84 protein-coding genes, 6 tRNA genes and 11 pseudogenes (1 of these 101 only partly in view) are annotated in these 230,686 nt (G+C 38.3%); 74 read left to right on the top strand and 27 right to left on the bottom strand.

All coding sequences use genetic code 11. The features are described from left to right. The first annotated feature begins 114 nt into the window (after positions 1-114). Both C3B55_RS04405 and C3B55_RS04720 read left to right on the top strand, forming a co-directional pair. Positions 115-1,564, top strand: a pseudogene (locus C3B55_RS04405) (DNA polymerase). A gap of 513 nt (positions 1,565-2,077) precedes the next feature. Continuing rightward, entirely contained in the window at positions 2,078-2,227 is a 150-nt protein-coding gene (locus C3B55_RS04720) for a hypothetical protein (RefSeq protein ID WP_457912680.1), read from the top strand. Between the two features lie 261 nt (positions 2,228-2,488). Here the strand turns inward: C3B55_RS04720 and yihA are convergent, their stop codons facing one another. After that, positions 2,489-3,130: a ribosome biogenesis GTP-binding protein YihA/YsxC gene (gene yihA / locus C3B55_RS04395; RefSeq protein ID WP_129211796.1), complete on the bottom strand. Its 642-nt coding sequence runs from the start codon at positions 3,128-3,130 to the stop codon at positions 2,489-2,491. 966 nt (positions 3,131-4,096) lie between these two features. Between yihA and C3B55_RS04390 the strand changes: the two genes are divergently transcribed. Beyond that, positions 4,097-4,777 (top strand): thiol:disulfide interchange protein DsbA/DsbL, encoded by a 681-nt coding sequence (locus C3B55_RS04390; protein ID WP_129211795.1) that lies wholly within the window; start codon positions 4,097-4,099, stop codon positions 4,775-4,777. Between the two features lie 1,806 nt (positions 4,778-6,583). Continuing rightward, a complete protein-coding gene (locus C3B55_RS04385) occupies positions 6,584-7,360 on the top strand; it encodes an N-acetylmuramoyl-L-alanine amidase (RefSeq protein WP_129211793.1) in 777 nt (258 codons plus the stop codon). Positions 7,361-11,803: 4,443 nt separating this feature from the next. On the opposite strand, the gene C3B55_RS04380 is transcribed toward C3B55_RS04385, so the two are convergent. After that, entirely contained in the window at positions 11,804-12,538 is a 735-nt protein-coding gene (locus C3B55_RS04380) for a TerC family protein (RefSeq protein WP_457912679.1), read from the bottom strand. Between the two features lie 8,343 nt (positions 12,539-20,881). Between C3B55_RS04380 and recC the strand changes: the two genes are divergently transcribed. The 3 genes from recC to recD are packed head-to-tail and all read left to right on the top strand — an operon-like array spanning position 20,882 to position 30,071. Further along, complete coding sequence (gene recC, locus C3B55_RS04375; protein ID WP_129211791.1) at positions 20,882-24,316, top strand: exodeoxyribonuclease V subunit gamma; 3,435 nt, start codon at positions 20,882-20,884, stop codon at positions 24,314-24,316. Positions 24,317-24,327: 11 nt separating this feature from the next. Then, a complete protein-coding gene (gene recB / locus C3B55_RS04370) occupies positions 24,328-27,999 on the top strand; it encodes an exodeoxyribonuclease V subunit beta (RefSeq protein WP_129211789.1) in 3,672 nt (1,223 codons plus the stop codon). Further along, positions 27,996-30,071, top strand: a complete 2,076-nt coding sequence (gene recD, locus C3B55_RS04365) for an exodeoxyribonuclease V subunit alpha (protein WP_129211787.1) — start codon at positions 27,996-27,998, stop codon at positions 30,069-30,071. Before recB ends, recD begins: the two co-directional genes overlap by 4 nt. A 1,830-nt stretch (positions 30,072-31,901) precedes the next feature. Here recD and C3B55_RS04360 read toward each other — a convergent pair. After that, on the bottom strand, positions 31,902-32,870 hold the full coding sequence (locus C3B55_RS04360; protein ID WP_129211785.1) for a polyprenyl synthetase family protein: 969 nt from the start codon (positions 32,868-32,870) through the stop codon (positions 31,902-31,904). A gap of 236 nt (positions 32,871-33,106) precedes the next feature. Here C3B55_RS04360 and rplU point away from each other — a divergent pair, with 236 nt between their 5' ends. From rplU to queC, 11 genes and pseudogenes are all read left to right on the top strand, one after another. After that, complete coding sequence (rplU, locus tag C3B55_RS04355) at positions 33,107-33,424, top strand: 50S ribosomal protein L21 (RefSeq protein ID WP_129211783.1); 318 nt, start codon at positions 33,107-33,109, stop codon at positions 33,422-33,424. A gap of 38 nt (positions 33,425-33,462) precedes the next feature. Beyond that, entirely contained in the window at positions 33,463-33,720 is a 258-nt protein-coding gene (rpmA, locus tag C3B55_RS04350; RefSeq protein ID WP_129211781.1) for a 50S ribosomal protein L27, read from the top strand. Positions 33,721-33,908: 188 nt separating this feature from the next. Next, positions 33,909-34,964 (top strand): annotated as a pseudogene (gene cgtA / locus C3B55_RS04345) (Obg family GTPase CgtA); the annotation flags it as partial. Between the two features lie 1,370 nt (positions 34,965-36,334). Beyond that, positions 36,335-36,809: pseudogene (locus tag C3B55_RS04715) on the top strand (glutathione peroxidase); the annotation flags it as partial. Positions 36,810-39,275: 2,466 nt separating this feature from the next. Further along, entirely contained in the window at positions 39,276-40,238 is a 963-nt protein-coding gene (trxB, locus tag C3B55_RS04335; RefSeq protein WP_129211777.1) for a thioredoxin-disulfide reductase, read from the top strand. A 5,495-nt stretch (positions 40,239-45,733) separates the two neighbouring features. Beyond that, entirely contained in the window at positions 45,734-46,624 is an 891-nt protein-coding gene (cyoA, locus tag C3B55_RS04330) for a ubiquinol oxidase subunit II (RefSeq protein WP_129211775.1), read from the top strand. Between the two features lie 49 nt (positions 46,625-46,673). Then, on the top strand, positions 46,674-48,680 hold the full coding sequence (cyoB, locus tag C3B55_RS04325) for a cytochrome o ubiquinol oxidase subunit I (protein ID WP_129211773.1): 2,007 nt from the start codon (positions 46,674-46,676) through the stop codon (positions 48,678-48,680). Positions 48,681-48,694: 14 nt separating this feature from the next. Continuing rightward, on the top strand, positions 48,695-49,306 hold the full coding sequence (gene cyoC, locus C3B55_RS04320) for a cytochrome o ubiquinol oxidase subunit III (RefSeq protein ID WP_129211771.1): 612 nt from the start codon (positions 48,695-48,697) through the stop codon (positions 49,304-49,306). After that, positions 49,306-49,638: a cytochrome o ubiquinol oxidase subunit IV gene (gene cyoD / locus C3B55_RS04315; protein WP_129211769.1), complete on the top strand. Its 333-nt coding sequence runs from the start codon at positions 49,306-49,308 to the stop codon at positions 49,636-49,638. The genes cyoC and cyoD overlap by 1 nt, the downstream gene beginning before the upstream one ends. Positions 49,639-49,649: 11 nt before the next feature. Further along, a complete protein-coding gene (gene cyoE / locus C3B55_RS04310) occupies positions 49,650-50,537 on the top strand; it encodes a heme o synthase (RefSeq protein WP_129211767.1) in 888 nt (295 codons plus the stop codon). Between the two features lie 97 nt (positions 50,538-50,634). Beyond that, positions 50,635-51,336 carry a 7-cyano-7-deazaguanine synthase QueC gene (gene queC, locus C3B55_RS04305; RefSeq protein ID WP_129211765.1) on the top strand — a complete coding sequence of 234 codons (702 nt, stop codon included), beginning with the start codon at positions 50,635-50,637 and terminating at the stop codon, positions 51,334-51,336. A 6,466-nt stretch (positions 51,337-57,802) separates the two neighbouring features. Here queC and C3B55_RS04300 read toward each other — a convergent pair. Next, positions 57,803-57,884: transfer RNA gene (locus C3B55_RS04300), tRNA-Leu, on the bottom strand. A 747-nt stretch (positions 57,885-58,631) separates the two neighbouring features. Between C3B55_RS04300 and tgt the strand changes: the two genes are divergently transcribed. The 4 genes from tgt (at position 58,632) to secF (ending at position 62,939) form a co-directional block, all read left to right on the top strand. Next, positions 58,632-59,747, top strand: coding sequence for a tRNA guanosine(34) transglycosylase Tgt (gene tgt / locus C3B55_RS04295; RefSeq protein WP_129211763.1), 1,116 nt, complete (start codon positions 58,632-58,634; stop codon positions 59,745-59,747). A gap of 44 nt (positions 59,748-59,791) precedes the next feature. Beyond that, positions 59,792-60,130: a preprotein translocase subunit YajC gene (gene yajC / locus C3B55_RS04290; protein WP_129211761.1), complete on the top strand. Its 339-nt coding sequence runs from the start codon at positions 59,792-59,794 to the stop codon at positions 60,128-60,130. A gap of 61 nt (positions 60,131-60,191) precedes the next feature. Then, positions 60,192-62,054 (top strand): protein translocase subunit SecD, encoded by a 1,863-nt coding sequence (gene secD, locus C3B55_RS04285; protein WP_129211759.1) that lies wholly within the window; start codon positions 60,192-60,194, stop codon positions 62,052-62,054. 9 nt (positions 62,055-62,063) lie between these two features. After that, positions 62,064-62,939 carry a protein translocase subunit SecF gene (secF, locus tag C3B55_RS04280; protein WP_129211757.1) on the top strand — a complete coding sequence of 292 codons (876 nt, stop codon included), beginning with the start codon at positions 62,064-62,066 and terminating at the stop codon, positions 62,937-62,939. Positions 62,940-63,320: 381 nt separating this feature from the next. Here secF and C3B55_RS04275 read toward each other — a convergent pair whose 3' ends face one another. Continuing rightward, positions 63,321-64,136, bottom strand: coding sequence for an inositol monophosphatase family protein (locus C3B55_RS04275; RefSeq protein ID WP_129211755.1), 816 nt, complete (start codon positions 64,134-64,136; stop codon positions 63,321-63,323). A 148-nt stretch (positions 64,137-64,284) separates the two neighbouring features. Here C3B55_RS04275 and trmJ point away from each other — a divergent pair, with 148 nt between their 5' ends. The 17 genes and pseudogenes from trmJ (at position 64,285) to C3B55_RS04190 (ending at position 81,848) form a co-directional block, all read left to right on the top strand. After that, positions 64,285-65,055 (top strand): tRNA (cytosine(32)/uridine(32)-2'-O)-methyltransferase TrmJ, encoded by a 771-nt coding sequence (gene trmJ, locus C3B55_RS04270; protein ID WP_129211753.1) that lies wholly within the window; start codon positions 64,285-64,287, stop codon positions 65,053-65,055. A gap of 972 nt (positions 65,056-66,027) precedes the next feature. Then, a pseudogene (locus C3B55_RS04265) lies at positions 66,028-66,449 on the top strand (Rrf2 family transcriptional regulator). 111 nt (positions 66,450-66,560) lie between these two features. Further along, a complete protein-coding gene (locus C3B55_RS04260) occupies positions 66,561-67,775 on the top strand; it encodes an IscS subfamily cysteine desulfurase (RefSeq protein ID WP_129211751.1) in 1,215 nt (404 codons plus the stop codon). 105 nt (positions 67,776-67,880) lie between these two features. Then, positions 67,881-68,267 carry a Fe-S cluster assembly scaffold IscU gene (gene iscU, locus C3B55_RS04255; protein WP_129211749.1) on the top strand — a complete coding sequence of 129 codons (387 nt, stop codon included), beginning with the start codon at positions 67,881-67,883 and terminating at the stop codon, positions 68,265-68,267. Between the two features lie 30 nt (positions 68,268-68,297). Beyond that, positions 68,298-68,621, top strand: coding sequence for an iron-sulfur cluster assembly protein IscA (gene iscA, locus C3B55_RS04250; RefSeq protein ID WP_129211747.1), 324 nt, complete (start codon positions 68,298-68,300; stop codon positions 68,619-68,621). A gap of 8 nt (positions 68,622-68,629) precedes the next feature. Then, positions 68,630-69,184, top strand: a complete 555-nt coding sequence (gene hscB / locus C3B55_RS04245; RefSeq protein ID WP_129211745.1) for a co-chaperone HscB — start codon at positions 68,630-68,632, stop codon at positions 69,182-69,184. A gap of 19 nt (positions 69,185-69,203) precedes the next feature. Then, positions 69,204-71,014 (top strand): annotated as a pseudogene (hscA, locus tag C3B55_RS04240) (Fe-S protein assembly chaperone HscA). Positions 71,015-71,017: 3 nt separating this feature from the next. Then, the gene (fdx, locus tag C3B55_RS04235; RefSeq protein ID WP_129211743.1) at positions 71,018-71,359 is read left to right on the top strand and encodes an ISC system 2Fe-2S type ferredoxin; all 342 of its coding nucleotides are present in this window, start codon (positions 71,018-71,020) and stop codon (positions 71,357-71,359) included. Positions 71,360-71,373: 14 nt separating this feature from the next. Further along, entirely contained in the window at positions 71,374-71,574 is a 201-nt protein-coding gene (gene iscX, locus C3B55_RS04230) for a Fe-S cluster assembly protein IscX (RefSeq protein WP_129211741.1), read from the top strand. Between the two features lie 93 nt (positions 71,575-71,667). After that, on the top strand, positions 71,668-72,093 hold the full coding sequence (ndk, locus tag C3B55_RS04225; protein ID WP_129211739.1) for a nucleoside-diphosphate kinase: 426 nt from the start codon (positions 71,668-71,670) through the stop codon (positions 72,091-72,093). Between the two features lie 46 nt (positions 72,094-72,139). After that, positions 72,140-73,288 carry a 23S rRNA (adenine(2503)-C(2))-methyltransferase RlmN gene (gene rlmN, locus C3B55_RS04220; RefSeq protein WP_129211737.1) on the top strand — a complete coding sequence of 383 codons (1,149 nt, stop codon included), beginning with the start codon at positions 72,140-72,142 and terminating at the stop codon, positions 73,286-73,288. 778 nt (positions 73,289-74,066) lie between these two features. Beyond that, positions 74,067-75,035 carry a RodZ domain-containing protein gene (locus C3B55_RS04215; RefSeq protein WP_129211735.1) on the top strand — a complete coding sequence of 323 codons (969 nt, stop codon included), beginning with the start codon at positions 74,067-74,069 and terminating at the stop codon, positions 75,033-75,035. A 2-nt stretch (positions 75,036-75,037) separates the two neighbouring features. After that, entirely contained in the window at positions 75,038-76,147 is a 1,110-nt protein-coding gene (ispG, locus tag C3B55_RS04210; protein WP_129211733.1) for a flavodoxin-dependent (E)-4-hydroxy-3-methylbut-2-enyl-diphosphate synthase, read from the top strand. 538 nt (positions 76,148-76,685) lie between these two features. After that, positions 76,686-77,318, top strand: coding sequence for a YfgM family protein (locus C3B55_RS04205; RefSeq protein ID WP_129211731.1), 633 nt, complete (start codon positions 76,686-76,688; stop codon positions 77,316-77,318). A 1-nt stretch (position 77,319) separates the two neighbouring features. Then, entirely contained in the window at positions 77,320-78,492 is a 1,173-nt protein-coding gene (gene bamB / locus C3B55_RS04200) for an outer membrane protein assembly factor BamB (RefSeq protein ID WP_129211729.1), read from the top strand. A 114-nt stretch (positions 78,493-78,606) separates the two neighbouring features. Beyond that, positions 78,607-80,025, top strand: a complete 1,419-nt coding sequence (der, locus tag C3B55_RS04195; RefSeq protein WP_129211727.1) for a ribosome biogenesis GTPase Der — start codon at positions 78,607-78,609, stop codon at positions 80,023-80,025. 1,031 nt (positions 80,026-81,056) lie between these two features. Beyond that, a complete protein-coding gene (locus C3B55_RS04190; protein WP_129211725.1) occupies positions 81,057-81,848 on the top strand; it encodes an amidohydrolase in 792 nt (263 codons plus the stop codon). A 1,647-nt stretch (positions 81,849-83,495) separates the two neighbouring features. Here the strand turns inward: C3B55_RS04190 and C3B55_RS04185 are convergent. Continuing rightward, entirely contained in the window at positions 83,496-84,311 is an 816-nt protein-coding gene (locus tag C3B55_RS04185; RefSeq protein WP_129211723.1) for a M23 family metallopeptidase, read from the bottom strand. A 2,437-nt stretch (positions 84,312-86,748) separates the two neighbouring features. Between C3B55_RS04185 and guaB the strand changes: the two genes are divergently transcribed. Further along, on the top strand, positions 86,749-88,218 hold the full coding sequence (guaB, locus tag C3B55_RS04180; RefSeq protein WP_129211721.1) for an IMP dehydrogenase: 1,470 nt from the start codon (positions 86,749-86,751) through the stop codon (positions 88,216-88,218). A gap of 82 nt (positions 88,219-88,300) precedes the next feature. Continuing rightward, positions 88,301-89,878, top strand: coding sequence for a glutamine-hydrolyzing GMP synthase (guaA, locus tag C3B55_RS04175; protein ID WP_129211720.1), 1,578 nt, complete (start codon positions 88,301-88,303; stop codon positions 89,876-89,878). Between the two features lie 2,576 nt (positions 89,879-92,454). Here guaA and mltF read toward each other — a convergent pair. Both mltF and C3B55_RS04165 read right to left on the bottom strand, forming a co-directional pair. After that, entirely contained in the window at positions 92,455-93,909 is a 1,455-nt protein-coding gene (gene mltF / locus C3B55_RS04170) for a membrane-bound lytic murein transglycosylase MltF (RefSeq protein WP_129211718.1), read from the bottom strand. A 2,848-nt stretch (positions 93,910-96,757) separates the two neighbouring features. After that, positions 96,758-97,570, bottom strand: coding sequence for a cytochrome C assembly family protein (locus C3B55_RS04165; protein WP_129211716.1), 813 nt, complete (start codon positions 97,568-97,570; stop codon positions 96,758-96,760). A gap of 225 nt (positions 97,571-97,795) precedes the next feature. Between C3B55_RS04165 and ffh the strand changes: the two genes are divergently transcribed. The 7 genes from ffh to thrC all read left to right on the top strand — a co-directional run bounded on the left by ffh (position 97,796) and on the right by thrC (position 106,445). Then, positions 97,796-99,157: a signal recognition particle protein gene (ffh, locus tag C3B55_RS04160; protein ID WP_129211714.1), complete on the top strand. Its 1,362-nt coding sequence runs from the start codon at positions 97,796-97,798 to the stop codon at positions 99,155-99,157. Between the two features lie 235 nt (positions 99,158-99,392). After that, the gene (gene rpsP / locus C3B55_RS04155; RefSeq protein WP_129211712.1) at positions 99,393-99,644 is read left to right on the top strand and encodes a 30S ribosomal protein S16; all 252 of its coding nucleotides are present in this window, start codon (positions 99,393-99,395) and stop codon (positions 99,642-99,644) included. 9 nt (positions 99,645-99,653) lie between these two features. Then, entirely contained in the window at positions 99,654-100,190 is a 537-nt protein-coding gene (gene rimM, locus C3B55_RS04150; protein ID WP_129211710.1) for a ribosome maturation factor RimM, read from the top strand. 2 nt (positions 100,191-100,192) lie between these two features. Further along, complete coding sequence (trmD, locus tag C3B55_RS04145) at positions 100,193-100,942, top strand: tRNA (guanosine(37)-N1)-methyltransferase TrmD (RefSeq protein WP_129211708.1); 750 nt, start codon at positions 100,193-100,195, stop codon at positions 100,940-100,942. 47 nt (positions 100,943-100,989) lie between these two features. Then, entirely contained in the window at positions 100,990-101,340 is a 351-nt protein-coding gene (gene rplS, locus C3B55_RS04140) for a 50S ribosomal protein L19 (RefSeq protein WP_129211706.1), read from the top strand. Positions 101,341-103,659: 2,319 nt separating this feature from the next. Beyond that, positions 103,660-104,964, top strand: a complete 1,305-nt coding sequence (locus tag C3B55_RS04135; protein WP_129211704.1) for a homoserine dehydrogenase — start codon at positions 103,660-103,662, stop codon at positions 104,962-104,964. Positions 104,965-105,035: 71 nt separating this feature from the next. Next, positions 105,036-106,445 (top strand): threonine synthase, encoded by a 1,410-nt coding sequence (gene thrC / locus C3B55_RS04130; protein WP_129211702.1) that lies wholly within the window; start codon positions 105,036-105,038, stop codon positions 106,443-106,445. Positions 106,446-108,726: 2,281 nt separating this feature from the next. Here the strand turns inward: thrC and C3B55_RS04125 are convergent. After that, positions 108,727-108,800, bottom strand: a tRNA-Met gene (locus tag C3B55_RS04125). Between the two features lie 1,467 nt (positions 108,801-110,267). Beyond that, a complete protein-coding gene (locus tag C3B55_RS04120; protein WP_129211935.1) occupies positions 110,268-111,983 on the bottom strand; it encodes a proline--tRNA ligase in 1,716 nt (571 codons plus the stop codon). Between the two features lie 3,207 nt (positions 111,984-115,190). Between C3B55_RS04120 and C3B55_RS04115 the strand changes: the two are divergent. The 3 genes and pseudogenes from C3B55_RS04115 to groL all read left to right on the top strand — a co-directional run. Further along, positions 115,191-115,512: pseudogene (locus C3B55_RS04115) on the top strand (FxsA family protein); the annotation flags it as partial. 379 nt (positions 115,513-115,891) lie between these two features. Continuing rightward, positions 115,892-116,188: a co-chaperone GroES gene (locus C3B55_RS04110; protein ID WP_129211698.1), complete on the top strand. Its 297-nt coding sequence runs from the start codon at positions 115,892-115,894 to the stop codon at positions 116,186-116,188. Positions 116,189-116,236: 48 nt separating this feature from the next. Beyond that, entirely contained in the window at positions 116,237-117,886 is a 1,650-nt protein-coding gene (groL, locus tag C3B55_RS04105; RefSeq protein WP_129211696.1) for a chaperonin GroEL, read from the top strand. Between the two features lie 2,987 nt (positions 117,887-120,873). Here groL and C3B55_RS04100 read toward each other — a convergent pair. The 3 genes from C3B55_RS04100 to pyk form a co-directional block, all read right to left on the bottom strand. Beyond that, positions 120,874-122,301: a di-heme oxidoreductase family protein gene (locus C3B55_RS04100; protein ID WP_129211694.1), complete on the bottom strand. Its 1,428-nt coding sequence runs from the start codon at positions 122,299-122,301 to the stop codon at positions 120,874-120,876. 5,641 nt (positions 122,302-127,942) lie between these two features. After that, entirely contained in the window at positions 127,943-129,457 is a 1,515-nt protein-coding gene (locus C3B55_RS04095) for a fumarate hydratase (protein WP_129211692.1), read from the bottom strand. Positions 129,458-130,957: 1,500 nt separating this feature from the next. Further along, the gene (gene pyk / locus C3B55_RS04090) at positions 130,958-132,409 is read right to left on the bottom strand and encodes a pyruvate kinase (protein ID WP_129211690.1); all 1,452 of its coding nucleotides are present in this window, start codon (positions 132,407-132,409) and stop codon (positions 130,958-130,960) included. A gap of 2,667 nt (positions 132,410-135,076) precedes the next feature. On the opposite strand from pyk, the gene sbcB reads away from it, so the two are divergent. Then, positions 135,077-136,516, top strand: coding sequence for an exodeoxyribonuclease I (gene sbcB / locus C3B55_RS04085; RefSeq protein WP_129211688.1), 1,440 nt, complete (start codon positions 135,077-135,079; stop codon positions 136,514-136,516). Positions 136,517-136,553: 37 nt separating this feature from the next. Here the strand turns inward: sbcB and mvaT are convergent, their stop codons facing one another. Further along, positions 136,554-136,928 (bottom strand): histone-like nucleoid-structuring protein MvaT, encoded by a 375-nt coding sequence (gene mvaT, locus C3B55_RS04080; protein WP_129211686.1) that lies wholly within the window; start codon positions 136,926-136,928, stop codon positions 136,554-136,556. A gap of 2,388 nt (positions 136,929-139,316) precedes the next feature. Beyond that, a complete protein-coding gene (locus tag C3B55_RS04075) occupies positions 139,317-139,790 on the bottom strand; it encodes a DUF721 domain-containing protein (protein ID WP_129211684.1) in 474 nt (157 codons plus the stop codon). A 303-nt stretch (positions 139,791-140,093) separates the two neighbouring features. On the opposite strand from C3B55_RS04075, the gene secA reads away from it, so the two are divergent. Continuing rightward, on the top strand, positions 140,094-142,829 hold the full coding sequence (gene secA / locus C3B55_RS04070; protein ID WP_129211682.1) for a preprotein translocase subunit SecA: 2,736 nt from the start codon (positions 140,094-140,096) through the stop codon (positions 142,827-142,829). Positions 142,830-145,520: 2,691 nt separating this feature from the next. On the opposite strand, the gene C3B55_RS04065 is transcribed toward secA, so the two are convergent. Beyond that, the gene (locus C3B55_RS04065) at positions 145,521-146,123 is read right to left on the bottom strand and encodes a cold shock domain-containing protein (RefSeq protein ID WP_129211680.1); all 603 of its coding nucleotides are present in this window, start codon (positions 146,121-146,123) and stop codon (positions 145,521-145,523) included. Between the two features lie 1,490 nt (positions 146,124-147,613). Between C3B55_RS04065 and aspS the strand changes: the two genes are divergently transcribed. The 5 genes and pseudogenes from aspS (at position 147,614) to C3B55_RS04035 (ending at position 158,147) form a co-directional block, all read left to right on the top strand. Beyond that, on the top strand, positions 147,614-149,389 hold the full coding sequence (aspS, locus tag C3B55_RS04060; protein ID WP_129211678.1) for an aspartate--tRNA ligase: 1,776 nt from the start codon (positions 147,614-147,616) through the stop codon (positions 149,387-149,389). Between the two features lie 128 nt (positions 149,390-149,517). Beyond that, entirely contained in the window at positions 149,518-150,264 is a 747-nt protein-coding gene (locus tag C3B55_RS04055; RefSeq protein ID WP_129211676.1) for a YebC/PmpR family DNA-binding transcriptional regulator, read from the top strand. A gap of 2,350 nt (positions 150,265-152,614) precedes the next feature. Continuing rightward, positions 152,615-153,332, top strand: a pseudogene (locus C3B55_RS04050) (MotA/TolQ/ExbB proton channel family protein). A gap of 3,375 nt (positions 153,333-156,707) precedes the next feature. Continuing rightward, positions 156,708-157,355, top strand: coding sequence for a 7-carboxy-7-deazaguanine synthase QueE (gene queE / locus C3B55_RS04040; protein ID WP_129211933.1), 648 nt, complete (start codon positions 156,708-156,710; stop codon positions 157,353-157,355). A gap of 719 nt (positions 157,356-158,074) precedes the next feature. Further along, a tRNA-Lys gene (locus C3B55_RS04035) sits at positions 158,075-158,147 on the top strand. A 4,216-nt stretch (positions 158,148-162,363) separates the two neighbouring features. On the opposite strand, the gene C3B55_RS04030 is transcribed toward C3B55_RS04035, so the two are convergent. Together C3B55_RS04030 and C3B55_RS04025 are read right to left on the bottom strand one after the other, a co-directional pair. Then, positions 162,364-162,627, bottom strand: a complete 264-nt coding sequence (locus C3B55_RS04030) for a YciI family protein (RefSeq protein ID WP_129211674.1) — start codon at positions 162,625-162,627, stop codon at positions 162,364-162,366. Position 162,628: 1 nt separating this feature from the next. Further along, positions 162,629-163,225, bottom strand: coding sequence for a septation protein A (locus tag C3B55_RS04025; protein WP_129211672.1), 597 nt, complete (start codon positions 163,223-163,225; stop codon positions 162,629-162,631). A gap of 1,560 nt (positions 163,226-164,785) precedes the next feature. Between C3B55_RS04025 and C3B55_RS04020 the strand changes: the two are divergent. Both C3B55_RS04020 and rluB read left to right on the top strand, forming a co-directional pair. Beyond that, positions 164,786-164,947: pseudogene (locus C3B55_RS04020) on the top strand (segregation/condensation protein A); the annotation flags it as partial. 565 nt (positions 164,948-165,512) lie between these two features. Beyond that, positions 165,513-166,352 (top strand): annotated as a pseudogene (gene rluB, locus C3B55_RS04015) (23S rRNA pseudouridine(2605) synthase RluB); the annotation flags it as partial. A 3,898-nt stretch (positions 166,353-170,250) separates the two neighbouring features. Here rluB and C3B55_RS04010 read toward each other — a convergent pair. The 3 genes from C3B55_RS04010 to C3B55_RS04000 form a co-directional block, all read right to left on the bottom strand. Then, positions 170,251-171,585 (bottom strand): imelysin family protein, encoded by a 1,335-nt coding sequence (locus C3B55_RS04010; protein WP_129211668.1) that lies wholly within the window; start codon positions 171,583-171,585, stop codon positions 170,251-170,253. A 1,795-nt stretch (positions 171,586-173,380) separates the two neighbouring features. Beyond that, complete coding sequence (locus C3B55_RS04005) at positions 173,381-173,977, bottom strand: superoxide dismutase (RefSeq protein ID WP_129211666.1); 597 nt, start codon at positions 173,975-173,977, stop codon at positions 173,381-173,383. A gap of 183 nt (positions 173,978-174,160) precedes the next feature. Further along, positions 174,161-174,760, bottom strand: a complete 600-nt coding sequence (locus C3B55_RS04000; RefSeq protein WP_129211931.1) for a LysE/ArgO family amino acid transporter — start codon at positions 174,758-174,760, stop codon at positions 174,161-174,163. Positions 174,761-175,269: 509 nt separating this feature from the next. On the opposite strand from C3B55_RS04000, the pseudogene C3B55_RS04710 reads away from it, so the two are divergent. Then, positions 175,270-175,756, top strand: a pseudogene (locus C3B55_RS04710) (hypothetical protein); the annotation flags it as partial. A gap of 6,220 nt (positions 175,757-181,976) precedes the next feature. On the opposite strand, the gene C3B55_RS03990 reads toward C3B55_RS04710, so the two are convergent. After that, entirely contained in the window at positions 181,977-182,447 is a 471-nt protein-coding gene (locus tag C3B55_RS03990) for a MaoC family dehydratase (protein ID WP_129211664.1), read from the bottom strand. 2,054 nt (positions 182,448-184,501) lie between these two features. Between C3B55_RS03990 and C3B55_RS03985 the strand changes: the two genes are divergently transcribed. Next, positions 184,502-186,190 (top strand): long-chain fatty acid--CoA ligase, encoded by a 1,689-nt coding sequence (locus C3B55_RS03985; RefSeq protein WP_129211662.1) that lies wholly within the window; start codon positions 184,502-184,504, stop codon positions 186,188-186,190. Positions 186,191-192,207: 6,017 nt separating this feature from the next. Here C3B55_RS03985 and C3B55_RS03980 read toward each other — a convergent pair. Next, positions 192,208-192,852, bottom strand: a complete 645-nt coding sequence (locus C3B55_RS03980) for an HAD-IB family phosphatase (protein WP_129211660.1) — start codon at positions 192,850-192,852, stop codon at positions 192,208-192,210. A 3,976-nt stretch (positions 192,853-196,828) separates the two neighbouring features. Between C3B55_RS03980 and C3B55_RS03975 the strand changes: the two genes are divergently transcribed. From C3B55_RS03975 to C3B55_RS03950, 6 genes and pseudogenes are all read left to right on the top strand, one after another. Continuing rightward, complete coding sequence (locus C3B55_RS03975) at positions 196,829-197,605, top strand: ABC transporter substrate-binding protein (RefSeq protein WP_129211658.1); 777 nt, start codon at positions 196,829-196,831, stop codon at positions 197,603-197,605. Between the two features lie 92 nt (positions 197,606-197,697). Continuing rightward, positions 197,698-198,387, top strand: a complete 690-nt coding sequence (locus C3B55_RS03970; protein WP_129211656.1) for an ABC transporter permease — start codon at positions 197,698-197,700, stop codon at positions 198,385-198,387. Further along, a complete protein-coding gene (locus C3B55_RS03965) occupies positions 198,384-199,082 on the top strand; it encodes an ABC transporter permease (RefSeq protein WP_129211654.1) in 699 nt (232 codons plus the stop codon). Before C3B55_RS03970 ends, C3B55_RS03965 begins: the two co-directional genes overlap by 4 nt. 1,082 nt (positions 199,083-200,164) lie before the next feature. Next, on the top strand, positions 200,165-200,929 hold the full coding sequence (locus C3B55_RS03960; RefSeq protein WP_129211652.1) for an ABC transporter ATP-binding protein: 765 nt from the start codon (positions 200,165-200,167) through the stop codon (positions 200,927-200,929). 235 nt (positions 200,930-201,164) lie between these two features. Then, a pseudogene (locus C3B55_RS03955) lies at positions 201,165-202,074 on the top strand (GlxA family transcriptional regulator). 2,886 nt (positions 202,075-204,960) lie between these two features. After that, the gene (locus tag C3B55_RS03950) at positions 204,961-206,199 is read left to right on the top strand and encodes an aspartate aminotransferase family protein (protein ID WP_129211650.1); all 1,239 of its coding nucleotides are present in this window, start codon (positions 204,961-204,963) and stop codon (positions 206,197-206,199) included. 1,322 nt (positions 206,200-207,521) lie between these two features. Here the strand turns inward: C3B55_RS03950 and C3B55_RS03945 are convergent. After that, the gene (locus tag C3B55_RS03945; RefSeq protein ID WP_129211648.1) at positions 207,522-208,034 is read right to left on the bottom strand and encodes a 6,7-dimethyl-8-ribityllumazine synthase; all 513 of its coding nucleotides are present in this window, start codon (positions 208,032-208,034) and stop codon (positions 207,522-207,524) included. Between the two features lie 1,517 nt (positions 208,035-209,551). On the opposite strand from C3B55_RS03945, the gene alaS reads away from it, so the two are divergent. From alaS to C3B55_RS03920, 5 genes are all read left to right on the top strand, one after another. Beyond that, positions 209,552-212,170 carry an alanine--tRNA ligase gene (gene alaS, locus C3B55_RS03940; protein WP_129211646.1) on the top strand — a complete coding sequence of 873 codons (2,619 nt, stop codon included), beginning with the start codon at positions 209,552-209,554 and terminating at the stop codon, positions 212,168-212,170. A 99-nt stretch (positions 212,171-212,269) separates the two neighbouring features. Next, entirely contained in the window at positions 212,270-213,511 is a 1,242-nt protein-coding gene (locus C3B55_RS03935) for an aspartate kinase (RefSeq protein WP_129211644.1), read from the top strand. A 384-nt stretch (positions 213,512-213,895) separates the two neighbouring features. Further along, positions 213,896-213,986, top strand: a tRNA-Ser gene (locus C3B55_RS03930). A 103-nt stretch (positions 213,987-214,089) separates the two neighbouring features. Further along, positions 214,090-214,166, top strand: a tRNA-Arg gene (locus tag C3B55_RS03925). A gap of 2,552 nt (positions 214,167-216,718) precedes the next feature. After that, positions 216,719-216,792: transfer RNA gene (locus C3B55_RS03920), tRNA-Arg, on the top strand. A 2,449-nt stretch (positions 216,793-219,241) separates the two neighbouring features. On the opposite strand, the gene C3B55_RS03915 is transcribed toward C3B55_RS03920, so the two are convergent. From C3B55_RS03915 to rne, 3 genes are all read right to left on the bottom strand, one after another. Next, positions 219,242-222,136, bottom strand: coding sequence for a ribonucleoside-diphosphate reductase subunit alpha (locus tag C3B55_RS03915; RefSeq protein ID WP_129211642.1), 2,895 nt, complete (start codon positions 222,134-222,136; stop codon positions 219,242-219,244). A 2,383-nt stretch (positions 222,137-224,519) separates the two neighbouring features. Beyond that, the gene (locus C3B55_RS03910; RefSeq protein ID WP_129211640.1) at positions 224,520-225,236 is read right to left on the bottom strand and encodes a 4'-phosphopantetheinyl transferase family protein; all 717 of its coding nucleotides are present in this window, start codon (positions 225,234-225,236) and stop codon (positions 224,520-224,522) included. Positions 225,237-226,821: 1,585 nt separating this feature from the next. Then, complete coding sequence (rne, locus tag C3B55_RS03905) at positions 226,822-229,452, bottom strand: ribonuclease E (protein ID WP_129211929.1); 2,631 nt, start codon at positions 229,450-229,452, stop codon at positions 226,822-226,824. 739 nt (positions 229,453-230,191) lie between these two features. On the opposite strand from rne, the gene rluC reads away from it, so the two are divergent. Then, positions 230,192-230,686, top strand: the 5' portion of a protein-coding gene (rluC, locus tag C3B55_RS03900; protein ID WP_129211638.1) for a 23S rRNA pseudouridine(955/2504/2580) synthase RluC. 471 nt of this gene lie beyond the right edge of the window; the window shows 495 of its 966 coding nt (coding positions 1-495); the start codon lies at positions 230,192-230,194; the stop codon falls past the right edge of the window.

Here is a 230,686-nt window from a genome sequence, read left to right as displayed (position 1 = left end):
GCATTAAGTTCGCTCACAGCATGTGATTTACTTACGCATAATAATCTTGTCACTTTGTTTTCATTGGTCCAGCTATCTTAGCACCTGACCCATAGAAAAAGGTTGATTCTGCTCATGAACCAAGCCCCTCTCGTTCTGGTAGACGGTTCTTCTTATTTGTTTCGCGCTTTCCATGCATTGCCAATGTTAACTACCTCGAATGGCCTACCTACAGGTGCTGTCAAGGGTGTGTTGAGTATGCTCAAAAGCTTGCGTAAGCAATATCCAAACAGCCCGTTTGCAGTGGTATTCGATGCCAAAGGTAGTACCTTTCGCAAAGCGATATACGCTAAATATAAGGCTAATCGCCAAAGTATGCCTAATGATTTGCGTCTTCAGATTGAGCCACTGCATCAAAGCGTGATTGCTTTGGGTTTTCCTCTGTTATGCATTAAAGGCGTTGAAGCTGATGATGTAATTGGTACCTTGGCCAGTATCAGCGCGGCGCCTAATCGTCAGGTAGTGATTTCTACTAGTGATAAGGATATGGCGCAGTTAGTAAATAAGGACGTTACCTTAATCAACACCATGACTAGTAGTTCGATGAATATCGATGGTGTGAAAAAAAAATTTGGCGTCGCTCCAGAGCGAATCATCGATTATCTAGCGTTAATTGGCGATTCGTCTGACAATATCCCTGGAGTTCCAGGGATTGGTCCAAAGACCACTACTAACTTACTTATAGGCGTGAATGGCGGCTTAAAAGAGCTTTATGAACAGTTAGACATTGTGCCAAATTTACCGATCCGGGGAGCTAAGACTATACGAGCGAAACTGGAACAACATAAGAAGATGGCATTCCTTTCCTATCAATTAGCGACGATCAAAGTTGATGTGCCGCTTGATTTACGGGTAGAAGACTTGTATCTGATTGAACCAGATTTTGAAAAGCTGCTAGATCTATATAAACTGCTAGAGTTCAAGAGCTGGTTTGATGAGATTCAGCGCAATGCTAAGTGTATGCAGCTTAAGACTTCGACTGAGCCTACAATCAGGAGCTACAGGCACGGCTTGCTGTAATACCTAGCCTTATGAGTGTGCTGACGGACATTGAAATACCGCTAGTGTCAGTGCTGGCGCGTATTGAGTGCCAAGGCGTGTTAGTGGAAAGATCTGCTGGGTATTCAAAGCATTGAACTGAGCGATATAATGTTAAGCTAGAGCGTCAGGAGTTTGAAATCGACGTAGAAGAGTTTAATCTGAGTTCGCCAAAGCAACTTCAAGGCCATTCCTTACGATAAGCTTGGTTTGCCGATGCTAAAAGACTAGTATCGGTATTGCAGTATAAATAAACTGAAAAGTACCTATGTTGATCGCTTGTCAAAACAGAGTAACTAGCAAGCAAAGGGGTATTTACACGTCTTATTATTAGGCTGTAGCTGTAACCAGGCGCTTGTCATTCAGCATTCCGAACCTACAAAACATTCTGGTGCGCACTGCTGAAGGACGGCGGATTCGCCAAGTATTTATCGCGCCTAAAGGTTACACGCTACTAGCGGCTGATTATGCTCAAATTAAGTTATGAATAATAGCATACTTATTTAAAGATAAGATGCTTATAAATTTATTCAAGAACGATTTTGATTGACATACCACTACGGCAGCATAGGTGTTCATGGTTACATTGTCTGAATGTAGCGCTAACCAGCGTAGAAGTGCTAAGGCGATCAACTTTGGCCTGATTTACTGTATGTGAGCATAGAAACTTGGTAAGTATATTAGCCTCGATACTAAGGCCGCTAAAACGTATATCGATACGTATTTCATGCTATTTAGGCGTTTGTGAGTATATGGAACGAACCAGCATCAAAGCTGCTTATCATGGTTACGTTGAAATTTTTTTAGCGTTGACTATACTTGACCGGATATCAACTCCAGTAAACGCAAGGATCGCGTGGCTAAAAACGTATAGCAATTAACGCGTCGATGCAAGGCACAGCGGGCAGACATGATCAAGAAAGCTATGGTATTAGTGAATAATTGGTTCACTAAATCAGGCCTGAACGTCACGGTTATTATGCAGGTACACGATGAATGAGTGCTTGAAGTACGTGAAGATCTGGCGGCCGAAGTGAATGACAAGATCCGTAAATACATGAGCGCAGCAGCTATGCTGGATGTGTTATTGGCAGTACATGTTGGCACAGGCGATAACTGGGATGAATCGCATGGATTTAAGACTGCTTGACTATTGCTAAAGATAATAATACAAAACTTGAGATTGTAGATTTTTGTGAGTTATTTTGAATAGTTTTTTGAATCTTCTGGAACGTAACTAGTAAACTGCTATTCTGAGTTTTAAAATTACTATTTTAACATCGAAGCCTATCAGTGTTTTTTATATTATGCGTGCTAATAAATATCCTGATCTAGTGCTAGCACTTTTTTAATTTAAACAACATCAATGCGCCATGTCGACACTAAATTTAAGGAATCTTTCTTTAGAAAGCTATTCTGTAATGTGTGTACTCTTGTCAGCTAATTGCATCCAGGAGGACAGTATGGTGTAAGCGTCTTTTAGACCTATGCGTTTAGGTGCCGAAAATAGTTGAATAGTAATGACATCACTTAAACTTTGATGAATTTCAGACTGTACCTTGAGAAAGGTATCTTTAGCTGCGCTATAAGACAGCTTGTCAGCCTTGGTAAGTAAAATATGTATTGGCATGTTGCGAGCGATTGCCCAATTAAGCATTAGCAAGTCGAAGTCATTCATTAGATTGCGAATATCGATGGTTATAATTAATCCTTTTAAACTCCTGCGACCATTGAGGTAGCCTTCTAGGCGATGCTGCCAGTGTAGCTTTACCTGGATAGGTACTTTAGCGTAACCATAACCTGGTAGGTCGACTAGACGTCGATTATCGTCTAGCTTAAAGAAATTAAGTAGTTGTGTGCGGCCAGGAGTTTTCGAGGTATGCGCCAGGTTTATACTGGTCAGGGTGTTCAGTGCGCTAGATTTACCAGCGTTGGAACGTCCGGCAAAGGCAATTTCAAAGCCTTGGTCATCCGGGTACTGGTTAACTTTAGCAGCGCTAAGCATAAACTTTGACTGTTGACATAGTCTGAGGATAGAGTTCTTAAATTGCATGAGATTTCCGATGTAGGCGCTTATCAAGAAATGGTGCGGCAAGTGGTTTTGTTGTAGTTTCAGTGGCGGTTAATATATGTGATTGCAGATTTTATATGTGCTTTGTCCTAGCCAATGATTATGCTTACGAGAGTGAAAGATTTTTCATTGCATATTAAGAAATACAAAACGTTCTGAGACCTTACATCAAATCATGCACGACCTAATGGTTGTTAGCTTTTTATATTCTGGTGTTGCTTTACAACACTCCAAGCTATACATAATTAAGAATTATTATATAACTAAATTTACTGGACCTGACCATACTGGTTTAGCCTGCGCAACATTGCTAAACTGATAGGTGATGGTTAGCGTTACTAGTTAAGTAAGATGTACGACGTTAATAACAGCAATTATACAGTACTAAAATGACAGGTTTACTGATTAATCACATCGATCAGAATCTTACGGGTATTATAACTTATTTTACTAGCTAGTCGTGCAGTGTAAGATATGCTAGCACTAAAACCGTTACTTATAGTTAATAACTGTTTGGCGGTAGCAACATAGAAAAGGCACTAGTTCTTATATCCAGTGTCTTTTATACTAGATGGTGTAGATCTTGTCGCTATGGGCTTTCTATACTTGAGTGGTTAGCATACTTAGTATTTTTGCTAAACAACTGACAAACATTTAGCGAATGTAACATCACCAACGCCAGCGATCTTTGAATAATGCAAAGTATTATCAGCAAATTGATCAACAAGAAATATTAAGGTAATTTTTTCAGTGCATCCAAGGAGTAACTATACATATTTTATGTAATATGTGCATGCTTAATGAATATATTAATGTAAACCAAATAAAATGGCGTTATATGGCGATATATTTAAATAGCGGCGCTATTAGATTAAGAATCTCATACCGACTTATGACTTATCACAATAATGATGCATAAAATCACTTTAATTTGTCTAGGAGTCAAGCATGCGCACTCTGATCCTTAGCGCTGTTCTTATTACTGCTAGCCTGTGTAGTATGACTGCACAGGCTGCTAATAATATGCTGATTGAAGCCGGTAAAACCTACGTTGAGCTAGCTCACCCAATTCCAGTTTTAGAACTAGACAAGATAGAGGTAGTGGAACTATTTTGGTATGGTTGTTCGCATTGCTACGCCCTTGAGCCAACAATCAACCTTTGGGTTAGAAGACTTCCGTCTGATGTTAACTTTAAACGTATTCCAGCCATGTTTGGCGGTCTATGGGATGTTCACGGTCAACTCTTCTTAACTTTAGAAGCGATGAGCGCTGCGCACAAAGTGCATGATGCCGTATTTAGTGCTATTCAGAAAGAAGGCAATAGCTTAACTAAGCTCGAAGATATGGTTAATTTCGTCATTACTCAGGGTATCGACAAGGATAAGTTCCTGGCTATTTTTAACTCGTTCGCGATTCATAATCAGATTACACAGGTTAAGAAACTTGTGCAGAATTGTGGTGTACAAGGCGTACCCACTATAATTATTAATGGTAAATACCGTTTCGATCTAGGTACTACCGGTAGTCCTGAGCAAACTCTTAATATTGCTGACCAACTGATTATTAAGGAGCGCGCAGCTAAGTCAGAGATGGCACGTCTAACTGGGGATGCTCAGCGTGCTCATTGAATATTTATGATACTGTATATCTTAAAGCAACGTAGCCGGCTTGCGCCTGCCGGGTATTAGTATTGATGGTAGTTGGTGTCAATACCGAAAAGTACTTAGTGTTGTCTCTCCTGTAGGCGGTAACACCAGCCGGAGTAAAACAACTTAGCTATGCATCTATAAAAACTTAGTAAACTTATTAAATTACTTTGATTTATTTGCTTTGCAGAAAGCTGCCGGCGACAGCATATGATCTAGTTATATAAATAAAATAGAATGCTTAGTTTAAATTTACGCGTCTTTATACTAGTATTTAGTATTAATAGGTCAATTGTAACCTATGACATCTATGGTTGCAGCCAATATTTAATTACTTACCAGTTGCATTGGAAATTTGTCTGTTGAATTCACTTATACTGAATTCATTGCATATGCTCAATTTTGCCAATGTAGACTTCATATACATTACAACGCTGAGCGCTAGACTAGAAATACAAAATACCTTAAAAGCATTAACGAATAAGATAGATTTAAATGTAACTGGATTATTTAATTTAATTTGTTATATTGAGGATTAGCGTATAGTGCGCTTGCGCCTGCAGTTACAGGTTATATGATTGAATAATAAATAGAAGAAATACGCAATATAGTGCGCACCAACGATAGCGGTATCGCATGCATTGTTTTGCTGTGGCGTGTTATTAACAATCTTGGGTATAAGATCCAAGCTGTAGTGTTTGTTTAGCGTACAGTATGTTTTAAGTAAATTAAAAGTGACTTGCAACTACTTTACTGCTTGCAATAAAAATTGCATACAAAATAGAAGCTTGCTATAAGTTGAGCTATGCTAGAATGGCTTAAAGCCCATACAGGTAGCTGTAGACACTATTCTTAGCCTTTGTAGAATACTTGTTCTTACGCCAATAGTTACAGACCGAAAATATGTGTGATTGCTTGGTCTACATCTGTAATTAGTGCGCATTACCAGTAATGCTTGATTGCTACCCATCCAAGCATTAGTTAAGTTAAATACTCTCAAGGTATTTCATGGTTTATCTTGAGATAGTCAGTGATGGCTACAACTGATTACTCACTGAGTAATGTGTACACTAGATAAATAGCTCCGTAAGTAATAAATCTTTAAGCTTTACTCAAAAAACTTGGTTGGAATATGTAGTAAATATAGATTAATGGAGCGCTAAAGTCTAACGCAGGCATTCAAAACATATAGCGTCAATAGACTACCTGATTAATTTATTTACTATTTTTCATAACTACGTAGCCTAGAACAAGCATTAAGCACTATGCAATTAACTCAAAATCGGCGCCGTAATAACCTGTCACTAACGATGCTACATCTAAATTATTGCAGGCACATTAATGATTGCTTCAACTATCTAGCAGGTGATATAATAGTATAGAATCATAGTTAATGTATTATGCAGACGGCTATTCTGAACTAATCTAATAAGACGGTACATAGATGAAAGATGTGTATTACTGATACCGACTGCTAACTATCTTAGCCGTTTATGAGGCGCTGCTTGTGCCCATTTTAATGGGCTAGCTTTACTTAAAGTGGTTGGCTGGTAACGATTACAGTATTTATAAGCGTACTGTAATTTTAGCTAGGTGATGTACAATAATCTAGCCCTTCAATGTTGTCTATGAGGTGTAATTTTTTTGGGTTACGGTATTTGAAACGTAGTCAAACGTAAGAAGCGTAAAATATGTTTTATATTGTTTAAAAGTCTAAATTTAATTGTTAGGCCATAAATAATACGTTGCACTATTACATTACCTATTTTTAGTGTAATGCCTTTTGTTATGAAATACTTGCAAAGTATCGTTGTCTTTTTCTTGCTTGCTGGCTGTGCCGATAGCCTGCACCTAAATACTAAATATTCTTCTTCTAGTCATGATAACCGTGTGCAGTTTGTCATTGTTCATTATACTACAGCTAGTCTTGAACGCTCTATAACACTGTTAACGCATGGTCCAGTAAGCAGTCATTACCTTATTAGCGACGATGCATCAGGCACTATTTATAAACTAGTAGATGAGAGTCAGCGTGCCTGGCATGCCGGGGAAAGCGAGTGGATGGGCCGGACTTGGCTTAACTCAAGCTCTATTGGTATTGAGATTGTGAACCCAGGTTATAAAGATATGTCAACTGGTCGCGTGTGGTATCCATATTTTGAGTCCCAAATGCAGTCATTAATAATATTACTAAAAGATATTAGTAACCGTAACGGTATTGATCCTAAAAATATCATTGGTCATAGTGATATTGCCCCACTGCGTAAGCTTGACCCGGGCCCTTTGTTCCCGTGGAAGCGTTTAGCAGTTGAAGACCTAGGAGTTTGGCCAGATATACAGGTAGTAACTAAATTCCAGAAGCAGTACGCTGCTGGCTTACCAAGTATTACTTGGTTTCAAGAAGAATTAGCGCGACTAGGCTATCAAACACCGCAAACTGGTGAATTAGATACTGCTACGCGACATGTCATCGCAGCATTTCAAATGCATTTTCGGCCATCTCTATTTGATGGTATGCCGGATGCCGAAAGTGCTGCAATCTTGCATGCACTGAGCCAAGGTTAAGCGTATCATTTAATTCAAGTGTATCGGTAGTGAGCGTAATCATTTCTACGCTATGTTTGATGTACACTAAATAGTGTAATTAATTACAGCTATAAGGCTATACTCGATTAGCCAGATGTTAACGGTAACGCTAAACACTATAGTTGAACTATGTAATTTGTTCTGGCATATAATATTAGTCTATATATTACTTTTGTACAGTTATACGATTTTCCTGGTACATAGTTAGCCTTTGGCTAGCTATGTATTTCTCCTTGCGGATAACTTAAGGCAACGATGACGATTAAATCCATATTAACTTTAAGCGATTGTGTCGCTGTAATTTTCAATACAGAAAATCTTGCTTTTGTTATGATGATACATGCTTCTAGGTGAATTTTGCTACTACTTGCGGTATACTGCATAGTACCGCAGATAGAGTTATCAAGCGTATGCTGTAACTATAAATAACAGTGTTTAGTGCAAAATTTAACAGGTACGTTTGCATGATTAATTATAATATAGGCAAATAGATATTTGCGCACGTATCTTTGTGTCGTCTTATAAACACGGCGTGTACTTAATAGTATTTTTATATCTTTTAGCTAATTATATGCATTGCTACTATATGTAGTTTATAGCAAAATCTACTTATTAGATTAGTTTTAATGATTATATTTATTACTAACTAGTAATTATAAGAGCGACAGAATGGCTAGCAGTACATTTCGCAATTCAAGTATCCTACTATAGAATAGTTTTATTTTCATGTTTTTTGGCAATGTCGCCGTTAATGTAACTAGTTTGCAGTTAGATAGTTGTAAGCTAAGATGATAGCCTAGGTAATTCACGACTTCAAGGGTGTTAGGTATTGATAATAAAAAGTTGGTAATTTTTGTAAGACTATCTTTATAAGACTACTGCTGTTACCTATATAAGTGTAAGGAAAATCATCATAACTAAACTTAATTATTATATTTTACTTATTGCTATTGCGGCAATAATCCTAAGCTTGCATAGCATTAAATATTATTAATAGAATAATAAAATGTTTTGTTTATAGTATTCCAGGAAATATGTCTGGCTTCGTTTTTTATGTATCGCACTAAGCAATGTACTGCTAATCAGATGCTTATGTTCTAAAAAATTCTTTTGGTTACTAGCGTTTCGATATTTGTTTGCCTACTATTGGCAGTAGTCATTCAACGCCTATGGTTATGAGGTGCGGTGACTTTGGTATATGTAGTTTCTGCTGCACCGGCGCTGTATAGCTTTTTATCAATCTTATTTATGACTTTGTCTGTTAACGTATTAGTTAACCTGTTTTTTATTTTTAGGCAACTTTACGTTATTTTGTCTGAATATGTGATTCATGGTGATCGATGTGCTGTGTAAGGTAAAAGTGTACGTGGTCTTTGTTGTAAGCGCTAAAGAGAATTTTAGACATTGCTAGTAGTTTTTCTGATATCTGAGTAATAGCGCTATATTATATTTGCGTGCTATGCTTTTCTTATGCCAATAAAACTATTGACTTGAGTTAGCTCGTTAATATGTAGTAGCTTAAACTGGTATAGCCAGCGTTTTATGGACGCATCACTAACAGTAATAGTTACCCAGCTCTCTGGTAGAGCTGGGTTAGCGCTATTGCTTACAATCATGCAAACTAAGGTAGTTGATAGTTTTAGGCGTTGGTATCATAGATCATTAAACAATAGCATGCGGTTTAGTTTACGTTATTAGCAAAGTTCATCTTTATTATAGTAGTAATTGTAGTATTTTACTATTTTTTGTTCAAGCTTGCTAACTTATAATGTTTGTATAGTTTTTAGCACAATATTATTGTTATACTGCATGACTAAATCTATACCTGCTGGTTCGACTAAATCATAGTTAGCCTTTCAAGACACGTACTGGCTACACTATTTTAGTGATTCCTACTGGCTGACATACTTCAAATTTCGAATTTAGCAAAATTTTGCTCAACTTAACGCGCCATGCATGCCCATATCTGTATCACTATTTCACTATGCTGTCGTATATTCGTTTAAAAATGCTTATAATTGCGAGTTAAGGTTACAAATTTTTTGTAGGTTGATTTTATGCTTAGTAATATTGGCAACCCTCCACAATATTATTGTGGGAGATGTTTATAAAGTGATTCTACAATAATACCGGTATTATAGTCACTACAGCGTAACTTAGCACAGCGATTATCATTGTTGCCGTTAGTCAACACGGCAGTATACTGGTTGATCAAGATACGCCGCATTACTATGTGGCGTTAGAAACGTTCAGCGATTAACTTACTGACATGCCATGAGTGGTTACCTAGACTACAGCTATGTTATGTACATCCTACGTATTTAGTTTAGGCAGATTTTTGATTTATGCTGATTAACGCCAAGCTTAACCAAGCTATTACTTGGCCATGCGTTTATTATATGTACTTGTTATTCTTGTAGGCCCCCAGTAAGCGACTATAGTGATTTTTATAGACGATGGTAGATGGCATTATAGAGTGAGATAATGGTTTCAATAATTCGTATGCGATCGGTGCTGGTTCGTTAAGGCAACCATTCCTTGCATAACTACCTTTACATTACTGTGTAAATTGGTGTTAGTGTAGCTTGTTAATCGTATTTCTCACGAGCTCCATATTTTTTCTCTGGAGAGCATGTAGTTGACATTTTATGCAACAGCAGCTTAATTACAGCTAATTAAGTCATTATTACTATTTAGTTAGTAGGCGTGCGCTTAGGTGATGGTCAGGCTGATATTTTTTGGCAGTCTATTGTTATTGCAGGTTAATTCTAGACTTTGCTAGATGCCATCAGTTGATCAAGATCATTAAGGTATTGGTAATATGAGCTAGTTTGAGTTTAGCTTGGGCACCAGTTTTGATAAACGCTTACTACCCCAACGACCAGTCAGATAGATGTGCATAGAAGTACCAGGTATTGGTATTTTAGATCTAGGTGCATGACAAATAATATTTCCTGCCTTAATCAATTTTTTTATTATACCGCACTACCTTGCAGCAAACAGTTAACCTTAAAATCTTTAAGATAGTTTAGTATGACTATCATGATTGCGGTGGGTAATATACTGAACTTAAGTAAAAAAGAAAAAACTACTAAGTTTACGATAATAAAAATCGCATTGACGATCTTGAGTTTTGTAGTGCTAGGAAACATTCACGCGACGTATACTAATAAAATCTGCTTGTGTTGTATATCAGTGATTTTGAGGTATAATGCGCAGATTATTGCTTGTTATTAAAACTTACACCTATCAGCACTAGAAGTGGTACTGATAAAAAGTTCCGCGCATAAAGATTGTAACGAATAGGCTAAGTCATGCTGTCATATATCAGCAGCGATTTTTTGATACGCTAGTAGCCGAGCTTACTGAGCAGTTGTCTAGTAACCTGATGCATCTACTTATCAGTGTACCGCTTGGATTGGTTTAATAAGATTGCTGAAAATGGTTGCCGGCGTTAACCGAATAAAGTTATCTCGTAATAGTCAGCTAGCGTGCTGTTGCTATTGCCTTCAAGGCAAGGCGACGGTGTTGGATACAGTTGGCTCAATCTAACTATATAATAAGTGCTATTAAGGTAAATAGCAGTATATCGCAATAGCTGACAACGATTCTGGTTATATTGTTTAGCGTATATTACTTTTGTGTCAACTTTGAAGTAATTACTGTTGGGTTATTTAATCTCAGGAAGGCAGGTGCGTTTTCGCTCAATTTTATGGTTAATTAGTTTCTAGTGATTTAGCCAAGATCCATGGCTATCAAGCAAGCATTATAGGCGTCAGTAATAGTTATCGTTTTATCATTAATCGTTTGCTTGGCATTATTTGCTGTGGGCCTATATTAGGGCTGAATCATGGTGGTAATTGTTAATCAATCAAGTTTTGGAGTTTTGTATTAGTTATATGTAAGTGCATCGATTATAAAATTAGCGTCAGCACTGTTAGTATAATTAGTGCTCTGCACTGCCAGCGGTTTATGCGTAGTAAATAAAATTATCTTTGTAGTCGCTGTAAGTATTTCAGCAGATTTAGCAGTTATTTCATAATAGAAGCAATTGTCCAGGCTAACGCCTATTGAACTGACTGAGCGTGCAGTATACCAGTACTACCTGTGATGCTGAAACAGCAATTAAAAAACAGCTGAATATTAGGTGCGTACTCTGTGGGTACGCTTGGCGATTGCAGGCTACAGCTTATGCCTTGCTCATGAGCAAGGCTAGCATATAATTCATTAATCTTCATGGCTAATAAACGGCATAACTTGAATTTTATTATGGCTGAGCTGCAGCTGACAAAGTTATTTTTTGTAACAATAATTATATTATTAATATAAAGATTAAAATTAAATTGTCAATAAAAAATTATTTTTTATCAATAGCATTTATAGTGAGTGACTATTATTTATCCAGGATATTCTTACGCTATTTTAAAGGATGGTACTATTTTTCTTAGCAATGGTTGCACGCATCTTAATATTTATTATTTCCACAGCTAATGAAAACGTTATGGTGAAGTATACGTAGCCTTTTGGTATGTGTACATTAAAAGACTCAGCTATTAGCACAACGCCTACTACAATCAGGAATGACAATGCGAGTATTTTTAACGATGGGTGTTTATCGATAAATTTACTGATAGTGCCAACACCCAGCATCATCATTAATATTGCTACGATGATTGCGGCAATCATTACCGGCACATGAGAAACTATACCAACCGCAGTGATTACTGAGTCTAGTGAGAATACGATATCAATGATCGCAATCTGAATAATGGTGTAAATAAACTTATTACTGGCGCCTTTTGGTTTATTGCGTGCTTTATCTATACCTGTCAGTGTATGGTAAATCTCTTGCGAGCTTTTCCATAGCAAGAACTGACCACCGAAGAATAGGATTAGGTTGCGACTAGAAATACCATGGCCGAAAATCACGAATAAGTCGACAGTTAGTTGCATGACCCAGGTTATAGACAGTAGCAATAGGATTCGTGTGATCATGGCTAGAGCTAGGCCAAAGATCCTGGTACGTGTCTGCATATGTTTAGGCATGTTGCTTACTAAGATCGAAATCATGATAATATTATCAATACCTAGAACAATCTCGAGGGTCGTCAGGGTGAAGAAGGCAATCCAGATTTCTGGATTAGTTAGCCATTCCATTTTTATTCCTTTGCGAAAATATGAAACTATATAAGCTATAGTGCTGCAGAGTTAGATCATTACAAATTATTGTTTGTGAGATAGTTGGGAAATCCACATCAGTAAATTAGTAAATATCATGCATATATACACAAACACCGTCTACTTACTGGTCAAGAATTGATGATTGCCTAATTTAATACTTGCCATGGCTAACAATAGAATAATGCGAAGATATTAGCTTGTTAAGCAAGTGCACAGGTTAGCCGATATTGATGTATGAGCAACTTCCATTGCGGCAATATTTAGTTTACCGTTTGGGTCAGTTATAGTCTCTATCAGTCTTGAGCTATAGCGGCAGGCTGGCTTTTAGGCTGTACCTATAGAGCTATATAATCAACGCTATTACAGCCTAAATGATTAGGCGCTGTATAGAGTGCGGACATCTTTATTTGTGAGCAGGTATCCTATGAGCTTTCGATATGCTAAGTCCACATGATATCAAAAGCGACTTTTAAATATGTGCTGCAGATGTCGCTATTAGATGTTACGAAGCTGGTAGTATCTTTGTGATCTTCGCGTACGATTTTGGGATCATAGATGGAGGTAGCAGTGTATAAAATAAACTTAATGGTAAAAGAGCCAAAGCATGCACAATGATATTACTGTTAGCTTTCATGGTTTGCTAATGAGTGGTATCAACTCACAAAATACCAACAGTGCCACTAATTAACTAGCTACGCATAGAATTACTCCGAAATATTAAAATAAAAACATAAAGTGAACATTAAGTGGGTAAATGAGAATTATCTACGCTAATTTAGATTACTGCTATGAAGTTTAGGTTAAATTCAGCGCAGATAATTTAGCGTCACTTCTATAAGATATGATACTATTTATTATCAGTAGCAATAAATACTAGCAGTGTTGTTAGTTAATTTGAGAGCGTTGGTTCTATCGGCGGTGTTGACGACAAAGAAGTATACGCTGAGTTTTATAGTCATGTCAAATAGAGCTGTTCATATCTAATCAGTTAAAGATAAAACATGGAATAACTCACATAGACGATCAAAGTAAAGCAGTTCATAGTAGCTATGATAAAATAAGTACACTAAGCACTAGTTTCAACACTAGGCATCTAGCCTATAAGGTTCGTTATGTGTTTATGAGATTTTAAACTACGGTTTATCTTTTCGGAAAACTTTTACTGTTTAGTTACACTCTAAAAGCTTAGATAACTCTGCAGTTTAGTCTCTCTAGCTAATACTAGCAGTCCACTATTTTATATTAGTCAGATTACGTAATCTTGATAGTATTCATTGGCTTGATGAACCTATATAGCCAGTATATAAGAGATATATTGATAATAAACTGCTTAAGTGAGACGACATTTAAGTATGCATGACAACAGCTTTCCATGCAGTCCAAAAATACTATGTTAAGTCGATTCTAAGCTATTATTGCATATACACGAAGATTAATATTAATATATAATTATTAAATGCTTTCATCCAAGTTTATCTATTCTTGACTCAAGCAACACCTATTTTCTTTGCGAAAGATAGACAGAAGAAATGAATTCCATCACTGATTTACTGGAAGATATTTTTTGTTTATAATCTTCTAGGATCTGATCGGTCAGGATTAGCAAACACACATATAAACGATTTAGTTGTTGATGGCTAGCTATTTGATGTTGTTACAGCAGCCTAATATTGTTAAAATTGTATAACTAGTCGAGTTACCAGTGAAAGTGATAGATAAAAATATGTCTTTAATTTAATAAACGCGACTGCTTTGATTGTTGCAATATTAAGTAACTTAAGTTAGTTACTGCGCAGTTATTCAATGGTTTATGGTAGATGCTGACTGATGAGTGTTAATTCATTTATGTTGATTGCCTGACGCATAGCGCTGTTGAGCTAAAATTGCATATAGTGATAGCAGGATTTTGCTATAGTTAATTATTTTTCTAGGCAATTACTACGGTCAGTACTGATCATTATGGTCATTTTTTAGCAACGACGCCATAGTGCTCTCATCACTTTGTTTAATAACAAAGGCAAGCAGATATAATTTTGATATATGAATTGTTGGTTTGCGATGGAAGCAAAGAAATCGGTATAGTAATTTTTGAAAAAATTAGTTCTCGATTCATCCTGCAAACGCTCTAACTTAATGTTAGAGCGTTTGCAGGATTCATGTGAGCGCATAAAGCAAAACTTAGAATACCTCTTGTTACATTCTTATGCTGGACTTATAAACTATAAGTAGTCAGCGTTGCTGAATGCTCAGGTTTAAGTTTAAATGACTTTTGATGTCTAACCGAAGATTATCACAGTCTCCTCTATAAAAAATTATTTTACCAAGTCAAGCATAGCCCGTAGCTATTTAACATTTATTAGCAATCAGGCTTTTTAGCCTTAATCACTTTAATGGTTAATATGCTAGCGATAGGTAAATTTAAGTCAGCCTTATTAGTTTATTTTAACACCTTGCTAAGGTTAAACTAATCACTACATCAATATTTTTTGAAATCTATGTTAATGTCTTCCATCTTAATCACGTATAAATACGTGCCTGCTGTATTATCCAGTAGCAGGCCATATGTTTAAGTATAAGATCCGCTACAGAATAGATCTGTGTACTTTATAGATTCGCTAAAGCAGTTAAGTTGCGCGTTTATTTTTAAAGTTTATATTGCGCTTCATAATACCGCCAAGTAATATGGCAGGATCAAAACAATAATAAAGGTATTAGTGCTAGTCAGAAATAACTAGGTTGTTGTCCGCTAGGCTCAATTTTACTTGGCGTATTTTTTCTCTGAGCTATCTGACTAGCATCTGTCATATTACGAAACTACTGAACAATACATTAAAAAAACTGGCTTAGGCGGTTATACATAAACATCAAATCACCACGGTGTTTAACAATGCGCGCATAGTTATGATTTTACTACTACTGTAAACGTAATAAATACTGCCAATAAGTTGATTATGTTACGTATACAAGCTACTAGTTTTTGATATCTTAGTGATTACTATTTATTCAATCATAATCAAAGCGATAGCGGTCAGTTCAGGACTGATCCTATAGATAAAGCTGATGTTAGTATAGTGCACTAGCTCCATACTCACTGTATCTAGATATAGTGAGTATGGTAAACTTTAAAAAACCTTAATTAAGTAAGGCGTATTAACATAATTTATGTTTATTGCCTCGACGCTTCTTATTTTGCCTTTAAAGGATTATTTATTTAGCATCTTTAACAATTACTTGTGAATAACTAAAAAACTTTTAGAATACGTTAATTATTATTAGGATTAAGATTAGTATGCCTGGATCTTGTTCAGCGCAGTTATAGCAATAACTGTGCCAGCAGTGCTGACGATCACAATTACTAAAATTTTATTTAGTAGGTACAGCATTATTAAATGTATATGCATTACAGGATTGCTATGTTACGCTACGTAGTAGGCAATATAAATTGCTAGTATCAAAATAAGCAGGTTATAAGTGCTAAAGAAATACGCTTTTTTATTGTCCTAATTAATGCGTAAGCGTTGTTTGTGGATAACTTTGTTTTTTTGCGGCGCACTAAGTGCGCCGGTGATAATGTCTTCTTCAGAGTTAATTTATAATCGCTGTTTCTTGGCGCAGACTAAATACAGACAGTTTAGCAAATTATATATATATACGAAACTACAGCGTAGATAGCTGCTTATGCTAGTTTAGTTATTTGAGTCACAGATTGTTTATATTGTTTTCTATGAAGGTTTAATTAAAAAGCAACATGTACAATTATCAGCGCTTATAGCGTATTTATGTTCTTTATAGTTTTTTATAAAGTATGTTAACGAATTTAACGCCGTAGTGGTTAATATACATACGACTGTGATAGTGCAGCGCAGCTACCATAAGTACAATTTAGTTAAAATGATATTTTTAACATTATCTTTTATATATCAATTGTATGATCTTGCAAAGATTTTTATGGGTTATTAAACATTCACTATAAATCATATTTGTGGTAGTTATTGTCTGAATGCGTTCAAAAAAACATTTTTAAATATAGCTGAAATGCTATATTTAAAACCAATAGGTGCAGTATTCTTATAACGTAACATATATACCCTAAATATTAAGATGTAATTGACTATAACTTTAAAAAAGACTATTTGAGCCTTGAAATGCTAGGGTATATTGCTATGGCTAGTTAATTAGCCTTTCCTTGAAAGCAGCAGTGATGCGGATTTGTCTTTTTTTCGATCATAGATCTTATGTCCTAAAGTTTTCGAGTTGCCTATGGGCTCTTGATTAGCATTTGACTAAATGCCCCAGTTTACGCTGAATCAGGAATAGCTAAACCATGCCTATGCCCATGCATGACCTCTATGTTATTTGTGTTAGGACTGATTCATAGCTAGCCAGGCTAGTTTTAACAGGAGTGACTCGCTATTACTGAATGTACAGCTTACTAAGTCAAAGTATATAATACACGATATACTGCATGGTTCTTCAAAAATAAACTAGCGCCGCGTATACTAGAAGTTTTTTGTTATGACTAGAAGTCTTTCTACCATGAAATAAATTAACCATGCTTTTCGCGAGACGAATAAAATTCATATATCTGGCGTAATAACTAACAGTACATACTATATTAATAGTGTGCTCCAGCCCGGTCTTCGTTAACGAATAAATCGCTAATATACTTGTGGCGTAAGACATGTATAATATTGGTAATAATCGTAGTTTTATCCTGGAGAAGCATTAGCAATATTTTAAGTGTTAAAGTAATTTATGGTAAGGGTAGCTAACGGATTTTTTATTACTGGTGAAATAATCATAGATAATGTATTGATACGAGAAGAAATATATTTCTTGAATGTATGTAATTTAAATAAACTTTTACTTTCTTCAACTTAATTCGTAATAGTACAACACTTTAACAGTGTTACTCAAGATTGCTGAATCTTACTGACATACTGCTTACTGGTACATTCTAGATCGTCAGTAGCTCTAGTTTTCCTATTGTTAGTTGGTTAATTAATCAGAGAACGCCAGTTAATGTGTGAGTTGAGATTATCTAGTATTGTAGGATAAGCTGTATTTTTGGCTTATAAAGAATGAAGATATTGGGAGCAGTTAAAATGCTTTTTAATCGTCAAGCGTAGCTTGCTCAGTATCTTCTTGAAGATTATGTATAATATTATAGAATGCTAGCAGTATAGTCGTAATGTAGATAATCCAGAGCTAATTTTTTACTTAGTTCTCGGCTTTTGGCCTAGGCATGGCTTTTGCTTGACTGGTTTTATAGCCGTGCTAGTCTGCTTACAGATATGCAGGCAGTAGGTGTAGTTTATAGAATATAAAATCGTCTGATGCATAGATAGATGTTTTATCCAAACGCTGAAAAGTATGCGCTCATAATTCATCGCATTACCTAAAGTAGTAAATTTTAAAAAATACCTTCGATAATGAAGAAGTGGCTACACACTAACTGTGTGGATTAATTTTACATCGCGAGTGCAGTACAGACTGCAGCTAGAATCATCCAGATGGATGCCAGATCATTATATGCGTGATCAGCACTGTTACAGGAAGAGCGATCCAGATACAGTGCTTGGCTAAAACGGCTATCTCTAGTATATCAAGTTAAGTGGTTGATAGAAATTAGGATGATCATGATTGCTCGTGGCCAGGGCGAGCATGCTGTTATTGTGGCCAGGTTTACTAAATATAATGTAGAGTGTCTATTAACAGCCGACACCAAATGCGTAAGCAGCTCCAATTTAGGTTGATGAACTGTTAGCTGCTGCTGTCTAGATCAATAACAGCATGCTCGCAAATACAAGGTTGATCCATAAGAAGTCTAATGCTTTGCACGTCATTGTATATATACACGGTAATGGTTCAAGTACATTCTAATGCTGCTGCTATGCTTAGGTAGAGTATATGTAAAAATATATAGAATAGGGAGTTTATACTGCCCAGCGCTATTCTAGTAGACGATTACCGTACGCGATGCTTTACCGTCAACTTAGTGTCATAAAGGCGTCATAAAAGCAGCATAGATTGCATTGGCGAAAATCAGATGCAGTGTAGAAGTATCTCGTGCGCCATATAGCAGGCAATATAAACTTGGCAAGGCGAAGCACTAAAAAACTATATATGCATGGAGATCTGTGGTAGGTTAACTAGAAGTAATTTGAAGTCAGACTGTTAGGTAAATTTATTATTTCAGTGTTTATCTAAAGTTATGGTGGAGAAATAGTATAACTTTAATTTTTAAGTGGTTAATTGAAATCAAAATATTGCTTGAAGTTTACTATTAGATTTTTAATAATATTAAAGCTAAAGCACTTACGGAAAATAATTTCTGTCTGTAATGTATTCTGTATCGTGTGTTATGAAAACAACAAATTTTAAGTAATAAAATTATTTAAGCTGTGATAAAACTTTTTAATTTATTGAAGTCCAGAAATCGTTGGCGTTGATAAGGTAATATTTTTTGATTTTGTTAGCATGTTTATTTTCCCGATCGCAAGTAGAGCAAAAGAAGTGTTAACTACAGCATGTATTGCTACAAGCTTAGTTTCTGCTTATTCATACGAATATAAATAGCTGACATTATTTAAATGACCTTTACAAGATTTTAAAAATTATTTCTGACTAGCAAATAGTCATGCAAAAAATAATTTGTATTAGTACTTGTATGAGTATTGTGATAATGGATCAGATTTTCTGCATAACAAGTTTATCATTAAATAACACAGATATAATTAAAAAGACGAATCTTAATTGTCAATTTAATTAAATGTCTGTGGTAAATGTACCTTGCGTAATTCAAAAAAGTAGAAAAAGCAAACCTTTCTTAAAGGTAATAGGTAGATTAAAATATTTAAGAATTCTCCCATAGTAGCCTGATAGCGCTTAGAAACTAGCACTAATACCGCATTAGATTTACTAAAATCAGCGTAGGTCGAGCCTTAAGCTATCAGATGAGCTAAGTTAGGTTGATTTGTCAATAAGAAGCATTGACGGCTTACTAAAGAGATAATCTATAATTAATCTAAAAAGTAATGATTTCTCACTAAAACTAAAATACGGTCCATATTAGTTCTACTAAAGATAGCGGTAAAATGTTGGATGATAAGAGCAATCCTTATTCAGTTATGATGCGTTTGTCAAATAAATCTTTTATCTATGATATACTGTTTAATTAAGTAAAAACATTGACTCAAATACGCAATTATTTTAGTATTTCTGGCAAAATAATCACTTGTTAACTCTGTACTAATAGTATTTGTAATACAGACAAATGCTAGATTTTTATTAAAATCTACAGGTATAAAGCGTACGTAAGTTGTTAGTTAAATTAACTTTACATTCCATAGGATTAATTTAAAAACCACATATAAAACTAATTTACTAATGAGCATAGTAAAAAATAGTGAATTTTTTCGTATAACGAAAATACGCATGGATTAGCAAAAAAAGAACACTAATAGCAAAGGTAACTGTTTAGACTAAAAATAATATTGATATCTAGCTTAGACAGCGTAAAGCGTAAATACAATTAAATGTTCTAGTTAGTTCATTAATAATATTAATTAGACATGGAAAACTCCAAACGTCCAGTGGCATAATTAATGCATTAAGTTGTCTATCTCTAGAAATATAGTTATAAGGTTATTTTCAGCACGTATTTTAAGATGTCTAAATAGATAATAAATCTTCAATTAAGATATAGCAGTGCACATGCTTCAAGATATTAAGCATACCGTTTGTCTGACTATACAGTAATAGGGACTAGCTCGCATTACAGTAGCAAGTTTTTTAGAAAAAAGTTATCAAAAATATAATTAATACTTAAATTAAAGCCGCAATAAAAAATATTTTTAATATAACTCTGTAGTTATAAAATCATTTTTTAATTAACAGCATTAGTTTTTATAAGATTTTACTCGCATTACTTACTTCCTTGAAGAGTACGATAAAAAGAAAATTAATATTAAGTCTGTTGTGCAGTTAGTTTAAACAAATTAATACTAAAGTCTATATCAGCAGTTTGAATGCTCTTAGATTTACTAGTTTTATGTAAAAATGCTTGCAAGAAATATGTGAGATATTAATCTAGCCAGGAAATTAACTGCCTTTCACGTAATTAATTGATAATTCTGTGTAATTTTTATTACCAACTACAGTTGCAAGGTTAATAGTGTATGGGCGTTATGAGGTAATTACGTTAATCAAGGCTAACTACTCGTAAGACTAAATTATAATAACCATCAGGTATAAGGATAATTATATCCTATCATGTTGATATATCCTTTTTGATTTTGCATTTACTAAGGAAAGTGTATGCTAGATACTATGTTTCTGAGTGCTGGATTTATTATAATCCATAGTAATTGTATGGACGAGCTGCGTAGCCTGGTAGTTAGTTGGATGCGCCGTTATCCACTTAAGCCACTAGAAAATGAAATAATTCTAGTCCAGAGTAATGAGATAGCTCAATGGCTTAAGTTGGCCCTGGCTGAAGACCCAGAAGGAAATGATTTAGGTGGTCATGGTATCGCTGCGGCAATTGACGTACAGTCTCCAGATAGTTTTATGTGGCAGCTGTATCATATGGTTTTAGGTAAACATAAAATCCAGTCACAGTCTTTATTTAATAAAGCCAAGCTAATTTGGCGACTAATGCGCTTACTTCCTGAGGTCATTGACCAACCACACTTTGAGCCACTACAAAGTTTTCTTGCTTACGATATTAATCTACGTAAACGCTATCAGTTGGCTGAGCGCTTAGCTGACTTGTTCTGCCAGTACCAGGTCTACCGTGCTGACTGGTTGGTAGATTGGGGTGCTGGCCGCTATCAGCTGCGCAATGGCCTAGGTGAGTTTAAGCTGTTAGACCAAGCAAGCTGCTGGCAGGCAGAATTATGGCGCGCATTGCTATTGGACATAGGCCAGAAGAGTACAGCCGACAGCCGCATCAGTGTCCATCAGCATTTTATTGAGCAAATTAACGTCCTCGAAAAAGCCAACCTAAATCTTCCCTCCAGGGTAATTGTTTTTGGCATTTCTTCCTTACCTGCTCAGACAATAGAAGCTCTTGCCGCTTTAGCAAAATTTAGCCAGGTTCTGCTTTGTGTACATAACCCTTGCCGTTATTACTGGCTTGACATTGCCGCCGATAAACACGTTTTTAATACAAAATATAAACGCCAAGCGCGAAAGGTTGGCATGCCGGTTAATATTGACCAGCATGCCACGCATCAGCATGCTCATCCACTGTTGGCTGCCTGGGGCAAACAGGGCCGTGACTACATCAGTTTACTAGATAGTTACGATGACCCCAATAGCTATTGTACTGCTTTCCGTGATAACCGTATTGACCTGTTCCGTGAGAACGAACCCACTACAATGCTTAACCAATTGCAGGATGATGTCCTCAACCTGCGAAGCATAAATGAAACCAAAAGGCTTTGGCCAGATGTCGATCTAAGTAGCGATATCTCTATCCGCTTCTACATTGCTTATAGCGCCCAGCGCGAAATAGAAATCCTTCATGATCAACTGTTACAGCGTTTTGATGCTGATCCAAAGTTGCGTCCACGTGATATTATTGTAATGGCTCCTTGTATCGACAGTTACGCACCGCACATTCATGCTGTGTTTAGACAGTTTACACGAAAAGACTCACGTTTCATCCCGTTTGTGCTTGACGATAAAGGCCAACACCGACGTGATCCGCTATTAATCGCTTTCGAACATTTGCTAAAACTCTCAGAGAGTCGCTTCCCAGTTAATGAAGTTCTTGATTTACTTGACGTTCCTGCCTTACGCAAACGTTTCGCCATCAAAGAGTGCGACTTGCCTACGTTATACCGCTGGATCGAAGGTGCCGGTATCCGTTGGGGTTTGCACGCTGAACAACGTGCTAGCCTCGGGCTACCGGATGAGCTGGAGCAAAACAGCTGGCGATTTGGTTTGCGCCGCATGCTGCTTGGTTATGCATCAGGCAATGGTGTAGCCTATAACTCTATTGAGCCATACGATGAAATAGGTGGCCTCGATGCAGTATTGATTGGACCGTTGGCTGCCTTGCTCGATGCTTTAGATCAAGCTTATCAAGCTCTCTCACAACCGGCAATACCAAAAGAATGGGGTGAGCGCTTGCAACGTCTAATGCAGTTGTTCTTTTTACCTAGCAGCGAACACGACTGCTACCTCTTAAACCAACTGAAGCAACTTAGAGAATATTGGTTGGAGACCTGCGATGCTGTTGGCCTGCAAGATGAGTTACCCATTACTGTAGTTTGTGAAGCTTTGTTTGCTGACCATGGCCAAGTTCAGTCGTCTCAACACTTTTTCTCTGGAGCTGTAAATTTCTGTACTTTGATGCCAATGCGTGCCATTCCCTTTAAGCTAATTTGTTTGCTGGGCATGAACGATGGTGACTATCCGCGTGCTCAACAGCGGCTAGACTTCGATCTGATGAGTAGAGACTATCGTCAAGGTGACCGTTCACGCCGCGAAGATGATTGTTATCTACTGCTAGAAGTTCTGCTGTCTGTTCGCGATCAGCTTTACATCAGCTGGGTAGGTCGCAGTATTCGCGATAATAGCGAACGTACAGTTTCCGTATTGATTAGCCAATTGCGCGATCACCTTGCTGATGGCTGGCATAATGCATACAAAGAACAGCTCTTGCTGGAGGCAATAACCCAAGAGCACCCGCTGCAACCATTTAGCGCGCGCTACTTTCAAGAAAGCGACTCGCTATTCAGTTATGCATACGAATGGCTATTGTATCACAAAGTATCAGATAATGCACGAGAAGTCAAGCTAGCACAGCACTATCAGGAAGTACCCTTAAGTATTAATCAGCTGCAAGATTTTCTTCGCAATCCAGTACAAAACTTTTTCAGTCAACGCCTGAAGGTATTCTTCGAGGCAACCGAAGTACCGTTAGTTGATGAAGAACCATTTGCGCTTAACGAGCTACAACGCTATAGCTTTAGTGATATTATGCTAAGCGCTGCACTAAATCAGCCTGACCATGCCGACCAAATACTTAAATTTCAAGCTATGCACCTACAAGGCAGAGGCCTGTTGCCTATGGCTGGCTTTGGCGAATGCTTGCGTTATGAGCTGATCGCACAACTGTCCGATCAGCTGCAACGTTACCGGCGCTTACTATCGCTTTGGCCAACGCCAAAAGTTGCTACTGAACTGATTAGATTTAATCATCAAGGCATCCAGTTGAATTGTTGGATCAGTGACTTGCATCAGCGTAGTGATGGCGGCTTGCTAAGTGTGACCGTTATCCCCAACAGTATCGGTTCGATTAAGAACCGTAAGTGGCACTACTTGATCCGTCCATGGGTAAAACACGTAGTAGCCTGCGCCTGTAACCTGCCACTAAGCACTGGTCTTGTCGCTAGTGATGACACTTTACTCTTCAGTTCACTGGATAAATCCACTGCCCAAGACATTTTAGAAAACCTATTATTAGCTTGGCGCATCGGCATGCAACAGCCGCTCTCTGTAGCTGTTAAAACTGCTTGTGCCTGGCTTATCCAAACTGAGCCAGCTAAGGCTAAAGCTGCTGCAAAAAAAGCTTACGAAGGTGATGGTTTAACTACTAAAGGTGAATGTCGCGAAATTCCAGCGCTTACCCGGCAATTTCCTAACTTCGCTGCATTAATGGCCAGCAAAGAGTTTGAATATTGGGCTGAAATCTTGTATAATCCCTTGATTAACGCTCAATGTCAATCGCTCACTAGCTAGGAGGCTAGTGCATGCTTAGCAAGCCTGTAGCCTTAGTTTGCCCGTTAAAAGGTAGCCAACTCATCGAAGCTAGTGCAGGTACTGGCAAGACCTTTGCTATTTCTATTTTATATCTGCGGCTAATACTTGGCCACGGTTGTGATGAATCCGACTTCTATTATAAACTTTTACCGTCGCAAATCTTGGTAGTAACTTTTACTAATGCTGCTACAAAAGATCTGCGCAAACGTATTCGTGATACTCTAGCTAAAGCTGCGCGCTTTTTCCGCGAAGAAATCAAGCAGCCGGATGTCTTGATTGCTGACCTGCGTAACCAATATCCACCAGATCAGTGGCAGGCCTGTGCTAAACGTTTGGATATTGCTGCTCAATTGATAGACGAAGCCGCCATTTTAACCATTCATAGCTGGTGCCAGCGCATGTTGCGTGAACACTCATTAGACAGTGGTAGCTTATTTACCCAAACTCTCAAAACTGATCATAGCGATTTACTTAGTAAAGTTGTACGCGACTACTGGCGGCTATTTTGCTATTCAATGCACGGTGATGAGCTCAACTGGGTACGTAAAAATTGGAGAGATCCTGAAGCATTGATGCTGCTTATACAGGTGCAGCTCGGTAGTGCACAACAATTCAATGACACTAGAGATCCTGGTGATTTAATTAAAACCTGCCTGCAAGAACGCCGTAAAGCTTTGGTAAGTCTTAAGGCACCATGGAAGCAATGGGCTGCTGAACTGCGTGAGATATGTCTGCAAGCTGTTGTTACTAAGGCTGTAGATGGCCGCAAGATGCAAGCCCGTTACTTTGAACCTTGGTTTGAAAAGATCAGTGCCTGGGCTGTTGACGACACGCTTGAACAGCTCGATATTGGTACTGGCTTTACCCGTCTCACACCTCATGGCATGGCTGATGCTTGGAATGGTAACCCGCCATACCATGCTGGCATTAATGCCATGGTTGGGCTGAAAGTTGCCCTAGATACGCTTCCAACCCCTAACGCAGCCTTGCTGCAACACGCTACTAGTTGGGTAAGTAAACGCTTTAAAGAAGAAAAACACCGTTGTGCTGAATTTGGTTTTGACGATATGCTAAGCCATCTCAATGCCGCCCTGCAAACGAATAGTGGGGAGCGCTTAGCTAGTGCAATCCGTAAGCAGTTCCCAGTGGTTATGATTGATGAATTCCAGGATACTAATCCTGAACAATACAGTATTTTTAATAGTATTTATCGCATAGAAAAAAACTACCAAAATATTGGTCTATTTTTAATTGGCGACCCTAAGCAGGCAATTTACTCCTTTCGTGGCGCCAATATCTATACCTATTTGCACGCCAGACAGTACACCACCGGCCGTCATCACACACTCAGTACAAACTTCCGTTCTAGCCACGCGATGGTTGAAGCGGTAAACTATATATTCCAGCGTGCAGAGACTGGCCGTGGTGCATTTCTATTTCGTGAGCCGAATGGTGACAATCCGGTACCGTTTCACTCAGCGCTATCCGAGGGTTGTCAAGAGCAGCTGCTAGTAAATGGCCACATGCCACCGGCAATGAACTTTTGGTATCTGCCCACTGATGAGCCAATTAGCAACTCGGTATATCGTCATCAACTGGCAGCTGCATGTGCTACGCAAATTGTTAAACTGCTTCATAGTGGGCAGCAAGGCATAACTGGATTTATAAAAAATTCCACTTTTAAAAGCATACTTCAGTCAGATATCGCTATTCTTGTTCGCGACGGTAAAGAAGCTAAAGCTATACGCGCTGAGTTGTCTTCCCGTGGCGTGCGTAGTGTATATTTATCAGATCACGATTCGGTCTTCGCCTCTCAGGAAGCCTGCGACCTACTAGTTTTGCTTAAGGCATGTGCTGAGCCAGGCGTCGAACGCCTGCTGCGTGCAGCATTGGCTTGTGCTACCTTGAACCTGTCGTTGTCAGAGTTAGAGTGCTTGAATGATGATGAGTTGGCGTTGGAAGCCAGTGTAATATTGTTTCGTGGTTATCAAATAATCTGGCGTAACCAAGGCGTACTGCCTATGCTACGACGCTTGCTGTATGATTTTAAACTACCGCAAAAGCTGAACGCCAGCAGCGATGGTGAACGTGTATTGACGAACTTACTGCATTTAAGTGAGCTACTACAGATAGCCTCATTAGAACTTAACGGTGAACAAGCGTTAATAAGATATTTAGCCAGACATCTTAAGTCGTCTGGCCAGGTTGGCGAAGAACAGATCTTGCGCCTAGAAAGTGATGAAAAACAGGTTACAATTGTAACGATCCATAAATCTAAAGGTTTAGAATATGGTCTGGTTTTTCTGCCATTTATCTGCTCAGTTAAACCAGTAGATGGCAGCATACTGCCGCTGCGTTACTGCGACAAGCAAGGCGGATTTAAAGTTAGCCTGCAGCCGACTGCTGAGTTAATTGCTAAGGCAGACGATGAACGTCTAGCCGAAGACTTGCGCTTGCTTTACGTCGCTCTTACACGCGCAAAGCATGCCTGCTGGCTTGGTATTGCTGACCTCAAGCGTAGCAATAATAACAGCTCGGTATTGCACTTGTCAGCGCTGGGTTATTTACTAGGCTTTTATACACCGCTGGATAAATCCGCTAGCTTGGAATATTGCCTGCAGAGTATACAGGAAGGTTGCACTGCTATCCATTATACTTATGTACCAGACATACAAAATATTGTATTCCGTCCGCCGCGTAACGATGCTACCTTGCTTGCGCCATTGCTACCCAAGCGCAGGGTTTCTGAAAAATGGTCAATAACGTCCTATAGCGCGCTTCGTATTGATGACAGAATAAATGTCGCTAATCTTGATGCATCGGAAAGTTCACAAGCCAAAAAAATGTTCAATAAAGAATGCCGTGATCATGACACCTCGCGTGAGGTAGTTACGCATGGTGACGACATTCACTATTTCCCGCGCGGTTCTAATTCAGGCACATTCCTTCATGGTTTGCTTGAATGGGCTGGCAAAAATGGTTTCAATCTGAACCCAGAAGCAATCAAAAAGGCTGTACGTACCAGTTGCATCCAGCATAATTTAGAAGGTTGGCTTGTTACTATAAACGACTGGCTTAGCCACCTATTAAAAGCTTCGCTTCCGGCAGGTAATGATGTATTCACCTTGAGCGGCCTAAAGCACTATCAAATTGAAATGGAGTTCTGGTTCGCCAGCCATAAAGTCGACATACTCACTATTGATAAACTAGTGTGCCAGTATACCCATAATAATGTATCAAGAGTTGCCGCTAAACATTTTATGCTCAATGGTATGTTTAAAGGTTTTCTCGATTTAGTTTTCGAGCATGATGGACGCTATTATGTGGTTGACTATAAATCTAACTGGCTCGGCTACGATGATTCATCGTACACCTTTGATGCCATGGAGCAATCAATTCTCAAGCATAGGTATGATCTGCAATATGCACTTTATCTGTTGGCTATGCATCGTCATCTTAAGGCACGTCTTTCGAATTACGATTACGATCGCTACGTTGGTGGCGTACTGTACTTATTCTTGCGTGGCACTCGGGCCGTTAGCCATGGCGTGTTTTTTACCCATTTACCACGTGAACTTATTCAAAGCCTAGATTTACTGTTCCAGGGTAAATCAATATTATCCAAGACTGAGCCAACTTGGACACAAGAAGTTTTACTATGAACCAGTCTCCGTTACCGTTTGTGGAACTGATGCCACTTAGCTATGCTGCAGATCTGATAAAACTGCTTGAACGCTGGGTTGACATTGGCTGGCTGCGTGCATTAGATAAAGTTTTTGTCATATTTTTATATGAACTTGATCCGCAGGCTGACCCATTGGTATTACTGGCCGCTGCATTTACTAGTTACCAACTAAGCTACGGCCATGTGTGTCTCGACTTGTTAGAAACTTTAAACGCGCCAAACTTCGCTGTGTCATTAACATCCGTAGGTGATCAGCAAGCCTATGCTGTGTTGCTGCCATCGCAATTGCTTAATGGTCTCGATTACTCCAAGTGGCACCACGCACTAGGTTCTAGTCGCTTAGTCGAGCTTTCTGCTAACGATAATAGTAGCAAGTCAGCCCAAAGCCGCCCGCTAGTCTTGTCTGGTAAGCGCTTATACTTACGCCGCTACTGGACCTATGAACGGCGTGTTGATACTGCTTTGCGCTTACGTATAGCCAGTCAAAAAATAGTTCCTGCTGATTTACCGCAACGTCTGAATAACATGTTCAATCAATCACTACCTAGTGGTGTGATTGATTGGCAAAAACTAGCTTGTGCAATAGCTACTTGTAGTTCTTTCAGTGTTATTACCGGTGGCCCTGGTACCGGTAAAACTACTATTGTGGTGCGTCTTCTCGCGTTATTACAAGAACCCGCCGTGAAAGCCGGTAGCCCACTACGTATTCGTCTTGCTGCGCCTACTGGTAAAGCCGCTGCATGCCTAGCTAAATCTATTAGCCAGCAATTGAATTCTTTGAATGTATCGCTTAGTATACGAGAAAGCATTACGACTCAGGTTACCACTATTCACCGCCTACTAGGCAGCTACCCTAATACTCGACATTTCCGCCATAATATTAGCAACCCATTACTTTTGGATATGCTAGTGGTGGACGAAGCTTCGATGATCGATCTAGAAATGATGGCTAACTTGCTAGATGCTTTACCGTCTTACGCGCGTTTGGTGCTGCTCGGTGATAAATACCAACTAGCTTCTGTTGAGGCGGGTGCTGTGTTCAGTAATCTTTGCCGCGATGCCGAAGCTGATGGGTACAGCCCTGCTACATGCCAATGGCTACAAGCTATCAGTGGCAAAGATTTTAGCATCAATGACCTGCAAGAATATTTTACTGCTAATTATTCTTTAGCCCAACAAGTGATCATGCTACGCTATTCGCGGCGTTTCAGTGAAATTAGCGGTATTGGTCAACTAGCGTTTTGGGTAAATCAGCAAAATGTTGAAGAGGCGTGCAAGTTGCTCGTTACTCATAGCCATAAAGATTTATTTTACCTCAGGCTTAAAAATGAACACGATGATGCGTTTATACGCTTGGTAATAGACGGGCATAATGATAAAATCTATGGTTATCGCTATTACTTGAGCTTATTGCATAGCACGCGCCCTGCTCTCGATACGTCTTGCGACGATATTGCTTGGATTCACTGGGCGCAACAACTATTATACTCGTTTGATGCTTTCCGGCTACTCTGTGTCGTGCGCAAGGGCTCTTGGGGTGTAGAACAGCTTAATTTGCGTATCACTACTGCATTACGTAAATTGCGATTGATCACAGGTAATAAACAATGGTATGAAGGTCGTCCAGTGTTAATAACCAGCAACGATTACTGCTTGGGCTTGATGAATGGCGATATTGGTATCGCTCTCAAGCTGCCAGAAAGTGGTTGCGATTTACAAGTGCTGCGCGTGGCTTTCCCGCGGAATAACGGTCAAGCTGGCGTGCGTTTTGTGTTGCCAAGTCGTTTAAATGATATAGAAACTGCATATGCTATGACTGTGCATAAATCCCAGGGCTCGGAATTTGCCCACACTGCACTAATCCTGCCTGATACGCTGCACTCAGTACTTACCAAGGAGTTAATCTATACTGGCATTACCCGCGCTAAGCACTGGTTTAGCTTGATTGAACCGCGTAGTGGTATATTTGAGGAAGCTATACGACGCAAGGTTAAGCGTGTCAGCGGTTTGATGCTAGAGTTAAGTGCCACGCCAAACAAAACTTACTAATTGATCATTAAGTATTTTTTATGCGGTCGTATAATTTCCTATAAATAAACATAGCACACTAAACAAAGTTTACATCAGAGTAGTGCTGTTTTGATATTGTGAAGATATTATTATAAATAATACATGAAATAATTTATATATAAATGCAGCTGTCTTTTTTATTATAGGTGTAGTTTGAGTTGAAGATATATTACTGGGAACTATGCATTTCTGCACCATAAGAGTTTTTGTGTAAATTCGTACTAGCCTGGCTTCGCACTACGTAAGCTTGTACGCTCAAGTACTTATTGCATTTTCAGTTACAACACCAAATAGCCGTTTAATCAGTATTCTGTGTATTACTGTTCAGCTTAATAAGTGGGTGTTCTTATTGTTTTTCGAAATTAAAACATTTACAAGACATAAATAGCATCGCTAGCAGCGATGCTTATGCTGGTTATCGTCGCTAAGCATGCACAATTACGTCAGGATAAACCTGGAGCACTCTTATATGGTATAAATATTGCAACCTCTTAAGCGCTTAATGCTGGCAAGCTATAGAATTAGACATGGAGGCTAAAGACGAGCAGGATTATATAGTTTGGGATTTAACAATCTAGTATGTGGCGAATATGCACATAAAATATTGAGCTGAGTTCCGAAACCAGCCTCGTTAGTCAAGTGGGCTTTTAGTAAAATAGTGTTATGTTTTATGCTAAAATTACTGATTATTTATGCTAAAATCGAACTGTATTTGATATTATATTAAAATGCGTAAGTTTTTAATTACTAGTAAGTCTGGCTATATGCTTAATGGCAATATAAGCAGTGATACACTGACTAGTGATATCTTTAGCAAGTTATTTGTCCAATGTTCAAAAACTCTGGTGTTGGTTATCATAATATTAGTGGCGACATGGTTCTACCTGATGCAGATATAGCGACTTTGTACTCTTTGAGTAACGTTAACGTAGACAGGTTTATTCTAGTGAGAAAGAAAACTTAGAAGCTATGCTGTTGCTAATTATTATACATGGCAGAATAGCACTTATACAAGTACTTCGTATGAAGTTGCGCAAGGTGACTGACCGTGCTAGTCAGGTTAACGTTAATAAAATTATTATTTTTTATCTAACAAATTATCTAGTGCTGTAGTAGTCGTAGCAGGTAGCCGACTAGAGAGCTATTATGAACTAGCCTACGTTTTTAGTTTTGGATGACACAGTCAGCCTGACTGTCTTATATCGAAGCTTCTTTATAGAAACAAAGAAGCAGTTATATTTTAATGTAACTTATTGAGAGTAATTATTATTTATAGAATAGTAGTTGTTTGTTTGCTTATGATGATTTATGAGTTTTTTAGTATACATATTGATGTGTGTCAGCACACAGAGAGAAACGCTATTGTGTGCCTGGTTATATGGCTGCAACGTATTTAGATTTTTTGTATGAATTAGATTATTGTAGTTTTATCTAGCCTATACTATCGATCTTACAATCGATACTTTTGTATGTCGTAAGGTTAAATATTCTTGATTATTAATTGCGTACCGAATAGTTAAAGCGTTGCCATAAATTTTAATGTCATTGATCGCGGTGATATTAGCGTGCTTAATGTTCCATTATTTTACTATTTTGGTTTCATTGTTGACGGTTTACTTATTAATCAATTTTTTGGTAGAGAAGTTTAATACTGGTTCTATAAGTATACTTAGAACTGCATGTTGAATAAGATGCAATGTCATCAATAAATGTATTTTAGATTAGATTAGGATGGTTAAAGTGATGCTTCGCATGCTATTTAGCACTTATTAATACACAGAAGTTTTCAAGGTTTTTTACTAAAAGTGTTTAGTGCGTACGTGCTACTGCGAACTCACTTAGTTCAACCAGGGCATCTCGATACTCGCTAGTTGGTAAAGTTTCCAAGCACTGGATGGCGCGAGCAACGTAGTTGCGTGCTAGTTGTGCGGTGTATACTAGAGAACCTGAGGCTTCTATGGCGGTACGGATAGCTGACAGATCTTCTATTCCGCCTTGCTGGATAGCTTTGCGAATAAGCGCTGCTTGTTCTGGCGTGCCTTCACGCATGGTATATATTAACGGCAGGGTCGGTTTACCCTCCGCTAGGTCATCACCGATGTTCTTGCCTAAGGCCTCTGTGTCACCTTGATAGTCAAGCAGGTCGTCTACCAACTGGAACGCTATGCCAAGGTAATCACCAAATGTGCGTAGCGCTTCAGCCTTTTCGGCTGAAGCGCCACATAAGGCAGCTGCACTATGTGTCGCCGCTTCGAAAAGCATTGCAGTTTTGCCGCGAATCACATTCATGTAGGTTTCTTCGGTAGTGCTGACATCACGAATTTTTGATAGCTGCAATACTTCACCTTCGGCAATGATGCGCGTAGCTTGTGAGAGAATCTTCATAACAGGTATTGAGCCAAGTTCTACCATCATTTCGAATGAGCGCGAATAGAGGAAGTCGCCTACTAGTATACTTGGAGCAACGCCCCACATTGCATGGGCGGTCTCACGACCACGGCGCATGCCAGACATGTCAACCACGTCGTCATGCAGAAGAGTAGCGGTATGCAGGAATTCAATGGTAGCGGCCAGCAGGCGCAAGTCACCGCCTTCACGACCAAGAGCCTTACCGCATAGCAATACTAATAAAGGACGCAAGTGTTTGCCGCCAGCCGAAGTAATATAGTCGCCAATTTTAGAGACTAGCGGCACTTTAGATGTTAGCTGTTGCTTTATGATGCTATCGACAGCGCTAAAATCGTCCGCGACCGTTCGGTAGAAAGCTTGTGGTTGCATCAGCGACAATAGCTCCAGTAGAGGGTTGCGCGGGGCATGCTAGAGCCCTCACCAAGGGGTGTCAAGGAACGATAAATGGCTACTTGCATTACTAATTTATTTTGCATATGATGCACTGAAAAATATTTCAGGCAGTATCTACTTTAAACAATTACATGCATCCAATGCATCCCATGTTAGTGAATAACTGCTTTTTATTTAAAGCACTTGGTGAGCAAAATTTTTGGAGAAATGTCATGTCGTACGCAGTAATTGTTACTGGTGGAAAGCAATATAGTGTCACCCAAAATGAATACCTAAAGATTGAAAAACTTGAAGTCGCTACTGGCTCATCAATTACTTTTGATCGCGTTTTGTTGGTCACCAATGGTGATGACGTAAGAATTGGTGCTCCAGTTGTTGCTGGAGCTACCGTGACGGCTAAAGTAATCTCCAAAAACCGTAACGATAAAATCTCTATTATTAAGTTTCGTCGTCGTAAGCATTATATGAAGCGTATGGGCCATCGTCAGTGGTACACTGAGATCAAAATTACTGATATTCAGGCTTGTTAATTTTAGCCAAACTTATTCATCGCTAGGAAAATAGATTTATGGCACATAAAAAAGCTGGTGGTAGTAGCCGTAATGGTCGTGACTCAGAAGCTAAACGCCTTGGTCTAAAGATGTATGGTGGACAAAAAATCATTCCAGGCAATATTATTGTACGTCAGCGTGGCACACAGTTTTACGCTGGTTATGGTGTTGGTATGGGCAAAGATCACACTCTTTTCGCTAAAATTGAAGGAGTGATCAAGTTTGAAACCAAGGGTGCGCTCAGTCGTCGTTACGTGAGTATTGTTTCGGCTTAATTATGAGACCGCTAAAAAATTTTAGATTTAACTACTGATCATTTGTTTGTGTAAAAAGTTTTTATACAGTTCGTTGTAAGAAACCTAAGTGCTAGGTTAGCGGTACTGAACTAAAGTTACTGCTCTGTTTTTATAAAAGTTTTATATCTTAGTTACTTAAGCTTTGCCTATACGGAGAAAGGCGATTTATGCAGTTTGTTGATGAAGCTTTTATCCGAGTAAAAGCAGGCGATGGCGGTAACGGTTGTATGAGTTTTCGTCGTGAAAAATTTATCGAAAATGGCGGCCCAAACGGTGGCGATGGCGGTAACGGGGGCTCCATCTATATAATAGCCGATGCAAACCTTAACACTCTAGTTGACTACCGTTACACCAGATATTTCGATGCTAGTTGTGGTTCTAATGGTGGCAGTGCTAACTGCACAGGTAAAAAAGGCGAACATCTAGTATTGCGTGTACCGGTCGGCACTACGATCATTGACTCTTCTTCCCAAGAAGTAATTGGCGACCTAACTAGGTCTGGCCAAAATTTAATGATTGTGCAGGGCGGCTGGCATGGTTTGGGCAATACACGATTTAAATCCAGTACTAACCGCGCTCCACGTCAGACTACTTTGGGCAAACCGGGCGGGCAGCGTGACCTCAAACTAGAAATGAAAGTCATGGCTGACGTGGGCCTGCTTGGTTTACCAAATGCTGGTAAAAGCACTCTAATCCGTTCGGTGTCAGATGCTAAGCCAAAAGTTGCCGACTACCCGTTCACCACTTTGATACCAAATCTTGGTGTAGTCAAGGTCGATAGCTGGAAAAGTTTTGTCATTGCCGACATTCCTGGTTTGATTGCAGGAGCTTCTGATGGAGTAGGTCTTGGCATGCGCTTCTTGAAGCACTTGTCTCGTACCCGTTTGCTGCTACATCTCGTTGATATTGCACCGTTAGACGAGGCTTGCGCATCAGATGCTGCCGAAGTCATTATTAATGAACTTACTAAATTTAGCCCTGCTTTAGCACAACGTGATCGCTGGTTAGTATTAAACAAGTGCGATCAAATTTTAGAAGAAGAACACGAAGAACGAGTTAAGGAAATTGTTAATCATATAGAATGGAAAGGTCCGGTTTACGTGATCTCGGCTGTTCTTAAAAAAGGTACTGAGCGTCTGATCTTCGATATTGTACGTTATCTAGAAAACTGCGCTGAACGCTTGACAAATGATCAGGTATACAAGACTAAGCTCGTCGGGCTACGACGAGCAGATTAAATATAAAGATTGCATACATTTGTAATGTTCTGAATAAATAAAAGTGTTCTGTACTATAGTAGTAATAAGTCAATTTATGACATCAGCAATAATAATTAAGATGAAATATAGATAATAAAAATAGTTATAAAATTCTCTACGTGCGCAACTCATTCGTTGCTGTAGATGCCTAAACGCCGCTACTTAGATATTTAGGTGTTTGAGGTGCATGTTATTGTTGTACTGGATTACGAAACTTTTAACTTTAAGGCTAAAGATAATGTTAAGCCAAGTGTTAAATATGCTGTACTGCATTGTACAAGTTGGAAGTAGCTACTGAAAGTCTGATATATAAAAAATCTAGGTAGTGTACCTGGTACAATTATAAGCTATAAGTTTTCGCTACTGTAAGCAAGATATAGAGCTATAGTATAAGTTTAGAAATTAAGTTTTTTGAGCATACTTTACTAAAAAATTGTAGATCTTGCTAATACATGACATCCTGCCTGATCTTTAGCGCTAATTTAATTCTGTAGCATGCTGTATATGTTAGTAAAGTTCAAGTTTAATTAAGCGATCAATTATAATGATAAGATCAGCATAGACGGTGTTTATTCTGGCGACAACGCAATACTAAAATTATTGATAGCTAGGTTAGTAAAAGCCAACCTATTGTTGAGGGTTGCTAACCTCGATAGAATATTTGACGTCGACTAGCGTAATAACCCAACTCTAAGTGAGTCTATGAAGTGCGTGTTAATAACTCAGTGTTATAACACTGTACCATATCATAGTATGCGTATTCGACTTGCGCACTGTCAGGCACGATAACAGTCGACCAGCAGCGTTATGAGTTTATGATAAAACTGCTTGAGGCTTAGTAAACAATATTCAGTATGCTGTTGTCGCTGGAATGCCGATATGTTAGCAGCATACAAGCAGATTAGTGGTGTACTAGCGCTGTATGATAAAGACATATAAATTTTATCCTAGTTTGGTATGGTAAATAAGAGCATTTTATTGCTAAGTGGCATTAAATTAATTTAGATTAATTATTCTGTTGCGTTGAGATATTATTGTATATGCCTTGTTATGATTATAAAATTACTTGTAGTTTTATAATAATTACAGTGTGCTTAAAAGCATTGAGTACCTACAGCTAGGTAGGCCCAGTTCACTTTAAGTTAAATATAGAATTGAAGATGATAAAGAGATATATAACACACTAATACGTGTTAATATTTAAGACTATTGTTGATTTAGTGGATAGCGTTATCATTAATATGTAAACTTATCAGTTGGTATCTATGATTATAGGACTAACATCTATATTTAAAATAGCTAAAATGTAAAATATGTGGTATCTGAAGTTTGTCATGAGTGCTGTTTATAATCTAAATCTCAAAACTTGTAATAGACAAAAATTATTACTGGCACCATTTAATAGGCAAGTAGTGCTGATGGTTTAATGTGGCCTCTAAATGTAGCCTGACTGCGCAGTACATAAGCCTTGATAAATTTTTATCGGCAATATAAAAGTTAGTGGGTTTGACTGTGCTTAGCATGCAGTATAACCAGTTTGCAGGCTAAGCACTAGGTACCAAAGAAGAGATAAAGGAATTCTGTAGTTTGAATTACGGCGTGACATCTCTGCTGGGAAGTAAGCTGAACGTTTAAAATTATATAATTGCCATCAGCTATATCGCTTTTTTGGCCGGTGAAGGTGCTGAGTTTCCCTGAGATATTGTCTGGAATTTTGAAAAATTCTTTTTTGGCAAAGATGGACGAGTACTCGAGCGATTTTCTCTATGTATGACGCTGGATGACGAAACAATCATGCTGGCTATTAAAGGCGTTGAGTTAACTGCTTTTCTGGGCATTACCTATGTTTTGTATTCAAAATACTGTTCTAAGTATCTTGCGTCACGCTTTTAATCCACTCTTACTCAAAGATTGATAGTGTTGGTTAAACATTATACATTCATCATATTATTATATATGATGAATCCCTTTCTAGAAGGTGGCTTCAATGCTTGCATAGGTTTAACGCAAGCCATGTTAGTTGAGTGTATTGCAACTATTACCCAGCGTAGTGATGGCATGAGTCTTATAGCTGATTATTGCTTTATAGTACCTATAAATCCAAAATATATCTAGCACTATCAATACAGTGTGACTGCGAATACTAAGCTGATTACCACTAAAATATTGTGGGTAGTCACATCAAAGCTTTAAAAGCTCAAAACAATTATTTAAATATCTACACGTTTTTACGGTTAGGCCATGTTATCTGTCTAGAAAAAGTGATCGAGGTTGATACCCTATAAGCTTAAAGCTAACATTTAGAGCATTATGATTAGATAGAAACATTCAAAATAGTTATATAAGTCGTATACGATATGATTATTATAGCCATAATGATGTAATTATGGAATCAGTTAATATCGTGTAGGATTATCATCCTATCAGTATGAATTTCGCTGGAGATTAATTGTGTCTACTAGTTGCTTAGTTGACTAATTTTTTCTAGCAAGGCAGCAATAAGCTTACTGATGAATACGGTGCTAGCCTAGTTAACTATTATGAGTGGATTGTTAGTTAGCGTTTAAGCGCATACGCTATAAATTCGTTATATCTTTAAAGTAATTTAGTCAGGCTAGTATTAAAAAAGCATCTTCATCTCCACTACCCTATAGTATCGCTAGTACACAATTTTAGTTATAGTAATGTTAGTTTACGGTTAATGGATCTTAAGTCACGATAGCTAATCTCGCAGCCATAGTTTACAATACTATATTGTGATATAGTTTCCATTAGACTGGGAAGTGAAAAAATAGGTTGTCAGATATATAGTGTTAATGAGTTCTTAGCGATGCTAGATATCGCAACATAGCTGTTTTATGCAGCTACTGTTCAGTCATTTCTTATTACTGGCTATTACTAATGATTATTAGTGATATTCTGCATAGCAGATGCTGGTATCTGTATGTTATTCAGAAGAAAGTTCAAATAGTCTCAAGATTTTATCTTGAGACAGCCAGCATATATTATGCAAACATAGTGATTTATTTATTTTTTACTTGAAAGTGTTCACGTAGCGATACCATCGTGCTTAGTTGTATCAAATAGTTAGTCGTTGATGCTATGCGATAACAATCCTTGCCGCTCAAAGTGTTATTACTACAGCGGTTGTTTATTAGTTGGAATACTGCTAAAAAAATGTGTATAGTGGCCCTCTATAGCAGGCCTTACTCTGTAAGCACAGTGCTGTGCGCAACATTGGGAGTTACCAGGGCTGATTAAGCTACTGATATGCAGTATGTCTGGGTAACTAGTGTGTCTAGTGCTGCAGTAGCTTGTATATTTATGACTGGCTTTATTTAAATCTTAGATAACACTCTGTAGCGGTTAGTCGAGGAATACCTATAATTTATTATTACAATAGCTTTAGTAAGCCTTTAGTATCTAATTTATTAACTCAATGTAATAGTTATGCATGCACAACTAAAGTTACTAGTTGGCTCAGTAATCTCTCAAGGAACACTCTATGATCACGGTACTATAAACATAGTGATGATTATAACTTATAACATTTAATGTTAATGACGCTGTTTTTTGTGATTTTGAAATAATTAAGTTATAGTTTAGTACACATTATACTATGCTAGCGTTCGTATGACTATCTCAACTAACCAGTTTTAAGTGAATGCCATAAAATCTGCTAAACATTGCTGTAATAGTGCTTGCTTTGCAAGGTAAAGGTGATGAACACAATTAATATAAACGTGCTAAAATGACTATAAGATATAGCTCAGGTTACTTGGCTATATCTTATAGTAAGCATCAAGGTATTAATTTACAGATTGAACTGATGGTTAGTGAAATAACTCAAGATTAATGCATAGTATTAGATTGAATAAGATTCAATCACTATCTTTAGCAATACATACAAGTGTAAGCCAACATTAAATATAAATTGCAGTTCTTTATACATGTATCACTATCTAAAATAGTATTACTATGTTATGAGGAACTTTAAGTAAGACAGTAAACATACTAATATTATTTAATGTTGTATCTTCAACGAAAGCGACAACATCCATAGCAGTATATAAAGTAGTAATGATGTCAATAAGCTGAAGTAACTACATAAAGACCGTTTATTAATTAGACCGTTGTTACATCTTTCTTTAATCTTGATCTCAGCGATACGCTGTATACGTATTTTAAGATTTATGAGTTTAATGTTTTCTGAAATATTTGGTAGTTCTTCCATTCGAACTGCTTTATAATCCTGGCACTCGATAGGAGTTAGTCATGTCTGATACACGTCATTCGCGAGTGATTATTCTGGGTTCTGGCCCTGCAGGTTATAGTGCTGCTGTCTACGCTGCTCGAGCAAACCTTCAGCCGCTGCTGATTACCGGTACACAGGTAGGTGGTCAGTTAACCACTACTACTGAAATCGATAACTGGCCTGGCGATGTTTATGGTCTTACTGGCCCAGCGTTAATGGGGCGCATGAAAGAACATGCGGAACGCTTTAAAACTGAGATTGTTTTCGATCATATTCATAAAGTCAATTTTTCGAATCAACCTTATAAATTGATCGGCGATATCAGTGTTTATACCTGTGATGCGTTAATTATAACCACTGGTGCTAGTGCTAGTTATCTTGGCCTTCCCTCAGAAGAAGCATTTATGGGTAAAGGCGTATCTGCTTGTGCAACATGTGATGGTTTCTTCTATCGCAACAAGCCTGTTGCTGTAGTTGGTGGTGGCAATACTGCTGTTGAAGAGGCGCTATACCTAGCTAATATCGCTAGTACAGTGACATTGGTTCACCGCCGTGAAACTTTTCGTACTGAGAAACTTCTTCGCGATAAGCTGTACGCGCGTGTTTCTGAGGGCAAGATCATTCTTAAGCTGAATGCGACTCTAAATGAAGTCTTGGGCGATAGTATTGGTGTGACTGGTATTCGTTTAAAAAACAACCATGGCAGTTATGATGAATTAAAAGTTGATGGCGTTTTCATTGCAATCGGCCATACTCCTAACACTTCATTGTTCGAAGGTATACTGGACATTAAAGATGGTTACCTAGTTGTACAGGGCGGCTTTCAAGGTAACGCTACTCAGACTAATATTAAAGGCATATTTGCCGCCGGTGACGTAGCTGACCATGTTTATCGTCAAGCCATCACTTCTGCTGCCACTGGTTGTATGGCAGCTTTAGATGCTGAGCGTTATCTTGATAGTTTAAATAACGCTTTTTTCTAATCCAGTCAATCAAAAATCTGTTATCAGCAGATTTTTTTATTGACTAAATGAGTTTTATTTTTAACTCTCAGTTTCTAATTTATAAGCTAAGCAACAAATGCTACAAAAGATAAACTATGCGTCATGAATACGCAAATATTGGCAGTGATTACTGTCCTTCAGTGTATCTACTAACGAACGATCATGTTCATAAACGCCAGCAGTACTTATTTGCTATTGAAACCGTTAAGCAGTGCTAAGACTTCAAGCTTTATACAGCCTTTGTTCTAGCCTAGTGTACAGTAGATTGCGGTTGGTAGTTATCACCACCATATATAAATGTGAGAGTATCAGTAAAAATATATTTTTCTTTAGAAAAACCGATATACAGTATGCTCAGGTTAGTTGTGAGAGATTTTTTTGTAGTGAGTATTGCTGTATTGGTTAGTGATGTCTAATGTGTAGTATTCAATTTTCCACTTAGTCAGATACAGTATGCTATATTTACTTCGCTAGCATAATTGAGAATCAGTTCAATGTTTCATTCCTCAGCCTTGACATGCATGCCAATTGGATAGACAGTTACGGTAAAAGCACGAGAGACTATTAAGTTAATATTCTTATACATCTTTACATTTGTCTAAATATGCTAATAGCTATAAATATCTGCTTTGACGTCAAGGCGTTCTTAATTATTTATGAGGCCTATGTCATTCTTGGAGTTAATAGCTATTGTGATAATACTCAAAACTAATTCGGCCAAGCAAAGCGCGCAATGATTTATTTGCTTATACTGCAGTATATAGTACTAATCTATTTGCTTACTATTAAATTTATTAGTTTCTTGGTTGTACTCTATACTGAATGAAGCAGATTACCTCTATCTTAGCTAGATCAGCCATGATAATTTATGTGAATACTTTGAGCGCGTGCTTAATCTCATGATTAAGCATAACTTCTTGAGTCGCAAATATAATAATAAGTACATTGTGTATATAGAAATCTAGATTTAATTGAAGTTTATAAAAGTATATAGTTAAGATTTTTTATCTATATATGAGTTTTACTTTATTAAATATGTAGTATGACTACTTTTTCCATTCAATTAGTTACAGTTATTTTAGGCAAGCAGTATTCTCCTTGCGGCAGGCATAGAGTATTATCGAAGTTTTCCTACAGCTATAAGTGTCACATATATGTGAATATAGCGCGCTAATTGCAATATATCAGCGCATTGCGAGTTTAATTAGTTAGTCGTAGTTCACTTTTACAGCCTAGCTAGAGGCGCTATGTAAGGTGAATTACTTGCAAAGTATGCAAGATCTTGTATTGATGCAGCAAAAAGTAATCTTGAATGAATTATTAATTAATAGCGCAATATAACACATTGTGACTCAAGCAACTGTAAAAGTCAGTGGTTAAATGTTGACTTTTGTGCCACCATGCCGTTAATTCTTAACAGCATTATATAGCTAGACTACAGACAACTATTAAGGTAGCAGGAATGAGTAATATTAGTATTACTTCTAAATATTTATTAGTTTGAGTTAAGTATACTGCGTACTTAAGGTAGCACCTTAGTCAGATCATCACCTGAAAACAAGTAAGAAGGCTTACTATTTTGAAGAAAGATACCAATGACATTGGTCTGATAGCTCAATTCTTAAAAGAATAAGCTTAAAAGTATCAAAATAAATTTATAATACATAAAATTGTCTGATTTGAGATTGTCTAAAATCATTGTTTATATTTGCAAGGCTACGTTGGTCTATGTCTTGAACTGAGATACGCTTCTTCAAATCCATAAAGTTTTGAGAATGAGATTTATAAATAAGTTATTTTAAGTGCCTTAAGTCGTATCATAGGCAAATTATAGCCATTGCGTACTAAAAAAGCTGGCACTATTTTTAGTGAAGCGCTTACATGTTTAGACCGTCACTATTTTAGTTCCATTGAGTACAATATAACTATGATAAAGATCATTGCTCGTACCAGTCAATAGATTAAAGCGTTTGCCACCAAGCGTGATAGCTCTAATGAGAGCTAAAATTCTTAGTGGCAAACGCGGTTTATGTAAACTATTAATAGATTTGACGATCTTCACTTGCGGCACCTTAACACTCTAGCTTTTAATGATTATCAGTTCAATCTGGTGCCTCTAACACACCACAATGCTTCTATGAAGCTATCGTTTATTACTATCATGGTTAGTTTAGTCAAACCATTTAGTGCTTTATCTATAATATTTTCTGCGCATGCATACTACAAACATATGCGATTAGCCATTTAGTGTTACCCTTAGATCTCTCGCTGTTTCTCGTGAGCGCTGTTACAAACTAAGCCAGAGATTTGATCTAGTGGTATAATTATCATTATATTCTTAACCACTAAAATTATTTATCTTTCTAGTAAGTTGGTATAACTTAACACTACTAGCTTACTGTAGTTAGTAATTGTTAACTATAAAACTGGAGTAGACGTGTAGTTTATATAACAATAAACAAAGTAGGACTCAGCAATAATCGCCGTTATACACTAGCTTGGCTATCCTAAATTTATATCATGGCATATCAAGATATGCCATATGTTGCATATGTAATTAACTTATTATATCGCTGTTCGCGGCACTAAGGAGAGTAGAATTACTGCGTGTGATAGAGATTGTGCGCTAGAATGCATATTCTCTTGTTGAGTGATAGCAAATCAGATATCAGTGTTGCTTGAGTACCCCAAATATTAGTTATGTAGCACCTTGCCAGTTGATTTGATTGATGCTTAACGTATAATACTAGCTATCACTAAGTGGCTAGTAGCCAGAATGTGACTGGCAAGTTGCGCTAGAGCATATTTTGCTAGCTGAAAAGTAAGAAGTAGCCGTGAGTTTATTCCATTATTCCAGTTTAGATGATTTATTACTACTAGTAATATGGTATTGTCGTTGTTATTGCTACATAAATAGCGCGGTGATGAGTTGATGCTTATCTATGCGCAACTAATGTAGTCATTAGTTGCGCATGTCTACTTATCGTGTGCTTTAGGTAGGTTAGTATATCCGTCAGGTATCTTACTCAATTTTAACCTGTAGTTCACTGTAGAAAATAGCATGATTTATTTGGTTGTTAGTAGTCCACCACATATATTTATCAAGTGGTATTTGAATAGTTATTCCGGGCACTTTAGTGAGCATTTCTAGATGCTTGGCAAGCGTTATTAATGCATGCCAAGCTGGTTGTATTAGACATAAGTTAAGCCATTAAGCAGCGAATCGCTATGCTTGAACTAGACATATTATTTATTGGTATTTAAGGCTTTACTAAAACTAGATCATGCACCATTGTTACAGTAACACGATCTACTGTACTTAGCTGCTGCTAGCTAGACATCTATCATTTCTTGGTTGTATCAAAGATAGCACCGAATTAACCACTGGAAATTACATGCTGGGTGTTGTGTTATTTTTTTGTGAGTAATAAGCCAGGTATGTACAGCTTCAACTAAGTTGGCATTCATTTTGTGTCAGAAATACTCTGATACGTTATCTGTAACATATTTGGTAGTAATGATTGCTATATCGAAATTGATGACTCTAGAATAGCGTCGTCTTGATAGTTATTTAAGTATATATCTTAATTGGCACTGAAGTAGTATTGTATGATGAAATGTTTATGTAGTAGTCCTGGTCAATGTGATAAAAGGCTATTCCTGCTATCGCAGCTAGCGGAGGAGAACGACGAGATTATTAGTGGTTAGTTTAAACTCAGATAGATAATGTTATAATTTTGGTGGCTGTTATAGTGAACAAATTGGTGTGAAGTTAGTGCTGATCATGGGTGAGAAGGTAGCGGCATGACATCAATACTGTTAATGCTTGAAGATGCCTTTATGATTAAGCACATAGTGTATTTGATCTGCTGTCTACGTAATGGTGGCATGCATCTAATCATCAGTCATACAAGCGCTTTTACTGCTACACCAAGGATGGTAGTCTGATCTAGGTGGGCAGTCTAGGCTTACTTAACTGCAAGTAATACGTGCTGTAGTTGCTCAAAGAGTTTGACTTAGGTGCTTACTTGATACTAGAGAAATAGGCGTACTATAAACTTTTTTAGTATGGCTGTAGCACTAGAATAACACTGAGTCTATATTAATGTGGGCAAGAATAATTTCTATAGTTTATCTTAGCCTAATGTTCAAGTTGAGCTTTTTGTGATGCACTTTATGCATCTATAATAGAATAAATGCTTGAATGAATTCGTTGTTAACATTATTCTGTTTCAATTATCTCCCCTGTAGTAAACAGGTTACTATCAAGTAAAACACCATAATTAAGCAAAGGGAAACGAGAATAAGCGACAAATTACGCTTAAGTAGTGAAAAGTGCTTTCTGGTATTGCTGAGCGTAAAATACTTTGATTTAATTAGTGGTGCGTTATATATTTAAGTAGTACTTGCCTCGGCGGCTTACTAGTTGTTTATACTACAAACGCTATGGATTGTTGTTAATTGGTGTTGTTGCCTTTATAAGTAAATGCTATTCGATACAAAAGCCAAGCTACCTTTTTGAAGCTTTGGTAGTGCTAAGCACTATGCATGATGCTGTTGTAGCTAGTTATGTGCATATACCAGCTCTTACTAATAAACAGTAACTACGGCATATATATACTCCAATCAATTATTAATGAATAACTTGTGACTAAAGTATTTTACCTTGGTTTCTAAATCACTGATTTTGTATGTATTCTATATCCCACAGACCTTCAGTCTTGCATTGGTTGAATAGGTGTTTATAGCGTTCATAATAGTAGTGATCTTATTACTATGGGATGGTTATTTATTGTAATTATTAATGCAAAGTTAACGTTAGTTTACTGAAATATCGCAGCTCTTTATTATTGAGTGGGCTAAGTGTCTCTCGTATCGCTTATGTAATATAATAAACATTACTTAGTTCAAGACATTTCGTGACGTTTAAATATCTTTTGATGGAGATTCAGATTTTTTTGTGCACTACTATAAGAAGTGCGTCAAAGAACATTGCTTATACTAAATTATGCAGTAATTTTTCAGTTTTATTGAAAATAAAATGCGATAATATCGTTAATATTTGTATGATAGTGTTTAATTATTACTTAAAGCAATAGAAATTATTGCTGTATAGAACATGTATACATAACTAGCTATACTATAATCGTTTGCGTTAGAGTCTAGTACTGCCAAATTTTGGTATGAGAATAGTGAATGAAATAAATTGATCACTTTATTTGACTCTAGGCCACGATAGCCGTTCAGGTTTGCGTATAGATGAAACTTGCTTTTATAATATTTTATAACTATATAAATTTTATAACTATAAAATTAAATAAAAAATTTTTTGTGGTTTAGCGAAATCATACAGTATATGACTATTGCAAGTTATGCTCTTGTTTAGTTGACAAAGCCAACTTTTAGCAGAGTAAAGTGATTAGCAATCGAAATCTAACTGCATTCTGCAGGCTGTCTTATTTAGAGATCGTAAGATGAGTAAAAATAAGTACCAGAGATTACTAAGCTTCTTACCATTGCTTGGCATGTTACCAACATTAGAAGGCTGTAAGTGGACATTGCTTGATCCAAAAGGACAAGTCGGCCTAGATGAACAAAACTTAATCATCACCGCTACCCTGATGATGCTGTTGGTCGTGATCCCCGTAATTATCATGACGTTCGCTTTTGCTTGGAAATACCGCGCGTCGAACACCAGCGCTATTTACGCGCCAAAGTGGTCGCACTCCACTAAAATTGAAATTACAGTGTGGCTAGTGCCAATTCTCATCATCATTGCTTTAGGTAGTATAACCTATAAGTCTACTCACGCATTAGACCCATATCACTCATTGGAATCTAATGTCACGCCGGTCAATATTGAAGTAGTTGCGTTGGACTGGAAGTGGCTATTTATCTACCCAGACTTAGGTATCGCCACTATCAACGAAATACAGTTTCCAGAGCATACGCCACTGAACTTCAAGATTACATCTGATACTGTGATGAACTCATTCTTTATCCCTGCTTTAGGGAGCCAGATTTACGCGATGGCAGGCATGCAGACAAATCTGCACTTGATCGCAAACAAGAAAGCTGAGATGGACGGTATCTCTGCCAACTATAGTGGCGCTGGCTTTGCTGGTATGAAATTCAAGGCGATCTCGACCAGCCAGGAAGATTTTATTGCCTGGGTAGCCAAAGTAAAGGCTGCACCTAAACTGCTTGATCAAGATGAATATGACACACTTGCTAAACAAAGCCAGAACAATTCAGTAGCTCTGTATTCTAAGTACATGCCTAACTTGTTTCAGAAAATCATTAGCAAGTACGTAGGTATGAAGCCAGGAAAGCAGATTCAACACGAAAAAAGTAGTTGTGGTTGAAGATTCAAGCACTGGTTTATATTTAACTACCGGGGTAAAGGAGTAAGTGATGTTTGGTATACTGAGTTGGGATGCAGTCCCGTTCCATGAGCCAATCGTAATGGTAACTATCGCTATGATTGTGCTGGGTGGTCTAGTACTATTAGCAGGTATTACTTACTTTAAGAAGTGGACTTACTTATGGACTGAGTGGTTGACTTCTGTCGATCACAAGAAAATCGGCATAATGTACATTATCGTTGCTATGGTCATGTTGCTGCGTGGCTTTGCTGACGCAATCATGATGCGTACACAGTTAGCGATGGCTACTGGGGGTTCGCCAGGATATCTGTCTACTGAACACTATGACCAGATCTTTACTGCTCACGGTGTGATTATGATTATTTTCATGGCGATGCCATTTTTTACCGGTTTAATGAACCTTGCCTTGCCGCTGCAGATTAGTGCGCGTGACGTTGCCTACCCATTCATGAACTCTTTAAGTTTTTGGTTGCTGGTTTCAGGTGTTCTATTAATTAATATTTCTCTAGGCGTAGGTGAATTTGCTAAGACAGGTTGGGTTGCTTATCCGCCATTATCTGGTATTCAGCATAGTCCTGGTGTTGGTGTAGACTACTATATTTGGGCATTACAATTATCAGGGCTAGGGACAACACTGACGGGGATAAACTTCCTGGCTACCGTTCTAAAAATGCGCGCCAATGGCATGAAACTGATGGATATGCCAATTTTTACCTGGACATGCACATGGGCAAACGTACTTATTGTAGCTTCGTTTCCAATTCTAGCTGCTACCATGGCAATGCTATCGCTTGATCGTTATCTGGATTTTCACATTTTTACTAACGAACTTGGTGGCAATCCAATGATGTACGTGAACCTGTTCTGGGCATGGGGTCACCCTGAGGTATATATCTTAATTTTACCGGCGTTCGGTATCTTTTCTGAAGTAATAGCGACCTTTACTGGTAAGCGTTTATTTGGTCACTACTCAATGATCTATGCCTCCGGCGTAATTTCAGTATTGGGCTTTATAGTTTGGCTCCACCACTTCTTCACTATGGGTTCCGGGGCCAGTGTTAATGCTTTTTTTGGTTTAGCAACCATGCTTATTTCCATCCCGACAGGTGTAAAACTATTTAATTGGCTATTTACTATCTATCATGGACGTCTACGTATTACTAGCCAGGTTTTATGGACCCTAGGATTTATAGTAACTTTCGCTATTGGTGGCATGACCGGTGTGCTGCTTGCCATTCCGGGTGCTAATTTTGTATTACACAACAGCCTTTTCGTAGTCGCTCACTTCCACAATGTAATCATCGGTGGTGCTGTATTTGGTTATATAGCTGGTTTCAGTTTTTATTTCCCGAAGGCATTTAGCTTTAAGTTGCACGAAGGTTGGGGTAAAGCTGCATTCTTTTTTTGGATTTCAGGTTTTTTTGTTGCATTTATGCCACTTTACGCTCTGGGCTTAATGGGTATGACTCGTCGCCTGAGTTTTACCACTAACTTTGAGTGGGTGCCATATTTATACGTCTCGATGTTTGGTGCGGTGCTGATTGCTATGGGTATCTTCTGTCAGTTTATTCAGCTATATGTCAGCGTGTGCAGTCGCAAGCAAAATATGTGCGAATCAGGCGACCCATGGAATGGTCACACCATGGAATGGTCGACATCGTCACCACCGCCGTTCTACAACTTCGCTGTGATCCCTACCGTAAATACGATCGATGCCTTTACCGAAGCAAAGGAAAATGGTACTGCATATCAGCAACCTGAGGGCTACAAGCCAATTCATATGCCAAACAACACTGCCACTGGTGTGGTTATGGGCGGTCTGTTGACTGTGTTTACCTTTGCGATGATCTGGCATATCTGGTGGCTAGCAATTATAGGTTTAGTAGGTACTGTTAGTTACTTCATAATTCATGCTGCTCGTAATGATCAAGGTTATATAGTGCCAGTTGAAACAATTGAGCGTATCGAAGCCGAGCAATACGCTCGCTTAGTAGCCGAAAAGACAATTCCGGTTAATTGTATAAAATTTCATTAAGGCAAGCCTAAATAATGTCAAGCTTAGTTACCAAGTTTAGCAATACTTATGCAGGTTCTCATCACCGCGATCATGGGTCAACGACTATTTTTGGTTTTTGGCTTTACCTGATGACCGATTGTATCTTGTTTGCGTCAATCTTTGCAGTGTATGCAGTATTGGTAAATAATATAGCTGATGGTCCATCTGGCCGTGATATTTTTGAGTTGCCTTACGTTCTCGGCGAAACAGCCATGCTGTTATTTAGTTCGATTATTTACGGTTTAGCCATGTTAGCTTTTGATAGAGGTAACAAGAAAAGTGTGTTGGGCTGGTTAGCATTAACCTTTTTGTTGGGCTTAGGCTTTATCACTATGGAGATCAAGGAGTTTTACCTGTTGATTTCTGAGGGCTACGGCCCACATTGTTCTGGATTCCTATCCGCGTTTTTCACGCTATTAGGTACCCATGGTCTACACATAACTGCCGGCTTACTGTGGATGGCGGTGATGATATATCAAGTCAATAAACATGGCTTGACTAACACTAATAATACTCGTCTAAGCTGCCTTAGCCTATTTTGGCATTTCCTAGATGTGATTTGGATCTGCATATTCACGATTGTCTATTTGATGGGAGCTATGTAATGGTTAATTCTTGCTCCTATAATTATAATGCAAGCCACGGTAGTATAGTATCTTATACTATCGGCTGCGTCTTATCTGTAATTCTGACCCTGGTTCCGTTCTGTTTGGTGATCTACCCAACTTTATCGAAGTTAAGCACCTTAATAATTATTCTAGTGTGTGCAGTGATCCAAGTTATGGTGCACCTATTATACTTCCTGCACTTGGATAACACTAAGGGTCAGCGAGATAACTTAATTGCATTAATATTTACAAGCTTGGTGATTTTACTGATGGTCGGGTTGTCGATATGGATTATGTTTAGCATGCATACGTTTATGATGGCAAAGTGAGGTAAGATCTAGTGCCGCTTAAGCATTTTATTCAAATCACTAAACCTGGGATCATTTTTAGTAATGTGCTTTCTGTGGCAGGCGGTTTTTTTCTGGCTTCTAAGGGACATGTAGATCTGGCTATCTTTCTGGCTGTGATGATAGGCACTTCTCTAGTAGTAGCTTCCGGTTGTGTCTTCAATAACTATATTGACCGTGATATCGACTTGAAGATGGAGCGCACCAAGAATCGTGCATTGGTCCATGGTCTTCTCTCCATGAAGTTAGTGCTAACCTATGCAACTGTCCTTGGTATTGTTGGTATAATGCTGCTATACATAGCAGCCAACCTATTAGCGGCACTGTTTGCCTTAATTGGTTTTGTCATCTATGTCTGCCTTTATAGTTTGTACCTTAAGCGTAAATCAGTTCATGGTACGCTTGCTGGCAGTCTATCAGGGGCAATGCCGCCAGTCATTGGCTATGTGGCTGTGACGAATCACTTCGATATAGCCGCGCTGGTATTGATGGTGATGTTTAGCCTGTGGCAGATGCCACACTCTTATGCTATCGCCATCTTTCATTTTAATGACTATTTAGCCGCATCAATTCCAGTTCTGCCAGTTAAACGTGGTATTCAGGTAACTAAAAAATATATTTTGCTTTATATTTTTGGCTTCCTTATGGCAACCTTAATGTTGACCTTTAGTGGTTATACTAGCATAAATTATCTTGTCGCTGCTGCAACCATGGGAACGTACTGGTTATATATAGCTTGGACTGGCTACAAGGCGGCTGACGATACCATCTGGGCACGCAAGTTATTTGTATTCTCAATTTTCACTATCACCACGCTTAGCGTGATGATGTCTCTAGACTTCCAAATTCCTAAAGAGCTGCTGTTGACCTACGAACATTAAATAGCACGCAATAAAAGCCGCGCCTCTTGCGCCGGTAGTTTTTATTGCGTGCTATTTAAGCTAAAAGTTAAATTTTACGAATGCAGGAAGTATGGCGATGAACAAAAAAGCCGTTATTGTATTCAGTGGTGGACAGGACTCGACTACCTGTTTAATCCAGGCTCTGGATATTTATGATGAAGTGCATTGTATAACTTTCGATTATCGTCAGCGTAATATAGCGGAAATTGAGGTTGCGCAAAATCTTACCAAACAACTTGGCGTCACTGTTCATAAAATAATAGATATATTCTCGCTTAGCGAATTGGCGAGTAGCAGTCTAACTTGTAATTGTATTCCCATACCGACGACCATGTACAGCTCGGTTGCAAGCTTTCCTAACACTTTTGTCCCTGGGCGTAATATTTTATTTCTAACCATGGCGTCGATCTATGCTTACCAGGTAAATATCAAAACAGTTATTACCGGCGTGTGCGAAACTGACTTCTCAGGTTATCCTGATTGCCGTGCTGAGTTTATTAAAGCTTTGAATAAAGCGCTTGTACTAGGCATGGAATACAAGCTGCGCTTAGATACCCCGTTAATGTGGCTAACCAAGGCGGAGACCTGGGCGTTAGCTGATTCTTACCAACAGTTAGATCTAGTCCAATACAAGACCTTGACTTGCTACAATGGCATTATCGGCAGTGGTTGTGGTAACTGTAACGCTTGCAACCTGCGTACGCGTGGCCTCAATGATTATTTACAGAACAGTATTGATGTTATGCATAACCTCAAACAGAAATTAGAAATGAGCTAAATTAAATAGCTAAATTTTATTTTTTATGTGTACTAAATTTGTCAATCATCTATAAGAAGAAGCCATATAATTGGCGTCATTTATCAGTCTATTTTCGAGTTCAGTATTACCAGCTCTTGCTATAACGCCAGCGTTAGATAGTTGCCAGCCAATCTTGTAAAATTAATTACTCCTATGCTGTGCTTATGAAGTATTACTATAAGCTGGTGAGTTGTAGAAGTGATCAGGTCCTGTACAAAGTTGATCTTTAATAATCGTTACAAGCACAATATACTTGCCGTATTTATCGAAGGTCTTCAAATGAACATATAGTATATTTATAAGTTTAAATAGCAAGCATAGCACCATGACATTAACTAAGTTAATCTGTTAAATATTTACGCATAAACCTAAAGATGGTACACCTGGTAGTATAGAAAGTTGCCTTTGATATCTCTAATACTTAGAACTTATGTAAGCTTGATTAAGGATTGCGATAATTTATCGGTATTGTGCGCTCTCTAGAAAGTCTATTGTATAGATTAACGGTCAGTTATTTAGCGTTATCAGAACAGTTGATAGTATTTATTATTGATAATGTTGTAGCTTTTTAATTTTATTCAGATGCCACTGTGATGACTGAAAAATATATAAAGTTGCTGCTAGAGTATAAAGCGTAGCATCAACCCTAAGTTACGTGATAAAACTGTCACTTATTTCAAAGACTGAAATTTACCTGCAAAACGCGGTCAAACAACTGCTTTATGATAAATATGAAATAACTAGCTCTGCAGGTTATTGAGAAGCTTGACTAATATAGCGCGTCAATTGCTAGTGGGTATCAAACTAGCTAAAGTTAAAGTTAGTGAAGGTATAAAATAAATGAATATATAATACTCTTTTATAAGATTTTTGTAATAGCTGTTAAAGCTATGCAGATTAAGTATATGCTAGTCTGGCTTTTTTTGCAATAAAGACATTGAGGCATATAAAGTCACAATGCAGTGATGCTGTTGTAAAAAAAATCAACTACCACACATTTATTTATGTGATTTTACTTCTGTATGGATGTCGTACCTAGTAAGTGTAGTCTGCTTTTGCAGCGCAATGATCACACTCTTACGGTTTAATAAACGCTTAACGTTAGAGTTGATCTAGAAGTTTTTGACTTAAAGCGATAGCTTATCGCCATCACTTATACAGTTAACATACAAGCAACTATAACATATCATCGTTAGATAGCTCAGAGCGCTTTACGTGCATCATAATGATTATTTTTATACAGTCTACATTATTAATGATAAATATGTCGACTGTGTTCTTGGTCCATATAGTCTTGTTTATACCGACGTTTGGATTGCTAATGGCTAATGAGTTTGTTCATGCTTTATCTTCGTCAAAGAAACATGGGCTTGACGGCGACCAGTGCGCAACTAGCATGCTTAGTTGTTTTCTTTAAATGTATAAAATATGTCTAACGCGATCTTTTAATAATTTTAGCTATTAGTACATACTGTGAAAGATTTGTAGTATTTTGATACAAATCTAAAATTACATAATGATTACAAACTTTTAGGCAGATTTTTATAATAAGAATCTGCAAATTCTACCGCTGCATTAATAAGTAATACAAAACATTATAAATTTTAGCGTCCCTAAAAGGCATTAGGTAATGGCAGCATATTGCTTTCATTATGACACAAGGTAATCAGCGATCCTTTGTAACCACATACGTTTGCCATTAAAAAAATCAAAGGTAAGTACCGATATATTAAGCTTTATTTAATAAGCTTCAGGCGCCACAAACATCGTCGACAATATTACTAGAACTAGTAAAAATATCAACGATTAATGATTTTAATGTTTATTAAAGAATGTCTTGATGCTAAAGTAACAACTTTACAGAAGTGTGCTCTGTAAGATATTTAGCATAGAGTTGCTGACGTGTAGTGTAGTAAGTACTAATAGTCATTAACATCTTACCAACTTACTAAATAAGTTAATATTAACCAATATCAGCACTAAGTGCTATAAAACAAATCTTGAGATGTCGATGCTGAATGAATCAAGAAAAATAATAAATCATCCACACTATGTGGATCACCTGACACCAAGTTATTAAAAGATTGATGCGATAGTATTCAACTATATTAATTCCTGCTAAGGATGTACGCGTTTGTCCAACGCTACTATTGCGTACTACTTTAACCGATGTCGAATGCGATCAATACGTTACGTAACTCAGCGATTGTATCGCTTGTTATACTATTACACAAGGTAAGGTTATAGCTATTATGTTAAAAATAAGTACCGTGATGACTAAATCTTTTCGAGCAACATCACACTAAACCATGAGACAGGTATCACTGCCTATATTTTCTGGCAGTTCGATAAAATGATATTCGAACGTGTGATGCTAGCTTGTATAAAATTTCAACTGACAATGCTGTATCTAGTTTGTGCAAAACCAAGCGAATGCGGTATACGTGTCTTAGTATCCTTATTTGGTGTAAAACGTGGAACGAGTGCAGTACACTGAACCATTAAGCCGGATGCAGTCTATTTGTTCAATTAACGCTAGGCTTGCTACTGCTGATTACTGCCACAATATATTCAAGATCATAGTTATGAATGCGGTACTGGTGCCTGTACTCAAAATCGCATCTAAATTGTTTGCATGCGTAACAATTCTGTTTTCTCAAACAGTACCACTCTAGAGCAAACGCCAAGTCTAATTTAAAGTCTGCGAACTTTAGCTAATGATTTTTTATAATTTTTGATAAAAAAGTTGATAAATAGCCTTATTACATAAGGCTAACAGATTTACTATGCAGCAAAATATCGCGCGTAAAGCTGCAGATTAATAATGTATAGCGTAGACAAAATTTGTAGGTACAGCATTCTGTACTGATTTCATCGACAGTTTTTGCTTGCATCATGTTAGTATAGATAACAAAAAATATCCTTTATTTTTTATAACTTCAATAACAGTACATTAACGGTAGTTTTTATCAAAATACAGCTGAGAGTTAGCGCTTTATAAAGCATTTACTTCATGTATCATGACTATAATAAAAAACTGTTGATACTAGTAATCAATAAAGCCAACAACATCAACATTAACAGAATCATCAGTATACTTGGTGGTAAATGACCCAACCAATACTGCTATTTACTATTAAACAGCAAATGTGAGCAGGCATGTGTGCGCTTTGGTGCAGACTAAAGTCTGCCTCACGTGCTTTATAGTTCGATAAATTCTTACATTGTGCATACAGTTAGCTAGGCTGTATGCCTCCGACTTTATTGCAGTGGCTATCTATTCTGACGCATAGCACAGCCTGCCAACTATGATCTAGTGATTGCTGTTTACCGTATTCATCTAACTAACTATGGATAGTAGCTTCAAATCATGACATGTGATATGAATGTTTATTCCGCAGCTATAGCATTAAGATTGACAATCACTACACGCTACCCTTAGCATATTAACTAGTAACTACCCTGTAAACTGCGCTTAACTAATTATCGGTACACATATATAATTTACTGCAATATTAGCTTAACTTCATTGTTGGCACTATATAAACTCGCGCATATCATTAACAATTTAGTGTATTTGTGATCCAAACTTTAAGTATTTTGTGACCAAAAGTAGCAGCATAAAGCATAATATTTATTTAGTGAGCGCAGTAAAATGCGCTATTAATTACATTAATATATTGATCATTAATGTGTATAATTTTGTTTTTTTGTTTTGAAGACTAATTAAGATTAGTAGTGATCAAGCTAATGATTTAAGCTTTGATGGCTAAAAGCTATGGATTGATAAGATAAAATCTTAATATGTATTGAAGTGAATTTATAATTGAAACAAATGCAAATAATATTTAGTTAATAGTTCTAACGCTTGAGTGCTAGTTTATTAGCACCTCACTACATAGGTAGTGATTAATATAGTATGTATTATTATCAAAGAAGTTGAAATAAAATTAGGAGGGTAACCCCAGCAAGGGCTGTAACTAAATGCTTATGTTTTTTTATTTATGTGTAAGCTACATATGGCACTGCGGCATTAACGGGCTAACTATAAAAGATCGATTAGTTTATCGCTCAATTAAAGGTATCCAGAAATCTTTTTTAGACGATTTTTTAAAAATGGACATTATCAGCAATTGGATCTGTAATTAATTAATGACCCGTAAACTATTTAGAAATATGCCAGTAAGAGATTAATAGATACTATAACATAGTACTATGCTATAGATTAGAAGCTATGTATTGCAAAATTATAAAAAGTGCTAGATAGATTAAAGCTAATCAGCTATAATGTTATGTTATTTGATTTTGTTTACTTTTATGCTGAGTGACTTACTGTGTTAAAGTGACTGCCTCTGGTGTTCAGTACGCAACTCAAGAATCCACACCATACATTATGTTTTATTTATAATTTATAGGCATTTCACAGGTTTTTGTTATATAGAATTGTAATCGCTACTAGTTTTTTATTGCGATGCAATAGTTGCATATATAAATATTATTTATATTAGTGATAACTACCACACTTCACTAGTATCTTTCAGATATGACTATGCGAGCAGCCTAGCGCTATGTTAATTTATAGTAAGATCATAATGGTGTAAAATGAGTTCACTACACTACAATGAGTAGATTTTTAGTTTTTTATAAACATTTAGACTATAGTTAAAAAATTTTAGCATTTGATGAGTATTTTTCTATAGTAATAAATTCAGATTATTAATGTTTTATTACACACTTGAGCTTTATTTTTAATATTATTTAAGATAACTTCAGTTAGTCTTTATTAACCTAGCGAATAGACTCAAGAATCTAAATAACTATAAATGCTTGTTATATTTATGTATCCGTGTTACAATTAATATGTATAAGCATACATATGAGTATGCGTTTTCATCCAGCTTAGATATAATGTATCATGAAGATACTTTATTAATAAAACCCTTAGATCTATTACTTTACCTGTCTATAATAAGCTATTCAATCTCCATCGTTTTTATTCTGCGTTGATTTTAGTGTGTTCATTAGCAATATCCTTTAGTAGTTCTTTGAATTGCTGCACTAATTAAATAATTTTGATATTAAATGCAGCTATAAAAATAGCACTAATAGTTGTGTTTATCCATTGTATTATGTTTTAGATATAGCGAAGGTTGTAGTGGATGATGTAGTATATAAAATATTTTGTTAAATAGGATAATAGAAGATGATAGGCATCTATTACATTTAATGTATTTAGTAACAACATCCTTGGGATATCATTATCTTTGTACTTATTGATAAGGCTAGCAGGTGTCTAGAAATTATTTATGAAATTATCACTATCTTAGTCTTGCTAATAACTTTACGCTTCATCTTTCCAGTAACGAAAAGTTAATCTTTAGCTTTTCATTCAGATCCATTGCACTGAAAGTGAATTATACACTTGTCCGTGGATAAATGTTGTAGATAACATATTTACATATGTGTATGAGATATATATCTGTATATAAAATCTTATTTTTTTAATGTTAGACTAATAGCACTTAGCATACTAATTTAGTAACAATAACACACCATAATTATCTATTTAGTTAACCTAAAACCTCATTTGCTGAGTATAGCGCTAACTTCTTGGCTACGCATAATATCTCATATTTTACCTGACCTCTTAGATACGCACGGCTGGATTAATTTCGCTAGGCAGCAGTGCATTATATGTAGTATATATAGTCAGGTAAGCAATTAAGCCTAAATAATTGCTTATCCTTTCAAGTGCGGCTTTACACCAAAGACAATATGCACAAGTTATTTGTGATGCGGTGTACAACCAACCAACTAAAACTAAAATTAGCGGTAATATGTGTATTTCCGCTAACACTGCGTTGATCTAAGTGGCTCATAGTAGTTCGCTTATATAATTGTTGACTTGGAGTCTTACATAAAGTATTATGCAGTATGAGTGTTAACTGAATAATAACTATTATGACTGATTTTAGTCATGAGTTTTTTCTAGTTACTAGATTTAGTTAGCAAGTGGTGCATCACTAAGTTATGACTTTTAATTGCTATACAAGCAATTAAAAGTCATAGTGGTAGGCTTAGCGTTTAAAGAATAGCTTTAAAGCACTCCATGAGTGCTTTGAGTTGAAGTATTTATAACTTGCTAAAGTATCAAAACATAGTTTATGTTTCTTGCAAGCTATTGCAGTGATTAGCCAATCACTATATTAATAGTGCTTAATGTCGTGAGTATTTATATCACTCATTAAGTTTTAACTAAATTTTAGTTAAATTTTATTCTAGCGCATTAATCAACTTGTACGCCTTATGACTCATGCTGATATATGATCAAAGAATCCAATAAGGTATGACTTGCGACTTAGTTTTTATAAATTAGCTTGTGCGCATATTATTTACCATAAATGACAAATGTCTTTAGGTTTAAAGATCTTTTTAATAAAGATATTGCCCTGAGGGAGACTTGAACTCCCACTCTCTTCAGAAGCGGATTTTGAATCCGCCGCGTCTACCGGTTCCGCCATCAGGGCGCAATGATGGTTCATTCTAAAGATAAGATTGCTATTGGTCAATTATGTTTCACTGTCTTTTCAGTATCTTCGTTAGATTATTTCAAATTTTCTAGATAATTTTTTTACACTCGTTGATTTGCTGATTGCTTAGTAGTCCTTGTAGCTAAATATTATGCTAAGCGAATGCTAGCCTTAAAACTAGTCAGGCTATGCTATTGCAATTTTTTAAATTTACTGATTTTCTTGAGTATTTACGCTTAGGTAATTTTATTATTACTATAATAATTTAGTGTGCATGTTAAGCGATAAGATCACTGGTATTAAGCTAGAATTTTTTAGTACAGTCAGTGCTGTGAATTTTAGTTAGATAGCTAGCTTGTATTTATCTATATGCGTGTTTTAACAGGTCGGTATTTGAACATCAATTATAAGTTGCGAATGGATCAACAGGCGTGCTTTTATTGAACAAAGTAAGGCGTATAATGCTGTGTTTAAACCGTTTAAAAGCAACATCGATATCTTTATTTTTTAGGCCGGCTTGTTTTGTATAGTCGATTGCTTACTTATGTAACTTATGTTTAACGGAATCAATGTTGTTTATTCCGTTATTATTATTTGTCTTTGTCAAAAAAACTATGGCTACTTATTACGCTATCATTACTACAGAGTACTGTGTTTTAGCTATGACGATGTGATGGTTATTATCTGTCACCCTACGCTTATGGCTTCTAATACAGTTAGTCTTGAGGAATACATATGAGTCATATGTCATTTAAATTGTTAGCTGTAGATGGCAAGGCTCGTCGTGGTCGTCTAACTTTCCCGCGTGGCAATGTCGAAACCCCGGCTTTTATACCGGTGGGCACTTACGGTACTATAAAAGGCATACTGCCACGTGATATTGTTACGACTGGTACTGAGATAATTCTCAGCAATACCTTTCATCTGTGGCAGCGCCCAGGTACGGCAGTGATTAAGAGGCATGGTGACTTGCATGATTTCATGAAGTGGCAGGGCCCAATCCTGACTGACTCTGGCGGTTTCCAGGTATTTAGCCTGGGTGCAATTCGTAAAATTAAAGAGGAGTACGTGACTTTCATCTCGCCAGTGGACGGTTCTAAAGTGTTTATAAGTCCGGAAGAGTCAATGCAGGTTCAGCGTGACCTTGGATCTGACATCGTGATGATTTTTGATGAGTGCACAATGTACCCTGCAGATGAAGGTGTAGCGCGTATTTCCATGGAATTGTCACTGCGTTGGGCTCAGCGCTCGAAGAGCGCTCATGGCGACAATATAGCAGCGCTATTTGGTATCGTTCAGGGCGGCATGCACGAAAATTTGCGCAAGCTATCGCTGGAAGGTTTAGATAAGATTGGCTTTGACGGATTAGCCATCGGTGGTTTATCAGTAGGCGAACCAAAGCACGAAATGATCGCAGTACTTGATTATCTGCCCGGCCTAATGCCTGCTAACAAACCTCGTTACCTTATGGGCGTTGGCAAACCGGAAGACCTCGTAGAGGGTGTGCGCCGCGGTATAGACATGTTCGATTGTGTAATTCCAACCCGCAATGCTCGCAATGGATATCTGTTTATCGATACAGGCGTGCTGAGGATCCGTAATGCACTGCATCGTCATGATGATTCACTGTTAGATTCTAGCTGTGACTGTTACACCTGTCAAAACTTCTCACGTGCTTATCTGCATCATCTAAACAAGTGTGGGGAAATACTGGGCAGTATGTTAAATACTATCCATAATTTACGTTACTACCAAGTCCTGATGGCTAGCTTACGTGATGCTATTCAACAAGGTACATTGACTGCCATCGTTGCTGCTTTCTATGCTAAGCGCGGGCTCACTGTGCCGCCTTTAGACTAAGTTTGCCGATCTTAAGGTGCGCTACTTATAAATTGGAGTACTGAATGAGCTTTTTTATTTTTAATGTCATGGCTGACTCAGCTGTGCCTACTGTTGTCAGCTATATGGGTGGTGGTTTCGAGTGGATTTTTTTAGTTGGCTTCCTAATTATTTTTTACTTAATAATCTGGCGGCCACAGGCTAAGCGTGTTAAAGAGCAAAAAAAACTATTAGGTAGTTTACAAAAAGGTGATGAAGTTGTGACTACTAGCGGTATCGTTGGTAAGATCATTAAAATTTCTGATGATTTTGTAGTGCTAGAAGTCTCTAAGACTATAGAAATGAAGTTCCAGAAAAGTGCTATCGCCACCACTCTGATAAAGGGTACGCTTGAGGCAATCTAAGTAATAATTTTTACTAATCAACGTGGCGTGTAAGCCGCCTACGTTATAAGCTGGCGGCTTGATGTTAAATAAATATCCTTTCTGGAAATATGTGCTGATCCTGGCGATTCTGGCAATCAGTTGTATTTATTTTGCTCCTAATTTTTATCCTGATGATCCTGCAATCCAGATTACTGGTGTCAGCACCGCGGTTATCAGTCAGGCTGATCTTGAACGTGCGAGCAAAGTGCTCACTGATGCTGGTATTCAGGTTAAAAAAACAACGTTGGCTACTAAGACAAACAGTGGTTTATTGCACCTAACAAAAGCGGAAGACCAATTGTTAGCTAAAGACATTGTGAGTAAAGCCATGGGTGATATCGTTGTTACTCTTAATCTAGCACAGACTACACCAAAATGGCTGCGCAGTATTGGTGCTCAACCAATGAAGCGAGGGCTAGACCTGTCTGGTGGTGTGCACTTCCTGCTAGAAGTCGACATGAATAAAGCACTTGATGCACGCCTCAAGGTTTACGAAAATGACGTGAAGATCTTGCTGCGTAACGAAAAAATACGTTATCGCAGTTTACCGGAGTTCAATGGTGCCATCCAGCTGGCATTCCCTGACGAAACGACTCGCGAACTAGCTCATAACCTAATCCGTAAAAAATTTAATGATTTTGACATTGTATCAGCTAATCAAAGTAATCAAGCTATACTGCTTTTAACGATAAATCTAGCTAAGACGGCAGAAGTTCGCGCATACTCTATTAAACAGAACCTGACCACAGTACGTAACCGTGTTAACGAGCTGGGTGTGTCTGAACCGATCGTGCAGCAGCAGGGTGAGAACCGTATTGTGGTTGAACTGCCTGGCATACAAGACACTGCTGAAGCTAGGCGTATCCTTGGTAAAACCGCTAACTTGGAATTTCGCTTGGCCGCTGAACCTGGTTCTACTTATGCTGCTTCCGAAGAGCTCGAGTTTTATGAGGGAAACCGTCCTTCAGTATTAATTGAACGTGGCTTGATTATCACCGGTGACCGAGTGGTTGATGCTAAAGCTAGTTTTAGCGAGCATGGCATGCCTGAAGTGAATATTCATCTAGATAACTATGGTGGCGAATTAATGAGTCGTGCCACACGTAATAACATTGGTCGCAGTATGGCGGTAATTTTCATAGAGCAGCATCCGGTCACTAAGTACACCAAGCAAGTAGTCGCTGGTGTTGAAATAGATGTGCCGATGCAGACCTTTAAAGAAGAGAAAAAGATTATCAGTCTAGCTATTATCCAGTCGTCGCTGAGTACTCAATTTCGCATTACTGGCCTTAACAACCAAGGTGAATCGTCTGAACTGGCACTGCTTCTGCGTGCCGGCAGCCTAGCAGCGCCAATGTACGTTGCCGAAGAACGTACTATTGGCCCGAGCCTTGGTATCGACAATATTACTAAGGGTATCGGTGCAGCCTTGTGGGGCATGCTATTTATATCTTTATTTATCATGACCATTTACCGCTTCTTCGGTTTAATTGCTATTGTAGCCTTAGTAGCTAACATAGTGATACTGCTAGCGCTGATGTCAATATTGGGTGTTACACTGACCTTGCCAGGTATAGCCGGTATCGTACTGACCATGGGTATGGCGGTAGATGCTAATGTGCTAATTTTCTCAAGGATCCGCGAAGAGATCTCAGCTGGCATGAGAGTGCAACGTGCAATTAATGAAGGCTTTAGTCGAGCATTTACTGCAATTTTTGACTCTAGTTTAATTACTTTATTAGTCGGCTGGATTCTTTTTGTTATGTGTACAGGTCCGGTCAAAGGCTTTGCAGTGACAATGTCTATGGGTATCATGACCTCGATGTTTACGGCCATTATAGTAACTCGCGCAATAGTCAACCTAATCTTTGGCGGGCGTCATTTCAAGAAGTTGTGGATTTAAAGGATTGCCGTGTTACGTACAATTAACTTTATGGGTGTTCGTAACATTGCATGCAGCGCTACATTGCTAATTACTATTTTTGCGTTATTTAGCTGGTTCTATAAAGGCTTAAATTATGGTTTAGATTTTACTGGTGGCACACTAATTGAGCTAACTTATGAAAAACCTACTGATATCGCTATGGTACGTAGTGAATTAGTCAAAGCTGGCTATCATGAAGTTATCGTACAAAGCTTTGGCGTCACCACTGATTTACTGGTGCGTATGTCTGGAGGAGACCCTCAACTAGGTCATGAAATAGCTAAGATTTTACAGAAAATTAGCAGTAATAACCCAGCTTCTGTCAAGCGTGTTGAGTTCGTGGGTCCTCAGGTGGGTGCAGATCTTCGTGAGCAAGGCGGACTAGCTATGCTAATGACGCTAGTTAGCATTATGATTTACCTTGCCTTCCGCTTTCAATGGAAATTTGGTGTTGGTGCAGTTGTATCTCTGATCCACGACGTCATCGTTACCATAGGTATTCTTACGTATTTCCAAATTACTTTTGATCTAACAGTATTGGCTGCAGTACTGGCGATCATTGGTTATTCCCTTAATGATACTATTATAATATTTGACCGGGTTCGTGAAAATTTCCGCATATTGCGCAAGGCATCACTGATTGAAAATCTAAACATTTCTACTACTCAGACTTTATTGCGCACAATTGCAACGTCGATCTCTACTTTGCTGGCAATTGCTGCACTGATGATTTTTGGTGGCGACAACCTGTGGGGTTTCTCGTTAGCGTTATTTGTTGGTGTTCTTGCTGGTACCTACTCGTCGATCTATATTGCGAGCTTAGTGTTAATTTGGTTACATCTCAACAGCGAAGACTTAACTTAGTTTGCCGCCATTAGTATAAAAAATTAATAATGGCTGTTATTGATGTTTATTGATACGTTGCCACTAAAGAAAGTACGAGCATTAAGTTTTACGTTTTTTTGCTCTAAATCTTGATAAATTTTGATAAGAAGATATAGAAAAGTATGTAAAAGAGCATTAGCTATATAATTACGTATACTGCTTTGAAGAACTGTTAAAGACATCAACAACAAAGTTGTTAGTTATAAGCGTGCTTACCAGTCTAGACGTCAATTGAGGTGCAGTGCAGATATATTGTAATTAGCGTCGTCAGATTTCAATCAAAAAGGCAGTCTGATTCTGAACTAAAACTAGCGGTAACCTTTAAGCAAATTATTAAGCTGATTTTTTGTGCCTGCTCATTTAGTTTTTTAGCGAAGATGGCAGGTATGACTGGATTATAGTTAGTACTGCTTTAAAGCATTTAGTATTGCCGGCAACTAAGTGACCTTTCTCAAGGAAGTTGTGACTGCCAGTAAAATCACTTACTAAGCCACCAGCTTCTTGGATTAGCAGGGCGCCTGCAGCCATTTTCCACTCAGACAGGCCTAGCTCCCAAAATGCATCCAAACGACCAGCGGCAACATAAGCCAAGTCTAGGCTCGCAGCGCCAGCGCAGTGAATGCCGGCAGTCTGGTTAGTAAGGGCGTGAAACATGCCCAGGTAGTTTTTTAGATTATCGATCTGGTTATAATAAAACGAAAAGTTAGTACCCAACAGAGCACCATGTAGGCTGGTACGACTACTGACACGTAATCGCCGCCCATTGAGTTGGGCACCACAGCCACGGCTAGCAGTGAATTCTTCTTGACGAACTGGGTCGAGTACGACAGCGTGTTCTAAGCGGCTACGGTATTTGCATGCTATGCTTACTGCAGAGTGTGGTATGCCTCGTAGAAAATTCATAGTACTATCTAGTGGATCGATGATCCATAGGTAGCCTTCGTCTTCGCTGTTGCCTTTGTGTAAACCTGTGCCTTTGCCAAGAATACCGTGGGTAGGGTATACCTTGCGCAGCGCATCGATGATTTTTTGTTCGGCGGCGTAATCTAACTCGGATGCATAATTCTTAGCATCTTTTTCGTTGAGCTTAAGAATATCTATACGCTCAATAGAGCGGAAGATCAATTCGCTGGCGCTACGAGCGGCGCGCATAGCGATATTTAGCATAGGCTGCATTGATGTGTGAGACCTGAAGTTGTTTGAAAAGCCTACTATTATTTAGTAGGAATATCTTCTACATGAAAGACAATGTTAGCTTCCATAGCATAACCTTAAGCTGTTTTGTAAGATTATTCTTATTTTATCGTATCCTTGAGCGTATTCTTTGTTGCAAAACATTTGTGTTGTCCTCGTCAATGTGAGTCATCCAGGTAATATAGGCAGTGTAGCGCGAGCCATGAAAAACATGGGGCTAACGCGCCTGGTGCTAGTTGAGCCGCGCGCGTTCCCTCATAATGAAGCGAATATTCGTGCATCTGGTGCTAATGATATATTGGAAAAGGCTAAGATTGTTGCTACATTAGAGAATGCTTTGGTTAGCTGTAACTTAGTGTTTGGCACTAGTGCTAGGCACCGCCGTATCTCATGGCCGCTACTTGGTCTACGCCAATGCGGTACTAAAGTTGTGGAAGAAGCTGCTAGCGGAACCCAAATTGCTTTGGTGTTTGGTCGTGAAGACTCTGGCCTGACTAATAAAGAGCTGCAGCAATGTCATTATCACGTGCACATTCCATCAAATCCTAAGTTCAGCTCACTAAACCTTGGTGCTGCGGTGCAGGTGGTGAGTTGCGAAGTGCGCATAGCCTGGTTAATCGCTCAAGACCAGTCGAGTAAGTTGGAGAAGAATGAAGTTGCATCGACTAAAAATAGTGAGTTAGCTACGGTAGACGAGTTGGAGCGGTTCTATAAGCACTTAGAGCAAACCCTAGTAGCAATTAAATTTCTAAAGCCGGAAAAACCACGATATTTGATGGCGCGTCTACGTTGCCTATACGGTCGTAGTTCGGTTAGTCGAACGGAAATAAATATATTACGTGGCATCCTCACAGAAACCCAAAAAGTGGTCGATAGCGCATCTCGTAAGCGAAAAGATTAAAAAATGCTTAAGTGTTTGCGAGAAGATATTTGAAGTGCTAGGGTTCTTATGAACAAGCACGTGATCTCGATCTATTTACCCGTCTGGTATCTTGTATGGTATGAACTGTGAATAGCTGTCATGGCTAGCACCGAACTGCGATTACCGGCTAATCTTGATCGAAACACATCCAGTGGATAAAAGTTTCAGTATTTATTCTCCCATCGATCAATGGTACCGGTTTCGTAATTAATGAATTTCTAGAAATTAGTGATAACGTAATACTTGATTAAAAAGCACCGCCTAATCAGTGTCAGTACCAGTTGCAATGAAGTTAATATTTACTCAACGTTGCTGGGCCAGTTTATTATTGATGCTTAGATCAATTTCGACTACACAATTCCATGGTGCCTAAGGTTGTGCTGCCTTCTGGCGCTGTTGTTATGGTCTTCTTAAGTGCATAATCATCAAATCGTAAATTAGTGATAAGTAAAAAGCTCAAGGTCAATCTTGAAGTATAGTAAATAATATTAGCTTTGACTCTCAGGTTTTCAGCTGTTACAGGTTTGATCCTGATAGCGCATGCTGATCCGTTAGTTGTTTCAACCACTGACAAGTGATCGATAGTAAACCATATGAGCTTGTGTGATGCTTTGAGTATAGCTAAGTAGATTAGTTGCTGCGCTCAAGATCTGCTTAAGTTGCATGCAGAATACCTTGGCTCAGATCAAGAGCAAGGCCGATGTAGAGGCTGGCTAAGGTTTTGCGGTGACTGCAATATTCATGTAGTGGCAAAAATTACATTTGCTCTGCATCTGTATTTAACAGTATTAATTATTCACTGCTGTTATTTAGTTTTACTGCATCTTGCTTGCTATGGTTTGCACGCCGTTTTTATGGGTAATTCTGATTAAAGTACTTGGTCTTATATTCGACTTAAAGACTTTGATATTGTATAATCATTTTAATTTTAAAACACCTTGGTGTTTGCCTATGAGGCTGACTACAAAAGTCCGATACGCGGTGACCGCTATGCTTAACCTGGCTGTATACGCGCAAACTCGCCTAGTTGCTCTAGTTGATATCTTCGAGTGACAATGCATTTTCTGTCTTATCTCGAGCAATTGTTTGCTAAACAGCGTCGCCGTTACTTGGTTTCTAGTGTATATGGGCCTGGTGGCCGCTACTAACTGTTTAGAGACATGCAGAGGTTGCCCAGGTAATTGACGCAGTGCGTAAATTTGTCGATGCTACTAAATGTCATGGTCTGGATGGCATTATGCTAGCGACATTTGTCTTACACACCTCTTATAGTGTTATTTAAGCCTGCGAATCCATGAGTTTTTAAATGGTATAGTCTAGTTGATTTTATAGCTCGCCGTGAAGTGCAAGAATTACCACAGATTCAAAATTAGCGCTGTTCTAACACTAAGACGTCAAATCCAGATAAGATTCAAGCGACTACTGTCAAGTAACAGCTGCAGAGTTAACGGCGCGCCTACCTAGCCTGATTCAGGAGAAAGCCCATGAAATTGCCGATTTACCTTGATTACTCAGCAACTACTCCGGTTGATCCGCGTGTCGCTCAAAAAATGAGCGAATGCCTGCTGACCGATGGAAATTTTGGTAATCCGGCTTCCCGTTCCCACGTATTTGGTTGGAAGGCTGAGGAAGCGGTTGAAAATGCTCGTCGCCAAGTAGCAGACCTAGTTGGTGCTGATCCGCGCGAAATTGTGTGGACTTCTGGTGCTACCGAGTCTGATAATTTAGCAATCAAGGGTGCAGCGCATTTCTATGCGACCAAAGGTAGACACCTAATAACCACCAAGATTGAACATAAGGCTGTCCTTGACACCATGCGCCAACTGGAGCGCGAGGGTTTCGAGGTGACTTATCTTAAACCAACCACAGACGGTATCGTCACACCAGCTATGATTGAAGCTGTTCTGCGTAAAGACACTATCCTAGTTTCCGTAATCCATGTAAACAATGAAATTGGAGCTATCAATGACATTGCATCCATCGGCGAACTAACTAGATTAAAAGGCATCCTGCTGCATGTTGACGCTGCTCAGTCTACCGGCAAAGTCGACATCGACTTATCTAAACTAAAAGTCGATTTAATGTCGTTCTCTGCTCATAAAACTTATGGTCCCAAAGGTATCGGTGCGCTATACGTTAGTCGTAAGCCTCGTGTGCGAATCGAAGCTATTATGCATGGTGGAGGTCATGAACGCGGTATGCGTTCGGGTACCTTGGCGACTCACCAGATTGTCGGTATGGGTGAAGCTTTTCACTTAGCTAAAGAAGATATGTCTGCTGAAAACATGCGCATCAAAGTGTTGAGTGATCGTTTCTATAATCAGGTCAAGAGTCTTGAAGAGCTGTACATAAATGGCAGCATGACCACCCGTGTACCGCATAACTTGAATTTAAGTTTTAATTATGTTGAAGGTGAGTCCCTGATCATGGCGCTCAAGGATCTTGCGGTATCTTCTGGTTCCGCCTGTACTTCGGCCTCACTGGAGCCTTCGTATGTGCTGCGAGCTATAGATCGCAATGATGAATTAGCGCATAGCTCAATTCGCTTTACGTTCGGTCGTTTTACTACTGAAGAGCAGGTTGACTTCGCAGCGCAAAAAGTCTGCGATGCAGTCAACAAGCTACGTGCTCTTTCTCCGTTATGGGATATGTACAAAGACGGTATTGATCTTTCCAAGATCAAGTGGGCTGCACACTAAATTTAGATTATATATGCCTTTACTAAAACCATGTCAAAATATAGCAAAAATGCAGGTGTTTTTACAGATTTCCATAGCTACCCTGATAAGTGAGGATTGAGTACCATGGCTTATAGTGAAAAGATCATTGATCACTACGAAAACCCGCGTAACGTAGGCAAGATGAATGTAGAAGACCCTGATGTTGGCACTGGCATGGTGGGCGCTCCGGCTTGTGGAGATGTGATGCGTTTGCAGATCAAAGTGAATGCCGCTGGTGTTATTGAAGATGCCAAGTTCAAGACTTATGGTTGCGGTTCAGCTATAGCTTCTAGCTCCCTCGCTACTGAGCGGATGAAAGGTAAAACCTTGGATGAGGCTGTCATTATTAGCAATACCCAACTAGCTGGAGAACTGGCTCTGCCACCAGTAAAAATTCACTGCTCCGTACTTGCAGAAGGCGCTATTAAAGCGGCTGTTCGCGATTACAAGCAGAAGAAAGGCTTGATCTAATGGATTTTATTGACGAGTAAGGAGTTAACGATGGCTATCAGTATGACAAAAGCTGCTGCCAGGCACGTGCGACGTTCTCTGGATAGGCGTGGTAAAGGTGCAGGTGTTCGCCTGGTGGTTCGCACTGCTGGTTGTTCTGGCCTTGCCTATATGCTGGAGTTTGTTGATGAGGTGGTTGCTGAGGATCAGGTCTTTGAAAGTCATGGCGAGAAAGTGATTATTGACCACAAAAGCCTAACCTATCTGGACAATACTGAGCTTGATTTTATTAAGGAAGGATTAAATGAAGGCTTTAAGTTTAACAACCCAAACGTACGTGGCGAATGTGGCTGCGGCGAAAGCTTCAATATTTGAGGCTATTTGTGGGTATGCCTTGTTATTTTGCTTTATTTGATCTTCAGCAGAGCTTTTGGCTAGACCTTGAACAGCTTGCCACGCGCTATCGAGAACTTGCGCTTGAGGTGCATCCGGACCTCTTTGTTGGTGCTTCCGAGTATAAGCAGCGCTTGGTGCTAGAGCGATCGGCTAGCCTTAACGAAGCCTATCAAACCCTTAAGAGTCCAACTAAGCGCGCGCGTTACTTGCTTGCAATGAATGGTGACAAGTTACCAATCGAAGTAACAGTGCATGATCCGGACTTCCTAATGCAGCAGATGCAGTGGCATGAAGAGCTGGAAGATTTGCAGAGTGAAACTAATTTAGCAGGTCTTGCAGTCTTCAAGCATACTTTAAAAGTAGCTCAGAACGAACTTAACAAAAGCTTCGCAGCTTGTTGGGATAATGCAGCGCAACGTCAGCATGCTGAATGCTTGATGCGACGCATGCAGTTTTTAGACAAGCTTACCCATGAAGTGCATCAGTTGGAAGAGCACCTCGACGATGAGCTAGATGCTGCTATACATACACGCCCGACATAAAGAATAAGATCTGATTACTATGGTTCTACTAAAAATTGCCGAACCTGGCCAAAGCTCTCAACTGCACCAGAGTCGTCTAGCGGTTGGGATTGATCTAGGCACCACCAATTCCTTGGTGGCTGCCTTTCGTGGCGGCCTGTCTGAGCCACTGTCAGATTCTGATGGTCAGGTGATTCTGCCATCTGCTGTGCGCTATCACTCTGATCGCATTGAGGTTGGCAAATCAGCTAAGTTAGCAGCGTCTTTAGATCCATTGAATACCGTGTTATCGGTGAAGAGATTGATGGGTCGTAGTTTATCCGATGTTAAGCAATTAGGTAGTCGTTTGCCATACCACTTTGTTAGCAGTGAATTCCATATGCCGCTTATCAATACTGTTCAGGGTCCCAAAAGCCCGATAGAAGTATCTGCTGATATACTTAAGGTGCTGCGCTTTCGTGCGGAAAGCATATCGGGCAGCGCATTAATCGGTGCGGTAATTACGGTTCCGGCGTATTTTGATGATGCCCAGCGCCAAGCTACCAAAGATGCAGCAAAGCTCGCTGGTGTCAACGTGCTACGTTTACTAAACGAACCGACTGCAGCGGCAGTGGCCTATGGTCTGGATCATCACGCTGAAGGTGTGATTGCTATATATGACCTGGGTGGTGGTACTTTTGATATCTCTATCTTGCGCTTGACTGGTGGTGTCTTCGAAGTGCTAGCCACAGGTGGTGATAGCGCTTTGGGCGGTGATGATTTCGACTATGCTATTGCTGGCTGGATCATCACTAGTGCTGGTTTATCCACTGACTTAAGCCCTAGCGCACAGCGGAATCTGCTGGAAACTGCATGTTCTACTAAAGAAGCGCTAACTGATGCTATTTCTGTAGACGTTTACTATTGTGGTTGGTCAGCTCAGCTGACTCGCGCAGTCTTCGATGTGCTGATTGAGCCGATGATAGCTCGTAGTCTTAAGGCTTGTCGTCGTGTTGTTCGTGATGCAGGTGTTGGATTAAAAGACATAGCTGCTGTAGTAATGGTTGGCGGATCAACCAGGATACCACTTGTTAGAAAAGCTGTAGCTAAAGACTTTGGTCGTCAGCCGCTGACTGAAATTGACCCGGATCAAGTCGTTGCTATTGGCGCTGCGATCCAGGCCAATACTTTAGTCGGTAATAAGCGCGAAGGTGGCGAATTATTGCTGCTCGATGTGATCCCGTTGTCGTTAGGCTTAGAAACAATGGGCGGTCTTATGGAAAAAATCATTTCACGTAATACCACCATCCCTGTAGTCCGTACTCAAGATTTTACGACTCATCAAGATGGTCAAACATCCATCATGATTCATGTGCTGCAAGGTGAGCGCGAGTTAATCGATGATTGCCGCTCTCTAGCGCGTTTTGAATTGCACGGCATTCCATCTATGGTCGCAGGTGCCGCGAAGATTCGTGTAACTTTTAAGGTTGATGCTGACGGTTTGCTTAGTGTATCTGCGCGTGAGTTAAGCTCTGGCGTTGAAACTAGAATTCAGGTTAAGCCGTCCTGTGGCCTGACTGATAGCAAGATTGCTGAAATGTTGAATGGTTCGTTTAAATACGCTGATGACGACAAGTTCACTAGTGTATTACGCGGGCAACAAGTTGATGCTTAGCGCATTTGAAGAATGCATCGATATTGATTTGCAGATGTAGAGATTAGCTGTGCAGATGAACGGCAACGATAGCGTGATGTTATCGAATAATAGATGAAGCACTTTCGCAAGTAATTAATGCCTTTGTTGCCGGTCGCATAGATCAAATGGTAAAAGCGATGCTAGCTAGGCATCACTTGAATAAAATTGAGGAGTAATTAATGCCGCAGGTTATTTTTCTTCCACACGCTAAGCATTGTCCAGACGGTATGGTTGTAGAGGCTGAGACTGGCCAGTCTATACTGGAGGTTGCCCATGACAATCACATCGAGCTTGAAAGTGCATGCGGTGGTGTTTGCGCTTGTACTACTTGCCACTGTGTGATTCGTGAGGGTTTTCAATCTCTTGAAGAAGCGGATGAGTTGGAAGAAAACTTATTAGACTGCGTATGGGGTCTAGAGATAACTTCTCGCTTAAGTTGTCAGGCAAAAATTGGTCTTGGAGATATTGCCGTCGAAATCCCAAAATATTCGCTTAACCATGCAGCCGAAATTCTTCATTAATTGAAGGAAGTATCATGAATCTTAAATGGGTTGATGTGCAAGAGATAGCTATTCTGCTGAACGCTCGTAATCCAGATCTGAATCCATATTCAATAAATTTTGTAGTTTTGCGTGACATGGTTATGTCGTTGTCAGAGTTTGAGGATGAGAAAAATCGTAGTAGTGAAAAAATTTTAGAAGCTATCCAGATTGCTTGGCAAGAAGAACATGACTGATATTTTTCTTACGTAATTAAATGATGCTTCAGAATCAGCATATGATTTACTGACTGAATTTTTTATAGATTACTGTTTTTTTGGAATTATACTATGGCTGTTCAACGTACCTGCTCTATCATTAAGCCTAACGCTGTTGTAAAAAATGTCATTGGTGAGATTACTACTAGATTCGAAAAAGCCGGCTTAAAGGTTATAGCTTCAAAACTTACACAGCTGTCTAAGGCTGAAGCTGAAGGATTTTATGCTGAGCATAAGGCTCGTGTTTTTTTTGGTGATCTAGTTACTTTTATGATTTCTAGTCCTATTGTTGTTCAGGTTCTAGAGGGCGAAAATGCTATCGCTTTGAATCGTGAGTTAATGGGTGCGACCAATCCCAAAGAAGCAGCAGCTGGCACAATCCGCGCTGACTTTGCTGAGTCTATTAATGCTAACGCCGTTCACGGTTCTGACTCGGAAGTTTCTGCTGCTCGCGAAATAGCTTACTTTTTTGCTGTTACTGAAGTGAACGCTCGCTAAGCGTAGGTTGATATGGGTATCGGCTTAATAGAGTAAAAATAAATCTATGACTATATCTACTGTTAAAAGCAATTTGTTAGGTATGACTAAACAGAAAATGGAACATTTCTTTGATTTAATAGGGGAAAAACGTTTCCGTGCCGCTCAGGTAATGAAATGGATTCACTATTTTGGTATCGACGATTTCGACGCCATGACAAACGTTAGTAAAACTCTACGCAACAAGCTTAAGATCATTGCTGAGGTTCGTGGCCCAGAAGTTGTCAGTGAAGACATTTCTAGCGATGGTACTCGTAAATGGTTGGTGCGGGTAGCGTCTGGAAGCTGTGTGGAGACAGTATATATTCCACAGGGTAAAAGAGGCACATTATGTATTTCATCACAGGCGGGCTGTGCCCTAGACTGCAGCTTCTGTTTTACTGGCAAGCAAGGCTTCAATAGCAACCTCACCGTCGATGAAATTATCGGTCAAATATGGCTTGCCAACAAATCTTTTAGCGGTGTCCAGACAGGAGTTAATCGTGTTGTTACTAACGTCGTAATGATGGGTATGGGTGAGCCGCTATTAAATTTTGATAACGTTGTGGCTGCCATGCATTTAATGATAGATGATTTTGGTTACTGTATCCCTAAGCGCCGCTTAACTCTGTCAACCTCTGGTGTGGTGCCAATGCTGAATAAGTTATCTGAGCATATTAATATTTCTTTAACGTTATCGCTACATGCACCGAATGACAAACTGCGTAACCAATTAGTTCCTATCAACAAAAAGTATCCGCTTAAGATTCTGTTGGAATCTTGCCAACGTTACATGGCAACTTTAGGTAATAAGCGTATGCTGACTATTGCATATACTATGCTCAAGGATATAAATGATAAAATCGAACACGCAGTTGAGATGATTGAGCTGCTCAAGAATATTCCGTGCAAGATTAACCTCATTCCGTTTAACCCGTTTCCGTATTCTAGTTATGAGCGACCGAGTAACAATGCCATTCGACGTTTTCAGAATAGACTGCGCCAAGCCGGCTACAACGTCACCATCCGCACTACCCGTGGTGAAGACATCGATGCTGCTTGTGGCCAATTAGTAGGACAAATAATAGATCGCACGAGCCGCAGTGAAAATTATATCACAATGCATAAAGTGAACGTCACCAAAGATATGCAGCAAATTACTTTGAATCAAATCTGAGATAATATCTTTAAGTGCTGACGCCTGGGTTATATTTACTTGTTATTTAGCCTACTAGTTGTGGTTCATGTTTCATCTGGTAACGCTAGGCTTTTTTGTAAACTGCAAAGAGTTATAGCAAGATGCGTAGTGCCTGATATGCATCTGGTGTACAAGGTTGCCTGGCTAAGGTATAAACCAATAAACTTATGGACGCTGTTAAAAAAGATCATATCGCCTAACTGGGCGGTGCTGATTATGATGTGGCTATACTGACCCTTAGTACTTTGCACGCAGGTTGAGCATAAAATAGCGAGCTAGTTATCCTTGCTGGCTATGTTTACTAAACAGCCATGGCAGCTTCTTGTTTACGTATGAATTTTATGATCAAGCTTCCCAGTTGCCTCTAGCAAGTTAGTGCTAATATACCTTTGAGTTTCAGCGTTTATAGGTATTCAATAATTTTAGCATTGCTTCTATGTGCCATAACTAGCTATAGCAAAAACTCCTGTGAACAATTGGAATAGCCTTGTTTATTAATAATTCCTAGTCAATTGAATTAACTATCTTAGTTGTCTGTCGATATACATTATATGCTTGTACATAAAACTATATAAGAATTTTGTAGCTTGCTACAGCAAGTAGACTTGTGGGCAGTATTGTTGTTCGGTATGCGTCTAATGACAATTCATACATAAAGCTCCACGGCTACCAATTTTATTTAGCAATTTAAATAATTTTATATCATATGCCGGTATGCCGGTATGCTAAAAGATCAGCAATACCTGTCGGAGCAATGATGAAAGCGGTGCACCAGGAAGTTATAGCAGCTAATCGTATAAACCCAGGCGAGACTTTGCGTCGAACACGTGAAAGCAATGGTTGGTCGCTGGCAGAAGTAGCTCTAAAGCTTAATTTAACTGCCATATCGCTAAGTTACCTGGAAGCTGGTGCGTTTGATAAGTTACCTGGGCATACTTTTGCTCGTGGCTATATCCGTGCTTATGCTAAGTTGTTGGGCATCAATCAGACTGTTTTGGTACAAGAATTTGACCAATTCACTGGCACTGATTCTCATGGTAGCAATGTCCATGGATTGAGTTGTATTGAAGAGCCAGCGCGGGTTTTGCACACTATTCTGCGTATATTTAGCCTGTTGTTACTAATTGTTGTGATCGGTGGTGGTTTTGTTTGGTGGCAAGAGCAAGCCTCCCAGCGCGGCAAAGATATCACTAACAACGCCATTGAACACGTTGAGGTTGAAAGCGTTGACGGCGCTACGCGAATACATTCGCTGTATGAACCGAAAGATCAGGCAGTTATCCAGAAACAAGTTAAGCTGGAATCAGTCGCCGCGCCAGCTATAATCGCCGTAGTTTCAGCTCCAGCTTTATCTGCAACGGCTACTATCCCTATTGCTCAGATGCATATGCGAACTGCTCTAGAGTCGGCTTTATCTGCGACCGTATTAGTCGCCACAGCAGCGCCAGCAGTTTTGCTGCCAGCCACGCCTGTATTGATCTCCGATGATGGGTATATCCAAATTACCTTTATCGCTGACTGCTGGACAAAAGTAACTGATGATAATGGTCAAGTGTTATTTAGTGGTCTGAAGCATAAAGGGGATACTCTTTACCAAGGCGGTAAACCACCTTTAACATTGCGTTTAGGCTTTGCCCGTGGCGCGCAAGTCGCCTATAATGGGCATTCTGTAAATGTGATGCCGTTTACCAGCGGCGAGACTGCTAGTTTAAAGTTAGGACAATAGTTATGCGTGGCGAATATCTAATTAAACGTCGTGTATCGCGTAAGATCTGGGTTGGCTCGGTACCAATAGGTGGTGATGCTCCTATCGCTATACAAAGCATGACTAATAGCGACACTAATGATATCGCTGCCACAGTTGTCCAGATTAACCGTTTGGAAGCTGCTGGTGTGGATATCGTACGGGTATCAGTGCCGGATATGAGAGCTGCCGAAATATTCGGTTGTATCAAAAAATTAGTCAAGGTGCCTTTAGTTGCCGATATTCATTTTGATTATAAAATTGCACTGCGTGTAGCTGAGCTTGGTGTAGATTGCCTGCGCATTAACCCGGGCAATATTGATCGTAAAGATCGTGTGCGTGCAGTAGTGAATGCTGCCCGTGACCGCGGCATTCCAATTCGTATAGGCGTTAATGCTGGTTCTCTAGAAAAAGACCTACAAAAGAAATATGGCAAACCTACCCCAGCAGCACTAGTTGAGTCAGCGCTACGCCACGTTGAACACCTTGAGCGCCTAAATTTTCATGACTTTAAGGTTAGTGTAAAAGCTTCCGATGTATTGATAGCAGTAGAAGCGTATCGCCTACTAGCAAAGGAAATTATGCAGCCGTTACACTTGGGTATCACTGAAGCTGGTGGCTTACGTTCAGGTACAGTAAAATCTGCGGTAGGTATTGGTATGTTGCTTGCCGAAGGCATTGGAGATACTATCCGTATCTCCTTAGCAGCAGATCCCGTAGAGGAAGTGAATGTTGGTTATGATATTCTTAAATCACTATGTCTGCGTTCCCGTGGTATCAACTTTATTGCCTGCCCGAGCTGTTCTCGACAAAATTTTAATGTAGTGAAAACTATCAGTGAGCTCGAGTTGCGCCTCGAAGACCTATTGGTGCCGCTAGATGTAGCCGTGATCGGTTGCGTAGTTAACGGCCCCGGTGAAGCTAAAGAGGCTCACGTAGGGTTAACTGGTGGTAAACCTAATCTTATTTATATCGATGGTAAACCGTCACACAAGTTGACTAATAATAGTCTAGTGAATGATTTGGAAAAGTTAATCCGCAAGAAAGCAGCCGAAAAGGCAATAGCTGACGCAAATCTGATTACGCTTAACTAAGAACTAACCTATAAATTTTATTTTAGCAAATCTCTGCAGGTTATACATAGTATACATGACATTCTGTTGCCGCGTGCACGTTGCTGTGCTGGAACATATTATAATTTAGTAGTCATCAAAACATAGAAGCTATAGTCGAATACCTAGCATCTTACTTAGATAAGTGAAACAGATACAGTTAATGCTTTTTAAGCAGTACTCTATCATAAGTGCTGAACACTAATAACTCTAGTACTAAAGACATATTGGTTGGCGCGCTAAAAAATTTATAATTAGTCACAGAATTTACGTTTGCAGATTACTGTTAATGCCAGCAACTTTAATAGTCATTTCAAAATGCTCAATAAAGTATACACCGTATGAGTCATTGATTGGCAATCACTAGTTTATTCAAAAAAATGATGAGTTTTAAACATATGTGCGGTCATGGTGAGTAACATAGCATTAATGTTAATGCGCTAATTGCATATTTAATCATCTACATCTTGCACCATGTAGATGGCTGACTAACTGAATTTAATAATTAATGGGTACTGCAATGTTGAGCGCTGATGATGATCAGCTGTCAGAGTTCAAGGACTGGTGGAAGCGTAACTGTAAACTTTTAGTTATTGGCGGTCTATTTGTTTTAGTGGTGGTGTTTGGTAGGCAAGCCTGGTACCAATATCAAGCTAATCAATCTAGGAATGCCTCGACCACCTATCAGCAATTGTTGGAAATTATGCTAATACTAGATGATAAGCTAGATTTAGCCCAGGTAGTTAGTCAAGTTGACAAGCTAAAACATGAATTTCGTAATAGTACCTATGCTCAGTATGGTAGCTTGTTCGTCGCGAAAGTAGCAGTTGATACTGGCAAGTTGGATGATGCAGTTATTGAGCTGAAGACTATTAGCGAAAAGTCGATCTTGGGTGAAATTGCACGTCATCGTTTAGCTAAGGTGTTAGCGGCACAGAACAAGACTAATGAGGCACTCAAACTATTAAGTAGTCATTCTGACAAGACATTTACAGCTACTTGTGAAGAGCTTAAGGGCGACCTGCTAGTCCAAATTGGTGATTTAGATGGAGCGTATGCTGCATACCAAGCAGCCCAAGCAGAGTTGTCTGATAAATCGGCGGTTGGTGTATTGCAAATTAAGCTAGATAACCTAGCCAAAGGAGATACATAGCATGAGCTGCTGGAAATATGCAGTATTAATTTTTTTGGCCATGCTAACTGTTTTAGCTGCAGGTTGCAGCAGTAACAGTGCAATAAAATTGCCTCTAGCTGTGCCGATCAGATTTACAGAAACGGTAGTTTTACAGAAACAGTGGAGCCGATACGTGGGTGACGGCCAGGGCGCTTTATATAATCTATTGCAGCCAGCAATTGACGGTACCAATATTGTAGTCACTGACGCCACTGGCGTAATCATGGCTATGGATTACATGAATGGTGACGTTAAATGGAAAAAAGATCTCGAATTACCGGTTTCCGGTGGTGTAGGTGCTGGTTACGGTATGGTTCTAATAAGTACACTGAAAGGTGATGTAGTAGCTTTAGACTCAACAACTGGCGAAGAGAAGTGGCGTACTTGCGTGACTAGGGAAGTGCTTGCAGCGCCAGCTACTAATGGCGACGTTATCGTAGTACAGACTCAGGATGACTGTGTGATTGTTTTGGATGCCGCCACTGGCAAACACCGCTGGTCATACGACAGCACACCAACAGTGTTGACATTGCGCGGCACTAGTAGTCCGATTGTAATTGATAACTTAGCTGTTGTCGGCTTGTCGACCGGTAAAGTAGTTGCCCTAGATATTCAGAACAATATACCGGTCTGGGAAACTAGGGTCGCTATTCCTCAAGGTCGTTCTGAACTAGAACGTATTGTAGATATTGATGGTGCTTTGCTGCTTGTGGGTGAAACCATTTATGTGGCGACCTATCAAGGTCGTGTTGCTGCATTGGATCTACAAAGTGGGCGTATTAACTGGCATCGTGATGCTTCTAGTTATGCTGGTATTGCTCAAGAGTTTGGTAAAATTTACGTAAGTTTAGCTTCTGGCATTGTTGAAAGTGTTGACGAGCATTCTAATGCAACGCTTTGGAGTAGCGACTCTTTAGCTTATTGTCAACTGTCGGCACCAGCGGTGTTCTCCAGCTATGTAGCAGTAGGTGATGCTGAAGGTTACCTGAATTTGCTGAGTCGGTTAGACGGTCGTCTTATCGGCCGCGAATGTATTGATAGCGATGGTTTACGTGTCCGTCCGCTAGTTATAGGTAATATACTGTATGTATTTGGTAATAGTGGAAAGCTGGAAGCCATGACTATCAAATCAATAACTGATGCTTCTGGGTAAAAGCTAATCGCCAAGTTTAGTTTGGTATGTGGTATTTAAATGTTGCTGCCCTAAAAATTAGTAGCTGCCTGCAGCGGCTTTTATATTTTTTGAAAAAATAAAGTGGAGAGCCCTATGGTTCCCGTAATCGCCATAGTAGGTCGCCCTAACGTAGGGAAGTCTACCTTGTTTAATCGCTTAACTAGAACTCGCGACGCTATTGTAGGAAACCTGTCTGGTCTTACTCGTGATAGGCACTATGGTTCAGCAAAGTGGCAAGGGCGTTTTTACATTATTATAGACACTGGTGGTATCTTTGGCAATGAACACGGCATGGATAAAAGAATGGCTACACAGTCGCTGCTGGCTATCGAAGAAGCGAATGTTGTATTGCTATTGGTAGACGCTCATGTAGGTTATACAGTTGTTGACCAGATGATTGGTGAACACCTGCGTAAGCATAATAAATGTTTCTATTTGGTTGCCAATAAGACGGATAATATTAATCCTGAGCAGGTTTGTACCGAATTCAGCCATATGGGCATGGGCGACGCTATTCCTATTGCTGCCACTCAGGGGTATGGCATAACTAAAATGCTAGAAATCGCCTTGCGCGACTTTTTTAAGAGTGACGTCGAAGAAAAAAAGATAGTTGTCGAAAGCAAAGAAGTTGGGTGTATTTATAATCAAAGTAAAACGGATCTTATCAAGATTGCTATTATTGGCCGCCCTAATGTAGGCAAGTCGACTTTAGTTAACTGCATGCTCGGTGAAGACCGAGTAATCGTGTATGAACAACCTGGTACTACTCGCGATAGTATCTACATCCAGTTCGATCGTCAAGGCGAGAGGTATACGCTAATCGACACTGCTGGTGTGCGTAAGCGCGGCAAGATCCACGATGAAGTTGAAAAATTCTCTGTAATTAAAACTCTGCAAGCAATTAAAGACTCTAATGTAGTGATTTTTGTGATAGACGCTGGAGAAGGCGCGGTAGATCAAGACCTTCACTTATTAGATTTTGCCATAGAAGCTGGTCGCGCTCTAGTGATTGCAATCAATAAGTGGGACAGCATGACGCTGTCTAGGCGCGATTTTGTTAAGATTGAGCTACAGCGTCGTTTATTTTTTGTCGAGTTCGCTGATATTCATTTTATATCAGCACTGTATGGCGCAGGAGTAAGTAACCTTTATCCATCCATACAGAACTCGTTTAGATCTGCAGTTACCCGCTGGCCAACTAACTATTTAACGAGGATCCTTGAAGATGCTGTTGATTGGCACATGCCGCCAACGGTCAATAAACGCAGAATTAAACTGCGCTACGCTCATTTAGGTGGTGTTAACCCACCGATTATTGTTATACATGGTAATCAGCTTGAAAAAGTGCCTAAATCATACATGCGCTACTTGGAAAATACTTACCGTCGTGTCTTAAATTTAGTTGGTACGCCAATTCGTATTTGGTTTAAAAATAGTGAAAACCCATATGAAAGCCAATATAACGCATTGGCTGACCGCCAGGTCAATAAAAAGCGTCAAGGTAAACATTAATATTTACCTGAGAAAAATGTTCTTAAAAACAGTTCTTGATAAGCTATTTTGTATGCGTTAGATTATGCTCTCAATCTTCGCAGTAGGCAGCTTTAGGTTTTTAGTAAACCTTTCAGTACCACTATAATCACTAGTAAACAGCTGAATGTTCGGTAAAAGTATTTGACTACTACGTTACAAATCACTAACGAAAACAGGAGAGTCCAGCTCATACAATAGATTTCTTGATTGCAATCGTCTTGACGCATTGCCTGAATTGGCAGATAAATATACTGCTATTTATTATACCGGTACATATTGATAATTTTACTTTGCTAGTACTACGCTAATAAGTAGCGACAAATTTAGTTTATAGCCATTATGAATGCTACTGTAATTATAGCTATCATAGTGATCATTATCACTAACATAATTAAGACGATTTTCTACGCGATCCAGCAGTTGTGTTTACATGTTTAGAAATAAATTTCTACGAATATAGATAGCATACCTTATGTCAACTAACTAGAGCCTGTGAGAAGTGATATGAATTTACACCTTATAGGGCAAAAGACCAGTTTTTGGCAAGCACTATTTATTGGCTATAAAACTGGCCGACTTGGTCGTATTACCAACAATAATAGTTGAGCGGCATAAAATAACATCAATATTCCACTTTTTTACAATTGAATCAGTTTGTTATGTGCCTTAGTTGGTTGCATGTCAGAATACCAGGAATATAACGAGTGGGTTATCAGCTCTTTAAAAAAGTTACACCATGCATTATTCTGCGACTGACTGAAGTTATTAAGCTTCATTTTGACTACAGTAACTGGAACCTGTTTCTAGTTATCAATCTATCTAGAAGATTACTCACTTATTTGCCTGGCCTTGGATAACGTGGTTATATCACTGTAGATTATTCCATGAATACGATGTCAGGCTAATTCTGATGTCGATATTCTGTCGACATCTACAAAGCTCTGCGCTAAGGAGTGCGTCTATATTTTGCGTAAATGCAAGAATACGCTGCAATAAGCAGCAGAAAAAATATGCATGATTTAAGTACATTGCCAAACTTAAATATTGCTTTAGTTCAGACCATACTTATGTGGCATGATCGCCAAGCAAATTTAAAGCATTTTGAGTTACTGCTGGAACAAACTAAAGATGCTGATTTAATTGTGCTGCCAGAAATGTTTACTACCGGGTTTTCCATGGCATCGAAGACCCTGGCAGAGCCAGAAAATGGTCCTACTTATCAATGGTTGCAAGTTCAGGCAGCCAAGTATAATGCAGTGATTACTGGCAGCGTGATTATCCATGTTGCAGATGGTAGTCATCGTAATCGCTTATTGTGGGCACAACCTAATGGTGAGGTATTACATTATGATAAGCGCCACTTGTTCCGCATGGCCGGAGAACTTAATTATTATACGCCAGGCGAGTATCAGATGCTGTTTGAGTTGAATGGTTGGCGGATTCGTCCACTGATTTGCTATGATTTGCGTTTCCCTGTATGGAGTTATGATATTCATCATACAGATCTTCTTTTATATATTGCTAACTGGCCTGGAGTTAGGCGCCATCATTGGAATCGCTTGCTGCCGGCTAGGGCTATTGAAAACCTTTGCTACGTAGCAGCGTTAAACCGAGTCGGTACTGATGGCAATGGTTTGACCTATACCGGTGATAGCCAAATATTAGATTTCCAAGGTGATACGCTGTTGAATGCAGGAAATGCTGAAGTAGTGTTTAGTTCATGCTTGAATGCAGTAGAATTAGCGAAATACCGTATCAGATTTCCTGTTAAGTTGGATGCTGATAAATTTCAGTTATTATAAAAGACAGTTATTCCTGGTCTTTAAACAGTAAAAATCTTGTATATTACAAGAAATTTCATGGGTTCCTGAGTTTTTTGCTTGCCCACCGGTAAAACCATTTGAAATTTTAATTTCAGGCATTTTAACTGTAGTCGCTAAGCTATGCTATTTATTGCGTCTAATTTACTCAATAATCGGTGTTAGCGCGCTAACACCGCTTCAAAGCAGGTCTTGATAATATTTTCAATACCCATACCATGGACTGAGTGTTCGCTATTCAAGCGTTGCTTAATATAAACTGTATAGTTTGAAGTAGTGTTAGCGCTAATCGTGTATTTGTTGTGAGATTTATTATATCAACTTTGATCGGTATGGTTGCAACCAGCGTCTCTAGCATACCGTAACCATGAAGATTCCAGCCTAAGTTGGTTTTACCATAGCTTTTGCTAAAGACTTCTAATTTTATTGTGCTTTGCACAGTACGTTATATTTTGCTGTGTAAAGCTTTGCTGATTGCAGCTTGGTAGGAGTTTGAACATATAGTGCGTACTAGGTCGCCTACATATAGATGACTTTGGTATATCTGCATCTGGTTGCGTTCTTCTATGACTTTACGTGCACCGTCGATGTAGGAGAAGTTTAGCTGTTAGTTAGGTCCTAAGTATACATGTTTAAGGCTATAATGACTAAGTCTATGTTATCAGTACGCTTATCGTTGCTAAATAAACAGGCTTTGACATGATCAGCGCATCACCCATCAGGCCTAGCCTAATATTTGTAACGCTAGCGCTACGATGTTCGGCTTAGCATGCTTGACAAGTAGTTAGTAGGTTGAGAATAATCATGTGCTTAGGCATCGGACACCACACTTCGATCATTGCGTTACAGATTTTTTTAGTGAACTCCAATTTAATGGCAATGAAAGTTTCCGGTGAGTATCTGAAAGTCTACTTGGTTTCCGGTTGCCAAGCGGCTTATTTAATAAATAATTAATCTGCATTGATCACGATAGTTTTGATACCGTTACTGTTTTTGGTTGAATATAATACGGCGGAAAGATAGCGAGGTGACATTATACAAATGCACGATGGCCTTGTGGCTACGCACAGCCATTCGAAGGTAAGTTGAATCAATTTTTCACGACTATAGATTCATACTTGGACGGAAATCCATTTAGGGATGTAGTTGTTTTCGATCACATTGCGTACAAAGTTTAAGTCGGTTTACGATTACAGCTAAGCATGATGTTTTGATTTCGTTTATACTGATTTCTACTAGAGTTTCTAGAAAAGTAGTTTTACTGCATCCATTGGTGCGATTAGTAAATAGTTGCTATTACGTAGGTTGAAGTTATACTAAGTCAGTGCTTCGGTTTTTTTTGTTTAACGGCTAGGTATGATTTGAAATATCTATTGCAGGAAACACGCAGTACTTCAAAGGAAGTACTTATTAGGCACAAGCAGTAGTTTGAGTGTAACTGGATAAGGATGTTACGGTCCCCGCGTAAGTCTAACCACAACTATTGTGGTGAAAATGGCACGCATTCTAAAAAAATTTGCAATAAACTCTAATATTTAAGCTAAATAAAAATATTTTATACTTGAAATCAGAGTAATAATTAATCAAGTTCCGCGCTTTGTATAAATTGCATATTTGAATATATTATAGCTAAAATGCGTTTATAAAGATTGTCGGGTCTATTCGTGCATCGTTAAGACTAACGCTCCAATGCAGATGTGGCTTAGTTGCACGACCAGTTGAGCCGACCTTGCCAATCAATGTGCCGCGTGCTAGTTGGTCGCCGACTTTTACATTGATTGTCGACATATGACAAAACATACTAATCAAGCCTTGGCCATGGTCGACAAATATTGTTTTGCCATTAAAGAAGTAGTTGCCCGTCAAAATAACCTTACCGGCAGCCGATGTTTTAATTAGTGTACCGGCATCCACTACTAAATCTAAACCAGAATGTGGGTTACGTTCTTCGCCATTAAAGAAACGGCGTACGCCAAACTTGCTAGATAGTGTCCCGGCGACAGGCTTGTCTAGTGAAAAGTTGTTTGGCGTGTTAGGGCTGAAACTACGGTAAGCGTGACGCTGTATAGCTAACTCGCCATTAATGCGTTTGAGTTGCATCGTATCTGGGTTTACCTGGTTTTTATTCTGCAGGGTGATATGTTGCTCAGGGTATTTTTTATGGCCTACCATAAATTGTAAGTGTTGCCCACCACTAATAATGTATTGAGTGCCTGGTTTAACGGTCAAGGGAATCCCGATAATTGCTATCCAGTTGTTTTGTTCTTTTATCACGAGCACTGGTCTATTTTGATAGGTGCCTTTAGGTGCCGCTACTGAAATGCCAAGATCGACTACTGCGACTCCACCAGGCACCGATTTATTCAGTAGCCGACTGATATAGCTATCAGCATAGATATTAAAGGTGAGGCTAAATAGCATGAGTAAGCTAAGTGGGTGTAGCATTAGTCAATCCAATAATGAAAAAATGACTGGTGTTATAATTATCTTTCACTAGCATTTGCAATGAACTGTTACTGCAGCATGCTGTCAAGTGTTTGTAGGTGTTAGTTTGTTAAGCGTTGTGGATTGTCATGGCTATGTTTTCCACTATAATTCTGGAGACGTGGCTATGCGGTTGTTAGTAGACTAGCTTTTCACTGTTTGCACTTAGTATATTTACGCTACGTTCTCTCAAGCTTTTGTGTATTGCAATACCAATAAGGTTATTTAGACACTAATCCAGCAAAGTTAATGAAATATAGTGCTGACTAGTAAGTTTGATTTATAGGTGGATTAAGCGTTAGCGATCAACATAAAGATTGTGCTTGAAGACATAATAGGAATGTATACACTTGTTCATCTAAGTAATTTGTTCTGTTGACTTAGGCGTTTGCTGAGGGAGGGTGACGTAGGTGATAGGCTATAGCTCTTTTAAGAGCAAGAAGCATAAACAGTTATAGCTGAGGTGATTATGCAGCAGCATCACCAAGCAGCAGAGGTGCCAAGTTTTAACTTGGCACATTAAGTTGTTGGTTTTTAATGCAGGCAATCCAGTTGCAAATGATAGTGCAGAGGAGTGCATATTTCCGCTAAATTACTGATTGACATGTCTGCTTGATAGCCGATGGTGTTCTTAATTAGTATAGTGGAGGCATTATCAGTATGAGCCGTAGTTTTTTATTGAATCGCTAGTATGGTTTTTCAGTAAACCGTCGTTCAGGAGCCACGGATTAACACGTTACTTACGCGTAAGTTAACCAACTTGAAAGCGTACATAATCTGCGATATGGCTTATGAGTGTATGTTACCGTCGGTATTTAGCATTAGTTTAACGTTCTATGTACGGTCGTAAAGCAACAACGATAAATTTCTGAGTCAACCGTGAAGTCTGGTGAGCCAATTATATTAAATCGCTTCGGATATAAGCTAGCAGCAGTATTTTATGTTTGGGAGCTAAATAGTCTCATAGCGCTAAGCTTTTTTCTTTCAGGTACCTAATGCAGCATACTATCATTAATTGGCTTGATGGTATCTAAGACTAACTGATAGTTGTCAAGATTATTGAGTAGCCAACTGTTGTTATGTACTTTGCCTGCTAGGCCATTTTTTAAACGTCCGGTAAGTCAGCGCGACATTATTGCGAAACAGTGCGTTAATTATATCTAGATATCGCTATACTTAGGTATAAAATATACATATCTAGAGGATGGATGTTTAGGATGAAAAATCCTATCTACGAGACAGATATTAGTGAGTATTTTTTAAGCAACACCAGCGCAGCTTGTTAAGCTGACCCATAGTCATGATTTCGTAGTCAGGACCCAGGCGGGTAAAAATTTTTAATCATAAGCTATATTGCATGGATGCATGGACATTCATGTAAAGCTGTACAGAATTGATTGACTAGTATACTTAGTGTCTGTACGCGTTTGGATTGCGGTACCAAAGCAGTTTTGGTCGTAGGTATCAAAGTGCATAGTAGCGTGGCTATGTTTTTTTGTGGATATCAGTAGCAAGATCATGCCGAATCAGACCTAAATCAGTTGCAATTGCATAGTTTTACAAGACATTACCTGTGCTACCTTTTAGTGGTAGTGTCTAATAAATATTGCGTCTTTAGACAAACTACTTGAGGTAGACTAGTCTACCAACACACGTCTAAGCGCTAGAGCTAGATTTAGCTAGGCACATGTAGTCAGTAAGTAGTATTCACTATATAAAATGACACTAAGCGTACTTCTTTTAGTCATTACCGCACTGGTAAATGTAATCATATGACTCCATATGGAAATGGTTAGTATTTTATTCAAGCTTTGTTTCGGAGAAATAATATAGCTATATTATTATAATAATATCGGAGTTTAGCTATCTGGTTAGGAGCTATTACAGTTTGGTATTAATTTAGCTATCAGCATAAGTGTTCGAATAACTTATATATGGCATGCCGCATTGCTGTTGCCTAGCCTTGCGTAGGTCACTCATACGTTTTAAGTAGCTCATGCAATAGACTTTGTATTACTGGATGTTAAGTTAACTACCTGCAGCCTGCAATTAAAACTTAGCGTGCAAGGTGCTGAAAGATCTGATATCAGTCGCGCTGGTAATTTTATCTATTGTATCTATCTACTTTGCGCATATTAAAGTTGGCATCAATTCATCTCTCTAATTTCGTCGTGAATGCTAGGCTTGCCACCTAGAACTAAACTTCAAAAACTAGACTAAGGCATGTTTAAGAAAAATTTCTTGATGCATTTACCGGCTAGATAAACCTAAATATTATTTAGATTAAAACTTAGCGTGAATTTGTTTGTTGGTATTGTTTTACCAAAATTATACATTGAATCTAAAGGTATCATGTCTATAATGGCAAAACTGTATTTTTTGCTTGGGAGCCCTAGTGATGCTGCGTATCAGTCAAGAAGCTCTAACATTCGATGACATTCTCTTAGTGCCAGGTTATTCCGAAGCACTTCCTAACGAAGTTAGTCTCAAGACCTTCCTAACTAGTGGCATCGAGTTAAATATTCCTCTTGTATCAGCTGCTATGGACACCGTTACTGAAGCCCGCTTAGCCATCGCTATGGCCCAGGAAGGCGGCATTGGCATTATCCACAAGAACATGACTATCGAGCAGCAAGCTGCTGAAGTGCGTAAGGTCAAGCGTTATGAGGCAGGTGTGGTGAAAGATCCAATCACTATCGACGCCGACGCTACTGTACGTGACTTATTCGATTTAACCATCATGCATAACATCTCCAGCGTTCCAGTGCTACACGCTGGAGATCTAGTCGGTATCGTCACTTCTCGTGACGTGCGTTTTGAGAGTCGTCTTGCAGTTACTGTTCGCGCAGTCATGACACCCAAGGAGCGTTTAGTTACTATTAAAGAAGGTGCTGCCAAGAGCGACGTACGTAAATTACTGCATAGACATCGAATTGAGCGCGTGCTGATCGTAAATGATAATTTTGCTCTCAAAGGTATGATGACCGTCAACGATATCGAAAAAGCTAAGGCTTACCCGTTAGCTAGCAAGGATGACCAAGGTCGTTTGCGCGTTGGCGCTGCGGTTGGTACTGGTAAAGATATTGGTGATCGCGTTTCAGCCCTAGTGGCTAATGGTGTTGATGTAGTAGTAGTCGATACTGCCCATGGTCATTCTAAAGGAGTAGTCGATAGCGTTCGTTGGGTCAAACAAAATTTTCCTAACATGCAAGTTATTGGTGGTAATATAGCCACCGGAGCAGCAGCCAAGGCTTTAGTTGCAGCTGGTGCAGATGCAGTGAAGGTTGGTATTGGCCCAGGTTCAATCTGTACAACGCGTATTGTCGCTGGTGTAGGTGTGCCGCAAATCAGTGCTATAGCTAATGTCGTCTTTGCTCTTGAAGGCACGGGTATTCCTTTGATTGCTGATGGTGGTATACGTTTTTCTGGTGACCTGTCCAAGGCTATTGCCGTTGGTGCTTCAAGCGTAATGATAGGTTCGATGTTTGCTGGTACTGAAGAGTCGCCAGGCGAGATTGAACTATTTCAGGGGCGTTCATATAAAGCTTATCGTGGCATGGGTTCACTGGGTGCCATGTTCCAGGCGCAAGGATCTTCTGATCGCTACTTTCAGGACTCTTTAGTGGGTGCTGAGAAACTTGTACCGGAAGGTATCGAGGGCCGTGTACCTTATAAAGGCTCTCTTAGCGCGATTATTCATCAGCTGATGGGCGGCCTGCGTTCTTCAATGGGTTATACCGGTAGTGCTGATATTGAAGAAATGCGTACTAAGCCAGAATTTGTTCGGATCACTGGTGCCGGTATTGTTGAATCCCATGTCCACGATGTACAGCTAACTAAAGAGGCACCGAACTACCGCGTAGGCTGAGGCGTCCAGCTAGATGTTAAGTAAGCAGTGATTATTTTTTCAGCTTTAAACTATTCATTATTAATGATATAAAAATGATTTTATGGTTCTCGACATTAATGCTCACCGTATCCTGATCATCGACTTTGGCTCCCAATATACTCAGCTAATCGCGCGCCGTGTGCGTGAATTAGGTGTATACTGTGAGCTGCATTCATTTAACATAAACGATGCAGCGATTCGTAAATTTGCACCAAAAGGAATAATCCTTGCTGGTGGCCCTGAGTCCGTATACAAAACTAATAGCCCGTGTTGCCCGCAAGCAGTATTCGACCTCGGTGTACCAGTTTTTGGTATTTGTTACGGCATGCAGATTATGGCTAAGCAACTTGGTGGTAAGGTTGAAAGTTCTAGGTTGCGTGAATGCGGTTACGCTCGTTTAAATGTAGTCAGCAAGAGCCGACTACTAGATGGTATTGAGGATCACGTTGATACTGATGGCATGTTTAGTCTTGATGTGTGGATGAGTCACGGTGATATTGTCACTAAGATGCCAAAAGACTTTCATGTTCTGGCTAGCACTACGAGCTGCCAGATAGCCGGTATGTTTAGAGAGGAGCATTGTTACTACGGTGTGCAGTTCCACCCGGAAGTGACTCATACCAAGCAAGGCAGTCGCATATTGTCGCGCTTTATTTTTGATATCTGTAAGTGCAGAGCTCTCTGGACCCCGTTAAAAATTATTGAAGATACCATTATTAGTATTCGCGCTAAGATTGGTACTGATAATGTACTGCTAGGCTTGTCTGGTGGCGTTGATTCATCTGTAGCTGCAGTGCTGCTGCACCAGGCAATCGGTAACCAGCTGACCTGCATGTTTATAGATAATGGCTTGCTGCGTCTGCATGAAGGCAAGCAAGTAATGTCTATGCTTACCAAACATATTGGTGTCAACATGATTTATGTTAACGCTCAAGATCAGTTCCTCAACAATCTAGCCGGAGTGTCCGATCCGGAGAAAAAGCGTAGGATTATCGGTCGTACTTTTATTGATGTTTTTGATACTCAGTCTAGCAAACTAGACAATATTAAGTACCTCGCCCAGGGTACTATTTATCCTGACGTGATCGAGTCATCAGGCTCTACAAGCACCAAAGTCAACACCATTAAATCCCACCATAATGTTGGTGGCTTACCCATGGTAATGAACCTTAAATTAATAGAGCCGTTGCGCAAACTATTCAAGGACGAAGTCCGTCGTTTAGGTTTAGAACTCGGTTTACCATATGAGATGGTTTATCGCCATCCATTCCCTGGTCCTGGCTTGGGTGTGCGGATTCTTGGTGATGTGAAGAAAGAATACGTTGATCTACTGCGTCTCGCTGACTATATTTTTATCGAAGAACTGCATAAAGCTGATTGGTACTACAAAGTAAGCCAGGCGTTTGCAGTATTTCAGCCACTGAAATCAGTTAGCATTGTCGGTGACAGTCGACGTTACGCGTGGGTCTTGGCACTGCGCGCAGTAGAAACCATCGACTTTATGACTGCTCGTTGGGCGCATCTGCCATACGAACTTTTAGAGACTATCAGTGGCCGTATCGTCAATGAGATAGAAGATGTCTCGCGCGTGACTTATGATGTGTCTAATAAACCTCCAGCGACTATTGAATGGGAGTAATTTACTATCAGCGCTTGAGGTGCTTGCTCAGCCTTGTAGCAAGCTCATCCAATAAATTAGTTTTATTTATTGGATTTTACGATTTATTGTATTCGAATTGCAGTCTATCCTATAAAAACACATCTATTAACGCACCATAATCACATGTTTTTGCTAGCTCAAGTTTAAATGTATATGATCAATTTTATTGAGCGACAGAACTGTGTTGCGCTTCTGTGATCTACAGCTACAACATTATCTTCAAAGCATAAATAGATTGACTACACTAAAATATTACAATTCAGTGCTATGATAAGATTAGTAATGAAGTAGTTGATATAGAGAATTACTAGTTTGTTGTCGATTCACCGTACCCTGTTGATGCAAGTGACTTGCATGCTTAGTATAGTTTCTATATATCACAGCAGAAAGAATTAACGATAAGCATTCGACCAAAAACACTTTGATATGCAAATTTACCTTTACCATAGCCAGTAAGGGTTTTGTGGAAGTTGACGATCTCGCTAAGCTAAGATTTATTATTTTTATTAAGTCACAACATAAAGGTACTCCTGACTAAGTTTTTATGCAAACTAACGCATGCTCCTGCAACTTTATAAGATTATAGCGTACAGTGTTATGGCTGGTCTCTGTTTTGAGGGGGTATGGTTATATTCCATATTATTAGCTTAGAAGACAAGGTATGTGCTGTGCTTCATGCATTCTGTAGTCATGCTAATAAATTCGTATAGATTTAGCTGTATTTATTAGCTATGAAGGTTTGATGCTTAACTTGATAAAGTTAAAATGGCTAATTTAAAGTATAAACTTCAGCATTCATGGTGGGCTTGATATATTGGATCTACGTAAAATAAAAGTTAATATTTAATTTTTAAAAAAATTTTAAATTTTTTGTATAACTCGTGTTATATTGATATTTTGCTGATGTTAGGCTGCCAATAAATATCTACTAAATAAATCACTAAAGTGAAAGTTGAGCCATTAGTTATTACAATTAAAATATTGCTAGTAAAATTTTTAAGCAAACCATCCATTGCGTGTGATCAAGATGCATCTTGGCGCTTAAAGATACAAGTTTAGTCGATGGCAGCGCCTAAAACTAGGTCGACCCGGTTAAAGACCAGTTTTTATTAGTAGCCTGTTTAAATTAGTTGTAAGTCACTATAAATTAAAAAAGTCTACGCTACTCTTATATTAATAAACCAAATTAGAACTGCCGCCGCTATCTATGATAGTAAAAAGAAAGTATAGATCAAAGCACCGCTATAATGGTGTATGTAGTATATATTTGCTTGATGTGTTTATGTTGTGCGTGATTGCTTTACTTGAACCGGGAAGCGCTTAGTTTTGAAGGGTAAGCCAAATGCCTTAGGCATTAAACACAATATAAATATAGTGGTTAGTACTCGTATAGATAAGCACTGTAGTGATAAATAGTAAAGCAGATATACTAGTACGAAGTTAAATTAACCAATTTCTTGACTAATACATTATTTACTGTACTTAAATTGTCTTAGATTACTGTTTAAGCAATTAAACATATTTTTATAAGCGCTAGCTTTGCACGGCTTCATATCAATTTTGTGGATAGTTAGTTTTGCGATTGGAATTGTATCTAGCTTGTAAGCTTCCTGAATTATATACGCTAATGTTAGAGGTAACCCAGTTACCTCGATTAAGTTTCATGAGTCAAGTACTATCTGTAGTATTTATGGTGATTAATTATTATTCATCATGTTAACTTTTTGATTGGTATCAATAATTTTATCCAATACATTTAAGTATAAATCTTAAATATCAGTGTTTAGCTGGTTAAGCTGATAGCGTTTACCCATAAGTGTTTTTACTGTTATTGTTGTTAAAGCTAACTATTTCTATCTATGCCTATGTCAAATTGAATGGAATATGTAGTGTATTAGCGTTTAAAGTGCTAGTGGATACTGGGAATGATTAAGCTGAGTGTAAATGAGCTTTAGGTTGGCATGCCGTTAATTTTAAATATCAAGACTATATTGAGCTCGCTAAGTGTAGCTAGCTGCAAGATCATAGTACTGCTGGCGTTCGGTTTAGATAAATTATCTAAAGTACATAAAATTATATGATTATTACTATACGTCTATAGCTATCTTTAAAAGATTACTTTGTTATAGAAGTACTAAGCGTATTTAAGAAGTTATCGCGTGCTTTCTAGAAAGCACTAAATCTGGATTAAATTATCTAGATAGTAGTAGAATCTATGCAGATTTTGCTGCCTGCCGATGCGCTTAATGTATTGATGTTGTAGATAGGCTATACGTTGTAGATAACGTGCCGCTGACGCTGATATGGGTGAATTGTATGATATTTGCATGCTAGTTAGTACATATACAAGCAGGCGCTGTGAGTGTTAAATGTTACAAGCTTAAGAAATAGCGTTGAGTACCCATAACTGGCCTTGAAAGCTAGGAAAGATCAGAGACTGTATCTGGCATGACTATGATAACATATAAATGTTACATATGTTAACTATGAAAAACACTATTACTGGTAATTCTAGCTTCCCATAAAATACTTTTAGTATGTCAGAGCTTATTGTGCTACTGGCTATCTTTTTGCAACATATCTTTATGTATATCTAGTATGCGTAAGTTGCCTTTTATTATCTCGCGTTTGTCAGGATGCGGTTTAGTTACCCAGGTAAGGATGTCGTAGTAACGCTGGATATTTGCTACAAAGTGTACCGGTTCACCGCCGCGTGCATAACCGTAGCGGGTTTGACTATACCACTGTTTTTGCGACAGACGTGGCAGCATCTGTCTTACATCTAGCCACTTATTCGCGTTTAAGCCAGTTTTTTTAGCCAACATGCGAGCATCTTCCAAGTGGCCTATGCCTACATTATAGGCGGCAAGAGCAAACCAGGTGCGGTCTGGTTCGGCGATATCGCTGTCCAGCTTATTCTTGATTTTAGTTAAGTACTTGGCACCGCCCATAATACTTTGCTTAGCATCTAGACGGTTAGACACACCCATGGCTTGTGCGGTGTTTTTAGTTAACATCATTAGGCCGCGTACACCAGTTTTAGAAGTAACGGTAGGTTGCCATAACGATTCCTGATAGCCGATGGCGGCAAGCAACCGCCAGTCAATATTCTTGTCTTTGGCGTAAGCGCGAAAGTGTTTTTCATATTTTGGCAAGCGTTGCTGCAAATGCTGTGCGAAGGTATAAGCACCAACACAACCGAGTACATCGACATGTCCGTAATAGCGGTCTTTAAGCCGCTTCAGGGTGCCGTTCTTTTCCATCTTGGCAAGGTATTTATTGATCTCGTTTAGCAGGCTATTATCATCCCCGGGAACCACTGCCCAGCTCTGGTTGCTGGCATTGCCTAAGTCAAATGCTACACGTATGTTGGGAAAGTACACCTGATTCATTGCTACTTCGTTAGAGTCCAATAAGGTAAGATCAATTTGTCCATTGTCTACCATATTTAATAGGTCGACCACCTCGGCGACATCGGACTCTTCGTATTCAATCGCGGGGTTTTGCTTTTTAAGCTTAGCTAATTGTTCGGCGTGAGTGCTGCCCTTAAGCGCCATGATCGTCTTGCCAGCTAGGTCAACTAGGTTAGTAGGACGAGGTTGGCCGTGGCGATATATGATTTGTGGCGTCACCTCTAAGTAGGGATAGGAAAACAGCACCTGTTGTGCGCGTTGCTCGCTGCTAACCAGCCCAGCTGCAGCAATAACTGGGCCATTTGGTTTGCCTAACTGGCTAAATAGGTTATCAAGGTTGTTAGCGGTCTTAATTTCTAGTTTTACGCCTATGTCATCGGCAAAAAGCTTAACAAGTTCGTACTCAAAACCAGTGTTACCATTGTGATCTTGGAAATAAGTCGCTGGGCTGTTCCTGGTAATTGCCCGCAAAATGCCATTTTCCTTAATTTGCTCAAGTGTGCTGTGTTTATTAACGCAAGCACCAAGCATTAGGAAAAGTCCAATTGCGATTAGCCATTTAGCATATCGCTGACATAAGGCCATAGGTAAGAGCATATGCTCAGTATACGTAAACGCTCTCCTAGGCTATACTATCTATCATGATTAACTTATTTGTTAGTGTTCGTAAAACTAGGCTCTAGTCTATAGCAAAATTAGTTAACAAGAGTTAATTACAGTTAAAATAATTGCATGTAAGCTATAGAAAAATACTACGATGTAGTTTACATTTATGCTGGCTAAATGTTTGGCAGCGAAAAATATTGTTTTAGTACCACTAGTGATGGTATTTTACAATAAAATTTAAGGCCTCTAAGCATATACTAAAGCTGTCCTGAATATATAAATCCTACGCAGCATTCTTACTATACTGGCTGCTAGCCAAAGTATATTGCTTTGGTAACTTGACTATAAAATTTGAGCTATTACAGGTATTGCACAATTGCGGTAAAACTAGTATTATCAGTAAGTAATATCGAGGATAGAAAATATATTCTAAATAAATTAGAAATATTAAGAGATTCAAGATAAATTTTAATTATATTGCTATCTTTAACCATGGTTGTAGGTTTAACAAATTATCTATGTTATGTATATCAATACAGCAGTAGACTTAGTCCATAGTGTCAAGCTATTGTTTGAGGTACTATTCGTTGTCTGGTGCACCGTAGAAGATGATTGTATCCTTTGCTGTCTTCCTCCCGCGTGCAGCTAAAGAAAAATTTAGCTGAAGCTAGATAATTTTTTATATGGAATTAGTATAACTATATATCAGCTTAATCTCCAGTTATACTTAATAAGTGGACAGCTATGCTGTGATGGCCATATTATTTAACGTGCCTCTGAAGTTTTTTATGATGATTTACGCGAATCTTTTATATAGAACTCAGTACTATAGTTACAGCTTGTATGTATCAAAGCTACTGCTTTGATACATACAAGATTTATGGAGTGGGCTACTGGCAATAATGATTGCCTCATCGATCAATTTAGTGTACATTTATATCAAGATTAGGATGCATTAGCTACAATATATATTGTAGTTTAAGTAACTAGTTGTCAGGAATAAACTATAAGAGTCTACGTTTTGGCGATGATTTTGTTGGGTTTACCTAAAAAGCTTAGTGGTTGGTGCTAAACGCTATGCTGCACGATGATATCATTGACCATGACAGTTTAACCAGTATTAATGCTTGAGTCTTTTATGGAGTTAAAATTAGTAGGTATTGTATTATCGGTGCAAAAGCATAAATTGGTGCAGGCTAGGTAATATCTGATGGCTGCGTTATAGATTAGCTCGCCTGGCTAACTTATTTCGTGAGCTGACCAAAGCACATAAGAGTATTCTCAAAGTCAACGCTGCGCACTATGTACATAACTTATAGTGGTATTCGTATAATTTAGTTGAACACACAAGAATAAACCTAATAAAACTTTTTGTAGTTGCGCAATACGTGAGCATTTGCGCGATATATGATGATAATAATATTTGCACTGGTATTTTAAAATCTCCTGTTAATAATACTCATTATATTAATAATGTGAAGATTTATGTTTTTCTCACAGGTTGATCTATATATTTTTTTAATTGCCTATCAGTAATATCCCACTGATAAACTGAGCAGTATGTTACCTCCAATCCAGTCCATTGACCTAGCCTGCGCTATATTGTTCTCGGTATCTGAGTGTATTAGATAATTGCATTATCCATTAACGACTATTGTATTATCGCTTATAGATTAGTTTAGCACTGAGCATCACAGTTAAGATTATGATCTGTGCTGACTTGATCAGCACGCTTACATTAAGACTAGTCTAATCGAGCTAGCGTCAAAAGTTAAAATAATTATGGTAATGCGGTAGACTATGGTTAGTACATGTATCAACTCAGTACTGCCAACTAAGAGTAGTTTGTGCAGTGTATGTAAAAACTTATATTTTTTTAAAAAATCAGTTCCAAGAGAGAATCTGCGATGTCTAAAAATTAGAGCTTTATTGTTACCAAATTACGATTTTATTTTGTTGTTTAGCTACGGTAAATTAATTTTTATATAATTCAGCGTTTACTTAATATCATTGTGATTTGCAGATTATGCATGACATGATCGTTGTCTAATTTTTGGCTATTTTTGGGGGATGCTTTTATAGTAACGATGCCCAGTACTACTCTATATTCGTCTACTACCTTAATGCCAAAACGCCGTTGTTGTTTATGATAGTTCAGTAATTATATTTGCAATTGCGTGCTTTTGAGAAAAATAAGGTTTTTGGTAGGTAGTAAGTAAAGCGGCTTTAGTTGAACGAAAATCTGTCAGTAAGCGTTAAATCTGGCGAGTGCCCAGCACTCGCTCTGACCTGCTTGATATTCCAGTAGAAGAATGGATGGTTCATATGTTTAGATGTGCATAGTTGCTCTATGATTTCCTTGACTGAATTATCTAAATTGATGCCTTCTATCTCACTACGTAGTAATCAGGATGTCGTTAACCGTAGTACCACCTAAAGCGTGGATACCTAATGTACAATTTTCTTAAGCTATAGGTTCTGATTCATTGTCATGACCAGTAGTTCTTATCGCAATTTTATTAAGTTAGACCGTGCGTGGATTAGGTACAGTAACAACAAATTAATACTATTAAACAGCCATACTAGCGGATATATGATTTTCAGTTGTACGCAGACTGGCTTTTGCCAAAGCCAGGCATATCTTAGATGTAGCTAACTGCGATGGCATATGCTAAACTTAGCAAGTAAGCAGCAGCATTTGGTCGTTATTGCGTGCATCGTAGCGATAGCATCGTTTATTGTGCTAGTTCTAATGGCAGAGTTTGTGGTGCTGCCATTTATAAGTACTACCTAATAGTATTAGGCTAAATAGGCGTTTTATCCTTAACATCGCTGCTATTTAAATATGCAAAATGTATTCGCGAACTAACTTGCTGCCGAAATAGGCTAACATTAGCAGGCAGAAACCGGCTAGAGTCCAGCGGATCGCCTTGTGTCCACGCCAGCCGAGGCGGTTACGACCCCATAGCAGAACACTGAATACGGCCCACGCTAAGCATGCCAACATGGTTTTATGCATTAAGTGCTGGGCGAATAAGTTTTCGACAAAGAGCCAGCCGGAAATCAGCGATAGCGACAGCAATGACCAGCCGACTAATAGAAACTGAAATAGCAAGCTTTCCATAGTTTGTAGAGGTGGAAAATTTTTTATTAGTCTAGACGGATGTTTATTTTTAAGCTGATAGTCTTGCAACAGCAAGAGCAGAGCTTGGAACACTGCGATGGTGAATACGCCATAAGCCAAGATCGACAGTAAGATGTGCGCTAGGATGCCTGGCTTTTCGTTGACCATCTGCACGGTGCCGGTCGGAGTTAATTGTGCTAGTAAAACTGTCAGCATCCCTAATGGGAATAACAGTACTAGTAGATTTTCGACTGGAATACAGTAGCAGGCCAGCATAGTTAGTGCAATGACGGCGGCGGCGATTAGACTGGCGGCATTGAAAAAATCTAAGCCCAAGCCAGCAGGTGTTATCAAGTGCGTGAATAGAGACATAGCGTGAGCCAGCAAAGCGACTACGCCGAGACCTATGAGTACATTTTTATCTGCCTTGTTACCTTGGGCTAAATTGGCACCCTGATAGAAAGTAGCAGCAGTATATAAAATGGCAGCAGCAAAGCTAGATAGCAAATTAGGTGACAAGAGAACCATAAATCCTGATATGTAAGCCAGAAAAATGCTAAGTTTGGCACATACCTGCGTGCATACGAAAGAGACTCTAGTCAGATAGCTGGTGTTTATAGGAGTATTCTTCGCTATAATTAAGTAACCTATTGTGTCGTAGATTAGCTAAGCGCTATTTTAATAAGCGTAAAACTTAACTATAGTTGGAGCTGATATTATCTCGGTCTACCATAGAAATTAGAAGGATCGTACATGTTTAAAAACTTGACTGATCGTTTCTCGCAGACGTTACGCCATGTAAGCGGCAAGGCTAAACTGACAGAAAACAATATTAAAGATACCCTGCGTGAAGTACGCATAGCGCTACTTGAGGCTGACGTAGCCTTACCGGTAGTCAAGGATTTTATTAATTCGATCCAAAATCGTGCAGTTGGTACTGAAGTATCTCGTAGCCTGACTCCTGGCCAAGTCTTTGTGAAGATTGTTCAATCCGAACTAGAAAGCATGATGGGTGTGGTCAACGAAGATTTGAACCTTAGTACTGTACCGCCAGCAGTTTTACTGATGGCTGGTCTGCAAGGTGCAGGTAAAACTACTACCGCTGGTAAGCTAGCACTGTTACTTAAAAAAAATAAGAAAAAATCAGTGATGTTAGTATCGGTTGACGTATACCGTCCAGCAGCTATCAAGCAGCTAGAAATGCTCGCGATCCAAGTTGGTGCAACCTTTTTTTCGTCTACCATGAGCCAAAAGCCAGTTGACATCGCGGGCGATGCTATTAAAGAAGCTAAGATAAAATGCATCGATGTGGTCATTGTTGATACTGCTGGTCGTTTGCATATAGACGAAGAAATGATGATGGAGATTAAGGCTCTGCATGCTGTGATTAACCCTATTGAAACATTATTTGTAGTTGATGCCATGACTGGACAGGATTCGGTTAATATTGCTAAGGCCTTCGGCGAAGCTTTACCTCTAACCGGCGTGATCCTAACTAAAGTTGACGGTGATGCTCGTGGCGGTGCAGCGCTATCGGTGAAGGCTATTACTGGTAAACCGATTAAATATATTGGGATGGGCGAGAAGAGTGAAGCACTTGAGCTGTTCCACCCTAAGCGTATCGCTTCACGCATCCTCGGTATGGGTGATGTACTCAGCCTGATCGAGCAAGCTGAAGCCACGTTTGAGAAAGATAAAGCTGACAAGCTTATTAAAAAATTGAAGAAGGGCAATGGTTTCGATCTTGAAGACTTCCGTGATCAGTTACACCAAATGAGAAATATAGGCGGCCTGAGTAGCCTGATAGATAAGATACCAAAAATAGATGGCGTGAATCTGCTGCAAATTGGTAATGTTCATGGCGCAGCAGAGAAACAACTCAAGCAGATGGAGGTTATCATCAATTCTATGACCACATATGAACGCCGTAATCCTGAGCTAATCAGCGCTTCACGTAAGCGTCGGATTGCTATGGGTTCCGGCACTCAAGTGCAAGACATAGGTCGATTGATCAAGCAACACAAGCAGATGCAAAATATGATGAAGACATTCTCCACGAAAGGAGGTATGGCCAAAATAATGCACAGTATTAGCGGTAGTGTGTCGAAAAGGTAAAGCTTTAGAACTTTAAGTTATAGTTTTTGCTTTATTTTGCCCACAGTAACATATGATATTTAGTAAGATGTCCGTTAGTTAAATAAAATTTTTTTCTATTTTAGATGATAGCCTTTAGAATAAGACAATTTGCAAAATGCTGGATACCTTTTAATTATATAATATATACTTTCAATTATTTATTGATTGCTATGTATTGAGCTTTACAGCACTGACTTATAGGAACTATGTTCACATGCTAGCAATTCGCCTTGCCCTTGGCGGCGCTAAAAAACGCCCATTTTACTATTTAACTGTAACCGATAGCCGTAACCCGCGTGACGGTTCGCACAAAGAGCATGTTGGTTTTTTTAACCCTATTGCTTGTGGCCAAGAAGTTCGTCTGTTCGTAAACCAAGAGCGCATAGCCTATTGGATGAGTGTTGGCGCGCAGCCAACTGCACGCGTTACTAAATTATTAAAGGATTCAGTTAATGCTGCAGCTTAAGTAAGCAATATGAACGCGACGCTAGCTGTGGTTGATAATTTAATTATTATCGGTAAGATCTACTCTAGCTATGGCGTTCGTGGTGAAGTCAAGGTGTATTCTTTTATTAATCCAACGAAAGATTCTTTGCAGTATAAAACTTGGACGCTCAAGCGTGGACTAAGTGCTAAGCAAGTTGAGCTGGCCGGTGGACGCTGGAGCCATAAATTCCTAATTGCAAAGCTGAAAGGTTTAGAGAATCGTGAAGATGCTCGGCTTCTAGCCGGCTATGATGTCTGTGTACATCGCAACTTATTTCCTGCATTAACCGATGGCGAGTATTATTGGTATCAACTAATTGGTTTAAAGGTTATTGATCAGCTTGGACAGTTACTTGGGAAAATCGATTATGTTTTAGAAACTGGCGCCAATGATGTAATAGTAGTCAAGTCTTGCACTGGTAGCTTAGACAATCGCGAACGTCTTTTGCCATATACTGAGCAATGCATATTAGCCGTCAATTTAGCAGTTGGTGAAATGAAGGTAGACTGGGATGCTGACTTTTAAGCGTGTCTAATTTAAATATTGAAGTAATCAGTTTATTTCCTAAGATATTTTCCGCTATTAGCGAGTATGGAATTACTGGTAAGGCAGTGAGACATGGGCTATTGCGGCTAACTTATTGGAATCCACAAGACTACACGTCAGACAGACATCACACTGTTGACGACCGCCCATTTGGCGGCGGTCCAGGTATGGTGCTGCAAATAAAGCCTCTCGAAGACTCACTCGTTGCGGCTAAGGCAGCCGCAAAGCAAAAGGCGAAAGTAATTTATCTGTCTCCCCAAGGTCGTCAACTGACACAGACTGCTGTACGTAAAATGGCGAATGAGAAAGCTTTAATTATGATTGCTGGTCGCTACGAAGGCATTGATGAGCGATTTATTGAGGCTTATGTAGATGAAGAGTGGTCAATTGGAGACTACGTCTTATCTGGCGGTGAGTTGCCAGCAATGGTCCTAATAGATGCGATTACACGTCTGCTACCTGGAGCTTTGGGGCATGCAGAATCTGCGGAGGAAGACTCTTTTACGGATGGCTTGCTAGACTGTCCGCATTACACTAGACCAAAAATATATGCGGATCGTCATGTTCCTGACGTATTGCTAAGCGGCAACCACGTACGCATCCGGCGCTGGCGTTTACAGCAGTCTCTTGGTCGTACTTATGAACGGCGTGCTGACCTTCTGGAAGATCGCTTGCTTTCTAGAGAAGAAAAGAAACTGCTTGAAGAATATATTCTCGTGCATAACGAATAGTGGCTATCTTATCGATAGCAAGTCCACTGACTTACTAGGATTACAATATGACTAACAAAATCATCCTTGCACTTGAAGCAGAACAGATAACAAAAGAGATGCCTGTGTTTGCTCCAGGAGACACTATTGTTGTTCAGGTAAAAGTAAAAGAAGGTGATCGTGCGCGTCTTCAAGCTTTTGAAGGTATAGTAATCGCTAAGCGTAACCGTGGTGTGAATAGTGCTTTCACTGTTCGCAAAATCTCTAACGGCATTGGCGTAGAGCGTACTTTTCAGACTTATAGTCAGCAAATTGATAGCATAACCATTAAGCGTCGCGGTGATGTACGTAAAGCTAAGCTATATTATCTGCGTGACTTATTCGGTAAAGCTGCTCGTATCAAAGAAAAACTATATTAATTGCAGTTGAGTTAGGCATCAAAGGCAGCTATTATACTGCCTTTGATGCCTAATATTTATTCATGGTCACTAGTTTTGAAAAAAAGCTAGCATCGCATTGATCTGTCTAGTACCCATGTTACTAAAGTTGTGTTTGCGACGAACACAAACTACTATCATGTTCTGTCTGGTAGTACTGTTATAGAAGTAAAAAGATGCAGTATTTATTAAATACATGAGTGCTGACAACTGCAGACACAATCCAAGAAGTGTTCATTTTGCGATGATCGATAATAATAAGTGCCCAGTACTAGTATCGCTTGAATTTTGGATGTATCTAGAACGAGTTGATTGCAATAGTGCACCACTAGCAAAACTTTGTTGTTTACTGCTTTTAGTTTTATATCCATAATGGATCATCCCATTATCAACCGGCATCTTTGATGCCGTATAATGATAAAAAATGTATTAAGCAATACGCTAGACATGCTTATTATCGCTATCTGAGCATCGCTTAATAGTTAATTTTCAAAAAAAATTTTTTTGAACTTATTAATACGTATCGTGAATAGATTGTAGAATATCTAGCTTGGCGTTTTGAATAAAACTACGAGCCTCATTCAACTAAATCATTTTTGTTTAGTGTGCACAACTCTTATAATTACTTTTCTATTAGAAAAAATTGATCATGATTGGCTTAAACTTTGCAAATCAATATGTCTAAGTTTAGTAGATGTTTGCTAAAATCTTTGTCAGAAGTTTATATATAAATGCTTTGTTCACCATAATAGAATTATATAAAGCCACCTAGTGCCAACGTGCTAGCGCTACTCTCGATATGTTCTACGCCTCTGTGGCTTATGTGACTGATTTAGCTGACTCTAGAACAAGTTACCTGCACTATGGCATGCTGCACGTAATTACTAAATGCAGAAAGTAACGATTGGTGTTTATGATGGATGAAACAGCTTATAGATAAAGTGCTGTATGCATAGTGCTAGCAGTGAAATGCTTAGTCGGCGACTTGGTTATTTACTATTATCCAGTCTGCGTATAGCGCAGAAGAACGACCAAGTATTTTAGCATAGTATTAAGCACTAAGTGAGGTTTGCAAGGATTGGCAAGACTTGCTTGTCGCATATCTTGCGCAAATGCATTCGTCGTCCGTTTACCTAACCATGGCACGGATTTGCCTAGTAGTGTAAGTACTAATAAGGCACAGCGACTTATTTACGATCTAGATATATATCTAGATCGCACTAACAGGTCTGCAGTATATATACTGCACATTATTAACCAGCGTAATTGAAAACATTAATTGATCTTGCTACAAACTGTTTACATTCAACTGTGGTAGTTTGTGTTAGTTAGCATAGCTTGATGTGCTTCACTATATAAGTATATAGTTATGTTTTTTAGATAGGTGCGCCACGCCTACTTTTGCGGTTTTTAAGAATTTACAGTACATCTAATTCAGATTATTGCCATTGTAGTTTTTTGTAATAATGCCCAACCTTATTGTTGCTGATGACACCGCCAAGTAAACGATTCGTAAGAGTTAATCTTAGCTTATAATGCAATACTACGATCAAATGCATTAATGCGAAACAAGAAATCAGTCTGCATAAGTGTAAGGTTCATAGCGATAATTACTCGTTTTGTATTAACTTTCATAGCCTGAATATAGTTATGGTTATTTATTTTCAGCGCAAAGATAGAGGGCTAGTTAACCTAACCAAGAAGGTTGAGCGCTTTAAAAGTTTTAATCTACTTGACGGTGTTTTAGTCACTAGCAATCTTAATTGATTAGGCTATTAACAAAACCAAAATCAAGATCTACATATTCACTTATACCATTTGTCTGTACTGCTACAAATAACATGCAGAAGTATCAGCATAGAATTAAGGTAAACATTAATATGTTGTGCTATGTTGCATTTTTATATTACAGCTTTAGTAAGTACGCCTAGCAATAAACCATTAGAAGTCCTCAATGATGTTTCATTGACAAGAAAGTAGTTATAGACATAATGGTCAATTGCTGGAAAATTAAAACAACTAAATGCGCTATCTTAATTTTTAAGTAATTAGTCATTGGTTAAGTCGATTGGTGTAAATACTATACTGCCCATTGCTTTGTTGAACGGTTACGTTATTCTTGGCTATTAGCTTGTGGCATAAGTTACCAGATTAGTGCTGAGTGCTAAGTAAGCCGGTATTGTTGAATTATTAGCTATGATAGCTAGCTAATTTATAGACTGGTTATTAAATTAAAGGTCGTAGTTGTGTGGCTGTTTTTATGACGAATTTAGCGTCGGTTATTTAATAGGAGGTTTATTAGTGAAACCGGTTAAAGTAGGAATTTGTGGGTTGGGAACCGTTGGTAGTGGCACTTTTAACGTGCTTCAGCGTAATGCTGGAGAAATCTCCCGTCGTGCTGGGCGTGGAATTAAAGTTGCACAAATTGCCACGCGTACATCAAAGCCTCAGTTTCAAACTACCGGTATAGTGATGACCAACGATGTCTTTGCTTTGGCTGCTAACGATGAAATAGATATTGTTATTGAGTTAGTTGGCGGCTATACTGTAGCTCGCGATCTAGTGTTGCTAGCTATTGAAAATGGTAAACACGTAGTTACTGCTAATAAAGCACTAATCGCTGTGCACGGTAACGAAATTTTCGCTAAGGCGTGTGAGCATGGTGTAATTGTTGCGTTTGAAGCAGCTGTAGCTGGTGGTATCCCTGTGATTCAGGCGATTCGTGAAGGATTATCTGCTAACCGTATTAATTGGGTAGCCGGCATTATTAATGGCACTGGTAATTTTATCCTCACAGAAATGCGCGAAAAAGGTCGTACCTTTGAAGATGTGTTAGCCGAAGCTCAGACTCTAGGCTATGCTGAAGCCGACCCTACGTTTGACGTAGAAGGTATAGATGCGGCACACAAGCTAACCATCTTAGCGTCTATCGCCTTTGGTATACCATTGCAATTTGATAAGGTTTATACTGAAGGTATCACTAAGCTAACTACTGCGGATGTCAGTTACGCTGAAGCCTTAGGTTACCGCATTAAACACTTGGGTGTGGCACGTAGTACTGCGTCCGGTATAGAATTGCGCGTACATCCAACACTGATTCCAGCTGATCGCTTGATAGCTAACGTGAATGGTGTGATGAATGCCGTAATGGTCAACGGTGATGCCGCAGGTTCTACCCTGTTTTATGGTGCCGGCGCTGGTATGGAACCGACTGCTTCATCTGTCATTGCTGACTTGGTAGACGTGGTTCGTGCTATGACCAGTGATCCAGAAAACCGTGTACCGCACTTAGCTTTTCAGCCTGACTCATTGTCAGCCCATCCGATCCTTCCGATCGAAGCCTGTGAAAGTGCTTACTACCTACGTATTCAAGCTAAAGATCATCCTGGCGTATTAGCTCAAGTGGCGCGCATTTTGTCAGAGCGCGGTATTAATATTGAGTCGATCATGCAGAAAGAAGTTGAGGCACAGGACGGTTTAGTACCGATGATTTTGCTTACTCATCGCGTGCTTGAGCAGCATATCAACAATGCTATTACTGCACTGGAAGCATTGCACGGCGTAGTTGGATCGGTAGTGCGTATCCGTGTCGAATATCTCAATTAATCATTAAGTAACAATAGTTCTCGCTACAAATTTGAGCGGCCTTTGTTTAGAGTATTCTAGAGAAGCCAGTTATGCGTTATATCAGCACTCGTGGCCATGCGCCGTCCTTAAGTTTAGAAGGGGCCCTACTAGCAGGTTTGGCTAGCGATGGTGGTCTATATGTGCCAGAAAACTTGCCACGTTTTACACATAAAGAAATCGCTTCATGGGTCGGGTTACCATACAATGAGTTAGCATTCAGAGTGATGCGCCAATTCGTTACTGGTAGTATTCCAGACGCAGACTTCAAAAAAATTATAGAAGAAACATATGGTGTGTTTTCCCACAAAGCTGTTGCGCCACTGTGTCAACTAAACAGCAACGAATGGGTACTTGAACTGTTTCACGGTCCTACTTTAGCATTTAAAGACTTTTCCCTGCAATTGCTTGGTCGCTTACTAGGCTACGTGCTAGAAAGATGCGCTAAACTTGTGGTGATTCTTGGCGCTACTTCTGGCGATACTGGCTCAGCTGCTATCGAAGGCTGCAAGCATTGCGAAAATGTCGACATTTTTATTCTGCATCCGCATCAGCGAGTATCGGAAATACAGCGTCGCCAAATGACTACTGTTTTCAGTAAGAAAATCCACAATATTGCGATTAAGGGTAATTTTGATGACTGTCAAGAAATGGTTAAAAGCAGCTTTGCTGACCAAAGCTTCCTCAGCGGCAAGCGTCTAATAGCTGTGAACTCAATTAACTGGGTGCGGATCATGGCTCAGATCGTTTACTATTTTTACGCATCTCTACAATTGGGCGGCCCAGCGCGCTCAGTATCATTTTCTGTACCAACCGGTAACTTCGGTAATATATTTGCCGGTTATTTAGCTCGCAATATGGGCTTGCCGATTAACCAGTTGATCGTCGCTACTAACCGTAACGATATTTTACACCGATTCATTAGCAGCAACCGATACATCAAGGACACCATGCACGTAACATTGTCGCCATCAATGGACATCATGGTTGCGTCGAACTTTGAACGCCTACTGTTTGACATATATAGCCGTAATAGCGTTGTTTTAGCTAAATTAGTAATTAGCTTGAAGCAAGGTGGCGGCTTCAGTATTGAGCAGGGACGCTGGATAGAAATCCGTAAGCTATTCGATTCTTTAGCCGTGGATGATATCCAGACCTGTAAAACTATCGCTGAGGTATATGCCCAGACCGGTAAGCTGCTTGATCCGCACACCGCTATTGGTGTGAAGGCCGCGCGTGACTGTCGTCGTAGCCTAAACACTCCAATGGTAATCCTTGGCACAGCTCACCCAATTAAATTCCCTGAAGCGGTAGAGAAGGCAGGATTTAACAAGGCATTAGAGTTACCAGAGCACTTAGCTGATTTATTTGAGCGTGAAGAACATTACACTGTTTTACCTAATAACTTACAAGTAATGCAAACTTTTATTAGTCAAAACTTTAATTCTAGTCAGCCTCTTTAAGGTAAATCGCATATACAGAAAATATCGCTACCTGTTTGATTCATGGCTAGTTAGTAATATTTATTATTTTATGGATAAACGATAACATGCGTGTTTATGCTGTTATTTTCCGTATGTTAATCAATAATAGTATTCGAAATTATAAACATAACAATAAAGACTCTACATTTCAGTGTCTGAAATTTTCATAGGTTTTCTTGTGAATTATAGTGTTGAATTTACTTAGCTCAGCATAGAAGTATAGATACGTAATGCATAAGTGTCAATCTTCTTTAATGTAGTTTGTTTATTATTGTGTTCTAGCATGATATCTGTTTTTTATAGTTCAGGTCTTTTTTTGTTCGTACAGCGTAAGTATAAGCACTTAGTGCTTTGCCTGGTATATGGTTAAGTATTATATGCGCTAACTATAAACCACTAAAATAGTGGATCATTACTTAATAGTTAAATAAGTCTATTATTGTTTATCATGTTGTAATCTTATACTGGCTTACGTCAATCTTGAACAGTTTTAGAAAGCTAAAACTAAAATTAGCCTTTACATTATGGTCAGTTATTTAAAATAGATGCAGTTTTATTGAAAGTAACTATTTCAAAATTATTAATTTGTGATTGAGATGATAAATATTAATCTGTTAATTAAAGAAGCACTAAACTATTATCATGTAAAAATAGCATCTTCGAGTATGTAGAGCTGCATGCATAAGCTTAATATCTATAACTAGAGGTTGTTGTTTTGTTGTAATATAATGCATAATTACTATGCATATCTAGATAAAAAATACTTCGAGTTTAGCTTATTTTGAGCTTATAGTAACTCAGCTTATTGCGTGTTTACGATTATGGTATTCGACATTTTCATGCTATCTGTTGAAGTACATTACGTCATGTGTGGTGGTGTTGTTTGAGGTGCTCGGAGCGTGGGCCCGAAGTAGTGGTAATAACTGATTTAGTGTTTTCTAGTTTTATAGTTATTTAAAATACTGACTGGTAAACAGGTTACGCAATAGCCAAATTAACGACAAAGTTATCGGTAGAACTGCTGCGTTTAGTAGTTAGCGAATTGTATGCGGGATGTTAGTGTCTAAGATAAATTACTATGTATAGTTGATTTATAGTATCTTGACAGGTAAGCAGCAGCGTTATGATCAGTACTTTTTATGTAAGTAATCAACTTTAATGAATAAATACAGAGTACCTAGCAGGCTAGAGCTGGAGCGTAAGGCATCAATCAGTTTCTGTAGAATTGAGAGATTAATATTTACTAAGTTTTAGTAGTTTGCCTGTGTTGCGCTAGAAAACAGCATGACTAAGCTGCATGAATAACTAGTGCAGCTCTAATTACAGGTGTAGTTAGGTTTGAAGTAATCAGTAAATTATTTTCAGATTAAAATAGACGATATGTTTTGTTTGGTAGTATGAATATATAAATGATCAGCTACGGTAAAATTACATGATATATTTGATATAGTAGTAAGATCGTGATATTGAGTGTATTATTGAAGATTATCAGCTAGATTATTGTAAATATGTTCATACGCTAAATACATAACGGAGTATACCCATATATTATGTTTAACAGATGCTCTAATAAATTAGAGAGCTGCATGGTATAGGTTTATGATAATAACATATAAAAATAGTAGCGTCAGTCAAACCTGCCGCATTAATGAGTAGTTACAAAATAATATTTACTAATACAAACATGCCTAGTTGTATGGCTAGGCCTGTGCTTCTACTGAGAGCAGTTGGCAGCAAATACAAATTAAGTGTTGGATGCAATTAACAAGTTATTTAGTGAGGCTAAGTTTTAGCGTTTTTAGGATCTGATCATAGAAGACATTAAGACACCAACTTCTTTAGTTGATGCCGTTAGGCGATCAAAACTATTGTGAACAACAGCAGATTTGTAATTTGCCACACTGGTTGCTGAGATTTGCTTAATAGATCCAGTCAATACACACTATTAATGGTAATTAGTTGTGTGTATCCATTAATAGTGCCTTGTGGTTCAGACAATAAAACGAGATGGAGCGTACGATCATTTTATTTATTGTGCACGATAGACTAATGGTCCGTCTTCAATATATCCATTCATATGAATAAAATACTTATAAAGATTAATGTTTACTGCTAGATTTAACTGTTAATAGCTATTGGTTATAGAATCTTTAAAGTTTTATGAAAGATGTTAAGAATATACTATTCTGTCAGAATGAACTAAATGCTAGATATCAAAAGGCTACTCTTGCGAATATCTTTTTTGATATCTAGCATTTAGTTGCGGGAGCCGGATTTGAACCGGCGACCTTCGGGTTATGAGCCCGACGAGCTACCAAGCTGCTCCATCCCGCGTCTGAATATTGACATTTTCACAGAGAAATATATATATGTCAACATGTGATTAAAAAGTGTTTTACGATTAATTTAGTAGCTTGATCAAATAGCCTTTACAGGCTTTAGAGTTAGTATAGTTAAGGGTTTTGTTCTATTGATGAATTAATGTTGATTAAGAATAGAATACATGTTGATATGTAAAAGGCAGACTCAAATCACTACTGCTTCAATATAAGCAGTATATTGTACTATAAATTTTTCGTTGAGTTACACTTATATTTATATGGCATAACTTAAAGCTCACTAACAATTGACAGTTTTAGCAGAGAGTATTTAAAGGATACATACGTAAAATTGATAACCATTCAGTATACATTAACAGCAATGATCGCGTGGATAAGCTGTTTGTACGCACAATGTTTGATAAAATTCTTTAGACCGCCTTAGAGTAAGCCAAGATAGTAAAAATTTAAATAGTTATCAGTAATTATTAATTAGGCGATTAATCTTAAGCGCAAGCTAGTATAGTGATTGGGATTAGAAATTAATGGGTGAGATCGCTTGATCTTTAGATCAAAAAATAAACAGTTGATTTACCTCAGTAAAACTGCATCAAAGTTTTGTGTACGCAGGCGTTGTGTTGGTTGCTATATATAAGGCCAAGATATGAGGCTAATCTAGCCAGGTATTTTGACACTATGTTTTCCACTGACTAGCTGGTTTTATTTTCTTTTAATCATCATCAATCCAGTTATGACTTCCAGTAATACTTTGCGTGAGGGGTCGGTAAACATCATGGTTGAGTTATGACGCATATCGTTATGGTTATTTTTCTACACTAATTTTATAGGCGTGAAAGCAGTGTAAATTCTTTTTAGTAAAAAAATGGGTAGTTACCTAGTCTGATCGGACAGTTCAAACGCAGTATGATGTTGCAGTCAGTGGTTAACTCATTAGCTTGTTTGTTGCCAGTGATCTATACCTGGCACTCGCCCTAGAGTGACATTGAATACTAACTGCGCTTGTCACAATAGGTTTCACTCTTGCATATAGCCTTAGAGGTATGTATTTGCTAGCTAGTTAATACTGTCGATGCCATAAGCTAGCAAGCCACTTATTTGCTAGTAGGTAAATTGTTAAGAACGAAATTATGTATTTGATTATTATCAGCATTTACCGCAGAGGCTACACGCTAGGAAGTATCTCACAATAAAAACCTGCGCCATGTTTATTAGAATGTGCAGTAATCTTAATAGTAAATAACCTTACAGGTGTTCTTCTTATAAAAAACTTACAGTTATAATAATTTTAGCATTTTTCGTTTGCTTGCATTAATTTATAAGGCTTGTGAGCAGAATGATATTCGCTACACTAAATTTTATACTTACAGTGTTGTAATTCTGTAGTAGTACAACTTTTTGCCATGTATAGTAACTGCTGCAGCCATAGCATTTCACTTAAAATGATTTTTTTAAAATATAGGTTTCAGCGATGAATGCGTGCTTGAAGAAAAGACAGCACATCAGCTATCGGCAATAATTGAGCTTTGGCTTTAATCCGGCTTTTGTATTCTAGATTGCCGTTAGCTAAGCTGCGGCTACTTACCACGATACGGTGTGGAATGCCAATTAGTTCCATATCAGTAAACTTGATACCAAGGCTAGTGCGTTTATCTCGATCATCGAGCAAAACTTCAAAACAAGCAGCTGTTAGTTCAGCATAAAGCTTATCGGTAACTTCACGTATTTGCTTAGTTTCGTAGTTTAGCGGTACCAGAGCTATTTGAAATGGTGCCATAGCGTCGTTCCAGATAATGCCTTTTTTATCGTTGTTTTGCTCAATAGCAGCCGCAATTACACGTGATACACCAATACCGTAGCAGCCCATTTCAAGAATGATCGGTGTGCCGTTTTTGCTTAGCACTTCACACTTCATAGCCTTGCTGTACTTGTTACCTAGCTGGAAGGTATGTCCAACCTCGATGCCGCGCTTAATTTCTAAGGTACCTTTGCCGTCTGGGCTTGGGTCACCAGCGACAACATTACGCAGGTCAGCCACGTGTGGAATTGGTAGATCACGTTCCCAGTTTACGCCGAAATAGTATTTGTCATCGATATTGGCACCGACACTAAAGTCGCTCATTAGCTCAACTGAGCGATCAATTATGATTGGTATCGGCATGTTTAGCGGGCCGAGTAAACATGCACTAGCATTAATAATATTACATAGTTCAGCATTAGTAGCCATGACTAGTGGGTCGGCTACGCTAGGTTGCTGGGCGGCTTTGATTTTGTTGAGTTCATGGTCGCCACGAATAACTAGGGCAATTAATTTACCTTTTTCTTCGGCATGCACGATTAGGGTTTTTATGGTTTTTTCAATTGGTAGATTGAATTTCTCTACGAGGGCTGAGAGAGTCTTAATCTCAGGCGTGTCTACCAAACGCAGTCTTTCAGTTGGTGTCTGGCGTACGGTTTTGCGTGGCACGGCTTCGGCTTTCTCTATACTCGCTCCGTAGTCAGAGCCGTTGCTAAAAACAATACAGTCTTCACCGGACTCGGCTAGTACGTGAAATTCGTGGGAGCTAGCACCACCTATAGAGCCGTTGCTAGCCTCAACCTGGCGGAACTTTAGGCCAAGGCGCGTAAACACATTACGGTAGGCTGTTTGCATACGGTCGTAGGTGACTTGTAGTGAAGCTTGGTCAGCATGGAACGAATAGGCATCCTTCATAAGAAACTCGCGACTACGCATTAAGCCAAAGCGTGGGCGAATTTCGTCACGAAACTTGGTTTGGATCTGATACAGATTCAGTGGTAGTTGCTTATAGCTGCTTAGTTCGTTACGTATTAGGTCAGTTATAACTTCTTCGTGGGTCGGGCCTATGCAGAAATCACGGTCATGACGGTCTTTGAAGCATAACAACTCATAGCCATAAGCTGTCCAGCGTCCTGATTCTTGCCACAGTTCAGCCGGTTGCATGTTTGGCATCAACACTTCTAGAGAGCCTGCGGCGTTCATTTCTTCGCGAATGATAGCTTCAACTTTACGTATCACCTTTAAGCCCATTGGTAGCCAAGTGTAAAGGCCGTAGGCTAATTTACGTATCATGCCGGCACGTAGCATCAGCTGATGACTAATTACAACTGCATCGGAAGGTGTTTCTTTCTGTGTAGCGAGTAAGTATTGGCTGGTGCGCATTAGAGAGGCCATTATTAACTGCTTGAACTTGTTAAAGAGCTTTGATTCATACTAGTAGTTGCGAGCTTTAGTATAGGCATGAGGATGGTGTTATATTTCTTTCTATAGTGAGCTAGATATGTGATTCTGCTTATTTTAAAATATAGCATATATGTCAATAATAATGTAACTATGTTAAATAATACAACAATGCTATTGTTAATAAGCTAACTATTATGTTAGGCAAAGCGCATTCACTGCTTAGTGGAATGAATTAGTCTAGTTCATATACTTTCCTAAAATCAATATATGGCAACAAGGACAATCAGGAATAGTGTAATTTCACTGAAGAGGCAGGTGATGATGAAAAGTTTTGAGAAGAATCTGTTTTATTACTAGCGAATAGCTATTAATCAAGTACAGCTGTAATAGCAAGATGGAGTTTAATAATGCGTATTAGATAGCTAAAGGTTAGAGGTTAGTTTGATGCGACAAGTTGAAAAGCATCATATAATAAATAGTTTGGTGGTGACTAATGCGGCGTTGTCAATAAACAAAATTAGCACGATGTTGAAACGCATGATTCACCGCTCCTTATGTCAACCATGAGGAGGATCGATAGTCATGCTGAAGATTTTGCTAGACCCTGTGATCTAGTTTTTTTTGGTAAAACTTTAATTGATGTAGCATACGCTAGTTATTATGCTTACCTATATGTGTCAGACACGTTATAGGTCGTCATCAATCTGAGCAATAGCATGCATTACTATCAGTAACGCATGATAACATCATTTGACCCCGTTACCACTAAGTACAGCCAAAATAGTCTGTACTTAGCGGTAACGGGGAGAAGATATGCAGGCTTGTGTAACGCTCTAGCAGTAATTCTAATTAGCTTGTTCTGTGTAAAACACGCTATTAAAATTAGTGTTGTGTGGCTGGATGAATATTGCTGTATTTGATACTACTAACATTGTTAGTATAAATACGAGTTAATTTGATGCGCGAAGCTATAGTGGTTAATCTGTAGCTAGGTGCGTAGTGATACGTCTAGTTCACATATGTAGCATGCTCTACTCTCGGTAGAGCTGATATCATGAATACTTAGAATAGTACGTAAGTGCTGCTTCAGGTTGAGCGTTTATAGTTCAAAATAATCAATTTGAAACCTTTAGCAAATAAAACTGCGTCGTCCTTAGCTAATAGGATAATAATGCGATAACTTGGTATATGGTTAGTGGCCTTTGGCCAGCCAACTATTGTTGTTGGCTTATTTCCAGGCAGATAAGTGTCTACTGCAATGTTTGGGTGTCTTAAGCATAAGGTGGACAATGACAGGGAATGGCAAATTAATTAAAGCAAGTTAAAGCAAGTGTTTTGCAGACTATAGAATTATATGCTGACTGCCATATAAAGTGACTAGTGTTTGATCAAGTATTAACCAAGATTTGACCGTCGTTCCAATCCAAATAGTAGCGACTAGACTTACCTCAAGACGTAGGCAAACCTAGTAGGTACCTTCACTGGTTACGTCAGTTTCTGGCAATCACAACAAGGCGTCAAAACACTAATATCTAAGGTAAAAACCTACAGAGAATCCGAACAATAAAATAAATGTGGTTAACGTCAAAAATTTTATATAGGCGATAAGCGTAATAAATGAGATTTTATTGTGTATAGGTTATAGAAGTATGCCTCAGATTTACGGAAACAAGGTGTACGCTATAACTGTTATGTCTTACTAGAGGCGCTAACACCACATCAAGTATCAAATACTATTATTCAAAATACTTAATGTATTGGTTACGCAAATACGTACTTTAGTTCAAGGCTTAAAGCATATTATCTACCGGCACACCAAACACTTAAGGTACAGATAACTTAGTGTTTTTTTAAGAAGCCATTTCAATATGTGGCTGTCTAGCACAAATTTTAATTTTAGACAAAAAGAAAATATAGCTAATTTTACCTGGCTTTCAAAGAAGCACTAATGATTTACTATGAGTATCGTTATATTTTTGTTTGTAAAACACCAGTTTGTAACCATGTTAATAATTAAATAAAATACAAATTTTATAACTAGCATCGGTTATCATGAAAACGATAACGTCTTTTGAGCTAATTTTTTCGAACTCACTGATATTGTACAAAACTCCACACTGCTTCAGTATCAGCAGTGTTTCTATATTCTTGCCAGCATATCTGCTGGCATATTTAATGCAGTGAAACAATTATTTCACCAGCAGTTCAGTCTGTGTAGGTCTTAGTCTATTAGTGTCAAGACAATGAGTGAGCCGCTTGTCACTATTCAGCTCGCCTAGTAGTTATATTACTCCTGATGATATTTAAATAAGTTGACGTTACAAGGTAACTAGGTAGTCGAAACTTGCCTTTAAGATAATTGCAAATTAACCTAAATACGATATACTAAACTGTATAGCGTATAGCTTAGTATGTTTATGTCAGACTTTCTGCAGCTACTTAATGCAGCCTATATAATTTTCTGATGATCTTGTTTTGAGATATACTCACATAAACGCGACATCCTGTCAAAATTTAACACCACAGGTAGTGTATATAGTGAATTTGTAAGTTGTTAGGAGCGCACAAGTGCGTTGGTTTAAGGAATATCGTGGAGCGATTTCAGTATTAACTGAATGTATGCAAAGGTTTCATTTAAACTCAATGGTGTTGTATATGCTTAATGAGCAATGCTCGTTCGATTATCCAGGTGAGTTATATCTTGAATCACACCATAACCTGCAAAAAAGATTTTGAGTGCTATACTATTCTAGTAGATCAGCGAAAGACTAATGAAGTGTCAGCGGTAGAGTGACCACTCTATTTTACTAAAGATAAAAAACTTGTAGATCAAATATCTGCCGAAGTGGCCGCTAAAGGTTAAATTGTTATTTTGCACGAATCAGTTAGCTAGCTGCAAAGACTCACAATTTTTTACTTTTTGGGATAAAGATATTTGGTGTGATTTACTGAGTTGATACAATTGACTAGATTAACAGTGAAATATTCATCAGTGCAACTAGCTGGTTTCGGCCTGGGTTTTGCCTTGTAGCGTTTTAAAACAACTGAAAATAAATTTTGCTAAACCCTAGTTTTCTTAGTTTATGCTAAAGTATAGTCAAAAAAGGTTTCTAAAACTTGCATGCATGAAATGACGATGTTATTCAAGGTGATCATGTAAGGTATCTTGCGTTAAGGAGTAATTTAATGCGTAATTTTTTATTGCTGTTTCTATTATCCCAATTGTTAGAGCTATTTGTATTCATTCAAGTCAGCAGTACGATTGGTTTTTTTCCTGCAGTATTATTAATAATACTCGGCTCTATGCTAGGTTTTTTAGTACTGCGTATTGCCGGCCTGACTACAGTTCTGCGAGTCAGTAAAAGCTTAAGTCGTGGAAAGCTGCCTGCACAGCCTATGCTGACAGGCTTGATGGCAGCCTTAGCCGGCTGCCTATTGATCCTGCCTGGCTTTATTAGTGACGCAGTTGGTCTGAGTATATTGTTGCTATTTACCTGTAAGCTATTGGTTAGCAAGACGTGCCATCATGCATTCGGCAATGATACATCATACCGTAGCAGCCCGTATATACACGATACGTTTGATTGCAAAGGTGATGTAATCGAAGGTGAGTTTGAACATCGCTACAGTAAATAACTGTAATGCCCTTTACAGCATTCAACGATTTTCGTGCTGTTTCTGTTAAAGGTAAAAAAAACAAAAAAATCTATCTCGTCTTCTTGCAATAAACTTATGCGCCCCTATATAACTATTACCGCAAGGTTTTTGGTGGTGTCACTTAAAAAAACTTCCGTTCCTTGCTTAGCAAGGCGCGACCGGCATAGCCGGACTATAACCAGCCGGTACTGATTCCGGCCGATGAAAACATAAGTTAGGAGAAATCGACAATGAGCAAGCTTCGTCCTTTGCACGACCGCGTCGTCATCCGTCGCAGCGAAGAAGAAAAGAAAACCTCTGGCGGTATAGTTTTGCCAGGTTCGGCTGCTGAAAAAGCTAATCACGGTGTGATCGTCGCAGCAGGCCCAGGCAAGACTTTAGAAAATGGTGAAGTGCGCGCACTAGCCGTTAAAGTTGGTGATAAGGTTGTTTTCGGCCCTTACTCCGGTAGTAATACTGTCAAAGTTGACGGCGAAGACTTATTAATAATGGTTGAGAACGAGATCCTTGCTGTACTAGAGGGATAATTTTCTCGCATATTTTCGTGACTTTAAAAAATTTAAGGAATATCCATCATGGCTGCTAAAGAAGTTAGATTTGGCGATTCTGCCCGCAAAAAAATGCTGACTGGTGTTAACGTCTTAGCTGATGCAGTAAAAGCGACTTTAGGTCCAAAAGGTCGCAATGTGATTATAGAAAAAAGCTTTGGTGCGCCAACCATTACTAAAGATGGCGTTTCTGTTGCCAAAGAAATTGAACTAGAAGATCATTTCGAAAATATTGGTGCCCAGCTGGTTAAGGACGTTGCCTCCCGTGCCAACGATGATGCAGGCGACGGTACTACTACAGCTACAGTTTTAGCTCAGTCGATTGTTAGTGAAGGCTCAAAAGCCGTTGCTGCTGGTATGAATCCGATGGATCTAAAGCGTGGTATAGACAAGGCGACAATTGCTGTTGTCAAAGAGCTAAAAAATTTGTCCAAGCCATGTGCTGACGCCAAAGCTATTGCTCAAGTAGGTACCATCTCTGCTAACTCTGATAACGCTATTGGTGATATCATTGCTGAAGCTATGGAAAAAGTTGGCAAAGAAGGCGTAATTACGGTCGAAGAAGGCACCGGTCTAGAAAATGAGCTGTCGGTTGTAGAGGGTATGCAGTTTGACCGTGGCTACCTTTCTCCATACTTCATGAATAAGCCAGATACAATGGTTGCCGAGCTAGACAGCCCGTTAATTCTGTTAGTTGATAAAAAGATTTCAAACATACGTGAAATACTACCGATACTGGAGTCCGTTGCCAAAGCTGGTCGTCCATTGCTGATTATTTCTGAGGACATTGAAGGTGAAGCCCTAGCAACGCTAGTGGTTAACAATATGCGTGGTATCGTTAAAGTTGCAGCCGTTAAGGCTCCAGGCTTTGGCGATCGACGTAAGGCTATGCTGCAGGATATTGCTGTTCTAACTGGCGGTACTGTTATTTCAGAAGAAGTTGGCTTGAGTCTAGAAAGTGCTACTCAGGATAACTTAGGAAGCGCTAAGCGCGTGACCATATCCAAAGAAAACACCATTATTGTTGATGGTGCTGGCGTAGAACAGGATATCCGTAGTCGCATTACTCAGATACGCGCCCAAGTTGCTGAAACTTCCTCGGACTACGACCGCGAAAAACTACAAGAGCGTTTAGCTAAGTTGTCCGGCGGAGTTGCAGTTATTAAGGTTGGTGCTGGCTCTGAAGTAGAAATGAAAGAGAAAAAAGCACGTGTCGAAGATGCCTTGCACGCAACTCGTGCAGCTGTTGAAGAGGGAGTAGTGCCAGGTGGCGGTGTTGCGTTGATCCGTGCCTTAGAAGCTATTACTTGCCTTAAGGGCGATAACGCCGATCAAGACGTAGGTATCGCCGTTTTGCGGCGCGCTGTCGAAGCACCATTGCGTCAGATTACCGCTAACTCTGGAGATGAGCCAAGCGTTGTAGTTAACGAAGTCAAGAACGGCAAGGGTAACTTTGGTTATAATGCCGCCAATGGCGAATACGGTGACATGATTGCAATGGGCATTCTAGATCCTACTAAAGTAACGCGTTCCGCACTGCAAGCAGCATCCTCGATTGGCGGTCTAATCTTGACTACTGAAGCAGCGATTGCTGATGCACCGAAGAAAGAAGGCCCAGCTGGCGGTAGCAGCATGCCAGATATGGGTGGTATGGGTGGTATGAATGGTATGATGTAAAGCTAGCCTTACCAAGCAAATAAAAAGCCTCACCTGCATTGCTGCAGGCGAGGCTTTTTATTGGTAATTTGCTTAGTGATATTAAATAGTCTTTTAGCGATATTAAGCTATCAAAGGTGCCTTTGTGGCAGTCAAATAGTTAATTATGAACTAGTTAGTTGGCGTTGAAGAAGCCTATCACTAGCTAGCTGAGCTTATTACATACTCGCCTGACAAGAATCTTGGTTAGTGAACTTTTATATAACTGAGTATGTGCAGTATTGGTATTCGCGCCAGGCGGTATAAAACTAATAAAATCATTATTCTAAAATTGGCTATAATTGGTATTACTGCTCTTGGGACACCATTGCTAGGTTGATCTATATACATAATAGATATAATTACTAGAAAGCTAGAGGGTTATTCAATAATTAGTAATGCATCAATAAGTCAAGCTTGTTATCGCGATGTTAAAGTATTTATGTAAAGCTATGCTCACTAAAATTATGAGTATCACCAATAGGTTTAGTAGCCAACCAAGTAATCATAATAACAGTAAATCACTTATTACTTCGTTGAAGTGCTATAGGTAATCGACGATGATGAGGTTTAAATACACGCTTACTTTATCAATAAATAGACAGTTGTTGGCTAAAGTACATAGTCTAGTAATAAGCTTGCTTACAAATATTTTATTAATAAACAACAATAGCATGTCTACGGAAGTATACTAGCAGTAGATTACTGATGACTGATCTAGATAAAATAGAAGTATACTGCATGCAGGTGAGTAAGTAACCTGCTAGTGTACTAAATTGACTACTATTAAATAGTATATAGGTTCTATTTTTAGAAAACCTGCACTTTACTTTACTGATATAATGAAAGCATAGTTTTTAACTTACTACTACAGTTAACCTGTGAAGTTAATAATAATCATTATTATTAACTTAATCGCAAGGTCTATCTTGAAGTCGTGCACAACTTTAAGCTATGTAAGCTGACAAGACCGATTGTTTGAGCTGCAAGGTTATATCATATAATTTGTGCTTTTGAATATTTGTCCGCTTTACATCTAAACAGCTATTTAAGTAATCTGACCAAGATTATACCTGATATCAGGTTGTCACTTAGTATTGATGGTTACACTTTATATAAACGCCTACGTGAAGGATATTTGCGTAAAATCTGTATTTATTAGCAATGATTTTCAGAGACTAATTGCTAATGAATAGCGTGAACGAACAGCATATGGTTTTGCTGGAAGAATATATTGCTCTTTAAAAAAGCAGGTGTTTACTATTTATAGGTTTACTCTTAGGTTTTGCTTAACTTTAGTGCTGCAGTATTCTAAGATTGGATGCTAACGCATACAGTGGATAACCAAAATGAGTAACGTTTTCAAGTTAGATATATTACTGTAATTATAGTAACTAGGTCTAAAACATAATATTGTTTTATTGATAACCTTGACAATCTAAGTCAAATGCCCATGATTAGCAGTTGATTAATAATGTCAGAAACTTATTATGTAAGCTTTTGATTAGTTGCGAGCTAGACTCTTGCAAATTACTACTAGAGAAACTATAATCATTAATAAGTATATCCTATAACTAGGTATTACAAATTGTACGTGCGTGTAAAAGAGGTGTATGGATTGGCGTAAATCTTCTAGATACTGTCGATTAACAAATAAAATAATGTATTTATATCAACATAAGTTAACTTGATATATGTGTCAGATAATGTGCTTAACACCTGTAGTGTTAGTTTACTACATAAAAAGCTACACTTTTATCTATAAGCTTACGTTTTTCATGTATACCAGTTAGAATCTTTATTCTGATTATGTAGTGATAGTAACTTACTGTGCAGTATCCGCTTTACTTGCATTGAGTTAGTCTGCATTCGTTTGACGCTATAACTTAATAGTTTGATTGTAAAAAGATCTATGATGGTAATTCATGAAGAAAAGCTGAGCGATAATTTTCGAGCTTTTATGCGTAGCAGCAAGTTGCATACTAAATGCTGTAGCTTAGGTTTTTCTCTGATGCAAGCAGCTATCTTAATATATGTTAGTTAAGTTTCTAGTGTTACCTAGAGCATCATATAGAGCTTACTGGCTAACAGTTTATTTTGAGATTAGCTAGATAATATACTGATATTTAATCAAGCTAATTTATCGCTATTGGCGATCATTATAATGTAGTAAAGATCGTTTTATATTATTACTTGTACCTATAACATATAAAATGTATATTCTAAAATAGAATAATTTTTCTACTACTCGTTGATCAGTTGATCACAGTATGCTTGCTTAAAGTTTTAGATATAAACATCTAAAGATTCGTTCATTAGTTGCCTGATCAAGTTCGAATATTCTGAAAAGCATAACTACTAAAATATATAGAGATATTTGTTCATACACCAGGTTATTCTAACCTGGTTAGTGACTACCCACACAAATATGCCGCAATAAGTTTATAGTGTGTGTGCCGTAGTTAGTTAATCATAACTTTATGCTTGACTTTATAGTCATTATTAGCTCAGATATCAGATCATATGCTTATCCTAGCTGCTTATTTTGCCGGCTTTAGTGACTGGGTTGCTAATAATTATAATCGTAGAAGTGGTGACATATAAATTTAATGTAATTATGGATAATTATATCCATTACAGAGTTTATACATGGTACCACTTAGGTAATAGTTCATACAGATAAAGTGTTATGTTATTTGTATTCCAGGAAAAGCAATTACTAATAGGCTAAAGCGTACTATATACGTACGCAGGAAGTTTAGCGTCATGGTCAAGCAACCAAACTTGTGTTTAGTTTAGACTAAGAAGGTCATTGGTTATCAGAATAACTTGTTTAGCGACTATAAACTGTGGGTTACTAGCTCAGTAGTCCTGAGATAAAGCATATGTTTATAGATATAGTTGCTTAAGACGTTAAGCTACTACTTAGAATAAAATATATCAAGATATTTTGATAATTTTGTCAAAGCTTATAAAGAATTTAGAAATGCTAACAACTCTGTACGTTGCTCAATATTAAAGGACAACACATGTTGCTGTGCAGCTTGTGCTTCGCCGCCATGCCAAAGTACAGCTTCTAGTAAGTTACGAGCTCGGCCATCATGAAGAAATTTAGCTTGATCGTTAACGATTTGCGTCAGACCAATACCCCACAATGGTGGTGTACGCCAATCACGATCGCCAGCTTTAAATTCGCTGCGATAGTCGGCTAAACCTGGTCCCATATCATGCAATAGTAGATCGCTGTATGGGTATATCAATTGGTTGGCTAGCTCTGGTTCTGATGCAGTGGCACTAGTGGTAAATTTTGGCTTATGACAGCCTTGGCAGCCGGCCTGGTAAAATAAATTTTTACCAGCGAGCACTTGTGCTGTATTACTGTCACGATGCATGGGTACCGCGAGATTGCGAGTATAAAATAAGACTAGTCGCAGTATATTATCGCTGACTTCTGGCTCGTCATTTGCGTTATTGCCGTTAGGTGCTTGTTTACAAGTGCCTTGGGCCTCAGTGCAGTCATCAAATGGTCTCATAGATGTAGTGAGGCCCATATCACCAGAAAAAGCGTGAGCATTTTGCTGATTCAGGTTAGGTTGTCCAGCTTTCCAACCAAATCGCCCAAGGACGGTTTTGTGTTGGGCATAGTCCCAGACCCAGTTAGCTCGCCCAATGGTAGCTTGTTTGTCTGCAGTTTTGGCGTCAGTATTGCGCAGGATGTCGGTATCGCTAATAGCTTCAAGTAAGCCAAGGCCGATCATTGGAGGAGCAATCCGCGCTGAGAACAGCGTATCTTGATGCATCTGGCCATAGCCGAGATGGGTGATTTGCAGATGTGGCTTACGTAATTCGACGACAAAGCTATCTTTAAAGGTTACATTTACAGGGGAGTAGTTAACTCGTACTTTGCCTTCAGGTATGACGCCAGGTATGGCCATGTCTTGCAATTGTCCGCCGTATACTGGTTCGGGCACTACGCCAATCTGTTCGACAATCTTGGTATGCGCTAGTGTATTAGGGATTGATAAGCGTACTAGCATCGACACTGCATTTAGTGCATTAGGTAATGGTGGGTGACCACGACCATCTTTGATATGACAGTTTTGACAGGCATTAGTGTTGAATAGTGGGCCCAGGCCATCGCGGGCAGTAGTGGTGGAGGGTGCTATTACCCATGGGCTGCGAAAAAAACTATTACCAACGCTAAAATCTAGGCGTCTGGTTGGTGTTAGATTTGCAGATGGCAGAGAAAATGCGTTCTGGTCGCGTTTATTCACTGTAGTAGTTCCACCGGCCCATGATTCACTAGGTTCAGCTTTAGTAAAACGCGGTACATCATTGCAAGCTATAAGGCTCAAAACTACCAGTGTTATGGACAGGCGAAAAAACGAGCAGTACATCAAATTTCCTGAATCAATAGAGAGAATTTAGACTATAAATTTTAACATGTAAGCGCCAAAGTCGCTAATGTAGGCTTTTAACATTTTACTTAACTATATTGCTTCACCGCGTTTGTTAGAGTCAGCATTGACATCTAGAAGTAGTGCATATATGCTATATATGCTGTTGTTATATTTATAGTCGATAGACTGCATTCTATTGGCGGTGTGCGCGTAGTCAGTTGGTGCAGTATAACGTTCTAACAAATGATTAGATTCGGCCTCATCCTATAGCGTTTTACGCATTATTTTGCGTATTATACAGTGAGAACAATTTGTAGGTTAACACTTGCTTGTTATTGCTATAACATCGCTAATCTTGATAATGTTACCTAATGTTTGCACTATATGATAGATTTAGTGTGGTATTGTTTTGGGCTTGGCGCTGTTCTGAATGTGCTGTATCAGCAAAAAAATCTATTCTGCTAAATTTTGCGTGCGTTTGATCATATTGTGTATTTCATAAGCTGCGCTGCTATCTTAAAATTATGGCTGCTTTTCCTAGTACGCGCAGTTTCGATTATAGCATTGCTACTTAGCAATGCTTTATATAGTACGTCTGATGGGGGGCATTTTCTGTAAATACCTAAATCATGATCCAGTATGAGTGCAATAAACAATTTGATAAATAAAAAATTGAAAAAATAATAAATTTAGTTGTTTGCTGATTGGCTGTTATAATACATAGATAAGCTGTTTACACAATAGATCCTTGGTACTGCTATGCTTATTCGGCGTCTATTTGTAAGGTATTGAGCAGAATTACTAGCTAAGTAAGAGTGTTTCAATTGAAGTATAATTAGCTTCAATTGATATTAAGCTATTTATGTAGCTAATAACAATGTTGATTTTTTACTTAAATAGTAAGTGGTAATTTTTGTAAACCTGCATAGATCAATTTTATTATTATTAATAATATTATATATTAGGTCAGGCTTAGTCAATGATGTACATACATAGCCATTAATTAGACACAATAAATTTATGTGCACTTAGTTAAGTTAACTTTATAAGCAAGCAAGCGCCATATATGTTGTATTTTACTAGATACTATCAGTAGTATCTAGTAACCATTTAGCATGTAGCTACGAAAACTCGCTCGTAGTCGTGCCAAGACAGTACATTTAATAATGTACCCCCTACTGCTTATCTTAGTTTGCTTAGTGTACTCAAGTATCAATAATCAATAATCAATAATAGCGTAGTTATTATTTCAGTTACTAAAACTAGAATTATAGTTGTTGAGTGCTAGCTGTTAGCTTTACAGTAAATAGCATGGCTGGCCAAGCCATGACTTTTTTGTCAGCTCTATAGTGAGGTTTACTTGCGACAATTTAATTGCACGCACTCATATAGTGAGTATAATAAGTCAGCTAGCTAGTAAAGGTAGCATAAAGCTTATAACTTGAGTAAAACTAGTTTACTCAATAGAATATTCTCTATCGCTAAGTGCACATGAGACTTAGTCTACACTTCAAGTTAGGCTTTGATTGTTGATATAGGTATAAATAGTAGCTACCAATTCTTTTAATTCTAACTATTAAGGTGTCGCACCTTAAGCCATAGCACTGCATTAAGCAGTCAGTAGTGCAATAAAACACGTTATAGGTAATCTGGTAGGATTTACGTAAAATGTTACAATTGACCATATCAACTATAGATAAGTAAGTACTTCTTGTGACATAGGTCGTAATAATTACTTTATATATACTAGCCATAAGGTAAATAAAAGTTTGTACTATTATCTATAAATATATAGACGTATACAAACATCGAATTAATTTTATGCGCAGCTTATAGCATTTTGGTTGATCTGGTTTTTGAGTAGTATTGACAGCAATCAAATTACCATTGATGATTAGTTTTGCCTAATCGTAGGCGACATTGACTGCACAAGCACTATGTGCTGTTTCATATTTAAGAAACTAGATATTTATTGCATTGTAGCGTAAATTATTTAAAATACTATCTGCAAACTTTAGCGTTAGTTTAGGCATACAACATACTCAACACATTCAGGTTGATACGACTAAAACTATTGATTAGAATACAAAAAACTATTTTAAAACTACTTTTGTCGATTTAATGCAACATCATCAGATCATTAACTAGTCTACTTAGTTAAGTAAATGCTTTGCGCTAAGCTTCTTAGTCACTGACTGTTACCTAATAATAAGTACTCAGGTTGCTATATTCATTAGCCTGGATGTTTTATACGTGCATTACAGCATTATTAAGTCTGCTGAATGAATTATCATGTGCAGTGATATCATCCGTAATGCTTGCTGTATGCTTTTACCTGCAGTGTAATTAAAAAAATCTACGCATGATAAATACCACTAACGTAGCAAGCATACAGTAATACGAAAAATATGTTAATATTGTTCTCGGTATACTAGTTATGTGTGATGGCAATGACCCATGGTTAGTGCATCATAACACTGAGCATTTTGGGCTTAGCTATAAAGTTATCGCGATGTTTATATTGGTAGCACTGTTCTATAGCATGTTGAGTGCAGCTTTAGCATCTACTTTAAAAGCATCTTTAGCATGATGATTCGGCGCGTTATACTAGTAGTAACCTGTAGATAATTTTCTTTATTTCTTGTAGATTGATACTGTTTGATATTCCTAATAAGCAAAAAGTTGAAGCTAAAGATATTCGAAAAGTACCGCTAAAATCGTAGATCAAACTTTAAAATAGTCTAGTACTTATACATTTTATTTTATCGCTTATACTAAATAGTTGCTTATAATGGTGATAGATTTGCACTTTAGACGTTTCGTTCATCAACCTTGATAGGTTGCGTTATATATTGATCAGTGCGGCTACGCACCAAATCACACGATACGATCGTGGCTAACGATAACTTTATTGACGTGCTTAACGTGACTGGTGATCATATTAGTTATACACTAGAGATGCTAGTTATTGCAATGTTAGCAGATAAAATCCTATTCAGTCTGTAATTACATTACAGAGTCGATAATTCTAACTATTCTCTTTTAACTGTACTGTTTGCATAGTCATTAACTGATCTCAAAGAAGATACAGAGGCTCTACCTGTATGGCAGTTTTATTCTTTAGTGATTTTGTTTTATAATACTTTTTATTGCTTAGCTTAATAGCTTACCAACTAGACTATGCTATGCTTCTTTTTTCTAGCAATACCTTATTGGCTAGTTTAGTTATCGTTAATAGTTATAGCTCAAAGTATTTTACTTAAATTTAGTCAGTGTTATTGTTTTGTATAGCGTTTGCATTGACCAAAAATTCTTTTGGTGGAGATCTGCACTGGTTTGTTGTCATACTTTTATTAAAGTAGCATGCTATATTTTATATACTACTTGTTAATCGTTAATAAATATGAGTGATGTGAGATGGCGGAAATATTCCGAACTAAACGCTACTGATAGCTACTCAAACCACATAATGTAAATCTTTGCTAGTCTGTAATAGTTACAGTAAAAGTAATACTAAAAATCAGTCTAGAAAAAATACCAGCAACATATGCTGCTGGTATTTTTCTCATTTACGATCCCATGCAGAATATATAGTGTTACGAACACCGATTTGATACTATTTTTTTTATAGTGACGATAAGTTTCACCTTAAAACAATGCTCTTCAAGCGCCTACCTTATTGAGCTATTCATTATTGTTTAGTCTTAATATTTTATAGGTTCTCGTTCGCTAAGGCTCAACGCTTAGCGTTTAGCGATATTGGTTAGTTCACGCTACTTGTTTGATAATTCATGGCTAATTAAAGTCCCTTTATGTAGCGCATTACTTTCGCTACTAGACGCTTGACTATACGTACGTTACAGCACTTTAAGCCATGCAGTTAAATAGTAGCGGAAGTATTTTATGTGATGTTGTTGCAATAGCTATTAGCGCATACAAGCGATACTTAGACAATAAGCTAGATTTACCCGGAAACGCCTGGAATGGGCCACTTTAGTGAGTTTAACTTAGTAGCGATAATAACACATTAATTCACATTAATAATTTGATGATACTTTAAGTATCTTAGGTTTTCTTCTGGTAACGCTAGTAGAATTTTTACTTGTGAGTTTAGTAGTATACTGTCAATATTATCCAGTAGCAATATTGTTATTATAGGCATATTCTGGCTTGCTGATATTTTTGCTTTAGATGTTAGTGAATGCGCCACTTGCATAACTAAATCTGTTTATTTTTAAATAGCTGCTGATGGATCACTATACAGTTGAAGTACATAAATAGTTATTTTACTGCAAGTACAACATTATATTTGTAGTAACGGCTAACTTTTTATTACTACTAGTTTTGTCGCTAATAAATATTTTGCTATAAAGCTTATTTAGTTGAACCATTCGCGTTTAGTTATTATAGTTTTTTTTTGCGTAAATAGCTTGAGTTGTTAGTGGTTATGGCTATGTAGTTATGATTTAGCAACAAATATAAGTCTACTTAACTATATATACTATAAGCAGTCATTAGTTAGGTATTCAAGCGCTATATACTGTTTCTTCACTCATCCATTTGAGTTCTTCAAGAATGCGTGAGTGCAAACGTCATAAGCACTAACATTGGATTGAGCATAATAATATGTACACCAGTACTAATCAGGAAATAGCTGTAGCAAAGTCTATTACTGCATGAATCTTTATAGGTAAAAATACAGTGCTTGCAACAGTTGTACAGTACAACCTATAGTCTTCAGTGATAATGATTTTTTTCATATGCAACTTAAGTGTTGCTATCTTGTCCATTCACACATTATAGAGGCGAATCATAGATGCCTTAGCTGGGGTATTATTCATTTCTAGCTGATGCAGTTACTTTTAATGTTATTGATGAGTAGTTTTGCTTTTAGCAATAGTATTTTGTAGACAATCACTGTAAATATGTAGTAACGCTACTACGGCTGGTTAGCAATAAATACAATGCCATTGCTTACCACACAAAAACTCTTAATATTCATGGCTCAAGGTTTAGTTGACACACAAAGCTAAACGTGTAGTTGTATTCAACTTAACTGCTTAGTAATTTCTAGTTACTTATAGTTACGGTCAAGCTAATGCTATCTGTCAGTCTGACTGTAAATAATTGCATGGCACTTTTGTGATATACAACAATTTACAGTTATAGGAAGTCTTATGTGTTGATACTTGTTAAATTTTTTATATCATTCATTATTTCTAAATTTATAATTAAGACTATTGGTCTGGCGCAGTAGCGTCTTATCAAGATGAACAAAGAGTTCAGCAATAGCGCACTGGTTATTGATTGTTATGAGCGGTGATATACGTCATGGTTTATAGTTTATTAGTATAAAGCACAGCTAAGGCAGCGCTCAGCGCTTACTAGTTATAAGTTATAACAAGCATAAGTTATAGATCATGATTATATAATGATGGACTAGCATGTGTGTTTATATAGATAGGCTTAGTCATGAACACAGTAACGCATGTTTAAGTTAAACTACAATACTGGCATTGCTGGTTAGCTTGCTCCCATATAATAGCGTTTATGATAACAAAGTATTTTCGGCTATAGACTGACGGCTATAATATGAATAGTAATCATCTGAATCCTTACAAAGAAGCGCTTACTGCACTTACACTATTAAACTTTCACTAATCTTTTTCTGCCATATAGCAGGACCAGTAATGTGTATGGATTCGCCTTTGCTGTCTACTGCAACAGTGGCTGGCATATTTGTTACGTCTAACTCATAGATTGCTTCCATGCCTAGTTCAGTAAACGCGACAACGCGCGATTTCTTAATAGCTTGTGCTACTAGATAAGCAGCGCCACCAACAGCTATTAGGTATACGGCTTTGTAGTCTTTGATGGCCTCGATAGCAGTTTTGCCACGCTCGGCTTTACCAATCATACCAAGCAGACCGGTTTGCTCAAGGAGCTGACGGGTAAACCTGTCCATCCGCGTTGCAGTGGTCGGCCCAGCTGGGCCGACCACTTCTTCGCGCACTGGATCAACAGGTCCAACGTAGTAGATAAAGCGATCCTTAAGGTCTATTGGCGGGACTTCACCTTTGTTTAGCATTTCAACTATGCGTTTGTGTGCAGCATCACGACCAGTAAACATTTTACCGTTGAGCAATACTGTTTCGCCAGGCTTCCAGCTCTGCACTTGTTCATGGGTTAGGGTGTTTAGGTTAACGTAACGGGCTACCGGGCAAGTTTTCCAAACAATTTCTGGGTAGGAATCCAACGATGGCGCTTCTAGCGAAGCTGATCCAGAACCATCCAGCACGAAACGGGCGTGACGAGTAGCGGCACAGTTGGGGATCATGCACACTGGAAGCGAAGCCGCGTGGGTCGGGTAGTCCATGATTTTTACATCTAGTACAGTAGTTAAACCACCCAGGCCCTGGGCACCAATGCCCAGTTGATTAACTTTTTTGAATAACTCTAGGCGCATCTCTTCGATATAATTAGATGGACCGCGCTTTTTCAGCTCGTGGATGTCGATAGACTCCATCAGCACTTCTTTAGCCATTACCGCAGCTTTCTCAGCAGTGCCGCCAATACCGATACCTAGTATTCCTGGTGGACACCAGCCAGCGCCCATGGTTGGAACGGTTTTAAGCACCCAATCAACTATAGAATCGGATGGGTTAAGCATAGCCATTCTTGATTTGTTCTCTGAACCGCCGCCCTTAGCTGCTACATCCACTTCTATAGTATCACCGGGGATGATAGAGTAATGGATTACGGCTGGGGTGTTATCCTTAGTATTTTTGCGCGTACCAGCAGGGTCAGCAAGAACCGATGCGCGCAGAATGTTTTCCGGCAGGTTATAGGCACGACGCACGCCTTCGTTGATCATGTCATTTAGGCTCATGGTAGTGCTATCCCAGTGTACGTTCATGCCAATACGCAAGAATACATTGACAATACCAGTATCCTGGCAGATCGGGCGATGGCCAATAGCACACATGCGTGAATTGATCAGGATCTGCGCGATAGCGTTACGTGCGATTAGCGATTCTTCGTGCAGGTAAGCTTCGTGCATTGCACGGATAAAGTCCATGGGGTGGTAGTAGGAAATGAATTGCAAAGTGTCGGCAACGCTCTGAATCAAATCTTCTTGTTTAATCATGGTCATAAGTAACTTTCTTCTATAAAACTAACCTTTAAAACAGTGGTTTTAGTACTGCCTTCATCAGCTAAAAGTAGTTGTTCATGGCAATCTAAAATAGTATAAATTGTATACTGCAAAAAAACTTATCAGTGTAATCTAGTCTAGTATCATATATAAAGACTAAGATAAAAACCTGCTAAACATTGTGCCCTATACATAGCATTTTAGTTATGTACTACATTCTTGGGCTACATGCTCGATGAGCGTTATTAATTGCTATTCAATAATAGTAACTTACTAAATAACCTGAGTTTATCTCGTAGGTGCAGCTCTATACCTTAGCTGTGTCCTTAAGGTTAAAATACGTGCTTGCTGCTATACTAAGAAGCGAGGCTAATGTCAAATAATTAAATACTGCAAGTTTAGTATGATCTCAAGACGATTAGCGTTTATTTAATTTGTATGGTAATCGGTAACGCATACAGTTAGTATCAAATACTTATAATTGTACTACTATTTGGTTATAATTAGAATATGGCTCATGAACTTTTACGTGGTATGTTATAAAAATTATTTAGCCATGATTATTAGTTGCCTCAGTTTGACTTATATCAAGATTATTCATATCAATGCGTATTACCTGGCTGACCACTGATAGCTTTGATTGTATAGTATTTTGATCTAATAGTGAAACCTTATATATTGTTTAATTCAATTTATGCATAAACGTAACCATGAATTGCTGTTCGGCACGCTTTAGTTTTGTATACTGGTTGCACCATACTAGTATTGAGGTGCTTTCAAGCGTCTATTTTAGTATAGCTGTCGTATAATATCACTGATAGCCGATACTTTCTGGCTATGTAGTGTAAAGCTAGTTTTGCTGGCTGCAAGGTTAACTATAGCCGATATTATCTCATTGAGTCTTTAACGTAGACTGCTGACCATACAGTTTAGTCGTCCTGACAAAGTATGTTCTGGCATGCGCTATATGCATGCAACTAATCTTGACGTTTAAAATAGACTGATACCCGTGTAAGCGTCAGTGCTGTCTTTATAATCCATGATAGCAGAAAGTTATTTCACTACTGTTAGCGATATTACTAATTTCCTCTAATCATTGCTCAGCAACCTCGACAATCCACTGCTTTTATTTCATAAAAGTCTAATTAAATGCTGCAAATGAACAATTATAGTTATGGTAACTTTGTAGTAGCTGGTATTAGTGTAAATCCTACACTACTGCATTATATTTAGGCGTATATTATTTGGATATGTAATTTTGTATGCTATTCGTTAATCTTAGATTTGCCTGGATGCAGTTAAAGCCTAACTTTACTTCGTCTATTAAGGCATGCAAGCGATTGAAATTATTACTGTGTGGCGAAGTTTATGTTGATGAGTAGGCAGTGGCATGGTGGAGTGGTGGTTTGTTAAATGCTGATTATGCCAGTTCGCGTGCTTTAAAATATAAAAAGTCTGGCTATTTACATGGCCATGATTATTTGTAGCATGGCGTGCTATTTAGACTTGTAAATCGCCCACATGCAGGATTTTCATACCATTAGTACCACCGGTAGTATGGTAGCTATCGCCTTTAGTCAAGATAATCCAGTCGCCTGTTTCCACTACGCCGCGCTTCACTAGTTCATCGATTGCTTTTTGGCTGACCTCATTTGGTGCAAGCGATGCCGGATCAAATGGAATAGTGTATACGCCACGAAATAATGCTGTGCGAGCTTGAGCTGCGAGGTGTGGTGTGAATGCGTAAATTGATACTGACGAACGAATACGCGACATAATCAATGGCGTGTAGCCACTTTCAGTCAAAGCGATAATCGCTTTGACACCAGGAAAGTGGTTAGCAGTGTACATTGCAGCCAGCGCAATGCTCTGGTCGCAGCTTTCGAACATTGTGCCGATACGATGGCTAGAAGTTTTGCTAGTTGGATGCTTTTCAGCACCGACACAGATACGAGCCATAGCCTGAATAGCTTCTAACGGGTAAGGGCCTGCAGCGCTTTCAGCCGAAAGCATCACTGCATCAGTGTAATCTAGCACGGCGTTAGCTACGTCCGACACCTCGGCGCGAGTTGGTATCGGGTTTTGGAGCATGGATTCCATCATCTGAGTTGCTACGATCACTGCCTTATTGTAGCGACGTGCGTGTAAGATAATCTTTTTCTGAATACCAATCAGCTCGGCATCACCAATTTCTACGCCCAGGTCACCACGGGCAACCATGATAGCATCGGAAGCTTTAATCAGGCCATCAAGAGTTGCGTCATCGGCTACGGCTTCAGCGCGTTCAATCTTTGCTACTAGCCAGGCGGCACCACCAGCTTCAGTGCTTAGTTTACGGGCGTATTCCATATCCGCAGCGTCGCGTGGAAATGACACGGCTAAGTAATCTACTTCAATTTCGGTTGCAAGTTTGATGTCAGATTTATCTTTTTCAGTCAGAGCTGGCGCTGTTAAACCGCCACCGCGACGATTAATACCTTTATGGTCGGAAAGTGTGCCGCCAATAATAACGGTGCAGTTGAGTTCAGTTTTGGTTGCGGTATCAACGCGCATAACTACGCGGCCGTCATCCAGCAATAGTTTGTCGCCAACTCCACAGTCCTTAACTAGATCCGGGTAGTCCACACCTACGATTGTCTGATTGCCTTTAGTCAGCGGATGGTTGGTAGAGAAAGTAAACTGATCACCGATCTTTAGCTCAATCCGCTTATTAATAAATTTAGCAAGACGGATTTTTGGGCCTTGCAGATCACCCAACAGTGCCACGAAGCGACCGTGCTTGGCAGCTAAGCTGCGTACTAGCTTAGCGCTGGCCTTATGCTCGTCTGGGGTGCCGTGGGATAGGTTCAGACGGGCAACGTTTAAACCAGCTAAAATAAGCTGTTCGAGAATGTCTGGCGAGTTACTGGCAGGGCCAAGGGTAGCAATAATTTTAGTGCGACGGACGGACATGCGCAGACTCCTGGGTTAAAATATTTTAGAAAGCTATTATGCTTTTTAGTTGCAGTATATTACTATTTTGCAGTACTTATTAATGGATTAGCTTAGTTTTGCTTTTTATTATATAAATCAAAATCCTTAAAGATTTTTGACGATACCACTACAGACAAAACCCTGTAGCCATAAAATTAGTTCATGTAAACTAGTCAGAGCTGAAAACTTCATTATGTATAACCAGAAGTCTTAACGCCTTATAGCTAATGCCAAGATTGTTAGAAGTTGTTTATTTATCTAGCATGAACCTGCCAGGTTATCTTTAATTTCAATTCATTTAAATATCACTATTGCTTTACTAAAGTTAGCTTACTATAGTCTGTCTTGATACTCTGCAGAAATTTAGGCGGTACTTTGGTGCAAAATTTTGCCCAGCTATAGCTAGCTCACTTTGATTATATTGGTACTTCCATAGCTATGGAATATTCTTAAAATATTCATTAGTACAAGTTTGTGTTTAAAGAAATGACATGCTTTGAGTTGGCATGTTGTGCAGTAATTGATCATACGTGATTTATACTAATCACTAGGCAAGATGAATGCATATATTATCTGCTTTAAATCACTGCGTGGCCAAAGTTATAGCTAATAGATAGCTGTCTTACTATATTAACTGACTGAAGTACTAAATGACATCAATTGTCTTATTTTCTAAAGTGCTGAATCGACCTATTGCTATAGCCATTAACTTCCTAGTTAGTGCGTCTAAAGATAGACCTATATAGATTTTTAATTACTAGTAATGATTGACGTGGTATTTAAGCGATGTTTGAAGGTTGCAGTTACTGAATTGATTTTTAAGTAATTAATCGTACCGCAATATGTTTGTGAAGCTATGAAGATGTCAACTAGTAATGCTGTGACTCAGGATTATGCGTGAATACAGCACTTCATGTATATGAATCATTGATCACCGCTTTATGCAGTAAAATTTGTCAAGTTTATGTTTCAAAGCTTATGTCAGCTAGCTCAAGCCAGTACTATTGGGCGGCTTTTTGCCAATAGCAAGCTGAGAGACTAAATGATTGTGTGGGAGTATGTTGCGAGTCAGATTTGATTTTAGCATCTGCTACTGTTTAATGTCATTTAAGATTTAAAGTTTAGGTAACTTGGCAGTGTAGCATGTTATGCTCTAAGCCTATGGTAGTTGGCTTCAGCAATGTGTTTTTATTGTAGCAACACAGCATTAAATTAGTGCTGGCTTGTATAGTATTTCTATAACTATTTATGTGTTTGAGCACGGATATCTGAATCAACTCATAGCGTGTATTTGGTATGCTATAGCGTTATGGTAATCAGCAAGACTGTGGCTAACAGAGTTTAAGGTAAATTACGTGTATAATATAATAGTAGATATTTTAAGTTTTTATTAAAGAGTAATATGATCTCTGTGCTCTCATTAGAGATTTGATTAAATCTAGCATGTATCTCACTTCATGTTTAGCCTTGTGGCTGCACTCATCCGGCAGTCAGCTGGGTGCATCCTTTGGTTCGCAGATAGGTGAGGTATTTCAGGCTATGCAGTGGTATTTCACTGTTATGCCTTGATAGGCATGACAGTGTTTGTCCGCTACATAAAGATTAGCCGTTGATGTCTGTTCACTTAACAGCTATTGTCTATTTCTTCGTCATGCTTTGCTTTATTCCAGATGTAAGATATTAACAGCAAACTAATCCAATAAGTATTAACTAGATTTATTAGGTGGATTTCATAATAAATATAGCATTCTAATTATGTTATAGCTGTTGTTAGATAAGGGTTTATGAATTTTGTGTTAGTGATTTTTAGAATTAAGTTCAAATCGTTTAGCAAACAACTAAGCAAGTCGAAGTTTGTTTATAGTTAGCTTTAAATCAAGATAATTTATAGTGTTAGCTATTGTTTAGGCCAAATATTTCCACAGCAGTGTGATTAGTAAAAAAATATTAGCAGCGTTCACTATCGCGGGTCTATTCATTGGCAGCAGCATAGCATGCAATGCTATGCATGCACTACTGCCTATGTTTTTATAGGCAGGTATGCCGCGATATCACTAAATTGATATAGTTTAGCTATATAGATATATTACTTGACAATAGCAAATACTAATACGAGCACCCATAATGATTTTAAAATTTAGTTAATTGGCTCATTTTAGCTTAGCTTTGCCTTACTATGTGTGCCAGTAATAGTTGTAGCTTAGTGGTGAGAATAAAAATCAACTCGCGTATCAGATCAGAGAGAGTTTCATCCTGGCGTTTAGTAAAGCTGAAGGTAGCGCATAATTTACTCCGCTTTAGCGTATAAAGAAGCTAGTGTGTAGTTTGTGGTATTGTATATCGACGAAAGGCAGCTGTTCGTAGTAAATTACCAGTATGCAGCGCTATTCGCAAAGTCAAGGCTAAAAGCAAAGGCAAATATCTGCTCTTATGGGTTCTTGATTTAGTAATTAGTATCTAATAAAGCTAGGCAACCTAGCGCTCTTTAGTATTTTTAGTGTATTCAAATACACAACTGCTAGTAATAGCTACGGTTAAAGCAACTATTTAAGATTTTATAGATATTTATGCGGTAATTTATCGCTTGCCTAAGTCGTCTTGCAGCCCTTAGACTTACTCTGTATTTAGTACAGGAGCAGTCACCCTGTGACTACCATTTTCTGGTACGACTATGAAGCCACTGGTATCCATCCACGCAGCGATCGCCCATTGCAAGTTGCTGGTATTCGTACGGATCTTGAACTTAATGAGGTTGACAAGCCTGTCAATCTTTATTGCCTTCCAAGCGACGATATTCTGCCACATCCAGCAGCTTGTATGATAACTGGTATCACTCCAGGTATGCTGGCAAAAAATGGTTTGACTGAAGCTGATTTTATGACCCGCGTGTATGCTGAGTTAGCTGCACCGGGGACTTGCAGTGCTGGTTACAATAATCTGCGTTTTGATGATGAAATGACACGCCACAGTCTGTATCGTAACTTTTTTGATCCATACACTCGTGAGTGGCGTTGCGGAAACAGCCGCTGGGACTTGATTAATGTAGTCCGTACTGCCTACGCGCTGCGTCCTGAGGGCATTGTCTGGCCACAGCAGGATGGGCGTGTCACGTTCAAACTTGAGCGTTTAACTAAGGCTAATGGTATCGATCATGGTCAGGCCCACGATGCTTTGTTAGACGTACGTGCAACCATTGCCATGGCTCGTCTGATCAGAAAAAAACAGCCTAAATTATATGAATGGTTGTTTCAGCTGCGCAGTAAGCATAGGGTAATGGATCAAGTGCATCTACTCCGGCCAGTAGTGTATATTTCTAGGTATTTCTCTGCTGAGCGTTATTATTTTGGTGTTGTGCTGCCTTTAGCCTGGCACCCGCATAATCGTAATGCGTTGATTGTCTGCGACCTTGGACTAGACCCGCAGGTTTTGCTGGATCTAGACGCAAAGACCTTACGCAAACGGCTCTACACGCGTCGGAAAGACTTGGCAGAAGGTGAGCTACCAGTACCGCTTAAATTGTTACACATCAATCGCTGTCCGGTTTTAGCGCCATTGAATGTGCTGTGGGCAAATGATTGCCGGCGTATTCAGTTTGATATAGACGCCTGCCAGGCATTAGTGTTGCGATTAAATGATACACAAGAAGTTTGGCTTGATAAGTTAACTGCTATTTATGCCGAGGAAGCTTGTGTATCTAGTGCAGACCCAGAACAGCAGCTCTATAATGGCTTCATTAGTAACCACGATAGACGGTTATGCGAACAATTGCGGGTTGCTGAACCTTCACAGTTGGCAAGTAAGCAATGGTCTTTCGATGACTATCGATTGCTAGAATTGTTATTCCGCTATCGCGCTCGTAACTTTCCTGACTCATTAAACAGTGAGGAGCGAGATCGTTGGAAACTTTTCTGTCAGCAACGTTTGACACATGTAGAGTTGGGTGCACCCAATACTCTTTTATCATTTAAGCGCACATGCAAGGAATTGTCTGTTAATGCAACACCATTGCAGTGCCAGGTGCTAGATGAATGGCAGATGCATGCCGATTGTTTGACGACCCGCTTAGATCTGCAATCAAGTATTTGAATATCAGATAAATACCTGATCTAGACCTTATCTAGCTTTAGTCTAGCAAAGTAGACCAATCTTCAACTACGTTGCTACCCCACTTAGCTTTCCACTCTTTTAGAGTCTTATGGTTACCACCTTTGGTTTGAATTACTTCGCCATTATATGGATTTTTGTACTGTTTGACCTTACGGGCGAGCTTAGTGCTCGTGATTTTTACAGCGCTACGCGGTGCTTTAACTGTCAATTCTGGATCCAACAGCGCAATAATATCGCGCATAGATTTAGAGTACTCACCCATTAGGGTGCGTAATTTGCCTTCGAACTCTAACTCAGTTTGCAGATTGTTGTCTTGTGACAAGTTCTTCAAGCGGGCTTGTAGTTCTTTGATGGCTTCTTCGGTGGCGCGGTATTCAGTGATCAGAGACATGTGGACTACCTTATGTCGAGCGCTGATTAACAGGGAGTACCTTAATAATAATCAGGCAATTTCCCCAAGTAAACATTTAAGTGAACATTTATGTGAATTAATTTAAATATTTGTAGCAAAACGCTGCAATCGAGTTAATTGATAATGGTTAGCATAACAATAATCCTGTTTTATTGCGGATAACTATATATGTGCAAGGTTATATGCTAATCTAGCAGTGGTCAAACTTTACGCTAGTAATATATTAAGCGGTGTAAATGTGGCGTAAGCTTGCAGAATAAAGCGTAAAATATTGCACTTTTGGCTAGTGATTGCTTGCTAAGACTGGGCTTATATTTTTCTGCTGCAGTCAGCAACTATATTATATCCTATAATATTAATATTACTGAGGCGAGCCATCACTCGGATAATCTCAGCTTCTAGTTTTTGTGCCTCACTAAATTTATACTGATATGCTACCTGTTGGTTGTTATGTTTTTTATGAAGCGTTTTCACTGCATATCCAAAAAAACTTTGCAATAACTTAGCATATGACCTACCTAAAGCAAAAATGTGCTGTGTTTATGGTTAAACGTAAACCCTTCGGTTTGGCTGACCTGTTGTACTGCTAACGCAGCAGGTCAGCCGTACTAAACTATGAGATTGCTTATGTAATTTCTAATTACGAGGACTTACGCAGCATGTGACAAGTTGTATGTATTGAATATACATAAGGCAAGCTCATAACCTGCTCGATATTTTAGAATACTGTATGAATTCGTTTTATGAAACGGCTCAAGATGAGCAGGTATGTTAAATTTAGCATCAGTCTAAGTGTTTAAGCTGTTAATTAAGTAACCTCTATCAATTGTTATTGACCAAGAACGCGTAGCTCACATAACACGAAAGCTAATAAGTCGATGTTAGCTATTACGACTTACAGGCTAAGATTGCCGCTACCACTCAAATGTTTGACCCGGTCTTGATAAAATAAAAATTTTTTCGGAAATAATCAACTGACCGATAGCTATATCAATATAAAGTACACTAAGGTCTTGATATCTGAATTTGATATTAAACAGTATACGCAAAATAGCAGTATCAACAAGATGTAATGCTACTTGTAATGGTTACGGTAGTCTTTGTAGAAGATTCTTTAACCTAATTTTAAATTTAGGGTAATTTTGCCGCTATCTATATTGACCTGATAGTACTACAATTAAGCATTAGCAATAATAATTGCTTGTTCCTCATAATCCTTCACCACTTGACAGCTCTGCCTTTGTAGTTCGCTTACTGCCTGGTCTGCCTAGTTCGTGCGCCTAACCAACTGTCATGAGTTTACTACTAACGTCACTAGTGCAACAAAATAGCTAAATTGCAGCTCTTAGCGAAAGCTCTCAGGAATATTGGTGCATAGTAGTATTAGTCGCAAATATTAAGAACCATCATGTGCGATATTTGTGTTGTAGTTAGTGTGTTGTAGTTAGTCCGTTAAGAGAACATTAAGTCGTCAAGTTTATTATGGGTATACATTGCCTTAATTTAACTTTTATAGTTTATCAGGTAATACCATATAATATTCACTAGTAATCTGGCTATCTGCTGCGCATCGCTATTAGCGAAATGGTGCTGTGACTGCTCGGAATCCTGCTGAAATTCACGTACAGTCAGCAATCAATACCCTGTTCAATTATCAAGGTTGTTAACCGTGAAAGCTTGTTGTTGTGCTGGACTTTAAAAGTTTTCAAAGCCATGCCTCTTACTGTTTGCACGTAGTATCCACTAATGCTGAGCAACAATATATTTCTGCGGCTTCACTTTAGCAGTGGAGTACCCAAGCTTAGTTTCAGTAGGTTGGTCATGCAACCTAAAATATCTTGTAGTCTGTCAGTGGTCGTGGTTGCAGATGTATCTACTTGCTGGAATATCAAGCTACATAGTATTCAGGTTGCTATAGGTATACGCGAAGCTCTTGATGTGTTTTTGGTTTAGCTGTTTAAGCAGCTGCTAGAGCGCAGCAGCGTTAGTCAACTGCTGTTGCACGATTTTTTTGACGAAGCGCATTTATTCTATCTCTAACATGTTAAAGGCTTTGCTGGATTGCCTGGAGCAAGTGGTATATTTGATTTGTTTTAAAAAATATTAGTGTGTATTTTGCTGCGTCACTTCCCTACAATGTGCCTTGTAGCTTCTTTTACGGACAGAGCCACTGAGTGAGGTCAAATGCGCAGTATTTACTGTTGCTAGTTGGTCTGTAAAATTATCATAGTATGCAATGCTAGCATAGCACTACTGAGAAAGTGCTAATGCGGCCGTTGAGGTGACCAAGATTTATTGATAAAGTTGCTTAAATATTACTGTAGACATGGTATTTAAATTTAATACGAAATAGGCTGTCAATCAGATTTAGCAGTAGTCAGTACTGCATGGATTATTGGCACGGGACGCTAAACGTTCTAATGCCACGCGTAAACTCGGATTGCTAATGCTGCAAGCTGTTGATTGAATCGTTTTAGCTGCACTATCTGATAAGCCCATCTTGTTGTGTTCAACTAAATTTTGCTGCATATTGGGCGGTTGCACCTTAAACTGGATATGAGTCAAGCTAGCAAACTCAGTAAATATCATCAATTGTCGTTGTAAGTATTTTTGCTGATAGCGTAGACGAGTAGCCCAATGCCCATCTGTAACGATGAATAGCAAGTTACCTTCATGCCAGGAAGCTACGTGACAATGTTTACGGGCGGCAGGTTGCAGTTGGCTTTCTGCAAGGCGTTGCAAATAACTGATACGTTGCGCATGGCTGAAGATAGCTATCAAAGGTTTGGCTTCGCTGAGCAGCACTTTGAGAGAGCGAGCCATAGGTGGACAAAAAGCCATGCTTAAGCACCTTAAATCATAAAGAGTAATTATTTTAACATGCAGCGCTTATTTTTTCTAGGTGAAACGCCTATCTAACAATTCTAGTAGAATCAACAAATAACTTCTGTGTTCCATGGGTTGAAGTTCTAGTAAAAGCCTTTACTTTAAATAGACCCTCTCACAGGATGCAGTATCGGAGGAATAAAAAATTTTTTACTCGGCGATTTCTGGGTGAAATGTATGCTCACATGTAGCTGTGAGGGCTGTATGGGCTACTTAAGGTAAGCTCCCCATTCCTATGTGTTGGAAGAACCTGCCGATATGTTTGCGCCTTTGTTAAAAAAATTTTTTGGAAGCAGGAATGAGCACGAAGTTAAACGTATGCTCAAGACGGTGCAGTTAATCAATGTTCTCGAAGAGCATATGATGACTTTGTCAGATGATCAATTGCGCGCTAAGACTCAAGAGTTCAAGGTTCGTATAGCTAAAGGTGAAAGTCTCAACAAACTGTTACCTGAATCTTTTGCAGTCGTCCGTGAAGCCGGTAAGCGTGTTATGAGCATGCGTCACTTCGACGTACAGTTAATCGGTGGCATGACCTTACATGAAGGTAAAATTGCTGAAATGCGTACCGGTGAAGGCAAAACCCTGGTGGCTACCCTTAGCGTTTACCTAAATGCATTATCAGGCAAGGGTGTGCACGTTGTAACTGTGAACGATTACTTGGCTCGCCGGGATGCCAACTGGATGCGTCCACTGTATGAATTTCTTGGTTTGACCGTAGGTGTGGTAACATCATTCCAACTGCCAGAAGAAAAACACGCTGCCTATGCTGCTGATATTACTTATGGCACCAACAACGAATTCGGTTTCGACTATCTGCGTGATAACATGGCATTCAGCATAGAAGAAAAATTTCAGCGTGAACTCAATTTCGCTGTAATTGATGAAGTTGACTCGATTCTTATTGACGAGGCTCGTACCCCACTGATTATCTCAGGTAAAGCCGAAGATAGCTCACGTCTATACACTGAGATTAATAAGTTGATTCCGCGTCTTATGCAGCACTTCGAAGAAGTGAAAGGCGTAGCAACTAAGGAAGGTCATTTTACTATTGACGAGAAGACCCGCCAGGTTGAGCTTAATGAAGCTGGCTACCAGCATATCGAAGATATGCTCACGCAGATCGGATTATTATCAGAAGGCGAAAGTCTTTATGCAGCCCACAATCTGGGCCTTTTGACCCATGTGTATGCTGGCCTGCGCGCTCATAAGCTATTCCATCGCAATGTAGAATATATTGTTCAGGATGGTCGGATCATACTTGTTGACGAACATACTGGCCGTACTATGCCTGGTCGTTGTCTGTCTGAAGGTTTGCACCAAGCTATCGAAGCAAAGGAAGATGTAAACATCCAAGCCGAAAGCCAGACGCTGGCATCAACTACCTTCCAGAACTACTTTCGTATGTATAATAAGTTGTCTGGCATGACTGGTACAGCTGATACTGAAGCGTTCGAATTTCACCAGATCTACAACTTGGCTGTGATGGTAATTCCACCAAACAAGCCGCTAGCTCGTCAAGACTTCAACGATTTAGTGTTTTTAACTGCAAAAGAAAAGTACTTAGCGATTATCAATGATATCAAGGATGGCTTAGCCCGTGGTCGTCCGATTCTAGTTGGCACTGCTAACATCGAGACTTCCGAGCACATGTCCAACTTACTTGCTCAGGAAGGTATCAAACATAAGGTACTTAACGCTAAATTTCACGAAAAAGAAGCCGAGATTATCGCCCAGGCTGGCCGTCCAGGCGCGTTGACTATAGCTACTAACATGGCTGGTCGTGGTACTGACATCTTGCTGGGCGGTAATTGGAAAGTAGAAGTGGATTCGCTGGATAACCCGACGCCAGAACAAATTGCTCAGATCAAGGCTGATTGGCAGAAACGCCACCAGGTCGTGCTTAAAGCCGGCGGTTTGCAGGTGATTGCATCTGAGCGTCATGAATCGCGGCGTATTGACAACCAGCTACGTGGTCGCGCCGGTCGTCAGGGTGATGTTGGTTCTAGCCGTTTTTATCTATCACTTGAAGACAACCTGATGCGTATCTTTGCCTCAGATCGGGTAAAGAACTTCATGAAAGCTCTGGGTATGCAATCTGGTGAAGCTATTGAGCACCGCATAGTGACTAACGCTATTGAGAAAGCTCAGCGAAAGGTAGAAAATTGTCACTTTGATATTCGTAAGCAGTTGCTTGAGTTTGATAACGTTAATAACGAACAACGTAAAGTAATTTATTACATGCGTAACACTTTGTTGGCTGCTAACAATATTGGTGATACCATTGCCGATTTTCGTCAAGATGTGCTCAACTCTATAATTAGCGCTAATATTCCGCCACAATCCACGTTTGAACAGTTGAATATTGCCGGCCTGGAAGCTGCACTAAAAAGTTATTTTGGTGTTGAATTGCCGGTGCAGCAGTGGCTAGACGAAGACGACTATCTACACGAAGAAACCATGCGAGAGAAGATTATGATTGAGCTTCTGGCCGCTTATCGCACAAAAGAGAAGCATGTGAGCACCAAAGTTCTGCGTGCTTTTGAGAAACAAATCGTGCTGCGTGTGCTGGATGACCTATGGAAGGACCATCTGTCGACTATAGACCACCTACGTCATGGTATTCACTTACGTGGCTACGCTCAGAAGAATCCTAAGCAAGAGTATAAGCGCGAGTCGTTTATGTTGTTCTCTGGGCTGCTCGATTCGATCAAGCGCGATTCAATTCGTGTGTTATCTAATACTCAAGTGCGCTACGAAGACATGATCAAGGCAGAAGATTGTATGCGGCAGGAATCCAGAGCTCTAGCTACGTATATGCAATTTCAGCAAGATCAAGCAACGCATTTGGAAGCATCTGCAGTTATAGGTAAAGCAGCCAAAACTAATTTGGCTCGAACTCCAATTCGCAATTACCAAAAACTTGGCCGTAACGAACTATGTTGGTGTGGTTCGGGTAAGAAGTTTAAACATTGCCACGGCAAAATAAACTAAGGTTTTTATCTGACGCCGCAATGGTTTGTTTTGCTACTGACTTTTGCCACCGCAGCGATTTCTATTAATTTTACTGTTGATCACGACGACATAGATATCAACTTTTTTAGAGGTGGATGTATTCATGTCTGTTGGCTTTAGTATTGCTCCTGTACGCTATATCTAATATCAGTTTTAACCTTGATTCTAGTTTGGCAGGTACTAGAGAGCCTTGGGCGTTAATATGTAGTAGTAATACTGTATACTGCAAGCCTAGCTGACTTATGTAGATATAAGTCAAGAGTTAATACCGCTCCAGTAGTAGTATTAGTTAGTTTATGCACACTAACGTGATCTTAACTTAGATTGGTATATTATCAAAGGCGTAAGCATAATTTACTAGAAGACAGCAAATATGCTCGTTTATATCGTTTTTTATGCAAAAAATCTTTTGTGACATACCGCAGCAATTAATATAGGTTACTGTTAACAAGTAATATAATTTTGATTATTAGCAATAGCTATACTTCAACAGAATGACTTCTGTATAGTTATTACTACTAACTAGGCTGGCTAGCTAGAAATCACCTTCAGTGTACTTGCTACCTACTTGTTGATCTGTTCTAAACAGGTATGGCTTGCAATATATTGATGTAGCATACAGTCTATTATGCATGACAGTGAAGGCGTTACTGAGTTGATAGTTCATACAGCAAATAGCAGCAGCAACCACTTTTTTATCACTGCAATTTATGCTATAAAATTTAAATATCAGCTTTGCTAACTTTGCTTTCGGCTTGCTATAATTCTATTCTGTCAGCTCTGTTATTAGTGATTAGGCTGAGGTCTAGGGTACTGCTGCTACTATAAAATAGCTCGTGATCGTTTACATGTGTCGTGGGTGAAGTGATATTCCATTTTTGCAGTATGTTATTTGTGTAATGCTGCAACTAACTGCAAAATAGCTAATCTTTAGGCTATTGAGCTTAGCTGATATGTCAGGTGCAATACGGAAGTTTAAAGCTATTCATTAGCTGGCTAATTACTTCTAAATAATATCACTATAATAAAAACCTAGACTTCGCTATTAATTTAAATCAATAGCTCAATATAAAATATGCAGTAATATTACTTGATCTGATATAATTTATCAATCGACACTAAATCGTAATACCACCTGGTAGGTAAACGATAAGCAATGCAGGATTAAGTTTTTGGGGTGTGTTTCTGTAAATTACGTATTTAGTTTCGATGTTACGTTCTTATTTTTACTATTTAAAGTAGTTGCATTGTTGATACCGATACTGCTGATATAATCAGCCAAAAATTCCAGTTTTAAATTACAGCTTATAACAAGCTTAACAGATTTATTATCTGCAGAGTTGAAGTCAGAGCTAGATATAGAGATCCATCTACAGAACTGTAGCAGTATATGGCCATCGCTGGACTGCGAACAGCAGTGCAGTAATATACTAAGTCACGAATTCTTCGTGCGCTATTAGAGAAAAGGTACTTAATACAGCTGCTGTCTTTAGAAAAATAATTTTGGATAGACGTGATCATGATAAGATGCAATTTGCGTACCGCAACAGGTACGCTAGTCATGCTTAACTTTAATTGCACATATAGTGATTGGCGTCTCTAAGATTTTTTAATGGGGGTGAGAGTACTTTTTTACTTGTATTTTTATTTAGATAGCTTTATGTTAGTATAAAGCTATATCATTTAGCTTCTTGTTATTATATCCATTATGCTGTTCTTATTCAGCTTTTGTACGAAACCATCTCAAATCTCAGCTTCCTAGTTACACAGATACAGCTAGAAAATAATGGAGCTGAAAACTTCAGCGTAATGCTTTATCTATTTTGAAGATTAAATTTATCTACGATCAACACTGGATCGTTATTGTGTTTTGTCGCACGCAATTTAATTCTAAAATAATGTATTATTACTAGTAATGTAGGCATAAATGTAATAAATGCGCATAAAGTAGTGATTAAATATCATGTTTTATAAACATGTTACCAGTTTACTCTTAGTTCATAAATAATTCGTATATAATCTTAAAACATAGATGAATTATTTTAGCATTCACCACCTAGGAAGCATGCTTTAGCATAGCTCAAATAATCGCTTATCTTGATAAAAGATAGTATATTTTTATTCAATTGTATTAAAAAATTTTGTTGTTAGCCAACAATGCTTTGCACACTTGAAGTTATACTAGGTAACTGATGTGATATTTGCTTATCAAATTGAGTACTTGCGCATGATCCTAGATCAATATCTGCAATAAAATTGCATGGACTGTTGTAAGCTGCCAGTTCTGCTTCTTGATGTTCTATCCAATAACTAGCATAACTAATGGTTTACTTTGATACTGCGTATAAACAGTACTAGTTTAGTGTTTTAACTGAATGTCGCAGCTCAATAAACATTATGGTAAGAAACCATAGCCATGTCGCGATTGCTCAATAAAGGCCATGCTACCATAAAGATTACATCATTGAGACCATCAATAACTTTTATTCACTTAGTAGTGTGCGGTTTATGCTAGTAATTATAAATTATAGTGCTTTTCAAACGCTAAGAAGAAATAGACGGCTAGTTTGAGCTATTAAAAAAGCGCTAGCGCCATACATTAATAATCAACTAGACATAAATCCACGATCCAGCTTAGATGCTGTTGTTTTTTTGTACTGTGAGTACAAATTACCGAGGTGGTAAGACCGTAATCACGTCTTCGGCTTGTAGGCCTTTATCACGGTTTATTATAGAGAACTCTACGCGTTGGCCTTCGATCAAAATGCGCTGGCCATCGCCACGGATAGCCCGGAAATGGACAAAAATATCATCGCCAGAATCGCGGGAAATAAAGCCAAATCCTTTGGAAGTATTAAACCACTTGACTGTCCCGGTATCCCGGTTAGTTATGTTATAATGCTGCACCACAGGAACATATGACGAACTTGATAAGTTTATGGCTATGTGCAAAACGATGGCTACTATAGCAAGCATCAGACTGACTAAGATAGTCCGATGGCCGCCTACTTCAGGTATAGGTACAAGTAAAAATATGGCTTGAACAATAACAGTAAGTACTAGCAGTGCGCTAACTAAGTGTTGTAGTTGATGGCGCGTGCTTTTGTGCCAGTAATGGATCATTGGTGCTAGTGTCATGTTAATAAGGCCGAATAAAACTAGATACAGGGCGTCTTGTTGTTCTAGATAAGGTAGCTTTTCAGGTTGCATGCTCGGGATCAAGGAAAGCAGCAAAGCTATAACACCAGTGAGCAGGTGGACAATTTTTAACATTTTTGATTAACTCACGTTGAGATGAATTATAAGGAAAGGCTGACTGGCACGGTTTATTTCTGAAATCCTGGAGACGCTGAGCATGTGCGCTGGTATCAGCCTATGTGATGTACCGCAGGCATTCACGACCACCATAATCACCTATTTAACAGTAAAGGCTGTGCCTACTCAAATAAATTATTACTGTGCATTGCAAGTACTAGGGTATTTCTATGTAACACCCTTATCTTTAAGACAGCTATAAGATTTTTAAGAATTTCCTGTTTTATATAAAGCGCTACTTGCTGTTTGCTGGCAAGGAACAGCCAGTGCTTTTGCTATGGTGATGTTAAATCTGATCAATAAATATTGATCAATTGAAGTGATAACATATGGTTAGTAGTCAATACAGGTATGCTGCAAAGCAGATCTTAAAGCACAGCTTTGACTAGTTATAGCGGCTATTTTCTAATATTTATGTTTTTGCGCTATACTTTATGCTAGAAAAACAATATAACGAACTCACAAATAACCGTGGGCTTTATCGTTACGTGCATTCTTGCCTTAGGCATGTCAGCCTAGACGCCTATTAGATCGACGTTTGTCTGCTCTCAGTTAAGAAAAACTGTAGCGCCTGAGTGCTGCATAGATGATCAAGCAACTAGTGTGGCTAGCTAGTCAAGCAGTTACTTATACTGTACAGCAGTACTTTCAGTTACTCGACAAGCTAATTAATGAGCTGAATGAGCTCGTTTGTAGACAAATTTATTCAATCTTTTCATGTTTATGAAAACTCTTGTGGATGCCGCGAAATTTGTTTGAGAATAAGTAATATTAACACTAAAAAGGGATTTGTGGTGCTTTTCTAGCGTAGTATGTTTTTATATGGCTTATTGTTTCTTAGTGCTTATACACGCCTATAGGTTAAACGGATTTTTGGAAGAAAATTTTATACTGCGGCAGAGTGAAAAGTTTTAGCTGGCTAGTTGTATGTAGTATGAATAGTCCATGTATTAATTAGTACAGTGGGTGCAAGATTAAGCCCACAGCCAAAACGGCTGGGCTTATAGTAAAAAGTAAGCTATATTATAGCTCTTTACACGATATAATCGTGTGCTTTCGCTATGTATTTTAAACTTCTCTATATAATGTGTGTAGCGCAGTTACGATCTAATCATCGAGACACTTTCATGCTTATGTCATGAGCTATGTACTGCCTGTAGTTATCAGTGTTAAGCCAGTCAGAAGATTAGCACAGCAACGCTGCTTTATATGTCTTGCCTGTCAAGAGCTTGGGCGAACAAAGATGTTATCCGTACCTGGGTTGTGCCTGGTCCGTCTGTAGTTGTTATAAGATTGTCGTTAACTAGAAGAGTTTTTCGGGCGGCAATCAAATAGATTGAGTGAAGCTCCTACGTACAGGCTTCTGAATTTATCCGCCACTGCTTGAACGTAGTTATGAAGCTAGCCTTCATTAAATTTTAAATTATGAGAAGTGGAACTACTATATTATGATGCGCAGCCATTATTGCAGCCAACTCAATAAGACTATGAATGGCCGGGAAATCACTTTATGTGGGTGGGTTCACCGTCGCCGTGATCACGGTGGGGTGATATTCCTTGATATACGTGATCGTGATGGTTTGGCTCAGGTAGTGTTTGATCAAGGTTGCGCCGAAAGCTTTGCTACTGCTAGCCGCGTACGCAGCGAGTACGTTGTAAAAATTACCGGCAAAGTTCGCCTGCGTCCGACCGGTGCTATGAATGTTAACATAACATCCGGTGCGATTGAAGTGTTGGGTTATGAACTAAAAATACTGAATGAGGCAGAAACTCTGCCATTTTCACTTAATGAATATTCTGATGTTGGCGAAGAAACTCGCTTACGTTATCGTTTCTTAGATCTACGTCGTCCAGAAATAGCAAAAAATCTACATCTTCGTTCACGCATAACCATCAATATACGCCGTTTCCTTGACGAGCATGGTTTTTTAGACGTTGAAACACCAATCCTGACTTTAGCTACTCCGGAAGGTGCACGTGACTATCTAGTGCCAAGCCGTACTCATGCCGGTTCTTTTTTTGCCTTGCCGCAATCGCCACAGCTATTTAAGCAGCTGCTGATGGTAGCTGGTTTTGACCGTTATTATCAGATCGCTAAGTGTTTTCGTGACGAAGACTTGCGTACCGATCGCCAGCCTGAATTCACCCAGATCGATATTGAGACCAGTTTTCTTAATGAACAAGAGATTATGAGCTTCACCGAACAAATGATTTGTAATTTATTCAAGGAAGTGCTTGGCTTAGAGCTTAGCAAATTCCCGCGCATGACCTTTAAAGAGGTTATGCGCCGTTATGGCTCTGACAAGCCAGATTTGCGTATCCCGTTAGAACTAGTAGATGTAGCTGATCAACTTCAGGACGTCGACTACAGGGTGTTTAGCGGCTCGGCCAACGACCCCAAATGCCGCATTGCTGCCTTGCGATTACCTGGTGGCGCGAGCTTGCCTCGCAAGCAAATTAACGACTACACTAAGTTTGTTAGCATCTATGGTGCTAAGGGCCTGGCGTATATCAAAATTAACAAGCGCGCTAACGGCATTGATGGCTTACAGTCACCGATCGTTAAAAATATTCCAGAAGCTAATTTGAATACAATCCTTAATCGTGTTGGAGCTATTGACGGCGATATTGTTTTCTTTGGTGCTGACAAAGCTAAGATTGTTAACGAGGCCCTTGGCGCACTGCGTCTCAAGCTTGGTCATGACCTGAACCTGCTAACCTGTAAGTGGGCACCGATGTGGGTAATTGATTTTCCAATGTTCAAAGAAAATGATGACGGTAGTTTCAGCGCTTTACACCATCCATTTACCGCACCGAAGTGTTCTCCTGAAGAGCTAGAAACTAACTTGGCAAGCGCTTTATCGCGCGCTTATGATATGGTACTGAATGGTACTGAGTTGGGTGGCGGTTCGATCCGAATTCACTGTAAAGAGATGCAAAAAGCGGTATTCCGTCTATTGCGAATTAATGAAACGGAACAACAAAAAAAATTTGGTTTTCTACTTGACGCTTTGAAATATGGTGCGCCACCTCACGGTGGTCTGGCGTTCGGCCTGGATCGTTTAGTGATGCTAATGGCTGGCTGTCAATCGATTCGTGAAGTGATGGCCTTCCCGAAAACCCAAAGTGCTGCAGACGTTATGATGCAAGCTCCTAGCGTGGTAGATGCCAAGGTACTGCGTGAACTGCACATCCATCTACGCGAGATACCAAAGTCCGAATAAGGTTACTGCGTGCAGTCTAAAAACACATCAGTAAATACGCCTCTCATTATAAGGAGTTATATGTGAAAGAAAAAATATTTGACTTAGAGTGTGTTTGATAAAATTCTATAGAACTCCGGAGTTATGTTATGGCTGGCCACTCTAAGTGGACAAACATCAAACACCGCAAAGAGCATCAGGATGCCAAGAAAGGTAAAATCTTTACTAAGTTGGTTCGTGAACTAACTGTCGCTGTTCGCCATGGTGGTAGTGATCCGTGTTATAATCCATGTCTGCGTATAGCGCTAGATAAGGCATTTCGCGTCAATATGCGCCGTGATATTATTGATCGCGCTATAGCCAGCGCGATTGGTTCAACTAATACTAGCAACATGATGGAACTGAGTTACGAAGGCTATGGCCCACAAGGCGTGGCGGTGATAGTCGAGTGCATAACCGACAATCGCAATCGTACTGCAGCCGCCGTGCGTCATATATTCAGCAAATATGGCGGTACTCTTGGTACTGATGGTTCGGTGGCTTACTTGTTTGAGCGCAAGGGACAGATTACTTTTGCACCTGGTGTAAGTGAAGATGCACTGATGGAAGCCGCGATTAAAGCAAGCGCCAACGACGTGGTTATTAATGAAGACAATTCTATTGTTGTATTTGTTTCGTTTACTAGCTTCTATTCCGTGTATAACTACTTGGAAGTATCCGGTTTTAAAGTTGCTACCGCAGAAATTGTAATGCTATCTACTGTTAGTGCTAAGGTAGACCTGGATAATGCGCAGAAAGTGTTAAAGATGCTCGATATGCTTGAAGGTTTAGATGATGTTCAGAATGTTTATTCGAACGCTAACGTATCAAGATCAGCAGTGAAACAACTAGATTGAAGGATGATCGGATCTCAGTATGGTAGCAAATCTTGCTACCATACTAAGATCCGATTGCATCGGAAATTATTTTTTAGATTGCGTGTATGTAACTTTATATAAGTTAACTATAGTTGTATATTGAAGATTAGGTATGACCAGTATTATCGTAGCGTGGTAGACTATGCACTACTTCTAGTAGTGCCCACATTAGCGCATCTTTAACTTGGCCTAGTGCTTACAAAGCATATCTATTTGAAGTCATAAAGATCTACGAGTTGGTAACTCATAGGCACTAAATTGCCGTCGGTAACTAACGATGCAAAATCTTGTCTTATAGTTGTTACTATAAAGAGTAGTTGCTATTGCTAGCATAGAGAAAAGTATTAAAACTGATAATGTACCGTGATCGAAGCTGAATACATCTTAATCTTAACCTCAAGTTTAAAGAGTTGAACCATAACTGGACATGTACGCAGCACTATAGCAGAAAAAACAATCGTCGTACATAATTCTAGATGTATATTAGTTTAGGTATTAGGCTAGAAGTGTATATGCCTACCATGCAGCAACTATTGTAAATTAGCGAGCCAGCCATTCTATATGTACATCTCAGTGGTACCTGAAGAAGTGCAACTGCTCTATAGTTTTATGGTCAGGTTAGTTTATTTGGTCTAGCTGACAGGCAGACTGTAGAGCGTTTACAGGTATGGTATAGAGCTCAAGAACTACCTTGACATCCAGTTATTCATATCTAACATATTTGCTATGTCGCTTATCTAAATCATATATGTTAGCGAGCGGATAAAATTTTTATTTAGGTTTCATGCAGGCATATTGAATTTGTTAACTATATATTGATTTTGTGGTCTGCCTAACCTATGGTGGTCTCACCTTTTGTCAATTTCATTGCGCAGGAAATGGACACATCAATCAAATATACCTCTGGCTTTGATACTAGAGAAACAGATGACTGAGTGATATTGCTTGCAACTTTGAGCCGTAGTGGTATGCTGTTTACTTATAACACCTATAAGATGTTACCTGCCAGTAAATAGGCCAATGTGCGAGGCTACAAAAAACTTCTAGTTCAATATTATAATTAGTAAAGGATATACAATTAACTCGATTAAGCTTGATCTATAGTCTATCACTGTATCACCACCCTTAAGGGCTACAATCAGCATATACATATTAACCAACTCGTTACGAAATTATTATTTCATCTTTTCTTATCGTCTAATGTCTGGAGCCTTATAGTTTTGTGGATTCATCAATGAATGTCAGCCGTTTAGCAAATATTATTTGAGTTACAATTAAATCCTGAAGAAATGTTTAAAATCGCTAGTAAAGTCAGTCATACGCCGTAAATTGCGAACGACTTGCAGAGTCTTCAGTATGACTTTTTTGAGTATGTACTAAATGCATATTACTAAAGCCTTAGCTGATATAGTTTTACGCTGGCTATATTTGAATGAGCATGTTTTTTTGATCACCTGGATCGACATCTATTTGCAAAATAATCACAAAGCTTGATGGCGCTTAGGTAAATTATCAATAGTCTGGTAGTAGCGATTAGTCAAGTAGTACCACGCTATCAAATATGTCAATACCATATTTGATATAGTTTAGTTATATTATGTATACGCTAAGCTATTATGTAGTCACGCATTACACCTGTCTGTATTTTTTAATGAAATATTTCGTCACGGTAAAACTGTATACGTCTATACCAAACGAATTCATAAAAAAACAATAAACGATACAAATGTGATTACAGTTGTTTTGTTTCTGGTGTGCACTGTCTTGGTGGTTGATATCGTCATTTAGTAGTTAAAACATTACATATGACTATAAAATAAAAAACAGTTGTCAGGCTGCATTTGTCGTCTATAGGTACACACCAGAGTATGCGTGTAAGATAGTTATCAATCTTTTCCGCATCACTATTGCGTTTATTGTGAAGACAACTAATATCAGTAGCATTGTTTATTGCATTCACTAGTTCAAGCTCACGCAGTGAGCTTGAACTAGGCCGCGACCTAGAGTTCAGTCTTACCTCATACTAGCTAGTAGAGAGAATTATTTGTTATTTATATTGCATTTAGCGACGAGTGCTATCACGCTCTAGCGTGACTAGACCATAAGTTGCTAGTCAATGTTAAATTTATTGAAAAACTTTATCGGCAGGCGCTTTAAAAAGCAGGCTAGGTGACCAAAAATGCAATTTTTGTTTTATGAATGAGCATTTTTAGTAATTTATATTATACATACAAATAATTTGAGATATAGAGCTATTCATGAAGCGCTACGCGTGGTTTTTATCACTTGTTAAAGTTGCGGGTAAATAATCAGAGTACAAGATTTCAGTGTGGAACTTACCATTATCTACTATTCCTTTATGTGGAGACTTATCAGTAATGCTAATCTTGCAGTGCAACTGGTGATCCTTATCCTGGTGGCCGCATTGATTATCTCTTTGGTTAAGATTATTCGATGCAGTTTAACCTATTGGGTGTCAGTCAATATGCCCTGGATAGTTTTGAAGAATGCTTTAGGCTGATGTCGACCTATTTAAGTTATATCAATGGATAGACAGTAACCAGCATCTAAATTTTAGAATCGAGTAAATTTTCCGCGCTAACTTTAAGTAATCCCATGCGCTTACGTCAGCAACCTAGTGTTCGCTTGAAAGCAATCATAGAAAGCGTGGATTGTGTCATGCGCCTAGTTGTCTGGTACTAAGAAGCAAAGCCTTAGTAAAGCTTGCCATTCCTCACTACTACTGGCTCCGTAAGTTCATACAATCAGCCTGTTTGATACTGTGTCTGTATATGGCATTATACACTACTTCAGCAGTTTTAGGCTAAAGCCTAAGCAGGCAACTCTGGCTATCGTAGTTCCTAGCCTCGCTGAGGCTCTAGTTGCTACCGTGATTGGCTTATTCGCCGCTATTCTAAGTAGTAATTATTTGCAACCATTTTGATGCTAGTAGCTAAATCTTGATTAGCCGCTACTATAGCTTTGCCTATGAATTCCTGGCGATCCAGTACCGTAAAGTGCACAACCAGCGAAACATAAAAAAGTAACATACCCAATAGCCTGAATCGCTAAAGCTTACAAAAAGTACAATTCAATTGCTTATATGAACTTATTGTCTGATATCAAATGTTATGCTGGTACTGATAGTTGTATTTATAGTGACTGTAATAGATACTTAATCAAAGCATCAAGGTCTACCTGCCTAAAGTTTTTAGCTAACCATGGTCGCAATATACAATGCTTAAATCCTGACTATTTATATTAAGGCTAATAATATAAACTTATTATTGTAATCTTGGCAGTGAAGTCAATACCCAGAAATAGTAATATAAAGCCAAAATATTACTAGCAATGATTGACGTCGTAACTAATATCATCCGTACTAGTAGACGAAAGTAGCAAACATATGCATGTGTTTATTCGAGTCGATATAATAGTTCATTATAGCTCTATTGTGGTAGCTGTAAATAGCTTACAGGAGGCTGGTGCGAGTAATGTTGGCTTGATCGCCGATGATTCCATGATGCAGCAATAGTGAAGACTGTCTGTCTTGCATATTTACTTCTGGTTTAGCGTCTGAGTAACTATCTTGCATATCATGGCGTTTAGTATACTGTTAGCTAGCTTAGCCATAAGCCTAAACCTAGCCTCCTGGTTAGGTTAATAACATAAGCTATCTTTAGATTAACTCAAAAGATTATTAGTGAAGTTTAGTAGCCTGCTATGCATTAGATAAAATTAAGTAGATGGAACATAAGAAAGTCGGACAGGCTTATGGTAAAGCTACTGTGTAATAAAATACAGAAGAGGCTACACAAGATTAAAGAATCGAAAATTCTGAGAAAACTACAACAGCCAAGAAAGTTACCAAAGAAGAGGCAAAGAAAAAATCCACTACTTATGTCACTAAAAATGGCTCAGGAAGCAGCTCGTAAATCTGCTGCAACGTTAGCAACGTCTTGGCTGCCGAACATAGTTATGAATGCACTAACAGTTTTGACAACCTAATGTAGGCGTGAGAAGCCAAGAGCTGGAAGCTTCATCTGCGGTGTTTAAAGTTAAGATAGTTGTGTTATAGATCGGCTTCTTATCTAATAAGTATGGTGACTGTCAGTTAGCGTGTTTAAGTTTAGCGATGATAGATTATGTAATAGTTTAGCGATGGCTGTAGTAAAACATTAGCCGGTTAATCGAGATGCGAGTAATTAAACTAAGCGACTTTATTCCTTATAGTTTATTCAAGATGACGTTTAAAACTTGATGATTGAGTTTTACGCTAATTCATCTTCTACAAATATTTTTGTTATTTACTATATAACGGGAATGCTGATGGTGAATGAAAAAGAATATCCTTCATTATTAGTGAAGCGACCTGGTTATTCAGGTCGTGGTAGCAATGTTTAGTTGGCATAGTGAGAGCTATGTTGCCAGATAACACGGACAAGATTATCAGTAACGAGTTATCACTACTAAACCTCAATTCTGAAAAGTAATATAATAAACCATCCTATTTAGATTAAAAGATTATCTTTTGTGACTGGTAATTTACAAGTGCTTAGATTTGATAGTTGCCAATATTATATTGGCTAGTAGTTGTCTAGAAATTCAGTACACATTGTTGAACATTGTAACCCAGCAACAAGTCTTGATCGGTAAAGTATCAAGCACCGTGAGCACTTTCTAAATATAGCGTACTACATTTAAGATCAATTGTTTAAAAAATTAACTGGTATTAAGAGTGTGTTCTGTACAGGTCTGCTGTATGTGACAGCTGAGCGTTTTTTCTGTATATAATATTCATTTTGCTTTGCAACGTTCAGATTATAGCGGTGCTAGCGTTTTGATCTTGTTAACATTGTGTGAATTAATCTAGTCGTCGTGCTTTTCGTTGGATAGCAAGCGCATTGCTTATGTATCACTCAAACAGCACCAGCTGCGCATCTTAATGCAGTACACAGATTATTGGTCGTCGCAAGCAAGTTACCAGCTTCAAAGTTCTTAACGGTGTGTCAAAATGATCCACGTATAGTTGGTGGCTAGTGCTTTTACTATCCAAGGATAGTAAATCCGGATGTTTGCATGATGAACATAGCTGCATGCCAAATAAGTTGTGTAGCAAACGGTTTAGGTATTAACACTAAACCGTTTGTAGTAAAGATAGTGCATCTGCTTGCTTTGTCTAAGATCGTAGTGGCGAGCTACAAATCTATAAAATAAGACACACTAATACTGATGCAGTTGATTGCTCTATAAAAGAAAAAACTACCCAGTGCGCTATCATTACTTTCTACTTCGAATACGATAGCTCTAGTTTAAAACTAGAAATTATACGCACGTTAAACGTTTACGCACAAGACCTACAAGCTAGCAGCGCTTACGTTATGCTGTAAGATAATGATAATAAATGTAGTGCCTCTTGCTAATAGAGGCTAGCACTAGGCGAGCGTTGTATGAAAGTAGTTAGGCGTTATCTGGTGCTGCAGTTGTTCTTGTTTCAGGTCAACTAGAACTTGTTTCCAGTGATAAAGAGTGTCCAGTTGCCAACTTAGCTATAATGAGTAGTCTTGTGCTCAAAACTGTTGTAGTTGAATTATACAAATAATTTGTTATGCGAACGTGCTGCTGTGTTGTTAATTGTACTAGATATTGACCTCGTACTATATTGCAGTATAAATGATAGTTCTTATGAAAACATAGTAACTTTTCCGCTTATAAAAGAAGCGCTATTTTGTCTGTTAGTTTATAGTGCTCACAGAATTATATGCTAACAAGATAGCGATGTTTACTCCACTTTTAAAAAACGACTGTATAACTAGCTTTACTAAAGCATACAAAATTAATTGTCGAGGTAATGAGGTGTTATTAGGATTCTTGCAAAATTCAGCAAGCCAGCTAAAGTAAAAAAAGATTTACAGCATGACCAAGATCTTGATTAACGTATTGGAGTGATTGTTACGCATGCCGTAACTCTTTATGATGTTACTAGTGGCGCTCTATAAGCTGCTGTCAGCATAACTGTATAGTGCATATTATTTTTAATTTGATAAAAGTTATGGTTGTCAGCAAAAAAAATAGTCATGCCTTTACTGCTTTGCTTGCAGAAGCAAGCTAATAACTAGTACACTGTTAGTGTTTAGTGCTAGTGAAGCTAAGTAAATTTAGCAAAATTTTTACTTGCAAGTAGCATGTTTTGCTTTTGCTGAAGCTAGCCAGACAAAATACTACAGCTATATTTAGCTGGCTGTACAAATTAGCTGGCCTAAAATGCAGCCAGAGTGACATAGATATATTTAAAGACATTATGTAGTATATATGTCAAGTATTTTAGTACCTCCAGTTTGTGCGGCGAGTCTAGCTAGAGATACCTTGCCTTATTATCGATATAGTTTATTTGGCGGTTAGCGGTTATGCCTGTTGCGACTATGCAAAACACATTACGTATTACTGAAATTTTTTACTCGTTACAGGGTGAGACGAGAACGGCTGGTTTACCTACCGTATTTATACGACTAACCGGATGTCCTTTGCGTTGTCAATACTGTGATAGCGCTTACGCTTTCAGTGGCGGCACCGTTTATACTATCGATAACATCATTGAGCAAGTTGCTTACTTTAAGCCTCGCTATGCTTGTGTGACTGGTGGTGAGCCATTAGCTCAACCAAATTCTATCCAGTTACTCAAACGGCTATGCGATACAGGTTATGAAGTCTCACTAGAAACTAGTGGCGCCCTGGATATATCCGCAGTTGATTTGCGTGTAAGTCGAGTAGTCGACCTTAAGACGCCTGATTCCAAAGAGGCGCATCGTAACCTGTACGACAATATAGATCTGCTTACAGCCAACGATCAGGTTAAGTTTGTGATCTGTTCGCGCGGTGATTATAACTGGGCAACTTCCAAGCTTATCCAGTATGATCTTAACCGGCGTGCTGGTGAAGTGCTGTTTTCGCTAAGTCATGATGATCTTAACGCCCGCGACCTAGCTGACTGGGTAGTAGCTGATAACTTACCTGTACGCCTGCAACTGCAATTACATAAATATCTATGGAATAACGATCCAGGGCGTTAAATTAGCGCCTAAAAAACTACCATAGCTGTTTCTGCTGCCTGATTGGTCTGCCTGATTTTGCCGTATTGGCAATTATGTTTAAGGTTGCATCTATTTGTACTATAAACTTTGACTATGAGTTAACGCCACTAGCGCAGAGTTGAATGTCATTTAGTGCGTTGACAGTATACTAGATTTAATCTATAATTGGATTATCATTCTGCAATCTAGCAGGCATGGTTGACTCTTCATTTAACAGACAAATAGCATCTACATGCTTAAAGTATGAAATTGGAGAACCCAGCTAATCTACGTGCCTGCAGCAATATCGTATTTTTTCATTCATGTTCACGGCCGGGCAAAAGCACTAAATGCACGCAACTATAACGACCACTAGGTCTATCGCTATGGCTATGTAAGCCATTAAGTGCATAGCTAATTACCACTAAATTAGCCAGGAGAGGCATGACTGCGTATATTAGACTGCAGCTGCAGAATATAAGTAAGCTGGCATTACGATGATTAGCGGTGGTAATACATTGTATTGATTACGTATTAATAGCTTTATCCTGCTAGGGATAAGATGCCAGTCGCGCTTGTAGGAAATATTACGTTTGCAGGTTGTCTGCGGAAGATTGCTAAGTGAACAGCATGATTAATCAAATATGTTATGTCTAATATATTAAAATTAGGTATTGAATAATCTTTAGGAATCAGTATTATGCAACCTCTTCTAAAGAGGGTCGTTAGCTCAGTTGGCAGAGCAGTTGGCTTTTAACCAATTGGTCGTAGGTTCGAATCCCACACGACCCACTATTTTCTTAAATTTAGAAAGTCTAGAAGGCACTGTATCAGTGAACCAGCTAACAAGTATGAATTTTTTATTGAACAAGATTATAAAAGCATTTATTTTCAATACTCGCTAGATATATGTAGTTAGTCAACATTATTAGGTTAAATATAACTCATGCTTTCCTGTTTTCTCTGTAAACTAAAATAGCTGTAGCATGCCAGTTCATTTTAGGTGTGTAAATCTAAAAAGTAATAATTATTCAGTATAATATATACAAGTATATTAAAATATACTGACGGTGATTTACCTAACTAGGTATAGTTATAAAAGTTAAAGTACTAGTTATCTAAATAGAGAAATACCATGCACTGAATCAGGTAAATTTTATTGTGCTAATGATTGTTAAGTCGTTAGACATAGCGACAGCCTGTTTGCATTGTAAGTGCAGCACTGCTGAAGAGATCACATATATATTAGAAGTAAATCTTTTTGTTTTCTGATGCGTAGTTATTGCTAGTTACAACTATCTAGTTGATATACTTTAATCTAAAAGTTTATCGTAAACTTAGAGTTGTTTGCTTAGAGCAAGCAGCTTATTAAGCTAATATATACCAGCAGTTAGTGACTAAAAATTTATTTTTCTTTGTCTTATAAGAATTTAAAGTTAGCCAAACACGTAGTATTGCAATACCGTCTAAGTATATAGAGATATTAAGTCTGCCTAATAAAAAATCGCAGCTATTTTAGAGGCATATAATAGTATATGCACATTAAATTCAAGATAATAAACAAATATTCATAGGCAATCTAGGTTGCTGCGTAGATTCTTTAGGTGCAAAATTTTTTAAAACTAGAGTGAATATGCTATGGGAATACAAATAAAAACAATCTCATTTGCCTGCTTAAGGTTTGTCTTTGGTGTTTATTCAAGTCTAATCTAATTATGATAAAAATGTGGGCAACAATGTACTTGTTTCTCAGTGCATATCTGGCGGTGATGATGCCTTACATATTCAGCGATATAAAAGTGCCATGATAATCATATTATATATACTTTATATGATGTTCTAAGTTAACTAGCGTATCAAAAATCATATTTTTGCAATTATTTATATAAAATTTATCAGTTTTACTAAGTACTTGTACAGGTAATAACTTTTTCTGCGTTTTTATATATAAGATATAATGTATATATTCTGCTGTTTAGTTTTTCTTATAATTGTGTTACTGCATTTATTTAATTGTTGTAATCTATAATAATTTAATCTGACAGGTATTTGTTTTTAAATGCGCCATAGGTATTAATAATCGAATAGTTTACAATAAAATTGTAGCTATCTTACTTGCGTCTATATACATATAGTGATGTATAACAAAATAATAAAAATACCTACCAATATTAAAATTCGTAGCCTTGCTTCGTGCCACAGTCTAGCACATAAGCATGTGTACCAAGATGTTCTTGATTGATATTGAATCATAATTAATAATTTACTAAATTAATATAGCTAGGTACGTACTCAGCTAATTTCAAAATTATAGTTTTTTATTAAACAGTAAATTTATACAATATTTGTTGGGTCGTCTCTATTAGTTTGCATTGCGCAGTTCAAAATTTATCTTGCTACGTTAAAAGATATTAATATCGTATAACACTATACTAGATAAGTTTAATAAAATGATTACGCTTATCAAGCCTGACCTGATCATGAAAAGATCATTCGGTCTTGGCTAGTTTTTTATTTAAGATGACCTGCTGTTTGATATCTGTACAGCATAATTAATTAGGTTTAGATGTGCTTCATTATAGTGTCTAAATGCTATTTTTTAACCTAAAATCTCGCTAAACATGTTTTGAGTTAGTGGAAATTTTGTGCTAGAGTTGACTACTCTTCTGTGTGCAGACTGGTGCTAAGCTATTTATAATAAAAACTTATACCCAGATAATTATCATGAATTTAATGGCAGTCAGCTTTTAGCAAGGCATAGCGTTTTGTTTGTTTAGATTAAAATACCTGGACAATATTTTCGCTGTGAGATATTAAAAAAATAGTTATTGGTATATTCTAAAGATCAGCGTCTATTAATAGATTATAGCTATAGTAAGATCTTCTTATCTATTGTGTTTTTTCTTTGGTGCTACTGGAGACGTATTTGATCATCACCTCTTAGAGTAGATTAATGCAAAACTATGTAGCATATGGTGGATAATGCATCGGCAGTTATTTTACGCAGCGCCACATATGTTGACCATAGAAGTAGATCTATGGCGCGCGTGACTTTGTTTGAATGTCGAATGAACTGATTACAAGGCTTGTCAGCCTTAACAATATTCATGTACGTTCGCTATTCAAACAACAAAGAGATCATACCACAGAATCGTGTTGAACTCTTTATTAGCACAGTACATTAAACGCTTGCTTATAAGCACAAGTCTTTGTATCAACTTGCTTAAGTTACATGTTAAGTTAATTTATAACACAAGATGCTATGTCGATGGGTCTGGTTTACTACTGATCTGGAGTTGAAGCCTAATCAAGCCAAGGATTTGCAATATAAAATATTAACATTTATACAATCCGCTATTTGTCTAAAAGTTTTTTTCAGAACGACATAACGTGCTAATATCAAGTAAGACTTGTACAATTATTCCAAACATAAGCGCATCAGGTAGTTAACTAATGCAGAGGTTTTACAGTTTAAAAAGCGTCTAACTTATCCAATAAAGCGTTGAGTGTTAAATATTGTGACTAGCAATTATAGTTATTGGCTAACTATCTGTAAAAGATAAAATAAACACTAAATAAACTGCATATTTAGCAGCGCTAGATTTATAGATAACAATGCGCCAGCTAGTAGTGATATGCGGTGCAAACTGGGTCGGCTATTTTGGCGATCAATGCTTTACTTTACTATACGCATAGTAAGCATATAGTAAGACTTTGCCAGGAAGTGCCAGTAATTTTATCTAGTGATCTTACTACATTCATTGCCATTGAGTCAACTGTAAGCGATACTGGATTATAGTCAATAAATTACTAATTGAAAGCATGCTGACTATAAAAATGTCAGCAGTACCGCACGTATTTTATACGTGCCTTTGCAGTATAAGTATTTTTAGCGCTAAAAGAATATAAATCGTTTTCAAATGCTCTAAGAAAAGTCAATATGTACTATAAAGTAGATTATATGCTAGAAATCATCTTCTGCAAATTAGTTTATTGATTTGCCAACGCTATTTATGGCTTAGTCTTTATAGACCGCTAATTGCGTCTTAGCATTTTAGCGCTAAGGTTATAGTAACGGTTATTTCGTTAGCGATGATCGTGTAGCAGTAATGCTTTAAGTAAAAAATATTTTTTTATCTAACGAAACTTTCAAATTAGCCCCTGATAAGACTATGGAGTGTTGCTTAAATACTTGTAGTAGTAACCGTGGCATTAAGAAATGCTATGATCAGTTGATAGGCTATCTTAGGCGTGATCGTTGAGCTTCTTGCGCAGCAGGTTATCCAGCTCCATACGTCAAAACAATAGCATTGGTGACTGTGACATATCTAGCCGTACGAGCTAGCGTTTAGTGGTGATAGCTGCAAGATTTGACTAGGTTAATTGTCAGAATCTAGTTTATGCCAAAGATATAGCATAGCGGTTCGCTAAAAGTCGAAGGCATTGCTACTGGTAATTCCTCGTAGTTATTGCGTAATTGCTTAAATAGCTCTATGTAATCACTGCTGCATAGTATTACGAATACATGGAAACTTTCTTAACTTAGCTAACTGATCAGCAGTTTGCATAGCCACTGATTATAATATATCAATAACAGCTTACTCATAATTTACTTAATTTAGCTATTATTGATTGCGATAGCACTAGGCTGCTAGTGAATATCTCACACAGTAAAGTAATTAATTGGATAGTTTTTCTAGTATCAGATTACTATTGTTGTTTTGGTTAACTAATGAATATAGTCGTCACTATTGGTGACTTTGAGTTGCTGAGTCAGATGTTAGCTCTATTAATGTAAAAAAATTTAGTTTAGCGTTAGTTACGATTATTAATACTACGAACATAAATAGTCAATGTACGTGTATCGAAATTTCTGCTTCCATATAAATATTCAGATTATTTTAGCAGCTTTTAAATAAATATGAGTAATTAAACGCGCATGAAACTAATTAAATTTAGTGCAACTAGGGTTTATGGTAGAATTTGCTTGATTAGCTTAATCACTATGTTAGCACAGACGCTTACGGTGATACATGGGTCTACCGATACCCAAAGCTTGTGCAGCGGCCATTGAGGTAAGCTCTACAATAATTAGGCCACCGGTAAAGCCAGCTAAGTTTTGGTCATTGCTATCTGCAACAGTATTTAGGCCTGCTATCACTAAACTACCTTTGGCTTCCAGTGCATCTAGGTGTTCAATGTAAGTCAGATATACAAGCTTGCGTTTTTCTGGCGCGCCCGCGACGTCTGTGGCAGTAATAGAGCAAAGCATATCAGTCTTCTGTTTTCGGTGTATTCAGGACAGCGCTATGCAAGTGGCGCGATAGGTAGATACCCTGACCAACTAAGAATAATACAGTCATGCCTAGGCTGCCAAAAATTTTGAAGTCTACCCAATACGCTTGGAAGGTAAAGGCTACAAATAAATTGGCAGCACCACAAAATATAAAAAATATAATCCAGGCTACGCTCAAACGCGTCCATATCGATTCTGGTAGAGTTAACGTATGACCCATGATTTTTTTAATCAATAAGTGGTCACCGATAAAGTAGTTGACCATAAAGACCATAGCGAGCAGCCAGTTTATCACTGGAGCCTTCCATTTCAGAAAGGTTTCGTTATGGAAGGCTAGGGTTAAGCCGCCAAACACTAGACAGGCAAATAAGCTTAGCCATTGGCTTTTTTCTAGCTTGCGCTGGATAATGAAGATAGCACTGTAAATTACGATAGAGCTGATAATTAATACGGCGGTAGCGCTATAGATGCCACCAAACAGTAGCTTATGACGACTGATTTCAATGACTATAGGATCAAGCTTGGTAACGATAAAAAATAATAACAACGGAATAAAGTCGATGAGTTTTTTCATAAGAAGAGCCAGAGGCTTAATGTGGCCGTATGATATCAAATATTTTTAATAGCAACAGCGTTAGCTGACTTGAGATTATACATCTTTTACGAAAATAGATTTGTACTGCTATACCACTGCCTTTAATAGTGCACTGGCATTAATGGCTGTAGTTGGACTGGCGTTTTGTAATGCATATAAAGGTTGAGTTCTGTCGTTCACAGATTAAGATACCCTAGAAGATCTTAAAGAAGCTGTAGAGGTCACACATACTGTAATAGGCATGCAATTAATTAATAGTGCGGCATTGTTCGGTATTTGTGGGGCTGTACTACTATTCATATGCTTGGCTATGACTTCAATCAAAAGATCCCCTAACTTTCAGTCTCTGCAGTAGTTGCATTGTATGATAGCCGATAGCTTAAAGGCCGAATAAATAAGCCGCAAGCTTAGTTTTGAAGGTATGCTAAATATGTTCGGTGGTGTCTTTAGAATTCAGTAGGAATTCAGCGAATAGCAGTAACCAATCAGCACATTAGTGCTTTTCTGACTTGATAGTGCGTGAAAGTTTTGTTTAGTGTCGTGCTGAAGCATTTCGTAAGTGGTTTAGTAATTGGCAAGTTTAGTGATGCTAAGCAGGCATTAGCCTACGTTTTGGGGTCGCTATTGCTACCTTGCTAGCACTCCGAGTGCTGGGTAAAACCATAGCGTACATATGGTACTATAATGTAACCCACAATATAGGTAGTTCGGCTATATATAGCTCGTGAATTTAATTTGCTGATCAGTGTCGGTAGTGAGTGTCATTGCTCAAACGGCTAACCAGAGATTGGCTGGTACCGTTCAATCTTAGATAATTTGCATTGATAGTATGGATAGATTTATCCAGTTGATTGATATGATGCTATCAATGATAAGATAGGTAATAATGTTGTGGTTGAGTAAGTTAAAACACCTATGCGACTTAGATAAAATACATAATTTTGTTGATTTACAGCAACTCTCCTGGTTTAGGTAAAAGTCGACTTTGTCCGTTTGCTTACAGCCAATATGCTATGGCATACACTTTGATTTTTAATGCAGCCGTACAATTAATGCATTTATTGCTGCGTACAAAGAAGCTGATTGTTAACCTGCATGTTATTAGGGTTCACAGATCATTATTTCGTTCCCAGAGGAACTTGGTGGGAGCTGTTAATAGGTCTGATACTGATTCTTCCTATTAAATATAAGTTTGCTGTATGACTCTTATAATACGCCTTTCCTGCTGGAAGAATATATCGATACCATCGTTGATGGTGGTTACGCTAGAAACAAAGCTTTTACTGTGTTTAATGTTAGCCGATAGCGAGCTAGAAGTAATGTACGTAGCTCTATGGACTAGATGTTGTTTATATCTAAAGCGGGAATATTAGTCATGGAAATCGGCGATATCTAGACAGGTGCAAGCAGAAACTATTTTTGTTGCTACCTATATGGGTATGGGCCATAAGCGGTTATAAAAATACATTTGGATTTGTATATTCTCTATGTAAGTTTTTGAAAGCCTGGAGAACCTATTAGGCGTGCTTCTTTAACTTAATTCGCAAACAAAACATTAATGTTCTTGACATGTCAATTACAGAAATCATGTACCAGTATATGTATTGTGTCCATCTAATGCAGTTAGTGCACCTAGAACTACTTATGAAGTACTTAGTGATTGTTGCTATGTTAGCTGAGATCAAGTCGTGCATGCTATTGTTTTGCTTAGACATATTGAAAATCTAAAAAATACTACCAGCAGTGCTGAACTAATTTACTACCGCTTAAGTATTCCTTGGCCTAGCCAAGCTATGCCAGTGTAAAACTAGTTTTTTGGTGAATGTGTTGCTACTGCGGCTTGCAGATACATTGCCTGGGTCATTGTTTTCGTAATTAAACAATTACCGTGTTTGATTTTTGATTATCATGGAGAAAGCATACATACTACAAAATATATACCTGTATCAGTATGTTTAAATTTACTGATAATATATATATATTGATTGTAGCCGCAGTAAACGTGCAAGACGTGTATACATACAAGATACTCGCTAAATGTAGAAAAACACAGCGTTCTTGCTAGAAGTCGAGCAGTTTTAATTGGTGCTGGCTGCCGTCAGTTACGAGAAAAGTAAATAACTTTGGCCTAATCGATTGTACTCTGCAATGTATAATGCATGCCATACGTTTATAATTTATGATTATTTAGTTATGTGCTAGTTCAAAATCTTGTTTTCAACGCTTTTCAGGCTATGCCTAAATTGATCTACCTAGAGGTGCTTAATTGAACCAAGAGCAAGATGACAGTCAAGAAATTTGTTTAGTGGGTGAAAAACTACAAAAGGTGCTAGCGCGTATTGGAGTTGGTTCACGCCGTGATATTGAAGTCTGGATTACCCAGAAACGCATTAAAGTTAATAGCGTTCATGCCATTCTTGGCTGCCGAGTAGATTGGCAAGATGTAATCAAGATTGATGGTAAAGTCATCAATCTTCAAAAAATGGTTAAAGTAGTGCGCCGTGTAATTTTATACAACAAACCATATGGTGAGATCTGTACTCGTAACGACCCACAGGGCCGTCCGACCGTTTTTGATAAAATGCCTAAGTTGAAAGAAGGTCGTTGGATTAACATCGGTCGTCTCGACATCAACACTACTGGTTTGCTGATTTTCACCACTGACGGCGAGCTGGCCAACCGTCTAATGCACCCTTTTTACGAGATGGATCGTGAATACGCCGTTCGCATACGTGGTGAAGTCGATGATGATATGATCAAGCGCTTGAAGGTCGGTGTATCACTTAAAGACGGTTTAGCTAAATTCACCGATATTAAGCAAGCGCTAGGCGGTAAAGGTTGTAACCAGTGGTACCACTGCGTGGTGATGGATGGCCGTAACCACGAAGTACGTCGCCTATGGGAGTCTCAAGGTTTAGTGGTCAGCCGCCTGAAGCGCGTTCGTTTTGGCCCAGTATTTTTAAACTCTAACATACCGATGGGCCGTTGGCGTGAAATAAGCCAGTACGAAGTCGACATTCTTAGTGCTGAAGTTGGATTAACATCAGTTGCTATGCTGCAGATAAATACTAAGAGTAAAAATCAGCTTCATTGTATGCAACGTAAATAAACACGCTCTTTGGGTCGCACCAAGTGTATTACGTATGCCTTACGTCCGACGTAGAGTAAACTTGTGACCTGTGGTCGTATCTCTTGAGAGCTGCAGATCGAAAGCAAGTGCTTTCCAGCAGCAGTTACTATTGCGTCAGAAAGATAATCGTGCTCCATGCACACTGCGAATGACCTATAATTAAGCTGTAAATGGCAGTTGTAGTAATCTTGGTTTGGCGGATAACTTAGCTGACAATTTAAATACTAAACGCCCAGCAAAGTTTGCGCTAAAAGCGCCTAAAGCCTAAACTTAGTTTTTGGCTACATCTTTACTTAGCAAACGCCATAGCGCGCTGGTTGGCTAATGTTAGTACTTTAGCTGTAATTGTAAGAAGACGCAGTGATTCTAATATTCCTTTCAAGCATAAATTTCCCGCTACATATTAGCTTATTATCTAGCGCTAACATTTAGCCAATAAAGATTAACCATAAAATGGTTGCTTTTGCCAACTGCGTACGACAAGTTACAAGCCACAATAGCACTCCTTAAGCTTTGTGTGATGCATATAGAAATCCTTTATTTTCTTTTTGGTATAAATCTCTAATTCTTTGACACATAGATTTAACTGGTTAGTATAATAATACTTATTGTTAGTCATCTGTAGGACATAGCGGTTAGCTAGCAACGCTGTTAGTTAAAGTTTTGTTATTTACTAGATGGTAGTTGTTGGTACAGTTTACTATTAGTCTCTTTCTCGATATCGCTAATTCGTGCTTCAATAGTGTTAGGCGTGCTTTTAGTAAAGATTTGTGTTATCTTTAGAATAATTGCTGGATTCAGAATAGCTTTATGATATGCAATGCACTATAGCATAGATGATGCAGTTGTGCCGGCAGGGCTTATAGGTATTCAGCTATCATGTTTAGCTTGGTCAGCTGGGTGAAGCTTAGTAAGCAGTGGTGTTTACGGTGTCAAATAGGTTGTTGATTATGTAGTTATCTTAGTAATTAAAACTGAGCAAAATGCTAAAAATATTTATTTTATATGGCGTAGTGCAGCTTGAGTATTGTCTTTATTGTAATGGTTAGTTACTTGTTTGCTTGTTTGATCTTAAGTTGTTTATCGTTGGTTTATTACAGTTTGGCGCTACAGTTTAGAAAAATTAAGATATGTTTTTTCATATAACATACAGTACTCTTTGTAAGATTGATTTTTTTAATCACAGATGATTCTGTATTCTCAAAAAATTTTGGTTGGATACAAGGTTGACAGCGATAAAATTTTTTATCTGATGATACACGAACTTTTGTTATTTATATAAGTGACAATAAATCATAGATATGCCAGCATGTGTCTTCAGGATATATACCTAGGTGGTCATAGTAAAAAAATTAGCCTAACATCTATTAAAATGCATAATACGCCAGTGTACTATAACTTATAATAATAGCTATATTTAATAGATACAATTTTATTGTTCTTAGCTTTGTAACTACTATTTCAGCCTATTTCTTTGAAGAAGAAATCTTGAGTGAACAAACGGCTTTTATAAGTTTAACACAAGGTATGATTAATGCGTTAAATAGATAGCTTAAATTGCTAAATCTTATTTAAAAATTGGATCTAGACTGATATTTCTTAGTAACCGCTATGCGCATTTTATGTATAACTTTATAATCTTGACTATAGAGCTGCCTAATTATTCAGGATTATTTGTTTAGATTAATAGATAAGCCTAATAGGCTTAGCGTTGTTTATTTGATTCATGGTATTTAACCAATAACTCCCAGCTAATAAGCTTGGATGTTTAGTATTGTTATGTTGCGTAGTGAGCTTGCGCGGTTTATGATAACACCACTTCTGTGCAGGTAGCTTGTAAGGTGCTCAATTGATGAATCTAGTTGGGAGGCATTCTAAAAACAAAACTGTCATGTCAACTATACAAGTTAATGTACCTTATGGTGTGCTTACTTTTAAGTAAGACAAATAGATGTTGTTGCCTGCAGTAAATACAGTAATGATACTGTATTTAATCCATTTGTTAGTGAATATATGGTGCAGTTTTCCAAGAATCGTGTACTTTAAGTGATGCATTTCAATTTCTAGACATTGTGCAATGAAACGCACTATAAACTTTTTTAGTAATACGCTATAGTTGAGTATAACTATTGCTAGAAATTGTTTATCTGCTAGGCTTTGTATGGTCTTAGTAATTGCTTCGATGCTTTTTACTATTATTCTTATGCTATGCCCAGTTAATATTAAGAATGGTTATTGTCAACATCGACGTTTAGTAATGCTGAAATGCATAAATATACAATATACTTGTATCGCGTATATTTTTATTCAGCCTAACAGCATGTCAAGTAATACGGTTTATTTATCTGCATTCAGTAAGCTAGTGAAGTAGTCAGCAAGACCGATGATCTTTGCTTAAAACTAGGCCATTCGCCTAGATCCCCATGGTCGACGTTACGGCATAGTGGTACCAGGCTGCCTAGTTGTAGGCAGCTAATTAGCTATGCACTAATTATGGCTAATTAGATGGCGCAGATAGTAATAGCAAAGAAAAGTCACAAGCTTAAAATTAAGCACGCGACTGATTCATTGAAGCAGTAGCCGTTATATTCCTGCTCAATTACTGTGTTCTAGCAAATTAATTTTATTTAGTTTGCTTTGAAGTAAAAGATAGCCTATTCTAAAATAAAAGATTTCAATCTAGCTAATTTAGAGCCACAATATATACTAACAAAGCTTAGACAAAAGGATGAGGATAGTTTAAAGCAGCCATAAAAGCGCTATAGTGGATACTATAGCTTTGACTAAATCATGATAGATCAATTAATAAAGTCTTGCACTTGATTGATTATTAATCAGAACGCTGCAATCTTAGCATAATATATGCTCCACATATTATGGATGGCAAGCTGTTGATGATAAATTACCACTATCGTCAATTAATGCATTAATAGTTACTTCCTGTTAGTTAGAGATACATGAAGGCTGAAAACTATTTGATAGCAATAGCTGTCATTACGTGATTAATAGCATTCAATAAGCTATATATACTTATTGAAGTAATCAAGACTATCAAAGATAGTAGATGCTGCTATAAGTTGACACGATCAATCAGGCAGCCATGCTTGAGTATGGTCTGATTTACCTTAAGAGATCCGAAAATTTAGTTTGGATTATTCCTGTCTATACATATTAGCGGTTGGACATCAACTGGTCGAGCCAGTATGGCTGCGAGCGCTACATTCAAACACCTGAAGTATATATTTTATATGTTTTTAAACGGCTAAGAAAATATAGTAGTAATACCTAATATGCTTCTGAAAAGCGATTCAATGTAGCGGATGCGCTAAGTTAGCAAAAAACGGCAGTATATCTAAATTAAGTAAGCTGCTAGCTAGCTAGTCACGATAAAGAAGTGCATATCCTGAAAGCATAGGTGCATATGTAAAAGAGTGCCCAAAATACTTAAAGATACTTTGCAATAAACGTCATTAGGATGGTGTGCCACTATATAGGAACGATAGCAGATTATTGGTGTATTCAAAGTTAGTTGCTAGTGGCTATTTAAATGATTATAGTAATCACAAGGATATTTAGGAAGATCGTCATTAATGAAACTTAATTATATGTCGAGATGAAGAGAATTCTAATTCTAAAAAATAGCATTATTTGCTTACTAGTAAGATGCAGGTAAACCTTAATTTTTAGGTTTATGTAGATTAACTGTTAGAGATAGTGTGCTAATGATATCTATGTATCAATCTTTCACTAAGTTAGATAATGCAATGTTACTGCAGACAAGCCAGCCCACATAAAAAGTAGGCTGCTGGTTAAAGTTAACGCAGGTAGTACAAAAAAAGCGACAGAAAGGTCGATGCATGCAGCTCAGAAATGATCATAATTTATGATTAGCAGTATCTAGGTATAAATTGCTGATGCCTAGCTTGCTAGCTGCTGCTTCGATAGCATTGGTTTGTTTTACTAGTGCTGTGATCGCATCACGCACAATCTTGTTGCCTGTATAGTTACCTGCAGCAATCAACTGATCATAATGTTCGCCATTGTTAGCGTGATCTATCATGATTTGAATTTTCTCTTCAGTGATCGCTAAATCTGCCTTTAACTCTGCGTCAGCTACCTGGTCAGCCTTAGCTACTAGCGACGACAGGCTTGCACCAGTTATTTTAGTGCCATTAGTACGAGTGTACTCGCCTAAGTAAATATTGCGAATGCCTTTAGCATTGTAGAAGTGCGAGTTATGAGTATTGTCGCTGAAGCAATCCTGTTCGTCTTCTGGTGAACCAGCTTCCAGACCGGCAAGCATTCGTTCACCGGCTAACTCTCCCATAGACAGACTACCCATGCCAAACAATATTTTGCGCAGGCCATTGATAGTAGGTTCTGCTTCTAGGGTGGCGCGGTAGTTATCTGTAACGTTAGGTTTCCAATTACCGACCATTTCCTTTAAATCGCTAACTAGTAACTCAGTCACCGCGTGCAGATAAGTGCGACGGCGTTCATTATTGCCACCGGAGGCACCATCGCCAGTCATATAGTCTGACGCTGGACGGTTACCTGCGCCAGGACCAGTGCCGTTGAGGTCCTGGCTCCAGAGCAAAAATTCAATGACGTGATAACCGGTAGCTACGTTAGCTTCTGAGCCGCCAAGTTCATTTAGACTGGCGAGTTTTTCCGGGGTGATTTCTTTTATGTTAACTACGTCTTCGCCTATTTGGATTTCAGTGTTAGCGATGATATTAGCGTTGGCGCTAGAGTTACCTAGTGCGTGTTCGTAGGATTTATCTACGTAGTCTATTAAGCCTTCATCCAAGGGCCAAGCATTCACTTGGCTTTCCCAGTCGTCAATAATAGTATTACCAAAACGGAATACCTCGCTCTGTAGGTACGGTACACGAGATGTAATCCAGGCATTACGAACCATTTTTAGGGTTTTAACGTTCGGGTTGGCGAGAAATATGTCAATAGTAGTTTGCAGTTTTTTTGCAGCTAACTCAGCATCGCTGTACACCGCAAATGCTATATCGGCGTAATGCGCGATCACGGCCTTGGCTGTGATGTCATTGACCTGAATTGCTATTGGGGGGGTTATTTGAGCAGTAGCGTTAGTAGTTTGAGTAAGCGTGACAGCCTTGTCTTTACCTTTGTCGCAACCGGCGAAATAAATAGTAATGGCTAGTAGACTAGCAGTAGCTAAAAGTATACGGATCATAGCAAGTACCCTGTTTCTATTGTTAGCTGGATGGTACTAGAGAGTATAAAAAATTACGACATAATATGAAATATTTACATTATGTCTAAAGTTTTACTAAAATATCTGGTATTTACTTTTTGCGTTAAAGAATAATCGCCTTTATCTAAAAAAGGACTCAACAACAAACTTTGTTAATCTTGGTTTTTCTAGTTGCAACATTTTAAAATAGCTCATAGATAAAGATTAAGTACCGAATTTACTAATATCAAATAGGGCTTTTAAAATAGCGCAGACTTATACTTGAAGTTTCAATCCTTCAGTACTAGACCATGCTGTTTTTAGTGCTACTAATAAATTAGCGTTTCTAAGTCCACACGCGCTGTACGCAGTAGTTGATCTGAAGTTTAATATACTAAGTCAAACCAGTCGTGACGTTAATGCATAACATCAGTCTTTCTCGAGTTTGCTACATGTCATATTTCTTTATCGGCTTTAGTAATATAACGCTGATAGCGCTTATGCAAGCAGCTCCTAGCTAATATTATGTTCTGTGCTGCTTACATAGTAGTCTATTAATGCTATCGTCATATTCCGTGAATAAGACAATTCTAATGTTGGTTCGTAGACGGTTAATATCAGCCAAGAATTAACCTAACTAATCATGCAATTTTTTAGTGATTTAGTAGGTTAATAAGAAAGTTGCTCTGGGCTATGCGCACATATAACTCAATACTGCTTTATGGCTTCAAGAGATGTTAAGTTTGATTAGTTCGAATAACTTCGTTAGCGATATTCATCCATGATAATAGTTTATTATATGTCTGGCTTCTAAGCTGAGAAATATTCTTTTTTCTAGTCAGTCTATATTAATCAACATTAAGCACTAAATAATCAGCGATAAATGTTCGGTAAGCCGCTAGCGCTTAACCAGATATAGCACAATGTATACATTCAAGATACGCAGTACGCTAGAAATTAACAGGATCATCGATTTTGATAAAAAACTTTTATCACAAGTATTTGCATTCACGGTGGTATTTAAGTTGCCTCAATAATTACTATAAAGCTATTCATTAATCATGATTGTGGTGGCGATACTGTCATATTTAACTATGACTTAAGTCCATAAGTTAACTAGGTAAAAGATTGTCGTAAAGCATTATTTACATCTTGTAGTATATTCCAGGTTCGCTGAATACTCAATATTCAGCTACGGTCTGTAAATAATTTATAGTTAAGTGGTTGTAAAATATATTACAAATATACTGGTATTAACTAAGTGTCGTCTAGATTGTTCTGTAAATATCAAGAAAGTTTTATGTTAGGTTCACAATGAATACTGATAATAATAGTATTACTTACTAGTAATTTCATCGAAAAGCTATTATTTAGCTATAGTTTTAATGGGTTATTTTTTCTATGTAAATAGTATCAATAATTTATAATTATTGGCGATTTAGTAGTAACAGTCACATGAATATTATGGTGCCATATAAATGGCTACTAAAGACAAAACAATACTCGTAGCTTTTTTACTAAAAGCTAGTATAAGAGCATGTTTTTCATTGAATTCTGAAACATGTATTGCTGGTTACATCAGCAGGTATCATTAGCAATAGTAATACCGCTTGTAATCAAGCAAGCATCTTGCTTAGCTTTTGATGTCAATAATAAAAATAACAATTATGAATAATTTATTTTGTTATTGATGGTGTATAATCAATAACAGTAAATCAGGTGCCGTTAGAGCAATCTACTTAAATATCAGTAAAAGAGCTAGAAATTTGCTGAGCCCTTTTACTGTAAACGTTATTTAAATGGTAACAGTCTTGCCCTCAAACTGCTCAGTCACAAACTTCCAGTTGACTAGACTCCAGAATGCTTCTATATATTTTAAACGCACGTTACGATAATCAATATAATAAGCGTGTTCCCAGACGTCGCAGGTTAGCAGTGGGATGTCATAGCTAGTTAGTGGATTACCAGCGCCAATAGTGCTAGCTATGGCTAAGGAGCCGTCAGTTTTTTTCACTAGCCAACTCCAACCTGAACCAAAAATACGTACAGAAGTCTTAATAAATTCTTCCTTGAACTTATCAAATGAACCAAAGGTTACATCAATAGCACTAGCCAGTGCACCGATAGCGTAATCGTCATTATTTGGCGCTAAACAGTTCCAGTAGAAAGTATGGTTCCAAACTTGAGCTGCGTTGTTAAAAATGTCGCCCGAAGATGACATGACAATCTCGTCTAGAGTTTTATCTTCGAATTCAGTACCTGGTACAAGGTTATTCAGGTTAACAACATAAGTATTGTGGTGTTTGTCATGGTGGTATTCTAAGGTTTCCTTAGAGATATGTGGCTGCAGAGCATCGTATTCATAGGGTAGTGGCGATAATTCAAAAGCCATGATTATTCTCCTAGTTAGGTTAGTTGTAGTGAGCACAAGGTTGATCACGGCTCGCTAAACAGACGCCTAAAATTTTAGTATTTGATTATGGTGTCGAGTCCATATGATAGCACTTGTGGCATGTTAAAACTATGTAATAACTCATAATATGGTAAAAATACCAAAACGCTTTAGAATATATATTTAAGAGTTGATTAATTGATATGCTACACTAAACGTCATTACCACTACTAAAAAATCTAGTAGGCGCCACGTAGCTGGGCGCTTCAGCCAGGGCGCTAACCAAGACGCACCGAGCGCTAGGGTAGTAAACCATATAAATGATGCACTAGCGGCACCGGCCACGTAGGCGCCGGGTTCGGTTTGTTGAGCGCCCAATGAGCCAATTAGAAGCACGGTATCCAGATACACATGTGGGTTGAGCAGTGTCACCGCTAAAGCACTGAGCAATACAGTACGCAATGAACGCGCTTTGAGCTGTACCACTTCCTTCAAGCTTTGTTTGGAAAACGCCCGACGCAATGCTAAGGCACCGTACCATAATAAGAATGCTGCGCCGCCCCAGCGAGCAATCGCTAGCAGTAGTGGGTTTTGTATTAATATCGCGGCTAGACCAAATACCCCAGCAGCCACTAAAATCGCATCACATACGATGCACAGTGCTGCTACAGGTAAGTGATGTTCACGGCGTAGGCTTTGCGTTAATACAAAGGTATTCTGGGTGCCAATCGCCATGATTAGGCCAAAAGCCATCAATAGCCCGTTCACGTAGCTTTGCCACATAGGATTTACTCCGTACCAGCTGCTAATTTCCATAAGACTGATATGGCTTGATAGGCAGCGCTGTTGTTGGTATAAAAATATTTATGATAGTATCGGTAATCATATTGCTGCTTATCTTGGCCTTGCTTAATGTGCTAGTAAGCGCTGTTATCAGGCATACAGCTTTAAAGGCTCAAGATATATTGAGGATGATCCAGGCAGCGATGTACTTGAAAATTAAGCAGAACTGCTAAGCATGCTAAGTTTTCATAATCTAGAGTCAGGCTTTCTTGTTCGTGAAGACTGCTGAATATCTCGTAATATGCTGAAATACGGTTTATTGGGCAGGGTACAACAAAATACGTAACCGTTATCATTTAAATAAGGATTCATGTTGCATAACATGATTACTCTGGTAATTTTTCTAGCTATGTATTTTTTCAAAATAGAAGCAACATTTTTTATTCTTACTGGCTAAGTTATATAAGAAAAACGCATATTAACGATCTCTCATTACAAAAAACTGATGCTTGACTAAAAGTTGCTTGCTTGCCCTGGCGGCAGTAGTAGAACAAATTAGCTGTGAACGTAGTACTTAGGTGCTAGGGCTATCGCAGTCATGGATATCACAGCGCATTAAATTGCTAGAGGTGCGTGTTAGTCAACCGGTGCTAGTGCGAGCGAACACTGCTGATGCCTACAGATATCTGTTGACGCTTACTTAATCATGTGCAACAGGCGCATTTGCTCGAACGCGATCCACAAAGCCATGTGCCTGTGCTAGTATTTGGATCGGATGGGGTTTTCTTGCAATACTGCCAACTGGCTTTTCTCGTTGTTGATAGCGGCTTTAAACATCACTTATGCCTGTCCTCTGAATAATTTATTCGCCTAACAGAAGCTGGGCTATGGTGGTGGTTAGCGTTAGCATTATAAATACACGACTAACTTCAAACTGGAGTATTAGTTGAGTTATTGCCAGAGAAGCCTATTGCTATGCCGTTGTATTGGTATCATTAGCGTAGTGGTAGACAACTCTTGGGTTTGTTGTCAATAGCTGGTATTTTTGGATTTATAATGAGCGTCAAGGCAATAACGAACAAAACTAAAGAGCATTAGATAATACATAAAAGTTTTGGTTGCCGATCGCAATCGGCTTCATTAGCAAATACCTAGTGCACATGTCTGCGCTGTTGACTGACTTGCAATTGGTGTGATTACTTCGGTTTGACTAAAAGTAAGCGCCTAAACGCTTTTAGCGTCTTAAATGTGATAATTAAATCACCTGGTGCAGCAGAGAGTTTTTTGGCGCTAAGCGGAATGTAGTTTCGCAATGCTGGCGTTATATCTATATTTCGTTATCTGCTTCATATGCATGAGTATTGTTCTATGGCTGTTTAAGTACAGGTTAAACCACGTTACTATTATTGGTACTTGTTAGAATAAAGTTAACTATATTAATATGCTTAGCCATCATGAAGTGTTGCTTCGCAGTTTGTGGGTGATAAGCCTCAGGATCTTGAGTCGAAATAAGTTTATGATTAGAAATGTAGCATTGGGGAGCGAGTATAAGATTCCTGATTAAGTGGTGTAGTATTAGTGCTTATTATGCTTACCATAATGCCTACCATGATACACTAAAGGTCGCGATCTCACTTGTTATAGTCGTTTCGTGTGTCGCTATACTAAAGCTGACTACAATATGTTTTCGGCTTGCAGCCCATGGAAGTAAATAATGATAGGCTCAGGTATTATCACATGTTTTTTTGGGCTGGTGCAATACTGATGTGGTTAAGTTGAGTAGGGCTAGTACTGGCCATTGCTGGCATTTTATGCTTTGTTGATCGTTTGTGCTAGTCTTGTCTGGTTGAATCTTCTAGGAGATTTTTCTAACTAGTTAGTAGATAATGACTAACTGTGACAGCTTTATGCGCATTAGTAGAAAATATTAATGCGTCTAATAAGATATTTGTCGGTCAATCTGTGCCGAGTACAGCTAACATAAAATTATGGCAGCAAAGCGTTTAGGTTTTAGATTAAATAATTAGAAATTTAGCTTTTACAGTAAGACAACTAGAGTGCTGTTATTGCCTGCCTAAAATAAGGCCTGTCTGTGCTCAAAATTGCGCAGGATAACTAACTTGCGAATAGCGCTATTATTAAGTAATAAAGAGTTTAACGTGTTAGCATACAGATCACCGCTACATATCACTACGTTATAAGGTCAGGTGTCAAACTTGAATCAATGACCTCAATTTGCTATGGTCGATTACTTCAAACTCAATCATTAATAAAGTTTAAATTATAGTATAGTATAGTTTCCATTATTAAATGGAGCTTTTATGAGAATAGTCAAAGCTTTTGTCTGCTTAGCTTTTATGCAAATACAACCAGATAGTAATATTTATCACTCAAGTGTCATGTGCAAGATAAATTAAAGTCGTCTACAATCTATTATTATTTATAATAAACTCTTTTAAAATATGCCTGAAAACAAGCTGCCAATGACTATGCAACTACTATTTTTTAGTAGATTGACTGAATTACACGTTTGTGTAGTCATAAGTGCTAGCTATACTAGCGATAAACTAGAACGCCTATGCGCAGAAACTATTGAACAATAATGAATTATATTACAATTAGCTTTTTTCTAAAGCAAAGAGGAGAGTATGATATCTTGGTTATATTTAATGTTGCGTACCACTAAACTCGTGATGATCGAACATTCTAGAACTCACTAAAAATCTTAATTGGTGTATTATAAAATATAGCTGATGAATTCTACTCTTATAACGTTATAATGGACCACAGTTTCGTGTTGATATTAGTTTTGCAAAACTTAGAAGCCAAACGTTATTTGCTAGCGTTATTGCATAGGTTTTGTTGAATCTGTATTAGTAAATTTCATTACCAAACATGATACTAGTAGTTCTTTAAGTGTTGTAAAAAATATATTTTATCAACTGCATCAGAGATAGTGAATACCAGAAGCACCGCTTACATAACTAACTACGTAGCAAAATCTATGGTATATCAAGTATAGTTTGTTCTATGTTTGGCAGGCAGTAGCGCTGTCTGTATTTTTATGAAATGTTTTAGGCTATTTTAGATAAATGCAATTCATCTATTTTCGTAAAATTGACTAGTTTGGTTGATGTGTAGCGCTAGGTCTATAAAGCTATAGGTTTAAGAAATCACTAAGCTTAAGATCTAATTGAGCTATTATAATAGGTGTTATAGTTTCAATGACCATAATTAGTGAACTACGTTTCAGACTATGTTGTCTTGAGTTTTTCTCAAAAAAAATATTTAGTTGCAGCTCAGTATTACGTTTAATCCAGTTCTAGATTTATCATCTAGATATTTAATGGTAAGCTGTACGTAAAACTTAGTTATTTCATAAATGGTGAAGCTTTCAAAATCTTCCCATGCGGCTTTTTAAAATTTGTCATTTTGTGATATACTGGTGGGTTATCCATGATATATGTACAGCTATCCCAAAATAAGTCTTTTAGAAATACTATAATTATTATAGTGGTATCCACTCTTCATTAAGGCTTTTTAAGAATATTTAAAAAAATAAATATAATATTATGCTATATATTCTATATAATGTGGTGTTTTGTAAGTTATTTATGTCCTCTTTTTAACTGTAAGATGCTAGCTTTATGCATGTTCATATCTATCTTATAAAAGTCTATGATTATGTAGTTCTTGCTGAAAAAGTTAGTAGCCGTTAATTTATGATTATTTACTTCACTGTTTTGACAGCGGTATATAGTGCTATCCAAGAGACATGAGCTCAGTTTGTTCTGATGTAGAATATCTGTGTGGTGATGGAGAATTCATAGCTGTGTTATAATTCGGTGATTCAGTATTAAATTACTTTAAATGAAGAGAGCTCTAACATCGATAGCGATAAAAAGATATATTGCTGCTTTGTGTATTGATGTCTGTATTTAATATTTTGTCCAGGGTACTGTTCTAGATGCATACTGGCCAGCGTATATAGAAAAAGTTATCGCATTCGTTATTTGCTTTAAAAAATCATGTCACTATACCTTTGTTCTTTTATCCGCGCGCCTATAGATCAGTAATACATTAATTATTTGATTACAGTCATTACAAGGTATTCTTTTGATTGATAATCAATGAGTAGGTTTCAGGCAAGAGCTTGTAGTTGTTTTGAGTTTAGTTATAGCTAATTTTATTGACATATATCGTATTGCATAGACTTCATATTCTTAAAAGTAGTTGTTGATAGAAGTGATGCATAGTAATCAGAACATATGTATTCGCATTGACGCTATGTACAGTTAACTGTACATAGCTAAATCGTTAAGTATAAAAATCTAATAATGCACCAAAACTTTGTGTGGTGGTACATAAGGCTTATAAAATCACTTGCACTGATTATATATAATGACATGTCTTAGCATAGCGAGCTCTAGGCTAAAACTATTTTAGCAATGGCCATAGCCATTGATTATTATATCGCTACCATATTTCTAGCAGATAACCAGGCAAATAACATAGTTTCGTAGACCTGTAGCTTGTTGTAAAATCCAGCTAATCATTTCTTGACGTCCAAGAGTCTTATAGTAAACATTGAAAGACGCTATGAAACTATGTAACTGCTAAGTTGGCAGAGTTCCTGCTAGTTATATGCTAGCGATAGGTATGAGTAATAACAGCCATACGGCACTGCTGTCTTCAATATTTATAAGCTGAGCGAGGTGCGGAGACCAAATGGCATAAGCTGCTTAGCCATTATTTACTGTATAATACTGTTAATTCTCAGTAGCTAGAAATTGACCACTTGCAGTACTTGCACTCATCAGCAATGATATTATTGTCATGTAAATGCGCGTATTTTTTATAATCTACTTAAAATATTTACTAATATCTATTAGCCAAAGATTGGCTGCCATGAAAAGTCTTTAATTAACCGTATCCGTGGTAGAGAAAAGCTTCTAACTGGTAGCACTTTTATAAACAAAGTATCTTAACGCTGGCCAGTTGCAATTAAACTAGCAGTTTTAACTGCACTTGAAGTAGTTATGTGTGACAAGTTGTAGATTACAAGCTATTCAGGTGCCGTATAAGCAATACAATGAACCGTATACCACAAGTACTAAGTGGTAATACTGTGCTTGTTTCGTACATGCTCAAACCAGCAAAATATTAGCTGGTTTATAATTTATCTACACCACCTAGCAACTCTACTCGTAACTTACTGAAAGTTTCAGTATGCAAGCTATACATACTGAATACTCTACTAGTAATGAATCAAGAAAGGTAACTTAGCGCGTATTCATGAGATCATTGCGCAGGCGTTAGTACTGCTCGATTAATCTAATTTATACAATCTTTATGATTGTGCTTATCAATATTTTTTAATATACTTGTCTATTATTTAGTTTGCTTCCCTTAAAAACTTGATAGTTAACGACTACTAAATGTAGAAGAGACTAGCCTGGGATGGTGTTGTATCGGCAGATATATCTTAAATAAATCTACAGTTATTATAGGTAGGTTTGCGTTTATATTGCTAATAGATACTCAGTTCGGTAATAATGGCATATTACTATATGTTATCGACGTTAGCGGCCACTGCGTCACCAGAATACATAATCAAAATTTGATACCTATTTTAGACTATGCAAAGAGCTAGCAAGCTTGAAGTAGTCAACTTGCCATTACCTGCTAAGTTTGCTAAATAAACTATATTAACGTAATTTTGCAAAATATTTGCAGATTATTTAGCGTTAACATCTCTATTTACGGCAGTTGGTGTATTTGGTTTATCCGTATAACTCAAATAATTAACGTGTACATCTTGTGGTGTTAGGTGACACAAGACACGATGTTTTGTAAATGCTAATGCATGGTCATTCACTTACAAGATTTAACATGTTGCAAGACGTTCGTACGCGTATTACATAATAAAGCTAGCCCATTTTCATAGCGATACATAGAAAGCCTTAGATTAGTGACGTATCATTTTTTATGCGCGAGCACTGTACGAAAAATTTTAATAAGTTTTGATTAGACTATCAAAACTGTACTTGGTGAGCACAAAGAGGTAAGGTTAATAATTTCTATACTTTACTGCTCCCTAACCAGCAGTAGAAATCCATAATGACGAATTAATGACTGTAATATCTTGGTGATGTTATTATGGTATAGGCAACTGTTTCAGAATCAACGATTAGTCAACTAATTGACAATAGATCTCAATGTTTACAGAGCTTTTAAAGCGCTAGCGTATATATTAGCAGGTTAATACAGTTAATACATGCAACTTGCTTTAAGTACTGTTTGCGTACTGTTCAGTTCATGAAATTATAGTAACTATTTTTTAGTTTTCTGGTCTAGATTGCAACTTATAAAGTTGGGTATTAGCCAGTTAGTGGTATATATTATTTATATATTGTAGTATAGCGTTGACTATTAATTAATGATAAGTGGTAATTTACCTGATTTGACCCATGACGATTCCAGAAATTTATACAGTCTGTTTAGTCGCTTTTTTCACGTAGCGCCTTAATCTCTACAACGCATCAATCACTATAGAGAAAATCTTCTAAGGTAGGTTATTTAAGTAAAAGTATGATAAGTCGGCAACAATACATACACTGTATTTTCTGAAAAGCATTTTTGGTAGCTAGTGGTTAAAGTTTTGCTGAGTTTATTGGGCTGCAATTATATAAAAATATAATTCTTAACCAGGTATAAAGAATTAAAAATAAATAATACCAACAAAGAATTAATCACTGCACTTAATCACCCAATGAAGACTAGTGAAATAGTTAGCCTCAAAGTATTGCGCTAACGACAGTAGGTATCTAGAGCTTAAAATTTTTATGCACTAAATATCTAGGCTATTAAGTTACTATAGCTGCCAAGCTATATACCATCGTATATAGCCTTCAGTAGTGATTTAGAAGATATAGCTTAGTGGCTAGCATATTATGTTGTAGTTAGGTTAATTTGAAGTCGCTGATTAAAGGTAAGCAAAATAAAGCTTACACACTTAAAGTGTATAAAAATGTGCTTAGAAAATCAACAAGCATGGCTTGCTGAATATTCGTAGCTTGGTTGAGAGTTAGTTCTGTGAAGTAAAATGCAATTACTATTAGGCAAAATCTTTGTATAATTAATTTGTCACTCATTCGTACGCTAAAGCTAAATACAAAAAACTATATCTATGTATAAATATATATAGATGCACTGATTAGCCAATACTGATTGATGGTAGCTCATTTAGAGTAACGACTTGCTGTTTGCGTGGTGCAAGTATTTCTGCCTCACCGTCTACTACAAGTTCATCGCTCTGGTTGAATACGCAAGTAGCAATGCGTACACGAAATTTTGGCAGCTTCTCGAGAATTTTTAGACGCACGGTCAAGGTATCACCGATTTTTACCGGTTTCTTAAAGCGCATTTGCTGGCTAATATAAATTGTGCCCGGCCCAGGCAACTTACAGGCAATGGCAGCGCTGATCATTGCCCCGCTAAACATGCCGTGGGCGATACGTTCCTTGAATAAAGTCGCCTTAGCGTACTCGGCATCTAGGTGTACCTTGTTGTAGTCGCCAGATATAACTGAAAATAGTTGTATATCAAGCTCATTCACGGTTTTGCTGTAGCTGGCAGTTTGGCTTATTTTGAGTGCTTGATATGGGATATTGGTAATTTGGATCATCTTAAAGTGTATCCTGTGGCTAATTAATAATGTATCTTGCTGCTTTTAAAAAATTTTTTATAATAAATTTATCTGCGTAAAAATAGCGTTTAGTCAAACCACGTCAGCACATCCACGGCAACTTTGTTGCGGTTAGTTTTGTTTAATATTTTATTATATGTTTATAGGATATTTAATTGCAGGCTTTAGTAGCCTGCCTAATGAGGCGCATAGAAAAAGCTTTTAGGAGACTCCCTTTCTACACCGACCATTTTACTGCTGTTGCCAGGCTAGGTCGGCTCTAGCTTGTTTATATGAAGTTGCATGCTAGACTTACATTATAAGCAAATCAATCTATTATTAGTAAGCAAAAATAGAAGTCGTAGAGTGAGTCGTTAATATATTTCTAGTTGCAAGCTGGTGATAGCTGAGCTAGCCTAAAGTTGTACAGCCTATTGGCTGTATTAGTCTGAATCATATATGCTATAGACTACCACGCACACAGTTACAGTTATTGTATCAAATAACTAATCACTGCCTTAGTAAATTAAGTATGCCGGAGTGATTTAGTTGGCATATAAGCGGTAAAAACATTTTAGGTCAGCCAACAAAATGCTGTGATTTATAACACTTTTATTGCTAATGACTATTTTAGTTTGTGATTCATTTGCTAGAGGCTAGCGCACTAATTACACGTTATGGGTGGCAAGATTTTTATAACAAATAATATAGTTAAATATATCTGTCTGCTTGGTTATAGAGTTAACGTCTACTGTGTTTTACTTGTTATATTCAGCATACTTTTATAATTGTGGTGTTCTGATCTACTTAGGTGCGAATGTATAAATTATAAAACTTAATGTCTAGAATAACAAATGTATGGCTGTTGCCCGAGATAAAACCGTTCTCAAGCTAAGCTAATACACCATAATATAGATGCTTAGTCTGTAGTATTACTAGATTTTTATGTTTGGCACGTTATACTAGCCAGGCTAGTTGCGGTCAACACGAATTTAACTTGCTTGCATCCGGCCATAGATGTGTTACCAGTTTTAAGGGCGCTAATGCTGATATGTTGCTTTATCTCAATTTATTCGGTACATTACGTATAGGCCACACGTAATCATTACATAAATGAGTTACCTAAAGCTCATGGTTAACTAGCCAAAAGACTATGTTTGATACAGTCAACATAGGTGATACTGGTTTTATAGTTTTTCACGCTTGATATCTAAATGCACCATGCGTATAAGCTTAGGTTCTTGCGTGATGCATTATCTGTATCCTAGATGACATAGCTGTGTAGCTATGTGTACTCTGGGCAATATCACATTAGTTCAGGCTGTAACGTAGTTATTATAAAGTGTTTACAGGGTATCCTATCTAGATAAGATATATCTTTATAACAAAATTTATCGGTGGATTTTTTGTGTAAACGCTGCGTTTGTGCACTAAAGACCAGCAGATAATGAATAATTACTGTGATAGTTATCTGTGGTTGTAGTTAAAATCCTCAATACTAACGATTAGCTGAAAATTGGTAACATTGCGGTGATTGATGTAAAGAGTTTTGCGAGTGCTGCGGGCTTAAACATGCTCCTTAATCAAATCAAAGACGTAGCGATTTTACCCGGTATAGCTAAACTATATGATAATCAGCGTATTAGATTGGCTATCCTGGGTATATGGTTAAACTGTTTACGTGGCGCTGCTTTCAAGGTATTCATTATTAATGAATTAATATCTCACTGTTAATTAAATGTAACTGACTGTCAATAAAGTGTGCAGGCAAATTAAATTATAAAAATTATTACCAATAACGCCGTTAAATAAAATTCGTAACGTAAATTATATAACATAGTTTTATCCTAAACAAGTATTGTATTTTTATATTTTATATTATTACCTAAAAGCTTTCTTGAGCTTTAGGTGGCCATTCAGCAGGTTATTATTTGCGGCGTGCTTTGTGACTTGTTACGCCTGTTTGACGGCGCTAGACTCAGCTAAATATCTTATATTCATAATAGTCGCATCAAATGCGATGATAAATTTGCCTCGCTGAGGAGGTGGCTTCCATGAATGAAAACTTTTGGAAGGATAAATACCCTGCCGGGATTGCTGCAGACATCAATCTAGAAGAGTATCAAAATATTCAGGCGGTACTGAAACATTCCTGCCAGCGTTTCGCTGATAAACCGGCTTTTAGTAATTTAGGTAAGACGATCACTTACGGTAAATTGTATGAATTGTCTGGCTTATTCGCCGCTTATCTGCAACAGCATACCTACTTAAAACCTGGCGATAGAATCGCTGTGCAACTTCCAAATATTCTGCAATATCCAGTTACAGTGTTTGGTGCTATCCGTGCTGGCCTGATTGTAGTCAACACTAACCCGCTATATACAGCGCGGGAAATAGAATATCACTTCAAGGATTCCGGTGCGAAGGCTTTAGTTTGTCTAGCTAACGTAGCGTACTTAGCCGAACAAATCGTACCTAAAACTACCATCAAGCATGTTATTATCACTGAAGTCGCCGACTTATTGTCGCCATGTAAGCGCTTGCTTATTAATAGCGCTATCAAATACGTGAAGCAAATGGTCCCACCATATTATTTACCCATGGCGATTACGTTTAACTACGTACTGGCCAAGGGACGGGGTCAGTCAGTCAATGATGTCAGTCCAGCTAGCTGTGATGTTGCTTTGTTACAATACACCGGTGGTACTACTGGTATTGCTAAAGGCGTAATGCTCACTCATTCTAATATCATCGCCAACATGCTGCAGTGTAAAGCTATCATGGGCTTTAACCTCAATGAGGGTTGTGAGGTCATGATTGCGCCGCTGCCATTGTACCACATCTACGCGTTCACTTTTCACTGTATGACAATGATGCTAATTGGCAGCCACAACATCTTGATTAGTAACCCGCGTGATGTACCATCTATAGTCAAGGAATTATCGAGGTTGGTGTTCAGCGGCTTTGTTGGTCTCAATACGCTGTTTGTGGCGCTGTGTAATAACAAAGATTTTTGCAAGCTAAATTTTTCTACGCTTAAAGTTACCCTATCCGGTGGTATGGCCTTGCAACAGGCCGTTGCTAAACGTTGGAAGGATATAACCGGTTGCAACATCTGCGAAGGTTACGGTATGACTGAGACTAGCCCGGTGGTGACGGTCAATCCGATCCAAAATATCCAGATTGGTACCATTGGTATTCCAGTGCCATCGACTGTCTGCAAAGTTATCACTAATGATGGCGTTGAGCTAGCGCTAGGCGAAACCGGTGAGCTATGCGTCAAGGGTCCGCAAGTTATGAAAGGCTATTGGCAACGCGAAGATGCTACTGCCGAGATTCTCAACAGTGAAGGTTGGTTAAAGACTGGCGACATCGCGGTTATCCAGTTAGATGGTTATGTGCGTATTGTGGATCGCAAGAAAGACATGATCTTGGTCTCTGGTTTTAACGTCTATCCTAGCGAGCTAGAAGATGTGTTAGCAATCTTGCCCAGTGTATTACAGTGTGCAGCTATTGGTATACCGGATACAAAATCCGGTGAGTATATTAAGATTTTTATTGTGATTAAGCCAGGGGCTACTCTTACTAAAAATCAAGTGATGAAGCATATGCGTGCTCATATTACTGGCTATAAGATGCCTAAAGTTATAGAGTTCCGTAATGTGTTGCTGACTACTCATGTAGGTAAGATCCTACGCCGTGAACTACGCAATGAGGAGCTGAAGAAGTTGGGCATTAAGTAAGTAAGCCCATAAAGCTCACGCTAAAGTTTATTCAGATGATTTGTCCTGACCAAGCTGACCTAATTTTAACGTAGGCGGTGATTTTTTATTTGCAACCGGAATATCATTTAGCGTCTTTCTGTTTACCATTTATCTGGTTTTGCATAGCAAACTTAAGTTAAACATAAGTTATTAATTTGGCTGTTAATTAGGTAATGACTATTTTTGCTTACACATTCGTGCTATCGTTGGTCAGGTAGATATCTTCCGCTCCCTGGTTCCGCAAGTATGCCTGAGTGTGCTATAGTAGATGCTGAAATAGAAAGCACTACAGCATAAGCCATTAAACAGCATTAACTCTTGCCACGTTATATGATGTTGCGTAAGGCAAGTATAACTACTGCACTCGCTTAAGTTGATTTATTAAATCCACAGTATTGTCTGTGGATATGGCTATATTGCTTCGGTCACAATATAACGAATCAAAATAGGCAAACAATTCTTATTTAAGTTTTTATAGGTACGCGTATATGTGCTAACGTGCAGGACAAGAGCAGTAGTGCATATGTGCTTATACTCTTTAAGTGATGACGTGAATATTTCGCTGTATTAACTTTTATTCTTGATTCTTTTGATCATAGTTTGCTAAGTGCTTCAGCTAACTGATGTTAGCATTTTATGAATAACTCAAACTATCGTTAATATTGTATTGCATAAGCTGCTAGTGGGCATGGCTGTGGTATTGCAGAAAATATTCTCTGTCAGGCTCAAGACCTGACAGAGATAGTCTTAGAGATAAGGCTGAAAGCATAATTTATTATCTCGTTGGTTTAGTAACTTGCCTGGCATAGGTTCTGCAATGGTCAATTAGATATTATCTGTAGTCGATCTTACTAAACTCTCTAAGCATGGAATTTTAACTCTATGGCACAATCTTAGCTATTGACGTGTATAGCGCAGAATTCGCTTGCTTAGAGATTAATGTAGCGCTGTATTGAAGTAATGCTTATGCGCTAATAACAACCATCTAGATCCGAATATTCATAGCGGCAACATCTGACCCAGTACTTCTACAACCGCTGGAAGAAGTAACCATATAAACTGGTTTATTACGTCGGCTTAGATGTAAGATTGGCTATAATGGCATATCTAGCGTTATCTATAGACGCTAAAATTTTATGGTTATTATCGATAAATCATGGCGAACAGTATAGATATAAAGAAAGCCGCAAAAAATCGGCAAAGATCGCTGATGAAAATGTGCCAAGAAAGAGCCAGGAAGTTATAGGTTGGATTGTTTAGTTGCCGAGCTACAAGCCGAGAACCAAATAATCTACAAGATTTTCTAATATTAATACACAGAGCAGAAGACATATATCTTAAGTTGGTGATAGCCAATTGTATTGATTGACAAAATTTGTAGCTGGCGTTAGAACTGCTTATGACGCTAATTTTATTGAAACGCTAATAACTAAGTTGTATGGTTAAAGTGTGAGTGATTGATTACGTACGTTAGTATGAATTTATCGAGTAAACGTATTTTGTCGATGCAACTTGCTAGCTTTTTTCTTCTTTAGTGCCAACATTAATAGTGTTGTTTATAAATATCTAGTTAGCTTGGCTGCTAGTTAAGAAGTAGTGGCATTCTACACATTATGAGCTTCTGTGTACCAAGCTTAATTTTACTTTATATCATCTGGCCATAGCATTTAAGTAGTAAGCAAGTTTAGTAGATATGTCGGACAATAAACTTCGTATCGCAAGGCTGCCTATAAACAAGCGTTCATTGCTGGCAGCAATCATTAAGGCTAGCAAGTAATGCCTGTTTGCTTAATATCGAAGTGTTAACCGCCCTCCAGCATATCACGTTAGAGTCTTTTTTTAGTTTTACGAACTATGAGTAAGTAGTTATATTTATCAGGCTGCATTATCTATAATTTTAAACTGGTAATTTAATTTGTTTTTTAAAAATTTGCTGGGAATGCGACAGGTTCTAGTATCCGGTCGGGATTATTGCCAACCATTAAACGATGGCTTAATAGTGTGGCAATCAATATTAATAAGCTAATACTTTGGGCGTAATGTAAAAGATGATTGAAAGCCTGGTTAGGCTTATGGTAGCTTCCTGCAGTTAGTAGTTGTGATATTATTGGTTATTTGGTAGTTGTAGCGATTGTATTTTCAGAGTATTGAAAATTGACTGAATCCTGGTAATACATGCGATCTAGTTAAAAATTAATCGTTGTAAAATAAAGTATCTGTATTTGGTATGTATATTGGTTGAAGCGATAACGGTAACCGTAAGAACTGGCTTACTTACGAATTTAATAAGTAAGTTAACCCATTGACTAACCGATACACCGCAGTTATTAGTAATGCCAACTTTGTCATGGGTACAATCTGACATTGGCTTGAAATATACGGTGTATATTGGGTAGAGGTTATGGAATCAATTTAGTTGTAAATATACTTACATGGTAGACAGCTTCGTATTTATTGAGCAGTTGAGTTTTAGTTTTGTTGGTATCGACCATTATAATGGTAAAAGAAGTGATTGCTTTTTGTAGTTTTTGATTATCTGGGCGCCTTAGGATAGGCCACTACCGGATCTCTACCAAATCTGATTGCCAATAAATTTAACAATTGACTAACCTTAGAAGCTACTACAGTAAGTGCGATAAAAGATTTTGACGTAAGCGTATGTGATCGTTACAATCAACCAGTGCAGGCTAGTCCATTATAGCAGTCAACTACATTCTATAAGTGTGTAATGTTTCCAGCTGGTTAGAAGTGTAATGGATAGCTATTTACTTATTCATACATTCAAATTATATTGATCTTTTACATAGTCAGTTATTTTAATAAACCTGCAATGCACAAATATTAAACTTATGAAAGACGATGCCAGAAAATTGTTAAAGCTTAAGAACTTCTATGCGTTCCATAACTTTAATGCTAGTCGTGCATAGCATCCAGCATTTGATGCTCAGGTCAAGCTATCATAAGCTAAAGTAAATTTTACTTACATTATTTGAGTGCATTATATTGTGGCTACAAAAAAACAATTATCTATCTGCATTTACAGAGCAGTGGCGCAGCATCAATAGTTCTAACTTATTATTATGTATGCTTACTTGTACGTAGCTGGTCGTGACTATCCATCGCGTGCTGCGAGTGTAGTCGAGCTAGATTAGTATTAAACTATGTGACTAGTTGGTTAGTTTAGTTACGCAACAGAGTTTCTTCTTCGTTGTTGAAAATATTGTGCCGTGGCGATAATTTGTAGTATGTTAACCGACCTGTAAATTACAGCACTGAGAGTTTTAATAAGCGGCAAGTTAGACAGTAATCATCATAATGATGATTACTGAATGGTTTTGTGTTATCGTCTTGGTGTGAGTGGCAGTAGTTAAGTTTTGGTGGAGTTCAGTTGTACTGTTTACTGATTTTGTTGTTATGGTAGCGAACACTACGCAAGGTGCGTAACGATTGTGACGTGGTTGATTCTTGAAGATTAGGATTAATTTACCTGATCAAATTTGTTCTTGTGCTAGTTACTTCTAACTGATGTATGCATCATCCCATAAAATGATTCATTAGCGTAAAAATTTCTTTTTACTATTCTTACAGTGAACAACTGGTATCTCTACTTACATTCTTAAGTATTTTATGAATTAACCAGTTATAATACTTCAGTAATTCATAAGTATTTCTAGCTGTAGCAAGTCCAGCGTTATTAAAGTTATATGTTACTTGCGTTGCACCACCACATGATAGTAATATCTGTACTCTGCCTTAAACATCAAAAAAGATAAGTGTCAATCACTTATCTTTTTTGTCTAGACCTAAGCTTGTATATTTTTCAATATATTTTATGCATGAGTTGTATTATGTATACTGAATTGTTTTAACTGCTTTATACAAGCAAGTTTTCATTTACAAATAATTTGCTATTTTGTATGCTCAGTAGGCTATCTTTTAATCCTTGTGCTTAAGACTAGCGACTGTAGTGTCGAGAATCTGATTAAGAAGACTAATGCTTATTTTGCCTGTAGCACAGTTTTAACTGTGCTTATTATTATTTTTGCTAAAAGATCGCGCTATCCATGCAATATATGCAATATTAGCTTTAATAAAAGACAACAAACAGGAAAAGCCTCGCTATATATACATGTATAATAAAGTTTACATATATATCACATGTAGTTATCCACCGTCACCTAAATAATCTTTTAATCAATAAACTTTCTGAGACAGCTTTAGCATGAATCTTGCTTTTGTAGGTATTATATTGCTCTAGGCAGAATAATTGCTGAATTTGCCGGTACTGATTAAATCAGCTTAACGCTGATTTATTGCTTTAATTAACAGAAAGTCTACTAAGCAATGATATCTGTAGCGTCTATAGTCGATATACAGCTATTTTGGCTTGGCTGTGTGCTGCTTAGCCAGATAGTATTTGTTGTTGCACGCCAGTAACGGCAGATCCTTGGTAAATAAATACCAGTATCTTATTATTCCGCCGCTATCTTTACAGCAAACAGCTGTAGCCCTAGCTACCAAACTATTAACGTGTGTTACACTGACATGAGCAAATTTTTTCTATATAAACTGCATTGCTATATTACTGACTACTGTCAGTGTTAAGACAGCCTTGAGCGTGTGTATTGCTTAGTATAATATGAACGGTTTGCCCTAATGGCTAATCACGACTATCGGTGATAATCAACAGCAATACTAGTCGTAAAGTACCTATACTGTTCAGTATGCTATATTTGTCTTTCACTTAAGTCATAGTCTTGCGATAGTGGCAACAACTTGAGTGTCAACACTAACATAATTAGCTAACCATGCGTCCGTTCAGTTTTATCTAAGTCCAGCTAGATAATGTGTCCAGGTTCTTTTTATGTGGCATGATCGAGCTGTCATTAGCGTAAGAATCGCCTAACACCGCTAAGCAAAACTGGCGTGACGACCATAGGCAGAACTACTTTAGCATCTGCAAAATATTCGCCTAAGCAGATTCACTATAAATATAAATTTACTATATAGTTCGAGATAGTGTATATCCTTGACTAAACGCTCTAGCTGGTATGTAAACGTTTATCTACCCAGTGCGGACACACAAAACAACAATAATATTGTGCATATATCTAAAACTACTAACTGCCGTACATCATATAGCATAGATTAAACATAGATTAGTAAGTGATGAGTAAACGCAATCGGTTATGCCTGCTGTAAATTTATAAAGCTAAAATAGATGCTATTTGTACGCTGCTTAGTCAGTTTCATCTACACTTGCTACAAACTTAGCATGATCGGTAGCGATATGTTAGTGATAGGTCCAAGGTGTAGATTATTCTTTCTTTAATGTATAGACATGAGTGTACAATTTATTATTGTAGGCGTACCCTGGTAATCGTTTGATAAACATTTAATTTAAGCCAGTTAAACTGATGTAGTTTCACACGTCAGTGTGAGTAAGAAGGAGTAGTCAGGTTGCATGGTATTTGGTGAAAAGAGCGTTTGGAAGGGTGGCAATGCCACAACAACTATGCCAATATAGATAATAGTTGGTTTTTTTAAATAAGTTTTTTAAGACGCCAGTTAGGCTAAGATATAGGTATTTCTTACTCTTGTTTTTAGAAAAGCAGAAATCTGTACAAACTAAAAAACTTAATCGTAGTATCAGATTTTTAAGAATGTTAAATCAGCCTATATATGCTTTTAATTTGTTCTATTTAAAGTTACTAAGAATAAATATTTGCATTTAATATTGTCTTTAGCTGCGTTTAAGTATTATATCAAAGCTTGCTGAAAACAGTTAAAGATAGCATTTAACGTAAACACGTATCAGAGAAACTCTAATTTACATTTTTGAAATGTGTACCGCTGAATTTAGTTCAAGGCTATATCTGCAACTATAGCGGTCTAGGTTTCTACATTGCTAAAAGTTCAAATTTAATAGCTATAGAAATTTAACAGCGCAAGAAGGATTCTTGATTTGTCTATTAGACAATTATGCCAACTCGGTATCACCGTAGTGCTCTATTCTTTTTTTTCTTCGAATGAAAACTCTGGAAATGCGCATCTTGCGCCGCTGCCAACAACTCGAGATCTCCGCGAGTATCGCCCCAAGCCCTGAGTCGATATTTACCTAAATCACCATAAATTGATTTAAGTCGTAGCACCTTATTTTCGCAGCGGCAATTATTCCCCATGAGTTTACCAGTCAACACTTCATTGACTACCTCAAGTTCAGTGCCAATCAATTGGATTCCTAGTCGATCTGTAAATGGCTGTAATATAACTGCAGGTGACGCTGAACATAATGTCACTATCGCTCCTGACTTCACCTCATCTGCCACCGATTGCAACCCATCTGGACGCATCAACTTAGTCCAATAGCGCTGACAATATACCTCAGCTTGCCGCTGAATCCAAGCCTTCTCCAATCCGGTCATAAAAATGCTAATCAACTGCTCTTTTAATTCATTGTGACCGATTTGTCGTACTAAAAATCGTATCCCAGGCACTGCTAACTTTACAATCCCAATATAAAACTTTTCATGGCCAAAAGCAAATTTAAGGAATTGTAAAAAACTATCATGGTATGTTAGAGTCCCGTCGAAGTCAAAGACAGAAAGTACTTTAGTATTCATATGGTTAGTGTTAAGCATATATAGATTCACAGATTAATTTCAATACAATCATAGTATTGTATAAGCTTACATAAAGTAAAATTGTGCGAATTTTACTTGCGCATTAATAAATTAATGTTTGAGCAAAATCTAGCTATGAATCCAGTGTTATTACTAGATCAGTAATAACACTGATAGCAATTGAGGATGTAATTGGTTATAATACTGCTTATGTAATCCATAACCTTTCTACGAAAATATGTCTGATGTTATGTGCTGCAATCCTAATAAACAGATGCACCTGCTGACATATTTAAATACATACTTTAAGATTATATACAAAGATTTTTTAGGTAGTGCTGATTTATTATAGCGCAGTTATACCTTCTGGTTAGATCTTAATAAATATAATTTACAGTTTTATTGCAGCATATTTAATAAATATGTTTTATTTACAATTAGTAACGTTATCTTGACATACAACGATGTTACGCATATTCATGTATGCGATAAATACGATAGACGGTTCCTAAGTTTGCATTTATTAATTAACCGTCATGCAACTAGTAATTGTTTTTTTTGATTGAGTGTTTTTTGTAATACAGAAAGTATTGCAAATTTAATAGTTAACTGACGCGAAGTGGCGAAAGCTTTAAATACCCAGCACAGTAGTTTGTATTTAGCCATATTTTAAGTAACCTTAACGTAAACCTAAAGGTCATCATAGCTCTATTTATGATGAGCTTTGGTGTCTCCATATATGCGCTGATGGTAAAAGACATCCAGTGATACTGATGCGTTATTACTGTGTTCATAAAATCTGTAATGGCATGGTGGTGATTTATTTGTCACTACATTGGTGATTTTATAATATTTTTATATATAAAAGCACTAAATATGCCAAAGCATCTTGATGCTGTTTTATGCGAGCATGAATTGCTATTCAATGCCTGTGGACTGGTACTTAATAGCCACACCTTTAAAGAAGTTTTTCTCTTTCTTTAAAGGTCTATTGTCTAACTTATCCACTGGCATAGATTAGTGATATAGAGAATCTGCTTCTTTTACTTCGGTGTTCTAAAGGATGTGAGTTTGTTGATTTTAGTTTTGTTGATTGTGTCGATATTGAGGCTCAGACGCATGTACTTGCTGTGTATGGATATATTCGCGGTACTCTGGTTTAGTTATTAAACGATATATGCATAGCATTAGATTGTTGGTAACTAAAAATTAGCAATAGAAAAGCTTCGGCTACTTATGAGGATGCTAAATGCCTAATTGGTTAAACCTTCGTGGTTTTTCTGCAGGGCAATATAGATATTCATATTAACTGCTTATGGTATCTAGTGCTTAGCTTATTATTCAAGTTAATCTTTGCTGACTTTGTTTATATATATGACGTTGTTGCAAAAAAAATTATTTTTTTAGAATATTTAACTTAAAAAATTAAATAAAATTGAAAAAATAGCGCTTTATGTAAGGCTTCAGTGTAGAGAGATAAGATGTGTGCTTCTGCGGAAGACTTTGATCTAGCTTTTTTATTTTAGTGTCAAGAGATATTATAACCAGCGCGAGTAAACTGTGTATTATAAGACAAAATTCTGATTTATATTGTATTAGATAGTCGTTATATAAGGTGCTAATAATGCTATAGCTTTTATCTAAAGTGTATAAATGCAAAAGTTTTGCGATACGTGTTTTTTGACTGACAGTCGTCATAGTTGTTGGTGTTATCTTTAAGATAAGTTTGGCTACATTCAGCATACCCGTGAAGCGCTAATTAAATTTATAACTTTTTTTACAACTTAGTGTATTGGTTGTAGCCTCCAGAAGCTTGTGGCAAGTTGTTTTTTGTACTTTGCTTAGAGTTTGTTATGGTCTAGTTTAATCTGGTAGGCTTGTTGTCTAGGCTAGTTTAGCGCAACCTACTTAGGTAAATTAGTTGCGGATCGTTAGGCAGCTTTAGCACCTGATTAGCGCCCAATGTTTATTAATGGTCTAGCTATTAGCGATGATATCTAAATTAAATTTAGGCAAAGCAGAGCTGTTCAGTCTTTTGATTGAAGTGATTTCAGTGGCAATTGATGAGCTGACCTAGGTAGACAGAACGATCAATATCGTTGATATGTACACGCAAGAATTTTTTATGGCGCTGGCGCTGCGTTTATATTTGCTTAGGAGATAGGAGGACGTTTGAATATGTAATAGTTTCTCATAAAAGCAAGCTATCTTGTTGTTATTTGTATGTGGTATAGAATCGCTCCGGCGGGCTTCAGCTAATTCTGGTAGTTATATATGTGGCGTATAGCAAAATTAAGCCAGTCAATGGAAGCGGTTCCAGTGCTAGCTGCACTATAGTGAAAGTATTATGCTCTTTTATACCTAGAGTTCATAATTAAATGGTGCCCAGGGCAAATAGTTGATTCGCTCTATGAGTTCTTTCATGTAGGCGCAGATGTAGATTTACTTAAAATCCGTGTAATGCGTGTATATTTATGAAATATGCAATGGAAAGTAAAAATATAGATTCAGGCTATTTATATTAGCTTATAAATACAAATGCGGTGTGTATATTTGGTATGTCAATAATATGGTACTTAGCAAGTAGGGGGGGCATCTTTCTCTATAGAAGAAGTAATAGTTTTCCATTATAATGTGTTGAGCTTTTATGTCTATAGATAAAGTATCAACTAAGTCTATTGGTGAGATTAACTACTGAAAAAACTTGCTTTACTATTAATGTAATTACTTAGCGCTATTGCTTGGAATATATTTTTATTAAAGCCTAGCGGTTATTGTGTTACTGATAATCTAGTATGGATTAAGATCATTGTAAAACATACATGTACCTAGAGTGACTGCAGCCTAAGGACTGTGAACATTAAATCACTAACAGTATGTATTTGGCTAGCTCGATACGCTTAATAGAAGACTATTTATAGGATAAATTGAGCCTCTTGATTTTCGGTTGCTATTATTATATAGTGCCACGTTATCTTATTGAGATTTATAATGTTTATCAATATTGATAGTGAGTGCAAGCTAGTATTTATGGTACTTAATTTTATTTAAGCTAGATTATTTACGGTAAATGTCTATTCAATAAATTTCTAAGATATAACAAACTTTAATCAAGATCTAGTGAAACTAGTCTGCATAAACTAATTCTGATGTGCGGGAAAGATGACAGTACAACAAAGGTAACATTTGCATTAAATAAAACACCGACCATTTATTGTAAGAATAATTTCCTGCGGTAATAATAATTGATCACGAAGTATTCTTTAACTCATCGTAACAACTACTGCTCATGACTCAATCTTTAAGAAAATACTATTGATTTTGTAAGTCTTCATATTTACTACATATCAGTATATTGTGTAAATTTTTAAGAATATTTTTATGGTTGATATTTTAATTGCATTAAGGTATACGCTGTAAGCGTAATTCTGAATCATCTAGATAATCTCTAGTTTGGTGGTCATTTATTAAGTTAATTGGTGGTCGTTAGCTATATTGGTTATCTTATACAGTCTGCCGAAATTATCACTACAACTACAAAAGCTTTTATTTTTTACTTATCTTGAAGTGGTCATCCCTATAGACTCTAGTAACGATGTCTAGGGGAGGCGATTTACATTAGATAGAGCGCCCGCTATTTGATGTTATGTTGAAACTGATGGATAACTAGGTTGGCATCATCGATAGGGCTGCTACTAAAGGTAGTCCAGTAATGCATAATTTACAGACAGGTTTAAATGCGTAATTTATTATATCGATATGATGAATGCTTTTATTCTCATACATAAAATGTAAATATTGTCAATATTTTAACATGAACTTCTCGGTGCTTTTGTAAATTATTATCATATTGAGGAAATATTAGCTTTAGCCTATCACTAAAATGCTGATCATTTGATATTCATCTCAAGATTCAACCAGTATAAACGTAGCACTGTTATTGAGCTTCACCTAAGTTGTACTGGTTGTCACCTTATAACTATCGAGCCCCAAGATGAAGAAACTTGTACTGTTGAGCGCCATAGTGCTATCGATGCAGGTCATTGCTGTTGAAACGCCTGTAAAGATTGGTATCGAAGCAGCTTACCCTCCATTTTCCTCAAAGGCGCCAGATGGCAGCATAATTGGTTTTGACTATGACATTGGTAATGCTTTATATGCAGAGATGAAGGTTAAGTGCGTATGGATTGAGCAGGAATTCGATAGCCTGATCCCTGCGCTTAAAGTACGCAAGATTGACGCAATTCTGTCGTCCATGTCTATCACTGAAGACCGTAAAAAATCTGTGGATTTTACAATCCGTTACTACCGCACCTATGCGCGTCTAGTGATGAAGGAAGCTACTACTGTTAGTGACAGTCTGCATGAACTTAAAGGCAAAAAAATTGGTGTACAACGTGGTTCGATTCACAATCGTTTTGCTAAAGAAGTCCTGGCTGCTAAAGGTGCAGTAGTGGTTCCCTACAGTTCGCAAAACGAAATCTATCTGGATTTAGAAATCGGTCGTCTTGATGGTACCATCGCTGATGTTACTTTACTGAAAGACGGTTTCCTGAAAACTAATGCCGGTAAAGGTTATGCGTTTGTGGGCCCACGGTTCACAGACGTTAAATACTTTGGAGACGGCGTAGGTATTGCGGTACGTAAAGGCGACAAGGCTACGCTGGATAAAATTAATTCGGCTATCGAAGCAATTCTTGCTAATGGTGAATACAAGAAAATCAAGGACAAGTACTTTGACTTTGACATTTATAGCTTTGATCTCAATTAATTTGTCAAATTTATTTAACTATCTGTCATTGCACAGATAACTGCATTATTGCAGCTTACGCTATTCTTTATACTTTTTCAAGGATCTTGATCATGTTAAAAGGTTATGAGTTTGTTATCCTTGATGGTGTATGGTTGACGCTTCAGCTTGCTGTATCGTCCATGGCCTTGGCTGTTGTTTTTGGTCTGATCGGGGTCATATTATGTTTGTCACCAGTGCGGTGGTTGGCCTGGCTAGGTGCTTTATACTCTACTGTAATTCGCGGGATACCTGACTTAGTGCTGATTTTGCTAATTTTCTATGGTGGCCAAGATCTGCTTAATCTCGTTGCACCAATGCTTGGATATCATGCTTTTATAGACTTAAACCCTTTGGCTGCAGGTATTGGTACTCTTGGTTTTATCTTTGGTGCCTATCTTACGGAAACGTTTCGTGGTGCCTACATAGCCATTCCTAAAGGACAAGTTGAGGCTGGTATAGCATATGGTATGAGTAGTTTCCAAGTATTTTTTCTGGTGATGGTACCGCAGATGATTAGGTTGGCTATACCTGGGTTTACTAATAACTGGTTAGTATTGACTAAGGCTACTGCGCTAATTTCAGTGGTAGGCCTACAAGACATGATGTTTAAGGCAAAGCAAGCGGCAGATGCCACTCGCGAGCCTTTTACTTTTTTCCTTGCAGTAGCAGTAATGTACCTATTAATTACCAGTGCGTCTTTATTGGTTTTTCGTTATCTTGAGAAGCGCTATTCGATAGGCGTTAGTGCAGCTGATCTATGATCTTTGAATATAACGTCATCTGGGAGGCTATGCCGTTATATCTTGGCGGTTTGCTGATCACGCTAAAATTGTTTGTTATTTCGTTATTCTTTGGCTTGCTTCTTGCCTTGCTTCTAGGCTTGATGCGCGTATCTAAGCAGCCAATCGTCAACGGCGCCGCTTGGCTCTATACCTATGTGATCCGCGGTACGCCGATGCTGGTACAGCTGTTTTTGATTTACTATGGTTTGGCTCAGTTTGCAGTAATACGCCAAAGTTTCCTGTGGCCATTTTTATCTAATGCTACGTTCTGCGTATGCTTAGCTTTTGCTATCAACACCAGCGCTTACACTGCTGAGATCATTGCTGGTGGTCTACGGACTACTCCTAATGGTGAGATAGAAGCGGCCAAGGCGATTGGCATGTCGCGGTATAAACTGTATTACCGCATCTTGCTGCCGTCAGCCTTGCGCCGTGTACTGCCTCAGTATAGCAATGAGGTGATCATGATACTGCAAACTACTAGTTTATCGTCCATCGTTACCTTGGTCGACATCACAGGTGCTGCGCGTACAGTAAACGCTCAGTATTATTTGCCGTTTGAAGCCTATATTACCGCTGGTGTTTTCTATCTGTGCCTCACTTTTATCCTAGTGCGCCTGTTCAAGTTAGCTGAGCGCCGTTGGTTAAGTTATCTGGCTCCACGGAAGCGCTAACTAAATATAAATTTTATCTGTCATTTTATGACCCTATGGTCCAACTGGGGGGTCCAATTGGATTTTGAGCGTTAGCTAAGCATATTTTTTAATAGTGGCGAGCGCATGGTAGTCAACATCCAGGCTCTTCTGCATGCTGACGCATTACTGTGGATGCGTGCTACGTAGGAGCTAAAAAGAGTACCTTGCTAAATAATGGAAGTCACAAAGTACACTGAACGAAAGATTAAGTTGGCACCAGTAGGTAAATTCTATAAACCTCGCCATAGTTTCTGCACAGTATCTACTAAAAGCGTTTTTTAAATCAGCTACAGCAAGAATTTTCTCAGTGATTTCATAAAGCTAATTAAGTCATTTGTTGGGTTACTTTAGGGTAAAATCGGCAATGACCTATATATCAACGTGTATACTATAGATATTGATATTCAATTTACACTGTTACGCAGAAGTAGCTCCGCCTATCTACGCTTCTACATATTGTACTAGTTACAGTGGTGTGGATTGTCGGTGCACTTGTATATGAAAGGTGGCTAGCTAGCTTATAACTTTTATCACAATTTACTTAATGAAGTCTCACTATTATCATCATTGTATTATAGGCAGGTGTATCCAAGATACACAAATTCTGCTTATGCGTTTAGTTTTCATGCTTAAAGTTGGTAGATAAGCTGATATCTATTGCGATGCAGTGAGTGCTTATACTGAAATTATTTTCAGCTATTCTTGTTTGGTGGGGCCTTAATCAAAGGCAAATGACATATTTTTGTCAGCCTTATATCTTGTAAATGGATCTCATTTGAGGATACAGAATTGCTATGTGCTCCACATGTTTAAGTTCTTAATTATTTGAATCAAGCAAGTAACTTAACTGAGTCAAGTAATGAGATTGTTAAGTAATAGATCTTATGACTTATCGTGCCAGTATAGACTATGCAGGTACTTATTGTTGTGTTGATTTTACCACTAAACAGCTATGTTATGTTCAAGTAAGTTTCCTGGCCAGTCAAGGTAGTAGTGCGTAAAGTGCTGTGTGATTGACGCTTGCTTAACTACTGACTACCTATTTTGTGAGAACTGATCGTATGTATAAACTTGAAATTCAAAACTTATATAAACGCTATGGTAGTTATGAAGTGCTTAAGGGTGTATCTCTAGCCGCCGCAGCTGGTGATGTAATCAGCATTATTGGTTCTAGCGGTTCTGGTAAAAGTACTTTTTTGCGCTGCATCAACCTATTAGAGCAACCACATGCAGGTAAAATTTTGCTTAATAACGAAGAGCTGAAACTGTTTACCAACAAGGACCGCACTATGAAGGCCGCCGATCCAAAACAGTTACAACGCATGCGTTCCCGTTTGTCTATGGTATTCCAGCATTTTAATCTTTGGTCGCATATGACTGCACTTGAAAACGTAATGGAGGCGCCGGTGTACGTACTTGGTATGTCAAAAAAAGACACACGTGAAAAGGCTGAGCATTACTTAGCAGAAGTTGGCGTTGGTCATCGTAAGAATGCGTTTCCAGGGCATATGTCTGGCGGTGAGCAGCAGCGTGTAGCTATTGCCCGTGCTTTGGCAATGGAACCTGAGGTTATGTTGTTTGACGAACCAACTTCGGCGCTTGATCCAGAGCTAGTGGGAGAAGTGCTCAAGGTTATGCAGGACCTTGCTCAGGAAGGTCGTACTATGTTAGTAGTCACTCACGAAATGGGCTTCGCCCGTGAAGTGTCGAACCAGCTGGTGTTTTTGCATAAAGGTATTGTCGAAGAACGAGGCAACCCACGCGAAGTTCTTAGAAACCCGCAATCCAAGCGTTTACAGCAGTTTCTTTCCGGTAGCCTGAAATAATTAATATTACTGTTAAGCGCTGAGTTACTACATATTTTACATTATTGAGATTGATTCAAATATAAATATATGAACGAACAAGCTTACCTATATATTTAGAACTTTATAAGCACTAAATATTAGTATGTGTTTATAGGCTAGCTTGATCAATATTTTTATTGTTAATATTTGCTGTGGATAGCCTGTCATGATCGCTCACCAAATTTATTTCCTGATTTAGCCTAGCACTAAATCAGTGATCCTTGCGCTGGTCGAGGACGCCTTACGTATTGCGCAGCGGATACATCCAGACGGTGATATACAAGTTGTCGTTTTTGCAGGCGGGAACCGCGCACTGAAGGTGCTTGGCACTTGCCTGGTGTACCATGGGCTGGTAAGCTCGATAGCTACCTCCAGAAACTATTTTGCTAGCGGACGAGCCACCTATTATCATCACTTATAACGCAACACTGCGCTAAAGCAGCTGGCGCGTACAGACTGTGTAATCAGTGGTTTATCTGCTGGTGTATATCCGTTGGCTCAGCTCGGTTTGCTCGATGGCTATCGAGCTGCTATGCACTGGCGCCGGTAGGATGATTTTATCGAACGTTTCCCTAAGGCTATTATAACTAGCCACCTATTTGATTGGGATCGTGACCGTCTAACTTTCTGCGTAGGCATGTCGATACTTGACCTATTGCTAGCTATACTGACCCGTGATCACGGTGCTGAGTTGGCCGGTGCAATTGTCTGAAGAATTGGTAGTAGAGCGTATTCGTAAAGGTGGTGAACGTCAGCGTATTCCACTACAAAAACCGTTTAGGTTACAGCCATCAAAAGCTGACTGAAGTTGTATTGTTGAGGGAGGTTAATATCGAAGAGCTGCTAACTACTGACGAAATAGCCAGGCATGTATGCATGTCGCGGAGGCAGTTGGAGCGGATCTTCAAGCAACAGCTCAACCGCGTCTTTAGCCTCTATTATTTAGAGCTTCACCTTAACAAGGTGCGCCAACTGGTTATGCAAATTATTAAGTCAATCATTCAGATTGGCTTATCATGCGGCTTTATCTCAGGGCCCCACTTCTCTAACGCTTATCATAATTTTTTTTCGGTATTACTCCGCGTGAAGACCGTAATAAGCGACGCTGTAACAATCTCTCTTAACTATTTGTCAATATCGTCAGATGGTGGTTAATACTGCATTCACTTTTTTATTTAATACGTTGGTTGTTTGTTTACGTTCATAGTTTTGGCCTTCATACCTAAATTATCATGTTAAGATAAGCTCACTTACATAATATGTACATGGGTGTTTCCATCAGATTTTTGCGTAAATTCAGACACTACAAGGTATGCATACATGACAACTTGATGTTGTTAGACGGATTGTGAGACAGCCAAAGTTTAGCGTAATTAATTCAGATTGGTGTAAAATTACCGTGAATCTGTTGCCTGTTGTGTGCTCATATAGAGATAAAACTTTTAACTTGGGGTGCCCAAGGATGTTCCTTAAAGTTTCAGTAGCTTGATCCCCAATTTATATCTAGCGGCGATATGTGTTTAAGATGAGTGCTTACATTTAGTGGTGCTGAGATCATTAGTGTTTTAGTATTGGTTTATAGATAATTTTCTGTCTATAATTGACTTTATCTAGATTGCTTTTGTTATTCTAGCAATCTTTCTATTGCGTTTTAAAGGTAAAGCAAAGAATATTTTCTTTGCCGCGCATTTGTTTATTAAGTGCATTTTCAGTATCTGCTATGTTGTAATAGATTAAGTGCTAAGCTAGCTCTAGGCCTAGTATTGCATCTAGCATATTTGTTTTCTAGTAGTAGTTACTTCGATATTTACGGCTTATGGTCTTTTCATAAAGCATCAAAAATTAAACTATCCACTTTGGCTTGCCTAAAGGTTAGGCAATGTTCTTTATTTGGTTGTTTTGCTGACTAGCTTATTAGTATTCTTAATTTTTTTGTTAGCGGCCCGACAAAGGAGTTTTATCTGCTACAAATTGACTCACAATAAATAACTACCAGATAAAACACAGGCACTAGTATCAGTAAGCAGTACAAGGCAGTCCTACCTAAACGGCCCTCATCGTTTTATAGTTTAAGTCAACTACTGATAATATGCTGGATTCATAATACATATGAATATTGTTTCAATTCAATATCGCTTGGTTTCAACTAAAATATTTAAAACATGCGTTTTTTTTGAGATTTTGATTTAAATTAGTTATTGCTTAGGTCTAAATAATATAAAGTATTGATGATACCTATATCTAAAAAATTTAGATGGATAAAAGTTGCAGAATGCAAGTCTTGAATGGTCAAAAAAAACTGTAGCAATTGAAATATTATAATAAATATGCTGCCTAAATCAGAACTACTGACTATTACAGTCAGTGCAAGTTTAGTAGATTTTATACAAAAAAATTGATCTAGTTACTTTATTGCGTCCACACTAGAGCTTAAATCAAGCTTATTGATAATGGCTTATACCTAAGCTTCATATCATTAAATTAAACTCCAGCACTGTATGAGTAACTTTAAACTAGCTTTATGGTAAAAGATTTGACAATGGGTTGTCGAATAAATTAAATTTTAATTGGCGCTAAAAATTAAATTTTAATAATGCATCCATTATATCGTGACTCTTGTCTTCTTTCAGAATAGCGATTGCTAGTTATAAACGTCTTAACAGGCTTGCCGGCAGCATGAGTAATGCCAGTGTTACTCAGGCCTGAAAGCACACATTAAACATGTATTGGATACTTGAAGTTAGCCTTAGTTATCTGTGGCAGCAATTTATTTATCACAGTTATATTATTAAGGTTAATCGGTGACTGAGTTTGCCTAGTCTAAATAATGTTGAATTTGCTGGATGCCAGCTCATTGACGATCAGCTTATTATAGAGATTTTCATGCAATAAGTCAAAGCTTTACTAAGTGCGTCAGGTTATAGTTCAATGTGCGGATGAGCTATAGCTTGGCTAAGTGCCTGCGCAGATTGCGTGAGTAAGCTCGCCAAGTTCTGCGTTGGCTGATAGTGCTACGTTGGTCAAAGCGCTTAATCTAATGCCAAGAACTCATACAGTATATTTTTAATCTTACATGGTCAATTCGCCCAAATCTTTTTAGCTATAATTGCAGATTAGACATTTTATTACTCAAACACTATACATATAGTGTCTTTATAGCTAGACAAACACATGGTATTTATATGTAAGTATCAGAACGGCAAGAGATATGTAGTTGTTTATTGCTAGATTATAAATTTGTAGTACTAGGCGCTAATATTTTGCGCGCAGCATAGTTTAACATATTGCTGCATGTTTCAGGATATCAAGAATACTAAACAGGTATTCAAGTATTCGCTAGCTATTATCCTTAGTAAAGAATATTAAGTGTGGGCTTACAGTTGCACTTTATAGTTTCAACTGTCTTGAAATTATGGATGTGAGATTTAATTAACGATACCATTCTTAGATTCGCAGTTATGTATTACATTGCGCTCCGTGTTAGAGTGTCGTCTAAGCGTTAGTTTAGATAGCTTAGTATCGAAGTTTGTGGTATTCTTGAGTTGGCTTAAGGCTAGCTTCAACTTATTCCATATAATTTAGACCACAACAACTAGTTGTGTAAATGTAGCGAGATGTTAGCTAGTTGAAGCTAATGTACCACTTGTGCGACGTTGTAGTTATATTTTTAAGGACATGCCACACCTAGTCGGTATGGCGATTAAATTCAGTATATTTTTAGAGAAAATTTCTCTAATTCACATAACTTCTTAGTAAAATAGCTAGTATTAAATAAATAATACGCAATGGTTTTTTACGAAAAAAACAATATCACTATTGTGGACTGTAGCTGATTCAAAATGCGCTATTGCAACGTTATTTGTCAAAATACTATAAACTAGCTTAGAATATCTATTAGTGCTTATGTATCAAAATGATAGCTTTGCAGTAAGACAACACTAAAAAACTGTTTTTATAATCCATGCACTGCCCGCTAGTCCTAGGCAGGCGTTTTGCTTTAGGAGACTCCGATGTTTGTTGAGCAAGCTCCGGTGCAACGTGCTGATTTCGATCAGGTTATGGTTCCCAACTATGCACCTGCTGCATTTATTCCTGTGCGTGCTGTCGGTTCGCGCGTATGGGACCAAACTGGTCGTGAGTTAATCGATTTTGCCGGCGGTATCGCGGTTAATGTGCTGGGTCACGCTCATCCGGTGCTAGTCGTTGCACTAACAGAACAGGCTAATAAGTTGTGGCATGTCTCTAACGTATTCACCAATGAGCCAGCTTTGCGTCTAGCGCACAAGTTAATCGATGCTACCTTTGCCGAGCGCGTGTTTTTTTGCAACTCTGGTGCTGAAGCTAACGAGGCTGCGTTTAAGTTAGCCAGGCGCGTTGCTTTGGACTGTTTTGGTGCTAAGAAGTACGAGATTATATCTGCACTAAATAGCTTTCACGGCCGCACCTTATTCACTGTAAATGTCGGTGGTCAGTCAAAGTACTCTAATGGTTTTGGTCCTAAGATTACTGGCATTATTCATGTTCCGTATAATGACTTAGATGCGTTGAAATCTGTTGTGTCTGATCACACCTGTGCCATAGTGCTAGAACCAATTCAGGGAGAAGGCGGTGTACTGCCTGCCGAGCTTACTTACCTGCAAGGCGCTCGTGAGCTATGTGATGTGAATAATGCGCTATTGGTATTCGATGAAGTACAAACCGGGATGGGTCGCAGTGGTCATTTGTTTGCCTACCAGCATTATGACGTAACGCCTGATATTCTCACTAGCGCCAAGGGCCTAGGCGGTGGTTTCCCAATTGCTGCTATGCTAACTCGCGAAGATTTAGCCAAACATCTAATAGTCGGAACTCATGGCACTACTTATGGGGGCAACCCGCTAGCATGTGCAGTTGCCGAAGCAGTGATTGATGCGATTAATGTTCCGGAAGTGCTGGCTGGGGTGAATGCTAAACACGACTTGTTTAAGGTGCGTTTAGAACAAATTGGCAAAAAATACGGTATTTTTACCAAAGTGCGCGGTATCGGTCTTCTGCTCGGTTGTGTGCTGAGCGACTCATTTACAGGTAAGGCTAAGGATGTGTTTAATGCTGCCGAAAAAGAAAACCTGATGATTTTACAGGCTGGCCCCAATGTAGTGCGCTTTGCTCCTAGCTTGGTAATAGAAGATACAGATATTCAAGAAGGTTTAGATCGTTTTGAGTGTGCTGTGAAGACGCTTACGCAAACGAGCTACCACATTGGGGGCTAGTTTATAGGTCTCTAATTGCATTAGATATCTAAAAAATTTTCACGGGAGCTTTATTGATTAAATCTACAAAAAATAAATTGTTATGTTTTTATGGGACTAACTTATAATTACAGTACTTCTTTTATGGCAGCATATTATGTGTGCTAGAGCAACAGCCAATGCTATTAAACCTAAAGAAAATCATTGTTGCACGGTCAGCAAAAATGAAGAATATATGATACATATACGGCTTCGTACATGGTATTCCTTAGCGCTTACGAAGCAAGCTTCAGCTCAGTGGTATTAATATGTTTAGATGTATATATTAATAAGTTAGGCAGATAGTCTATGCGTTTCTAGTAGCTAAGTTATTTGGCCTTGAGGTATACATATATTATGCCAACACCGCTACTGTTAGCTTGAAAAGAGGCTATGCTGAATAATAATTATTATGTGAGTGCTAGGGTATCACTGGATAAACTAATGTAAATTCCTAAATTAGGATTAGTTAAAACTAGTTGATCATTTCTAGACTAATTAAACTTTATGTGGCAGATAACGATTTACAACTACTTATATTCTTAAACTATGCACTGCAGATATTGATTAGTATGTAACTAGATATTTCCTGTATTCATATCGCCATAGTTTAGTAAAAATAAAGAGATCTAGAGCAAGCACTATGGGTGGTAGCTAAGTACCGATTGATGTAGCAGTGATAGAAAACACGGCTGACTATACAAGTCTATTCATACTCATTCTCTGTAAACTTTTTACATTGATCTTAATCAGTTGTGAACTTTTAAAATAAAATTTATTAATTGTTTGCGGTGTTTAGATGTCTGGGCTGACTAAAGGCGTACTAGTAGTGCGCTAGTCTAGCAGTGGAAAATAACGGCAATGATATATTGTGATCATTTAGCATTAACCATGGCAATGTAGCCGTTCTGATTGAGTAATTTAATCGCTTATTGCTCTTACTGCATGGTATTGCCATGCAGGTCTCGGTATTGCTCAGTAGAAAGAAAGATGCCGCCATTAATTCCATTAATGACACCCATTAACTGACACCATCAACACGGGCCGACATACACAGCAGCGCTGCTGTGTTAGGAACCTGATTACCTTAATATATTTACCTGCGAGCAACGCGACGGCTATGCTCTAACTTTAGAGCTGGATAAAACATGTTGAGTGATTATAAATGAATATGCATAAGTCACCTTTGCGAACTAGAAGCATAAAAAATAGTTTTTATACATGTAATTAGTAGTTATTATGCTAACCATAAATGCAAACCTAGTTTAGGTGTATAGCTTGACTTGGTTAGGCGTGAGAGCTGCCTAAACAACTGTAACACGTGAGTCATGGTATCGCTGAATTGCGCGCATCTTTTGCAGAGTTTCCGTGCAGGTACGAGCGGCTTCCTGACCCTTATATACAAAATGCTCATAGAAAAACTTATGGTGTTCGCTGCTAGCATGGAAGTGGTGTGGTGTTAGCGACACTGAAAACACCGGAACTTCAGTTTCCAGTTGAACCTGCATCAGGCCACCTACCACTGACTGGGCGACGAATTCATGACGATAGATGCCACCGTCTACTATCAGTGCAGCGGCGACAATACCAGCATAACTATTTGTTTTGGCTAATATCTTGGCGTGTAGTGGTATTTCAAAGGCACCACTGACTTCGAAAAAATCAATGTTAGATTCTTGGTGGCCCAAGGCGATCATTTCGGTCAGAAATCCTTTACGCGACTGGTCTACAATATCCTTATGCCAGCATGCTTGGATAAACGCAACTCGCTCGCTGTGGTAGTTTTTGCTTGTGTTGTTAATTGTGGTGGGTTGCATGTTCTGATTCCTATTTAAGAAAAAAACATGGCGTTATAAATTGAATGGGATATTAATGGTATAAGCAGCTGCTTCATTTAAACTTGCAATCAGCATGCAGTTCTTAGATGCTAACTTTGTTCTCTCTTAATCCTGGGTTATAGCCGTTGGCTGCGGTATAAGAACCAAGCCTACTGATGTTGTCGCTGTTTTACGTGAGCAGTGCTCAGCACGTAGCGCTGTTAGGTTATGCGCATTGCGCATAATTACCACTAGCGTTAGAATTATACTCTACTCTAAAATGATTGCTGCTAAAACCACTAGCAGCTGAGAGTTTTAACATGGTTTTTTTAAAAACCTGCACGATTGCTTTATCGATAACCTCTACTTGTTTGTGTGGTGAGTGTTGGACTAAATGCAAGTGGACTTGATATGCTGTAGTTTGACCAACAGTAAGTAGTCTTAGAAAAATCTTCTGCAGGACTCTCAAAAACTTTTATGTTTATAATCAACCAGTAAGACTATATCATGATTTAACCATAGTATACTGGGTGTATTAAAAATAATCTTTATCAAACACGTTGGGATCGACAGCAAGATTCCAGTCTTGATTACCTGAACGCCAAGTTTATTAAATGTTAGGTGTGTTTCTACTGTGTTGTTTATGTTTATTATCACTATAAGGAAAAATTGATTAGCATTGACAACTAACTGTGAGCTCGACGAAGAATATATCTTCAGCTATAAAACTCATGGGTATAAATAAAAAAGCGCATAGGTGCTCTTTTTGATCCAGTTACATTTGTTGAGGACGTAAGTTGATTAATCTTTAGGCCTTTATCATATATTAGCAGTGATTAAATTAGATGATTTATAATGCGCTCCCCTGCTCCCTTGCTTGTGTTGGCAAATAACTTGCAAAGCAATGCATTTAGATGGTGTGTAGATTTATAACAAACTTAGCAGTGAAGTTACGTGTGGATATACCGATACATAAGTCAATCATACTGACTATGTATCAGTATGCCTTCTAAAAAAAACTATAATGCAGCGTGGTTTACGCTATGCTGATCGTCAAGGTATTTATGTTTTTAGCAATATCGTTCAATAGCGAACTATATTGCTCTGATAAATTATACCTACAGTCCAACTAACAATAACAAGCACTGTTATAACGTATATTTTGAGGTAGGGTAGGTGTATGTCAACATAGTTTATGTAAATATCTATGTTTGCACTTAAGTATTGAAAGCATTTGCTATTGAGTGCAGTCTTTGCGGTATATAAGCTTGGCGCAGCGGTGAGACTATGCGTAGTCGTGTATTTGGATATCATTTTAGCGTAAACAGAGCAAGCCGTGTAGACATTTGTTGATATTTTTCCGTAAATGACGTTGCATACAGTCTAATTGACTGCCTTGATCACATAAGCACACTATAATTAATACCATAGCTGCTTATAATGTAGCTATGTATTGGTCGCTCCACCTAATAATGATATGTACTGATCTTTGGCCATAGACTCCGTGGAATAATTTAATGAAAAGCGTAGAAATTCGTGAAGCTTTCCTTCGCTTCTTCGAGGAACAAGGTCATACTCGTGTAGCCTCCAGCTCCTTGATCCCAAATAATGATCCAACCTTACTGTTCACTAATGCAGGGATGAACCAGTTTAAAGACTGTTTCCTGGGTAACGAAAAGCGTGCTTATACATGTGCAACTAGTAGTCAGAAATGCGTGCGTGCTGGCGGTAAAAATAGTGACTTAGAAAACGTTGGCTATACTGCTCACCACCACACTTTTTTTGAGATGCTTGGCAACTTTAGTTTCGGCGACTATTTTAAAAAAGATGCAATCACCTTCGTCTGGTACTTCCTGGTCAGCGTATTAAAGCTATCTAAAGAAAAGCTCTGGGTTACTATTTACGCGACGGACTATGAAACATATAACATTTGGACTAAAGATATTGGTATGCCGGTTGAGCGTATAATCCGCATCGGCGACAATAAAGGCGCTCCTTACGCTTCTGATAATTTTTGGACTATGGGTGATACTGGTCCGTGCGGCCCTTGCACCGAAATTTTCTATGATCACGGAGCTGAGATCTGGGGCGGCCTTCCTGGTTCACCGGAGGAAAACGGTAACCGTTATATTGAGATCTGGAACAGCGTGTTTATACAGTTTAATCGCACTGCTGACGGTGTATTGCATCGGCTTCTGGCGCCATCGATAGATACCGGTATGGGCTTAGAACGAATTAGTGCAGTAATGCAGCAGGTTCATTCTAACTATGAAATTGACTTATTTGTTAATCTGCTAAGCGCTTCAGCCGAAGCTATTGGCTGCGCTAATGACAATCAGTGTTCGCTTAAGGTTGTATCTGATCATATTCGTTCTTGCAGTTTCTTAATTGCTGATGGTGTGTTGCCTTCAAATGAAGATCGTGGCTATGTATTACGTCGTATTATCCGTCGCGCCTGCCGTCATGGCTATAAGCTGGGCGCCACCGGTAGTTTTTTTTATAAAATTGTTGCCCAGTTAGTGACTGAGATGGGCTGTGCCTTTCCAGAACTTAAGCAGCAGCAAACTAATATCGAACACGTACTAAAGACTGAAGAGGAGCAGTTTACTCAGACTCTAGAGCATGGCCTAAAGATTCTAGAGCGGGATCTAACTGAACTTAAAGGCACTGTAATACCTGGCAACATAGCGTTTAAATTGTATGATACTTATGGCTTTCCTGTAGACTTGACCGTTGATATTGCTCGTGAGCGTGAACTAACTGTCGATACAGCAGGTTTTATGCGTGAGATGGATGCTCAGCGTATGCGCGCTCGTTCCGCTAGCTCTTTTAGCCGAGACCACAATACCTTATTTAAAGTTGATGCGCCTACTAAGTTTACAGGTTATATGGCGACTAGTGGTTTAGCTAAGATTATTTCTATTTATAAAGATGGAACGTCGGTTGATGTGTTGCGTGCAGGTGAAAAAGCAGTTGTAGTTTTAGACCAGACGCCGTTCTATGCGGAGTCTGGTGGACAGGTTGGTGATTGTGGTTTTCTGAGTTCAAACTCAAGTCGTTTTGAAGTGTGCAATACCACTAAAACCAGCAGTACTTTTCTGCATCATGGTGTTTTAGTACTAGGCAATCTACCGGTAGGCGCATCAGTCAATGCTCATGTTGACGCTGATGTGCGTCATGCAATTGCTGTTAACCATTCCGCTACTCACTTGTTGCATGCCGCGTTACGTCAAGTGTTAGGCAAGCACGTGCAGCAGAAAGGTTCGCTAGTTGATAATCAGCACTTGCGTTTTGATTTTAGCCATCTTGAAGCGCTTAAGCTTGATCAGATCCAGGCTTTAGAAAACATCATTAATGCTAAAATTCGTAAGAATACTCCAGTGAAAACCGAAGAAACTGATATAGAAACTGCTAAGAAAAAAGGCGCTATTACACTGTTTGACGAGCAGTTTGGCGATAAGGTTCGTGTACTAAGCATAGGTGATGGTTTTTCAGTAGAACTATGCTGTGGTCTTCACGCTAAATTTACCGGTGATATTGGATTGCTAAAAATTATCAGTGAAGGTGGTGTAGCTTGCGGTGTGCGTCGTATCGAGGCAATAACTGGTGCTGCGGCTTTAGCTCACCTAGATGCGGCAGCAGAACAACTTAACAAGGTAACTAGCTTAGTTAAAAGTAGCCGTAATCACTTAATTAATAAATTGTCAGCCATGTTGGAGCGTAATCGTGCGTTGGAGAAACAGCTCGATTACTTGCAGGCTAAAGTGGCTAGTGCAGCTAGCAATGATTTATTGGCTCAGGCACTGGACGTCAAGGGTGTCAAGGTACTTGCTGTGCGCTTAGATGGTCAAGACCGTAAAGTGTTGTTGGCATTAGTCAATCAGTTGAAGTATAAGCTTAGTCGTGCAGTAATCATGCTCGGTGGTGTTCATGAGAATAAAGTTTCCTTAGTTTCTGGTGTAACTAAGGACTTAGCAGGTCAACTCAAGGCTAATGAGTTAATGAAACAAGTTGCTACATTAGTAGGCGGGAGAGGCGGTGGTCGATCGGATATAGCACGAGGTAGTGGTTTAGATGCTAGCCGCCTAGACGCCGCCTTAAACCTGACTATACCGTTTGTAGAGGCAGGAATTTAAGATATTGTTAACGATTCCATCGTCTAGTCATGAGCTCTGTTTAGCTGTTGGAAGATTTATTTATCAGACGCTTTTATTGTGGGCTAAGGCGGCTTAGAAATGGCTTTAATTGTACAAAAATTTGGAGGTACATCGGTCGGTTCTGTCAAAAGAATCGCACAGGTTGCCGATAAGATTAAGAAATTTCAAGATGCTGGCAACCATCTTGTGGTAGTGCTATCGGCCATGAGTGGAGAAACCAATCGTTTGCTCAATTTAGCCAAGGCAATTAGTGGTGATGAACAGCCTCTGCCGCGTGAGCTAGATGTGATTTTATCGACAGGAGAGCAGGTAACTATTGCCTTGCTAGCCATAGCGCTAAACAAACGTAGCGTACCAGCAGTATCCTACACTGGTAGCCAAGTAAGTATTTTGACTGATAGCGCTTATACCAAGGCACGTATCCTGCGAATAGATGATCGGAAAATCCGTACAGATCTACAAGCTGGTCGCGTAGTAGTTGTGGCTGGCTTTCAAGGTATGGATGAGCAGGGCAATATCACTACGCTCGGGCGTGGCGGTTCAGATACTACTGGTGTGGCGTTAGCAGCGGCCCTAAAAGCTGATGAATGTCAGATTTATACTGATGTTGATGGTGTATACACCACTGATCCTCGTGTAGTATCCGCGGCTCAGCGCATGGATAAGATAACTTTTGAAGAGATGCTAGAAATGGCCAGTCTTGGTTCTAAGGTGTTGCAGATCCGCGCGGTAGAATTTGCTGGTAAGTATAGTGTGCCGCTGCGTGTATTACACAGCTTCAAAGAGGGTCCTGGCACCCTCATTACTATTGATGAAGAGGAATCTATGGAGCAGCCGATTATTTCTGGCATAGCCTTTAATCGAGATGAAGCCAAGCTGACGATTCGTGGCGTGCCAGACACCCCTGGCGTTGCTTTTAAGATCCTCGGCCCTATCAGTGGTGCTAATATTGAAGTAGACATGATCGTGCAGAACGTTTCGCATGATAACACTACAGATTTTACTTTCACTATACACCGTAATGAATATGATGCAGCAGAGCTCATTCTACAAAATACCGCGAGCAAGATTAGCGCTCGTGAAGTTATCGGTGATATTAAAATTGCTAAGGTATCTATCGTTGGCGTTGGTATGCGCTCCCATGCAGGCGTTGCTAGTCGCATGTTTGAGGTTTTAGCCAAGGAAGGTATTAATATTCAGATGATCTCTACCTCGGAAATTAAAGTTTCCGTGGTTATCGAAGAGAAGTATCTAGAGCTAGCTGTACGGACGTTGCATACTGCTTTTAAGCAAGACGCCCCAGTACAACAATGCGAATAATGTAACACACAATCTTTGTGTACACCCAATAGTACTAATGTAGTTAAGGCAATAGCTTTGATATTGTAGATTAAATACTTTTTTGGATTATCGTTCTTGGCTTGACATGTTTGAAATGCTTGAAGTGCAAGACATGTAAACTTAAACTGGTCATTATGCAGAAATTTTGATGATCTGTGATATATAAATTATTATGACTGTGCTTTAGCATTGACAAATTTAGTATTTATTATAGTTTAGTGCTTAGAGGTAAGGTGGTAAGGCAGCTGCTATAGAATTTATCTGTAGACTAAGAAAAAGAAGCAAAAAGAATCAAGCTTTTATTTTTATTATTTTGTTGCGTTTGCAAACGTGACTAAATATAGTTAGTATACTAAGCATTGCGGAGAGCTGGCCGAGCGGCCGAAGGCGCTCCCCTGCTAAGGGAGTACACCTTAAAAAGGTGTCGGGGGTTCGAATCCCTCGTTCTCCGCCATTTTTCTTAGTATGTTATAGTCAGGATTTTTTATGAAATGATTGAAATGAAACAAAATAATCATTAATACAGACAAAAAACAGCCTGTAATATACAGAACAATGCACTCGTAGCTCAGATGGATAGAGTACTCGGCTACGAACCGGGCGGTCACAGGTTCGAATCCTGTCGAGTGCACCATACAAACAAAACCAAGCCAGCTGCAGCTTTCCTTTATCTAGATCCTTCTTGTAAAAAAATTAAATTTTGTTTTTGTGTTTCTATATATTTTTTATAAGATAATATTTTATCGTAAAATTAAAAAATTTTAGCTAAAGCTTAGCCTTAGCTAGATCAATCCTATTGATTCATCATAAATTAATTGATTAATACTTCCAATGCAGCTATACTAAATCATGCAATTACCTTTACCTTAGTAAAGGTAATGAGGATAGATAGCTTGCAGAATCGTATGGTTAAAGTTCTTGAGCTGCTATAGCGCTAGCGTATAATACAAACCATGCTATGCACTTATTAAAAGTTACCATGACAATTATATTAAACAACCTAGTTCACAGATAAAATATCGTTAAGCGATCACACAAGATCAATGATTTATGCCTTGCCGATATTTATATATTTCAAGCATGTCCCACTAGAAAGCTTGCAGATCATCCATCAGTTGGTTAAACCTGATTATGATAGTCTTTATACTGTTAAGCACTTTAATGTAGTCCGTAAAATTCTAGTCACTAACGTATGAGACAATAACTAGTATGTAGCCGTAGTCAAGCAAGATAAATGCTTGTAAACATTCCTGATTTATAATGTCGTATATACGCTAAAAAACTTTTTTTACAGACGCAATGATGTGCTTTCCATATTTTATTATGGTGAGAATCAAGTTATTGCGTTGATGGATATTCAAAATATTTACTATCTGTAGATATATTAGTCTTGAAGCAGTATTGCGTCATCTGCATCACCTCAAAGAGTGATTTGATTTATACAAATAAATGATTTACGGTTTATTCCAAATAAGTCTTTCGTGGTTTACTGTTGATTAAGCGTGCTGATTGATAATCTAGAGAAAAGGTTATAGGTATCATGACTTTATTTAGGCGTCAGTAGTCTATAAAAATTGATAGAATTAATATCAATTTAACTATTGATAAAATGATTTACCTAATGCTTAAAGATAGTAGAACCAAAGTTCTTGACATAGCAGGCTTGCATGAAGAGAACAAACATTTTTAGCGTTAGTTTAGAGTGTTATGTATAATGCATTAGGTCATTGTGCTGGATAAACTTAATCACGATACCTAATTGTCTAGCGCACGACTAAGCTTATTAAAAAGATTAATCGAGAGGCTGGAATTTATAGCAACACAAATGCTAATTTGTGGCTAGTTTTAGTAAAAATTCTAGATATCTGACCATTGCTATGGTTTTTATTTAATAGCACTGGATTGAGTACTGCTAGTTTCTCACGTCTACCGCGTAAAAGAGTTTTAGCTATAGTATTTATTAATTAGTATAGTGTAGAGGTGTTGTAGTTGATAGAAGAGTCTTCTTCTTTTTAGACCTGACGATTATTTTACTTTAATCACATTAAGTGATAGCACCTTTACTGTAAGTTATTTATTTATACTAAAATTTTAGACAGAATAGCAGTACATGGCTGGCTTTTTTATATTTAGCTGTAGATTAATTATCTTTTACGGCCACTCCAATGTTTTGCGCAATAATTAAAACAAAAAACATTGTTTAGTGACTTAGGGCTTGTAAAAATGCTGTAGCAGTTTTTTGTTTGTGCAGTGACAGATCTATGCTGACTAAGTCGAAGTCATAACTCTTCGCTAAGTATACTTTTTTAACAGTATTCTGTTGCAGGTGCTCAATCATTACAAAGTTCATGCTGTAGTGATGATTACTAGTTATAACATTAGTGCGTTCCCGTATTTAGTCTGATAAACGTATAGATTATTTGCTAACTATATTGCTAGAATTAATTGATTATCTCAATATGTGCATATATTAAATAGGTTAGTTTAATAGGCGGTTTTTTAGGATGAGCTATAATTGAAAAGTTAAAACAAAGCTTATGACTAAAAGTATAATTAGAATTATAAAAAAGACCGTATCAAGAATCAAACTTAATAGTTTATTAGTATATATTTTATAAGATATAATTAGATGTCTGCAGGTTTTATGCTGGCATTCATTGTTATTGGATTGAGTAGTTAGAAAAACGTTAATGAGTAATTCAGTAATGAAAAATTTTCATAAGTTTTAGTCTATATAGTGGGTTACAGGTCACATATTTGTAGTAAAGTAGTAGTTATTTTTTCTTGTTAACACTAGTGATCTTAGGCAGTTGTAACATTAGCATGAATTTAGTCTAGTTTAACTATACAATCAACAATAATCTTCAACAGAACAAGGTATTGTAAGTATGTTGTAGCAATCAACATGTTGGTATCTTCCAGCTTTAGTAAGAGCACTCAAAACCACATGGTGCTTATGTACATCAACAAACAAAAGAAGCTAGACAATTTGCAATTGTGGAATTTTAGGGAGTAAACTTCGTACGATGATACTGAGGACAAACGATTGCTAGATGAAGCTTATGTTTCACAAATAAAGATCCGCTAACACTCAAAAACCTACGAATAACATGACAAAACTTATTTTTACAGGTAACATATATGCTACCTAGCAGCTCTGCTGCTAGGCTTGATGTCTATTATTTTGTCCCAGTAGCTCAATTGGATAGAGCGTCCCCCTCCTAAGGGGAAGGTTGGCTGTTCAAATCTGCCCTGGGACACTAGATTTAACATTCATACACAGATTCTTCTGGTAGAGTTTTTTGTTAGGTGATGCTCCCTGTATAGCATCTATTAAATCTTGTCGTCAAGAATAGTTCACAGAAGGTGCGTCGTGTAATTTGTATTTTAGATTATACATATAGTCATGGAGGAACCTAAACTATTAATGAGACTACTTAGAAATAGTTTATTACTTCTCTCAGTGTTCATTAACCATGTATTATTAGGCTGATAGCTATGTCTACCGCCTGTAATCAATAAAATATCAATATATTAATTTAAAAAATATTTCTAAATCTTTTATTTTACTTTTGTAGCTATGTTTATCTTTTGGTCTACCTAACGCTTTACTTGCCTTTGCGTTAAGCGATATACCATGCATATAATTTATAGGTATGCACCCTTAGTAGTAGCTGGCTATCTTTTTTTGTTGGTACCCATAATATCGTCTGACTAACCTGGTTAGTTATATCCGGCACGGATATTGCCTTATCCAGATGATTGTGATAACTGTTTTGGTCGATCGTGTTAATCAACTAGCTGTCAAGCCAAAAAATCGATGCTACTTATAACCTTATGTCTAAGAATGATGTCTAATGCATTATTATCGAACTGACTTTATGAGCAGGCGCTTACCAAGCAGTGTGGCTTATTATTTAGCGTACTGCTAGGATAGCATCTAATTATTTATGGTGAATGTTTAGTTAGTGAATCTCTGGCAATTCTTTTTAGTTAGCTTTGTATTGCCAATACTGTTTGCATTAACAATAATAAATGCTACCAGTTTTCCTGTTGGCTCTTCTGCTAACGATGTTGACTAATATTATTTTGAATAAAACTAGCGACAGAATACCGCGTAACTTAATGGTCATTACGCACAGCAGTACGCTGTCGTAAATTTAGACTATCAGTACATAGAGCCAGCTCAATACTGGTTGAGGACAAGAAACATATCTTTTTAAAATTGGCCTTTAGTAATTTTATGTAATCAATAAACAGCAAAATATAATAGTTAGCAACACACAGCCAATGAAACTTATGCTATCTGCAGATCATTTTATAGGAAATTCCTGGAAAACCATACAGTGTATGACACTAGATACTGTCTGGAACAACAATACAGGTGACTGTGTTCAATTAATATCACTCAGAGTAATATTAATAATAAGAGCAACTCACGTCTGTAAGGTTATGCGGTAAACGCTAATAACAGTGTTATTAAGAATAAACCGAATACTTGAACTCGTCCTTGTCTTTAATTAGCTGTAGTCAAGCCTTTTATTTAACTAAACTTTATTTAGTTTATTGCTTAATATAGTACCATCTAGCACAAATTGACCATCTAATTGATATACTAACGATTATGAGGGTGTATTAGTTTGTTGATGATAGCAAACTAGTAAAGAAAGACTATCATTTATATTCAATAATAAATAGTTGGTGAGTTATAACTAGCTATTATTATTACATGAACAGAGGTTTTCGCGTTTAATCTGGATATATTTTAATACTTTGTGAGCCAGCATACAGAATATACACTATTGTATTTAAGTATTCTGGATACATCAATGTTAACTTGATTGATAAACTAGTCAACTTGATTGAGGCTTAAAGCGTCTTGCAGGCAAACGTAAAGATTATCTTTATCTAAAGCGTTACCATATAGACTATTAATTCAGACAATATAGTATTGTTGAGCCAGAACGCTACTGGAGAAGCAAGCTCTTTAGCAACTAACTTTGATGTATTATATAGTATCAATATAATTTTTATTACCCGCATAATTGCGATATATTAGTATCGCCTCAGTTATAACTAAGTATATTCTTCTTTAATATTTATTTAGGCTTCAAATATTAGGTCTTATTACTGTAAGATAACGGTATATAGAATATATTAAAACTTATATATAATAATATAATATAGCATGGGTAAAGTAAAACTAGAATAGTTAAGTGCGTAAACTATTTTACTAATATAAGCATGACTTATAGATAGTTCTTCCGGCTACTGCAAGGGCATTTATAATGCACAGAAAACATCTTGGAATAGGTTTTGAAGACTTGAGAAAAGAATCTACATGAAAAGCGAAACAAGCTTAAATATGAAAAATTTTAGGATATCTTCTAGTTTCTCAATAAATACCTGACCTGAGATAAGATTAGGTAGTTCTCTGGACATGAAAATGTTTTTTAATCTTTATTTGGATTACTTTATCTCTTTTCTTATCATCCTCGTTATATGGTAGAAATAACGCTGGTGATATGATATTGGTAAAATTATAATGAAGAGGCTTTATTAAAAGTCAAAAAAAGATTTTTAAAAATATTAATTAATCACGCGTTATAGCAGTGTGCTTTGCTATAAGCTCTCTAAGAGCAAATGAGAGAGAATGGTGTATGCGCATAATTAGATCTTTTAAATCATAGCAATTAAGCTAGCCAATACTTATTGGCACGCTTCGCAAGTTGGCTCGTCAATTACACAAGCTTTTGGCAATAGCGCCTGGCCAGCTGAAGTAGTAAGACTCACATCATTGCTGCAGTTGCTGCTGGAAACTGAATTCAGTGTACTGTTGTGAATGGTTGATTTTTCAGTGCTTGTTGCGGCCAAGGCACGTAGGTAGTAAGTAGTTTTCAGACCACGATACCAGGCCATACGATAAATCATATCAAGTTTTTTGCCAGATACGCCAGCGATATACAGGTTTAACGATTGCGCCTGGTCAATCCACTTTTGACGACGACTAGCAGCATCTACAATCCATTTTGCATTCACTTCGAAGGCGGTTGCGTATATCTCTTTGAGTTTTTGTGGAATGCGTTTAATCTGCTGCACAGAACCATCATAGTACTTTAGATCGTTGATCATGACCGAGTCCCATAGGTTATGAATCTTGAGGTCACGAATTAGATATGGGTTTATCACAGTGAATTCACCAGATAGGTTTGATTTAACATACAGGTTCTGGTAAGTCGGTTCAATTGACTGCGATACGCCAACGATATTAGCGATAGTTGCGGTTGGTGCTATGGCCATAATATTTGAGTTGCGAATACCTTTTTTTACACGGGTACGTACCGGCGACCAATCTAGGGTTTCGCTGAAGTTAACATCAATGTATTTACGGCTGCGCTGGGCTACCAGAATTTTTTGCGAATCAAGCGGTAGAATGCCTTTGGACCACAGCGAGCCATGGAATGTCTCATAAGCGCCACGCTCGTCAGCTAAAGCACAGGAAGCTTGGATTGCATAGTAGCTGATCGCCTCCATAGATCTATCAGAAAAATTGACCGCAGCTTCCGAGCTATAAGGAATGTGTTGCAGGTATAAAGCGTCCTGGAAGCCCATAATGCCTAGTCCGATTGGGCGATGTTTGAAGTTGGAGTTTTTTGCTTGTGGCACTGAGTAGTAATTAATATCAATTACGTTGTCGAGCATACGGACAGCAGTGTTTACAGTGCTTTCTAGTTTAGCGGTATCCAGTGTGCCGCTAATGATATGGTTTGGTAGATTAATAGAGCCAAGATTACAAACGGCAATCTCATCTTTATTAGTGTGCAAGGTAATTTCAGTGCATAGGTTAGAGCTATGCACTACTCCAACGTGCTGTTGTGGGCTACGCAGATTACATGGATCTTTGAAAGTTAGCCATGGGTGACCGGTCTCAAATAGCATGGAGAGCATTTTACGCCACAGGTCTTTGGCTGGCATAATTTTAAACAATTTAATCTTGCCGGGATGATCCGTTAGTGCTTCGTAGTGCTCGTAACGCTCCTCAAAGGTTTTACCAGTGAGATCATGAAGGTCCGGTACTTCGGATGGCGAAAATAAGGTCCACTTACCATTGTCGAAGACACGCTTCATGAATAAGTCTGGGATCCAATTAGCAGTATTCATGTCATGGGTACGACGACGATCATCACCAGTATTTTTACGTAGCTCAATAAACTCTTCAATGTCCATGTGCCAGATTTCTAAATAAGCGCATACAGCGCCTTTGCGTTTACCGCCCTGGTTGACTGCGACTGCGGTATCGTTTACAACTTTTAGAAATGGCACAACTCCCTGTGACTTGCCGTTGGTGCCTTTGATATGCGAACCTAGTGCGCGTACCTGGGTCCAGTCGTTACCTAGGCCTCCGGCAAATTTAGACAACATAGCGTTATCGTGAATCGCTTTGTATATGTCTGAAAGGTCATCTGGTACGGTAGTTAGGTAGCAGCTAGACAGTTGCGGACGTAGGGTCCCAGCATTAAATAAGGTTGGGGTTGATGGCATGTAGTCGAATGCTGATAGCAGGTTATAGAACTCGATGGCGCGTTTTTCTTTATGTGTCTCTTCAATCGCTAAGCCCATAGCAACACGCATAAAGAACACTTGCGGCAGTTCGAAGCGGATTCCGTCTTTGTGGATGAAGTAGCGGTCGTACAAAGTTTGTAAGCCTAGATATGTAAATTTTTGATCACGTTCATAGTTGAGCGCTTTCCCGAGTTTTTCTAGGTTGAAGGTGGCTAGTATTGGGTTCAATAATTCGAATTCAATGCCCTTGGCTATATAAACAGGCAGGGCCTTAGCGTATAAATAAGCCATTTCGTGGTGTGTTGCGCTGTCTGTAATATTCAAAAAATTAAGATTTTCGGCACGAATAGTATCCATTAGTAGACGCGCAGTTACGAACGAGTAGTTTGGTTCACGTTCAACCATGGTACGCGCAGTCATTACTAGGGCTGTATTTACGTCATTTAGAGCCACGCCATCATACAGGTTTTTTATGGTTTCATATTGGATGAGGTCACCATCAACATTTGCCAGGCCTTCGCAGGCCTCGGTAATGATATTATTTAGACGATTTAGGTCTAGCGGCGTCAAACTACCGTCAGCTAGGGTGATGCGGATCGATGGGTGGGCTTGTATGAACATTTCTTTAGCTGCGGTATGTGCTGCACGCTCTTTGGAGCGTGCGTCACGGTAGATTACGTAGTCGCGTGCTACTTTCTGCTCACCAGCACGCATTAGAGTCATTTCAACCTGATCTTGGATTTCTTCAATATGGATGGTTCCACCAGATGGCATGCGATGTTTCAGGGTTGCGGTAATTTGTGTAGTAAGACTAGCAACAGTGTCATGAATACGTGACGAAACTGCAGCGGTGCTGCCTTCAACTGCAAGAAATGCTTTAGTGATGGCGATGGTTATTTTGTCCTCTATATAAGAAACCACTGTGCCGTTACGCTTGATCACACGTAACCTGCCAGGTTCAGTGACAGATAGATCTAGGTTTAAATCAGCGGCTTCTAATACAGGTTTTTTTTGATTCTTGTTAGTTAAGTCAGTTTGCATGGCGTTTCCACGTTCCACATTTTACATTGAAGCAAACTCTATTACCGAGCTTACTGTTTAGTTCTGAAGCACTCACAGCTGACCTAAGCCATCAAACAAAGAGGAAGAGTGTTCAATTACTATCTCCATACTAAAGTCTTTTGTTTTAGGTTAGAACGCCTCTGACTGTATTTCTGTAAGGCCGATAGTCGTCGGCTATATGCGCAAGTTTATGCTTGCAAAAAAATTTATGTTAACAAAATAGAAATTGGAAAGCACTGGAGTTTTTCTGATTTATATTTATTTGTTTTGTTTTTGAATTCACACATCCTGTGTGTGAGCTTTTGAATGTCAAGATGCAGAATAATACGTTTTGTGCGGTAGCGTAATAGCGTATTATTTATCATACATAAAGATGTAGGTAAAACCTGTACAAGACGTGCAATAACTGCTTGCAGTCTAGTAGAATTGCGAAATTATACCGGTTTTCATTAAGGCATCCTAAAGCAACAAAACGAAGGCTATGTGTTGGTTTTTTTGAGGATAAAAATTTATCACAAAACGCAATAACTGTACGCTACATGGTTGACCTATTGCTGCAATGGTTATCATTGTGTTCAATCGAAATGCCATAACAACTATCTCGATTTATATCGTTAAAAATATCACCAGTACAGAAGAAGTCTGGTAAATATTAACCGTAAAGAACGACAAGAGACGTGCATGGTTAACCAGTGGTTACCTAAGATTAGTAGCTTAATAACATCGGTGGTGAGTGATAGTTTTATCAGTGGAGCGAACAATCGCTAAACAATTAGACGTGATCCTTCGTTTAAATGCATGCGTGCTATGATTGCATGATTATGATGCTTAGCACGTGTATCGACACATAGATCAAAATCTAAATCTGGATTAGACATAGATGATACTAATGATTTACGCACAAACCCATGCTCTATTGTGTTTACATTAAAGAGTGGTATTAAGCTAACCAGGGTAGAATTTAACTGACCACGGTAACCGTTTGTGGGTAAACACCCAGGTGCATTATGTTTTGTAAATAAGCCTACATCGCCTTGTGCGGCATTAGCTACGGATTAACTAGTGTGATTTTTTGGTTACTGAACCGCTGTATAACGGTTGATTTTAAAGCTATAAGTCTTAGCGCATGAGATATGCGCCTGATGACTATTGAAGCGACTGACAAGTACGATGGCTATCGTAGCATGGTTGCGGAAAGCAAATATGCTGATGTTGCTCTTGTATAGTAGTGGTAATTGAAGCCGATATGTTCATCAGTATTGTCAGTCTATTTTAAGCTATGGAAGTTAGCCTATTGTATCAAATAAACTTATATCTGACACAGTCAGCTGATACTGGTTGCATTGATCAAGCTAACTTTGATTGGTTGTATTATATATTTAGTAATGTGCTGGCTTTAGCTTTGGATAAAAAGCTTGAAAGTGATGGCTACGTATAGCGTCAACAGTAACCAAGAAAAGTATGCAACTGCATGTGGTACTTTTCGATACAAAACGTGTGGTTAATTGTTATTCCTTTAATAGGATGACCGAACACTTACAATAATTGTTAGCGATTTAGCGTGAACTAGTTTTGGTACCTGCTTACCAATATGTACACCTCAAGTGATAAATGTTCTTACTTTACTGCCATAGAGATGATCGGCGTAGCTGATATTCCAGTAGTATGGTTTGCGCAAATTTATCATAAAGTATCGATGTCAATATAAAAGATCTAAATATTTAGACTGATAAAATACTGACGCATGCCTATTTAAAGCAAGGCTGACAGAAGCTGCATTTTTTAGCGTTTCAATCTTGATGCGTTGTGCTCGAATGTGATGATTGACGAATTGTCGCCACTACGTGTCAGTGTGCAGTGTAGTATCTGCTAGTTTTTGTAGTATTATTATTTCTTTAATATACATGTTAAACTATATTAGTTACACTAATTTTTGTGAAGTCTTATTCACATAAAATCTATGTATCGTAGCTATAAGTGAAGGTTCTTACTAGTTATCAGATATACTGAGTGTATTGCTGCATCAATGTAGCAGATAGCAGTTCCAAGTATGCACGACTGCATTTGGAGGGTACATTCATGCTATTTATGCTGTTTCCGCATTTAGATTACAGCTGCATGAATGCCTTGTGTAGTACAAGGTTGAGTTTGTCAATTTTGTAGTAGAGTCTTTATTGCTACAGAGGCAAAGCTTTAATTCGTAAGATTAAGAGTATGGATAGCTAATGTTTTATGTTTCATTGATATATGGAGTTACATAAATTATAATATAGCTCTATCCTATAGACGACGACTAGACAAATCAGCATTTTTAAATAATATCTTCTAGATTTAAGAGCCATCTGTCTATTATAGCAGTATATTAGGCGCCTATAGCTACCAGGCTAAACAATTGCCCCCTGCTTATAGCAAACTGTCCTTCTAACTTCCTGCCATAGAACCACGTGGTAGACAGATCTTTAAGCAGCTGTAGCTGTACAAGCCCTGTTTGCGACCATTTTAACACTTCGGCATGCTCAAAATAGAAATGTTTTTGCACAATTGGATAAAGCGCTTTAAAGAGGCTTTCCTTAACCGAAAACGTCATTGTAACTAACAAAGCAATTTGTTCGTGTGGTAAGGTAGCCATGCGCAACAACTCATTAGTGGTAAGAATTTCTTCGGCTAAACATTCCGCCCGATTAATTGTTAGCACATTCTCTAGATCTACTCCTAGTCCGCACCATTGCGTCTTATGCCCAACAATAGCCGCTGCATGTCCTGTATTGTGAGTGATTGAGCCACTGATATGCTCAGGCCACACAGGTGCTCGATCCTTACCTAGAGCTGGTACATAATCTAGCTGATCGAGTTTTTGTAGCGCTGCACGGGCACATAAGCGGCCGATAAGGAATTCTGCCTGACGCTTGACTATAGAGCGTTGAATACTGACCGGTAACGGCACAGCGCTGCGCTGGAAATCACCGTCGATCAATAAGGTAGAGTCAAATATTGTACTCAGTAATACTGTGCCTGGCACCTGGATTGGTAGTGGCCAATGTGCATTAAGTGGGGTGCAGCAAGCTGGTAATGGTGTCATGTATGATTTTTGCATCAGTAAGTGCACTAGTGGGTATCTAGCATTAGTTGAGGTTAGCTTCAGAGCTAGTTTAAGTTGAGTGGCTTATGAGTATCTACGTAAGTCTAGGCTTAAACAGTTAAAACTGTTGAGGTAAGCCTTATGACTGCTATCATAAGGCTTAAATGTGCAGTGTTATTTACACTGAGTGCTACTGTTTTAGTTTTAGGCTTTGTATAGTGTTTATTAGTCGCCAATGGCAAGCAAATTAAAAAAATTTAGCAATTTTATTTATATTGATCGTGTTAACACTCGATTAAGCGTATAGTCATCTTATGTCATTAAGTCAGTCTTTAGGTATGACTATACCTGTAACTTGCTTCCTATGATACTTGATCATGCTATCACAATAGTATGAAACTATGCCGGCAAGACTTAGTATAACTAAAATGATATTTTTTCTTGTATGGCATTTAAATTTCTATAGAGAATCATGACAAAGCGGCTAATCATTAAAATAAGGCGCTGCCTCACTAGTCATGAATACCAGTCTAACCGCTAACTGGCATACAGTTGCAGCTTTGGATACTGTATGAGCTGCTCTGTAGCAGACTAGTGAACTTAACCATCTAGTAGAATTGATCATGGCTTATTGCTGCTAGACCTCAAACGATAATAGGCGTTCTTGTGTAGATAGTTGCTGGTGCGATTATCTATAAGTATTGAATACTTGATTGTATAGCTATCAGCAATGAGTTGCTTAAGGTTGCCTAATAGAATCGCTCTACTACAAAAACAATTTATTATCTAGATTTTATTGAAGATGATGATCTGTCGCCTGCATCAGAATAAAAGACCTGGCTATATTTAATACGATAAGCACTGTGCGCAGCTTGGCCTCGCATGTTATTACGCTAATTTTCTCACTTATAAGTGAAAGTAAGTGCTTATTGATTTTGGTGTAGTTTTCAGTTAAACGCTTTAATTGATTAACAGCTATGAGTTGATTGATAGTTCCTAATTTAAAAGGTTATCTGTCATAGTTTTTTTGCAGACAACTAAGGAAAATCTTAACTATAAAGTTGCGCTATAATAGATGTAGTAATGAGTTTACGTAGACCCGTAAGGTTAATTGATCAGAAGTTTTTCATGTATGCGTATAGAGTTTGAGATTAAACTGCTATCTTGATGCAAGCGTAGTGTTTAGTGTTATCGCTCTATCTTTGTGTTTATATGAAGATAGTATCTGTCTGACTAGGACAGTGTAATTATGTAAAATGTTTAGGGATTTTATGGGTAATGGGCTTATAAAAAGATTTTGTAAAATTTTCTTGTAGTTAGAGCGATTTTCATTATTGCTACATATAAGCGTTACTTGGGTTAGTACTTTAACTGTATTTTTGCATAAAAATAGAAATTAAACTTTTAACAATTTTGTTGTCTGTTATTTTAGTATTAGGTTGATCGTCTTAATTTGCTGCTTATCAATAAACAAAGTAACTATTTATTACTTTAAGTATTTTAAACTTAATGTGTGCAGTAGATAAAGGCCCCGCTAAGATTATCTAGAGGGGTTTTAGTGGCTAATTGGATCCAGTGAGGTGGTTTATTGCTCGTGTTCTGCCTCCAAAATCTTTGTGGTGTGTTTAACGGTTGCGCCAGCGACTGGCGCTGGCGCCTTAACTGCCAGCGCAATTGCGGCTTCAGCTTCTTTGCGACGACGACGTACTTCACGTGGGTCGTTTGGTGCACGGCCTTTTTTAGTTGGGGCACTAGCAACCTCTGCCACTGGTTGAGGCGTAATTGTTGGTGCTGGCGCTATAGTGGTCGCTTTGGGTATTAGTGGAACATGTTGAACTTCACGTTCTATTGAGACAACTTCGGGGATAATCGCTACTTTTGAAACTATTGTGGTTTTAAGTTGGGTAGTTACTTCTACGACAGGTGTTTCAACTATATGTGTTTCAGCAATTAGAGTATTTACGGTGGCGGTAGCATATTTAACTGTTTCGTCAGCCTTGGTTTCAGAGGGCGCGCTAATACTAGCGTTAGTAACGTCGTTAGTAATATCCAGGTCTGTAGATAGTTTGCCGTCTTCCTGTCTTGTGTTTATAGTGCTTCTATTCTCGTCTAGCTCTTTCGAATCTTCAACTATACTATTATTCGTATCACGCCGACGCTCACGACGGTTGCTGCGCCGACGCTGGCCACGTGAGCGTCGGCGTGGGCAATTATTTTCAGCATTGTCTTGACTGTCTTCCCGTAGTTGTTCTTCACTGGTTAGTATTGCTTCTTCGTTAACGGTTTTTACAACACCAGCAAAATTAACATCTAGTGGCTTACGCAGTTCACGTACACGCTCTTCACGCATGCTACGTGGCTTACGCAGTTCACGAAGTTTACGTTCTTCGTTACGTTGATCATTGCGGTGATAGCTCTGTTGACGACCATTGCAACGTTTTTTGTTTTGCATCTGAATTTCAGTAGTAGGTTTTTCAATCATAGCTGTAGCTATAGGCTCTTTTTTAGTGGCAAACAGATTGATTAGTGATTTTACCAAATCTTTGAATGGATTGGATCTAGGTACAGTCGTCGGCGCAGTAACTGGCACAGTAATTTCAATTGGAGCAGGTCCATTGGCAAGCGTCTGCACAGTCTTTATGGCTGCTTTCTGGCGAACTAAAGTTCGGGTCGCGGTAGCTGGCTGGATTTCTTCAACCTCAGCCGCAGCTGTAGCGATTTCGTAACTAGCTTGGCCATTCTTGGCTTGGGCTTCTTGACTGTCATCACGTAGACGCCGCACTTCGAAGTGCGGCGTTTCGAGGTAGTCGTTTGGTAAGATAACGATACGGGCACAAGTGCGCAATTCTATCTTGGTTATAGCATTGCGTTTTTCGTTAAGCAGGAAGGTTGCCACTAGGATTGGCACTTGTGCGTGCACTTCAGAGGTGCGATCTTTTAGGGCTTCTTCTTCAATAAGTCGTAGGATTGCCAAAGATAGCGATTCAATATCACGGATGATACCAATACCGTTGCAACGAGGGCACACAATACCGCTGCTTTCGCCAAGTGATGGACGTAGGCGTTGACGAGACATTTCTAGCAGCCCAAAGCGTGAGATGCGACCTACTTGTACGCGTGCACGGTCAACCTCTAGGCATTCGCGGACTTTCTCTTCTATGGCACGCTGGTTTTTAGCCTGGATCATGTCGATAAAGTCAATCACTATCAGGCCGCCAATGTCACGCAGACGCAACTGGCGAGCAATTTCTTCAGCCGCTTCTAGGTTTGTCTGTAAAGCAGTTTCTTCTATGTCGTTACCTTTAGTTGCGCGTGCTGAGTTAATATCTATAGATACTAGGGCTTCTGTTTGGTCAATCACAATTGAGCCGCCGGAAGGCAGTTCGACTGCGCGCTGGAAGGCTGTCTCGATCTGGCTTTCAATCTGAAAACAGTTGAACAGTGGAACGCTATCTTCGTATAATTTAATTTTGCTAGCATACTGCGGCATGACTTGATGGATAAAAGTCATGGCCTCGACTTGCGCTTCAACGCTATCGATAAGTACTTCGTCAATGTCTTGGCGCAGGTAATCGCGGATGGCGCGGATGATTACGTTGCTTTCCTGGTGGATCAAGAGTGGTGTAGAGCGATCAATGGCTGCTTCTTTGATAGAGGTCCACAGTTGCAGCAAGTAATCGAGGTCCCATTGCATTTCTTTACTGCTGCGACCAAGGCCTGCGGTACGAACGATAAGGCCCATGTCGGCTGGTGCGATTAAGCCGCTGATCATTTCACGCAGCTCATTACGTTCTTCACCTTCAATTCGACGTGAAATACCGCCAGCACGTGGGTTGTTTGGCATTAGCACCAAGTAACGACCAGCTAAACTAATAAATGTAGTGAGAGCTGCACCCTTGTTGCTACGTTCTTCTTTTTCGACCTGTACAATAACTTCCTGACCTTCGTTTAGTACATCTTTGATGTTGATGCGGCCTTCTGGGGCTTTATTGAAATATTCACGGGAGATTTCTTTGAGGGGCAAGAAGCCGTGACGCTCAGAGCCGAAATCGACAAAAGCAGCCTCAAGGCTTGGTTCAATGCGAGTAATACGGCCTTTATAGATGTTAGCTTTTTTTTGCTCGCGTGCGCCGGATTCAATGTCCAGGTCATAAAGGCGCTGGCCATCTACCACTGCAACACGCAACTCTTCTGGTTGAGTTGCGTTAATCAGCATTCTTTTCATGTTGTACCGTTGGTTTCGGGCTGCCAAAAAACGGCGTTTAGCGCACACGACTTCTCGCGGTTGGTGTTAGGCGCATCAAGAGTGGTTGACCAACTTCATGTACGTTGCTGAAACTAGTCAATTTTGCTTAGTTTAGCTACGTATGTATTCTGCTTGTTAACGGTGGAGACAAAACACCACATCAACAAACGCTAAAAGTCAGGAGGAGGAATCAACCAGCAACTGTAGACGAGATAAAGCGTCTACGTAGAAGTCTAGTGCTATACATCATCTGATGATTGTACATATCCATTCTACACGTATCCTTGATAATTCGAGTGCTGCCGCGCGCAGAATCCGCAGCGGGGTTGGCATTTTACTGTGTTCTCCAATGGGGAGCCCACGCTCATGGCTAAACAAGACTAGGTATGAGCAATTGTGCCCTCACTTAGCTCTAAATAGGCATTATCTCTAAAGCATTGGTAATGTAGTTATAAATATCAATATAAAAAGCAACTATTTACTTTGCTTTGTACACTCGCCTTAGGTCTCATATTACCTATATTTATTCTAATATAGAATATTTCAAGGTGGTGAAAAACCAGTAGTACCAGCTTAGCGTCTTGATTAAATGTAATGATAGGAGTTAATAATTTGCCGTAAGTTCTCTTTAAATGGCTTTTGTCAACGTTTATGACTATATCAGTAATGATAGTGCTTTAATTACATAAAAATTGTTATCATTAATATCATGATGACTGCTGCCCCTCAAACTCCTAACGTCCAGCATATTGAAGTCTTACCTGAATATGCTGGCCAACGTATTGATAATTTTCTTCTGAGTAGGCTGAAAGGCGTACCAAAGACTTTGATTTACCGCATTTTGCGCCAAGGCGCAGTGCGCGTTAATAGTGGTCGCATTAAGCCAAAGTATAAGCTATATACTGGCGATATCGTCCGTGTACCACCGGTGCGTATGTCTGAGCGTAATGAATCTGTGTCACTATCTTATAGCCTATTACAGCGGCTTGAAGCCTCAATTGTTTTCGAAGATAACAAGTTAATCGCGCTCAATAAACCTTGCGGCATTGCTGTTCATGGCGGTAGTGGTCTGAATTTTGGTGTGATTGAAGCTTTCCGTCAGTTACGTCCGGATGCCACAGAGTTAGAGTTGGTCCACCGCCTGGATCGTGACACTTCTGGTTTACTGATGATTGCTAAAAAGCGTAGTATGCTGCGCTACTTG

Source organism: Candidatus Pseudomonas adelgestsugas, assembly GCF_004124255.1.
Classification (GTDB): Bacteria; Pseudomonadota; Gammaproteobacteria; order Pseudomonadales; family Pseudomonadaceae; genus Aquipseudomonas; species Aquipseudomonas adelgestsugas.
Note: the sequence above shows the minus strand (reverse complement) of the source record. Positions and strands in the feature narration are given on the sequence as shown.

Coding starts and splice junctions, on each gene's coding strand:
- yihA (WP_129211796.1), bottom strand. CDS start 3,130: ATGCAATTTAAGAACTCTATCCTCAGACTATGTCAACAGTCAAAGTTT.
- C3B55_RS04390 (WP_129211795.1), top strand. CDS start 4,097: ATGCGCACTCTGATCCTTAGCGCTGTTCTTATTACTGCTAGCCTGTGT.
- C3B55_RS04385 (WP_129211793.1), top strand. CDS start 6,584: ATGAAATACTTGCAAAGTATCGTTGTCTTTTTCTTGCTTGCTGGCTGT.
- C3B55_RS04380 (WP_457912679.1), bottom strand. CDS start 12,538: ATGGAATGGCTAACTAATCCAGAAATCTGGATTGCCTTCTTCACCCTG.
- recC (WP_129211791.1), top strand. CDS start 20,882: ATGCTAGATACTATGTTTCTGAGTGCTGGATTTATTATAATCCATAGT.
- recB (WP_129211789.1), top strand. CDS start 24,328: ATGCTTAGCAAGCCTGTAGCCTTAGTTTGCCCGTTAAAAGGTAGCCAA.
- recD (WP_129211787.1), top strand. CDS start 27,996: ATGAACCAGTCTCCGTTACCGTTTGTGGAACTGATGCCACTTAGCTAT.
- C3B55_RS04360 (WP_129211785.1), bottom strand. CDS start 32,870: ATGCAACCACAAGCTTTCTACCGAACGGTCGCGGACGATTTTAGCGCT.
- rplU (WP_129211783.1), top strand. CDS start 33,107: ATGTCGTACGCAGTAATTGTTACTGGTGGAAAGCAATATAGTGTCACC.
- rpmA (WP_129211781.1), top strand. CDS start 33,463: ATGGCACATAAAAAAGCTGGTGGTAGTAGCCGTAATGGTCGTGACTCA.
- trxB (WP_129211777.1), top strand. CDS start 39,276: ATGTCTGATACACGTCATTCGCGAGTGATTATTCTGGGTTCTGGCCCT.
- cyoA (WP_129211775.1), top strand. CDS start 45,734: ATGAGTAAAAATAAGTACCAGAGATTACTAAGCTTCTTACCATTGCTT.
- cyoB (WP_129211773.1), top strand. CDS start 46,674: ATGTTTGGTATACTGAGTTGGGATGCAGTCCCGTTCCATGAGCCAATC.
- cyoC (WP_129211771.1), top strand. CDS start 48,695: ATGTCAAGCTTAGTTACCAAGTTTAGCAATACTTATGCAGGTTCTCAT.
- cyoD (WP_129211769.1), top strand. CDS start 49,306: ATGGTTAATTCTTGCTCCTATAATTATAATGCAAGCCACGGTAGTATA.
- queC (WP_129211765.1), top strand. CDS start 50,635: ATGAACAAAAAAGCCGTTATTGTATTCAGTGGTGGACAGGACTCGACT.
- tgt (WP_129211763.1), top strand. CDS start 58,632: ATGTCATTTAAATTGTTAGCTGTAGATGGCAAGGCTCGTCGTGGTCGT.
- yajC (WP_129211761.1), top strand. CDS start 59,792: ATGAGCTTTTTTATTTTTAATGTCATGGCTGACTCAGCTGTGCCTACT.
- secD (WP_129211759.1), top strand. CDS start 60,192: ATGTTAAATAAATATCCTTTCTGGAAATATGTGCTGATCCTGGCGATT.
- C3B55_RS04275 (WP_129211755.1), bottom strand. CDS start 64,136: ATGCAGCCTATGCTAAATATCGCTATGCGCGCCGCTCGTAGCGCCAGC.
- C3B55_RS04260 (WP_129211751.1), top strand. CDS start 66,561: ATGAAATTGCCGATTTACCTTGATTACTCAGCAACTACTCCGGTTGAT.
- iscU (WP_129211749.1), top strand. CDS start 67,881: ATGGCTTATAGTGAAAAGATCATTGATCACTACGAAAACCCGCGTAAC.
- iscA (WP_129211747.1), top strand. CDS start 68,298: ATGGCTATCAGTATGACAAAAGCTGCTGCCAGGCACGTGCGACGTTCT.
- fdx (WP_129211743.1), top strand. CDS start 71,018: ATGCCGCAGGTTATTTTTCTTCCACACGCTAAGCATTGTCCAGACGGT.
- iscX (WP_129211741.1), top strand. CDS start 71,374: ATGAATCTTAAATGGGTTGATGTGCAAGAGATAGCTATTCTGCTGAAC.
- ndk (WP_129211739.1), top strand. CDS start 71,668: ATGGCTGTTCAACGTACCTGCTCTATCATTAAGCCTAACGCTGTTGTA.
- rlmN (WP_129211737.1), top strand. CDS start 72,140: ATGACTATATCTACTGTTAAAAGCAATTTGTTAGGTATGACTAAACAG.
- C3B55_RS04215 (WP_129211735.1), top strand. CDS start 74,067: ATGAAAGCGGTGCACCAGGAAGTTATAGCAGCTAATCGTATAAACCCA.
- ispG (WP_129211733.1), top strand. CDS start 75,038: ATGCGTGGCGAATATCTAATTAAACGTCGTGTATCGCGTAAGATCTGG.
- C3B55_RS04205 (WP_129211731.1), top strand. CDS start 76,686: ATGTTGAGCGCTGATGATGATCAGCTGTCAGAGTTCAAGGACTGGTGG.
- bamB (WP_129211729.1), top strand. CDS start 77,320: ATGAGCTGCTGGAAATATGCAGTATTAATTTTTTTGGCCATGCTAACT.
- der (WP_129211727.1), top strand. CDS start 78,607: ATGGTTCCCGTAATCGCCATAGTAGGTCGCCCTAACGTAGGGAAGTCT.
- C3B55_RS04190 (WP_129211725.1), top strand. CDS start 81,057: ATGCATGATTTAAGTACATTGCCAAACTTAAATATTGCTTTAGTTCAG.
- C3B55_RS04185 (WP_129211723.1), bottom strand. CDS start 84,311: ATGCTACACCCACTTAGCTTACTCATGCTATTTAGCCTCACCTTTAAT.
- guaB (WP_129211721.1), top strand. CDS start 86,749: ATGCTGCGTATCAGTCAAGAAGCTCTAACATTCGATGACATTCTCTTA.
- guaA (WP_129211720.1), top strand. CDS start 88,301: ATGGTTCTCGACATTAATGCTCACCGTATCCTGATCATCGACTTTGGC.
- mltF (WP_129211718.1), bottom strand. CDS start 93,909: ATGCTCTTACCTATGGCCTTATGTCAGCGATATGCTAAATGGCTAATC.
- C3B55_RS04165 (WP_129211716.1), bottom strand. CDS start 97,570: ATGGTTCTCTTGTCACCTAATTTGCTATCTAGCTTTGCTGCTGCCATT.
- ffh (WP_129211714.1), top strand. CDS start 97,796: ATGTTTAAAAACTTGACTGATCGTTTCTCGCAGACGTTACGCCATGTA.
- rpsP (WP_129211712.1), top strand. CDS start 99,393: ATGCTAGCAATTCGCCTTGCCCTTGGCGGCGCTAAAAAACGCCCATTT.
- rimM (WP_129211710.1), top strand. CDS start 99,654: ATGAACGCGACGCTAGCTGTGGTTGATAATTTAATTATTATCGGTAAG.
- rplS (WP_129211706.1), top strand. CDS start 100,990: ATGACTAACAAAATCATCCTTGCACTTGAAGCAGAACAGATAACAAAA.
- thrC (WP_129211702.1), top strand. CDS start 105,036: ATGCGTTATATCAGCACTCGTGGCCATGCGCCGTCCTTAAGTTTAGAA.
- C3B55_RS04120 (WP_129211935.1), bottom strand. CDS start 111,983: ATGCGCACCAGCCAATACTTACTCGCTACACAGAAAGAAACACCTTCC.
- C3B55_RS04110 (WP_129211698.1), top strand. CDS start 115,892: ATGAGCAAGCTTCGTCCTTTGCACGACCGCGTCGTCATCCGTCGCAGC.
- groL (WP_129211696.1), top strand. CDS start 116,237: ATGGCTGCTAAAGAAGTTAGATTTGGCGATTCTGCCCGCAAAAAAATG.
- C3B55_RS04100 (WP_129211694.1), bottom strand. CDS start 122,301: ATGTACTGCTCGTTTTTTCGCCTGTCCATAACACTGGTAGTTTTGAGC.
- C3B55_RS04095 (WP_129211692.1), bottom strand. CDS start 129,457: ATGACCATGATTAAACAAGAAGATTTGATTCAGAGCGTTGCCGACACT.
- pyk (WP_129211690.1), bottom strand. CDS start 132,409: ATGTCCGTCCGTCGCACTAAAATTATTGCTACCCTTGGCCCTGCCAGT.
- mvaT (WP_129211686.1), bottom strand. CDS start 136,928: ATGTCTCTGATCACTGAATACCGCGCCACCGAAGAAGCCATCAAAGAA.
- C3B55_RS04075 (WP_129211684.1), bottom strand. CDS start 139,790: ATGGCTTTTTGTCCACCTATGGCTCGCTCTCTCAAAGTGCTGCTCAGC.
- secA (WP_129211682.1), top strand. CDS start 140,094: ATGTTTGCGCCTTTGTTAAAAAAATTTTTTGGAAGCAGGAATGAGCAC.
- C3B55_RS04065 (WP_129211680.1), bottom strand. CDS start 146,123: ATGTTAAAAATTGTCCACCTGCTCACTGGTGTTATAGCTTTGCTGCTT.
- aspS (WP_129211678.1), top strand. CDS start 147,614: ATGATGCGCAGCCATTATTGCAGCCAACTCAATAAGACTATGAATGGC.
- C3B55_RS04055 (WP_129211676.1), top strand. CDS start 149,518: ATGGCTGGCCACTCTAAGTGGACAAACATCAAACACCGCAAAGAGCAT.
- queE (WP_129211933.1), top strand. CDS start 156,708: ATGCAAAACACATTACGTATTACTGAAATTTTTTACTCGTTACAGGGT.
- C3B55_RS04030 (WP_129211674.1), bottom strand. CDS start 162,627: ATGCTTTGCTCTATTACTGCCACAGACGTCGCGGGCGCGCCAGAAAAA.
- C3B55_RS04025 (WP_129211672.1), bottom strand. CDS start 163,225: ATGAAAAAACTCATCGACTTTATTCCGTTGTTATTATTTTTTATCGTT.
- C3B55_RS04010 (WP_129211668.1), bottom strand. CDS start 171,585: ATGATCCGTATACTTTTAGCTACTGCTAGTCTACTAGCCATTACTATT.
- C3B55_RS04005 (WP_129211666.1), bottom strand. CDS start 173,977: ATGGCTTTTGAATTATCGCCACTACCCTATGAATACGATGCTCTGCAG.
- C3B55_RS04000 (WP_129211931.1), bottom strand. CDS start 174,760: ATGTGGCAAAGCTACGTGAACGGGCTATTGATGGCTTTTGGCCTAATC.
- C3B55_RS03990 (WP_129211664.1), bottom strand. CDS start 182,447: ATGATCCAAATTACCAATATCCCATATCAAGCACTCAAAATAAGCCAA.
- C3B55_RS03985 (WP_129211662.1), top strand. CDS start 184,502: ATGAATGAAAACTTTTGGAAGGATAAATACCCTGCCGGGATTGCTGCA.
- C3B55_RS03980 (WP_129211660.1), bottom strand. CDS start 192,852: ATGCTTAACACTAACCATATGAATACTAAAGTACTTTCTGTCTTTGAC.
- C3B55_RS03975 (WP_129211658.1), top strand. CDS start 196,829: ATGAAGAAACTTGTACTGTTGAGCGCCATAGTGCTATCGATGCAGGTC.
- C3B55_RS03970 (WP_129211656.1), top strand. CDS start 197,698: ATGTTAAAAGGTTATGAGTTTGTTATCCTTGATGGTGTATGGTTGACG.
- C3B55_RS03965 (WP_129211654.1), top strand. CDS start 198,384: ATGATCTTTGAATATAACGTCATCTGGGAGGCTATGCCGTTATATCTT.
- C3B55_RS03960 (WP_129211652.1), top strand. CDS start 200,165: ATGTATAAACTTGAAATTCAAAACTTATATAAACGCTATGGTAGTTAT.
- C3B55_RS03950 (WP_129211650.1), top strand. CDS start 204,961: ATGTTTGTTGAGCAAGCTCCGGTGCAACGTGCTGATTTCGATCAGGTT.
- C3B55_RS03945 (WP_129211648.1), bottom strand. CDS start 208,034: ATGCAACCCACCACAATTAACAACACAAGCAAAAACTACCACAGCGAG.
- alaS (WP_129211646.1), top strand. CDS start 209,552: ATGAAAAGCGTAGAAATTCGTGAAGCTTTCCTTCGCTTCTTCGAGGAA.
- C3B55_RS03935 (WP_129211644.1), top strand. CDS start 212,270: ATGGCTTTAATTGTACAAAAATTTGGAGGTACATCGGTCGGTTCTGTC.
- C3B55_RS03915 (WP_129211642.1), bottom strand. CDS start 222,136: ATGCAAACTGACTTAACTAACAAGAATCAAAAAAAACCTGTATTAGAA.
- C3B55_RS03910 (WP_129211640.1), bottom strand. CDS start 225,236: ATGACACCATTACCAGCTTGCTGCACCCCACTTAATGCACATTGGCCA.
- rne (WP_129211929.1), bottom strand. CDS start 229,452: ATGCTGATTAACGCAACTCAACCAGAAGAGTTGCGTGTTGCAGTGGTA.